The organism is Kordia sp. E, from assembly GCF_056033805.1.
Map to the genome: position 1 here is coordinate 1499014 of NZ_JBRASR010000002.1, position 230686 is coordinate 1729699.

At 32.8% G+C, this 230686-nt stretch carries 198 protein-coding genes and 3 tRNA genes (2 of these 201 running past the window's edge); 98 read left to right on the plus strand and 103 right to left on the minus strand.

The genetic code is table 11. From position 1 onward, the window contains the following. The 4 genes from ACUUYC_RS09705 to ACUUYC_RS09720 all read left to right on the plus strand — a co-directional run. Positions 1-108: the end of a hypothetical protein gene (locus ACUUYC_RS09705; protein ID WP_474265526.1), read on the plus strand. Its footprint begins 585 nt before the window's first position; 108 of the gene's 693 nt are visible here — the last part of the coding sequence; its start codon lies off the left edge, out of view; it ends in the stop codon at positions 106-108. Positions 109-476: 368 nt separating this feature from the next. Further along, positions 477-2159 carry a helix-turn-helix domain-containing protein gene (locus tag ACUUYC_RS09710; RefSeq protein WP_474265527.1) on the plus strand — a complete coding sequence of 561 codons (1683 nt, stop codon included), beginning with the start codon at positions 477-479 and terminating at the stop codon, positions 2157-2159. Between the two features lie 72 nt (positions 2160-2231). Then, positions 2232-4205, plus strand: a complete 1974-nt coding sequence (locus tag ACUUYC_RS09715; RefSeq protein ID WP_474265529.1) for a serine hydrolase — start codon at positions 2232-2234, stop codon at positions 4203-4205. 467 nt (positions 4206-4672) lie between these two features. Next, complete coding sequence (locus ACUUYC_RS09720; protein WP_474265530.1) at positions 4673-5593, plus strand: hypothetical protein; 921 nt, start codon at positions 4673-4675, stop codon at positions 5591-5593. A gap of 305 nt (positions 5594-5898) precedes the next feature. On the opposite strand, the gene ACUUYC_RS09725 is transcribed toward ACUUYC_RS09720, so the two are convergent. Together ACUUYC_RS09725 and ACUUYC_RS09730 are read right to left on the minus strand one after the other, a co-directional pair. Next, positions 5899-6864 (minus strand): succinylglutamate desuccinylase/aspartoacylase family protein, encoded by a 966-nt coding sequence (locus ACUUYC_RS09725; RefSeq protein WP_474265531.1) that lies wholly within the window; start codon positions 6862-6864, stop codon positions 5899-5901. Then, positions 6842-7735 carry a RimK family alpha-L-glutamate ligase gene (locus ACUUYC_RS09730; RefSeq protein WP_474265532.1) on the minus strand — a complete coding sequence of 298 codons (894 nt, stop codon included), beginning with the start codon at positions 7733-7735 and terminating at the stop codon, positions 6842-6844. The genes ACUUYC_RS09725 and ACUUYC_RS09730 overlap by 23 nt, the downstream gene beginning before the upstream one ends. Before the next feature lie 141 nt (positions 7736-7876). Here ACUUYC_RS09730 and ACUUYC_RS09735 point away from each other — a divergent pair, with 141 nt between their 5' ends. The 12 genes from ACUUYC_RS09735 to ACUUYC_RS09790 all read left to right on the plus strand — a co-directional run bounded on the left by ACUUYC_RS09735 (position 7877) and on the right by ACUUYC_RS09790 (position 22748). Then, complete coding sequence (locus ACUUYC_RS09735; protein ID WP_474265533.1) at positions 7877-8749, plus strand: hypothetical protein; 873 nt, start codon at positions 7877-7879, stop codon at positions 8747-8749. Between the two features lie 199 nt (positions 8750-8948). Then, on the plus strand, positions 8949-10181 hold the full coding sequence (locus ACUUYC_RS09740) for a hypothetical protein (protein ID WP_474265534.1): 1233 nt from the start codon (positions 8949-8951) through the stop codon (positions 10179-10181). 99 nt (positions 10182-10280) lie between these two features. Next, a complete protein-coding gene (locus ACUUYC_RS09745) occupies positions 10281-10973 on the plus strand; it encodes a succinate dehydrogenase cytochrome b subunit (protein WP_474265535.1) in 693 nt (230 codons plus the stop codon). A 16-nt stretch (positions 10974-10989) separates the two neighbouring features. Further along, positions 10990-13002, plus strand: a complete 2013-nt coding sequence (locus ACUUYC_RS09750) for a fumarate reductase/succinate dehydrogenase flavoprotein subunit (RefSeq protein ID WP_474265536.1) — start codon at positions 10990-10992, stop codon at positions 13000-13002. Between the two features lie 8 nt (positions 13003-13010). Continuing rightward, positions 13011-13757: a succinate dehydrogenase/fumarate reductase iron-sulfur subunit gene (locus tag ACUUYC_RS09755; RefSeq protein WP_474265538.1), complete on the plus strand. Its 747-nt coding sequence runs from the start codon at positions 13011-13013 to the stop codon at positions 13755-13757. Between the two features lie 118 nt (positions 13758-13875). After that, positions 13876-14796, plus strand: coding sequence for a M28 family peptidase (locus tag ACUUYC_RS09760; protein ID WP_474265539.1), 921 nt, complete (start codon positions 13876-13878; stop codon positions 14794-14796). A gap of 177 nt (positions 14797-14973) precedes the next feature. After that, positions 14974-16311, plus strand: coding sequence for a T9SS type A sorting domain-containing protein (locus tag ACUUYC_RS09765; protein WP_474265540.1), 1338 nt, complete (start codon positions 14974-14976; stop codon positions 16309-16311). Positions 16312-16437: 126 nt separating this feature from the next. Beyond that, entirely contained in the window at positions 16438-18486 is a 2049-nt protein-coding gene (locus ACUUYC_RS09770) for a tetratricopeptide repeat-containing sensor histidine kinase (RefSeq protein WP_474265541.1), read from the plus strand. Positions 18487-18493: 7 nt separating this feature from the next. Then, a complete protein-coding gene (locus tag ACUUYC_RS09775) occupies positions 18494-19216 on the plus strand; it encodes a LytR/AlgR family response regulator transcription factor (RefSeq protein ID WP_474265542.1) in 723 nt (240 codons plus the stop codon). A 121-nt stretch (positions 19217-19337) separates the two neighbouring features. Then, a complete protein-coding gene (locus ACUUYC_RS09780; protein ID WP_474265543.1) occupies positions 19338-20096 on the plus strand; it encodes a T9SS type A sorting domain-containing protein in 759 nt (252 codons plus the stop codon). A gap of 114 nt (positions 20097-20210) precedes the next feature. Beyond that, a complete protein-coding gene (locus tag ACUUYC_RS09785) occupies positions 20211-21986 on the plus strand; it encodes a MutS-related protein (protein ID WP_474265544.1) in 1776 nt (591 codons plus the stop codon). A 192-nt stretch (positions 21987-22178) separates the two neighbouring features. Further along, a complete protein-coding gene (locus ACUUYC_RS09790) occupies positions 22179-22748 on the plus strand; it encodes a hypothetical protein (RefSeq protein ID WP_474265546.1) in 570 nt (189 codons plus the stop codon). A gap of 48 nt (positions 22749-22796) precedes the next feature. Here the strand turns inward: ACUUYC_RS09790 and ACUUYC_RS09795 are convergent, their stop codons facing one another. Then, the gene (locus ACUUYC_RS09795) at positions 22797-23018 is read right to left on the minus strand and encodes a hypothetical protein (RefSeq protein ID WP_474265547.1); all 222 of its coding nucleotides are present in this window, start codon (positions 23016-23018) and stop codon (positions 22797-22799) included. 225 nt (positions 23019-23243) lie between these two features. Here ACUUYC_RS09795 and ACUUYC_RS09800 point away from each other — a divergent pair, with 225 nt between their 5' ends. From ACUUYC_RS09800 to ACUUYC_RS09810, 3 genes are read left to right on the plus strand one after another with little or no spacing between them, the layout of a single operon-like run. Then, entirely contained in the window at positions 23244-24125 is an 882-nt protein-coding gene (locus ACUUYC_RS09800; RefSeq protein ID WP_474265548.1) for an alpha/beta fold hydrolase, read from the plus strand. A 6-nt stretch (positions 24126-24131) separates the two neighbouring features. Further along, positions 24132-24623: an RNA polymerase sigma factor gene (locus ACUUYC_RS09805; protein WP_474265549.1), complete on the plus strand. Its 492-nt coding sequence runs from the start codon at positions 24132-24134 to the stop codon at positions 24621-24623. After that, positions 24616-25224 carry a hypothetical protein gene (locus tag ACUUYC_RS09810; protein WP_474265550.1) on the plus strand — a complete coding sequence of 203 codons (609 nt, stop codon included), beginning with the start codon at positions 24616-24618 and terminating at the stop codon, positions 25222-25224. The genes ACUUYC_RS09805 and ACUUYC_RS09810 overlap by 8 nt, the downstream gene beginning before the upstream one ends. A gap of 44 nt (positions 25225-25268) precedes the next feature. On the opposite strand, the gene ACUUYC_RS09815 is transcribed toward ACUUYC_RS09810, so the two are convergent. The 6 genes from ACUUYC_RS09815 to ACUUYC_RS09840 all read right to left on the minus strand — a co-directional run bounded on the left by ACUUYC_RS09815 (position 25269) and on the right by ACUUYC_RS09840 (position 28972). After that, a complete protein-coding gene (locus tag ACUUYC_RS09815) occupies positions 25269-25532 on the minus strand; it encodes a hypothetical protein (protein ID WP_474265551.1) in 264 nt (87 codons plus the stop codon). A gap of 390 nt (positions 25533-25922) precedes the next feature. Beyond that, entirely contained in the window at positions 25923-26078 is a 156-nt protein-coding gene (locus ACUUYC_RS09820) for a hypothetical protein (protein WP_474265552.1), read from the minus strand. 123 nt (positions 26079-26201) lie between these two features. Continuing rightward, positions 26202-26843, minus strand: a complete 642-nt coding sequence (locus tag ACUUYC_RS09825; RefSeq protein WP_474265553.1) for a response regulator transcription factor — start codon at positions 26841-26843, stop codon at positions 26202-26204. Further along, a complete protein-coding gene (locus tag ACUUYC_RS09830; RefSeq protein WP_474265554.1) occupies positions 26843-27619 on the minus strand; it encodes a sensor histidine kinase in 777 nt (258 codons plus the stop codon). The genes ACUUYC_RS09825 and ACUUYC_RS09830 overlap by 1 nt, the downstream gene beginning before the upstream one ends. Then, positions 27595-28269, minus strand: coding sequence for a hypothetical protein (locus ACUUYC_RS09835; RefSeq protein ID WP_474265555.1), 675 nt, complete (start codon positions 28267-28269; stop codon positions 27595-27597). The genes ACUUYC_RS09830 and ACUUYC_RS09835 overlap by 25 nt, the downstream gene beginning before the upstream one ends. A gap of 1 nt (position 28270) precedes the next feature. Beyond that, entirely contained in the window at positions 28271-28972 is a 702-nt protein-coding gene (locus ACUUYC_RS09840; RefSeq protein ID WP_474265556.1) for a hypothetical protein, read from the minus strand. 259 nt (positions 28973-29231) lie between these two features. On the opposite strand from ACUUYC_RS09840, the gene ACUUYC_RS09845 reads away from it, so the two are divergent. The 3 genes from ACUUYC_RS09845 to ACUUYC_RS09855 all read left to right on the plus strand — a co-directional run bounded on the left by ACUUYC_RS09845 (position 29232) and on the right by ACUUYC_RS09855 (position 33117). Next, positions 29232-31319, plus strand: a complete 2088-nt coding sequence (locus ACUUYC_RS09845; protein WP_474265558.1) for a hypothetical protein — start codon at positions 29232-29234, stop codon at positions 31317-31319. Positions 31320-31444: 125 nt separating this feature from the next. After that, positions 31445-32587, plus strand: a complete 1143-nt coding sequence (locus ACUUYC_RS09850; RefSeq protein WP_474266373.1) for a methionine aminotransferase — start codon at positions 31445-31447, stop codon at positions 32585-32587. 95 nt (positions 32588-32682) lie between these two features. Continuing rightward, a complete protein-coding gene (locus ACUUYC_RS09855) occupies positions 32683-33117 on the plus strand; it encodes a hypothetical protein (RefSeq protein WP_474265560.1) in 435 nt (144 codons plus the stop codon). A 62-nt stretch (positions 33118-33179) separates the two neighbouring features. Here the strand turns inward: ACUUYC_RS09855 and ACUUYC_RS09860 are convergent, their stop codons facing one another. The 9 genes from ACUUYC_RS09860 to ACUUYC_RS09900 form a co-directional block, all read right to left on the minus strand. Further along, positions 33180-33368 (minus strand): hypothetical protein, encoded by a 189-nt coding sequence (locus tag ACUUYC_RS09860; protein WP_474265562.1) that lies wholly within the window; start codon positions 33366-33368, stop codon positions 33180-33182. 32 nt (positions 33369-33400) lie between these two features. Beyond that, positions 33401-33556 (minus strand): hypothetical protein, encoded by a 156-nt coding sequence (locus tag ACUUYC_RS09865; protein WP_474265564.1) that lies wholly within the window; start codon positions 33554-33556, stop codon positions 33401-33403. 211 nt (positions 33557-33767) lie between these two features. After that, the gene (locus tag ACUUYC_RS09870) at positions 33768-33929 is read right to left on the minus strand and encodes a hypothetical protein (RefSeq protein WP_474265566.1); all 162 of its coding nucleotides are present in this window, start codon (positions 33927-33929) and stop codon (positions 33768-33770) included. 83 nt (positions 33930-34012) lie between these two features. Beyond that, entirely contained in the window at positions 34013-35707 is a 1695-nt protein-coding gene (locus ACUUYC_RS09875) for a helix-turn-helix domain-containing protein (RefSeq protein ID WP_474265568.1), read from the minus strand. Positions 35708-35915: 208 nt separating this feature from the next. Beyond that, positions 35916-36098, minus strand: a complete 183-nt coding sequence (locus ACUUYC_RS09880; protein ID WP_474265570.1) for a hypothetical protein — start codon at positions 36096-36098, stop codon at positions 35916-35918. Between the two features lie 64 nt (positions 36099-36162). Further along, positions 36163-36360 (minus strand): hypothetical protein, encoded by a 198-nt coding sequence (locus ACUUYC_RS09885; RefSeq protein WP_474265572.1) that lies wholly within the window; start codon positions 36358-36360, stop codon positions 36163-36165. 174 nt (positions 36361-36534) lie between these two features. Next, positions 36535-36708: a hypothetical protein gene (locus tag ACUUYC_RS09890; RefSeq protein ID WP_474265574.1), complete on the minus strand. Its 174-nt coding sequence runs from the start codon at positions 36706-36708 to the stop codon at positions 36535-36537. A gap of 98 nt (positions 36709-36806) precedes the next feature. After that, complete coding sequence (locus ACUUYC_RS09895; protein WP_474265576.1) at positions 36807-38504, minus strand: helix-turn-helix domain-containing protein; 1698 nt, start codon at positions 38502-38504, stop codon at positions 36807-36809. 237 nt (positions 38505-38741) lie between these two features. Then, on the minus strand, positions 38742-39623 hold the full coding sequence (locus ACUUYC_RS09900) for a thioredoxin family protein (RefSeq protein ID WP_474265578.1): 882 nt from the start codon (positions 39621-39623) through the stop codon (positions 38742-38744). A gap of 225 nt (positions 39624-39848) precedes the next feature. On the opposite strand from ACUUYC_RS09900, the gene ACUUYC_RS09905 reads away from it, so the two are divergent. The 3 genes from ACUUYC_RS09905 (at position 39849) to ACUUYC_RS09915 (ending at position 42381) form a co-directional block, all read left to right on the plus strand. Next, positions 39849-40817: a sensor histidine kinase gene (locus ACUUYC_RS09905; protein WP_474265580.1), complete on the plus strand. Its 969-nt coding sequence runs from the start codon at positions 39849-39851 to the stop codon at positions 40815-40817. Between the two features lie 2 nt (positions 40818-40819). Then, positions 40820-41524, plus strand: a complete 705-nt coding sequence (locus ACUUYC_RS09910) for a LytR/AlgR family response regulator transcription factor (RefSeq protein ID WP_474265582.1) — start codon at positions 40820-40822, stop codon at positions 41522-41524. A gap of 74 nt (positions 41525-41598) precedes the next feature. Then, complete coding sequence (locus tag ACUUYC_RS09915) at positions 41599-42381, plus strand: amidohydrolase (protein WP_474265584.1); 783 nt, start codon at positions 41599-41601, stop codon at positions 42379-42381. 256 nt (positions 42382-42637) lie between these two features. On the opposite strand, the gene ACUUYC_RS09920 is transcribed toward ACUUYC_RS09915, so the two are convergent. Both ACUUYC_RS09920 and ACUUYC_RS09925 read right to left on the minus strand, forming a co-directional pair. After that, entirely contained in the window at positions 42638-44254 is a 1617-nt protein-coding gene (locus ACUUYC_RS09920; RefSeq protein WP_474265586.1) for an Ig-like domain-containing domain, read from the minus strand. A gap of 60 nt (positions 44255-44314) precedes the next feature. Continuing rightward, the gene (locus ACUUYC_RS09925) at positions 44315-45004 is read right to left on the minus strand and encodes a ComF family protein (protein ID WP_474265588.1); all 690 of its coding nucleotides are present in this window, start codon (positions 45002-45004) and stop codon (positions 44315-44317) included. Between the two features lie 50 nt (positions 45005-45054). Between ACUUYC_RS09925 and ACUUYC_RS09930 the strand changes: the two genes are divergently transcribed. The 5 genes from ACUUYC_RS09930 (at position 45055) to ACUUYC_RS09950 (ending at position 51378) form a co-directional block, all read left to right on the plus strand. Continuing rightward, positions 45055-45459 carry a hypothetical protein gene (locus ACUUYC_RS09930; RefSeq protein WP_474265590.1) on the plus strand — a complete coding sequence of 135 codons (405 nt, stop codon included), beginning with the start codon at positions 45055-45057 and terminating at the stop codon, positions 45457-45459. A gap of 136 nt (positions 45460-45595) precedes the next feature. Further along, positions 45596-46150, plus strand: coding sequence for a class I SAM-dependent methyltransferase (locus tag ACUUYC_RS09935; protein WP_474265592.1), 555 nt, complete (start codon positions 45596-45598; stop codon positions 46148-46150). Positions 46151-46186: 36 nt separating this feature from the next. After that, positions 46187-47728, plus strand: a complete 1542-nt coding sequence (locus ACUUYC_RS09940; RefSeq protein ID WP_474265593.1) for a glycine--tRNA ligase — start codon at positions 46187-46189, stop codon at positions 47726-47728. A gap of 300 nt (positions 47729-48028) precedes the next feature. Further along, positions 48029-50359 (plus strand): DUF2339 domain-containing protein, encoded by a 2331-nt coding sequence (locus ACUUYC_RS09945; RefSeq protein ID WP_474265595.1) that lies wholly within the window; start codon positions 48029-48031, stop codon positions 50357-50359. A 194-nt stretch (positions 50360-50553) separates the two neighbouring features. Next, positions 50554-51378, plus strand: coding sequence for a hypothetical protein (locus ACUUYC_RS09950; protein WP_474265597.1), 825 nt, complete (start codon positions 50554-50556; stop codon positions 51376-51378). Positions 51379-51476: 98 nt separating this feature from the next. On the opposite strand, the gene ACUUYC_RS09955 is transcribed toward ACUUYC_RS09950, so the two are convergent. The 20 genes from ACUUYC_RS09955 to ACUUYC_RS10050 form a co-directional block, all read right to left on the minus strand. Beyond that, positions 51477-52067, minus strand: coding sequence for a DUF3575 domain-containing protein (locus ACUUYC_RS09955; RefSeq protein ID WP_474265599.1), 591 nt, complete (start codon positions 52065-52067; stop codon positions 51477-51479). A gap of 106 nt (positions 52068-52173) precedes the next feature. Next, positions 52174-55587 (minus strand): TonB-dependent receptor, encoded by a 3414-nt coding sequence (locus ACUUYC_RS09960; protein WP_474265601.1) that lies wholly within the window; start codon positions 55585-55587, stop codon positions 52174-52176. A gap of 178 nt (positions 55588-55765) precedes the next feature. Next, positions 55766-56182: an arsenate reductase ArsC gene (locus ACUUYC_RS09965; RefSeq protein WP_474265603.1), complete on the minus strand. Its 417-nt coding sequence runs from the start codon at positions 56180-56182 to the stop codon at positions 55766-55768. A gap of 188 nt (positions 56183-56370) precedes the next feature. Continuing rightward, positions 56371-56703 (minus strand): ArsR/SmtB family transcription factor, encoded by a 333-nt coding sequence (locus tag ACUUYC_RS09970; protein ID WP_474265605.1) that lies wholly within the window; start codon positions 56701-56703, stop codon positions 56371-56373. A 72-nt stretch (positions 56704-56775) separates the two neighbouring features. Further along, the gene (locus tag ACUUYC_RS09975) at positions 56776-57456 is read right to left on the minus strand and encodes a hypothetical protein (protein WP_474265607.1); all 681 of its coding nucleotides are present in this window, start codon (positions 57454-57456) and stop codon (positions 56776-56778) included. A gap of 155 nt (positions 57457-57611) precedes the next feature. Then, complete coding sequence (locus ACUUYC_RS09980) at positions 57612-57998, minus strand: VOC family protein (RefSeq protein ID WP_474265609.1); 387 nt, start codon at positions 57996-57998, stop codon at positions 57612-57614. Positions 57999-58017: 19 nt separating this feature from the next. Continuing rightward, complete coding sequence (locus tag ACUUYC_RS09985; protein ID WP_474265611.1) at positions 58018-58530, minus strand: DUF4199 domain-containing protein; 513 nt, start codon at positions 58528-58530, stop codon at positions 58018-58020. A gap of 98 nt (positions 58531-58628) precedes the next feature. Next, positions 58629-59051 carry a response regulator transcription factor gene (locus ACUUYC_RS09990; protein WP_474265613.1) on the minus strand — a complete coding sequence of 141 codons (423 nt, stop codon included), beginning with the start codon at positions 59049-59051 and terminating at the stop codon, positions 58629-58631. 1 nt (position 59052) lies between these two features. After that, positions 59053-59991, minus strand: a complete 939-nt coding sequence (locus tag ACUUYC_RS09995; RefSeq protein WP_474265615.1) for a 2-hydroxyacid dehydrogenase — start codon at positions 59989-59991, stop codon at positions 59053-59055. A 3-nt stretch (positions 59992-59994) separates the two neighbouring features. Continuing rightward, a complete protein-coding gene (locus ACUUYC_RS10000; RefSeq protein WP_474265617.1) occupies positions 59995-60360 on the minus strand; it encodes a cupin domain-containing protein in 366 nt (121 codons plus the stop codon). Positions 60361-60383: 23 nt separating this feature from the next. Further along, positions 60384-60905, minus strand: a complete 522-nt coding sequence (locus ACUUYC_RS10005) for a GNAT family N-acetyltransferase (RefSeq protein WP_474265619.1) — start codon at positions 60903-60905, stop codon at positions 60384-60386. A gap of 437 nt (positions 60906-61342) precedes the next feature. Then, on the minus strand, positions 61343-62695 hold the full coding sequence (mgtE, locus tag ACUUYC_RS10010; RefSeq protein ID WP_474265621.1) for a magnesium transporter: 1353 nt from the start codon (positions 62693-62695) through the stop codon (positions 61343-61345). After that, a complete protein-coding gene (gene rsmA / locus ACUUYC_RS10015) occupies positions 62682-63464 on the minus strand; it encodes a 16S rRNA (adenine(1518)-N(6)/adenine(1519)-N(6))-dimethyltransferase RsmA (protein ID WP_474265623.1) in 783 nt (260 codons plus the stop codon). The genes mgtE and rsmA overlap by 14 nt, the downstream gene beginning before the upstream one ends. Positions 63465-63474: 10 nt before the next feature. Further along, the gene (locus ACUUYC_RS10020; RefSeq protein ID WP_474265625.1) at positions 63475-63918 is read right to left on the minus strand and encodes a hypothetical protein; all 444 of its coding nucleotides are present in this window, start codon (positions 63916-63918) and stop codon (positions 63475-63477) included. Positions 63919-63935: 17 nt separating this feature from the next. Next, positions 63936-64250 (minus strand): DUF4286 family protein, encoded by a 315-nt coding sequence (locus ACUUYC_RS10025; protein WP_474265627.1) that lies wholly within the window; start codon positions 64248-64250, stop codon positions 63936-63938. A gap of 65 nt (positions 64251-64315) precedes the next feature. Then, a complete protein-coding gene (locus tag ACUUYC_RS10030) occupies positions 64316-66100 on the minus strand; it encodes a tetratricopeptide repeat protein (RefSeq protein WP_474265629.1) in 1785 nt (594 codons plus the stop codon). Between the two features lie 73 nt (positions 66101-66173). Next, a complete protein-coding gene (locus ACUUYC_RS10035; RefSeq protein ID WP_474265631.1) occupies positions 66174-66608 on the minus strand; it encodes an RDD family protein in 435 nt (144 codons plus the stop codon). A 391-nt stretch (positions 66609-66999) separates the two neighbouring features. Further along, positions 67000-68271, minus strand: a complete 1272-nt coding sequence (serS, locus tag ACUUYC_RS10040; protein ID WP_474265633.1) for a serine--tRNA ligase — start codon at positions 68269-68271, stop codon at positions 67000-67002. Positions 68272-68484: 213 nt separating this feature from the next. Continuing rightward, positions 68485-69891 carry an HTTM domain-containing protein gene (locus tag ACUUYC_RS10045; RefSeq protein ID WP_474265635.1) on the minus strand — a complete coding sequence of 469 codons (1407 nt, stop codon included), beginning with the start codon at positions 69889-69891 and terminating at the stop codon, positions 68485-68487. Continuing rightward, positions 69881-70813: a bifunctional riboflavin kinase/FAD synthetase gene (locus ACUUYC_RS10050; protein ID WP_474265637.1), complete on the minus strand. Its 933-nt coding sequence runs from the start codon at positions 70811-70813 to the stop codon at positions 69881-69883. Before ACUUYC_RS10050 ends, ACUUYC_RS10045 begins: the two co-directional genes overlap by 11 nt. 221 nt (positions 70814-71034) lie before the next feature. On the opposite strand from ACUUYC_RS10050, the gene ACUUYC_RS10055 reads away from it, so the two are divergent. Further along, positions 71035-74397, plus strand: a complete 3363-nt coding sequence (locus ACUUYC_RS10055) for a zinc-dependent metalloprotease (protein WP_474265638.1) — start codon at positions 71035-71037, stop codon at positions 74395-74397. Positions 74398-74465: 68 nt separating this feature from the next. Here ACUUYC_RS10055 and pth read toward each other — a convergent pair whose 3' ends face one another. The 3 genes from pth to ACUUYC_RS10070 all read right to left on the minus strand — a co-directional run bounded on the left by pth (position 74466) and on the right by ACUUYC_RS10070 (position 76754). Then, positions 74466-75110 carry an aminoacyl-tRNA hydrolase gene (gene pth / locus ACUUYC_RS10060; protein ID WP_474265640.1) on the minus strand — a complete coding sequence of 215 codons (645 nt, stop codon included), beginning with the start codon at positions 75108-75110 and terminating at the stop codon, positions 74466-74468. Between the two features lie 77 nt (positions 75111-75187). Beyond that, complete coding sequence (locus ACUUYC_RS10065; protein ID WP_474265642.1) at positions 75188-75787, minus strand: 50S ribosomal protein L25/general stress protein Ctc; 600 nt, start codon at positions 75785-75787, stop codon at positions 75188-75190. A 25-nt stretch (positions 75788-75812) separates the two neighbouring features. After that, positions 75813-76754: a ribose-phosphate pyrophosphokinase gene (locus ACUUYC_RS10070; RefSeq protein WP_474265644.1), complete on the minus strand. Its 942-nt coding sequence runs from the start codon at positions 76752-76754 to the stop codon at positions 75813-75815. 145 nt (positions 76755-76899) lie between these two features. Here ACUUYC_RS10070 and ACUUYC_RS10075 point away from each other — a divergent pair. Beyond that, a tRNA-Leu gene (locus tag ACUUYC_RS10075) sits at positions 76900-76981 on the plus strand. A 730-nt stretch (positions 76982-77711) separates the two neighbouring features. Here ACUUYC_RS10075 and ACUUYC_RS10080 read toward each other — a convergent pair. Continuing rightward, positions 77712-77834 (minus strand): hypothetical protein, encoded by a 123-nt coding sequence (locus tag ACUUYC_RS10080; protein WP_474265647.1) that lies wholly within the window; start codon positions 77832-77834, stop codon positions 77712-77714. A gap of 25 nt (positions 77835-77859) precedes the next feature. Further along, complete coding sequence (locus tag ACUUYC_RS10085) at positions 77860-78810, minus strand: BspA family leucine-rich repeat surface protein (RefSeq protein WP_474266374.1); 951 nt, start codon at positions 78808-78810, stop codon at positions 77860-77862. A gap of 508 nt (positions 78811-79318) precedes the next feature. On the opposite strand from ACUUYC_RS10085, the gene ACUUYC_RS10090 reads away from it, so the two are divergent. Continuing rightward, positions 79319-80452, plus strand: coding sequence for a zinc metalloprotease (locus ACUUYC_RS10090; RefSeq protein ID WP_474265649.1), 1134 nt, complete (start codon positions 79319-79321; stop codon positions 80450-80452). A gap of 259 nt (positions 80453-80711) precedes the next feature. Here the strand turns inward: ACUUYC_RS10090 and ACUUYC_RS10095 are convergent, their stop codons facing one another. Then, complete coding sequence (locus ACUUYC_RS10095; protein ID WP_474265651.1) at positions 80712-81017, minus strand: hypothetical protein; 306 nt, start codon at positions 81015-81017, stop codon at positions 80712-80714. Between the two features lie 1176 nt (positions 81018-82193). Here ACUUYC_RS10095 and ACUUYC_RS10100 point away from each other — a divergent pair. From ACUUYC_RS10100 to ACUUYC_RS10110, 3 genes are read left to right on the plus strand one after another with little or no spacing between them, the layout of a single operon-like run. Continuing rightward, positions 82194-83318 (plus strand): T9SS type A sorting domain-containing protein, encoded by a 1125-nt coding sequence (locus tag ACUUYC_RS10100; RefSeq protein ID WP_474265653.1) that lies wholly within the window; start codon positions 82194-82196, stop codon positions 83316-83318. Between the two features lie 18 nt (positions 83319-83336). Continuing rightward, positions 83337-90029 (plus strand): polymorphic toxin type 23 domain-containing protein, encoded by a 6693-nt coding sequence (locus ACUUYC_RS10105; protein ID WP_474265655.1) that lies wholly within the window; start codon positions 83337-83339, stop codon positions 90027-90029. Continuing rightward, the gene (locus ACUUYC_RS10110) at positions 90023-90556 is read left to right on the plus strand and encodes a hypothetical protein (RefSeq protein WP_474265657.1); all 534 of its coding nucleotides are present in this window, start codon (positions 90023-90025) and stop codon (positions 90554-90556) included. Before ACUUYC_RS10105 ends, ACUUYC_RS10110 begins: the two co-directional genes overlap by 7 nt. A gap of 126 nt (positions 90557-90682) precedes the next feature. Here ACUUYC_RS10110 and ACUUYC_RS10115 read toward each other — a convergent pair whose 3' ends face one another. Further along, a complete protein-coding gene (locus ACUUYC_RS10115; protein WP_474265659.1) occupies positions 90683-92749 on the minus strand; it encodes an ATP-binding protein in 2067 nt (688 codons plus the stop codon). A gap of 323 nt (positions 92750-93072) precedes the next feature. Here ACUUYC_RS10115 and ACUUYC_RS10120 point away from each other — a divergent pair, with 323 nt between their 5' ends. Next, on the plus strand, positions 93073-94446 hold the full coding sequence (locus ACUUYC_RS10120) for a tetratricopeptide repeat protein (RefSeq protein WP_474265661.1): 1374 nt from the start codon (positions 93073-93075) through the stop codon (positions 94444-94446). A gap of 59 nt (positions 94447-94505) precedes the next feature. On the opposite strand, the gene ACUUYC_RS10125 is transcribed toward ACUUYC_RS10120, so the two are convergent. Beyond that, positions 94506-95015 (minus strand): hypothetical protein, encoded by a 510-nt coding sequence (locus ACUUYC_RS10125; RefSeq protein WP_474265663.1) that lies wholly within the window; start codon positions 95013-95015, stop codon positions 94506-94508. A gap of 172 nt (positions 95016-95187) precedes the next feature. Then, positions 95188-95808: a hypothetical protein gene (locus tag ACUUYC_RS10130; protein WP_474265665.1), complete on the minus strand. Its 621-nt coding sequence runs from the start codon at positions 95806-95808 to the stop codon at positions 95188-95190. Positions 95809-95845: 37 nt separating this feature from the next. Here ACUUYC_RS10130 and ACUUYC_RS10135 point away from each other — a divergent pair, with 37 nt between their 5' ends. Beyond that, a complete protein-coding gene (locus tag ACUUYC_RS10135; RefSeq protein ID WP_474265667.1) occupies positions 95846-96196 on the plus strand; it encodes a hypothetical protein in 351 nt (116 codons plus the stop codon). Here ACUUYC_RS10135 and ACUUYC_RS10140 read toward each other — a convergent pair. Further along, positions 96180-96722 carry an alpha-ketoglutarate decarboxylase gene (locus ACUUYC_RS10140; RefSeq protein WP_474265669.1) on the minus strand — a complete coding sequence of 181 codons (543 nt, stop codon included), beginning with the start codon at positions 96720-96722 and terminating at the stop codon, positions 96180-96182. The two genes, ACUUYC_RS10135 and ACUUYC_RS10140, sit on opposite strands and share 17 nt — an antisense overlap. A 115-nt stretch (positions 96723-96837) precedes the next feature. On the opposite strand from ACUUYC_RS10140, the gene ACUUYC_RS10145 reads away from it, so the two are divergent. The 3 genes from ACUUYC_RS10145 to ACUUYC_RS10155 all read left to right on the plus strand — a co-directional run bounded on the left by ACUUYC_RS10145 (position 96838) and on the right by ACUUYC_RS10155 (position 103187). Next, a complete protein-coding gene (locus ACUUYC_RS10145; RefSeq protein WP_474265671.1) occupies positions 96838-99603 on the plus strand; it encodes a 2-oxoglutarate dehydrogenase E1 component in 2766 nt (921 codons plus the stop codon). A 174-nt stretch (positions 99604-99777) separates the two neighbouring features. Next, entirely contained in the window at positions 99778-100998 is a 1221-nt protein-coding gene (gene odhB / locus ACUUYC_RS10150; protein ID WP_474265673.1) for a 2-oxoglutarate dehydrogenase complex dihydrolipoyllysine-residue succinyltransferase, read from the plus strand. Positions 100999-101168: 170 nt separating this feature from the next. Further along, complete coding sequence (locus ACUUYC_RS10155; protein ID WP_474265675.1) at positions 101169-103187, plus strand: TonB-dependent receptor plug domain-containing protein; 2019 nt, start codon at positions 101169-101171, stop codon at positions 103185-103187. 213 nt (positions 103188-103400) lie between these two features. On the opposite strand, the gene ACUUYC_RS10160 is transcribed toward ACUUYC_RS10155, so the two are convergent. Beyond that, complete coding sequence (locus tag ACUUYC_RS10160; RefSeq protein ID WP_474265677.1) at positions 103401-103841, minus strand: retropepsin-like aspartic protease; 441 nt, start codon at positions 103839-103841, stop codon at positions 103401-103403. Between the two features lie 176 nt (positions 103842-104017). Between ACUUYC_RS10160 and ACUUYC_RS10165 the strand changes: the two genes are divergently transcribed. The 8 genes from ACUUYC_RS10165 (at position 104018) to ACUUYC_RS10200 (ending at position 109192) form a co-directional block, all read left to right on the plus strand. Then, positions 104018-104785, plus strand: a complete 768-nt coding sequence (locus ACUUYC_RS10165) for a TatD family hydrolase (protein ID WP_474265678.1) — start codon at positions 104018-104020, stop codon at positions 104783-104785. A 66-nt stretch (positions 104786-104851) separates the two neighbouring features. Continuing rightward, positions 104852-105880 carry an asparaginase gene (locus ACUUYC_RS10170; RefSeq protein ID WP_474265679.1) on the plus strand — a complete coding sequence of 343 codons (1029 nt, stop codon included), beginning with the start codon at positions 104852-104854 and terminating at the stop codon, positions 105878-105880. A gap of 57 nt (positions 105881-105937) precedes the next feature. Then, positions 105938-106025, plus strand: a tRNA-Ser gene (locus ACUUYC_RS10175). 77 nt (positions 106026-106102) lie between these two features. Beyond that, the gene (locus tag ACUUYC_RS10180; protein ID WP_474265680.1) at positions 106103-106819 is read left to right on the plus strand and encodes a MotA/TolQ/ExbB proton channel family protein; all 717 of its coding nucleotides are present in this window, start codon (positions 106103-106105) and stop codon (positions 106817-106819) included. 30 nt (positions 106820-106849) lie between these two features. After that, positions 106850-107257 (plus strand): hypothetical protein, encoded by a 408-nt coding sequence (locus ACUUYC_RS10185; RefSeq protein WP_474265681.1) that lies wholly within the window; start codon positions 106850-106852, stop codon positions 107255-107257. Positions 107258-107259: 2 nt separating this feature from the next. After that, entirely contained in the window at positions 107260-107877 is a 618-nt protein-coding gene (locus tag ACUUYC_RS10190; protein ID WP_474265682.1) for an ExbD/TolR family protein, read from the plus strand. Positions 107878-107890: 13 nt separating this feature from the next. Continuing rightward, positions 107891-108370 carry an ExbD/TolR family protein gene (locus ACUUYC_RS10195; RefSeq protein ID WP_474265683.1) on the plus strand — a complete coding sequence of 160 codons (480 nt, stop codon included), beginning with the start codon at positions 107891-107893 and terminating at the stop codon, positions 108368-108370. Between the two features lie 108 nt (positions 108371-108478). Then, positions 108479-109192 carry a porin family protein gene (locus ACUUYC_RS10200; RefSeq protein WP_474265684.1) on the plus strand — a complete coding sequence of 238 codons (714 nt, stop codon included), beginning with the start codon at positions 108479-108481 and terminating at the stop codon, positions 109190-109192. Between the two features lie 35 nt (positions 109193-109227). Here the strand turns inward: ACUUYC_RS10200 and ACUUYC_RS10205 are convergent, their stop codons facing one another. Genes ACUUYC_RS10205 through ACUUYC_RS10215 form a run of 3 tightly spaced genes read right to left on the minus strand, consistent with a single transcriptional unit; the run spans position 109228 to position 112118 of the window. Beyond that, on the minus strand, positions 109228-109827 hold the full coding sequence (locus tag ACUUYC_RS10205; protein ID WP_474265685.1) for a hypothetical protein: 600 nt from the start codon (positions 109825-109827) through the stop codon (positions 109228-109230). Next, positions 109828-111285, minus strand: a complete 1458-nt coding sequence (gene rpoN, locus ACUUYC_RS10210) for an RNA polymerase factor sigma-54 (protein ID WP_474265686.1) — start codon at positions 111283-111285, stop codon at positions 109828-109830. It abuts the gene before it with no gap. A gap of 50 nt (positions 111286-111335) precedes the next feature. Next, the gene (locus ACUUYC_RS10215) at positions 111336-112118 is read right to left on the minus strand and encodes a hypothetical protein (RefSeq protein ID WP_474265687.1); all 783 of its coding nucleotides are present in this window, start codon (positions 112116-112118) and stop codon (positions 111336-111338) included. 228 nt (positions 112119-112346) lie between these two features. On the opposite strand from ACUUYC_RS10215, the gene ACUUYC_RS10220 reads away from it, so the two are divergent. The 3 genes from ACUUYC_RS10220 (at position 112347) to ACUUYC_RS10230 (ending at position 114827) form a co-directional block, all read left to right on the plus strand. Next, on the plus strand, positions 112347-114047 hold the full coding sequence (locus ACUUYC_RS10220; protein ID WP_474265688.1) for a tetratricopeptide repeat protein: 1701 nt from the start codon (positions 112347-112349) through the stop codon (positions 114045-114047). 260 nt (positions 114048-114307) lie between these two features. Next, positions 114308-114553 (plus strand): hypothetical protein, encoded by a 246-nt coding sequence (locus tag ACUUYC_RS10225; RefSeq protein WP_474265689.1) that lies wholly within the window; start codon positions 114308-114310, stop codon positions 114551-114553. A 22-nt stretch (positions 114554-114575) separates the two neighbouring features. Continuing rightward, on the plus strand, positions 114576-114827 hold the full coding sequence (locus tag ACUUYC_RS10230; protein WP_474265690.1) for a hypothetical protein: 252 nt from the start codon (positions 114576-114578) through the stop codon (positions 114825-114827). Between the two features lie 80 nt (positions 114828-114907). Here the strand turns inward: ACUUYC_RS10230 and asnS are convergent, their stop codons facing one another. The 5 genes from asnS to pyrH all read right to left on the minus strand — a co-directional run bounded on the left by asnS (position 114908) and on the right by pyrH (position 123259). Continuing rightward, on the minus strand, positions 114908-116350 hold the full coding sequence (asnS, locus tag ACUUYC_RS10235) for an asparagine--tRNA ligase (RefSeq protein ID WP_474265691.1): 1443 nt from the start codon (positions 116348-116350) through the stop codon (positions 114908-114910). 358 nt (positions 116351-116708) lie between these two features. Then, complete coding sequence (locus tag ACUUYC_RS10240; RefSeq protein WP_474265692.1) at positions 116709-119129, minus strand: efflux RND transporter permease subunit; 2421 nt, start codon at positions 119127-119129, stop codon at positions 116709-116711. 49 nt (positions 119130-119178) lie between these two features. Continuing rightward, entirely contained in the window at positions 119179-121701 is a 2523-nt protein-coding gene (locus ACUUYC_RS10245; RefSeq protein ID WP_474265693.1) for a DUF5686 and carboxypeptidase-like regulatory domain-containing protein, read from the minus strand. A 183-nt stretch (positions 121702-121884) separates the two neighbouring features. Beyond that, a complete protein-coding gene (frr, locus tag ACUUYC_RS10250; protein ID WP_474265694.1) occupies positions 121885-122439 on the minus strand; it encodes a ribosome recycling factor in 555 nt (184 codons plus the stop codon). Between the two features lie 112 nt (positions 122440-122551). Beyond that, positions 122552-123259, minus strand: a complete 708-nt coding sequence (gene pyrH / locus ACUUYC_RS10255; protein ID WP_474265695.1) for a UMP kinase — start codon at positions 123257-123259, stop codon at positions 122552-122554. Positions 123260-123619: 360 nt separating this feature from the next. Between pyrH and ACUUYC_RS10260 the strand changes: the two genes are divergently transcribed. From ACUUYC_RS10260 to ACUUYC_RS10270, 3 genes are all read left to right on the plus strand, one after another. Beyond that, on the plus strand, positions 123620-123829 hold the full coding sequence (locus tag ACUUYC_RS10260; protein WP_474265697.1) for a hypothetical protein: 210 nt from the start codon (positions 123620-123622) through the stop codon (positions 123827-123829). A gap of 384 nt (positions 123830-124213) precedes the next feature. Then, complete coding sequence (locus ACUUYC_RS10265) at positions 124214-124468, plus strand: hypothetical protein (protein WP_474265699.1); 255 nt, start codon at positions 124214-124216, stop codon at positions 124466-124468. 432 nt (positions 124469-124900) lie between these two features. After that, complete coding sequence (locus ACUUYC_RS10270; protein WP_474265701.1) at positions 124901-125149, plus strand: hypothetical protein; 249 nt, start codon at positions 124901-124903, stop codon at positions 125147-125149. 84 nt (positions 125150-125233) lie between these two features. Here ACUUYC_RS10270 and tsf read toward each other — a convergent pair whose 3' ends face one another. From tsf to rplM, 4 genes are all read right to left on the minus strand, one after another. After that, complete coding sequence (tsf, locus tag ACUUYC_RS10275; RefSeq protein ID WP_474265702.1) at positions 125234-126199, minus strand: translation elongation factor Ts; 966 nt, start codon at positions 126197-126199, stop codon at positions 125234-125236. A 106-nt stretch (positions 126200-126305) separates the two neighbouring features. Then, complete coding sequence (gene rpsB / locus ACUUYC_RS10280) at positions 126306-127157, minus strand: 30S ribosomal protein S2 (RefSeq protein WP_474265704.1); 852 nt, start codon at positions 127155-127157, stop codon at positions 126306-126308. Positions 127158-127325: 168 nt separating this feature from the next. After that, entirely contained in the window at positions 127326-127712 is a 387-nt protein-coding gene (rpsI, locus tag ACUUYC_RS10285; protein ID WP_474265705.1) for a 30S ribosomal protein S9, read from the minus strand. A 1-nt stretch (position 127713) separates the two neighbouring features. Further along, on the minus strand, positions 127714-128169 hold the full coding sequence (gene rplM, locus ACUUYC_RS10290) for a 50S ribosomal protein L13 (protein ID WP_474265706.1): 456 nt from the start codon (positions 128167-128169) through the stop codon (positions 127714-127716). Positions 128170-128445: 276 nt separating this feature from the next. Here rplM and ACUUYC_RS10295 point away from each other — a divergent pair, with 276 nt between their 5' ends. Continuing rightward, positions 128446-129447: a hypothetical protein gene (locus ACUUYC_RS10295; RefSeq protein WP_474265708.1), complete on the plus strand. Its 1002-nt coding sequence runs from the start codon at positions 128446-128448 to the stop codon at positions 129445-129447. Positions 129448-129520: 73 nt separating this feature from the next. On the opposite strand, the gene ACUUYC_RS10300 is transcribed toward ACUUYC_RS10295, so the two are convergent. The 7 genes from ACUUYC_RS10300 to ACUUYC_RS10330 are packed head-to-tail and all read right to left on the minus strand — an operon-like array spanning position 129521 to position 136783. Continuing rightward, positions 129521-130351 carry a TerC family protein gene (locus ACUUYC_RS10300; RefSeq protein ID WP_474265710.1) on the minus strand — a complete coding sequence of 277 codons (831 nt, stop codon included), beginning with the start codon at positions 130349-130351 and terminating at the stop codon, positions 129521-129523. Positions 130352-130364: 13 nt separating this feature from the next. Then, positions 130365-131522: a hypothetical protein gene (locus tag ACUUYC_RS10305; protein ID WP_474265712.1), complete on the minus strand. Its 1158-nt coding sequence runs from the start codon at positions 131520-131522 to the stop codon at positions 130365-130367. 55 nt (positions 131523-131577) lie between these two features. Then, the gene (locus ACUUYC_RS10310) at positions 131578-132543 is read right to left on the minus strand and encodes an acyltransferase family protein (RefSeq protein WP_474265713.1); all 966 of its coding nucleotides are present in this window, start codon (positions 132541-132543) and stop codon (positions 131578-131580) included. Positions 132544-132548: 5 nt separating this feature from the next. Further along, positions 132549-133205, minus strand: a complete 657-nt coding sequence (locus ACUUYC_RS10315) for a methyltransferase (RefSeq protein WP_474265715.1) — start codon at positions 133203-133205, stop codon at positions 132549-132551. A gap of 11 nt (positions 133206-133216) precedes the next feature. Next, a complete protein-coding gene (locus ACUUYC_RS10320; RefSeq protein WP_474265717.1) occupies positions 133217-134737 on the minus strand; it encodes a B12-binding domain-containing radical SAM protein in 1521 nt (506 codons plus the stop codon). Beyond that, on the minus strand, positions 134727-135710 hold the full coding sequence (locus ACUUYC_RS10325) for an SGNH/GDSL hydrolase family protein (protein ID WP_474265719.1): 984 nt from the start codon (positions 135708-135710) through the stop codon (positions 134727-134729). The genes ACUUYC_RS10320 and ACUUYC_RS10325 overlap by 11 nt, the downstream gene beginning before the upstream one ends. Before the next feature lie 2 nt (positions 135711-135712). Further along, positions 135713-136783 (minus strand): radical SAM protein, encoded by a 1071-nt coding sequence (locus tag ACUUYC_RS10330; protein ID WP_474265722.1) that lies wholly within the window; start codon positions 136781-136783, stop codon positions 135713-135715. A 200-nt stretch (positions 136784-136983) separates the two neighbouring features. On the opposite strand from ACUUYC_RS10330, the gene ACUUYC_RS10335 reads away from it, so the two are divergent. Genes ACUUYC_RS10335 through ACUUYC_RS10345 form a run of 3 tightly spaced genes read left to right on the plus strand, consistent with a single transcriptional unit; the run spans position 136984 to position 140127 of the window. Then, positions 136984-138108 carry a hypothetical protein gene (locus tag ACUUYC_RS10335; RefSeq protein ID WP_474265723.1) on the plus strand — a complete coding sequence of 375 codons (1125 nt, stop codon included), beginning with the start codon at positions 136984-136986 and terminating at the stop codon, positions 138106-138108. Then, positions 138108-138542: a hypothetical protein gene (locus tag ACUUYC_RS10340; RefSeq protein WP_474265724.1), complete on the plus strand. Its 435-nt coding sequence runs from the start codon at positions 138108-138110 to the stop codon at positions 138540-138542. The genes ACUUYC_RS10335 and ACUUYC_RS10340 overlap by 1 nt, the downstream gene beginning before the upstream one ends. Continuing rightward, positions 138535-140127 (plus strand): glycosyltransferase family 39 protein, encoded by a 1593-nt coding sequence (locus tag ACUUYC_RS10345; RefSeq protein ID WP_474265725.1) that lies wholly within the window; start codon positions 138535-138537, stop codon positions 140125-140127. The genes ACUUYC_RS10340 and ACUUYC_RS10345 overlap by 8 nt, the downstream gene beginning before the upstream one ends. Before the next feature lie 23 nt (positions 140128-140150). On the opposite strand, the gene ACUUYC_RS10350 is transcribed toward ACUUYC_RS10345, so the two are convergent. From ACUUYC_RS10350 to ACUUYC_RS10375, 6 genes are all read right to left on the minus strand, one after another. Beyond that, entirely contained in the window at positions 140151-140759 is a 609-nt protein-coding gene (locus ACUUYC_RS10350) for an HNH endonuclease (RefSeq protein WP_474265726.1), read from the minus strand. Further along, positions 140752-142158: an AAA family ATPase gene (locus tag ACUUYC_RS10355; RefSeq protein WP_474265727.1), complete on the minus strand. Its 1407-nt coding sequence runs from the start codon at positions 142156-142158 to the stop codon at positions 140752-140754. Before ACUUYC_RS10355 ends, ACUUYC_RS10350 begins: the two co-directional genes overlap by 8 nt. Positions 142159-142456: 298 nt before the next feature. Beyond that, entirely contained in the window at positions 142457-143461 is a 1005-nt protein-coding gene (locus tag ACUUYC_RS10360) for a sensor histidine kinase (RefSeq protein WP_474265728.1), read from the minus strand. A 216-nt stretch (positions 143462-143677) separates the two neighbouring features. Beyond that, complete coding sequence (locus ACUUYC_RS10365) at positions 143678-144715, minus strand: RNA ligase family protein (RefSeq protein ID WP_474265730.1); 1038 nt, start codon at positions 144713-144715, stop codon at positions 143678-143680. A 4-nt stretch (positions 144716-144719) separates the two neighbouring features. Beyond that, the gene (locus ACUUYC_RS10370; RefSeq protein ID WP_474265731.1) at positions 144720-145565 is read right to left on the minus strand and encodes a hypothetical protein; all 846 of its coding nucleotides are present in this window, start codon (positions 145563-145565) and stop codon (positions 144720-144722) included. A 478-nt stretch (positions 145566-146043) separates the two neighbouring features. After that, positions 146044-146412, minus strand: coding sequence for a hypothetical protein (locus tag ACUUYC_RS10375; RefSeq protein ID WP_474265732.1), 369 nt, complete (start codon positions 146410-146412; stop codon positions 146044-146046). A 346-nt stretch (positions 146413-146758) separates the two neighbouring features. On the opposite strand from ACUUYC_RS10375, the gene ACUUYC_RS10380 reads away from it, so the two are divergent. Continuing rightward, positions 146759-146905, plus strand: a complete 147-nt coding sequence (locus ACUUYC_RS10380; RefSeq protein ID WP_474265733.1) for a hypothetical protein — start codon at positions 146759-146761, stop codon at positions 146903-146905. 62 nt (positions 146906-146967) lie between these two features. Continuing rightward, entirely contained in the window at positions 146968-147135 is a 168-nt protein-coding gene (locus tag ACUUYC_RS10385) for a hypothetical protein (protein ID WP_474265734.1), read from the plus strand. Positions 147136-147215: 80 nt separating this feature from the next. Here ACUUYC_RS10385 and ACUUYC_RS10390 read toward each other — a convergent pair whose 3' ends face one another. After that, entirely contained in the window at positions 147216-148277 is a 1062-nt protein-coding gene (locus ACUUYC_RS10390; protein WP_474265735.1) for a hypothetical protein, read from the minus strand. A gap of 102 nt (positions 148278-148379) precedes the next feature. On the opposite strand from ACUUYC_RS10390, the gene ACUUYC_RS10395 reads away from it, so the two are divergent. Beyond that, entirely contained in the window at positions 148380-149270 is an 891-nt protein-coding gene (locus tag ACUUYC_RS10395) for a 2OG-Fe(II) oxygenase (RefSeq protein ID WP_474265736.1), read from the plus strand. A gap of 105 nt (positions 149271-149375) precedes the next feature. Here the strand turns inward: ACUUYC_RS10395 and ACUUYC_RS10400 are convergent, their stop codons facing one another. The 8 genes from ACUUYC_RS10400 to ACUUYC_RS10435 form a co-directional block, all read right to left on the minus strand. Then, positions 149376-150515: a lipopolysaccharide biosynthesis protein gene (locus ACUUYC_RS10400; RefSeq protein ID WP_474265737.1), complete on the minus strand. Its 1140-nt coding sequence runs from the start codon at positions 150513-150515 to the stop codon at positions 149376-149378. After that, positions 150508-151557: a glycosyltransferase family 4 protein gene (locus ACUUYC_RS10405; RefSeq protein WP_474265738.1), complete on the minus strand. Its 1050-nt coding sequence runs from the start codon at positions 151555-151557 to the stop codon at positions 150508-150510. The genes ACUUYC_RS10400 and ACUUYC_RS10405 overlap by 8 nt, the downstream gene beginning before the upstream one ends. A 101-nt stretch (positions 151558-151658) precedes the next feature. Then, positions 151659-151988 (minus strand): GIY-YIG nuclease family protein, encoded by a 330-nt coding sequence (locus ACUUYC_RS10410; RefSeq protein ID WP_474265739.1) that lies wholly within the window; start codon positions 151986-151988, stop codon positions 151659-151661. 74 nt (positions 151989-152062) lie between these two features. Further along, on the minus strand, positions 152063-152224 hold the full coding sequence (locus ACUUYC_RS10415) for a hypothetical protein (protein ID WP_474265740.1): 162 nt from the start codon (positions 152222-152224) through the stop codon (positions 152063-152065). Continuing rightward, a complete protein-coding gene (locus ACUUYC_RS10420) occupies positions 152225-153064 on the minus strand; it encodes an FkbM family methyltransferase (protein WP_474265741.1) in 840 nt (279 codons plus the stop codon). Position 153065: 1 nt separating this feature from the next. Continuing rightward, the gene (locus tag ACUUYC_RS10425) at positions 153066-153992 is read right to left on the minus strand and encodes a GNAT family N-acetyltransferase (RefSeq protein WP_474265742.1); all 927 of its coding nucleotides are present in this window, start codon (positions 153990-153992) and stop codon (positions 153066-153068) included. 6 nt (positions 153993-153998) lie between these two features. Then, complete coding sequence (locus tag ACUUYC_RS10430) at positions 153999-154976, minus strand: polysaccharide deacetylase family protein (RefSeq protein ID WP_474265743.1); 978 nt, start codon at positions 154974-154976, stop codon at positions 153999-154001. 10 nt (positions 154977-154986) lie between these two features. Then, a complete protein-coding gene (locus ACUUYC_RS10435) occupies positions 154987-156411 on the minus strand; it encodes an ArnT family glycosyltransferase (protein WP_474265744.1) in 1425 nt (474 codons plus the stop codon). A gap of 101 nt (positions 156412-156512) precedes the next feature. Between ACUUYC_RS10435 and ACUUYC_RS10440 the strand changes: the two genes are divergently transcribed. Next, on the plus strand, positions 156513-157253 hold the full coding sequence (locus tag ACUUYC_RS10440) for a glycosyltransferase family 2 protein (RefSeq protein WP_474265746.1): 741 nt from the start codon (positions 156513-156515) through the stop codon (positions 157251-157253). A 39-nt stretch (positions 157254-157292) separates the two neighbouring features. Beyond that, positions 157293-158711 (plus strand): B12-binding domain-containing radical SAM protein, encoded by a 1419-nt coding sequence (locus ACUUYC_RS10445; RefSeq protein WP_474265747.1) that lies wholly within the window; start codon positions 157293-157295, stop codon positions 158709-158711. 127 nt (positions 158712-158838) lie between these two features. Here ACUUYC_RS10445 and ACUUYC_RS10450 read toward each other — a convergent pair whose 3' ends face one another. From ACUUYC_RS10450 to ACUUYC_RS10475, 6 genes are all read right to left on the minus strand, one after another. Next, complete coding sequence (locus tag ACUUYC_RS10450) at positions 158839-159939, minus strand: SGNH/GDSL hydrolase family protein (protein ID WP_474265748.1); 1101 nt, start codon at positions 159937-159939, stop codon at positions 158839-158841. A gap of 4 nt (positions 159940-159943) precedes the next feature. Next, positions 159944-160696 carry a class I SAM-dependent methyltransferase gene (locus ACUUYC_RS10455; RefSeq protein ID WP_474265749.1) on the minus strand — a complete coding sequence of 251 codons (753 nt, stop codon included), beginning with the start codon at positions 160694-160696 and terminating at the stop codon, positions 159944-159946. Next, positions 160693-162078, minus strand: a complete 1386-nt coding sequence (locus tag ACUUYC_RS10460; protein WP_474265751.1) for a B12-binding domain-containing radical SAM protein — start codon at positions 162076-162078, stop codon at positions 160693-160695. Before ACUUYC_RS10460 ends, ACUUYC_RS10455 begins: the two co-directional genes overlap by 4 nt. A gap of 119 nt (positions 162079-162197) precedes the next feature. Further along, complete coding sequence (locus tag ACUUYC_RS10465) at positions 162198-162983, minus strand: class I SAM-dependent methyltransferase (protein WP_474265752.1); 786 nt, start codon at positions 162981-162983, stop codon at positions 162198-162200. After that, positions 162976-164439, minus strand: coding sequence for a B12-binding domain-containing radical SAM protein (locus ACUUYC_RS10470; RefSeq protein ID WP_474265753.1), 1464 nt, complete (start codon positions 164437-164439; stop codon positions 162976-162978). Before ACUUYC_RS10470 ends, ACUUYC_RS10465 begins: the two co-directional genes overlap by 8 nt. Continuing rightward, positions 164432-165337, minus strand: a complete 906-nt coding sequence (locus tag ACUUYC_RS10475) for a nucleotidyltransferase domain-containing protein (RefSeq protein WP_474265754.1) — start codon at positions 165335-165337, stop codon at positions 164432-164434. The genes ACUUYC_RS10470 and ACUUYC_RS10475 overlap by 8 nt, the downstream gene beginning before the upstream one ends. A 184-nt stretch (positions 165338-165521) precedes the next feature. Between ACUUYC_RS10475 and ACUUYC_RS10480 the strand changes: the two genes are divergently transcribed. The 3 genes from ACUUYC_RS10480 (at position 165522) to ACUUYC_RS10490 (ending at position 168787) form a co-directional block, all read left to right on the plus strand. After that, entirely contained in the window at positions 165522-168149 is a 2628-nt protein-coding gene (locus ACUUYC_RS10480) for a DUF5916 domain-containing protein (protein WP_474265755.1), read from the plus strand. Positions 168150-168381: 232 nt separating this feature from the next. Next, the gene (locus ACUUYC_RS10485; RefSeq protein WP_474265756.1) at positions 168382-168525 is read left to right on the plus strand and encodes a hypothetical protein; all 144 of its coding nucleotides are present in this window, start codon (positions 168382-168384) and stop codon (positions 168523-168525) included. Between the two features lie 121 nt (positions 168526-168646). Continuing rightward, the gene (locus tag ACUUYC_RS10490; RefSeq protein WP_474265757.1) at positions 168647-168787 is read left to right on the plus strand and encodes a hypothetical protein; all 141 of its coding nucleotides are present in this window, start codon (positions 168647-168649) and stop codon (positions 168785-168787) included. A gap of 5 nt (positions 168788-168792) precedes the next feature. On the opposite strand, the gene ACUUYC_RS10495 is transcribed toward ACUUYC_RS10490, so the two are convergent. The 3 genes from ACUUYC_RS10495 to ACUUYC_RS10505 all read right to left on the minus strand — a co-directional run bounded on the left by ACUUYC_RS10495 (position 168793) and on the right by ACUUYC_RS10505 (position 171909). Then, positions 168793-169422, minus strand: a complete 630-nt coding sequence (locus ACUUYC_RS10495; RefSeq protein ID WP_474265758.1) for a response regulator — start codon at positions 169420-169422, stop codon at positions 168793-168795. Continuing rightward, complete coding sequence (locus tag ACUUYC_RS10500) at positions 169419-171341, minus strand: tetratricopeptide repeat-containing sensor histidine kinase (protein WP_474265759.1); 1923 nt, start codon at positions 171339-171341, stop codon at positions 169419-169421. The genes ACUUYC_RS10495 and ACUUYC_RS10500 overlap by 4 nt, the downstream gene beginning before the upstream one ends. Before the next feature lie 145 nt (positions 171342-171486). Then, positions 171487-171909 (minus strand): hypothetical protein, encoded by a 423-nt coding sequence (locus ACUUYC_RS10505; RefSeq protein ID WP_474265760.1) that lies wholly within the window; start codon positions 171907-171909, stop codon positions 171487-171489. Positions 171910-172147: 238 nt separating this feature from the next. Here ACUUYC_RS10505 and ACUUYC_RS10510 point away from each other — a divergent pair, with 238 nt between their 5' ends. Continuing rightward, positions 172148-172666 (plus strand): hypothetical protein, encoded by a 519-nt coding sequence (locus ACUUYC_RS10510; RefSeq protein WP_474265761.1) that lies wholly within the window; start codon positions 172148-172150, stop codon positions 172664-172666. An 89-nt stretch (positions 172667-172755) separates the two neighbouring features. Here the strand turns inward: ACUUYC_RS10510 and ACUUYC_RS10515 are convergent, their stop codons facing one another. Together ACUUYC_RS10515 and polA are read right to left on the minus strand one after the other, a co-directional pair. Then, positions 172756-173193: a hypothetical protein gene (locus tag ACUUYC_RS10515; RefSeq protein ID WP_474265762.1), complete on the minus strand. Its 438-nt coding sequence runs from the start codon at positions 173191-173193 to the stop codon at positions 172756-172758. A 32-nt stretch (positions 173194-173225) separates the two neighbouring features. Next, entirely contained in the window at positions 173226-176060 is a 2835-nt protein-coding gene (gene polA, locus ACUUYC_RS10520) for a DNA polymerase I (protein ID WP_474265763.1), read from the minus strand. A 280-nt stretch (positions 176061-176340) separates the two neighbouring features. Here polA and ACUUYC_RS10525 point away from each other — a divergent pair, with 280 nt between their 5' ends. The 6 genes from ACUUYC_RS10525 to ACUUYC_RS10550 all read left to right on the plus strand — a co-directional run bounded on the left by ACUUYC_RS10525 (position 176341) and on the right by ACUUYC_RS10550 (position 180092). Next, positions 176341-176523: a hypothetical protein gene (locus ACUUYC_RS10525; RefSeq protein ID WP_474265764.1), complete on the plus strand. Its 183-nt coding sequence runs from the start codon at positions 176341-176343 to the stop codon at positions 176521-176523. Between the two features lie 152 nt (positions 176524-176675). Then, positions 176676-176852 carry a hypothetical protein gene (locus ACUUYC_RS10530; protein ID WP_474265765.1) on the plus strand — a complete coding sequence of 59 codons (177 nt, stop codon included), beginning with the start codon at positions 176676-176678 and terminating at the stop codon, positions 176850-176852. Between the two features lie 353 nt (positions 176853-177205). Beyond that, positions 177206-177391 (plus strand): hypothetical protein, encoded by a 186-nt coding sequence (locus tag ACUUYC_RS10535; protein WP_474265766.1) that lies wholly within the window; start codon positions 177206-177208, stop codon positions 177389-177391. Between the two features lie 157 nt (positions 177392-177548). Beyond that, positions 177549-177731 (plus strand): hypothetical protein, encoded by a 183-nt coding sequence (locus tag ACUUYC_RS10540; protein ID WP_474265767.1) that lies wholly within the window; start codon positions 177549-177551, stop codon positions 177729-177731. A 290-nt stretch (positions 177732-178021) separates the two neighbouring features. After that, positions 178022-178222, plus strand: a complete 201-nt coding sequence (locus tag ACUUYC_RS10545; protein WP_474265768.1) for a hypothetical protein — start codon at positions 178022-178024, stop codon at positions 178220-178222. A gap of 940 nt (positions 178223-179162) precedes the next feature. Next, positions 179163-180092: an isoaspartyl peptidase/L-asparaginase family protein gene (locus ACUUYC_RS10550; protein WP_474265770.1), complete on the plus strand. Its 930-nt coding sequence runs from the start codon at positions 179163-179165 to the stop codon at positions 180090-180092. Between the two features lie 178 nt (positions 180093-180270). Here ACUUYC_RS10550 and ACUUYC_RS10555 read toward each other — a convergent pair whose 3' ends face one another. Further along, positions 180271-181134: a cyanophycinase gene (locus ACUUYC_RS10555; protein ID WP_474265771.1), complete on the minus strand. Its 864-nt coding sequence runs from the start codon at positions 181132-181134 to the stop codon at positions 180271-180273. A 197-nt stretch (positions 181135-181331) separates the two neighbouring features. On the opposite strand from ACUUYC_RS10555, the gene cphA reads away from it, so the two are divergent. The 3 genes from cphA to ACUUYC_RS10570 all read left to right on the plus strand — a co-directional run bounded on the left by cphA (position 181332) and on the right by ACUUYC_RS10570 (position 185805). Then, the gene (cphA, locus tag ACUUYC_RS10560; RefSeq protein WP_474265772.1) at positions 181332-183986 is read left to right on the plus strand and encodes a cyanophycin synthetase; all 2655 of its coding nucleotides are present in this window, start codon (positions 181332-181334) and stop codon (positions 183984-183986) included. 134 nt (positions 183987-184120) lie between these two features. Beyond that, positions 184121-185419 carry a metallophosphoesterase gene (locus ACUUYC_RS10565; RefSeq protein WP_474265773.1) on the plus strand — a complete coding sequence of 433 codons (1299 nt, stop codon included), beginning with the start codon at positions 184121-184123 and terminating at the stop codon, positions 185417-185419. An 89-nt stretch (positions 185420-185508) separates the two neighbouring features. Continuing rightward, positions 185509-185805, plus strand: coding sequence for a thioredoxin family protein (locus tag ACUUYC_RS10570; RefSeq protein WP_430410358.1), 297 nt, complete (start codon positions 185509-185511; stop codon positions 185803-185805). On the opposite strand, the gene ACUUYC_RS10575 is transcribed toward ACUUYC_RS10570, so the two are convergent. The 3 genes from ACUUYC_RS10575 to ACUUYC_RS10585 form a co-directional block, all read right to left on the minus strand. Further along, on the minus strand, positions 185802-186455 hold the full coding sequence (locus ACUUYC_RS10575) for a polysaccharide deacetylase family protein (protein ID WP_474265774.1): 654 nt from the start codon (positions 186453-186455) through the stop codon (positions 185802-185804). The two genes, ACUUYC_RS10570 and ACUUYC_RS10575, sit on opposite strands and share 4 nt — an antisense overlap. Positions 186456-186466: 11 nt before the next feature. Then, a complete protein-coding gene (locus tag ACUUYC_RS10580) occupies positions 186467-189742 on the minus strand; it encodes a DUF2723 domain-containing protein (RefSeq protein ID WP_474265775.1) in 3276 nt (1091 codons plus the stop codon). A gap of 90 nt (positions 189743-189832) precedes the next feature. Further along, positions 189833-193066 (minus strand): glycosyltransferase family 117 protein, encoded by a 3234-nt coding sequence (locus ACUUYC_RS10585; protein WP_474265776.1) that lies wholly within the window; start codon positions 193064-193066, stop codon positions 189833-189835. 152 nt (positions 193067-193218) lie between these two features. Between ACUUYC_RS10585 and ACUUYC_RS10590 the strand changes: the two genes are divergently transcribed. From ACUUYC_RS10590 to ACUUYC_RS10605, 4 genes are all read left to right on the plus strand, one after another. Next, positions 193219-193291 (plus strand) — tRNA-Gln (locus tag ACUUYC_RS10590). Between the two features lie 532 nt (positions 193292-193823). Next, positions 193824-195494 carry a peptidase domain-containing ABC transporter gene (locus ACUUYC_RS10595; RefSeq protein ID WP_474265777.1) on the plus strand — a complete coding sequence of 557 codons (1671 nt, stop codon included), beginning with the start codon at positions 193824-193826 and terminating at the stop codon, positions 195492-195494. Then, the gene (locus tag ACUUYC_RS10600) at positions 195488-196837 is read left to right on the plus strand and encodes an HlyD family secretion protein (protein WP_474265778.1); all 1350 of its coding nucleotides are present in this window, start codon (positions 195488-195490) and stop codon (positions 196835-196837) included. The genes ACUUYC_RS10595 and ACUUYC_RS10600 overlap by 7 nt, the downstream gene beginning before the upstream one ends. Positions 196838-196845: 8 nt before the next feature. Next, complete coding sequence (locus ACUUYC_RS10605) at positions 196846-198240, plus strand: TolC family protein (RefSeq protein WP_474265780.1); 1395 nt, start codon at positions 196846-196848, stop codon at positions 198238-198240. Between the two features lie 77 nt (positions 198241-198317). On the opposite strand, the gene ACUUYC_RS10610 is transcribed toward ACUUYC_RS10605, so the two are convergent. Then, positions 198318-199139, minus strand: a complete 822-nt coding sequence (locus ACUUYC_RS10610; protein ID WP_474265781.1) for a universal stress protein — start codon at positions 199137-199139, stop codon at positions 198318-198320. Between the two features lie 156 nt (positions 199140-199295). Here ACUUYC_RS10610 and rimP point away from each other — a divergent pair, with 156 nt between their 5' ends. Genes rimP through infB form a run of 3 tightly spaced genes read left to right on the plus strand, consistent with a single transcriptional unit; the run spans position 199296 to position 203935 of the window. Beyond that, positions 199296-199760, plus strand: coding sequence for a ribosome assembly cofactor RimP (gene rimP / locus ACUUYC_RS10615; protein WP_474265782.1), 465 nt, complete (start codon positions 199296-199298; stop codon positions 199758-199760). Positions 199761-199773: 13 nt separating this feature from the next. After that, on the plus strand, positions 199774-201006 hold the full coding sequence (gene nusA / locus ACUUYC_RS10620; protein ID WP_474265783.1) for a transcription termination factor NusA: 1233 nt from the start codon (positions 199774-199776) through the stop codon (positions 201004-201006). Between the two features lie 55 nt (positions 201007-201061). Next, the gene (gene infB / locus ACUUYC_RS10625; RefSeq protein WP_474265784.1) at positions 201062-203935 is read left to right on the plus strand and encodes a translation initiation factor IF-2; all 2874 of its coding nucleotides are present in this window, start codon (positions 201062-201064) and stop codon (positions 203933-203935) included. 75 nt (positions 203936-204010) lie between these two features. Here the strand turns inward: infB and ACUUYC_RS10630 are convergent, their stop codons facing one another. Beyond that, positions 204011-204409 (minus strand): SPOR domain-containing protein, encoded by a 399-nt coding sequence (locus ACUUYC_RS10630; protein ID WP_474265785.1) that lies wholly within the window; start codon positions 204407-204409, stop codon positions 204011-204013. A gap of 213 nt (positions 204410-204622) precedes the next feature. On the opposite strand from ACUUYC_RS10630, the gene ACUUYC_RS10635 reads away from it, so the two are divergent. The 11 genes from ACUUYC_RS10635 (at position 204623) to queG (ending at position 219964) form a co-directional block, all read left to right on the plus strand. Beyond that, entirely contained in the window at positions 204623-205912 is a 1290-nt protein-coding gene (locus ACUUYC_RS10635) for a cytochrome c3 family protein (RefSeq protein ID WP_474265786.1), read from the plus strand. Between the two features lie 33 nt (positions 205913-205945). Continuing rightward, entirely contained in the window at positions 205946-209110 is a 3165-nt protein-coding gene (locus ACUUYC_RS10640; protein WP_474265787.1) for a TAT-variant-translocated molybdopterin oxidoreductase, read from the plus strand. 34 nt (positions 209111-209144) lie between these two features. After that, positions 209145-210536, plus strand: a complete 1392-nt coding sequence (gene nrfD / locus ACUUYC_RS10645; protein WP_474265788.1) for an NrfD/PsrC family molybdoenzyme membrane anchor subunit — start codon at positions 209145-209147, stop codon at positions 210534-210536. Beyond that, a complete protein-coding gene (locus ACUUYC_RS10650; protein WP_474265789.1) occupies positions 210529-211059 on the plus strand; it encodes a DUF3341 domain-containing protein in 531 nt (176 codons plus the stop codon). The genes nrfD and ACUUYC_RS10650 overlap by 8 nt, the downstream gene beginning before the upstream one ends. 4 nt (positions 211060-211063) lie before the next feature. Further along, positions 211064-211636, plus strand: coding sequence for a c-type cytochrome (locus tag ACUUYC_RS10655; RefSeq protein WP_474265790.1), 573 nt, complete (start codon positions 211064-211066; stop codon positions 211634-211636). Between the two features lie 28 nt (positions 211637-211664). Then, entirely contained in the window at positions 211665-213101 is a 1437-nt protein-coding gene (locus ACUUYC_RS10660; protein WP_474265791.1) for a quinol:cytochrome C oxidoreductase, read from the plus strand. Positions 213102-213127: 26 nt separating this feature from the next. Next, on the plus strand, positions 213128-214189 hold the full coding sequence (locus ACUUYC_RS10665) for a cytochrome c oxidase subunit II (protein ID WP_474265793.1): 1062 nt from the start codon (positions 213128-213130) through the stop codon (positions 214187-214189). A 40-nt stretch (positions 214190-214229) separates the two neighbouring features. After that, the gene (locus tag ACUUYC_RS10670) at positions 214230-216029 is read left to right on the plus strand and encodes a cytochrome c oxidase subunit I (RefSeq protein ID WP_474265794.1); all 1800 of its coding nucleotides are present in this window, start codon (positions 214230-214232) and stop codon (positions 216027-216029) included. Between the two features lie 528 nt (positions 216030-216557). Beyond that, entirely contained in the window at positions 216558-217580 is a 1023-nt protein-coding gene (gene ruvB, locus ACUUYC_RS10675; RefSeq protein WP_474265795.1) for a Holliday junction branch migration DNA helicase RuvB, read from the plus strand. Between the two features lie 123 nt (positions 217581-217703). Next, a complete protein-coding gene (locus ACUUYC_RS10680) occupies positions 217704-219038 on the plus strand; it encodes a cytochrome P450 (RefSeq protein WP_474265796.1) in 1335 nt (444 codons plus the stop codon). Continuing rightward, a complete protein-coding gene (gene queG, locus ACUUYC_RS10685; RefSeq protein WP_474265797.1) occupies positions 219035-219964 on the plus strand; it encodes a tRNA epoxyqueuosine(34) reductase QueG in 930 nt (309 codons plus the stop codon). The genes ACUUYC_RS10680 and queG overlap by 4 nt, the downstream gene beginning before the upstream one ends. Positions 219965-219986: 22 nt before the next feature. Here the strand turns inward: queG and ACUUYC_RS10690 are convergent, their stop codons facing one another. Next, entirely contained in the window at positions 219987-220514 is a 528-nt protein-coding gene (locus ACUUYC_RS10690; RefSeq protein ID WP_474265798.1) for a glutathione peroxidase, read from the minus strand. Between the two features lie 254 nt (positions 220515-220768). Here ACUUYC_RS10690 and ACUUYC_RS10695 point away from each other — a divergent pair, with 254 nt between their 5' ends. From ACUUYC_RS10695 to sov, 3 genes are all read left to right on the plus strand, one after another. Then, on the plus strand, positions 220769-223066 hold the full coding sequence (locus ACUUYC_RS10695; RefSeq protein ID WP_474265799.1) for an NADP-dependent malic enzyme: 2298 nt from the start codon (positions 220769-220771) through the stop codon (positions 223064-223066). 98 nt (positions 223067-223164) lie between these two features. Then, positions 223165-223746 carry a Holliday junction branch migration protein RuvA gene (ruvA, locus tag ACUUYC_RS10700; protein ID WP_474265800.1) on the plus strand — a complete coding sequence of 194 codons (582 nt, stop codon included), beginning with the start codon at positions 223165-223167 and terminating at the stop codon, positions 223744-223746. A gap of 5 nt (positions 223747-223751) precedes the next feature. Further along, on the plus strand, positions 223752-230686 hold the 5' portion of the coding sequence (gene sov, locus ACUUYC_RS10705) for a T9SS outer membrane translocon Sov/SprA (protein ID WP_474265801.1). The gene runs 307 nt beyond the window's last position; the window shows 6935 of its 7242 coding nt (coding positions 1-6935); the start codon lies at positions 223752-223754; its stop codon lies beyond the right edge, outside the window.

Sequence of the window (230686 nt, forward strand, 5' to 3'; positions counted from 1 at the left end):
GGTTTTACTAAAAAAGACATTATTAAAAAGCTGAATTCCTTCGGAAACTTTGTTCCTGCGTATCTAATAGGAATTCCGGTTAATGCTACAATTAATTTTGATTTATAGTAACTAACAAAAAGTATTTTCAACTAGTATAAAACTAAAATTTAGTATAATTGTTGAATGCTTGTTCGTACGACGATCTTCAGAAATAATGAGTAAAAAGTGGAACTGCGAAGCGAAGCTTCAAGTATGAAACGCATGAACGAATGTTGCACAGCAATTTCCTATAGGTCGTCTTGACTTTTTTGGCTTGTTTTTGTGTCAAGACATAAATGAGCGTTACTAGAAAGATTCTTGTTTAGCTCTAAACGTATATTACTCAAGAAAATAAAGAAACCTTCAACTCATACAATTTTTACAACCAACCAGAAGAAAATCAAGGGAGTCAAATTTTATTTTAGTTATCTTTAGGTAACTAAACCTACCTAAAGATGTTAAACTGGAATCTATACAACTCAACAATATTCGTCGGCGCTATCGGACTTTTATGTCTAGTAGTCTATCATATATGTACGCAAAAAATTAACGACAAAGCAACGCGCTATTTCTATTGGTTTCTGATTATTACATCCGTTGCCATTCTGCAATACATTTCATTTGATATCCGTATTACCAAGAAATACAGAGCGCTAGCCTTATTGGTTGTTCCGTTCGAATTTTTAGCGCCAGTAATCTTTACTGCGTTTACCTGCGCATATCTTAAAAAAGAAAAACTCTTCAAAAAATACAAAAACTACTTACTTATTCCGTTTGCAGTATTCTTTCTCATTTACACAATAGTAAAAATCAATTTCTTGGTAGACTATTCAATACTTTCCCGTGAAACAGTTGGAAACATTCGTATGGAATGGAATGAAAACTTAGCATTATTATTCTCGTTTGCCATTGGTGTTTGGAATTATAGGATCATTAAAAACTATGAAAAAGACTTAGGGGAACTATCATATCAGGTTGTTATTCGTAAAACGAAATGGTTAAAAAACATCTACATGACGTTGATTTTGTTAAGTGTTTTTTGGTTGTTAACGCTCTTATACATAAAAACGAATGTAAATGTTAGTGGAAATTATAATTACTATCCGTTATGGTTTGCGTATTTAGGATGTTACTATATATTCTACATAAAAAGTAGTACGCATTTATTAAAAATTCAAGAAGAAAAACAAAAAGAAGAAACGGTTTTCAAACGCTCTGGATTGGATGAATTATTTGACCCAAAAGCGGTAAGTGTACTAAAGCAAAATCAATCGCAAGTCATTGCAATTCTAAGTTACTTTGCAACATCTTTATTTGACAAAAATAAAACGAAAGAAGTCCTTTGGGATATTATAGAAAACTGTATTTCCAAACTTCAATTAGAAGATTGTGTATTATATCTGTTAGATGAAAAAAAGCAAATATTACAGCAAGAAGCAGCTTTTGGAAACAAACAACAAGATACTTTTGAGGTGCATGAACCCAAAGAAATTCCTGTTGGGAAAGGTATTGTAGGAAGTGTTGCCAAAACGGGAAACTACGAACTCATCAAAGATACAAGTAAAGACAAGCGTTATATTGTTGATGACAAAGCACGTTTGTCAGAATTAGCAGTTCCAATCTACATTGACGGAAAACTCAAAGGTGTGTTGGATGCCGAACATTCAGAACGTAATTTCTTTACAGAAAACCATTTGTATCTATTTCAACTCATTGCAAAACTAACGGAAAAGAAGCTTCTTCAATTGCAACAACAGAAAAAAGGACTAAGTATCTCTAATGATAATTCATATTATAAAGAAATATGTTCCTTAATGGAAGAAGAAAAACGCTATCGAAACCCTGAAATAAAACTCAGTACACTATCTGAAGAGATAAATATTAGCTCAAATTACCTTTCACAAGTAATCAACGCGTTAAGTGGACACAACTTTTCTGATTTTGTCAATAGTTACCGAATTAAGGAAGTAAAGTCAAAACTATCGCATCCTGCATTTATAGAATATCCTGTATTGTCAATTGGCTTGGAAGCCGGATTCAATTCAAAATCGGCTTTTTACAATTCCTTCAAAAAACATACAGGAATGTCACCTACTGTGTTTCGGGAAAAACACCCATACGAGTCCCAATTCTTTTAGTTTCAATAATACGGGACACTGGAACCCGTTGCCAATACTAGGTTTGCATCGTTATTAATTTTAAAAATCAAAATGATGAATACAACAAAAACACTAGTATTATTTGGAATGATGTTACTACTATCATTCGCAAATGCAGAAACAAAAAAAGGTAAAAATGCCAACAATGAAGAAAAACCGCCAGCGGTAAAAACATTAAGAAATTATTCGGCACGACACAATCTTTCGTCTGCACAATATCAAGCGGAAGTAACCAAATTTCACAAAGCTGGTTACAAACTAACGTATGTAGATGGCTATTACGTAAACGGAAAAATAAAATTTGCTGTCTTATGGGAAAAAGGAAAAACATCTGGACTCATTGCACGTCACAACCTAACTTCAAAACAATACCAAGATGAGGTTACAAAAAATCATAAAAACGGATATCGTTTGGTACATGTTGATGGATATTCTAATGGAAAGAAAGCATTATATGCGGCTATTTGGAACAAACAAAGTACAAGCGGATTACGAGCGCGTCACGGTTTAACAAGTAAACAATATTCTGCCGAATTTAAAAAGAACAAAAATGATGGTTACCGTTTAGTACATGTCAGCGGTTACGGAGTCAAGGGAAAAGACTACTACGCTGCCATTTGGAAAAAAGGAAATGCGTCAGGATATGTTGCACGTCATAGATTATCAAGCAAACAATACCAAGAAACAGTAGTAAAATATTGGAAACAAGGATATCGTGTAACACAAGTAGATAGTTATAATGTAGGAAAGAAAACGTATTACGCTTGCATCATGGAAAAAAAGTTTGGACGATTTAGTGCACGACATAACATGAATCCTAAAAACTACCAATTGCAATTTGATAATCATTACTATCAAGGATATGTTCCAATTTCGGTAAGTGGACATGATGCTGGAAAAACGGCAGGATATGCAGCAGCTTTTAAAAATGTAACGACTTGGAAAAGCAAAGATGTAAATCAATTAGACAGTAAAATCAAAAAAGTAATGAAAGATTTCAAAGTTCCTGCGGTAACTATTGGAATTGTAAAAGATGGAAAGCTAGTTTATGCAAAAGGATATGGTTATGGAGATAAAGAAAAGAAAACCATTGCTGCTGCTACAAGTTTAATGCGTTTAGCAAGTGTATCTAAGCCAATTACAAGTGTTGCTATTATGAAATTAGTAGAACAAAAGAAGCTAAAACTAAGCGATAAAGTACTTGGGAAAAATAGTATTTTAGGAAGTAGTTATGGAAAAAAGAACTTAAGTAATAGAGAAAAAGCAATAACTGTTCAGCAATTACTAGAACACACAGCTGGTGGAGATACTTGGGACAATAACTTAACACCAAAAGAAACAGACACTTGGGGAGATCCGATGTTTCAAAAGAAAAGTCTAAATAGAAAAAAACATATTGGTTGGCTTTTAGACGAGCGTAATCCGACTCATACACCAGGAACGCGTTATCAATATTCAAACTTTGGATACAATCTATTAGGAAGAATTATTGAAAAGAAAACAGGGAAAAGCTACGAAAGTTATTTGCGTAACAGCATTCTAAAGAAATGTGGAATTTCACAAATGTTTATTGGTAAAAACAAAAAGAAAGATGCTCGTTACAAGGAAGTTGTGTATTATTCAGACAGAAAACCATACGACTTACAAATGACTAGAATGGACAGTCACGGTGGTTGGATTGCTTCTTCAGTAGACTTAATGAAATTTATGGTTCGTGTAGATGGACAAAGTTCTAAAAAAGATATTTTAAAAAGTAGCACTATTAAAACTATGACCACAAAATCATCAGTTTCAAATTATGCCAAAGGTTGGTCTGTAAGTGGTGGAAACTGGTCGCATGGCGGAAGCATGGCAGGAACAGGAACTGTTTTGAAGAAAATGAATAATGGTGTGAGTTATGTAATCTTAACAAATCTTTCAAAAAAATATAAAAAAGGAGATCCTACACATAACGGTGAACTTAAAAAAGCTGTTGAGCAAGGAATTGGAGCCATTAAATTTTGGCCAAACTTAGATTTATTTTAGTGAAACTCAAAGTTAATAAACTTAGTTTTTTCCGTAGTGTAGGATTCATTTTTTGTTAAGAACTTTTGAAGCCTTGGAGAAAATTTAGAAAAATAAATACGGTTTTAGCTTTTTCAGCTAAAAACATCTCTGGAAATGCTTTGCATTCATGAATACCAAAAGATAAAATAAGAATGCATGAACTAAAAATTCCCTTTCTTTTGTTTCTTTTCTTTGGGAAAGCAAAGAAAAAGAAAATAAGAATATGAAAATTAGTTTAACTTCTAATAAGAGATCGTTAGCTAAGACTAAATTATAAAAGAAGCATTCTCATGCTGATTTGCCACTGTGCGGAAAGAAATTTTCGTGTGGTGGTTTTTTCATTAAATACTATTGAAATCAAAAAATATTTTGATATCGATTTAGATTCTTATAGCTTTAACAATAACAGAAATTCTACAAGTATCAATTTATAAACATTGTATAGGATGAGCTTTTTTAAAAAACTATTTGGCAGTAAAGATAATGCTAACAATAAAACACAATACCTATCAGGTTGGGAAGTTACATTAGATGGTGGAGAAGATTGTACTAACTTTATTCAAACGCAATTGGTCGATAAACAAGTTGCTAAAAACTTACGCACATACATTGAACTCTCATTTGGAGAAAACAATCTCTTAAATGGTGCAAAATTATTTTCAGACGGAAAACAGGAAAAAAAAGGATATCTAGTGGATAGTCTTGAAATTGAGAATGCAATAGGTAAACTAGCGTACAAAGAGTTCTCAATTAATAAGCTATATTCTCTAGAAAAATCTTCAAAAGGGAAAAGCTATTTTGGTGGAAATATACCTGAAACTTTTACAATTCCTGAAAATAAATGTCCTGGTTCGTTTCAATACCTAGGCAAAATAAGTCATGAAGATGCAGCTTTTACATGGCTTCCTTTTGATGTACACTTAATTTGTCCAATATATCTTGATATCGATAGAGTTTGGGTCGATTATAGCAATCCTTTAAAACCGATTTGTATAAACAAAGAGGAAGTTGAAGAAGTTGGTACTGCTTATGATGACTTAAAAGACGATTCATTTATCATATTTGAACAGAAAAATTTTGAAAGTGAAAAAATAGGCGATTATACTTTTGACCTTGGTATTGCTGGAGTGCCAAACTGGATTCAAAACCCTGAAATTCCAATCTGTCCAAAATCAAAAAAGCCAATGAAATTCCTATGTCAATTTGGAGATTATGCAGGTGTTAAAACTGCAAAAACAAATGTAAAACCAGAAAAAGATTGGTACAAGCAATATTTTGAAGAAATGAATTTTTGGAGTGACGGAGACTTATTTGTGTTCTTTGAACCCGAAACAAAAATCGCATGCTATTTCATTCAAAAAACATAACAACAAAGTGTTTGGCATGAGTTGCTCCGTGTTGAACGAAATTTTTTGTCACGCTTTCGCGAATTCACTTGTTTTGACCTATAAATTTAAAACGAAACATTATGAAAACAAGAATATTCCAAAACTATCAGTGGAAGATTTAGCAATTTCCTATCTCAAACTTGATTTTTTTGTTTCGTTTTTTTATCAAGAGAAAAATGAAAAATAGTATAAAAAGAAGGCGAAATTTTGTTTGAAGTTTATTGAAATATGATTAGAGGTTTTTCGAGATACTAAAACAAGTTCAGCATTGGTCACTAAGGCTGTTACTGACCAACATGAAACAACGCATCACCATAATTCACAACAGCTTGGTTGTTAATGCAAAACACAAAACCATCATATGGCGCTTTTACTTCTTCGCAATAATTGGCAAAGGTGTCGGTTACAAAACCGAGCACTTCTCCTTTTTTAATAGAACTTCCGTTTAACACTTGTGGAACAAACATACCTGCAGTTGGAGCGCGTAACCATTTGCGTTTGGTGAGAAATTCACTTTCTTCACGTTCAATCAGCATTGGGTCAATCTTATCAATCATGCCCACATATTTCATGACATTCAACACACCTTGAATCCCTTCTTTAATAACATATTCATCAAAGCGCATGCTTTCACCACCTTCATATACTATAATAGGTATTTTACGATCATAAGCTGCTTTTCGAAATGATTTCTCAATCAAGGAAGTCGCAAAATAAAAAGGCGCATTAAACACTTCTGCTAACGTTTTACTTTCAGGCATGCTTTCGGTATAGCGAATCTGCGGATGATTATGTCGTTGTGCGCCACCTGTATGTAAATCAATTCCAAAATCAATTTGTGGTAACACTTTGTGTGTTACTTCATAGGCAATTCTCGCGGCAAGCGAACCATGCTGAACACCAGGAAAACTACGGTTCACATCTTTTCCATCAGGTACTTGTCGTGAAAAATGTATAAAGCCAAAAATATTCAACAAAGGCAATACAATGACAGCGCCACTTTTTATCTTAAAATAATTTTCAAACAACATTCTGCGGATAATTTCCACGCCATTTATCTCATCACCATGCAAACCACCTTGCACCAACAATGTTGGTCCAGGTCTCTTAGCATTATACACATAAATTGGAATATCAATCAAGGTTCCGGTTGGCAAACGGTCAATAGGAATTTTAATCCATTTATCTTCGCCAGGCTTGACGCTTTCTCCGTGAATAGTAATGGTTTTATTTTCCGAATTTTCGAACATTCTTTTCTAAATATTTAATAATTTCTCCTGCAATATTCACTTTCGTATGCGATTCAATTCCTTCCAATCCAGCAGAAGAATTGGCTTCAATAACCAAAGGTCCACGATTGGAACGAATAATGTCCACACCACAAACAGGCAAACCAAGTACTTTTGCAGTACGAACCGCAATTTTCTTTTCATAATCTGTCAACGTCACAGATGTTGTCGTTCCGCCACGATGAACATTACTTCTAAAATCTTCATCTGTGCTACTTCGCATCATAGAAGCGACAATTTTATTTCCAACAATATATACGCGAATATCTTGTCCGTTGGCTTCTTCAATAAACTCTTGCAGAATAATATTGACGTTCATATTATACAACGATTCAATAATTGACTTTGCAGATTTTTTACTTTCGGCAATCATCACGCCCAATCCTTGTGTTCCTTCCTGAAGCTTTATAATAATAGGTGCGCCACCAAGCAGTTTAATATGTTCTTTAATATTAGATGTATCTTTTGCAAACAATGTTTTCGGAATCGGAATGCGTTTTCGAGCTAATATTTGCATCGTACGCAACTTATTTCGTGAGCGAATAATTCCCAATGATTTTGCCGTAGTAAAAGCGCCATCCATTTCAAACTGCTTCACAATAGCGGCTCCATGTCGTGTGACGGAAGTTCCAATACGTGGAATAATGGCATCAACGCCATGTGTAATATTTTCTGGACCTAAATAAATTTGTGGTTTGCTTTCATCACCAAGAATAACAGCACAGCGTGTATGATCTACAACACGAACATTGTGTCCTCTTTTAGCGGCTTCATGGTATAATCTATTCGTAGAATAAATTCGGGAATTGATAGAAAGAATATAAATATTCATTGCGAGGTTGAGTCAAGTAAGAATTTTTAAAAATAAGTAAACTTTCTTACTTTAAAAAAAACCAGTATTAAAAAACGGTAAATAATTGAGTTCTAGCATATTTTTTTTAAAATTTGAACGTTATTACATAAATTATTTATCATGAAAAAGATCATTTTTGCTTTCGCGATTGTACTCATAGGTTTCACAGCATGTACGTCTGATGAAGATTGTTGTACGCCAAATGTTGAAGCAACAAATTTGATCATAAAATTTAAGTTTGATGCCACACAACAACGGTTGAATAATTTGGGGCAACCTGCAACAATTCCAACTGGCAATGCAGCACAATCGCCTGTTTTTAGTAAAATGAGCGCTAACTATATTGAATTGGCTCCAAGTGCAAACACACTCTTAGGTCAAGGAGAAATCATTTACAAAGGAGCTGAAACTACTGCAGGAGGAACTACAGCAATCGATTTTCAAAATGCACAATTTGCAGGAGATAATGAAGTTTTTATGATGATTCCATTAGAAGAAGTTACAGCAGGAACATACGATTGGGTTCGTGTTTCATTAGCATATCAAGAAGGAAGTATCAATTTCTTGCAAGATGGAAATGATATCACAGGCACATTGGCAAGTTTTGTAGGATACAATAGTTACATTACTGGGTTTGATATAAACGGGAACTTAATTACGGTGAATGAAAACAAGTTGCAGGGATTTTGGGCATTTGAAGCCTTAGGATTTACAGTACAAGGACAAGCGCCAGCTGGTGCAACAACAGTTCCAAATCCGTTATTTAATTCGTCGCCTGTGCCTCAAGGTTCATGTGTAGTTACAGGACAATTTGAAAACGGATTCACAATTACTGGAAACGAAACCGAAGATGTTGTCGTGACACTTTCATTCTCTGTGAATAATAGCTTTGAGTGGACAGAAATAAACGCTGATGGAAAATATGAGCCAGCTATTGGCGAGCAACCTGTTGATATGGGATTGAGAGGATTGATTCCTGAAGTTTCTAATTAATTGATTAATCACCTTAAATAATTCATAATTCCATGAATTTTCACAATGGTTGACACTTCTTTTACATTTTTTTGACACTATTTGGCTAAGGTCAACTTAGTTTTACCAATGAACTCAAATTATAAGTTTTTAATGGTATAGTTTGTGTTGAAATAAATTAGTGTCACTTCTGTTATCTCATTTAATACTTTATAAAACTATGCTAAAGTCTATTTCATTGCTTGCAATAATGTTGATCTCTTCTATTGCTTTTTCACAAGATACTATAAATGAAAATCTCAAAATATTTCTCGACTGTAACATTTGCGATCACACATACATAAAACAAAACCTTAGCAATGTTCAATTTGTAAGAGATCAAGGTCTTAGTGATGTCCATTTATTCTTTGTTACGCAGGCAAATGGAAGTGGTGGACGTTTATATGAAATTGATTTTATTGGTAAAAAAGAATTTGAAAAAATCAATTATAAAATAGAATTCTCTACTAATACTGATATGACTAGTGATGTTGTTAGGAGTGAAATATTAAAACATATAAAAATCGGTCTTGTTCGGTTTTGGATAGAAAATGGAACTATAACTGATGTAACGGTTAGTGTTCCTAGTTTGGAAGATGAAACAGAAGTTGTAGAAAAAGATGCTTGGAACTTTTGGGTATTCAGACTTGCAGCTCGTGGTTATTTTAATGGAGAAGAAACAAATAAATCGAGTAATTTAAATTTTAATGTTTCTGCCAAAAGAGTCACTGAGAAAAATAAATTTTCATTGAGAGCTAGTTTTGGTGAAAACAAATCGACCTTTACTTTTGATGGGGAAGATATTGTAGCAATTAATAACAATAAGTCCTTAAATGTAAGTGATGTTTTGAGTATAAGTAGTCATTGGTCTTTTGGTTTCTTTGGAGATATAGGAACTTCAACCTATCGTAATTATAACTTGTTTTGGAGATTTAAGCCAGCAATAGAGTATAACTTTTTTACGTATGAGCAATCTGCAAAAAAACAACTTATTTTATCGTATCGAAATGGATTAGTTTTTAATGATTATATAGAGCGATCCGTATTTGGTGAAGAGAAAGAACTCGTCTTTGAACACTCTCTTTTATTAGGTGGTAGTGTTCGTCAAGAATGGGGGAATATTAATGGGGAAGTATCTTTTAATCAATACTTACACGATACAAGGCTTAATTCTTTAGGGTTTTATTTAGGTGCTAATATCAGAGTATTTAAAGGTTTCAATTTTAACGTTGGAGGAAATTATAGAATTACCAGAAATCAAATCAATCTTCCTGCTGGTGATGTATCACTGGAAGAATTATTGCTTCAACAACAACAATTGCAGTCTGGCTATAATTATTGGGCTACAATTGGCTTTAGTTATTCATTTGGGTCAATCTACAATTCTATTGTGAATCCTAGATTCAACTTTTAATTAAATCCATTCTAAATAGACTTTAAAACAAGGGTTAAAATTTGTAGACCATCTGAGTGCTCCGTATATTTGTGAAACAAATAATTAATCACAATTATAATGAGCGGAATTTTAAATTCTTCGATTGGAAGAAAGTTTGCGATGGCACTTTCAGCACTCTTCCTAATGTTTTTTATCTTACAACACTTTGCAATCAATATTCTTTCTGTATTTAGTCCAGATGCTTTCAATGAAGCGTCTCATTTTATGGGAACATTTTGGGCTGTACAATATCTTTTACAACCAGTATTGATTATTGGAGTGATTTTTCACTTTGTAATGGGATTTATATTAGAACTCAAAAACAACAGTGCACGACAAGTAAGCTATGCAAAGAATAATGGAAATGCAAACTCTACTTGGATGAGTAGAAATATGATTTGGAGTGGAGGATTTATCCTTGTATTCTTAGTAATTCACTTTATTGACTTTTGGATTCCTGAATTGAATGTCAAGTTTATTGATGGCGATATGTCAGGATTAATCAATCCAGCAGACGCAACAAGTGGATATAGGTATCATGAAGAGTTAGTTCACAAATTTGAACCAATTTGGAGAGTTGCTTTATACTGTGTTGGATTTGTATTCTTAGCATTACACTTACTACATGGATTTGGTTCAGCATTTCAATCAGTTGGAGCAAACAATAAGTATACAAAAGCATTAAAAGGTGTTAGTAAAGTATATGCAATCGGAATCCCAGTAGGATTTATTTTTATCGCTTTATTCCACCATTTTTCAGGAACTCATTAAAAAACTTATCAGAACTATGGCTTTAGATTCAAAAACACCTCAAGGACCACTAGCAGATAAGTGGACTAATTATAAAAATAACATTGACTTAGTAAATCCAGCAAACAAACGTAACATTGATGTTATCGTTGTTGGTACTGGATTGGCTGGAGGTTCAGCTGCTGCTACCTTAGCAGAGCTTGGATATAATGTAAAAGCATTTTGTTTTCAAGATTCTCCACGTCGTGCGCACTCAATTGCAGCACAAGGAGGAATCAACGCAGCAAAAAACTATCAAGGAGATGGAGATTCAACATACAGACTTTTTTACGATACCGTAAAAGGAGGAGATTATCGTTCGCGTGAAGCAAACGTATATCGTTTGGCTGAGGTTTCTGCAAACATCATTGATCAATGTGTAGCACAAGGAGTTCCTTTTGCTCGTGATTATGGTGGATTGCTTGATAACCGTTCGTTTGGTGGAGTTCTTGTATCAAGAACATTTTATGCAGCCGGACAAACTGGGCAACAATTATTATTAGGAGCGTATTCTGCTATGAACCGCCAAATTGGTCGTGGTAAAATCAAAATGTACAATCGTCACGAAATGTTAGACGTTGTAAAAGTTGATGGGAAAGCTCGTGGAATTATAACACGTAACTTAATTACTGGAGAAGTAGAACGTCATTCAGCACATGCTGTAGTTCTTGGAACTGGTGGTTATGGTAACGTATTCTTCTTATCAACAAATGCGATGGGAAGTAATGTAACAGCAGCTTGGAAAGCACACAAACGTGGTGCATACTTTGCAAATCCTTGTTACACACAAATTCACCCAACATGTATTCCTGTTTCTGGAGATCATCAATCAAAATTAACATTGATGTCTGAGTCTCTACGTAATGATGGACGTATTTGGGTTCCAAAAAACATGAAAGATGTTGAGGCTATTAAGGCTGGATCATTAAAACCTAAAGATTTAGCAGAAGATGATAGAGATTATTACTTAGAACGTCGTTATCCAGCCTTTGGAAACTTAGTTCCTCGTGATGTTGCATCTCGTGCGGCAAAAGAACGTTGTGATGCTGGTTACGGTGTCAATGCAACTGGTGAAGCTGTATTTTTAGACTTTGCTTCTGCAATTCAACGTTATGGAAAAGAGCAAGCGCATGTAAAAGGATTAAATGAAGATGATGCAGCGCTAGTTAAAAAATTAGGACAAGAAGTAGTAAAAAATAAATACGGAAACTTATTCCAAATGTATGAGAAGATCGTAGATCAAGATCCATACAACACACCAATGATGATTTATCCAGCAGTTCACTACACAATGGGTGGAGTTTGGGTAGATTATAACTTAATGACAACTGTTCCTGGTTTATATTGTATCGGTGAAGCAAACTTCTCAGATCATGGTGCAAACCGATTAGGAGCTTCTGCTTTAATGCAAGGATTGGCAGACGGATATTTTGTATTACCATACACAATAGGTGATTATTTATCTGATGATATTCGTACTGGACCAATTTCAACAGATTCAAAAGAATTTGTTGAAGCTGAGAAAGAAGTGAAAGAGAAATTAAATTTCTTCGTTACAAATGAAGGAAAACATTCTGTAGATTATTTCCATAAGAAATTAGGAAAGATCATGTGGAATAAAGTTGGAATGTCTCGTAATGTAAAAGGATTAACGGAAGCAATTTCAGAAATAAAAGCACTTCGTGAGCAATTCTGGAAAGAAGTTAAAGTACCTGGAACGAACGAAGAATACAACGAAGAACTAGCAAAAGCAGGTCGTGTAGCAGATTTCTTAGAATTAGGAGAATTATTTGCTAAAGATGCACTTAACAGAGAAGAATCTTGTGGAGGTCACTTTAGAGAAGATTCTGTTGAATTAGATGGAGAGCAAAAAGGTGAAGCATTGCGTAACGATAAAGATTTTGCATATGTATCAGCATGGGAATACAAAGGTGAACCTAGTGATGCAGTATTACATAAAGAACAATTAGAGTTCAAGGATATAGAATTAAAACAAAGATCATACAAATAAGGAAAGCTATGAATTTAACGTTAAAAATATGGCGTCAAAAAAACGCTAACGATAAAGGTAAAATGGTTGATTATAAAGTCAATGATATTTCACCAGATATGTCTTTCCTTGAAATGTTAGACGTTTTAAACGAACAACTTATAAATACTGGAGACGAGCCTGTAGCATTCGATCACGATTGTCGTGAAGGTATTTGTGGAATGTGTTCATTATACATCAATGGCGAAGCACATGGACCAGATAGAGGTGTAACTACATGTCAATTGCACATGCGTATGTTTAAAGATGGCGATACAATCTATATTGAACCATTTAGAGCAAAAGCATTTCCTGTAATCAAAGATTTAATTGTAGATAGAGGTTCTTTTGATCGTATTCAGCATGCTGGAGGATTTATTTCCGTAAACACGTCTGGGAATACAATTGATGCCAATGCAATTCCTGTAAACAAACAAGATGCAGATACTGCTTTTGATGCAGCAACATGTATTGGTTGTGGAGCTTGTGTAGCAACGTGTAAAAACTCAAGTGCAATGCTATTTGTTTCGGCGAAAGTATCACAATTTGCATTATTGCCACAAGGACAAGTTGAAGCAACAGATCGTGTAATGAACATGGTTAACCAAATGGATGCAGAAGGATTTGGAAACTGTACCAATACAGGAGCTTGTGAAGTAGAATGCCCGAAAGGAATTTCTCTTGAAAATATTGCACGTATGAATCGTGAATATTTAAAAGCATCCTTGAAAGGATAAATTTCAATCACATACAATATATATCAAAATCCCAAGTGTTAACGCTTGGGATTTTTTAGTTATATCATGTGAATTAATGTAATTTGAGAACTCTAATTTATATCATTCAAAAAACAATATGCAAGTATCAAGAATCGTTTTAATCATTTCTATTTTACTTTTTATAAGTTGCAAAACAGAAAAAAAACCTGAAACAGTAACGCAAGAAAATTCAGAAATACAAAAAGAAATATCATATGATTTTAGCAAAACTAATTTATTAAATCATGTAAAAGAATTGTCGTTAGACAGTTATGAAGGACGAGAAACAGGAACTGCTGGCGCTACAAAAGCTAAAAACTATATCATTGGAGAGTTCAAAAAATTGAACGTAAAACCATTAGGGGAAAACTTTGTACAAGTATTTCCAATGAAAGAAATTCAAGGTGAAAATATCTTAGGATTTGTAAAAGGAAGTGAGAAGCCAAATGAATACATTGTAATATCTGCACATTACGATCATGAAGGAATTAAAAATGGAAAAATATACAATGGCGCAGATGATGATGCCTCAGGAATAAGTGCGTTGTTTGCTTTCGCGGAATACTTCCAAAAACATCCACCAAAACATTCTGTTATCCTTGCTGCTTTTGATGCGGAAGAAAAAGGATTGTTAGGATCATACTATTATGTAGATAATCCAATAATAGAAAAATCACAGATCAAGCTAAATATCAATATGGACATGATAAGTAGAAGTGATAAAAATGAACTCTACGCAGTAGGTCCACAACACTATCCACCATATAAAAAGTATATTGAAAACATAGAAACCGCTGGCGAACTAAGCTTGAAAATTGGACATAAAGAATGGACAGCTATGAGCGATCATGCCGGATTTCACGAAGCTAAAATTCCATTCATCTATTTTGGTGTAGAAGACCACAAAGATTATCACAAGCCAACGGATGATTTTGAGAACATTCACCCAACATTCTATACAAATGCTGTACAAACAATTATTTCTTTTTTCAAATACATAGATCAAAAAGAGCTGTAAGTAAAAAAATGCTAAAATTTAAAGCGAGTATCTTTAATTAGGTATTCGCTTTTTTTGCTTTATAACAATAAAATAGAGTTCAGAACATTATACGATGCGTTTAGAACATTGTGGAAAACACCAAGAGCTTTTCAAATTATATTTGTTTCACTAACCTATTGAAAAGACTCAAATCTTATGAAACAAAAACTACTTTGCTTGATGTTATTATCAAGTTTTTATTATGCAAACGCGCAAACGATCTTATTTCCAGATTCTGGTTGGGAACTTCAAGGAGCGCATACCACAAATGCAGCAGGGCTATTTGCAAATACAGCTGTTACAGCTCCTGGTCCTAATCCTGCTGGACTCGAAACAGCGGAATTACCATTAGGACTAAATAGATTATTACAACCAGTTTTGGTCGATTTGGACAACGATGGCGATTTAGATATCGTTGCTGGAGGTCAATCGCAAGAAGGAAGAATATTCTATTTTGAAAATACGGGTACAGCTACAAGTCCAAATTGGGTGCTAACTGCTTTGCCAACTATTGATGCTATTCAATACGCTCCAGGTGGAAATAATGAACTTAGATGCGAACTTATAGATATTGACGATGACGGTGATTACGATTTATTTGTTTTTGCCAGATTGGATGAGACCGCAGCTACAACGAATGATATTCATTACTATGAAAATACAGGAACGGCAACTGTGCCAAACTTTGTAGATTCGACAATTCCTGGAATAGAAAACGAAAACATAGCAAACTTTCCTAGTGCTAACTTTGTAGATTTAGACAATGATATGGACTACGATATGGTAGGTATGGGAGGAGATTCTGTATCTTACTTTTTAAATACAGGAACAAAACTTGCGCCTATTTTTGAACGTAAATATCACTTAGAAAACCCATGGGATTTAGATCCAGGATCGGCATTAATACAAAGAAACTGGCCACATGGCGATGTGTTAATTAGTGTTCCTAATTTTGTTGATGTGGATGGTGATGGTGATTTTGACATGTGTTTTGGTAGAGATGGAGGTATACCTTCTTGGATAGAAAACATTGGTACCGTTACGGCTCCAGATTTTGGAACGTATGCATTACAAAGTTTTGGAGGAGATCTTAATATAACTATAGGTGCATTTCCTTCCATAACATTGGGAGATGTAGATGGAGATAATATTTTAGATCTTGTTGCAGGAACTTTCAATCCTGGGTATTTTGCATGGTATAAAGGAATCAATAGTACTTTAGGAGTAGAAGAAGAAGCACTATCAGTTGAAGTACGTGTAAGTCCAAATCCTGTAGATGATTTGCTAACAATACAATTTGAAAGTAATCAAATTAACAAAACAAACATTACAATGTATACAATTACAGGGCAAATGGTATATGGAAGCAACAAACTTATCCAACAGGATAGAGCTGTAAAAATTGATGTTTCCAAGTTGCAATCAGGCTTGTACTTTTTAAAGATTAAAAATGGAAATCATAAAACGATTGTTAAGAAAATTACGGTAAATTAATGTATTACAAACATATCGATATTTAGGGAAGGAGATGTATTTTATTAAAAAATACATCTCCTTTCAATGTTTAAAAACATATTGTACTTTTACAAGCATTCAAACTAACCATGAAATAGATTTCTTATGTCTATAAAACCATTTAAAAGCTACTTTTTTATTATAGTTTTATGCTTTTCGCTAAATGTTTCTGCACAACAAAGTGATTTACAAAAGCAATACGATAGTATTGCAGATCTTGTTTCAAAAACAAATCAAAAAGATAGTCTTACATACCTTTTAAATCTTCAAAAAGAACTTGCTCAAAAAGCAAATAATAAAAGGTTATTGGCAAAAGCACAATACGCTATTGCTTTAAAAAGTAATTATGGTGAAGTGGAATCTGTTGAAAATTTTCAAAAAGCGATTGCATTATATGAAGAGCTTGATGAAGTAGCAACTTTGAGCAAAATTCATGTTGCAATGGGAAGAGCGTACCAATCGCAGAGTAAATATAATAAGGCGTTTGAATCTGTAAATAAAGCATTGGAATATGCAAAAGCAATTGAAGACAAAGAATTAATGATCAATGCATATTCATTTCGATCAAATATTTATGGGAATTTTTCTCAAACAGACAATGCAATCAAGGACCTAAACGAAGCGCAAAAAATTGCGTTGCAATACAAAGATGGAGAAAAATTATTGCCAATTCTACAAGGAAAAAGCTTTCTATACTATTCTAAAGGATATTACAAGGAAAGTGTGGAAGCGGTAAAAGAAATGCTTACTTATTTTGATCGTACAAATAATAAAAGAAGTGTTGTTGTTTGGCGAAACAATTTAGGAATGATTTACGCAAGTTGTAACTGTGTTACTGTCAAAGAACAAAAAGACAATATGCATGCTTCTATAGCATTATCAGATAGTATCAACTTTGGGTATGGAAAAGCCTATGCTTCTGTTCACATGGCAAGAGCATTAATGAAAGAACAAAAATTTGACAGTGCATATACGTACCTTTCCAGCGCAAAAAAAGGATTGCCTACAAAAATAAATCCAAGTTTTTTAGGATACTTATATCAAACTACGGGCGACTATTGGGCAAATATTAGCAACAAAGCAAACGCTATTGTTTCGTTTGAAAAAGCATATAAAATTTGGGATAAACTCAATAAACTAAAAGATAAACAATATGTCGCGAAAGCATTAGCAACACTACATAAAGATTTAGGAAATAAAAACAAAGCCTTTTTTTATTTAGATAACTATTCACGTACCAAAGATTCCTTAGTTAACAAAGCCAAAATAGAAAACGAAAAAGAATTAGAGCTTACGTATGCTTTTGAAAAAAAACAATACAAAGACAGTATTCAAAATGCAGAAGCGATGGATATTATGACGTTGGAGCAACAAAATGAAATTCAACAAGAAAAACATTTACAGCAAATTCTATTAGCACTTTTTATAGCTGCATTAGCTCTTGGAGGATTTGCTTATTACGCGTATCAACGCAAAAAGAAAACTTCAAAAATACTAGACGAAAAAAATAAAATCATAGAGAAAGCCTTGCAAGAAAAGCAGTTATTACTCAAAGAAGTGCATCACAGAGTAAAGAACAACTTCCAAATTGTATCAAGCTTACTCGAATTACAAACCAAAGGTATTGAAGATGAAAAAGCATTGAATTTGGCAAATGAAGGGAAAAATAGAGTCAAATCGATGGCATTAATTCATCAAAAACTCTATCAAAATGAAACAGGTTTAATTGACTTTGATGAATATATAAATGTGTTGGTCAAAGAACTATCGTACATGTATGCTTCTGAGAAAAAAGTGCAAACCAATATCAATACCAAAAACATGCAATTTGATATTGATACGGCAATTCCACTAGGTTTAATTGTAAATGAATTGATTACAAATGCATACAAATATGCGTTTGATGCCACCAAAGAAAATCAATTAAATATCTCTATCAATAAGCTCAATGAAGAAGAATACAAATTAGTAGTAGCTGACAACGGAAAAGGAATAGATGAGACTATTGATTTGGCAAAAGTAAAAAGCTTAGGACTGCGTTTGGTAAAACGTTTGACCAAGCAATTACAAGGAAAATTTATGGTAAATAATACAGGAGGCGCATCTTTCGAAATTACGTTTAAGGACACAAACACAAGAGCATTATTAGACTAATAAAGGTATGAGCAAAGTAAAAATATTAGTAGTAGAAGACGAAATCATCATTGCCGATCATATATGTGATACACTCGATGATTTAGGATATGATGCCTTAGAGCCAGTAATCAACTACACGGAAGCCATTGAAGCAATTGAAACAGAAAAACCAGACATTGCTATTCTAGACATTCAACTATCAGGAAGAAAAACGGGAATTGATATTGCCGAAAAAATTAGAAAAGAGTACGACTTTCCTTTTATATTCCTCACTTCAAACTCTGATCCATTAACGGTTTCTGAAGCTAAAAAAGTAATGCCGCCTGCTTATTTGGTAAAGCCATTTACAAAAGATGAATTGTACTCTTCCATCGAAATTGCATTATACAACTATTCAAAAAGAGTAGGTGAAGTCAATGAAGAAGAACTCATCATAAAAGATGCGTTTTTTATAAAGGATAAAAATGTGTTCATAAAACTAAAATTTGAAAATATTTTATTCATCAAAAGTGAGCATGTATATGCAGAAATACAATTAAAAAATGAACAGAAACACCTTATTAGAGGAAATCTGAATCATATCATTACCAAACTCAACAATCAATTTGTACGTGTGCATAGAAGCTATATTGTAAATCTTAATTATCTAGAACAAATTGATCATAATACAGTTGTTATTTTAGGCACAAGTATTCCAATAGGAAAAAAATACAAAGACGAATTATTGCAGAAAATTAACTTGTTATAAAACTCATTAGAATAACAAAGTAATTGTTCAGAACATTGTACAAGTGGTTCAGAACATTCGTAAGAAAGATAAAAGGTTAGTAGCATATATTTACAATACTTAACCTTAAATCTTATATGTTATGACTAAAAAACTACTTGTTTTTTTTGCGTTTATGAGCGCAACATTATTTCTAAATGCACAATGCGGACCATCGTATAGTGACAATGCCAACTTTGATGGTGCCGGAAGCTCCATCGGTATTTCTTTTACAACTGATAGTTCGTGTGGAGGAACACTTACAAGTATTACATTTAATTCAGGTTTCCAGCCTCAACCAACAGGCCCTATGAATAACATTGGCTTTGCTACAGTACGTTTATATGAAGGCGATGGATTAGCAGGAAACGTATTAGGGACACTAAATAATGTAGAACTGAATTCTACTGTTGTTTTCGACTTTTCTGCACTTACAATTGCTATGAATGCTTCCTCACAATACACTATCATTGTGTCCGATTTTACGCTGCCAACACTAACTGGATACGGATTCAACGGGCCATTCTTTCCTAATTACACAGGCGGAGTATTATACAGGGATGGCGCAGCACAAGTCGGACAACACTTAGCATTTTCTGTAAATATTGATGATTCTACCCTAAGTGTAAATGATGTTGATGTGAATGAAGCAAAAGTAAAAGCGTATCCAAATCCTGCTACAAATTCAATTCAATTAACCAATCTAAAACAACAAGAAAACTATAGCATACTTGATATCTATGGTAAAAAAGTATTAGAAGGAACTATCGTAGAAAATGAAGCTATTAATATTGAACAACTAACCAAAGGAATTTATTTCATTCAACTCAAAAAGAAAGTGCTTAAAATTATCAAAAACTAATGTATTGCAAATAGAATTGTTAAACTTTTCTTAGGATGAAATACTAGCGAACGCAAATCTATATGGTTTGCGTTTTTTTTTGTTTCTTGGCAAGATATTTCTCAGAATACCATCATGCAAGACCCGATTACTTTCTATAAAGCGCAAAAAGCCAAATTTGAAGCAGAATTAAAAATTCAACGACGAAAACTAAATCAATCAAGTGTACTTCGTTTGCTCGTTTTTTTAAGTATCGCTTTCGCGATGTATCTCTTATTTGGACAATGGCAATATGTAATAGTAGCCGGAATTGTTGGTTTGGCAATCTTTCTATTTCTTGTATTTCGTCATGCTGATTTAGTATACAAAAGCAACAAGCTAAAAGCACTAATACAATGCAATCAACTTGAAATAGATGTCATCAATGGTGATCTTTCCAAACTACCAACAGGTGAAGAATATCTTGATGCTTCACACGAATTTAGTTATGATATTGATCTCTTTGGAAATGCTTCGTTCTTTCAATATCTAAACAGAGCAACCACACGCGAAGGAAAAAATGAACTGGCACAATTGCTAGCAAGCAATACAATTTCAAACATTGCAACACGACAAGAAGCGATTAGAGAATTAGGAGAAAAAGCAGATTGGCGACAACATTTTTCAGCAATTGCATTACTTATAAAAGTGGAAACTACATCTAAAAGTATTACAGCATGGTTGCATGAATATAAAAACTTTTTACCAAAAGCAATTCGATATATGCCAATGATCTTTTCGGCGTTATCCATTACAATAATAACCTTATCATTTCTGGAAATTATTCCGTTTCTATATGTTTTACTTTGGATAGGACTTGGTTTAGGAATTACAGGACGTTTCTTAAAAAACATCAATCAACTTTCCATCAATACAAACAAAGCCAAAGATACATTTCAGCAATACGGACACCTATTACAGCGTATTGAAGAAGAAACATTTACCACAAAAAGCTTACAAGAAAAGCAGCAAAATATTCACAGTGATGTGCAAAAAGCATCCGCATTAGTTCGCGAATTTTCAAAACGAATTGATGCGTTAGACAATCGTAACAATATCTTAGTTGGAATTTTCTTAAATGGCTTGTTATTGTGGGATATCTCAAAATCATATCACATTGAAACGTGGATTGGAAAACATCGAAACAAAGTTGCGCAATGGTTTGAGGTAGTAACGTTCTTTGATGCGTATAACAGTTTAGGAAACTTTGCGTTCAATCATCCACAATTTAACTACCCAACAATTACTGAAAGCGCTACACAGGTTATCAGTGCAACACAATTAGGACATCCGTTATTACGCACCAATAATAGAATTGACAACGATTTCAATATAGGAAACTCAGAATTTTTTATTGTTACTGGTGCAAACATGGCAGGGAAAAGTACTTTCTTACGAACGGTTTCTTTAAGTATAGTAATGTCTAATGCTGGTTTGCCTATATGTGCTGAACAAGCAACATATTCGCCCATAAAGCTTATTACAAGCATGCGTACAACTGATTCGTTAGCAGAAGGTGCATCATACTTCTTTTCTGAATTACAGCGCTTAAAAATGATTGTAGACAAAATAAAAGACGATACATACTTCATCATTTTAGATGAAATTCTCAAAGGAACCAACAGTCATGACAAAGCAATGGGTTCTAAAAAAATAGTACAAAAACTCGCTTCTCAAAACGCAGCAGGAATTATTGCAACGCACGACCTAAGTTTATGTGAATTAGAAAAAGAAATTGATCAAGTCAAAAACTACTTCTTCGATGCAGAAATCATCAATGACGAACTGTTTTTTGGGTATTTACTGAAAAAAGGAATCTGTTCCAACATGAATGCTTCGTTCTTACTCAAGAAAATGGAAATTGTAGAGTAATCTTATTCTGATAACTCCAAATGTCGTTACATAAGTTTCTTTTATCGTTTAATTCTATCTAATAATCTAATTTAATATGTTTTCTATCTGTTAATGTATTAAATTTAATACAGTTAGCATCTATGTCGGTGTTGATACTTTTATTTCCCTATAAAAGTCCCCTATTCTCTAATTGCATAAATGTATAGTAAGATGGAATTAAAATACCTCCACATTAACGAAAAAAATTTCAAAAAACAATTGTTGATCTCGCACGAAGAAGTGCATATGTTGAAAAACTTTTTAACGGGATTAATACGTAATGAAGTCTTAGTAATCAACACAGATTTAGGTTTAGAAATTTACTATGAAGCTAATTACGATTGTACAACAATCATTAAAGATACACTTGCTATTATAGTGTGTAAAAAAGATGATGCAGCTGATGATTACAGCTTCTGCTCTTTTCAAAGTGAAAATGAAATTCAGCAGTTTATGGACTGTTGTATAGAACAAATTGTAGAAATGCCACAATTTCTGAATTACACAAAAAGTATGTTGCTTCAATTGCGATTACAATTTCAATCCAACAAAAAACTTATTGGACGACTCTCGGATATATGGCGCGAAGTGACACGAAATTTACGTGTCAAAAATGTTAGTACTCAAGAAATTAAGGCATTTCAAGACGATTTTCAATCAATTCAAATCAACAAGGTAGACAATGATATTTTAAAAAGTCTTATCGCTGAAACCTTAGAAGATAGAAAACGTTTGAACTAGGAAATTGAATAAAAAAATAAAAGTGAACCGAAGCTCGCTTTAAATAACTTAACAATTTACAAAAGAAGGACAGCCATACACAGAGGGACAAGCGTCACCAGTTTGGCATATAAATACATCTTTAGTATAACATTCATGATTACGAGTAAAACGTGTTAGCGTACAAAATCCTGTATTAGCATCGTCGTTTCCTCCGTGAATTGAAATGTTTTCAAAATTTGAAACAGATTTTTTGTTAAGTCTTAAAGACTTTAGTTTTCTTTTTTTCATGTTATAATGGTTTGATTAGTACTAAAAAAATATAAAAACAAATTACAATCTGTTTACGGTAACACCTTAATTAACATTTAAATAGAGTAGATGATTTAGCTAAGAACGACTTCTAAAATCCAAACGAAACAATCCTAAAATCTAAAAAATTTAGGATTTTTTTATATTCAAACTGTAATAAAAATAAAACCATCGTACTAAAAGGGAAATACAAACTCAAAAACGATGAAAACAATACGATCTATTCTATTATTCCTTTTTGCTTTCGCGAATTTACAAGGACAGGAAAACACAAAAACAACTGCTTTTGAAGTAGCAATTCATGGAAAAGGTGATACACTATTCTTAATTCCAGGCGCATCATGTTCAGGAAATGTTTGGAATGAAACGGTTGCTCAATACAAAGAAAATTATCAAATACACGTCATTACACTTGCGGGTTATGGCGGTGTACAACCAATTACTTCAGAAACCATTTTACAAGAAGTCAAAACACAAATGATTTCATACATCAAAAAGCATAAAACAAAAAATAGTGTTCTTATGGGGCATAGTATTGGTGGATTTACAAGTTTACTCATGGCAATTGAAGATGAAAACTTAGTCTCAAAAATTATCATAGTAGACAGTTTGCCATTTTTGGCTGGTGCTTCAAATCCTGCTATGACAGAAGAAATCGTAAAATCGACCTACGGAATGCTCAAAGAAATGTACATGACAATGGACGATGCTACGTTGCGAAATACATTAAAACAAACGCTAAACAGTATGATGCGTAACAAAGAAAAAGTAGATTTTGTACTAAGCGATGCTGCAAAATCTGATCGCAGAACGCTAGGATATACGATGTTTGAAATGATGAGTACAGATATACGTGATGATATAAAAGCCGTGAAAACACCAACATTAGTATTAACGAATTGGAACAAACCTATTGCACAATTTCCTAACTTTACCAGTGCTGATAAACTAAAAATGTATCAACAACAATATCAAAATTGCAATTCATGTACGGTGAAAATTATTGATAAAGCAGAACATTTTATCATGCTCGACAATCCAGCGGCATTCTACAAAGAAGTATCAAACTTTATCAAAAACAACTAATTTCGGATGCGAGAAGAATATTTTAAAGAAATCATAACTCACCACAAAGACAAAATCTATCGAATTTGTCTAGCGTATCTCTATGAAAAAGATTTGGTGGATGATTTATATCAAGAAGTATTGATCAACGTTTGGAATGGACTTAAAAATTTCAAAGGAAACTCAAAACTGACAACTTGGTTGTATCGTGTAACACTCAACACAACAATTACGTTCAATCGACACACCAAAAAACAAGTACGATTATCAAATCGTGAATTGCCAGACACGTTTGAAGAAGTCATTGATACGGAACGACAATCGCAAGAAAATCGTGTGAACAAACTCATGCAATGTGTGCAAAAACTCAAAAAAGACGAACGTTTAATTATCAGTTTGGTCTTAGAAGAACTGAGTTACAAAGAAATTGCAGACATTATTGGAATCGAAGCTAACAATGTTGGTGTTCGTATCAACAGAATCAAAAAACGACTTTTAAAAATATATAATAATGAATGATTTTAACGATTTACAAAACGATTGGAAATCCGTTTCTTCAGGAGAAATTGAATCTAAAGAAGTAAACAATTCGTTGTTTGATAAACTCAAAAAATTACAACGAAAAATTGTCTTTGGAAACCTACTTATGAGTATTTCATTTGCCGCTGTATTTGCAGTGTTTATTTGGTTGTGGAGAACAAATCCGCTTAAAGAACGATCAGATAATTTCTATTTAGGATTGACATTTATGTTTATACTTCTAATCGTAACTTTAGCGATGATGTGGTATCGTGTATTATTTTGGCGGACGCCGAATGACATTTCAGAAAACATGAAAGCATTTGCAACAAAAATGTTGAAAAAACTACGTTATTTCAAATGGATTACTAACTTTTTTATGCCAGTTTATTTAGCATTATTAGCTGTTGGAATGACAATTTATTTTCAAGATGTTTTACACAATGCAAGTCTGAAATTCAAACTAATTGCATATGGGCTAACCTATAGTTGGTTGCTCATTGTTGGCTTTATTATAGTGCGAAAAAAACAAAAAAAGAACAACAAAGACGTTGATCCGATTATTGAAAACTTAGAAGAAATTTTGGAAACTTTTAAATAATTAAAAACTACAAGCGAACCTTAGTTCGCTTGTAGATATATAAATTATCTTCTTACTGGAGCAGCTGGCTCTTTGTCAACTGGAGTTGCTGTGTCATTATTTACTCCATTACTACAAATACATGACAATGCAAATGTATCTCCTGCACAATTTCCTGCTACAGGTAGAGAAACTAAATCAGAATGTACATCACTGTAATCTCCATAATTAGCATGGTTAGATGCTAAACCTCCATTAATAAGTCGTCCGTTAATAGCTGATACTGTACTTTTTCTTAATGCGAATTTGTTTATACTCTTTTTTTTCATAATAGATGTTTTAGTTAAAATCTGAAACGAAGAAATGACAAAAAATAACGCAAACAAAGACAAGTGTATGACGCTTTATAAAGTATCAGTGTAAAAAAAAGCAGTAATCTTTTTTTAACATAATTCTAAATTTTTTTCACTAAAAATCAAAACTTTTTATTTGATTGAACTGAATTTAATGTGTTGTAAATCAGCATATTGAAATTTATTTAATCAATAGCTTAAATTCGAATTTTGGTATAGATTACAAAATGACGTTTTATAAAATAGCATGTTCTTTTTCTTTAAATAATCGTACTTTTTAATTGATAAAGAAAAAAGAAACTATAAAAGTAAAAAAGCTTCAATTGTAAGATTGAAGCTTTTCTTTTTGGTGAATATTTTAAAATTTTATTGACACATTCCATTACATGATTGTATACATGAACGGTCTCTTGTATAATTAGGACAATTGTCAGTTGGACAACCGCCTTTTACAGCATTAATTTTAAATGTTGAAATACACTTTTTGTTTAATGTTAGCGTTTGTAATTGTTGCTTTTTCATGATTTTAAGTTTTTGGTTATCAATGTAATAGTACTTAAATAATCTGAAAATCAATTACGGTATTCCCATAATAGTTTGGTTTATAACGAATTGGCGTTCTCTTTCTTCTATGCAAGCATTCTATTATTTGTCATATCCGTTTTTAAGCGCATAAACAGCTAAGCCTACACGCGATTTTAGGTTTAATTTCCCAAACAAACTATCTCTATAATTTTCAATAGTACGTGGACTGCAAAACATTTTTTCAGCAATTTCTTTATACGTCATTTCAGTAATCGTATATGCTAAAAACTCTATTTCTCGCTCAGAAAGATTGGCTTTCAAGTTAACATTAATAGTATTTTCGCTGATAGACATAAATATTTTGGAAGAAGCCCAATCAGGAAAAAAATAACCTTTATCAACTAAAATATTTAATCCTTTTTCCAACTCTGTAGGTTGTGCATTTTTAAGCATGTATCCTCTTGCACCATTTTTCACCATTTTTATCAAACTCTGCTCATCATCTTGCATGCTTAATGCCATGATCAAAATAGTTGGATGTGTTTCTTTTAACCATAAAGCAGTTGTAAAACCATCCATAACTGGCATACTAATATCTAACAAAACAATATCTGGTAACGCTTTAGTTTTTAATTTTTCCTGAAAATCCAACCCGTTTTCACAAATGTGTATGACTTCAAATTGTGGAAAATTTGAAATAATACTTTTCAGTGCATTCGCAATTAAAATATGATCATCTACAATGGCAATAGTATGTTTCATTACATAGGAATTTTTAAAGTTAAACGAGTTCCAGTCTTTGGTTCACTTTCCAAAAGGAAAATACCATTAATAATCTCAGTTCGCTTTTTCATATTCTGTAAACCGATACCTTTGGTTTTTAGATTTTTTGTATCAAATCCTTTTCCGTCATCTATAAGTTGTAATTGTAATTGTGTTGATGTATTAGACAAATTGATTTCTATCTTTTTACAATGTGCATGTTTAATGCTATTTTGAATGAACTCTTGTGTAACCCGCAATAAAATACTTTTCATTTGATATGAAAGTGCTAACGCTTCTGAATGATCGTAAAATTCGATATTGTAAACTTGTAATCCTTTGATTTTTTTACATTCTTCTTTAATTAGTGCTGAAAGTGAATTGTTTTCAATAGTATCATCTGTCAAAGATTTTGAAAGACTTCGTAATTCATACAAAGAATCATTAATAATTTCATTAATAGAATTGATTGTATCAGTTACTTGTGGCGCTTTATTTTCAAAAACAAGTTGTTGCAAATACAAACTAGATAAAGTAAGTTTTTGCCCAACATTGTCATGAATTTCTTGCCCAATATGCCGCATCGTTTCTTTTTGAATTTCCGCCTGTGTTTCTAACAATTCTTTTTTGTGAAGTTCATCTAAAGTTTCTAACTCTTTAGTATGTTTTTTCTTTTTGATACGATACGCACGTACAAACAAAATAATTGCCCACACAAATGGAATAAAGATGATATAAAAAATAATAACCATTATTTCAATTGAATTTTTCCCCATATAAATGATGCTGCAAAGAGCAAATACATTAAATAATTAGTAATAAAAAAATAGTATACAAATGCGTCAAAAAGTTCTTTGTGAGACTCTTGAAATTCTCCATTAGAAAGTGCGGTCATTGGATATGTTCCAATGTAAAAGAGCAAAACACCTGCATTTACATAAAACATTTTATTCGTTTTAAAATTGAGAATATTTTCGTCTTTAATTTGCTTAATGAATTCTAATACAACTAAAAAAGCAAGTAGAGTAGTGCCAATAATAATGCTAAAAAAACGAATTTCTTGTTGTGTATCACAGTACAATGCAGTAATCAAAAAAGTGCATAAATAAATTGCAAAAAAACTATAAAACAACTGTTTTTTATGCAAAGAGGTATATGCATACAACCAAAAAAAGAAGATGTACTGAGCTGGAATACCAAAAAAAGTATAATAACCACCTCTGAATTCCTGAATAGATAAAGAGGTTTTGTCATTAATGACTAAAATCCAGAAAATTTCTTGAATACAAATAAAAATTAGGTAAAGGGAGAACCATTTCCAATGTGAGTTTTTCAACTTTAATAAAAAAATACAACCAACGAATGCTGTGCTACATTCTAGCATTAGTAATATAACTTTTAGGATATGTTGTACTTCTTCAGACATTTTAATTTTCTATAAAAAAGAGACCTTTTGCATCCCCAGGAGGAAATAAACCACCATGATTTATAGCTGCATCAGAGTCATTCTCAGTTCTACTATAACCTAACGACATATAGATGTTTTTAGGGGACTTATTTTGATTGTGTTGATCATTGTCATTTGGTTGCCAACCATAACCTACTGATGATGACAAACTATTAGATCGATATGTTCCTGGATCAATCGGATTGAAATCATAATTAGTTGTTTCATTATTTGCTCTTACAGTAGGAATCATAACAAGTGTATGTTTTTGTATATAATTAGCACTTTTGGCGTTTGATAAGCCAATTTGATTTTTAATGTACTTAGCATTGTTTGGATAACTAGCATAATATATACGAATACCGAGTTGTGTGTCAGTAACAGTAGGATCAATATCTTTTGTTTTTTGTTCAATATGATATATAAATCTCTTCAGCCTAACCAAATCAAACCAAATAGCTTTTGAATCTTGCATACTCATATTACTTTCAATGTGCTTTAGCTGATTGTTCTCATATGTCTTAGTCATTTCTTTTATTACCTCAATAGGCAATGTGCTAATAGGATCAGAAGAATAGTCAACGCAAAACGGTGTTTTAGCCGCAGTAGTTGTTTCATAAATGCTAAAGCAAATTATAATAATTGCTAAAGTCACTGTGAGTGTTAAAATAATTTTTTTCATTTTATCGTGTTTTTAAAGTTATTAAAATAATTTGTAATTACCCTACAAATAAACAGTAAATTCTTACTAAACAAAAAGTGATAAAGCCTTAATAGTCAGGGTTAAATAGCCTAAAATATTTCCGTTGACTACAAGCTATTTATGGGTTTATCGCTCTTCAATTTAAAGGAAAGGTTTTATGAGATTTGTACAATACTGCAGTGTACAACTAAATCAAATAGTGGTTTAGTGGCTCTTTAAAAATTTAAATCAAGCAATTATGAAAGCAAAAAAAATAGACTTAGAAGATCGCTATGGTCTTAAAATGAATTTGATTTCGAACCTAAACTATTACGGAAATCTGGAAGCCAAACTTTATGGAGAACCCTTTAAAAGTATTGTGAATTCTACGTTGTTTGAAGAACTTGGTTGTACAAGTTATCATCCAGCTAAAGAAGAATTAAGAAGTTCCATAAAAATAAAAAAAGTAGAAGGATACTTAGGAAACTTCAATCAGCAAGGAAGTTATGAATATGTCCGCTATTATATAGATTATGAAAATAACGGAACATGGGAAGATGTAGGAGTTACAAGTGTTAAAGTGCATAATGTAGAGAATCATGAGGGATTATGCTATGGAATAAAACTTAAGATTACACCAACTATTATACGTGCTTGTAATGAATCACCTGTATTGCCAAAAGTAAGAGCTATATTATCATGGAATATAGTGCCGCCAGCCAATACGCCTAATTATACTCCAATATGGGGAAATGTAAAAGAAGCCAACATACAAATAGCACCAAAACAGTCCTTTTTACTACCAAATTTTGATCTTCCAGTATATTCAGATTTTACAGCATTTCCAACTATTAACAAATTGCCTATTTACAACACAAAAAAGAGTTGGTTTCCATTAAATACATTCAAGGAATCATATGCAAAAGAAGCAACGGATGGACGTTTAATGTCTATGTCTTTAAAAAATATCAATGCATTTAGTTTAAAGGATATTATAAAATGGCAAACGAAGTTTAAATTTGAAAACATAGATTTTACGAAAGAACTACAAATTCTAAAAACCCCACAATTCAATACTGCATATGAAGAATTAACCTGTGTGAGTTTTAGCTCCGAATTTAGTGAATTGCACGCAGACATTCATATCAAAAAAAGTGCAGGATATTCGGGGAATTTATGCAGTAACGGAAGTAGAGAGTTCGTAGCTTTTTATATGGACTTTGGATCAGGTTGGAAATTTATGGGAACATCTTCTGTAAAAGTATTCGATGTCGAAGAAATGCCAGTAGGAGGATTGTGGTATACTGTATTTTTACCTGTTGATTTAGCTCCGTATGACGAAGAAATTAGTGCTAGTGGGAAAGCTAAAATAAAAGGAATTCTTTCTTGGAATACACCGCCAGAACCTGAAAATGCTGAATATGTTTCAGCATGGGGCGATTGGGAAATTTGTGAAACAGGATTGAAAGAATTAGTCTTGCCTACAAGTCAAACGGTAAATAAACCTGAAATTGTAAATATTGGCGGTATTAAAATAGGTATTATTAATCAAGTAACTGGTTTGGCAAAAGGGGTTAGTAGTGGTATTGAAGCTGATTACAGTCCTTTTGATGGGAAAATAAAAATTAAGGGCGTACTATGGAATCCGGTGGAAGATGCTGGTTATAAAATAATGATCAAAGAACCATCATCTTCTGTGTATGGATTGAAAAAAGAATTTCCTGTTGAAGTTACAGAGTTAGATTCAATCTCAGGAATGGGAATTAAAAAAAGCATATTGCAAAAACCAACAGATGGATATTATGATTATTTACCAAATTCGACAACACACGTCACTGATAGTTTATTGGGAGAATTTACACCAACAGAAAGTGGAATTCACGAGATCTATATTGAAAGTGATACTGGTCAAAGAAGCGACGAAACAGTCCGTTTTATGGTAGATAAAGATGCTCCAATAGTAGATGTAAACATTACGAATGGAACAGGTAACTGCGGTAAATTTACGAAAGGAACTGAAGTTAGTGGAACTTTTAAAGTTGAAAACGATACACATTTAAATGAAGTATCATTATGGTTAGCGCCAAACAATTCAGCCGCAGCAATTGAAATCACAGATTTCAATATAAGTGCTGGTGATACAGGAACAAAAACTAATAGTAAGATCTCAGTTAATGATACGGATAGTGATTTGGATTCAGTTGAAGGAACATGGGAAATTAATACAAGTACATTAGTTCCTTGTGGATATACAGTTCATATTGGTGCTTCCGATAGAACTATTGTAAACAGTAATAGTGTTGGAAAATCTTCTAGCGGAGTTTCCAAAGGATTCTGTTTAGAATAAGGTTGTGCTAAAACATCAGTTTATTGGTATTATTGTTTTTATTTGAGGTATTCTTTTAAAAAATCATACAAATTCACGATTTTTAACAAAAGTAAATCAGTAAGAATACTAATGCCAATAAAATGATCCAACATACATCCAAGCTTCCAAATGTAGGAACAACAATTTTTACAGTAATGAGTCAACTTGCGGCTAAGGAAAACGCAATTAACCTTTCACAAGGATTTCCAAACTTTCCTTCCGATCCTAAGTTGATAGAAATGGTGCAACAAGCTTTGCGCGAAAACTACAATCAATATGCACCAATGCCAGGCGCACTGATTTTACGAGAAGCGATTGCAGAGAAAATGGAGTATTTGTATCAAAGAAAATATGATCCAGCTTCAGAAGTTGTAGTCACAGTTGGTGCCACAGAAGCTATTTTTAACATTATAAGCGCGTTTGTGCGACCAAATGACGAAGTTGTTATATTTACTCCAGCATACGATTGTTATGCGCCTGCGATAGAAGTACATGGTGGAAAAGTTATACCTATTCAATTGAAAGGGAAAGAGTTTTCTATGGATTGGGATGAAGTAAGAAGCAAAATCAATAGTAAAACGAAATTGATGATTATCAACACGCCACACAATCCGAGTGGAACCGTGTTGTCAAAAGCAGATATGTTGGAATTATCATCAATTTTAGAAAATACAAATATCATTTTACTCAGTGATGAAGTTTACGAACATATTGTGTTTGATGGCGAACAACATCAAAGTGCTGCGTTATTTCCAAAACTAGCCGAACGTACTTTTATCACAGCTTCTTTTGGAAAAACATTTCATAATACTGGTTGGAGAATTGGCTATTGCGTAGCACCAAAAGAGTTGATGAACGAGTTTAAAAAAGTTCATCAATTTAATGTGTTTTCAGTGCATCATCCAACACAAATTGCCATTGGAAACTATTTAAAAGCTCCAGAAAATTATCTACAGTTGCCTGCATTTTTTCAGCAAAAGCGAGATTTCTTTCTAAACGAAATCAAAGACTCACGTTTTACATGGAAACCATCGCAAGGAACATATTTTCAAGTATTATCTTATGAGAATATCACAGACGAATTAGATACAGAATTTGCAAAGCACTTAACGCGAGAATACAAAATTGCGTCTATTCCACTTTCAGTATTCAATACTAACAAAGAAGATCATAAGTTGTTGCGTTTCTGTTTTGCTAAAACGGAAGAAACGTTGAAACAAGCAGCTGAAATATTAAATAAAATTTAATATTTTGGTATGCATATTGCAAATAGCAATTACATAACAATAAATAATATTCAATGAAGTACACTAAATGCATTATAGCACTCATTTTTATGTGTGTGTTTACAAGCGTTCATGCCCAAAAAGTAGTATATAGCGGAAAAGAATACAAAGTTGATAAAGAAGAAATTTATCTTAACGGAGTTAATGTGACAAGTACGCTTACAGCTGAAGAGAAAAAGACAATTATAGCTACTTTAGAAGCAAATGAGAAGAAACTAAAAGAAGAAAAAAAAGCGATTAAGCAAAAGAGAAAAGAAGAAAAGAAACATAAAAAAGTTCAGAAGAAAGTTAGAAAGCTAGAGAAGGAATTAAAACGGAAGAAGAAAAGGCAGAAAAAAGCTTTAAAAGCAAAAATGAAATATGAAAAGGCCTTGAAGAAGTATAAAAAACTAAAACGTAAAAATAAACTTTCTCCTGAAGATGAAGTAAAGTGGCAAAAGAAGATAGAAAAGTTGCAAAAGAGAATGAAAAAAGCCGAAAGAAAGCTTTAGAAAATATAAAAAAAGCTCCTGAAATTTCAGGAGCTTTCTTCATTATCACAGTATCGTTACTACTATTTTGGAGCAGTACAGATTCCTGGAGGTCCAGTTCTATAGCACCATCTGTTGTATGTGAAATTACAAAACTCTGGTTCTACTGAAATAACAGGAGTATATGTTCCTCCTTTTACTGAGTTGCTAACTTGAAAAGTAGTTATCTTCTCTTTTGATAATCGTAAATTTTTTAAATTCTTTTTTTTCATGATATTTAAAATTTATAGTTAATAAAATTTTTTTAATGTACGTGACATGATGTAATGCACAAAGAAGTTCTACTATTACAATCACCAATACGTGTGAATCCACCAAGAACTTCTTGTTGTGTTTGCTTGTCTAAATTTGCGATAGATGCTTTTACTAATTTTAAAGATTTTGTTTTTTGAGTTTTCATACTAGATTATTTTATAATTAATTAATGATTCACTTATATGTAAGATTTAGTGAATTTGGTTTCTTAAAAGTATGTTGGAAAATTTACCATTCAAAAGATTGTTGGCGCAAGAGAAACAAAAATTAAAGCAATTGAGGTAGTATAAAAAATGAGATAAAAAAATCGGAAGCAGTACTTCCGATTTTAACATGTGAATTATTAAATGTATAAATTAAAAACATTGGTTTCCTGCGCAAAAAGAACCAAGACCACTTACTTCTTCATCAAAAGTTAATGTGCGTGTTCCACCTTTTAACAGGGAAGCAGTTGTTTGATTAATTTTAGCAATAGTTGCCTTTTTAAGATACATTTTTTTTAAAGTTTTCACTTTCATAAGTATTGATTTTGAGTTGAAATTTCATCAAGTAAGATAGCTTATAAAAGTATTTGTTGTATAGTGGTTGAACCTCAAATTAACTAATTTGAGTCATTGTTTTCAGTATTATCTTCAAGATTTTTAATATAATAAGAAGGGTAGAGTTTTGTGTAAGCTTTGAAGTATTTTGTAAACGAATTTGTACTCTTATATCCAATTTCTTCGGCAATATGCTTAATAGAATAGTTTCGAAATCTCGAATCTTCTTTCAAGCGCTTCAATACATATTCAATGCGTAATTCGTTAATATACTCATAGAATTTTTTCTGTTTGTAAGTGCTTATAATTTTAGATAAATAAGTTGTATTAGTCTTTACTTTTTTAGCCATATTTTGCAAATTGCAATTGCTATTCAGAAAATATAAAGAATGCTCAAGTTTTTCCAAACCTTCTAAAATGGCTTCTATTTTTTTATCTCTTATCTTAAATTCTGGTTTCTTTTCAGGCATCTTTTTAGTCTCTATTTCTGAAACTAATTTTTCAAAAATGACTTTTTTTTCTTTTCGGATTTTAATGAATTTAAACAGAAAAAAACCACACAAACCTAATACAAAAACCGTAAATAGAATTACATAAACCAATCGACTTTCTAATTTAGAAGTTAATGAAGACAAATCATCATTTTTCTTCCGAATGGTTTCGTACAAATCTTTAATGACTTCAATATTTTGAGTTTCATTGTATTTGTTCAATTCAATATATTTTTCCGTGTATGCTAAATGTGATGCAGATTGTTCAAGTTTTTCATATGTATTGGCTAAAGCCCGATAGGTACCTAATAATTCTGGTGGATTGAAACTATTTTTAGTAACTGAATTTTTATTAGTGATAATGGTTTCTACGTTTTTGAGGAATTCAATTGCTTTCTCATATGATTTTAATTCATAGTACGATTTTCCGATATAATAGTAGATTTCCGTCAATCGGTTATTATTGTTCAACCTTTTGGTAATCTTTTCTGCTTTCGTTAAATAATCAATCGCGACTTCAAAATCACCTTTAATAAAATAGGCAATTCCAATATCAATATAAAAATAACTAACACCTTCATCGTCATTAATGGCCAAGCTTTTTTGCAAGCCAATTTTTGAATAATACAAGGTAGAATCAGGTTGATGCAAACGTAAAAAAGTACCACCAATTCCCATGTATGAATTAATGACAATGAGTTGGTCTTTAAATGTATGTTTTTCAGCTAAAAGCGCATTGTTTTTATAAATTTCTAAGGCTTCCTCATAAAATTCCATGCGTCTTTTTACTTTCGCAATATTTGCTTTAGCACGAACAATTAATTCAACTTTTTTTGAATTTGTTCCAATATCAAGCGCTTTCAAATAGTTTGCCAATGCTTCTTTATTGTCTCCTAAATATACAATTGCATTTCCTCTAGCAAGAAAAGCAACTGCTTTTGAAAATTCATCTTTCAATACATTGGCAGAAACAATTGCAGAATCTGAATATTTAATAGCAAGCGAATAATTACCTTCTATATTGGCAATGCGACTTTTTTGGAAGTATGCATTGTAAATTCCTCGTTGATTATGGGTTCGTTTACTCTTTTCAAGCAGAATTTGTGCATATTTATTGGCTAGATCCGGATTAGAATGTTTTTGTTCAATAATGAATGCCATAATTTCTTCAGAAGAAGCGTCTTCGGGCATTTCCTGAGCAAAAATGTTTGAAGCAACAAGTACGAAACCAATAAAACTCCAAAAATTTGCCATCTTTCGTATCATAAAAACTCTTTTAACGGAAATGATATGTTCTTTTTTGAAAAGTAAAGTCAAATTTTGGTAGGATATTGTAATCATGACTTTTTCCGAAGAACATAAAGAAGTTAAAAATAATAATAATAAAATATATTCATCTTGTTTTAAGATTTTTCTGCATAAAAAAAGCTTCTCAGATGAGAAGCTCTTTTTAAAGTATATGTGAATTAAATTGCTATTGGCAATTTGTTTGATTTCCTGTAAGACACCATGATCCTGTTTGTCCACCAGTTTCACCACAACCAAAACATGAACGAGTTGGAGTTTGCCAAGGCAATGTTCCTCCTTTGATAGCATGTTCTCCTAATTGACTTACTTGTTTTTTATTTAATGCTAGTTTTCGAAGTTGTTTTTTCATGATTTTGATTTTTTAGAGTATGATTAATTTTTTTAATAAATATAATAATGTTGTGTTGCAAAGATTACTCAGGCATACTTCCACCACTATAAATTCTTGTTGTTAAAAATGGAGGACAAGGATCCATAGTACAATTTGTATCGTGACACATATTACCTCCTTTAACATTACTAGTGCTTCTTGGCATCATTGCAGAAATTTTCTCTTTTTTAAATACAAGCTTCTCAAAAGTAAATTCTTTGTTTAGATTCTTTTTTTTCATGAGTATGGGTTTTTATGATTTATTAACCTTTTCAAGATAGACAAGAAATCGACGCAGAAATAGCCGTATTTGGGTAGATACATAAAAAATTTACGTTTTTGCGTACAAAAAAACCAGAAGAAATACTTCTGGTTATCTATTGGAATTTAGGGTTTTATGGTTGTGAAAATACTCTTATTCAGAAGTGTTGTATTCACAAAACATATACCCTGGACAAATAGTAATTGGTACTGAGTCTAAGTCCGAAACTGGACGTGTTCCACCTTTTAATGCTTCTAAACAATTTGTTTCCATATTAGCAATTAAACGCTTACGTAAATGCATAGTTTTTAAGCTCTTTTTTTTCATAATTGATTATTTAAAGTTATTGTTTTCGGCTTGAAAATAAACATATTTTGTATCGTAAGTTATATGTTGAAGTAAACCTGCAACTCAAATTTATAAATTTACGGTGTCATTTTTTCTTTTTCATTTAAGTTTTGAATGTAAAAAGAAGGATAGAGTTTGGTGTGTGCTTTAAAGTGTTTCGTGAATGAATTGGTACTTTTATACCCAATTTCTTCAGCAATATTTTTAATGGAATATTTTCGAAATTTTGAATCTTCTTTTAATTGTTTTACAACATACTGAATTCGTAATTCGTTAATATATTCCGTAAATTTTTTCTGTTTATGTGAGCCAATAATTTTTGATAAATAACTTGTATTCGTTTTTATCTTTTTTGCTACATTTTGTAATGAACAATTACTATTTAAGAAATACAAAGAAGCTTCTAGTTTGTCTAAACGAGCCAGAATTTCTTCTACTTTTTTATCTTGAATTATCACATTTGTTTTTTTCTTTTGCAGACTTTGACGTTCTATCTTTTCTAGTAATTGCTCAAAAATGATTTTATTTTTTTTGCGTATTTTGATAAATCGCCAAATAAAATAGATACAGCATAACAACACTACTAATGCAATAATTGAAATCACTTTGACAGTATCTTTCAATCGCGATTCGGAAGAAGTCAACTCCTCATTTTCTTTATTAGCATCATCTAATAAGGTTTCGTATACATTTGTACGATCAATATCTTTTAGTTTATCTAGTACTTTATATTGCTCAAAACTTGCATTCGATTTTTCAATCTCACCTTGCTTTTTATATACATCAGCCAACAATTCATACGTACTTAATAGAATATGAGGATTAAACTCCAATGCATTTTTAGTTTTGTTTTCTTGGGTTACAGTTTCTTTTGTCAATTCTAAAAACTCAACTGCTTTTATGTAATTTTCTAATCCTACATACGATTTTCCAATATAATAATATACTTCTACCAATCGTTTTTTATTCTTTAGCTCTAATGTAATCGTTTCTGCTTTTTTCAAATACATGATTGCTTTTTCAAACTCGCTTTTCATGTAATATGCAATTCCCATATCGATATAAAAATAACTTTCTCCTTCCGCATCATTATTTTCAGAAGCATACGTAAGTCCTGGTTTTGCGTATACAAGTGTTGAATCTGGTTGTGATAGATTTAAAAACGTTCCTGTGAGTCCTAAATATGTATTGATGCCAATTGTTTGTTTTTCAAAACCATGTTGTTTGCATAGTTTAAAATTCTCTTTATACATTTTTAGTGCTTCTTCATAAAAATGTACATTGCGTTTTACTTTTGCAATATTTGCTATCGACATGATTTGAGACAATGGGTCATCACTTTTTTTAGCATAATCTAAAGCTTTTAAATATTGAATCAATGCTTCATCATCGTTACCAAGAGATACATGCACATTTCCTTTGGTAAGTAATGCTTTTGATATAAATATGTTGCTTTCAGATTTTTTTGCAGTATGTACTGCTTTTTCGGCAAATTGAAGACCAGTTTTATGTTTTCCTTGAATATTGGCAATTCGCGCTAGCTGATAATAAGCTTTAAACTCATGTTCTACGTTTTTTTCGGTTTCACTTCTTTGTAAAAGTAATTCCGCATTTCTATGTGCAGCTTCTGGGTCAGAAAATTTTTGTTTTAAGATAAATTCATATAGTTCTGCTAAAGAAGCATTTTCAGGAAGTTGCTGTGCTTGTGCTGAAAAAGGAAAAGTGATTAAGATTAAAGTGATGAAAATCAAAATTTTTGTGACCGATCTAATCATAAACCTCTTTTTTGGGAAATATAGTTCTATACAAATTGTGCTTTAAAAATAGGTAGAAATCGTGGAAGCGCAATTCCATCAGTATTTCGTTTTTAATACTGAATACGACTAAAATAAGAATAATAAAAAATAGAATCCTCTTTTTGAATCATATTTTTAAAAAAACAAAAAGCAGTGCCAAAATCTCACATGGAGAAGCACTGCTTTTCTAACAAACTTTGCGTTGATTTGATAATTTTACATTTTTGCTAACATCATTTTTGCGTTTTTGTCGTTTGCGTCTAATGTTAATACTTTGGTGTAAAATTCTTTTGCTTTGGTATAATTTTTATCGACAAAATATGCTTCTGCCAAACTATCATAGCCGTTTTTGTTTTTTGGAAATAGTTTTGTGTTTATCGTAAAGACGGTAATTGCTTTTGAAATCGCTTTCGCGCGAAGCAACACATATCCATAAGTATTTAATTCTTTTAAACTTTTAGAATAAGGCGTAATTTTAGAAACTACGTTCGCTAGATTTTCCGTAACATAATTTTCACCTTTTTTGTTAAATACATTATCTAATTGCGTCACAATTTGATAGTTGTGTTCATATGATTTTTTACGACAGATCTTGAGTAAGTCAGCTTCAAAGCTTTCCACTGGATGTTCTACAATTCTGCCAACTTCTTTGCCTTTTTTATTGTAAACGATAAATGTTGGTACACGATGAATATTCATACCTTTTTCTTCACCATTCGGACCCTGTTTGTACTGTTCACTACCATTATTGAGTCCGACAACACGTAATTTGCTTTCAGGAAAATTTGCTTCTTCCAAGACTTTATAAAATTTTGGAACTTCACGTTTACTATCGCCACACCAAGTTCCCATAAAAACGGTAATTGTGTATTTTTTTAGCTTTCGTTGTAATTTTTTTATCGCCTTTGCATCAGGTTTATACGCTTCATAATTTGGTGTAAACCATTTGTTAAAGGAGTTTTGGGTGAAACCATCTTTCGTGATTTCTCCTAACATTTTTTCGCGCCCTTTTGTGTCTTTTGTAACTTGATTCACCTCTTGCGAAAGCGAAATTTGCATCATAAAAAGTGTAATGCACACTATAAAAAGTCTGTTCATTTTTTTTGGTTATTTTAAATTGATGATTCAAACATCGTTCAAGCGAAAGCGACAAACTAAAAAAATGTACAGCATGCATATATCTATTTATGAAAAGCATTTTTTGAAAAGATGTACTTCTTGTACAGAAAAGAGAAGTTTGTACAACAAAGCATGTATTTTATCCACTTATATTTGACCAGTTCTAGGTTTCTTAGTATTTTGATTGCTTGTAAAAATCCCAACATGAATTTTTTTAGCTACAGAATTTCTAAAATCCTGATTCACATTTTATTCTGGACATTGTTCATTGTAGTTTCCCTATTTTACTTTTCAGATTACTATTGGGCAGAAAACCCATTCTTACAATACTTATCCATCTTAGTCGTAATTGTGTACACAAACGATTTTGTGTTATTACCGTTTTTTGAAAAGAAAAAATGGTATACGTTGTATATTTTACTCATTGCATTGATCAGTTTTTTGGCAACACAATTGTATTGTAATGTCTTTGCAGAGTGCGGATGTAGTATTGCGAAATGCTTATCGGATTATGTGTGGCAAACCATTGTGCCGATTATATTTTTCTCCTTTATTTGGATGTTATTTCGTTATTTAAAAAAGAAAGATGAAGTAGAAGCTATTCAACAAAAACATACAGAAATGGAATTGAAATTTCTGAAATCACAGATAAATCCGCATGTGTTATTCAATAATTTAAACACTATTTATTCGTATTCTTTAGAAAAACCAGCACAAGTTCCTGATATGATTTTGATGCTTTCCAATAACTTAAAACATGTATTGTATGAAAGTAATGCAACCTTTGTTTCATTGGAAAAAGAGCTTACATTTATTGATAATTACTTAAAGTTTCAAGAAATTCGGACGGAAGGAATCAAAACGATTCAATATGCCAAACAAATTGATCGTGACAACTATAATATTGCACCGTTATTATTAATTACACTTATTGAAAATGCCTTTAAACATAGTATTATGAATAGTGTGATTGATCTGAATATTTCTGTGGAAAATGGAGTGTTGGAATGTGTGTGTTCAAATAAGTTTGATCCGACAAAAGAAGCAAAAGAAGATAAAATTGGATTGCAAAATTTAAAAAAACGCTTGGAATTGATTTATAAAGATGACTACGAGTTACTGATTGATGCCCAAGAAACCTATCGTGTAATTTTGAAATTAAAGCTGACATGAATATGAAATGTATCATTATTGAAGATGAAATTCCTGCGCAGCGAATTCTAAAAACGTATATCGCTAAAGTTTCTCATTTGGAATTAGTAGGAACGTTTAATGCAGCTTTAAAAGCATACGATACGTTGTATTCGGAAGAAATTGATTTAATTTTTTTAGATATTAATTTGCCTGACATTTCTGGTTTGAGTTTTTTGCGGACACTAAAAAATCCACCAACAATAATCATGACAACTGCATATCCTGATTATGCAGTAGAAAGTTTTGAGTTTGAAACAATTATTGATTATTTGGTCAAACCATTTTCATTGGAACGTTTCCTAAAAGCAATTCAAAAAACACAACGAAATCAACCGAAAGTTATTCCGGTAGAAACTCCAAAAACTGCTTCTGACACCTTGTTTTTAAACGTTGATAAAACATTTCATAAAATTCAGTTTCAAGATATTTTTTATGTAGAATCGGAACGAAATTATTTGACAGTAGTAAGTACACAACAAAAATTATCATTCATTGCTAGCTTGCGAACTTGGAAAGAAAAATTGCCACAAAACCAGTTTATTCAAATTCATAAATCGTTTGTAATCAATGTAAAACATGTTGATAAAATTACAGGGAATGAAGTGTATATTCATGACAAACGCATTCCGATTGGTAGAACTTTTAAAGCAAAACTGTTTGAAGTGTTAGAGATTAATGGGAAATAGTTTTACTTTTACGATACACACGTAATTTTCGATACAAATTTGCAATGCAAATTCATTCGAACTGAATACATCACATGGAAAGCCAAGAATTAAAAGTAGCACTTATACAAACCAATCTTATTTGGGAACATCCAGCAGAAAATCGTTTGCAATTAGACAAAAAAATCAATGCCATTTCAGAAACAGTTGATGTAATTGTATTGCCCGAAATGTTTACGTCTGGTTTTACAATGAATCCAGAACGTATTGCAGAATCCATGGATGGAGAAATACTCACTTGGTTGAAAAGTTTGGCAGCTAAAAAGAATGCAGCAATTACAGGAAGTTTGGTGATTTCAGAAAATGGAAATCATTACAATCGATCTGTTTTTGTGTTTCCTTCAGGGGAAATTAAAACCTATGACAAGCGACATACTTTTACATTGGCTGGCGAACATGAAGTGTATACAGCTGGAGCTGAAAAAAACATCATTACCTACAAAGGTTGGAAAATATGTCCATTGATTTGTTATGATTTGCGTTTTCCGGTTTGGGCTCGAAATGTGGAAGATTATGATGTTTTAGTATACGTGGCAAATTGGCCAAAGCCAAGAATTAACGCTTGGGATGCATTATTAAAAGCGCGCGCTATTGAAAATATGAGTTATTGTATTGGTGTGAATAGAGTAGGACTCGATGCAAATTCGCATGAATATCCAGGGCATTGCGCAGCGTATGATGTATTGGGCGAAAAGCTAACCAATATTGAACCAAATAAGGAAGAAACTGCTATTGTAACGCTTACAAAATCGAATATTGAAACCTATCGAAATAAGTTGAAGTTTTTAGATGATAAAGATGTGTTTGAGTTGTCTTAGTTACAACTTTAGATGAAATTATTTCTGAATTAGAAATGGTACTTGGTGACGATCTTCAGAAATAATGAACGAAAAGTAGAATTGCAAAGCGTAGCTTTAAGCATGAAGCGTATGAGTGAATGTTGCTTAGCAATTTCCTATAGATCGTCTTGACTTTTTTGGTTCGTTTTTGTGTCAAGACAAAAATGAACGTTATAAAAAATATTGATGTATAACTTTATAGATTTTTAAGACTTTTCAGAAAATACAATGACTTTTACTTTAAAATAAGCGTTTCATCCCGATCCCAATTGGCACGCAATTCAATTTTTTCTGGATGATAGACAACACGTTCTGGCTGAATGTTTTTCAGGTAATTTCCTGTGTCCCACTTTCCATTTTTATTTGTATCTAATATAGCACGAATGTAAATATTTTGCGGCTCAATATTAAGGAAGTTATAACTAGGTTTTGCTTCAGTAACATATTCTTCGGCAATGACTTCAAGTTTTTCATTAATGATTTGAATAATCAGAGGATATTCATTGACATTCTGAAGTGTTAATTTAATATTTCCATAATCTTTTGCTTCTTTTGTCGTCAATCTATAATTTAAAGTATCATTTGCTTCACCAAAGAAATCTGTAATTGTTTTTGGCAACATTGTAACCGTATAACGTTGTCCTTCTTCTTTCTCAAATAAGATATCCAAACGATTTTTTTCTTCATTGAATTTTGATGTAAATTCTACAGCAACTGAATCTTTATTTTGAATTGAAATGATGCTTTTGTCAGTAGCAACAATTGGCGTATTTGCACTAACACTAAAATCGCCATTTAGCGGAATAATTCCTCTAGGATTTGATTTTACTTGTAATGAATCACCTTTTAAATCTTTCATTTTCACAGTGAACTCTGCTTCATAATCATTTTTGGATACTTTGAAAATCAACGAATCTGTTTTTGGCGTTAAATGTTTAAACCAATAACGAAGCGTGTCTTTGTCAGGATCTTGTGTAATTTTGGCTCTAAAGCTATCAGACACTTTCGATAACAGGTCAATTTTCATATCCTTTCCTTCACCTTCATATCCAAAAGCAATCATTTCTTTGGAAATTTGCGCTGGACGCGTAGCTCTAAAAACAGGAATTTCTTTAAATAGCGTAATTGTATACGACGAATCTGTTGGAATTGTTACTTCTTGCTCTACATATCCAATTTTATCTGTTTTCGGATTGAATAAATAATTGCTCGCTACATCTTTCATAGCAACCAACTTGTATTTTCCGGCACGTAAATTTGAAAGCTTAAAGTCAGAAACACTATCTAATGTATTTGTAATATATGTTGGTGTCTTTTTAAAAATAGTAGAATCGTTATACGTAGAATCAATTTCATATAACATTACGGAAACAAATGTTTCAGGACTTTTATTTAACGCATCTTTAATAGCGCCACCAACTTCTAAGGAATCAATATAATCGCCTGTAGAAAACACATACTTAAAATATTCATACGGGTTTTCTTCATTATTATCTACAATACTTTGACCAAAATTAAAAGAGTACGTTGTGTTTTCTTGAAGTGTATCTGTAATTTGAATATCAATATACTTACTTGCGCCACCTTGCGGATACACTATATAACCACCTTCTTTTATTGGTGGTGAAATGATCAATTGCTTTCGAATGTCTTTTACTTTAATATATTCATCAAAATAAATTCGAATACGTTTTTGGTCAAAATTAGTAGTAAAATCTTCAGGTTGCGACTTTACCATTTTTGGTGGTTCTGTATCAGGATCTCCACCTGTAGGAACACCTCGCTTAGCACAATTTACCAAGGATAAAAAGATAAGCGTTGCAATACTGAAAAATAATAAACGATGTTTCATTAACGATGACTAAAATAATGTGGTACAAATTAACTAATTATTTTCGGGACACACGAACATTTAACTTGCTATTGACATAGTTGCAATACTAATTTTGATATTTGGTATTTTTTTAAGTGCATTTGCACAAGCCTCTAAAGTTGCGCCTGTAGTAATGACATCATCTATAAGTAGAATGTGTGCATTTTCTAATTTTTCAAAATTTTTAACTTCAAAAGAATGTTGTGCAGTCATCCAACGTGCAGCACGTTTTTTAAAAGCTTGCGTTTTGGTATTGCTTATTTTTATTAAAACATCATCCACATACGTTGCTTTTAAATGTGTTGAAAGCTGTTTCCCAAATGTTGTTACTTGATTATATCCTCGTTTTCGGAATCGTTTTTTGTGTAATGGAACAGGAATTATATGTGTAATGGTCTCATAAGAGACTTCATTTTTTAAATCAGTACCGAGCATATCGCCAAGAATAGTTCCAACTTCTTGTTGGCCTTTATACTTTAGTTGATGCAATAGTTGTTGTACCATTCCATTCTTTTTATAATGGAGTAATGAAGTCGCGTTTTCGAGGAGTACACGTCCGTAGAAGCTATTTATTACAGGGTTTTCAGAATGTTTATGATATGAAGTAAATGGTAAATTGTGTCTGCAACGCGTGCAAATATGTTGTTCTTGATGTATTAATTTGGAAGAACAACCTAAGCAAATTGCAGGAAAAAAGGCAGAGACAATATTATTTAATATATTTACCAATTGATAAGTGAAAATTTTAACATGTTGAGTTTAAAAATACTACTTTTTTTATGAGTGGCGTTACAAAAGATACAATTCAGAAAATATTACTAATTGCTTTAGCGGCAATGACTGTGTCGATGGTACTGATTTCTGTTTTTAATCATAATGACAACAGAGAAAAAAACGATTATCTCGATAATGAAAAGGTATTAGTGCGTGAAGAATTGATGGACATTATCAAAAATTACGATCATTTAGCGAAACAAAATACTACAGACGCTTTGATTCTAAAATCGGAACGTAAAAAAGCAAAAGAATTACTTGAACAAGTTGAAAAAACTGTTTTAGACTACGAAAGCATTATCAAATATCGAAAACAATTGCTTGCATTACGGAAAACCAATCGTCAATTACAACGCAAACTAGACGGAAGTAATATGCAAGGCACAAGTTTGAATACTACTTATTTTTAGTAGTAATTTTCTACACTTATAATTCATCATATTTAAAAAAGCAAAGAATAGGTTAAAAAAGACATTATTTCATGAATATTTTCTTTACTTCGCGTTAGATTCAAAAATTCATCATCAAGCCTTAAAATCTCCTCCATTGGATAGATTAAAATTTTTTAGAGAAGCGATACGCGATATTAAAACTTCGGGAACTATTTTCCCAAGTTCACGATTTTTATCACGAAGAATTGTAAAGAATATTGACTTTTCTAAAGTAAAAGTAATTGTAGAATTTGGTTCTGGAAACGGAATCATTACAAAAGAAATTTTAAAAAGAATTCAACCGCAGACAAAACTAATTGCGTTTGAAGTCAATGATAAATTTGTTGAATCCTTAGAAAAAATAAAACATTCGCAATTAATTTTAGAAAAAGTATCCGCAGAAGATATCACACCAATTCTAAAAAAACACGGTTTTGACAAGGCAGATTGTATCATTTCGAGCTTGCCACTAACCAATATTCCTACAGAAATAAGCGATAAGATATTAGACAATGCTTACGATGCAATGGAAAAAGATAGCTTATTTGTTCAGTACCAATACAGTCTTACCTATTACAAAAAACTCAAAGAAGTATTCCATGATAATGTGAAGTTATCGTTTGAAGCATTCAATATTCCACCAGCTTTTGTGTACATCGCTCAAAAATAGCTTGTAGCTAATTCACAAACGTTTTATATTTGCGCCATGGCAAAACAAGACGACCAATTTAAGAAGGTAGTATCACACGCAAAAGAATACGGTTATATATTTCAATCAAGTGAAATTTATGACGGGTTAAGTGCTGTATACGATTATGCTCAAAATGGAGCAGAGTTAAAGAAAAATATACGCGACTATTGGTGGAAAGCAATGGTGCAAATGAACGAAAATATTGTAGGGATTGATGCTGCAATATTGATGCATCCAACTACTTGGAAGGCTTCCGGCCACGTTGACGCGTTTAATGATCCTTTAATTGATAACAAAGATTCTAAAAAACGTTACCGCGCCGATGTTTTAGTCGAAGAACACAGAGAAAAAATTGTTCAAAAAATAAACAAAGACATTACAAAAGCTAAAAAGCGTTTTGGAGATGCGTTTAATGAAGAAGAATTTCGTTCTACAAATCCGAATGTACTACGTCGTCAAAAACAAATTGATGAAATAAGTAACGAACTGGCACGTGTACAGGAAGAGAATGATTTAGAAGGATTCAAGCAACTTATCGAGGATTTAGGTATTGTCGATTCTGTTTCTGGTTCTAAAAACTGGACAGAAGTGAAGCAATTCAACTTAATGTTTGGAACAAAATTAGGTGCTTCCGCTGATAGTGCAATGGATTTATATTTACGACCAGAAACGGCACAAGGTATTTTTGTGAATTTCCTAAACGTACAAAAAACAGGTCGTATGAAAATTCCTTTCGGAATTGCACAGACAGGAAAAGCATTCCGTAACGAAATTGTTGCACGTCAGTTTATCTTTAGACAACGTGAATTTGAACAAATGGAAATGCAATTCTTTGTAAAACCAGGAACGCAAAAAGAATGGTACGAGCAATGGAAAGAGAATCGTATGAAGTGGCATTTGTCATTAGGAATGGGCGAAGAAAATTACCGTTTCCACGATCATGATAAATTAGCACATTATGCTGATGCTGCCGCAGATATTGAGTTTAAATTTCCATTCGGATTTAAAGAATTAGAAGGAATTCATTCGCGAACAGATTTTGATTTAAAAGCACATGAAAAGCATTCAGGTAAAAAGTTGCAATACTTTGATCATGAGGCAAAAGAAAGCTATACACCTTATGTTGTAGAAACTTCTATTGGATTGGATCGTATGTTTTTAGCAATCTTTTCAAATTCGCTAGTAGAAGAGACATTGGAAGATGGTTCACAACGAACAGTTTTACGTTTACCTGCGGTTTTAGCACCAACAAAAGCGGCGGTTTTACCATTGGTTAAAAAAGATGGTTTGCCAGAAATTGCACGTAAAATTATAGATGATTTAAAGTTTGATTTCAATGTGATTTATGATGAAAAAGATGCAGTTGGACGTCGTTACAGAAGACAAGATGCTGCTGGAACACCATTTTGTATTACGGTTGATCATGATACATTAGAAGACAATATGGTAACCATTCGTCATAGAGATACGATGGAACAACAACGAGTGAAAATTGAAGATGTTCGTAGCATTATCAACAAAGAAGTTGACATGCGCGCTTGGTTACAGAAAATGTAATACATACACACATAAAATATAAAAAAGCAATGCAATTCGCATTGCTTTTTTTATTAGTGAAACCTAACTTTGAAAAGCTTTTGAGTTTATATATTACCTTAATATATCGTCTGTTTTAATTAGTTAATAGATTGAAAATTAATATATTAAATATATATAGTACTTAAAATATCGATCGTTTTATTTAAAAACTGAATTTGCTAATACAAAATGATGCTTCATATTTGTATGTAAACCAACAAGAGATACTTATATTCACATAGAAAGTTTTGTGAACGGAGTATTATATAAAAATCAACCATGCAAGATCATACGGAAACTATGCAACAATTATTGAGGAAACTCGAATTGTTGTCAAAAAAGCAAGATCAATTTTCTAGAGAAATTAATGATTTACGTTTTCAAATACAAGCTTTGAAAGCCGCACAGCAACTGGAAGCTGCAAAAGAAGAAAAGCAACAACCAATTGTTACTTCTGAAGCTACGTTTCAAACTCCCAAAAAAGAAGTTAAGGAAGCTATTTTTACACCAAAAGTAGTCGAAGAAAAGAAAACTCCAGCGTTTATTCCTGAACCAAAGAAAACAGCAACATTTTCTGATGATAAATCGAACCTTGAAAAATTTATTGGTGAAAACTTATTAAACAAAATAGGAATTATTATCACGATTATTGGTGTGGCAATTGGCGTAAAATATTCTATTGAACATGAGCTTATTACACCAACAACACGAATTATTTTAGGATACTTAAGTGGAATTGGATTGTTAGGTTTTGGAATCAAACTAAAAAAGAAATACGAAAATTATAGCGCCGTTCTAGTCAGTGGTTCAATTGCAATTTTATATTTTATAACCTATGCAGCACACAGTTTTTATGGTTTAATTCCTCAAATTCCAGCGTTTATATTAATGGTATTATTTACCGTATTTGGCGTCTTTACAGCTATAAAATATAACAGACAAGTTATTGCACATATTGGTTTGGTTGGTGCATATGCAGTCCCGTTTTTATTGAGTAATGATTCTGGAAATGTATTAGTTTTATTCACTTATGTAACGATTATTAATATTGGAATTTTAGTTATTTCCTTTAAAAAGTATTGGAAGCCATTATTGGGTTCTGCATTTGGATTTACATGGCTTATTTACCTTTCATGGTTTGTTTCGGGGTATTCTATCGATAAACATTTTACCATTGCTTTGGTCTTTTTGTTCGTGTTCTTTGCCATATTTTATATCACAATTTTAGCATATAAATTAATTCGAAAAGAAGTATACAATGCTATAGATATTATCTTGTTATTATTCAATTCGTTTTTGCTTTTCTTGATTGGATATGTAATCCTAAATGATCATGAAACTGGAAAGAAATTCTTGGGAATTTTCACCTTATTTAATGCCTTTATGCATTTGATTGCAAGTTATGTTTTATACACACGAAAAGATTCAGATAGAAACTTATTGTATTTAATTTTTGGATTGGTCATTACGTTTGTCACGATAGCAATTCCTGTGGAACTCGATGGAAATTGGGTAACGATTTTATGGATTTTTGAAGCGGCTTTATTATTCTGGATTGGACGCACAAAAGGCATTAAAATTTATGAAAAACTTGCGTATCCTATTATGCTTATAGCTTTTTTAAGTTTAATACATGACTGGAACACTTTATACATAAATTCATATAATTATGCTAGTGTAACTAGAATACTGCCAATTCTAAACTTGAATTTTCTAGGTTCATTTTTATTTATGATCGCATTCGGATACATTACATATCTATTTTATAAAAAAGAATACACATCACCATTAAACTTATCTAAAACAATACATCAGTTTCTATCGCTCGCCATTCCTGGTATTTTGTTAATTTCAATATACTATTCGTTTCGAGTAGAAATTGCAAACTATTGGAATCAGTTACAGCTCGATTTAGAATCTAATTATACGTTGTTCAAATTTAAAGAAATTTGGATTATCAACTATACCTTATTTTTCTTCACTGTACTTTCTTTTATAAACATAAAAAAGATAAAAAATACAGTACTAGGATATGTCAATCTTGTGTTTAGTGTAATTGCCATTTTTATATTTCTCACGCAAGGTTTATTCTCGCTAAGCGAACTCAGAGATGCATACATTCAACAGTCAACAGATGTAACTGTATTTGCAATTTTAATCCGATACATTTCATATGTATTTGTGACCTTATTATTACTAATTACAAGTCATTATATTCGTCAAAAATTCATAAAGACTAACCTAAAAGTGGTTTTTTATGGAATATTTCACATCACAATTTTAAGTATCCTGAGTAGTGAATTGATTCATTGGTTAGACTTGGCTTCGAATGCTGAGTCGGACAAACTTGGATTGAGTATTTTATGGGGAACATATGCATTACTTGTAATTATACTTGGAATTTGGAAGAAGAACAAGTATTTGCGAATTGGAGCTATTGGACTCTTTGGAATCACGCTTATCAAACTATTCTTGTATGATATTGCACACTTAACTACCATTGCAAAAACAATTGTATTTGTATCGTTAGGTGTATTATTATTGATCATTTCATTCTTATATAATAAATACAAAAACAAAATATTTGATGAAGATTCAACCGAACTTTAGAGATTAATAATGTCATAAAAACAATATTTTACCTAAATAGTGTGTATTAGGTGTGATTTTTTTGTTGACTTTATGCTCTATTTCTCAATGCTTTAGGTGTATTTTATTACATTAATTAGTAATTATTTAACTTTTTTCGGGTAACGATTTTTGGTTTTATGTACTCTTTGTTATAAACCATAAATTATTTTAACATGAAAAAATTTAAAATTCTTTTAGGCGTACTATGTATAGTAGCCTTAAGCATCACAAGTTGTCAAACTGATTCTGTAAGTGAAACTCCTGAAGAGCAAGCAGATGTAGAAATTACGAAACGCGATAGTCGTGCAAACATAACAACTGTACAACATAATTACAACTATGGCGGTGATCGTTTTAGTGTAAAGTATGTTGTAAATAATGATACTGGAGCAGTATTAGAAACATCTGGTGATGTGAGAACAATAGAAGCTTATGTTGCTGCTGGTAGAGAACCACAAGGAATATTATTCGCAAATCTTGAAGATATAGGATCTAGATTAAATAGTGGAGGAACTGCACCAAGTCATATATCACTTGATGTAATGTTATTTGAATCTAACGAAGCAATGGAAGCACACGTTGAGCGATTAGCAGGAAGCGCTATTCCATCTACAAGTAACGCTTCAGTAACAAGAGGAGCTGAAGGTCCATGTATCAGTGTATCTGCTGCTGGTGTAGGAGATTTTTACTTCTTTAAGCATGATTACTACGATACAGAAATGACTTCTTTAAGAAGATTGAACAGATTTTATTACTTAAACCACTGGGTAGGATCAACTCATAATGATGAAATGACTTCTTTAGCTGTTTTCAAACCATTTAATAGAAATACATATACAGTATTACACAAACATTCATGTTTCAACGGAAAGTCACTTGCATTTTATCAAGGACCTGGAGCAACTGGATTTGGTGTACCAAATTTATCATGGTTCGGACTAGGTTGGTTTGGTAACTGGAATGATGAAGTATCATCAACATATGGTTACGGTTGGTAAAATACTAACGAAGATTATATAAATACAAAAAGCCTATTGTTTGTTGCTCCAAACAATAGGCTTTATACTTTTTCTTTTTCATAAATTTTTTATGGATATTAAAATCTATATCCAAGAGAAGCTCCAATTCTAGGAACAATGTTTTCTCCATCTGAGATAAGGTCATTTGACGTTATTAAATTTCTTCCTATACCACCATAAAATTCAAAAACAAATCCTTTTTTACTTACAAACTTTCCTCCTAAGGAAATTCCTAAGGCAAAATTGCTTGATTTTTCATTAGTACTTATAAACTGTGATGTGTTTTGATTAACAATGTAGTAGCCGCTGTCATAGTCTTGCTGGATACTATACATTGCAAAAGCTTCTAAGAAAAATCCCCAAGCATATTTACTAGAAAAATAACGTCTGTAATATGGTGTTAATGCAAATCGCTCAGCATATCTTGGACCGTCAACATTTTCATCGTCGTCTTGTAAATTAAACATCAAAGACGCACCGATTGAAGATTCTGAATCCAATAAATACTCATAGGAAAATTCAGGAGCTTTAAATACAATGGTATTAAAAGCATTGATTTTAATTTCGTGTTTTTTTGGAACATCTTTAATTTCGTCATCTTGTGCATGTGATTGAAACCCTACTAAAAGGCATAGAAGTAAAAGACTTCTTAAGTATTTGTTTTTCATAATAATTGGTTTATAATGTTGTTGTTGTGGCTTATTTAACAAGAACCATACCATTTGTAGATACACAGTTTACAAAAAGGTTGCGCCTTATTTAGAATTATTTTAATTAAAAATAAGCGCGCAGTTGTACATTTCCAGTGTGAATAGTACGTGAAGTTTCACTTTTTCGACCAAAATAAGAGAGATTTAAGTCTAAGAATTTTGTCAATTTCTTCTGAATAATCACATTCCATGTGAGGTTGGTTCCTGGTTGTAAACCTTCAAGCATTTGATATCCTACAGGTGAAAAAGCATTTCCGGTAAAATTGTTCTGAAAGTAACTAAATTCACCATTTAGCGCCATTTTTTGCTGATTGCTATACGCAAATGAAATCCCAGCTTTTTGCTGTGTTAACGATTCCGAATCACCAATCTGATTTTCTTTCTGTTCGTACTTATAAAAGACACTAAATCGACTATTTCTATTAAAAATATAAGAAAGTGTTGGTGTTACTTTAAATTGACTAATTTCAAAGTTCTTATTTAAGAAGTTCTCCGAAATACTTTCTGTTTTTCCAGTACTTGTAATCAAATCTGTGAGCCAAAATTTACCAATTTTATGTGTAAACTGGAGTTGATGCGAAGTATTAATATTTTCCTGAGAACCAATAGAAAGTAAGTTCTTCGCTTTTGCATTCAGGTAGGTATAGGAAGTTGTATACTTTTGTTTTCCGCGATTGTAAAAAAGTGCATTTCGAAGACTTTGATTCAAACCTAAAACATCTTCACCTTCACTATTATCAAACGGATTAAAATTGAAATTATCATTCTCTCTTCGAATCTTTCGATCTATTAAAAATGACGATTGATTGTAAAAATGCGATAAAAATTTCTTGAACCCTTTTTTATTACTCCATTGTGCAGGATTTAAGGTTACTACCTGACTAAATTTGTTTTGATGCGTTTTAATGAAAATCTGATTGGGCAACAATACACGTACATAAATTGCTTCATCAGGAAACTGCGCCAATTCAAATTCATCTAATTCCTGAATACCATTATTATTATAATCATTCCAAGTATACACTCCTTGACCTTGATCAACTTGTACATAGGTAAACTCTTGTTGTGGCAAGGTTCCAGAATTAGTTTCATACACCGTATTCAAGGTCGCAATTTGATTGAATAGTTTCTGTTGATATACCAAACGTGAGTTCAATGATTGTTCGTCTTCAATACTTTCATCTTCTTGTTGCAATGTTCTGTAATTTACGAAAAGTGAAAGTTGTGTATTTTTATTCTGAATCAATTTAGACTTTAAATAATACGTATTAGAAGTATTTACTCTTTCCAAATTATTGTTGCGCAAACTATCATTTACACGATATGTGTAGCCAATTTCGGCATGAATTTTTAAACTATCACCAACACCAACAAAACCTGTATATGCTTTAAAACGTTGGCTTAAAGGCGTAAAGTTTTCCGTAGCAATTTCTTGTTGTTCATTACTTTCTAAGTTCAATTGTGCGCCAATCCAACTTTTAGTAAAACTATAGGTAGAACGTGCATACAAACGTAAAAAGTCAGATGTTGTAGTGACTGTTTCATTGGTAAGTAAACTTCCGTTTGTTTGCACTTTTAGTTTCCCAAATGTTAAATCAGACAGTACTACATGGCGATTTCCAGTTGCATTATTAGCGAAATCTAAATATTCGAAACTATAGCGAGCTGTTCCGTTTTTCTCGTTAGAAAAATCTAATCCAGTCGCTAAAAATTGTTGATTTCCTGCATTGAATATATTATCTAAATTCCAATCACGATTAAATTCAATAGAATACAAACGTTCAATAGTTTGAAATTTTTCATCGATGTAATTAAAATTGGCAAAACTGCGAACCTTCCAATTTTTGTCTAATAATTGTTGTTGTACTTTTACTTGCGCCGCTAATCCTTGATTGTTATCATCGTCAATTGATGAGAATAAATTTTGATCGTTATCACTGAAACCAACTTCAAATTGTACATCAGTTTTTTCACTTGGTGTATACGCTCCTTTTACAACGACAACTTGGGTTTTGGTTGGTGAAACCAATTGAATGATGGGTTCATAGTTACCTTGTAAAACACCTCCAATTGGCGGTGTATATTCGTAAATTCTACCGTTTGAAGCTGCATTTGCCAACACATAATTTCCTTGATTATCACCAACAAGCGAAAAACGAACATCAAATAATGTATCATCTGGATTGTTAGAAAACACAAAGGTTTCTATGCCGCCAATAACTTCTTTTTTGTATAAAATTCTATTTTCTGAAAATGCTTGTTCTACTGCAGAAGGCGCAGTCATTAATTGCTGATTATCTCCTGCATCTCTTAAAATTGCAACTTGTTCGTCCGATAGATTTTGTTGAATTGGTTGATTTTTAGAATCGTTTTCAGAATAAATATAACCTGCAATATTGAACGTTTCTTGCTCATATTTTGCGCCACCATACGCTACAAAACGGGTATAATTATTATCTGTAAATTGATATTCTACACTAATTCGCATTTCGGAAGTAATTGGATATTTTGACGTAAACGTTATTTCTCCTGCGTTATAATCAATCACGTAATCGTTGTTTTCTCCACGTTCTACAGGCAATCCGTTAACGTATACTGTTTCACTTCCTGAAACAATTAAGATAAATAACTCTTCATTTGGACCTGTTAATTTATACGGACCTTGATTTCCTTCTTGACCTTGAAATCTACTTTGTGTATAGCGTCCACGAACCAAAGCTCCAGAACCAAAAATGGTTGTTTTACTATTTTCATGTGGCAAGTTGACGACAACGCCAAGACCTTGCACTTTCTTCTGAAAACGCATAAAATTGGTTTCTGTATTTTCCAGATTTACGTCTCCAGCTCTAATTTTCCAGTTTTTACTTTCGAGTTCTATAAAAACTTGATCAAATTCGTCCAGACGTTGTGAATATCCACTTTCTTGAATTGGAATATTTGCATCTTGTATGGACGCACGCAACGTAACATTTTCAGAGATTTTTCCAGAAATCTGTAAATCCAGTTCGGAGTTTAGCACCGTATTTTGATTGTTTCCAATGGTAACACCACGTGAAATGCTTCCAGACGTATTTAAACCATCAAAAAGACGCGTATTGGCAGTTTCTCGATTCGATTTAAGCGAAACAATTTTATCAATATCAATTGGGTTCTGAACAATCACATTCTTACTAAAACCCGTATATTTTTTCGTTAAGAATTTAGGATATTGTGTATAGCTTACGCGAATAGAATCGGTTGTAATTTTTGACAGATTTAGATATAAGATTGATTTTTGGAAGTCAACTGTATAAAAAGTACTATCAATCGGATTGTTCTTTTTGTCGGTCAGCCGAAATTTATACGGATTGATACTTACCGAATCTAAAACAATAGAATCTTTAATTGCTATCTTTTTTGTACGTCGGTTGCTTGTTTGTCCCTGTAATGAAACAGCGAAAAACATGGCAATACAAATACATAACAAAAATGACTTCATCTACAACTAAACTAATTCCAATCAAAAATATTTTAATTTTCGCAGGAAAAGAAGCTTTTTAGTCGAAACGATACATTTCTCTTGACAATATGCTGATTTGAAGGTTCATTATTTCAAACTTTATCAATTCTCAACTGTGTTTGAAGTTACAAGTAAAAAATTACGAACGTCAATCAAACTAGAGTTTCGTTGCAACAAATTCTTCACAAAACGCTTTAATCTGGCTTCGAGTTTTCTTAAAAGCATTAAAAATGTGTTCTTCTGAACCTTTCACTTTTGATGGATCAGAGAAATTTTGATGTATACGTTTGGCATTTTTACTTGGAATATACGGACAGTTTTCGTGTGCGTGATCACAAACAGTAATAATGAAATCAAAATCGATTTCTAAGTATTCAGATACATTGTTTGAAGTATTGTTTGAAATATCGACACCATCTTGTTTCATAATCGCAATCGCTTTAGGATTTACGCCATGTGTTTCAATTCCGGCACTATAAATTGTGGCTTTTTCTTTGGCAAAATGTGTTAAGTATCCATCTGCCATTTGGCTTCTACAGGAATTTCCTGTGCAAAGTACAAGTATATTTTTCATAATTTTATGGTAGGATTATGTTTGTTAGCTTTTAAAAATTTCAAGAAAAACATTAAATTATTAATGTGGGGAACCTTCAAAATTTAATAACTATATCGACAAATGTAAGTAGAAGTCTTTTTAGCTACTTCATTTTTTGATGAAATAATGTTATTTTAACATTAATGTGAAGTAAATATTACGTGTAATTAGCTTTTAGACTGACAGTTAACTTGGATTTTTACAAAGAAATCATTGATGTTTCTACGGTATTGATTGAGTAAATTCGTATCAATGGCATAGAATATATTTTTCCCTTGATTTTTCTGTTTCAGTAGTTTTATTCTTTTAATTTCAGAAAGATGCTGTGAAATCGTTGGTTGTGCTAAGCCAGTAGCTTTTACGAGTTCATTGCAGTTGCAATATTCGTTTTTGCTAATGTACTGTAAGATGGAAATTCGCGCAGGATGTCCTAAAACTTTAGTAATTAATGCTGTTTCATTTTGATAGTCATCAAAGATGTGATTTTTAGTAATTCCCATAGATATGTTGTAATGTAATATTACAATAAAGATAAAAAAAGCTAGAGATATCTCTAGCTTTTTTTAATTTTTTTATCTTCCGAATAATCGTTGAAAGAAACTTTTTGTCTTTTTGGTGGTTTCTTCAAAGGTTTCTTTGGCTTCTTCTGTTAAATCTTCCAGGCGTTCACCAGCTTCTTCTGCAAACTCACTTACTTTTTCTTTTACGTCTTCGAAGGCTTCTTTGACTTCTTCGCCTATTTCACTTGCTTTTTCCTTAGCTACATCAGAGTATTCTTCAAACTTCTCTTTAGCTTCACCTGCAAATTCGCTTGCTTTTTCTTTTGCATCACCAAAAACTTCTTTCGCATCTTCTGCTAAGTCAGCAGCTTTTTCTTTAGCTACATCAGCGTATTCTTCAAATTTTTCTTTTGCTTCACCTGCAAATTCAGTTGCTTTTTCTTTTACATCACCAAAGGTTTCTTTTGCGTCTTCTGCAAGGTCAGCAGCTTTTTCCTTAGCTACATCAGCATATTCACTAATTTTTTCTTTGGCTTCACCTGCGAACTCAGTTGCTTTTTCTTTTGCATCTGAAAAAGCTTCTTTAGCTTCACCTTTAATTTCGTCAATTTTACTTTCAGCGGTTTCAGTAGCTTCTTCTTTTACTTCGTTTACTGTTTCTTCAACATTATCTGTAATTTCTTCTGCTTTTTTTGAAGCTTCATTTGCTGTTTCTTCTGCTTTCTTGTTTAATTCGTTGTTGTCTTCACTCATGATGCTGTTTTTTTGATTGGACTCTTAAATGTATAGCTTTTTTTTTAATTCTACGATTCTAGTACATTTACGAGTATTGTTTTCATATTAATTAGTTTATAATATGTATAATTTGTTACACCGTTCAATCAAAATGTTAACTTCATTAAATTGAACTATTTAAAAGCATCATCTTTAGGTTCCCATAATTCAATTTTATTACCTTCAGGATCTAGTATCCAGCCAAACTTTCCATATTCGTATTCTTCGATGTCTCCAACAACTGTAACGCCTTCTTCTTTTAAAACGGCTAACAATTCAACCAAGTTTTCAACTCTGAAGTTCATCATGAATTGCTTTTCACTAGGCTTAAAATATGTGGTGTCTTTTGGAAACGTACTCCATTGTGTAGAACAATCATTACCTTCTTTGTCTTTCCACCAAAATGTACAACCATAATCATCTACGGGTAAGCCTAAGTGCTTCCCATACCAGTTTTTGAGTCCTTTTGGATCTTCTGTTTTAAAGAAGAATCCACCTAAACCTGTTACTCTATTTTTCATCTGTTTAATTTTTTTGTAGTTATTCTTTTTTGTGTAGTACTAAAGCTGAAAGTAATGAAATAATAACACCGATTACGAATACCATCATAAACATTACAAAACCTATAATGATAGGATTGTTAAAAGCTTCCATTTGTTTTTTTAGTGAAAGCGTTTCGTATTCTATCTTTTCAGGAGTCATGCCGCTTGATTGTATAACATCGAGTTGATATTTTAAGTATTGATCTGCAAATTCAGGATTAATTACAGTTACGTAAATATAATCGATTACTCCAAAACCAATAGCTGCAAATACAGAAATGAGCGCTCCAACTATAAAAGCTGTTTTAAAGCTAATTTCACCATTGAGTTCATGGTTTCTATGATATTTTATGCCAAAATATACAAAACTGAGCGAAGTTACCATAGTAGCATAACCTACAATTTCTTGTGTTTTAAACGCCAATCCTTGTCCAAAATATAAAGCAATTAGGAAAAGAATGGATGCTGTTAGTAAAGCATAAACTCCATACTTTAATACTGTGTTTTTCATCGTTATAAAATTTTAAAGTTGATGCCTCAAAAGTAGCGTAGACACCGAAAATTGTACTCATACGAAAGTACCAATTTGCTCATACTAAGGTAGTAATTTTAGGAAATAGGCAGTATTTGTAACTCTTTTGCTTTCTGAATAGCTTGTGTACGACGTTTTACATTTAGTTTAGTGTATACATTAGAAACATGTGTTTTTATAGTACTTTCTGAAACAAATAAGAGTGAAGCTATTTCTTTATTTGTATGTCCTTGCGCAAGTTTGCATAATACTTCATATTCACGTCTGCTCAAACCTAATTTTTCAATTTGAACATAATCTACTTCATAGATTTCAATTTTTTTTGGTGAATCTTTTCTTTGCTTGTTAATGTAGATTCCAATGAATAAAAAGATAATTGCAATTGCAGCAATACTAAATTCTAACGATGAGTTTCCTTGTATAATAGAAAATTTGCTGAGTTGAAATAATATCAGCAATGCAATGATGAGTGTCGCAAAAATGAAAATTGTTTTTTTCATTTTAATGAAAGTGAACTTTAAACTTATCCACAATAGTTTGAGCTAGCTTTTCTTTACTTTCTTTCGTCCAACCAGCAACATGTGGTGAAAGTAAAACATTTTCTGCTTGAATTAGGTATTGGAAAGCTTCAGGCATTGTATCGTCATTGAATAGATTTTCAAACGAACTTTTTTCGTATTCTAATACATCCAACCCTGCGCCTATTATTTTTCCTGATTTAAGTGCTGCTACCAAATCTTGTGTCACAACGCTTTTTCCACGTGCCGTATTGATGAACCAAAACGGATTTTTGAATGCTGCTATGAATTCGGTAGCTATCATATTCAGCGTAAGCGATGTTTGTGGCGTATGTAAACTTAATATTGTGCTTTTTTCTTGTAATTCAGAGAGTGAAACTTGCCTAGCGTTTTCATCACCAATATTTTCTTTTAAATCATAACAAAGTACGTCAACATCAAAACCACGTAGTTTTTTAGCAAATGCTTTTCCCATGTTTCCATAGCCGATAATTCCAACAGTTTGTCCGTCGAGTTCAAAACCTCTATTTGCTTCACGGAGCCATTTTCCATTGCGGACTTCTCTATCAGCTTTGTTAAACTTATTGAATAAAGATAAAATCATTCCGAGTGCATGTTCTCCTACTGCATTTCTATTGCCTTCAGGTGCAGAAATAAGTTTGATGCCTTGTTGTTCAGCAAACTCACAATCTATATTTTCTAAACCCGCACCAACGCGTCCAATGAATTTTAAATTGGTTGCTTTCGCTAGAAAACCTGCATCAACTCTAAATCGACTACGAATGATAAAACCATCATAATTGTGGATTTTAGCTTCAATTTGAGCTTTTGTAGATGTGTAATCTTCATGATTGGTATGTCCCAATTCCGCTAATTGAAAAATGAGCAACGGATGATTTTCATCGAGATGTAATATATTCACGTGTTAGATTTTTGGGTATTCCGTTTGTGTTTTTTCGTGTTTTACATTGCCTGTATGTGCTGTAGAAAGTTTTTCGAAAAGTAATAAATGTACTTCTTCATCATCTTTCGTTGCAGGACAATGTTCAACACCTTTTGGGACAACAATAAGTTCACCTTCGTTTACGGTAACTGTTTTGTCGCGAAACTTCATGAATAATGTTCCTTTAATGACTTGAAATAGTTCGTCTTCGTCGTCGTGTTTGTGCCATACAAATTCGCCTTGAATTTTAGCTAAAATCACTTGCATGTCATCAACAGTAGCAATTTGATGTGGATGCCATTGTTTGTTGAAGAGTTGATGCTTTTCTTTTATGTTGATTGCTTTCATGAGACTAAATTACGAGGATTTTTTTAGAAAGTTTTCATCATAATGTTAAAAACAAAATCTTCTCTTCCGATACTAAAACTCTGAGAATCGTATTTGTGGAAATTATGTTCTCTATAAAAACTTAATGTTTTTTCGCCTGTATGTAATTCTTTGAGCCATACACGATCAATGTTTAGTTGTTGAATTTCTTTGAAAAATTCAGCTTTAAATTGTCCACCATTACTTTTTATAGCATACTCTTTTAGTACATAGACTTTTTGTAACTCTGCAGCGTTGTTAAAATTAGTATTTGGGACAGGCGATTGTTTTTTAAGTTTAGCATACCCAATAGGAAGTACATCAATAAACGCAATCCAAAATACATTTTCTTCTTTTTGTAGTGAATCTGTTATTTTTTCTACGGAAAAATTTTTATCAATATAGAGTCGGAGTTCTTCTTCGGAAACAAATAAATTACCAAAGGATTCAGAAAAGTTAATTTTTGCTAATAATGATATAAATTTTGCATCGGCGGTAACCGCTTTTCTAATAGTATGATTTTCCATTCTTTCTTGAACCTTTGATTCGATAATTATAGGCTAATGATTAATGTATATTACTGGTAATCAGTTTTTTATACAAATATTTTTTTGTAAAATATTGATTTTCAACCCTTTAATTCGATAACTATGGATTGCTTCTCTTTTTTCTCAACAAATTTAATATTTCATTTGTTTCATCATTAACGATTTAAAAATTATAATATTATGAAAAAATAAATCAAAAGTTTCCAAACTTAGTGCTACCAACGCTATAAAAGTGAAAGGTGGAAGAAGTGGGAATATACCAACGTGTCCTACTTTACCACTTTGTTTTACCGACGATTGTTTAGATACAATTTTCGATTGTAATTAATTACATGATGTGTTTTAGTGCCAATTAAGGTTTTTTTCCTTTTTTGAGGATCATTATGTTTTAAGAAGCGGACTTCGGTTCGCTTTTTTTAGATACCAATAATAAGTTTGGCAATCATGAAGTAGATTAAGATTCCGAAGATATCATTACTTGTAGTGATAAATGGTCCTGTAGCAATCGCTGGATCAATGCCACGTTTATCTAAGAATAGTGGAATAAACGTACCAATAATTCCTGCAACAATAATGACAACAACTAATGAAGTTGATATTGCCAAGGCTTCAATAGGGTTTTTTTTCCAAGCCCAAACAACGAGAAATAAAATAATAGCTAATGCAATTCCATTTAGCATCGCTAAGAGCATTTCTTTCCATAAACGATTGTTTATACTTCCTTTTATATCATCATTTGCTAAACCTTGTACAATAATCGCACTCGATTGCACACCAACATTTCCAGCCATGGCTGCAATTAAAGGTGTAAAGAAGAAAAGGATGGAGTAGTTTTCTAACATTTTGTCAAAACCTTCCATAATAGCTGCTGCGCCAATTCCGCCAAGAAGCCCTAAAAATAACCAAGGCAAACGTGCACGTGTGAGCTCCCAAATACTATCATCGGCTTCTACATCTTGTGTAATACCAGCTGCTAATTGATAATCTTTTTCAGCTTCTTCTCTAATGACATCTACAATATCATCAATCGTAATACGACCTACCAATCGTTTCATTTCATCTACTACAGGAATGGCTTCTAAATCGTATTTTGACATTACTTTTGCAACATCTTCTGCATCGTCATTTACATTTACATAATCTACTTTTGAAATGTATACATCTTTGATATGTGCTCTTGTAGACGTTGTCAATAAATCTTTAAGAGAAAGTCTTCCTTTTAAAATACCGTCATCATCAATTACGTAGATAGAGTGTACGCGCGTTACTTCTTCTGCTTGCTTACGCATTTCTTTCACGCAGGTTAGTACATTCCAGTTTTCGTTGGCACTTACGAGTTCTTTTGCCATTAATCCACCAGCAGTATCTTCATCGTACCGAAGTAATTCTACAATTTCTTTGGCGTGTTCTTTGTCTTCTAACTCAGAAATTACTTCTTGTTTTCTTCCTTCTGGAAGTTCAGAAATGATATCTGCAGCATCATCTGTATCAAGTTCGTCAATTTCTTCAGCGATCTCTTTAACAGAAAGATTTTTAAGTATTTTTTCACGTACATCATCATCAACTTCTGTAAGAACATCAGAGGTTTTTTCACTATCTAATAGTTTAATGATATACGTAGCTTCTTCTAAATTTAACTCATCAATGATCTCTGCAACATCCGCATAGTGAACCTCTTCTAGTAATTCTAGAAGTACAGAGTCTTTTTTTTCCTCAATGTGCTGTGCTACTTGCGCAATGAGTTCATCACTGAGTTTAAATGGAATCATTTGCTATCTTGATGGTTAAATCTACGAATCCTTGAACGCTTAATTGTTCAGGTCGAAGCCCAAAGATAGTATCTTCTTTTAAATTATCAGAAAGATTGAATGTTTTTAAACTATTGCGAAGTGTTTTTCTACGTTGTTGAAACGCTGTTTTTACAACTCTATAGAATAGTTTTTCATCGCACGGAAGTGTATAATTTTCTTTTCGCACGAGTCGCATAACGCCTGAATCTACTTTTGGCGGCGGGTTGAATACATCTGGCGGCACTGTAAATAAATATTCGGCATGATAAAACGCTTGAGTTAATACAGATAAAATTCCGTAGGTTTTGTTTCCGTGTGGCGCACAAATACGTTGTGCAACTTCTTTTTGAAACATACCGCTAAATTCTGGAATTTGATCGCGCATTTCTAACGTTTTGAACACAATTTGCGTAGATATATTGTATGGGAAGTTTCCAATAATGGCAAATGGTTCTTGCTTGAATGTTTGTGTTAGATCGTATTTTAGAAAATCTTTTTCAAGTATTTTATTTGAAAGCTTTAAATAATGCGCTTGTAAATAGGTAACTGATTCAGAATCAATTTCACATACGTAGGTTGTATACGGTTTTTCTAGTAAGTATTTTGTCAAAACGCCCATTCCAGGACCAATTTCTAGTACATTTTTATAGCTATCTAGCGTAAGCGTATCTGCAATTCGTTGTGCAACTTCTTCATCTTTTAAAAAATGTTGTCCTAAATGTTTTTTAGCTCTTACTTTATCCATCATTGCACATTGTTTAGTTTGTAGCTTCTATTTGGCGCAGAATTATTTTTTCAATTTCGTTTCTATCTTTTTTGGAAAACCAAGAAAGTTCAATGTCTAATTGTTTTCCATCACGAGAAATTATATACGGTTCACTTCCGCCTTTTCCTTTGTGATATGATGCTATTTCAGAAAAATCTCTTTTGAAACGATTTGTTCGCAATGTTTTGTCATTGATTGTAACTTGCGGTTTTCCTCTTACGATTACTAAAAGAATCGCCAGAACTAATATAATACCAGCAAAACCATTTACAAGATATTCTGTAGGAACCATATTTTTTCGGAACATTCTACTAAGTTTTTCAGCAATTAAGTCTGATGCTTCCGTAACGAAGTAAAATGCTAAACCTAATAAAATAACGATGAAAATTATTTTGATAAAGTAGGCAAACTGCGAATAAAATTTTCGTTCTCTCATAGTCTTATGAATATCAATTACGCATTGAAATCTTTAATTACCTTGAGTTCTGTTCGGAATGCAAGCATTTTGTCTGCAAATAACTTCATACCTTCTTCTCGTAATCTTGGAGCATCTTCTTTATAATATGCTTCTAAATCTTCTTGTGAATTAGCGGTGTATTGTACGGCATATGTAGTTCCGTCCATTTCTTCTTCAACCAATACTTGTACAAGTCGTGCACTTGTAAATTTCCCTGTTGCTAGCACGTCAGGAATGTGTGCTTCTATCCAAGTTAAAAAGGCATCATGAACGCTATCGTCAACATTAATGGTTACATTATAGATGTACATAGTTTTGTTTTGTAATTAAAGTGCAAAATTACGGTTTTAAGCCGAATTATGGTTGTAATCTTCTCTTAATTAATGTTATCACCGCGAAGTTTGCGATATGCTTTTTGCGCTTCTACATAGTGAATACTATCTTGATGATTGAAAATAATTTCTTCATAGTAGTCTTTCGCTTTGTCTGTGTCGTCAAAATGGTTTAAGTAGATGTTAGCCAAAGCAAAATACGCGTCGTCAACTAAGATGTCTTCTTTATAGAATTCAATAATTTTCTTGTAGTTTAAACGTGCTTTGTCGTATTGTTCTGCTTTTTCATAGAGTTGTGCTTGCATTAATAATGCTTCGTCTTCTATTTTTTCACCTTTGTGATTTTGAAGAATATCTTCTAATGTATTAATTGCTTCTGAATCTTTTAATTGATAGGCTAGCAAATCTGCTTTTGCGTATTTTTTCAAAGCCGTTTGTGTAGAATCTTCCAACGAGTTATCCGAAATAATCAGTTTTAGTTTTAAAGCATCATTTGCAATCAATTGTGAAACAGACGATTTTAATACTTTTAATTGTGTTTCTGCCCATTCAAAATCACCTTTGTAGTAACTTGTTCGTGCAACTCGGTAACGTGCTTCTTGTCCGATAACATCATTTTTTAATGCATTTTGGACTTGTGAAAAGTATATTAATGCTTGATTAAATTGTTCTTTGTACACTAATATATCGCCAAGTGTTAATTTTACGCTTGCAAGCTGTCTTTTATCTAAAGGTTGTTGAATGGTTTCTTTTAAATAGGTAATGGCTGCTTCGGGTTCATTCTTCTGAAAAGCCATAAAATTTGCATAATCGCGTTGTAGAAAAACAGTTCTGTAATCGCGTGGATACACTGAAAATAATTCATCAAATCGTTGTTGAATTTCATCAAAACTTCCGTCTTTAACATCTTTAATGTCTAGTTGAATCAAGTTTTGTGAAGCCAAAATAATGGTTTCATTCTGATTTGATTTTTCAATGATATATCCCAATACTTCGCGAGCAGTTTCGGTGTCATTGTCTTCAATACTCATGCGTGCTAAGTCAAAAATACGTTGCAGCGAAGCATCACCTTGCATGTAAATTGCTTTTTCTTGTATGAATGCTCTTTTGTATTGTTTTTGCTGAATGAACAACCAACTTAAGAGTTCATTCCACAGTAAATCGGGTTCTTGTTGATTGCGTTTGAGTAGTATTTTTCTAAATAGAATATTGTTTTCATCATTTGGGTCATTTCGTAAAAACTGACTTATAATCCGTTGTGCATATCCTTTTTGTTCCACTCTATTTTTGATTAAATCGAGATAGGTTGAAAACATCTTTTCAATGTCTCCTTTTTCACCATAAATTCGAGCAATATTATTCAGAAAATTATAGTTTGGATTTGCGATACGTGCTTGTTTGTATACACGCAACGCGTAATCAAGCAATGATTTTTTTTCAAAAGAACGACCTACAATATAGGAAGCTGATATTTTTGATTCTGTAAATTGAATGGCAGTTTCGTAGTATTTTTTTGCGCTAAGCGAATCTTGCTTTAAGTCATAATTAAAACCAGTTTCAACTAATAAAATAGGATTCGATTTTGGCTTTTGAATCGCTTCTAATAATAATTTTTCAGCAGTTTCAAAATCTTCCATTTGCTGATAACTATTAATCATAGCAATAAAAAAATTGACTTTACGAGGCGATTCTTTGTATAGTTTTTCGAAGGCAACAATAGCTTTTTTGTATTCACCTTTTTCATAATACTGTTTCGCTAACGCATCATTTTGTGCAAATGTAGTGCTGTACATTCCCAAACTGATGAGTAAACATAAAATATAACGCATAGAAAAGCTTTTACTTCAAAGATAACATAAAGTATGTTAACTAAATACTAATGTAGTTTGGTTTCGTATTCTTTTACTTTTTTTCTACTACAAGTGTTTTTGTAAGCTTATCATATAAATTCTGATTCTTTTCATCCCATAGTATCCAAATAATTGGAATGATTAAAAACGATAGTACATTTTTTAAACATTCTCGAATAGCTCCTTTTTCAGCTTTGTTATAATCTTCTCCAGTTTCTGCGGAAATTACTTTTAAATTAAAGATTCTATGTCCTAAATTTCCACCAAACATTGGGTAAAATATTGCTCCAGTTATGATCCCCATAATTGCAGAGTAGCCAATATCACTTAATGTTAAATCACTAGTGCTATAATCAAAAAATGAAAGCCCTAGTAGTAAGTAAATTAACGCGGATACAAGAGTATATATTATTCCTTCAATTAATGAAGCTATAAATCTTTGACCTATAGATGCTAATTGATATCCGTGTGTATTGGGTTCGCTCATATTCTTGTTTTTTTATTATAAATCTATTTGAAAGTTAAAGTAATTTAAAGTTATATCAAAGTAATAAAAATAGATTTCTTACCTAAGTAAAATAAGTGACTTTTTATGAATTACTAATTATAAAAAAAATGCCCAAGCAATTGCCTGGGCACTTCTATTAGCTATAAATTCCATAGATTAAAAAACTATTTAAAACTAGGTTTGGGTGTATAGCATTTTCTGTTAAGCTCTTATATGATACGTACTAGCTATTAATCTATGGATGACGACGTAACATATATTAATTTAGATTTGGAATACAAATGTATTAAAATATCGTTTAAAAGCAAAAAAGATCGACAAAATACATTGTCGATCTTTCAAAAAATATGAGTTTATATGTAATCGTAGTTTACGATATCATGTCAAAACCTGTGTATTTACGCAGTACTTCAGGAATTTCAATACCATTTTCTGTTTGGTAATTCTCTAAAATTCCGGCTAATACTCTTGGTAATGCTAATGAACTTCCATTTAAGGTATGTGCCAATTGCTTTTTACCGTCTTTATCCTTGATTCTCAGCTTTAAACGATTTGCTTGAAATGTCTCAAAGTTAGATACAGAACTGATTTCTAACCAACGATCTTGCGCTGTAGAAAATACTTCAAAATCATAAGTCAAAGCTGCTGTAAATCCTAAATCGCCACCGCACAAACGTAAAATACGATATGGAAGTTTTAATTCTTCTAAAATTTCCTTGATATGATTTACCATTCCATCCAACGCAGCATATGAGTTTTCAGGACGTTCAATACGTACAATTTCTACTTTATCAAATTGATGCAAACGATTCAATCCACGAACGTGTGCTCCATAACTTCCAGCTTCACGTCTAAAACATGGTGTGTAACCTGTACAACAAATTGGCAAACTTTCTGCTTTTAGCAAATCGCCACGAAAAATATTCGTTATAGGAACTTCTCCTGTTGGAATTAAGTACAAATCATCAGCAGTTGCATGATACATTTGCCCTTCTTTATCTGGCAATTGTCCCGTTCCATAACCAGACGCTTCATTAACTAAATGTGGTACTTGATATTCTGTATAGCCAGCATCTGTATTTTTATCTAGGAAATATTGAATTAATGCTCGTTGCAAACGCGCACCTTTTCCTTTATACACAGGAAATCCTGCGCCAGTAATTTTATTTCCAAGTTCAAAATTAATAATGTCGTATTTCTTTACCAATTCCCAATGTGGTTGTGCAGCTTCATGCAATGTTGGAATATCTCCAGCTCGGAAAACTTCTTCATTGTCATCTTCAGTATTTCCAGTAGGAACCAAGTCGTTTGGAACATTTGGAATTGTATATAAAAGTTCTGGAAGTGCTTCTTCTTTTGCTTTCAAATCAGCTTTCAAAACTTCTGCTTGCGCTTTCAATTGCGTGCTTTTTTCACGTAAAATCCCTGCTTTTTTTGGCTCACCACTTTTAAACAATTGCCCAATTTCTTTGGATAATTTATTAGAGGAAGCTAATGTGTTGTCTAACTCAACTTGTAAACTTCTGCGTGCTTCGTCTAACGAAACTACTTCGTTTACAATTTCAGTGGCATCAAAATTTCTTTTCTTCAAAGCCTCGATAATTTTGGCTTTGTTGTCTCTAATAAATTGTAATTGTAACATTTTGTTCTGTTTTTGGCGTTCCCTTCGGTCAGGCTTTCGGCAGTCGCTTTTTGCAATTTGTCATTCCTGCAAAGGCAGGAATCCATCTCGCAAAAGAGCTTCAACAATTGCCTCTATCCTTAACGCACTAATTATTGAAGGCACAAAAATAATCAAATTAACAGAATTGACGTATTATTTTTTAGCTTAGAATGAATGGAACTATTGGATTGGTTATTTTTTGCCTTTTTTAGCCGTTTTGTACTTACTTTTAAAAGGTAATAACCATGTATGATGTGAGAAGTGCGACCATTCTTCGGCAGTTAAATCTACCGTTGGATCAAATAGTTTTTGATACGGATGATTATTTACGCGTACGCGACCAATTGCATAAATACTGACCTCTTTGCCTTCTTCAGCATATTGCTTCTCAAGAATTTTTGCAAATTGCCATAACATATCTGGTTTTACGGCAATTCTTGTTGATTGTTTTGGTGTTGTATATGTTGCAGGATTCACATGTCTGATAACCCCCGTTTTTTTATCTACAATTTTGAGTTGCACGTACCCAGTTTTGGAACGTAACATCATACGCCAACTTAAACGATGTCCTTCTTCCGTCCATAATACATTATCTTGAAACGTCCAATGACGCAATGGCAATAGAATTTGCAATATAAAATAGATTGCAAATATTGGAATTATAATGTTTTTGTATGAAGACACAATCACTTCGTCTCCTTTGTACACTTCTTTCTTTTTAAGGAATATATTTCGAATGGTTTCTGGTTCAAAAAAGAAAATACAAAGTGCCAATGACATATATGGAAAAATTCCTATGTGTAATACAAACGAATTGAATAAGTGAAATATAATAGAGCAACAAAAGATAAATACACGTGTGCGTTTCCATAATAGTAATGGAACTACTAATAAGTCAAAGCCAATACCAACATATGTGAGTATATAATGAACCCAGTTTTGTTGTAAAAATTCACCAACAATCGGCAACGTTTTTTTACTCGCCATTAGGTTTTTTGTCACTTCACCATGAATCCAATCTGGATACATTTTGGCAACAGAAGCATACGTATACACAATGAATAATTGTAAGATGAAAATCCAAACGCACCAATTGGGCATGGAAATCTTTTTAAGTGCAGGATTTCGTTTTACGTCTAATGAAAAGTAACGATGTGCAGGAACAATCCACATAAAAATGCACAATAATATTAATAGATAATAATGATTGTTATACGATGTTTTTTGCATGAAGTAAGCACATGTCCATAGCACTGTAAAGGTTCCCATGCTCCAGCGATATTTATATCCAAGCATTACGAGAAAACCACAAATTCCCATGATTACAAAGTAGACATAGAAACCAGAAGAATAGTCAGCCATGTTTAGTCCAAATACTTGAAAATCTAGTAAAGGCTGTTTTAATACTTTATGCATTGGCGATAGTACGCCTTCAAAACCTATGAATGGAAATGTAAAATCAGGTTCAATAAAGGTGCGTTTTACCCAACCTGTGAAAATAGCGCCAAACCCTTCTAAACCAATAAGCAAACCAAAAAACACCCGAAATACAACGAGGCTAGTATTGTCTACTTGTTTGTAAAGAAATTTATTGAGCATTATATTTTTCAATTAAAGCTAAGGATTGTGTTTTGTCTTTTAGCAATTGTTCTTGGAGTTTTTCAATAGAATCAAATTTTTGTTCATCGCGCAAGCGACCTAACAATACTACTTGAATTTTTTTATCATAAATATCATTGCTGAAATCAAAAAAGTGAACTTCAATTGTTTGTTCTTTTCCTTCAACAGTTGGATTCGTTCCTATATTCATCATGCCAAAAACAGTACAATCATCAATGATGCTTTTTACAACATATACACCTTGCTTTGGAATTAATTTATAAGTTTCTTTAATATGAATATTAGCTGTTGGATAGTTGATCGTTTTCCCCAATCCTTTACCAGAAGTGACAATTCCGGTTAACATAAATTCATAGCCAAGATAGGAATTAGCAGTTTCTATATCACCTTCATTAAGTGCTTTTCTAATTTTGGTAGAACTAATCGTGACATCATCAATTTCTTTTGCTTTAATTTCTGCTACTTCAAAATCGAATGCAGCACCAAATTCACGTAAGTTATCAATATTTGCCGTTCTGTTTCGTCCAAAACGATGATCGTACCCAATAATTATTTTCTTTAAATTTAGTCGATTAATTAATAAATCGCGCACAAAATCTTTAGCAGTTAATCTTGAAAACTCTTTACTAAACGGATATATAATCAAATTATCTAATCCTGTTTCGTTTAGGAGTTGTATACGTTCTTCAATAGTATTGATAAGTTTAATGTCAGAATCTTGTTGCAACACCATTCGCGGATGCGGAAAAAAGGTAAGCAACATTGTAGAAAGTCCATCAGATTTCTCAATAAGATTTTCAATAATCTTTTTATGTCCTACATGAACACCATCAAACGTTCCAATGGTTATTGCGGAAGGGTTTTCAGCTCTGTATGCGTCAAAAAAATTTATGGTATTCACTATTTGTTGCTTTTTTACAAAACTATTTAATTCCGATCACAAAAAATAACGATTGCGACCCTAATCTTGTTATCTATTAAAAGAATCTTTTCATGGATAAAAATAAATAATTCATCGACCAAATACCTGTAATTATCGAAAAGATAGCGAAAAGTTATGTTAATATTTAAAAATATATAACTTTTGCTACTTTACAAATAACCCCTAATCTAATTTAACCTATGAAGCAAATTTTATGCTTTGGTTTTTTTATGTGCTTAATCTTCAGCACCAACGTTAGTTTCGCCCAAAATAACGATTGGATAAAAAAAGAAACCATAACGAATTCTGAAATTATATCAAAATTCGATTTATCTCCAGAAAAAGTTCACTTTTTTGAACTAAATGAGGCCGCTTTTAAACAACGTTTAGCAAATGCTCCATTACGAGGATATGCTTTTGATTCTAATGTAATTGTACAAGTACCAGGTATTGGTGGAAAGTTGGAAACTTTTAAAATGTATGAAGCACCTGTTTTTGCGCCTGAATTGGCTGCAAATTTTCCAAACATTACATCGTATGTTGGTTTTAGTGAAGAAAACTATGGTGCGCAAGTACGGATGAGTATATCTCATAAAGGTGTGCAAACGATGATTTCGTATACTGATCAACCAACAGTTTTTATGCAATCAGATACTAATGGTATGTATGCCGTTTATACTAGAGATGCAAGAACAAGTAGTGTTGATGAATTTCGTTGTACTACTATTGACGAAGTAAATGATAGGCTTGGAAATAGTTTAGATACTCAGGCAGAAGATGCGGATGATCAAACACTAAGAACATTTCGTATTGCAATTTCTGTAACAGGAGAATATACTGCATATCACGGAGGAACAGTTGCAGATGCAATGGCAGCAATTAATGCAACCATGGCTCGTGTAAATGCAATTTTTGAAGTAGATATGGCTGTTACTTTTGAAGTTATAGCAAATAATGATGATCTTATTTATACAAATGCAAATACAGATCCATATTCAAATGCAAATGTTGGTACTGATTCGGCTAATAGTAATAATACAAATGGTTGGGGAGTTCAAGTGCAAAATGTATTGACAACAACAGGAACTGTAGGGAATGCGGCGTATGACATTGGACACTTATTTGGTGCTTCTGGTGGTGGTGGAAATGCAGGTTGTATCGGTTGTGTGTGTGAAGATGATACTGCAAGTAATACAGATAAAAATAAAGGAAGCGCGTATACTTCTCCATCGGATGGAATTCCAGAAGGAGATACATTTGATGTAGATTATGTAGCACACGAAATTGGTCACCAAATGGGAGCAAATCATACATGGGCTTTTAATACAGAAGGCACAGGTGTAAATGCAGAGCCAGGAAGTGGATCTACAGTAATGGCGTATGCGGGAATTACTGGTGCAAACAATGTACAGCAAAATAGTGATCCATATTTTCATTATCATAGTATAAGGCAAGTGTTGGATAACTTAGTTACACAAACATGTTGGAATGCTAATAATTCACCAGCTTTAGCTAATAATCCGCCAAATGCAAATGCAGGAAGTGATCATGTTATTCCACAAGGAACAGCATATGTATTAAGAGGAAGTGCTACAGATCCTGATGGAGGTGATGCACTCACATATTGTTGGGAGCAAACAGATAGTGGGCAAGTTACAAATACAACATTTGGACCAACAGTAACGAATGGTTCTATGAATAGGTCGCAAGTTCCAACAAGTTCTCCAAATAGATATATTCCACAATTAAGTAGAGTTGTTTCTGGAAACTTAACACAAACAAACCCAACAATAAATACCGCTTGGGAAACAGTAGCAACTGTAAACAGAACAATGAGTTGGGCATTAACGGTTCGTGATAGAGAACCAACTGCAACAGGATTAGGCGGACAATCTAGTTTTGATTTAACGTCGATTCAAGTTACTACAGCTGCCGGACCTTTTACAGTAAGTTCACAAACATCTAACGTAAGTTGGGAAATGGGAACGAGCCAGACAGTAACATGGAATGTAGCTAATACAGATACTGCTCCTGTAAATACAACGAATGTAAATATCTTACTATCTACGGATGGCGGTATTACATTTCCAACAGTATTAGCTTCAAACGTACCGAATGATGGTTCGCAAACGATTACTGTTCCTATTACAAGTCCAACGAGTCAAGCTCGAATTATTGTAGAAGGTGAAGGAAATATATTCTATGCAATGAACTCAAGTAATTTTACGTTAGTAGAACCTGATTTTGCTTTGGTTTTTGCAGATAATGACGAAAGTGCTTGTCAACCAGCAAATGCAGTATATACATTTACATATAATGCTTTTAATGGATTTAGTGGAACAACAACTTTTTCTACATTAAACCTGCCAGTAGGCGCTATGGCAACATTCAATCCAACTTCTACTTCAACAGACGGAACAATGGTAACTTTAACGATTTCAGCGACAGGAAGTGTAACCGCAGGAAATTATACATTTTCAGCACGTGGAAGTTCAGGAGGAACAACAAGATCAGCTGATGTATTATTGAGTGTATTGCCAGGAAGTTTATCGCCTGTAGCGCTTATATCGCCATCAAATGGAGGAACGAATGTGCCAATTACAACTAGTTTAAGTTGGACTTCAAACGCATTTGTAGATAATTATTTAGTGGAAGTAGCAACAGATGCTGGATTTTCAAATATTATAGCTTCAAGTACAGTAACAGGTACAAGTTATGCGCCACCATCTTTAGGCTTATCAACTACTTATTATTGGAGAGTTTCCATTTCAAATGATTGTGTGTCTACGGTATATTCTGTTGTTAGCTCATTTACAACACAATCATGTTCAGTGTGTGCATCTGTTGCAAATACTAGTTTTGATACTAGTACAACATTAGTCATGTTTGCAGATATTAATAATGTCACAGCAAAACCATCAGGGTATACTGATTATTCAGCAACTTATATTGCAAATGTAACTAAAGAGCAATCGTATGCAATTACTGTAAATGCAAATACAGATGGAAATTATAGAACACAAACGAAGGTATGGATTGATTGGAATCAGAATTGTAGCTTTGATGATCCAGGAGAAGAATATGATTTAGGAGAAGCTGATAATGTTCCAGACGGAGCAACTGCCAACTCCGGAATGATGATTATGGTGCCAAGTACAGCATTATCAGGAAGCACAACAATGCGTGTTTCTACAAAATATACATCAAGAAATACAATTGTTTTTCCAACTTCATGTGAAAACGGTGCTGATGCAGAAGTAGAGGATTATCGTGTAGATGTTCAAAATACATTATCAATTACAGATAATACAATTGAAGATTTCGCTATTTTTCCAAATCCTTCAAGTGGAAAATTTACCGTAAACTTTACAACGATATCTTCAAAGAAAGTAACGATTAATGTATTTGATATTCGTGGACGTTCAATATTTGAGAAAAAATATGATAGTAGAGCAACAAACTTCAATCAAGAATTAAATATAAGTTCAGCTGCAGCTGGAATGTATATGGTTCGTGTAAATGATGGAGAAAGAGTTAGTGTAAAGAAAATAATTATTCAATAGAAAACCGACAACTTTATTGAGTGAATTGAAAAGGGAGAAGTATTTTGCTTCTCTCTTTTTTTATGTTTTTACTTTCCGTTAAAGCCATTCATTGTGTTTGAAACTCCTGCAGTTCCAAACGATTTTATAAGTTCCACACTTTTTTCAAGTCGTTCAGGTAGTTTGTCACTTTCTTCGGTTGTCCATTCACCTAAAACATAGTTTACTTGCCTTCCTTTTCCAAACTCGGCACTAATTCCAAATCTAAATCTTGGATATTTTGTAGTATTTAGTAATGCTTGTATGCTTTTTAGTCCATTATGTCCGCCATCACTTCCTTTAGTTTTAACACGAATGGTTCCAAACTCCAGATTTAAATCATCAGTAACAATCAACACATTTTCTACAGGAATCTTTTCTTTTGTCATCCAATAGCGTACTGCTTTTCCACTAAGGTTCATATAAGTGCTTGGCTTTAAAAGAATGAAAGTTCTTCCTTTAAATCTATACGAAGCTACATCGCCTAGTTTATCTGTTTCAAATTTAAAATCTTCTTTTTTGGCAAAAAAGTCTAGTATTTTGAATCCGATATTGTGTCGAGTGTTTTCGTATTCACTTCCAATATTTCCTAAACCTACAATGAGAAATTTTTTCATAGGATCTGTTTCTTCTATGTTGAATGATGATTTTGAATGTGTTGTGGTGCGAAATAGTTTTCTGAAAAACTGAAGCATATTCTGAAAATTTGTGTAAAAATAAAAAAAGCATTCCATTTCGGAATGCTTTTTATAGATCAGAAAATCAACTATTTTTAAGCGTCTCCTTCTTTTTCTTCTTTTGCAGCTTCTTGAGCAGCTTTCATTGCAGCACGAGAAATTCTTACTTGACAAACTACTGTGTTGTCAGAATGTAATAACTTGTAGTTATCATTTGCTAATGCAGTAACATATACTTTGTTTCCAATTTCTAATTCAGAAGCATCAGCTTCGATAAAATCAGGTAAATTTTTTGGTAACGCTTTTACTCTAAGTTTACGCTTGTTTAAACGTAAAACTCCACCAGAAATTACACCTGGAGGTGTTCCGTTAACTACAACAGGAATGTTCATAGTAACTTCTTTATCCTCGTATAAACGATAAAAATCGACGTGTAAAATTTTGTCACTTACAGGGTGAAATTGAATGTCCTGTAAAATAGCATTGTGTGTAGAACCGTCTTCTAATGCAATCACAACTGTGTGCGCATTTGGAGTATACACTAATTTAGAAAATGATAATTCTTCTGCTGAAAAGTGTAATGGATTGTCTCCTCCGTATAATACGCAAGGAACCTTTCCAGCATTACGTAAGGTTTTAGTTGACACTTTACCTACGCTTTCTCTTTGAGATCCGTTAATTGTAATTGATTTCATTCTTTGTTTTTATATTAATAATTAATTACATTAAAAATTTAGAGCTGATAGAAGTATTGTTATGTACTCTATGCATTACATCTGCGAATAAATGTGCACAGCTTACTACTTTTATCTTGCTTGATTCTTGGCGTAATGGAATAGAATCTGTGACGATTAATTCTTCTAGTGGAGAATTTTCTATTCGTTCATACGCTTGTCCTGATAAAATTGGATGTGTACATATTGCACGTACTGATAATGCTCCTCTTTCCATCATAACTTCCGCAGCTTTGGTTAATGTTCCGGCTGTATCAACCATATCATCTACTAAAACTACATTCTTTCCTGTTACATCTCCAATGAGTTCCATATGTGAAATTACATTGGCTTTTTTACGTTGTTTGTAACAAATAACAACATCGCTTTCTAAAAATTTAGAATAAGCATACGCTCTTTTTGATCCTCCCATATCTGGAGAAGCTACTGTAAGCTTATCTAAATTAAGCTTTCTTAAATATGGTAAAAACACGGTAGACGCAAATAAATGATCTACTGGTTTTTCAAAGAAACCTTGAATTTGATCAGCATGTAAATCCATAGTAATGATACGTGTTGCTCCGGCAACTTCTAGCATTTTTGCTATAAGTTTAGCGCCAATTGGAACTCTCGGTTTGTCTTTACGATCCTGTCTTGCCCAACCGAAGTAAGGAAGTACAGCTGTAATATGACGTGCAGAAGCTCTTTTAGCAGCATCAAGCATCAATAGCATTTGCATCAAATGATCTGAGTTTGGAAACGTAGATCCTATGATAAATACTCTTGCTCCACGAACCGACTCTTCAAAAGAAGGTTGAAATTCGCCATCACTATAGGTTGAGAACGTTACTTTTCCTAATTCTGTTCCATACTGTTTTGCAATTTTCTCAGCAAGCTCTTCACTCTGCGTACAGGCAAAAATCTTTGGTTCTGGTACAGCGTAGGCCATATTAATATTCTGTTTAGTAGTTAGTTAATTGTTGTGTTGTGTTTAACGAGGTGCAAATTTAGAAATTTATTGCAACTCTAAAAGCTTTTATTTCTTTTTTTAAGCGAGAATTAAAAATATTTTCTAAATTTGCACTCCTTAAAAAGCTCGAGTGGCGGAATTGGTAGACGCGCTGGATTCAAAATCCAGTTCTTTCGGGAGTGTGGGTTCGATTCCCACCTCGAGTACAAATTGGACAAAATTTTCCATTTTTGGAAAATTTTGTCATTTTTAAGAAAATTATTTCTTGTTTCTTTTTCATAATAACTACTGTTTGTTTGATTATTAAGTCGTTATATATAAATCACGACTTATTATTCTATTATTTCTGCTTTTAACTTTCTACTTTAGATTCATTATTAATTTTAAAATATATATTATGAAAAAAAGAAATCTTAAAGCTTTAAATCTTAATAAGAAGCCTATTTCTGATCTCCAAGATCAAAGAATCAAAGGAGGTAACACAGCAATTTGTACAGGTTTAGCAGGGTCATGTGCTGTGTGTGAAGTTACACTCACAAATTGCTTCACAAATTGTTGTAGTTTTACTAAAGGGCACAGATAACCATAAGCTATAAACTAAGCGAACTTCGGTTCGCTTTTCTTTTCTCCGTACTTTTCATTTTTACTACTGTTATTTTAAGTCAATATCAGGCTCTTGTTTCTTATTTGAGATTTCTGCTAATATTTTGTCTTTATTCTCGACAAGTTCATTATCAAGTTTTCTTAATAATGCTTGTGGTGTTTTACAATCTCGCAGATAAGTGCTTATTCCTGAAAGTGAAAGTGAATATCTATTTCCAAAAGACGAAGATTCAATTGTTAAGGAGATATAGTCAACATCATCGGAATATCCACTTTACTATAAAATGCTTAAATCAAGATTAAGTTGAATTATTATTTCTTTTATGTTAATGATTATGATGCTAGTAACAAAGCTTTCTTTTCTTTTGTAAATTCTCCAATTTGCTTCAAATCCTCATACAAAAAGTTCGATAGTATACTTGGCGCATCAGGATCTGTTCCTGAATATTGGAGCACATTATCATTATTTTGCATTTCCTGCTCACATACCTAAAGTAGTTCGTGCATTTGTTTCATAGGTTAATGTACTTTCATCTGTAAAATCTACAATCGTTGAGATGTTAGTAAGCAAAACAGGTGAAGCGCCCATAATGCCTAAATGATTACGATGCTTCACAACTATATAGTAAGTACCATCTGATTGGTAAAAGTTTAATGGTGAAGTACCGTCGGTACTTACAACATCTCCATCTCTTTGTAGTAATGCTGATTGCGAGTCTATAACTATTGTAGTATCGGTTTGATCTCTCAATTCTACTAAAACCCAATCTATAATGGCATTATTTCCTGTAGTATTAAACACTGAAGCATCACAGGTTGCATTATCTGCATAAGGACTTGTAGTTGGAATTAAAGCAGAAGTTCGTAAATCGTCTCGCATTAAATTCTCTTCTCCGATCATTGGATTTAAACTAGCTTCTTGTAAATATACCTTTGGAGCTATTGTAATACTGCAGTTTAGTCCACCATCTGTAATGGTCCAATTGTAGGTAGTGTCCAATTCATTCCACAGGGATTCAGATATACAATATATACTACTTCCTCCATGAAAAATAATATCTAAAGGGATATCATCAATACTATCGCCAGCTGTTCCACTACTATCTGTTGCCCAACCCATTATGGTTGCGTCGTAATTTGTAGTCGATAAGGATGCATTTACAAACATTCCATTCATACTAGTTACCTTAGAGATGTCCCAATTACTCAATGCTTGGTTAAAGTTTGTTGCTCCAGAAAACATACCTCTTATTGACTTTACTTCAGAAACAACCCAACCACCTATGTTTTGATTAAAATTGTTCGCGCCCCAAAACATTCCAAACATTTTGGTTACGTTACTAACATTCCAATTTTCTATATAATCTCCTGTAAACGACGCTGCATCTCTAAACATGTCATAGGCTTCATTGACATTCCAAAAAATGGTTATGTATTTATTTCATTGACCTGTTTTTTTAATACTATTAATTATTTTTCCTCCTACTCATACAAATCTAGGTACTTCACCTGTAAAGTAATTTGGAATGCCTTTATTGGTTTCTATATAGATGTATACTTGTGGTAAAGCGATTTTCCCTTTAACATAAAGTTTAATTTGATCTCGTACTTTTTCCTCATTTGTTTTTTGTCTTCGTCTTGCGCCTGCTTTTGTTGCTTCCTTGTTGCACGTAAATCTTTGTATTTTTGATATTGTTTAAGCCATTCCAATATATAGGCAAAATCACCTTCGTTTGCTTGGTTCCTATTTTTACTTAGCAGATATTTATAAGTGTAATGTTTTATGCCATTAGACTTGAATTAATGTGATTAGTTATTGGTATTATATTTTAACTGCAAGACTGTAATTACTGTTCAGAAATGAAGCTTTATTCTCATTTATGGGTAACATATTTGAGCTTTTGGTACAATACTATGTATTAACTTTTAATTTTAGTATTATGATTAAATTAAAAAAAACGATTTCAAATATCTTTTTATTCTTATTGATAAGTTATAGCTTTAGTAGTTGTTCTAATGATGCTATAGAAAATGATTCTAATAATAAGCTTGATTCTGAGGCTAATTCTAAATTACGACCTTCACCAAATACTAATACCATAGAAGTATTTGAAGTATTTTATGATGGATCACAAACCATAACTCATGAACTTATAATTGAAAATGAAATACCTCATGATGGAGATGGAGTAATTATTGAAGAGCCAATTATTAGAGGTACTACATTTATTGAAGGTGATAATGGGAATTACCAATCCCCTAATAATAACCCAATTTTTGATACAGGAGGAAGTTTTGTTAGTGGTCCTAATGTTTGCTTAACCGTTAATTTTATAGTTGTACAAGAAAATGATGGCTCTGGAGGAGCAACTGATGAAGATTTGGATCAAATAATTTCTGATTTAAATAGATATTTTGGTAACAGAATTCCAAGTGTTGTTACACCTATTGTCGAACCAAATAGGATACAATTTAAAAAATCATCTTCTATGTTTACCATTCCTTTTTCTACTTGGCATGATATTGATAGTATAGCAGAATATAATGCCTTATTAACATCTGCTACAGTATATGAAGCCGATATGTTAAATATTTATTTGGTAAATTCAATGCCAGGATTAAATATTGGTGGAGCAGTAGGGATTGGTCCGATGAATGATAATAGAGCTTTAATTGAAACTCAAAGTTTTTTACACATATTTAATGGACTAGTTTCTCATGAGATTGGTCATAATTTAGGATTATATCATACGTTCTCGACAGCAAACGGAGAAGAATGCTCAAATTACTCAAATGGTTTTACTACAGGAGACCTAATTTTTGATACTCCTGCCGATGATGTCTACTTTTTTAATAATGGTTTCACTTTTGATTGTGACCCTACGTTATTGCCACAAAATTATCTTGACCCATGTGGCTTACCATATAACCCACAATTAAATAATGTTATGACATGGAATATCAATTGTTTGGAAGGATTTACCTATTTGCAAATGGTTAAAATGAAGCAAACAATAGCAGAATTGAATTTACAAATAGAAAACTGTTCCTCTAGTAGTTCATCAACATTTTAGTTGTTTTATAAAAAGTATCAAGATTGTTTTAAGAAAAAGGGTTACATGTATTTGAGTAATATGTAACTCTTTAAACCAATGTGGATTAATTTAGGACAAAAATCAATATAATTACGAGACAAAACAGTTGTAAATGAATTGCTTATAAAAATAGATTACAATAGTACTAATGAGCAAAATACTAATCAACTATATGGAAAATGTATGATATACTGTTTTTTACTTTTGAAAAAACGTTTTGCACGACCTATTCGGTAGACTAAAAGCCAAACATGTATAGAAACGTTTCTTTTCTTGGAATACTTCCGTTTGGATTCCGTAAATATTCATCATCTATTTGAATATATGCATTGTACCAACTCCCGTAATACACATTTTGCCCTTTCCAAATCGGTACTGCCATTTTAATGAATTGTTGCAAGAGTAATTCTCTAAATTCTTCTCTTGACATAGCACCATTTTTCGCTTCGATTTCTAAACGTCTGTTCACATTGGAAGCTGAAAAGCTGTATGTATCAAAATGATGTTCAGTTAACGCATTTAGAAAAACGGTTCTGTATAACATTTGACTTCGTAAATACTCTGATAACTCATTTTTTGGGGAATTTTCGCCGCGACCTGGTTTATCCTCTTTGGTGTTCTTGTTTTTACTGCTATTTTCAGCAATAAAAAAAACTACTTCCGATTAAATCGGCAATCAAAAAGTTCTATTTTAGGTTCTTTAGGTGTCCTAAGAAGAAAACTGTTGTTTATATGTTTAATGGTTACTATTCTTAGTTTAGTTGTATTATTTAACAACCTGTGATTCGATAACCAAGGGTATAATGCTTTTGATTTAAACTTACATCTTTCTTTATTTGAATTATTAATTTATAAAATCAATTAAATATGAAAAAGAAGAATCTTAAATCTTTAAAGCTTAAAAAAAAGACTATTTCAAATGTCCTTGGTGGGAAAGCAGCACAAAATACCATACCGTATACTATAGGTTGTTCTGATTTATGTAATGGTCATTCTATAACTTGTCTTACACAAGGCTACACGAATTGCAATTCTTATGTTGGTTGTGTAACTGGGCTATCTTTTTGTGATTCAAATGTCTGATGGCTATGTTGATCAATAAAAATAGATGTCTGATTAGTAAAGTACGAACTTTAGTTTATACTTCTTTTTTTAAGAAGTACTTAAAAGATAAGAATGGGTTTTTATAAACTCATTTACACGTTTTATATCCTTTGTAAAAAGTTAGGTTTTAGGCTCTTTAGGTGTGTCTCAAATAAAAATCCTAACAGCAATGTTGGGATTTTTCTATTCACATTGTAGTCTTTTTGATTAACAGTGTTTTATAGTATAGCGCATGCTTTTATTTGAGTTTGTAATATCTTCCAAATTACTATCTTTTTTATTATCGTGATTTATGAATATCGATTAGCAATTCTTTTATTTTCTATTCTTATTGACAATATTTAACCATCATTAATTGTAAGTTACGGCTTTGGCTTGGTATAATATAGAGCTAGAAAAACTACACTTAGTTTATGGTTTAACCATAACGGTATGATTCGCTTAATTTTTACTTTGTAATTAATTACTGATTTAATTAGAGGTACGAGAATAAGTTAAAAAGCGAGTTTTTTCTCATGATTATATCTATAGTTGCAGTACAATTATAATTGTATTACATCTCTTTAATTATTTAAAAATAAGTACTTTTTATCACAAATACATAAATGTAAATTCTATGAATTCAAAACTACTTTCAGCTTTAATAATTCTTTCATGTTTTCTCTTGAATATGGAAAAATCTGAAGCTCAAAACATGTATTCTCTAACTGACTGGAATGTTGGAACAGGGAGTATTACTGACTTTGGTCAATATGGAGCAACCACTTCTAATATCCGAGAATTAGGTTCTAATCATGTTGGAGAAGAAAAAGTATTGTGGAAAGCAATACCTAATCCATCAAGTAATGCGGAAGGTGGTATATATGCCGCATATAAAAATATAGATAAAACTAAAACATATCGATTATCTATATGGATAAAGAAAACTAACTCAACTGATGGTAGAACTTATTTTGGTTGCTATAGTAAAGTTGGTAGTACTCACCATACATTAAATTTGGATGGTACAACAAATACGAATCCTTATTTCTGGAATGGAGATCTTCCAAAATTAGATCATTGGTATCTGCTTACTGGGTATGTGCATAAGTATAATTATTCAGGATCTATTTTGGGAAAAATATATGATGGAACAACAGGTGAAGTAGTTTTAAATCTGCAAAAAGAATTTAAATTTTCTTCAAGCGCTACAAATTTAATGCTACGATCATTCCTTTATAATGATCCTAACTTGCAGGATAGACAATATTTATATGATCCACATTTAGAGGTAATTGATGGAACTGAATCTTCAATAGAGCAATTGTTGATGATAAATCCAAATTCTAAATTGTTGTTTGTTTACGATAATTCAGGAAATCAAAAACAGCGATTTTATTGTGCTTTTGCTAGTTGTACAGTGCCAAATCCTCCAGCAGGAAGAGCCGCGTCTGATGAACTCATAGTTTCAAAGGAATCAGAAGAAATCGAAGAAACTAAACTTGTTTTAGAAAAAGAACTTACACTTTATCCAAATCCTACAAAAGGCTTGGTTTTGTTGAAATTTAATTCCAATTCAGATGTATCTCTATCACACGATATTAACGTATATAACAGTCTTGGAATATTGGTAAAAACCATACCAAGTAATTCTAAAAATGAATTAGAAATAGACCTAAGAAATCTATCTTCAGGAATGTATTTAGTTCATATACATTTAAGTAATAATACAAGTATAACTAAGCAAATCATCAAAAAATAAAACAAGTTAGACATGAATATGAAAAATTACTATATAAGTTTAGTATTACTTTTAATGGGACTTTCTTGTTTTGCACAGAAAACACCTGAAAATTTAATCAGAGGAACAGAAAGTTCAAAAAATATATCTTCAAAGCCAATTTATAGCGATGATAGGAAAGTAACAATACAAGATAGATCTAATACTGGTGTAAAGCCAGGTGTAACTTCAAGCAAAGCTTCTTCACAAGTAGGTACAACTCCAGCAGATTTTTCTGTATCCTTATCAGGAGGAGCAACCTATAATATTCCTATTGCAACACCACCTGGAATAAGAAATATTAGCCCAGATATAGGATTAAACTTCAATAGCCAAGCATCTAATGGTTTGGCAGGATGGGGATGGGGATTTTCTGGTTTATCTTCTATTAGCCGAGTTTCTGCTACAGAATTTCATGACGGTTTTGTTGATGGAGTTGATTTTGATGCTAGTGATCGTTTCGCTTTAGATGGACAAAGATTATTACTCGAATCAGGAACGTATGGAGCTGCTAATTCTACGTATAAAACAGAAAGGTTTTCTAATGTAAAAATTAAAGCTTACGGAACTTCACCATATGGAGCGTCTTATGGTCCATCATATTTTATTGCTTTTTATCCAGATGGATCAAGAATTTGGTATGGAAGCGGAAGTGTAAATCCTAGAAGTCGCTTAGAATGGTCTATAGGAAGAAAAATTGATCCACAAGGCAATGCAATTTTTTACAACTACATATCTGATGGAGAATTAAAATTAATAGATAGAATTACATTTGGTGGTAGCGCAAACCCTAAAGTTGAAATTAAATTTTACTATAAAAATAGAAAAAGACCCGAATTATCATTTGTAAAAGGAATTACTTTTAGAAGAAGTAAAATTTTAGATAGAATTGAAACCAAAGGTGATAATGTATTATATAGAAAATATGTATTAACCCATAATGAGACATCTTTGGGATATGAACGGCTAGCTTCCGTTAATGAATACAATAAAGCTAATCAAAGCTTAACACCTATAAACTTTAGCTACGATAACTCTTCTACAAATCCAAATCCAGATACATATGCAGGAACTTTGTATCCTGGGTATAACTATCAAACGGATAATATTTTGTCTGGTGAGTTTAATGGAGATGGAAAGCTAGATTTTATTTTATACAACAAGAATACTAGAAATGAGTTGCATCTTTTTGATAACATATATGAGTCTTCTTATAACAATACAGAAATAGGACGCTCATATAATGTCTCAAATTTTGATGATGTTATTGGGAATAGTATGCTAAATCATCAAGGGAAAAAGTTAGCTCAACAAGGAATTACGCTTATAAAAGAAAATATCAGCGGAAATACATCTTCGGTTCAGTTCAAAAGTTATTATCATGGAGCTGTAGGACTATATTATCACTACACTAAAACGTGGAATGCACCAACATATACATATGAAAGTTCGTGTAATAGCTCAACAAGAAAGAAAATCCCAAAAGAATATATATCAGGAGATTTTAATGGTGATGGTTTAACAGATGTATTAGCCATAGGAAAACCATATACAAATAGATATTGTTATGAATATGACTGTCCTGGTGGTGGTGGAGGAATTGACCCTCGAGATGATATATTACAACAACAAGAAGATGAAAGTGATAAGGACTTTGCAGTCAGAAAAGAGAAGGCTTCAAAAGAAAAACTAGCGCAGAATTCAGAACAGAATACACTACTTCGTCCAATTGAAATTATTGATCCAGGAGATGGAGGTGGTTCAGGGACTTGTTGCTCTTGTAGTACATATACAACTAATTATAGATCGGCATATTTTATTGATTTAGATAGAAATTTAACTTCAGGATTTTCTAATTGGGCAGGAAGTTTACAGCAAGAAATAAAGTCTGATGATAGAATTTTGGGAGCAGATTTTAATGGAGATGGAAAAACTGATTTATTTCATTTTACTGAAGGGAAAGCTTTTGTTTATGAATTAAATAGTAACAATCAGTTATCTCTAATTCATACAGAAACTGATAGCTATATCAAAATGAATCGCCCTATTCTTTTAGGAGATTATAATGGAGACGGAAAAACAGACTTTTTAGTACCTACAGCAAATAATAGTAAAAACTGGCGATTCTTTTTATCAAGAGGTAGTAACATCTTAAAATATACTAAATATTTAGAATTAATCACGTACGTAGAAAGTCAAGTAGTACAATATTATAACTATAACCAAGGACCAACAACGAATGCTATTGTAGAGGTTAAATTCATTGCTCAAGATGTAAATGGAGATGGAAAAACAGATTTAATAAAACATTGGGTTGCAAGTGCATACTCTACAAATCATAACTACTCTGAAGATATAGTGAATATCCACGTAAATAAACTTGGCGAAAATGATGCAACACCTTCTTTTCAACACACGTCAAACTATCTTCAAACAAATACAGGTATAACTAGATTTGGTCAGCCTATATTTTTAGACTCTCATTCTGATACCGATAATATAGAATATGCTTATGTTAGTGCTAATCATTTATCAGCGTATGAATTTGAAGGAGATCATAGAAAAGATGTAACGTTAGAACAAATAAATAACAATGGAACTTCTCATCTAATAGATTATACAGGTTTAACGAATCAAGGAAATGATTATCAACAAATTTATACTGGAAGTTATGATGAAGTTTACCCATACGTAAATGCGAATATTGTACCTTCTATAAAACTGGTTAGTAAAGTTCGGGAAACAGGTAGCGGATCAACACGAACCCAAGATTTCAGATACTCTGGAGCAGTTTCTCATGCAAAAGGATTAGGACTGTTAGGGTTTAAGCAAATTAGGAAATCAAATATCTATGGTAACGGAGTCCAAGCATTATGGAATGTTACAGACTTTGATATACAAAAAAGAGGTTCTCCTCTACGAGATTGGGTGTCTACAAGCTCTTCCGGAACACCATATAGCTACATAAGTAAGAATGATTATACATATCAAACACAGCTAACAGCCGATAAAGTCTTTATTAATGTTCAGTCTCAAGTTGTCTCTGAAAATACCTTAACTGGTATAACGAGTACCAAAGCATTTAGTTATGATTCGTATTATAATCCAACAACAATTACGACAACATTGCCTGGAGGTTCAGAAACCTCTGTGCAACAATACATAAATAATCCTGCTCCTTTCGATCAAACATATACTATTGGAAGATTGTCTGAAAAAACTACGACAAATGTTTTAGGTGCAGATTCATTTAGCGCAACTGAAAAATATTTTTACAGTAATAACTTAGCCGTACAAGTCAGAAGAAAAGGAAATAGCACGCCTTGGCTATATGAGTATTATCAATATGATACTTTTGGTAATGTGTTACAAAAGAAAGTTACCGGAAGTGGTATTTCAGATAGAATAGAAAACTTTGAGTTTGATACCACAGGTAGGTATATGACAAAATCGATTGATAATGAAGGACTCGAAACTTCCTATCAATACAATACTGCCACAGGAAACCCTACGAATGTGACCAACACATATGGCTTGCCAATAAATTATCAATATGATGATTGGGGTAGAGTAACTAGAGAAACGGATTATCTGGGGAAACATACCTACACTACCTATGCAAATAGTTCATTGTATGGTGCTGGAGGCATGTTAAAAACCATAAATCATCAAAAAGGCGAAGATGAAAAAATCTACTACAACGCATTAGGTTGGGTGATGAAAGAAGGAATTTTAAGTATCAATAGCAAATGGATATTTAAAAACTACGAGTATGATATCGCAGGAAAAAAGCTGAAAGAAAGCGAACCATATTTTAGTACATCTACTCCAACACAGTGGAATCAATATGCTTTTGATCAATATGGTAGACCAATTTCTCAACAATTATTTACAGGAAAAGTAATTACTACAACATACAGCGGTTTAACTGCAACAGTTGATGATGGTACTAAAACAGTAACGTCAACTAAAGATGCTTTTGGTAATATTATTAGTATTCAAGATGATGGTGGAACTGTAGACTATACATATTATGCTAATGGGAAAATGAAATCTACCGATTATGATGGTCATACTGTAAATGTTACTATTGATGGCTGGGGAAGAAAAGTAGCATTAACTGATCCTTCAGCAGGAACGTTTACATATCAGTATAACATTCTAGGAGAAATGTTGCAAGAAACAAGTCCAAAAGGAACTACAAGTTATCAATACAGTCCATTAGGTAAATTAATTCGCAAGGAAACCGTTGGAGATCAAACAAACATGGTCACTGACTATGAATATAATACTACTACAAAGCTTTTAAGACGAATACTAGCTACAGATAATGAGACAGGTGCGAATTATGATTATAATTATTACTATGATAGCAATAAACGAATAAACAAAATTACTGAAGATAATGGAACTTCTAATTTTGAAAAGCAATTAACATATGATAGTTATGGGCAAATTAATAAAGAAACATACATTACGAATGCTGCAGGAGTAAGTAATACTGTAAGTGTAAAAAATGTATATGATACTGCAACAGGTGTACTAAGAGAAATAAGAGATTTTAATACGAATCTACGCCTATGGCGAATAAATACTGAAAATGCTAGAGGAAAATCCTTAAGTATAAGTCTAGGAAATGGAATTTTTAAGACAAAACAATACGACCAGTATGGGTTTTTAACGAATATTTACGATCGTAAACAAGATTTATATATCATTGGTACGCCACCGCCACCGCCTACAGTAGCCCTAAAAATGGATTACAGTTTTGATTATCAACGAGGTATTTTAAATAGTCGAAAAAACTATGCATTCACGAATTGGAATGAAAACTTCTCTTATGATAATTTAGATAGATTAACTCAAATTAGCGGTGCTGTAAATCATCAACAAGAATATGATCAGCGAGGTAGAATAACTAACAATTCTTTTGTAGGTGTGTATGGCTATAACAATTCAAATGCTTACAGATTAGAAAATGTAGATTTAAACAATGAAGGTGATTTATACTATCAGCAAAATGAATTACAACAGGTAACATACAATGCATTTAAAAAGCCTGTAAAGATTTTTCAAGAAGACAAAGGAATCGTAAACTTTGAGTACGGACCTTTTATGAATAGAACACATGCTTATTACGGAGGTTTGCAAGAAGACAAAAACTTGCGTCGATATCACAAGCAATACTCAAGCATTATTCCTGTAGAAGTTGTTGAAGATACCAGTACAGGAACCGTAAAAGTATTTAATTACGTAGGAGGTGATGCATACAGTGCGCCTATAGTTCACATAAAACAACAAGGTAGTAGCCCAATAGATGAATATCATTACTTACACCGTGATTACTTAGGAAGTATTCTAGCAATTTCAAACGCTAGTACGGAAATTGTAGAAAAACGTCAGTTTGGAGCATGGGGTGAAACAAGTCAATTTGTAAACCAACAAGGTGATACATCTTTTAACCATGATTCTTTACTTGGTAGAGGTTACACTGGACATGAACATTTCTTTGAAGTAGCGCTTATTCACATGAATGGTCGTATGTATGATGCAAAACTAGGTCGTTTCTTATCGCCCGATAATTTTATACAAGATCCATACAATACACAGAGTTTTAACCGTTATGGTTATGTATGGAACAATCCGCTATCATTTAGCGATCCAAGTGGTGAAATAATTTGGGCAGCAGTTTTAGTCGGTGTAATCGTTGGTGCTATTTCAGGAGCCGCTGCATACATTGGTCATGCAATACAAACAGGAAACTGGAGTTGGGGAGGCTTTGGAATGGCTATACTAGGAGGAGCTATTATAGGAGGAATAACCTACGGAATTGCTCCATCCATGGTCTGGAGTACAGGCTCCTTGCTCTCCATTGCAGCCACAGGTTTCGTTGGTGCTTTTTTACCATCGTTTAATATCCCCATAGGCGATTGGAACATAAGTATTAGCCCGTCCATAGCATTTGGTAATGCATCTGGAATTGGTGCTAGTTTAAGTGTTGGCTATAGTGATGGTAATTGGAGTTTTTCAGCAGGTATTGGTTATATGAATTATGGTAATTATAACGGCTTTGGAAATGGAGTTGAAATACGAAAATCTATTTTAGCAGCCTACGATGATGGAAAAACAGGATTCTCATATGGAGTAAATTGGTGGAGCGGAAAAGGAAGTATGAGTGAGTTTAAACAAAGAACAGGTGCTGTAGGTTTTAGAAGTGGAGATTTTAAATTACGATATGAAAATGATGGTTCAATTGGCCCTGCTGGTGATGGAGGTGATAGCTTTAGAACAGCTTCATTAAATTTATCTGTTGGAGATTATTCAATCGGTTTTCAGTTCTTTACAGGATATAGAGATTTAAAGGCAGAAGAAGCAACTTTACCTGGAGGATATAAAGGAGTTCCTGGTACCAATTATACAGATTCTTTTGGAAGAAATTTACCAAACGGAAAAACTATTGAAGGAACACCTCATAGACTTGGAGCGTTAACTTTTGGTTATCAAGGTTACAAAATTGGTGTGAATTCTGAAAAAGTGAGACATGCCATTCAAAATCATGCCATTCATAACTTGAGAGTTAAAGCTTTTGGCTTAACTTTATTCGACAAAAGACAAAGAGGATTTGAAAACCAATCTTGGGATTGGAAAGGATATGTGCAATACAGAACACCTAATGCATTTACATCATGGTAAAAAAGATTTTTATATTGACTTTTTTCGCAATCATTTTTAGTTGTACCTCAACTAAAAATGATTACGGAATGGTACGCTTTAAGCCTACTAAATTCAGTATAAAACCTACTAAAAATAAAGATTACATAAAACATATTGATACTACCGTATTTTATATGGCTGTATTTTCTGAAGAATTCATAAAAGAATATAATCTGGAAAACTTTAAAAGTGGATTTAAATTTTATGGAGACGGTAAAGTAGGGCATTTCAAGGGTGTTGACTTTAATGAAGCAGAGTCATTTAATCCCAAAAAAGCAACGATGGGATATTATAACTATAGTGATGAAGGTTTATTTATTGAATATTTATATGAAATTCCCGGAGGTATACATAAAGTAGCAAAAGATGAGCTTATATTAAGTGAATCAACTATGGATACTTTAGTTGTAAAGACCTATAAAAGCGCAACCAGTGCAGAGAAAATAACGAAGTATGTCAAAAGGGAAATCCCAAAGGAAGCACTAAATTATAAAACAGATTGGTAGGCTTAAAAATAATATAAAAATAGAAGAATAATATACAGGCTTTTACACCTGATATTGAGATCAAAAAAGTCGTCTAGAAAATAATTTTTAGACGACTTTTTTTGTATTATTATTTTCAATTTTGCTTCATTGTAAGCATATAATTTTATGAATAGTTCCAATGAAATCTTCAGTCAAAAAAGGTTTCATAATATATCCATTCATTTTAGAGTTGTTAATCTTCCTTTCTACTTCTTCAGTTGAAGAAGCTGTAAGTGCTATGATGGGAATTTCAGTATTAAACTCTCTAATTAAACGTGTAGTTTCATAACCATCTAAATCTGGCATGTGAATATCCATTAATATACAATCATATTGTTCACTTTGTATAATGTCAACAGCTTGTTTTCCTGAATCAACAACTGTAGTTTTTACTTTAAATTCAGTCAGTATTTTTTGTGTTACCAATTGATTTATTTTATTATCATCAACGATCAAAATACGTTTATTAGCGATGTTCTTTTTAACATCCTCACATTTCATAGTATCTAGCACTGTTGTTTCTGCTTTTGAAAAAAGGAGTTCAAAACTAAAAGTAGCACCTTTGCCAGCCTCACTTTTAATATTGATAGAACTTCCCATGATAGCTAAAAGCCTTTTTACAATTGAAAGCCCAAGTCCAGTTCCTTGATATGAATTTTCAATCTTTGTATGTTCCTGATAAAACTCGTCAAAAATCTTTTCTTGTTTTTCTTTTGAAATACCTATACCGTCATCTTTAACTTCAAAATAGACAATCACACTTTTGTCCAAATCTTTAGCCAGTTTTGCACTAATATAAATGTTGCCATTTTGTGTAAACTTAATAGCGTTTGAAATTAAATTAATGAAGACTTGTGATAACTTTAAAGAATCACCAATTAAATACTCAGGAATCGTATTGTCATAATGAATATGAATCTTATTATGACTATTGGAAAGTGCAAATTCCAAACTATTGGTAATATTATTGATTAAGCTTTTAGGTTTAAAATCTAAATGCTCTAGCTTAATTTCTCCTGACTCAACTTTATTTAATTCTAATACATTATTAATAATTGAAAGTAAATGACTTGCAGAAAAGTTTAATGACTCAAGGTATTCTTGATGTTTACTATTTACATTTTCCTTAAGTAGCAACTTAGAAAGTTCAATAACTCCATACAAAGGTGTACGAAGTTCGTGACTAATTTCAGAGTAAAAATTACTTTTCGCTTTAGAAAGTTTCTCTGCCTTCTTCTTTGCAAGATTAAGCTGCTTATTTTTCTTATAAATTATATATATGCTTAACAAAAGTCCTATGACAAAAAATGCTAATAATGTGTTGTAATTAGTTACTTTTTTTATGATAGTATCCTTAAACTCTTGCTCTTTTTCTAGTAAAATTACTTTCTCTCTATTTTCTCGTAAAAAATTATCAGCTTCAATCTGCTTTGCTTTTTCATACTCTTTAATCTTATTGACTGAATCATTATAAATAGCATACTGTTCAATAAATTCATATGCTTTTATAAGTTTATTATCTTCCTTATAAAGTGCTGCCTGATCTTTATATAAAGTTGTTAATACTTCTATTTGACTATTTTTCTTTGAAGCTATAATGCATTTATCAAAGTATAATTGATGTTTTTTAAAGTCATTAATCTTATAGTATGCATGTGCTAATTGTACATATATTGAAGCTACTAATTGTCTGTTTTCATATTCTTTAATCGTCTTAATGATATCTAACGTTTCTAGTGAATACTGTATGCCTTCATCATAGTTTTTTTCGACGTAAATCTTGCTCTCAGCAATATTTGATAAAGGATATATCATATCTTCTATATAACCACCATTTTTTGCTAAATCAATGGCTTTAGAAAAATAAATATTTGCTTTAGCAATACTATCAAAGTCTTTATAATTAACTCCAATATCATTATAGGCTAATACCAAATTGAAAGTATCCTTTACTTTCTCAAAAACATCTCTAGCTTTAAATAAATAATAAAAACTCAGGGAATCTTTGCTAATAAAATAATGCGAATTGCCAAGCAAAGCGTATGATCTTCCAATTAAAATACTATCATTAACTTCAGTTGCATACTTTAGTACTTTGTTATTAATAGCAATCGCCTCTCCATACCTGCTTTGTTCAAATAGAATGAAAGCTCTATCCGCTTCTCTTTGCATGGAATCTAAAAGCTTGTCAGATTCGTTTTGAGACAGAACAGAATATGGTATCAGTAAGACAAATAAAAATAAATGGTTTAGTTTCAAGGAGGTTTTTTAATATTGATTGTATTCAATTTACTAAAAATAATTCTTGTAACATGAATACGTAATCAATTTTTTTAAACTATTACTATCTGAAAATCAATAGAGTTTTTTGGTTTTTTAGTTAAAATATTCATTTATATTACGTTACGAATTTTCTGTAGTCCTTACAATTCAAATTTTTTTTTGGTATATATTTTGAGGATATCAATGTATAAACCGATTTAAATTGAAAACAAATGAAAACAGTTACCAAAGTTTTCATTGCCACGCTAATTGTAACTGTCGTTTTTACGGCAAAAGCTCAAAAAAAGTGCAATGAAACACTCTCACTCTTCGCTGGAAACGTAACTTCCAAAAACTTTAGTCAAGCCAAGTCTCAATTAGTTTATTTGCGAAAAAATTGTGCTACAATCAATTCTGCTATTTATGCGCATGGAGAAACTGTATTAAAGCATGAATTAAAAAATGCTACTGACAAGCAAGCTGGAGCTTTAGCATTAATTCAATTGTACAGAGACAGAATCACAAACGTTCCGTTAAAAACTAAAAAAGGAATAATGCTGTCCAAAATTGGCGCTGTAATGCTCAATCATAACGTAGGCTCTGTAAAAGAACAATACAATGTATTTGATGAAGCATTTACAACAGATCAAAAAAACTTTAAAAATCCTCGATACATTTATAAGTATTTTGAATTGTATTATAAAATCTATGTATCTAAAAAGAATGAAATTCAATTAGAAAACTTAATAGAAAAATATGAAGAAGTCAATGAGAAATTTGAATATGAAAAACAGCGATTATCAAACATAAAAGATGATTTGTTAGCTAAAAAAGGAAGGAATCAAGCATTGACTTCTAAAGAACAAAGAAAAGTAGATTTGGCTACAAAAAACATAGCAGCAATAGTTCAGTTTTCTAAAAACATGTCAATATTGCTAGAAAAAGAAGTGACATGTGAAACGCTAATTCCATTACTAGAAAAAAAGTTTGAAACTAATAAAAATAACCTACAATGGTTGCGAAAATCAGCAAGTAGATTGGATGCGAAAGAATGTACTGAAAGCCCATTTTTTCTTGAGTTGGTTATAGCAATAGACGCTATTGAACCTACAGCGAATTCAAAATTTTATTTATACAGAATTTTCAAAAGAAAAGGAGATGAAGAAAAAGCGAAAATATATTTTGATCAATATATGGAGTATGAAACTGATGGAAAGAAAAAAGCTAAAATACTAAACAAGCTAGGAAGCAAAATGGCGAAAAATGGTCAAAAATCAAAAGCGCGTACATTTTTTCTAAAAGCACTAAAATTTGATCCTTCATCAGGAACTGCATATATAAACTTAGCACGATTATATGCGTCAAGCGCGAATGAATGTGGAACAAACGAATTCACCAAAAGAATTATCTATTGGAAAGCGGCTGAAATGGCAAAAAAAGCACGGCAAGTTGATGCTTCCATAAAAGGAGAAGCAACCGAACTCATAAATTTCTACGTGCAAGCTGCGCCAAGTAAAACCGATATCTTCAAAGAAGGATACAAAGGCGGAGAAAAAATTGAAATAAAATGCTGGATTGGCGGAACAGTAACTGTTCCAAAACTCTAAAATAAACCAGTCTAAAGTTCTTTTATAGTTAAACGATTATAAAAGAACTTTAATTAAAATTATAAACCAGGTGGTGGCGGGCAAATGTTGGGTTTTATAAATTCTTTAGGAACTTTATTAAAATCATCACTTCTAAAAAAATTAACGGTACTATGCCACCAAGCTTTCAGAGTTTCTTTTTCAGTAAATAAATAAGAACTGACAATCTTATAGGTGTCATTCTTTACCGAAATGATCACGGAAGCTATGAAAAAATAACTTTCGCCAGTTTCACTATTTTTTATAGCGTAAAAGTTGAAATTATAGAAATCTTTCTTTTTAGCAGGACAGATGTAGCTTCCGTAGGAAATGAATTTTCTAGCATCTAAATATTTTTTATACTTTTCTAAAGCGGCATATGTCCACATATTTTTAGGAGGTTTTCTGTTTTTTAAATGTGCTATTTTCCCATTCTTTAAAGGAGCAACAAATTTATATCCTACCTCTTCTATCTTTTTAAACATTGTAGCATCTTGTGCAATAATACTGTTGATGCTAAAAAATAAAATTAAAAATGTGTATGTTTTCAATTGAATAAAAATTAATATGTTTCTATAAATATAATTTTATTTTTCTAGAATATGAAGTTGTATTATCATGTTTAGAAGGTAATCATGGATAACAATTCTCGTCTAGAATACTTAAAAATTTCTTTCGAAAATAAAAAAACCAACATTGATATTGGAGTTTTTTATATTAAAACTATTTCTTCTTCCAAAGAAAATCTAAAATTGTTGATTTATAAATCAACAATTTCTTTTCAGTAAAAATGATAAGTATAGTTTCTACTGCGGAAATAATGGCTAAGTTGAAAAACCAATCTTCAAAGCCATACGTTGAGTTTAATAAAAGAGAAGTGAAATGTAAAAATATAATCACGAGCCAAAGTTTGCTGAGAAAGGTTTTTGTGACAATAATACTTTTATACTTAATGAGAGATATAATAAAAACAATCAATTTTAGGATAAAGACTTCTTTGATTGGAAAATGGAAAAATGGAAAGTCATGTTCAAATTCAAAATAATTAAAACGTAAATGGATACTAGTTATAATACTCAAAAATGCAACAATCCAAAATAAATAATAAGCCCAAGCTTCAAATTGAGTTTTTGGATGATTTCTTTTTAATAAATCAAAAATTAGCATCAAGGAAATAATAATTGAAGCAATTAATTGAAAACTATAAGAAAATCTTTGAAGAACTGAAATAACAAATAAAAGCATAGCAAATAATCGGATATAAGCTTTCGTATTTGCTTGTATGTGAAGCATAAGCTTTGCCATCAAAATCTTGGGATGATTCATAGATGTAAAGTTAAACAAATTGCGAAATTATATAAGAATTAATTACCTTCGTTATATGCTAAAAAAATACGAACACATAGAAGCTTTATTAGTAGATGCAACTAAAGAAGAATTGTATGAAAAATTAATTGCACAACTCAACAAAGACTTCGCTTTAGCAAACATTGAAGAATCGTTTTCGAATGATATTCCGCCAGAAACACTCAAAAAAGAATTGCACGCAATTGTGTATCAACTCATTCAAGAAAAATTTGCTGAATATCTAAATGTCTTATATATAATGGACGTGTCAGAAGCCAAAATAAAAGCATTAGACGGTTCAGATGTTGTAGAGCTTTCTGGGCAAGTCGCCTTTCTAATACTACAACGCGAATGGCAAAAAGTGTGGTTTAAAAATAAACTCTGAAAAAAGGAACGAGCGCATCTGCATAAATGCTCTTATCCTCATCATGTAATACATTATAGCGAACACCAAAAGTAATATTATTGGTTCTATAACCAACGCCAAAAAATACAGCAGGCTGCCAATAATTATCATCAATAAAAATTGGATCATCAAAATCACGACTTACGTTCATATACTCAAACTCGGTAGAAAGCTGAATTTCCTGTAAAGGATTAAACAAACCTATAAAACTTCCACCTACAATGGTCGATTTAAAAAAATCATCATTCTTAAAATAAGTATAGCTTAATGAAACTCCTGCGGAAAACTTTTCATTAAAATCATAAATAGCGCTTGGAGTAATTGTTGCGCTAAAAATATTATTTCCAAAACTCAAACCAACTCCGCCACCAAAACGGACATTTTGCCAAAAATCACTTCCTTGCGTTGGCGCTGTGTTTGACTGTCCAAAACAAGAAAAAGAAATTGTACACATAAAAAGTGCTAAAAATAGATTTTTGGGCTGAAAAAAATTAGAATCCTTCATTTCTGTAAAAGCTTAAATAATTATCACATAAATATATGTAAAAGATATGATGTGTTTTTTACAAAAGTTGTATTTTTGATAAAATTTTGTCAAAACAAGACAGGAAGAAAAAAACATGGATAGATTTTCCTTTTTAAATGCAGCACATACGGCATACTTTGCTGAATTATACGATCAATATTTACAAAACCCTGATAGCGTTGAGCCAAGTTGGCGCGCTTTCTTTCAAGGATACGACTTTGGAGCAGAAAATTATGGTGAAGAACAAGAAACTTCAGCCGCAACAGCGCCACAAGGAGTTGTTCCTGAAAACGTAAAAAAAGAATTTCAAGTAGTAAACCTTATTGACGCGTATCGTACACGTGGACATTTATTCACAAGAACAAACCCAGTACGAGAACGAAGAAAATACGAGCCTACATTAGCACTTGAAAATTTTGGATTGTCAGATGCAGATTTAAATAAGTCGTTTGAAGCAGGTGAAATACTCAGTCTCGGAAAAACAACACTACAAAACATTGTTACACACTTAGAACGCATTTACTGTGAATCTATTGGTGTGGAATATATGTATATCAGAAAGCCAGAACAAATTAAATGGATTCAGCAAAAGTTGAATGTTAATGACAATCATCCTGAGTTTTCAGTAGATCAGAAAAAACATATTCTGAAAAAATTGAATGAAGCAGTTTCGTTTGAAAACTTCTTACATACAAAATATGTTGGTCAAAAACGTTTCTCATTAGAAGGTGGAGAGTCATTAATTCCAGCACTAGATGCAGTTGTTGAAAAAGCAGCTGAAAAAGGGGTAAAAGAATTTATACTAGGAATGGCACACAGAGGTCGTTTAAATGTATTGACAAACATCTTTGGGAAATCTGCAAAAAATATCTTTAGCGAATTTGATGGGAAAGACTATGAAGAAGCAATCTTTGATGGTGATGTAAAATATCACTTAGGATTAACTTCTGATAGAGAAACAGATTCTGGAAAGAAAATAAGCATGAATATTGCGCCAAACCCTTCACACTTAGAAACAGTTGGTGCTGTAGTAGAAGGAATAGCAAGAGCAAAACAAGATCGTCATCACGCAGATGACTTCTCAAAAGTATTACCAATAGTTATTCATGGTGATGCTGCTATTGCAGGACAAGGCTTGGTGTACGAAATTATACAAATGTCTCAGCTTGATGGTTACAAAACTGGCGGGACAATTCATATTGTAGTAAACAATCAAGTTGGTTTTACAACCAATTACTTAGATGCACGTTCATCAACGTATTGTACAGATGTTGGAAAAGTAACACTTTCGCCAGTATTACACGTAAATGCGGATGCTGCTGAAGCAGTTGTACATGCAGCGTTATTTGCATTAGAATACAGAATGACATTCAAGCGTGATGTATTTATTGACTTATTAGGATATCGTCGTTACGGTCACAATGAAGGTGATGAACCACGATTTACACAACCGAAGTTGTATAAAGCAATCAAAACTCATGACAACGCGCGAGATATTTATGCTTCTAAGCTAATAAAGCAAGGAATCATTGACGATTCGTATGTGAAAGGTTTAGAAAAAGCATACAAAGACTCACTAGAAGTAAAACTAGAAGATTCTCGTAAAGAAGAAAAAACAGTCATCACTCCATTCATGCAAGATACTTGGGACGGATTAGTTCGAGTTGATGAAAGTGAAATGGTAAAAGATATAGACACTTCATACCCAAAAGATAAATTAGAAGGAATTGCAAAAGCGGTTTCTAAATTACCTGAAGATAAAAAGTTCTTACGAAAAATAGATCGTATTGTTTCTGATCGTCACGATATGTTCTTTAAAAAGAATGAAATCGATTGGGGAATGGGAGAAATGCTTGCATACGGATCATTACTACAAGAAGGTTTTGATGTACGTATCTCAGGACAAGATGTAGAAAGAGGAACATTCTCGCACCGACATGCAGTCGTAAAAGTAGAAGCGTCAGAAGAAGAAATAAAGTTATTAGACAACGTAGGAGAAAATCAAGGGAACTTCTATATCTATAACTCATTCTTATCAGAATATGGTGTTGTAGGATTTGATTATGGATATGCGATGGCAAGTCCAAATACACTAACAATTTGGGAAGCACAATTTGGAGATTTCAGTAATGGAGCACAAATTATGATTGACCAATATATATCTTCAGCAGAAGATAAATGGAAAACACAAAACGGATTGGTAATGTTATTGCCACACGGTTACGAAGGACAAGGAGCAGAACATTCATCAGCACGTATGGAGCGTTACTTGCAAATGTGTGCAAAAGACAATATGTATATTGCTGATTGTACAACGCCAGCAAACTTTTATCACTTGTTGCGTCGTCAGATGAAAGCAAACTTTAGAAAACCGTTAATTGTATTCACTCCAAAAAGTTTATTGCGTTTGCCAGCTGCAGTATCAGCAGTTGACGACTTTGCAAACGGAAGTTTCCAAACGTTAATTGATGATGCAGAAGTAAAAGCTGATAAAGTAAAAACGTTGGTATTCTGTACGGGTAAATTTTATTATGATTTACTAAAAGAACGAGAAGAACAAAAAAGAGATGATGTTGCGTTAGTTCGATTAGAACAATTATTCCCGTTACCGAAAACAAAAATTAAAGAAGCTATTGCGAAATATGCAAATGCCGATGATGTTGTTTGGGCACAAGAAGAGCCAAGAAACATGGGAGCATATAGTCACTTATTAATGCACCTAGAGGAAGCAAAAAGCTTCAGAGTTGCGTCAAGAAGATTCTATGGTGCGCCAGCTGCAGGAAGTTCAGTACGTTCAAAAAGACGTCATGATGAAGTAATTGCATACGTTTTTGACAAAACAAAAAATAATATGCGTTAAGGATAGAAGCGGCATCCTTTTATCGTCAGTTCGAGTAATTTTGCTTTTTAGCTTAGCTGAAAAAAACAAAATTGTATCGAGAACAAGATAAAAGATATAGCTGATAGCCTGACCGAAGAGAAATCGGAGGAAACGCCCAAAAAAAGTAAAATAAAAACTAAAATATAGAACACGATGATTTTAGAAATGAAAGTTCCTTCGCCAGGAGAATCCATAACTACAGTAGAAATTGCAGAATGGTTAGTACAAGATGGCGATTACGTAGAAAAAGACCAAGCAATTGCTGAGGTTGATTCTGATAAGGCAACCTTAGAATTGCCAGCAGAAGCTAGTGGAACAATCACCTTAAAAGCAGAAGAAGGCGATGAAGTAGAAGTTGGACAAGTTGTTTGTTTGATTGATACAAGCGCAGAAGCTCCAAGTGGAGACGCTCCGAAAGAAGAAAAGAAAGCAGAAGCTCCAAAAGCGGAAGCAAAACCAGCTGAAGCGCCAAAAGCTACAGAGCCTGCAAAAACATATGCATCGGGAAGTGCATCTCCAGCAGCTAAGAAAATATTAGCTGAAAAAGGAATGGCTGCTAACGAAGTAAAAGGAACTGGAAAAGATGGTCGTGTAACAAAAGATGACGCTGCAAACGCAAAACCAAGTATGGGAACACCATCTGGTGGAACACGCGGAAGCGAGCGCAAAAAATTATCAATGTTACGTAGAAAAGTTGCGGAACGTTTGGTGTCTGCAAAGAATGAAACGGCAATGTTAACGACATTTAATGAAGTTAATATGGCGCCAATTTTTGCATTGCGTAAAGAATACAAAGAAACGTTTAAAGCAAAGCATGGTGTAAGTTTAGGATTTATGTCTTTCTTCACACTAGCGATTGTAAGAGCGTTAAAATTATATCCAGCAGTAAACTCAATGATTGATGGAAAAGAAATGATCAGTTATGATTTCTGTGATATTAGTATTGCAGTTTCTGGACCAAAAGGATTAATGGTTCCTGTAATTAGAAATGCAGAAAACCTATCTTTTAGAGGTGTTGAGTCTGAGGTAAAAAGATTAGCAATAAGAGCTAGAGACGGACAAATTACAGTTGATGAAATGACAGGAGGAACATTCACAATATCAAATGGTGGAGTTTTCGGAAGTATGTTATCAACGCCAATCATCAATCCGCCACAATCTGGAATCTTAGGAATGCACAATATTGTTGAACGTCCAATGGCAGTTAATGGAGAAGTTGTAATTCTTCCAATAATGTATGTGGCGTTGTCATACGATCACAGAATTATTGATGGAAAAGAATCTGTAGGATTCTTAGTAGCTGTGAAAGAAGCATTGGAAAATCCAACTGAATTATTGATGGATAACAATATCAAAAGAGCATTAGAATTATAAAAAAAAGGCGATAGCCAAAACGATACATATTCAAAAAAGCCGTTGCATTTAAATGTAGCGGCTTTTTTTAGTGAAATAGATTTTCCGTAAATTGTAGTATTAGTAATGCAATCTCTTAAAAAGAATTCGGCATTATTTTTGATGCATATCAAGTACTAAATCAACCAACTATGAGAGCAATTGTTTTTATCATTTCACTTTTTCTAAGCACTTCAGTTTTTGCACAATATACAGTTACGCTTGACGCTTTTGTGTTAGATGCAGAAACGAAAGAGTCAATTCCGTATGTAAATATTCAATGTGTTGGAAAAGATGTCAAAGGCGTTACTAATAATGACGGACAGTTTACAATTAAATTTGATGAAGAATATGTAAATAATCACAATAACTTTGAGTTTGCGGTAGCTGGATATGAAACATTGACGGTAGAAATGTCAAAACTCAGCAAAGATCTCTCTACAAATAACAAAATATACTTAACTCCGAAAAAACGTAAACTTCAACATACAATAAGTGGAACTGTATATAATGAAGACAGGCAAACGGTCCAAAATGCTGTAGTTCGAAAAAAGAATACATTCACGGAAGTGCAAACCAATGTTGACGGAACATTTACAATACCAGCCGAAATTGGTGATGTGTTAGAAGTTAATTTTATTGGTATGAATCCGTATACAATTGTAATTAAAAATGATGAATCCTTAGCAATAACGCTAACTTCAAATGGAGAATTATTAAACGCTGTACAGATAGAAGGTGAAAAGCGTAAAAAGAATATACGATATGTTGATACAGGTTTTGGAAAAATAGATATAGATTCTTACGGAATCGGATCTGTAGTAACTAGTGAACAAATTGGTTGGCATCGTGTAAATGTTACAGATGTTTTAAGTGGACGAATTGCCGGATTGCAAATTTTTTCAAGACAAGGAAATTCAGGTCCAAGTGTGAGTGCAGCGAATAGTTTCGGGATGGCGAAAAGTAAGAATCCAATACGAGCAGGACAAACCGTCTTGAAACTAAGAGGGAAAAATGCACTTATCTTTTATGACGGAAACCCATTCTATGGCGATATCAATGACATTAATGTAAATACAATTGATAATGTTGTAATAGTAAGAGGTTTATCAAGAACAGTTTTATATGGTGGAAGACCTGCTGTTTTAATTACATCAAAAAATAGATTTATAAAAAGAGATGCTGAAGGAAACATACTAAATCCAGCATTGGTAACAGGAAATGATTACAAAGAATCGGTTCCTGTAATATCTCAAAAAGATATGGCTGATTATATGACTGAATTGAAAACAGCAGCTACGTACGAAGAAGCATTAGCAATATATACTGTGCAATCGCGAAAAGCGAAACATCAAACCGTACCATACTATATAGATGTATCTGAATATTTCATGAAATGGAATAAAGAAAAGTCGATTGCTATTCTATCTACGATTGAAAAAATTGCTGGAAGCAATCCAAAAGCACTCAAAGTATTAGCATACAAGCTAGAAGCAATAGATGAGTTTGGAAAAGCAAAACACATATATCAAAAAATTGCAACATTGTTACCAAACGCTTCACAATCGTATCGTGACTTAGCAATGATTTACACAAAAGCAGGAAACTATCAAGAATCGTTAGACTTATATGTGAAAATGTTAACGAACTCTTTTGAAAACATAGATTTCTCTGGATTAGATAAGCCAATGCTAAATGAGATTCAACAACTATTACGTAAACATAGAGCACAACTCGATTACAAAGACATACCTTCAAACTTACTTACAGGAACCTTTAAACATGATGTCCGAATTGTAGTTGAATGGAATCAAGTAGATACAGAGTTTGAATTACAATTTGTAAATCCTCAAAATAAATTTCATACTTGGGAACATTCTGTAGCTGCTAACAAAGAAAGCTTGGTGAATGAAGTGAAAAACGGATATTACATGAAAGAATTTATAATTGATGAGGTAGACAATGCAGGTGAGTGGATCATTAATGTAAAAACATTGCAAAATGAAAAAGAATTCAATCCAACATATATAAAGTATACATTATATGAAAATTATGGAGAGCCAAACGAAGAGCGTACGATTAAAGTTGTAAAGCTTTATAAGCAACAACAAAAGGTAACGTTAGATAAGATACAATATCAGCCTACTGCTATAGTAGCGCATACGCGTTAAGGCAAAAGCCAATAACAAGTAAAATAGCTTGAATAATAAATAAAACGGTAGTTCGTCTGTTGTTTAATGTTAGGGAATTCATATCAAAACAGTATTAAGGTTTGCAATGATGTAAAATTCCAAAAAAATCAATTATTATTTATACGTGAAATTACCTGTTTTTTTAAAATAGGTAGTAAATCAAAGGTTTTTAGTCTATGTTTTTGAGAAAAACTACTTTAAATACAAACAATTCTTATCATAATCAATCACAGCTTTTCCTTTTCTCAAAATATCAGCTCCAATAATACCGTGCACTGGTTGTGCGTCATGTTGAGTTAAAGCAGTATTCACATGATCTAAATTAAACAACACAAGTACAATGCGTTGTTTTGTCCATTTCCCTAAAGAAATTGTGTTTTTCTTAGAAATTTGTGTCTCCATATTAATGGCGCCAGCACCAGCAGCTTTAATTTTTGAAGCTTTGGCAATCAAATTAAAAGTCTCAACGGCTTCAAAGCCAACACATGATGTAGAAGCGCCAGTATCCAAAATAAAACTTCCTTCAATACCATTAATCTTAGCTTTCACTTCATAATGATTCGTATTAATTCTATTCAACTTAATGCGTTGATATCCTTTATCTAGTAAAAACTTTCGTAAACTCTTTTTCATGTGTAAAATAGTACTAACAATTTAGGCTAAAATACAAATCAAAATTGATGCCCAATATACATTCGTGTTATTATTGTCAGGCAAGAAGTTATACAGATCATAAAAATGACAGCATTTGTCATACTTTTTAAAAAGAAGCCATGCAAATTTCGTATTGAAAATACTATTTTTACGCCATGATAATTACAGATACACATACACACTTATATAGTGAAGCGTTTGATGAAGATAGAAACGACATGATACAGCGCGCTATTACTAATGGTGTAAAACGATTCTTTATACCTGCAATCGATTCAACATATACGGAACGTATGTTTCAGTTAGAAAATGACTTTCCAAATGAAGTATTTCTCATGTCAGGATTGCATCCAACGCATGTAAAAGAAAACTATAAAGAAGAACTTTCGCATGTTACTGAGTTATTAACTGAGCGAAAATTTTATGCGGTTGGTGAAATTGGAATCGATTTATATTGGGATAAAACATTCTTAGTACAACAACAAGAAGCATTTCAATATCAAATTCAACTGGCAAAAAAATACAAACTTCCCATTGTAATACATTGTAGAGAAGCGTTTGATGAAGTTTTTGAAGTATTAGAAAAGGAAAAAGGAGATGATTTGTTCGGAATATTTCATTGCTTTACAGGAACAAAAGAACATGCGGAAAAAGCACTTAGCTATAATATGAAACTAGGAATTGGTGGCGTTGTAACATTCAAAAACGGTAAAATAGATAAATTTTTACATGAAATTCCGTTAGAACACATTGTTTTAGAAACAGATGCTCCATATTTGGCGCCAACACCATATAGAGGAAAGCGAAATGAAAGTAGTTATGTGCTAAATGTATTAGAAAAAGTAGCAACCATCTATCAAATGACAGAAGCAGAAATAGCAGCTATTACCACAGAAAACTCAAAAGCAGTATTTGGAAGCTAACTTAAAATATTTTTGATAACTGATAACTGATAACTGATAACTGATAACAACCAACAAACCATAACTATGATGCAACCAAAAATCCTATTAATATATACAGGTGGAACTATTGGAATGATCAAAGACTTTGAAACAGGTGCGTTGCGTGCTTTCAACTTTGACAAGCTCTTAGAACGAATTCCTGAACTCTCACATTTAGACTGTGATATAGAAACAGTTGCTTTTGATGATCCAATAGATTCTTCAGATATGAACACAGGTTATTGGATAAAAATAGCGACAATCATAGAAGAAAACTATACTGCATTTGATGGTTTTGTGGTATTACACGGAAGTGATACGATGAGTTATACAGCTTCTGCGTTGAGTTTTATGTTAGAAAACTTAGCAAAACCAGTCATATTTACAGGATCTCAGTTGCCAATTGGTGACTTGCGAACTGATGCTAAAGAAAATCTAATTACGTCAATTCAAATTGCTTCTTTACGCGATAAAAACGGAAATCCACAAATTACAGAAGTTGGACTCTATTTTGAGTACAAATTATACAGAGCTAATCGTACAACTAAAATAAATGCAGAACATTTTGAAGCATTTGACTCTCTAAATTATCCACCTTTGGCAGAATCTGGTGTGCATTTAAAAGTTTTTAAAGAAAATTTATTGTCAATTCCGAAGAAAAAAACATTCAAAGTAAAGAAAACTCTTGATAATAATATTGCAATAATTAAGCTATTTCCAGGAATAACATTAGCAAGTTTAGAAGGTTTTTTGATGTCAAACACCATAAAAGCGATCATTTTAGAGACGTATGGAGCAGGAAATGCCCCAACAGAGGCGTGGTTTTTAGACTTTTTGACAAAAATCAAGGAAAAAGGCATAATTGTTGTGAATGTAACACAGTGTTCTGGAGGAAAAGTAATCATGGGACAATATGAAACGAGTGTTGCCTTGAAAAAGCTTCGTATCATTAGCGGAAAAGACATTACAACTGAAGCTGCTGTCACAAAATTAATGTACCTTTTGGGCAGGAAAATAAACCATTCTGTGTTTAAAACTATGTTTGAAACACCAATTAGAGGTGAAATGTCCTAAAAATAGCAAGATATATTTCAAAAACTAAAATATTTTTTGTTATTTGCTCGACGATAGAGAGAGGTGGCCGAGTGGTCGAAGGCGCACGCCTGGAAAGTGTGTATGCGGCATAACCGTATCGAGGGTTCGAATCCCTTCCTCTCTGCATAAATTTATCGTAAATAATTATAAATTTTTTATATCTTTAACCCGATTAACTAACAAAATTTAAGTTCAAGAGAAATGAAAAAAGGATTTTCTATTATGGCTGTAGCCATGTTAACGATTTTAAATGTAGGTGTTGCAAATGCACAAAATGCAGCAGACTCACAAGGTTTTCACCAAATATTAAAGGATTACTTTATTAAGGGTGGACCAGGATTCATGGGAATTGTATTGTTATGTCTTATCTTAGGATTAGCAATATGTATCGAAAGAATCATCTATTTAAATATGGCTTCAACAAATAATAAGAAATTATTAGCAAATGTTGAGAACGCTTTAGCAGATGGTGGTGTAGAAGCAGCGAAAGAAGTTGCAAGAAACACAAAAGGACCTGTTGCCTCTATCTTCTATCAAGGTTTAGACCGTATGGATGAAGGTGTTGATAACGCTGAAAAAGCTGTAGTAGCTTATGGAGGTGTTCAAATGGGACAACTAGAAAGAAACGTATCTTGGATTTCTTTATTCATCGCAATTGCGCCGATGTTAGGATTCATGGGAACGGTAATTGGTATGATTCAAGCCTTTGATAAAATTGCGGCTGTAGGATCATTAGATGCATCGTTAATTGCGGGATCTATTCAAGTAGCCTTATTAACGACTGTATTTGGTCTTATCGTTGGTATTATACTTCAAATTTTCTACAACTATATTATTGCTAAAATTGATAGTATTGTAAACGATATGGAAGATTCATCTATTTCTTTAATAGATTTATTGGTTCGTTACAAGAAATAATACTGTCAACTTTATACAATACTATATAATATGAAATCATTAAAAATAATATTAACAATCCTGATCGCAGTTATAGCACTCGTTGGTGTTATACTATATGTCTTGATTCTTCTTGGCAACACAGGAAATGCAATGATCCTTGCTGGTGAAGTACTTGTAGTAGTTACAGCAGCAATAGCACTGTTTTTCGGACTCAAAAATTTAGCTACAAATCCGCAAGCGTTAAAGAAGTCAGCGATTTCTTTAGCAGTATTCGCAATTATTGCAATACTTTCGTATGTGTCAGCTGGTGAGTCTCCAGTGCAAGTAGGAGATATTTCAATAGAGCCAAGCACTTCTAAATTTGTAGGTATGGGTATTTACATGTTTTACTTTTTAGCAGCAATTGCAATTTTAGCAATGGTAGGATTTGGAATTAAAAAATCACTTAATAAATAATTATGGGAAGAAGAGGTATACCAGAAGTTAGTGCAGGTTCTATGGCAGATATTGCATTCTTACTGCTAATCTTTTTCTTAGTAACTACTACTTTTGAAGTGGATTCAGGTATCAACAGAAAGTTGCCACCAATGCCACCTCCAGGAGTAACACCACCAATTATTAAGCAAAAGAATTTATTCACGGTTTTAGTAAACAAAAATAATGACTTACTTGTTGAAGAAGAAGTAATGGCTTTAGGAGATTTACGTGAAGCAGCAATTAAGTTTTTAGATAACGGTGGAGGAACTAATGAAAACGGAGAGCCATGTAATTATTGTCAAGGAGACAGAAAAGAAGACTCTTCAGATCATCCAAACAAAGCAATTATCTCTGTTAGGAATGATAGAGAAACTGAGTACGGAACATTTATTTCAGTACAAAACGAGCTTGTTGGAGCATACAATTTCTTGCGTAACAGAGAAGCGCAAAACTTGTATAAGATGAACTATACATCTATGGACTCTATAGCTTCAAATCCTCAAACTAGTGAACAACTAAAAGGCGATTTGAAAGAGAAAATGGAGGTAATAAAGAAAATGTATCCTTTAAAAATATCTGAAGCAGAAACTAGTAATTAAAAACGTAGCTACTATGTCTAAATTTAAAAAGAAAAAAAGTGGTGAATTGCCACCAGTATCTACAGCAGCTATGCCAGATATTGTTTTTATGTTATTATTCTTCTTTATGACGGTAACAACATTTAAGAAAGACGATTACAAGGTAAAACAAGAATTACCGTATGCTGATCAAGTACAAACACTTGATAAGACAGATAAAGTAATTTATATTTATGCTGGGAAACCAAGCCCTAGATTTCGAAAAGAATTCGGAACGCAAGCGAAAATTCAATTAAATGATAAGTTTGCCTCTGTTTCTGAAATCAAAGATTACTGGTTTAACACAGTTAATAATGACCTTGGTCCAGAATTCCAAAATATTGCTATTACTGCTCTAAAAGTAGATAAAGAAACAAATATGGGATTGATTGCTGATATAAAGCAGCAACTTCGTGAAATTAATGCTTTAAAAATTAACTACACTACTAGAAAAGGTGCTGTAGATCAGAATTAATAATAGAAGATCTTAAATTTTATATTAAAAAAAGCACTCTATATAGAGTGCTTTTTTTGTATTATCTTAGATAACAATACCTTTAAATTGGCGTTTATAATGAAAGAAATGACGAAACGAATCTGTATAGGAATACTATTCATCTTTTTAGGACTTCAATATGCTACTGCACAAACAGCAATTGAAAAAGAAGTCGTCATTGATACCATTCCTGATGATAACTATCGTGAAGATCAATTTTATATCGGTCTTACCTATAACATTATTCAAAATAGACCAAGCAGTATATCTCAAAATAACTTATCAAATGGATTGCACTTAGGTTTTATAAGAGATTTCCCTATCAACAAAAAGCGAAATAAAGCCATTGGAGTTGGGTTGGGATATTCATACAATTCATACTTTCATAATTTAAAAGCAACGGAAACCGACAACGGAATTGTGTACCAAGCTATTGATGGTAATACAAATTTTAAGCGAAATAAATACAGAACGCATGTTGTAGAACTACCGATCGAATTTCGTTGGCGTACATCTACAGCAACTGAATATAAATTTTGGCGTATTTATGGTGGATTTAAAGTAGGATATATCTTTTCTGGAACTTCTAAATTTGTCGGGGATAACGAAAAGCTAAAGTTTACCAATGATGATTTAAACAAATTGCAATACGGATTAACGTTAAGCGCAGGGTATAATACATGGAATTTTCATGTGTATTATGGTTTAAACAAACTCTTCAAAGACGGAACGAAAACCGTAGATGGTGAATCATTTAAAATGAATGTTATCAAAGTCGGACTGATGTTTTACATCTTATAACTCAAAAGTAAAGCGATCTTACCGAATGCCTTATTCTACCAAAGAACGACTAGTAATTGTGGAATCCAGCCGATAAAAAAGCCATAAATGAGTTCAGGGAATGTATGTGCCTTTAGAAACAAACGTGAAGTTGCAACCAAGCCAATCATAAAAATTAAAATGCTCAATGCAAAAGTGATATTCACTTGATACGTAATACTTAAAATCATTAAAAACATCACCAATCCTGAAATCCCCATCATATGCATGCTTGCTTTTACGCGAAAAAACACAAATAAAAGACAAACTGCTGAAGAAATTAATGTTGCTAAAAAGAAATCGTACAACTCTGCAAAAATTGATTTCGTAATCACTTTGGTAATGATTAAAAACAAAATCAATACATAAATATACAAAGGTATTTTTCGTTGTGATACTTCTTTCAAAAAAATAGAATCAATCATCTTAAAACGCTTCAATAAGATGAAAATTAACATCGGAATACAAATCGTAAAGATGGAAATAGTGATAGAAACATCAATCTTAAAATTTAATTCATACAATCGTGGCGTGACTATAAAGTAGCCAATCGTTGCCATAATCGGAATTAAAATTGGGTGGAAGAGGTATGATATAACCTTTAGAAAAGTGCGCATCTATATCTTCTTTCGTAATCGTGCTACAGGAATATCTAGCTGTTCTCTGTATTTTGCTACTGTTCTACGTGCAATTGGATACCCTTTTTCTTTTAAAATGGTTGCTAATTTTTCATCCGTTAATGGTTTCTTTTTGCTTTCCTCTTCAATAACAGTTTCTAAAATCTTCTTTATTTCACGCGTAGAAACATCTTCTCCTTGTTCATTTTTCATCGATTCAGAGAAAAACTCCTTAATCAATTTTGTTCCGTAAGGTGTGTCTACATATTTACTATTTGCCACACGAGAAACTGTTGAAACATCCATGTTGATCATGTCTGCAATGTCTTTTAAAATCATTGGTTTTAGCTTGCGCTCATCTCCTGTAAGGAAATATTCTTCCTGATAATGTAGAATTGCATTCATTGTCACTAAAAGTGTCTGCTGACGTTGTTTAATGGCGTCTATGAACCATTTTGCAGCATCTAGCTTTTGCTTAATGAACATGACAGCATCTTTCTGAGACTTCGTTTTCTGACGTGTATCTTTATATCCTTTAAGCATGTCGTTATAATCTCTTGAGACATGTAACTCAGGCGCGTTTCTTCCATTCAAAGTTAATTCTAAAATGCCTTCTGTAATACGAATTGTAAAATCGGGAACAATATGTTCAATGATTTTTGTATTTCCAGCATATGATCCGCCGGGCTTAGGATTTAAACGTTCAATCTCTAATATACCATCGCGTAAATCTACTTCAGTAATGTCAAATTTTTGTAATAATTTCTTGTAATGCTTCTTGGTAAAATGTTCAAATGCTTTGTCTAAAATAGCTATGGCAAGTTCAATAGAAGGTGTTGGTTCCTTTCTGCGCAATTGAATCAACAAGCATTCTTGTAAATTTCGTGCACCAACTCCAGCTGGATCAAGTTCGTGTACAATAGTTAAAATCTTTTCTACATTTTCATCAGCAGTAAAAATATTTTGTGTGAACGCCAAATCGTCTACAATATCTTCCAAAGGTCTACGGATATAACCGCTTTCATCAACACTTCCAATCAAAAATTCTGCAATTTCTCTATCTTCATCAGAAAGTCTAAATGTATTTAATTGCGTTTTTAAATGTTGATTAAATGAAGTTCCTGAAGCATACGGAACACTTTTTTCTTCATCATCAACACTATAATTATTTGCTTGTAAACGGTAATTAGGAATTTCATCATCACTCAAATAATCATCTACATTAATATCTTCGGCAGCAATAGTATCATTTCCGTACTCATCATCATATTCGTTAGACAAGTCTGCATCATATTCATCTGATTGTTCTTTTCCATTATCCAATGCAGGATTTTCCTCTAACTCTTGCTTTAGTCGTTGTTCAAAAGCTTGTGTAGGCAATTGAATCAACTTCATCAACTGAATTTGTTGTGGTGATAATTTCTGAGATAATTTAAAATTTAGTTGTTGTCTAAGCATATTATTTTGTGTAAAACACGTTGCGGATATTCTTTAAAATAAACAATCTTTTACTCTTCGTAAATTTTATAAGTAGCTTTTCCGCCGCCTGATTGTAATTTCATTTCTCGGTATCCTGTTATAAATCTTTTGGTTTTTCGATCAATTTCATAAACTCCTGTCGCCACATTTTTATCTAATAAACCGCCCAAACCATCAATTTCTACTCTTACATCTAATATAATTTTATCGGTAGTAATATCGTCAACGGTATAAATATATTTTATTTTTTGTGATTCAATCACAGGATTTTCAGTATTAAATTCCCATGAATAACCAACGTGTAATTTATCATCTGGAAATGTGATAGGAGCAACGGTATATGAAGTTGCGGTTTCTAAATCTATATAGGTTCCATCTTTAAAAGCGGCAGCTTCTACTATATTTCCTCTTTTATCTAAAAGAATTGTAAACTCCTTATCTAATTTATTTTTTACTTCATTATACATCTCTAATTCACTTGCGCTCATTTTATCTGTATTGTTTAACGCTTTAACTACTTCCGTGTCAAAACCTTCTTTTTCACCAAACATATCAGCATTATAAGTAACGCGAACTATTTTTCCCGTAAAAGCAAAAGAACTGTCTTTTGTGATAGAATCTAATTGGAATTTCATCACTCTAGATTGTTGAAAAGACATGTTTTTATTGGCGCTTGTTTTGGTTTCAAACACTAATGTTTGCGTGAAGTCTTTTTCCAAATTTAAATATGGACTGACTTGATTGGTACTTTTGTTACTACAGCTCGTCAAAAATAGTACCATAATGAAAGTAAAAAATAATTTTCTTTTCATGAATTGTCTTTAGTTCTACACAAATATAAAAAACCTCTTATGGTATTGGGGGTTCAAAGGGAAAAAATAATAGTGTATTTGGTATAAAAAAATAATTCAAAAAATAAAAACAGGTCATTTATACGTGCGAATTTCAAATAAAGAAGGTGCGATTTAGGGGATTTTCACTCTTTGATTCCCTGCAAATAAGCTGTTTTTTTAAGTTTTAAACTCAAAATAAATTATGCTATGAATGTGCTTTTTGTAAAAAATAGAAGATTGATGTTTAGTGTTCTGACACTTGTTTTTGGATGTAATGTGACGCTAGCCCAAACAGCAAAAGATTCAGTTACACATGCGTTGAAACAATTTAATAAACATGTGTATATAGATAATGATTCGGCTTATTACTATCTCAAAGAAGCAAAATTTGCTGCGATGAGAAATACGGAAGATTTGATTAATGTATACGGTAGAACAAGTGATTATTTTGCATTTGTAGCAGATGATTTAGACACTGCACTTTTATACCTAGATAAGGCACTTAAATTAAGTCTAATAACAGAAGATGCAGTTCTAATAGCACAAACTCATAATCGTAGAGGTTATGTGTTAAAGTTGCAATGGAAAATTGAGGAAGCTTTTAAAAGTTACAATAATGCAATTGAGATATTAGAAAAAAAGGATAAACCTAAATTACTCAGCAATTCATATGTGAAAAAAGGAAAATTATATACAAGTGCCGGATTGTATTCCGAAGCTTTTATCAGTTTTGACAAGGCATTAAAATTAGCTGAAGAAAATGAAAAAGTAAGCAAGTCATTTATTTACAGAAGTATGGGGCAAGCATACAAGGCTCAAGGTGATTATAAGGAAGCGGAAGTGTATTTTGAAAAAGCTATAGAAATTATAAAAAGCCGAAAAAAATCGAAAAAGAGTCAGGCCGAATTAAATCGATGTAGAACAAGTTTAGCAGAATTAGCATACGAAATGGGTGATTTTGAAAAAGCGTTTTTGCTTGCGCAAGAAAGTGAAAGGTGGATTAAAAAAGTAAAGAATAAAAAGAAATTAGCAGGACTTCATTTATTATTAGGAAAACTTTATTATGAATTTGAGAATGATAGTTTGGCGCTTCATTTTACTAAAAAAGCATATGAAAAAGCAGTCAAAAAAAATGTAGCAAAGGGGAAAGTTGAAACTGCAAAACAATTAGCACTTATTTATGAAAGAATGCATAATGTTGAAAAAGCGTATGAGTTTTTACAACAATATGATACATTGAAAAAAGTATATGCAAAAGAAAAAGGGGAACAAGCATTACTAAAGGCTTCATTTTTAGCAACCATAACAGAGAAAGACAAGGAGTTTGCACGTGTGCAGAAAACTATGGAAGATGAAAAATTCTATACAACCTTGCTTCTAATTTTTGGTCTTGGATCAGGAATCATCTTTTTTATGTTTTATAAACGAAAAAAAATTAGACTCGTTAAAGAACTAGAAAAAAGTAAAATAAACAATGTACGTATCAAAGAAAATTTAGCGGCTACTCAAAAAAAGGTACTTCAAACAAAAAATGAACTTAAAGCGTATTCGCGATTAATTTCGAAACAAGTAGATAGTGAGGATGAAACATTGCCGCATACTGTAAAACCAATCATGAAACAATTACACGATTTTAAAATTTTAACGGAAGACGATTGGTTTACATTCAAAACATTATTCTTAAATATTCATCCTGAATTTTACAAAAACTTTAAAATCACGGTGGATGATTATTCTTTAGGTGATTTAAAATTAGCTTCATTAATACGATTGAACTTTAATACTAAAGAAATTGCAAAAACCTTAGCCATTTCTCCTGAAAGTGTGCGCAAAGGAAAGTACAGATTGCGCAAAAAAATGACCTTTACTTCTGAAAAAGAATTGCAAAAATTTATCTATACGTTATAGTTTGTCACGTTTCTGTCCCAGAATAGGGTAAAACCCTTAAGTTTTATAAGGATTGTCCCAGTTTTGTCATTGCAAAATTTCTTCAAAAAGCAATGACACTTCCTAGTTTTGAAAAGTGAAAAGCAGTTGCTAAAATTCGTTTTCAATACTACATTTTTTCATGTGTATAGATTTTAGTTTTTCGATACATCTACTGAAAACGGATTTTACGTCTGCATCACGATTTAAACCATTATGAATTTAATTAAAACGTAAAAATTATGAAAAAACGTAAAATGAAGTTGAAGAAACTAAAGCTTCAAAAACGAACTATTGCAAACATGGAAACTGTACATGGAGGCGAAATTGAAAAAACAAAATTTATTGTAATCTGTACAAATCTTATTAATACAACAGTAATTACTACTACAAATACAGTTGTTACAACAACAAATTGGCCTCCAATTGATCCGCCACCGCTTATTACAAAAAATTATGAATCATGCATTACAATGTGTCTGTGTTAAACTAACTTAAATAAATTATATTATGAAAAAACAAAAAGTAAATCTTAGAAAATTGTCACTTAATAAAAATAAAGTGTCAATATTAAACGGAGTTAAAGTAGTAGGAGGCGCGCCAGGAAGTTTTCATTGTGGAACAGCAAGTGTGGTTCTAAACTGTACTACGGCAACGAATCCGCCAGCACCTTTAATTTCAAAAGATATACGACCAGATATATGTGAAGCCATTTGGAATTCTAAAGATTCACTATGTCCTTCATGTATGTTTGATTTTTAGACAATACATAGCATAGTTTTAAGGTATAAAAAAAGCAGCTAAGAATTTCTTAGCTGCTTTTATATATAATGTTATCTTTTTTAAAATTCTGCGTTTTGCGGTGTTCTTGGATAAGGAATTACATCTCTAATATTGCTCATTCCTGTTGCAAACATTACCAAACGTTCAAAACCAAGTCCAAAACCTGAGTGTACAGCAGTTCCGTATTTACGAAGATCTAAATACCACCATAGTTCTTCTTCAGGAATATCTAAAGCAGCCATTTTCTTTTTCAATACATCCAAACGCTCTTCACGTTGTGCACCACCAATAATTTCTCCAATACCTGGGAATAAAATATCCATAGCACGTACGGTTTTTTCATCTTCGTTCAAACGCATATAAAATGCTTTGATATTTGCAGGATAATCAAATAAAATCACAGGACATTTAAAATGCTTTTCTACCAAGAAACGTTCATGTTCACTTTGTAAATCTGCGCCCCATTCGTTAATTAAATATTTGAATTTCTTCTTCTTATTTGGTTTCGAATTGCGTAAAATATCAATTGCTTCTGTATAACTAACACGCTTAAAGTTGTTTTCAACTACAAAACGTAATTTTTCCGTTAAGGTCATTTCGCTACGCTCAGCTTGTGGTTTTGATTTATCTTCTTGAATTAATCTGTTTTCCAAGAAAGCTAAATCGTCAGCATTGCGCTCCAAAATATATGAAAGCACCGATTTCATAAAATCTTCTGCTAAGTCCATATTTCCGCTTAAATCCATAAACGCAACTTCTGGCTCAATCATCCAAAATTCAGACAAGTGACGTGATGTGTTTGAATTCTCAGCTCTAAACGTTGGTCCAAATGTATATACTTTTCCTAACGACATTGCGTAGGTTTCAGCTTCTAACTGTCCAGAAACCGTTAAGTTGGTTTCCTTTCCGAAGAAGTCTTTTGTGTAATCTACATTTCCTTCTTCATTCAATGGCGGATTTTTAGGGTCTAATGTCGTAACTCTAAACATTTCTCCAGCACCTTCGGCATCACTTCCTGTGATGAGTGGTGTGTGCATGTTATAAAATCCATTATCATTGAAATATTTATGAATTGCAAAAGATAAAGATGAACGCAAACGCATTACAGCACTAAATGTATTTGTACGTGTGCGTAAATGTGCTTGTTCACGTAATTTTTCTAATGTGTGTCTTTTTTGTTGAAGTATAGTTTTTGATACTTCTTCCGGATCAGCATCACCTAAAATAGTAACCTCGCTTACTTTAACTTCTACTTTTTGTCCTTTTCCTTGACTTTCAATCAACTCTCCTTTAATAGAAACAGCAGCTCCAGTTGTAATACGTTTTAAAGTATCTTCATTCATATTTTCAAAATCAACAACACATTGAATATTATGAATTGTAGAACCATCATTTAAAGCAATAAAACGATTTGCTCTAAACGTTCGTACCCAACCTTTTACAATAACTTCTTGTACTAATGTTTCTGAGTTTAATAACTCAGCTACGGTGTATGATTTCATTTTGATAATATTTAGGCGACAAATATAGTTCATTAGAGAAAACTAATGAAAAGTGAACGAATAAAAATATAGGTGTTTTGTAAGAAGTATATGTTCTTTTTGTATAATAATTCGTAAAAGCGTATAAATACCCGAAAATAAAAGGGATTTACCTACTAAAAAGGGGATTTTTCCCCTTGTATAAACGCTTGATCATGACATATATTTGTAATGGCTATTAATCAATTGTAATCTTAATTTGTCTTCAATGATTAAGTAAATTAAGGTAGGTTTGGGGGAACCTAATAGAGTCTGAATGTTGTAACAACAACTTCAGGCTTTATTTTTTTGTAGTAACTTTTCACTGTTTGATTTTGTCTTAATCTTCAACTTCATCATTTTTTCGAGTAAGCTCTGATAGTTTTCTATTTTCTTTTTCAGGAAGAATTCTAAAGTTTGGTTCTTTTAAAACACGTTTGTTTGCAATACTTCTTTCTAGCGAAAGCAATAATGAAGGTAATAGTAATAAGTTTGCCAACATAGCAAAAAGTAATGTAGCTGAAACCAATCCGCCTAAAGCGACTGTTCCACCAAAACTAGAAATCATAAACACCGAGAATCCAAAGAATAATACAATGGATGTATAAAACATACTTACGCCAGTTTCGCGTAAAGCAGCATATACCGATTTGCGAATTTTCCAGTTGTTACTTCGGAGTTCTTGTCTGTATTTTGCTAAGAAATGTATCGTGTCATCCACAGAAATACCAAAAGCAATACTAAATACCAAAATGGTAGATGGTTTTATAGGAACGCCTAAAAAGCCCATCATTCCGGCTGTAATGAGTAATGGAAGCAAGTTTGGTACTAATGAAATTAAAATCATTCGGAATGAACGGAATAAATACGCCATAAATAACGAAATCAAGAAAATTGCTAAGGATAACGACATGATTAAGTTATCGACTAAGTATTTTGTCCCTTTCAAGAAAACAAGCGCTTTCCCAGTCATGGTGACTTTGTATTTTCCTTTGAATGTTTTGTTTATTTGTGCTTGTAGATTTTCTTCAATACGTTCCATTTTGTCCGTACCAATATCTTTCATAAAGGTTGTGATACGTGCATATTGACCTGTAGAATCGACAAAACTGTTTAGTAAGTTTGTGTTCGATTTAGATTTTACAGCATACGCTGAAATTAACGTATTCTCGTTTGATGAAGGTAAGGTGTAGTTTTTTGCCAAACCTCCAAAAAATGCTTGACGCGAATATTTAGCCAAGCTCACAATGGACATTGGTTTTGACAATTCGGGCGTTTCAAGAATGATTTCTTCAAACTTTTCCATGCGTTTTAATGTGGAAAGCTTTGTAACACCATTTTTACGATCTGTATCAATCATAATTTCCAATGGCATAATTCCGTCAAACTCTTCTTCGAAAAAGCGAATATCTTTAAAGAAATCTGCGCGTTGTGGCATATCTTCAATCAAACTTCCTGAAATACGTATTTGATAGATTCCAATAATGCTTAATGCTAATAAAATAACAGAAGTAATATAAACAGCAACTCTGTGATTACGCACCATATTTTCCATCCAACCGACAAAACCACTAATCCAACGTTTGTTTAAATGATTAAGATGTTTTTCTTTCGGCAGCGCCATAAAACTATAGATAACCGGAATGATTAATAACGATAGTATAAAAATAGCAATGATGTTGATGGAAGCTACAATACCGAACTCTTTTAGTAACTTACTTTCTGTAATGATAAACGTTGCAAAACCTGCTGCAGTTGTTACGTTTGTCATTAGTGTAGCATTTCCAATTTTAGAAATTACACGTTGTAATGATTTGGCTTGGTTTCCGTGTTTTTTTATTTCTTGCTGATATTTATTAATGAAGAAAATACAATTCGGAATTCCAATAACGATGATCAAAGGTGGAATTAATGCTGTTAATACCGTGATTTCATAATGTAATAATCCTAAGATTCCGAATGCCCACATGACACCAACAATAACCACAACCATTGAAATGAAAGTTGCTCGGAACGAACGGAAAAAGAAGAAGAATATTAAACTTGTTATTAATAAAGCTGCGCCAATAAATAAGCCAATTTCGTCTACAATGTTTTGTGAGTTTAACGTACGAATGTATGGCATTCCCGAAACGCGTAAATCGAGTCCTGTTTCGTTTTCAAAATTTTCAATCAGTGGCAATACTTCATCATAAATGAAATCTTTACGAACAATTGTATTTACAATTTCTTTGTCAAGATAAACGGCCGTTCGAATGGTTTGTTCATCATTAAACAATAAACTTTCGTAAAATGGAAGATTGTTGAACAGTTCATTTTTTATTTCATCAACTTCAGCTTGTGTTTTTACTTCTCCAGAAACTAAATCTTTGAGTGTAAAACTTTCGTTTTCGTTATCCTTTATTAGTTTTTTGAGATTTTCGGTAGAAATAACTGCTGAAACTTCTGGTTTTGCATTGAATTGTTTACTTAGTCGATTCCAGGCGTTAAAATTTTCAGGAGTGAAAAGTGATGAGTCTTTTACGGCAAGAATAATGAGGTTTCCTTCTTCACCAAAAATATCAAGAAACTTATTGTATTCTACGTTAACAATGTGATCGTCAGGAAGTAAGTTGGCTTCTGTGTAGGAAAATCGCATGTTTTTCCATTGCCAACCTAAAAAGATAGTCATGGCTACTACAAGTGTTAGAATGATAATTCTATTTCTAAGAATTAATCTAGCAACACTTGCCCAAAACCGTGTATTTATCCATTTAATCATTATATCATTTTTGCTCGTGCAAATTTATGAAAAACGAATGAAGTCAGGCTTAAAATCCTAAACTAAAATAGTATGTAAATTTAAATGAGATGTTATCTTGTAACTCAGGTAAATGATATGCACCATATCTGTACATAAAATTAAGTCCAAAACCAGCAAAGAGTTTATTGATTTCAAAACCAGATTCAGAATACCCGTGTTTTAGTGAGTTAAATTGTTGTCCTAAATGACGATCAATGTTTTTAGCGTCACCAATAGTATGTCGCGTAATTAGAGTCAATTCCGGGCGGAAACCTTTTGTAATTTTAAATGGCTTGAACTTATGTTTTGCCTGAAACATGGCATATTTGTCTGAGAAAAATTCATTGAAGTACATCGTTTCAAAACTGTTTCTTCCAGCAATTGAAAAACGTTGTAATAATACGTCTTTGTTAGGGTTATTTGGTGATGTGTGATATAAATGAGATATTGGAATATCTCCAATACCTAATCCACCTTTTACTAAAAATGAGGTAACACCTTTGTCAATAGGCGTTATTTCATGTACTATTCTAGCATCTAGTTTGGTGTAATTGAAATCGCCACCAATGAAACCATCAAAACTTTGAGTTGCTTGAACTGCAAATTGTGGAAATCCTTTTTTGATTTCTGTTCGTCCATGGCGTGTTTGCATATATTCACTAAACGGATTCCATTGCACGGCAAACGTGGCTTCTGTAATGTCGTATGCATTAAAGATTTCTCCATTGTTTACAAAACCATAATCATAGGTTGATTCTACGTTACTTCTAGAAACCATGAAGTTGGCATGTGCTTTTGCTGTAATTTGATGTTCTATGTTTGCTGTCAGTCGTTTAACTTCATAGAATAAATCAATATTAAATAATCGTGGTTCAAATAGTGAGAATGCGCGTCTGTCTGTGATGAATCGGGAACTTCCTGTTTCTACCAAATCATCTGTGTATGACATTCCAAACCAAGTTTGTGTACGTTTGTCTAATCGCGCTGCAGCGCCAAAACCAAATTTAAAATCTTTATCACGTGTTCCGTATACTCCGTAACCATTTAATCTGTATTTGGTAGAAAAATTTGCATTGGTAACACCGCCAAGTCCCAAACGGAATGCTTCGTAGTTGTTGTATTTTATTAAATAACGCAAATCTAAATCGATGTATTTTGTCGGATAATAACCTTTAAGGATTTTTCGAGCTAGATAAATATCTTTTTCAACACCATCTTCAGCAATAACACTATCTAATACTACATACGTTTCTCTTCCTCTTTTCGTAATACTGTCCGTACGATATTGATTCCAAAACTCTTCATTTCTATTATGTGCTTTATCGTCAATTTCAATAGCCAATCCGCGTCCTTTAATGCTTACAGGTTTGTTGATAGCAAGATCAAAGTTTTTTGTTTTTGAAGTTAAATAAATAAAATCGCTAACTTCTTGCTCATTGCTACGAACCGTATTTATACTGTCTTGTTGTGTTCCACGTTGCACTTTGACAGTTTGTCCAAAGAGTGAGACAGAATCATCTGTTTTTCCTTTGCGAATTTGAATTTCTTTATCTGTTGGAAACCAAACTTCAAATGTTTGATTGTAATCAAAATTTTGTTCTGCCTTAATGTCAATTACACCTTTTATTTCTGCAATTCCTTTTTGTAAAGCGTATGATTGTCTGTCTATATATAGAATACCTTCCAGTCCAGAAGTTTTACCTTTCTTTTTTGGACTGTAATAAATCATATATGATTCACGATTGCTGTTACTAACTGTATCTAATATTTTGTAATTGTATTTTGACAATGCATTTCCAGCCATTGGACCTGTATAAGAAGTTCCAAAAAGTTCATATTGGTTCTTGTAGAAAGAGAACGACTGAATTTTGATACCTAGTATCTCATAGATTGGCTCTTTAAAACCAGCCATACGTGTCGCTAAAATTTTCTCACGCTTTCCTTTAGAAGAGCTAAACGAAACTTCACTAACTTTTTCAGTCATATAAATATGGCTTCGTGCCATATCTTTCTTAAAACTATAATTTGATGAGTCTACTTCTTTGAAGACGAGTTCTCCATCCTTTTTTGTGTAAATAGAATCTACTTGTCCGTTAATGGAATCAGGGTTTGCAGTAACTAAAAGTTTATTATATGAATTTAGTTTGAACGAATTTAGTTTACGTTCAGGATCGTTTTCTTTTTTAAGCTTTATAGCATCACGCATAATTTGCAATGCAGGATTTTCTTTATTGTATAAAACAACAGCGTCTAATGATTCTTGAGAAGGCTCTAAGGTTATCTTTAAGTACGAAGTAGTATTATCTACGGGAATCGTAATCGTTTTGTAGCCAATGTAAGAAACACGAATAGATGTAATTTCTTTTTTTAAGTTTAAGACAAATTTTCCTTCTGCATCCGTAATTGTTCCTTTAGAAGCAGCTATAAATATGTTGGCAAAAGGTAATGATTCTTTTGTTTGTTTGTCAGTTACAACTCCTGATATTGTTTGTTGTGCAAATGCAGCAATAGTGGAGAATAGTAAAATAAAAATCAGTAAAGATTTTTTCATCTGTTGAATTATTTTTAGATGTCTAATGAGAAATTATCAATCATTATATTCATTTTGAATAACTTCTTAGTTATGACATATTTCTCAAGGCTTATAAGTATAACGAATAATATGGTATAATGTTACAAAAAATAAAGCGACCACTGGCCGCCTTATTATTAGTTTATTATAAGTTTAACGTTTTTAAACGGTCATAATTTCTTTTTCTTTTATGACGTATATTTCATCGATCTTTTTGATATAACTATCTGTTAGTCCTTGCACATCAATTTCTGCATTTTTCTTTACATCTTCAGAAACATCTAAACCTTTAATTTCTTTATTTGCTTCTTGACGTGCATTTCTGATACCAATTTTACCATGATCGACTTCACCTTTTGATTGTTTTGCTAAATCTCTACGGCGTTCTTCTGTTAATGCAGGTACATTGATAATTACAGATTCACCATTATTCATAGGATTAAAACCAAGATTTGCAAGCATTATTCCTCTTTCAATTTCTTGAATCATACTTTTTTCCCAAGGTTGAATTGTAATGGTACGTGCATCTGTGCTGTTTACATTTGCAACTTGTGATAATGGTGTCTGAGAACCGTAATAATCAACCATTACACTTGATAGCATTGCAGGAGAAGCTTTTCCAGCTCTAATTCCTAATAATTGCTTATTTAAGTGTGTAATAGCGTTATCCATAGATTCTTTTGTCGTATCTATAATAAATTTAATGTCTTCGTTCATGCTGTTGAAAATTATTAATGAAAGTCGTGATAGTACTTTCTATATCATTACTAATTTAAAATATTTTTTTGTAATTATTTGAATAAAATCAAAAACTACGCCAGATTTTATATTACAGGTTTACTTTAGTTCCGATTTTTTCTCCTGAAACTACTTTGAGTAAGTTTCCATGTGTATTCATGTCAAATACAATAATTGGCAATTCGTTTTCTTGACTTAAGGTAAAAGCAGTTGTGTCCATTACTTTTAATCCTTGTTTTAATACTTCGTCAAACGAAATATGATCAAACTTTACAGCAGCTGTGTTTTTTTCAGGATCTTCATTGTAAATTCCGTCAACACGTGTTCCTTTCAAAATAACATCCGCGCTTACTTCTATAGCCCGCAATACAGCGGCAGAATCCGTTGTGAAATATGGGTTTCCAGTTCCAGCACCAAAAATAACAACACGTCCTTTTTCCAAATGACGAATTGCTTTTCGTTTAATATACGGTTCTGCAACTTCTTTAATTTCTAAAGCTGTAAGCAAACGTGTATGAACATCTGCATCTTCCAAGGCGCTTTGTAATGCCAAGCCATTAATGACAGTTGCTAACATTCCCATGTGATCTCCTTGTACGCGATCCATTCCGTTACTTGCACCTGCAACACCTCTAAATATATTTCCACCACCAATAACGATGGCTACTTCTATTCCTAAATCGACTACTTTTTTAATCTCTTCGGCATATTCGGCTAAACGTTTTGGATCAATTCCATATTGTCTTTCGCCCATGAGCGCTTCGCCTGATAATTTTAGTAAAATTCTTTTGTATTGCATTGCTTGTAGTGATGAGTTTTGCAAATATAACAAATAATGAAGTGTACAAAAATGTTTTTAGTAGTGTTCCTTATTTTGTTTTAGTAGAAATGCTAATATTTTAAAAACCATATAATAAATGTTGATTCTATTTTACTAAGAAACTGTATATCTTACAGATATTAAAATTCAAAAAAGAAGCTTACAATTCATAAATTTCGACTGTACGTAAATTGATGAAATATATTATGAATTTACATTATAATTATACAGTAAAATCCTTAATTTTTTTATTGTTACAATTCATAAATCTAGAGTATTGATCTTATTTTAAGAATATTACATCTTGTATTATTGTGTAAATCTTTAAAAATTAAAATCATGAAAAAACAAAATTTAAAATTAGGGCTAAACAAGATTAATGTATCTAATTTATCTTCAATCAAAGGTGGAATAGAGACAATAAGTTGTACTTGCCCAGTAATTGTTGATCCAGATCATACAGATGCATGTCTTGATACGCAACTTACTACATGTTATGGTACTACAAGTAGAGGTTGTACAGCAATTACACATTGTTTATGTGGGTAATCCATGATAAAGCATGTCAACTGTGCTTTATAAATAGTTGGTAGTTATGATTAATTAAAAGAGTTGTATGTGTACAGCTCTTTTTTTATGCTACTTATGATTCCGAGAGTATTTTGTTTATTCTAAAAGTGCACGTCTGAAACCTGTTACTAAATTGTAACACGTTATTTTTTAATCTAGATTATTATGGAAAACTATAAAAAAGAAACTGTTTTCCGTGTTGAAACATGTAATTGTTAAGAAATTAACATAAAATGCTACGCTTACACAAAATATACTACGCTTATACATTTTGTGGTGTTTTTAGAAATTCTTTTCTATAATTTTAAAATATGAAAAAGGTGCACAATTTTTCAAAGTATTAATTATTTAAAAATTAAAATTATGAAAAAACAAAAATTAAAATTAGGCTTAAACAAGATTAATGTATCTAATTTGTCAAATATCAGAGGAGGAGGCCCAAAACAAGCGCACACAATTACACAATTGGGTAATATTTGTTGTCCGGTTTTAGGGTCTGAAGAATGTCCAGATACACAAGTGACTACATGTCATTCCGGACATCCAGGATGTGATGATGATAATCATGAAACATTATACTGTACTTTAACAATTACAGTTCCTTATCCAGGATTATAGTAATGAGTACTAAAGTTTGTATTCCATAAATTATTATACATTCTATGTAAAAGTTGGGTTGCAGCTATCTGCAACTCAACTTCATTTTCAATCTGACCAAGTGTAAGTTGCAAAGATTAACAAGTGATTAAAAATAGGTGTACGAAGGTATTACTAGAAAACTTGATTATTAATATTAATTAAAAAAATAATTTTGGTCTATAATGTAAAAAGGCTTGTCATAATTGACAAGCCTTTTTACATTATAGAATGGTGATGTTTTGATATAGAAAGCTTACAAGTGTTAAGGATATTAACAAAAATTACAACGCTTGTACAAAATGTACTACGCTTATACATTCTGTAGTGTTTTTAGAAATGATTTTCTATAGATTCGGTGTATGAAAAAGGCGCGCAATTTTTCAAAGTATTAATTATTTAAAAATTAAAATCATGAAAAAACAAAATTTAAAATTAGGGTTAAACAAGATTAATGTATCTAACTTGTCCAATGTAAAGGGAGGAGGCTCGGTTACAACATACAGTGAAGCACAAGCTTGCTTTGCAACAATCACAGCGGTAGCTAATGTGTGTTGTGATCAAACATTGCCAGATACGCAAAGACAATGTCTTACGGTATTAAATGGTGCAACTTGCGGATTGGATTGTGGTATGAAAACAATTATTGGAAACGTTTGTTAAGAGCATTTGTGTAGTTACAAATAAAAAGGGTTGTCAATTGACAACCCTTTTTTTATGCTAATAACCCTGAAGAGTTATATTTATTTATCCTAAAGATACACGTTTGAAACCTGTTACTTCAACTTCTCCATAAGAAGAAACGTATTTAGCAACTGTAGACTTTTCGTCTTTGATAAAGTCTTGGTCTAATAAACATTTTTCTTTGTCTAACGTAGTGTTATCAGAAATGAATCTTTCCATTTTCCCTGGTAAGATACGATCCCAAATTTTCTCTGGTTTTCCTTCTGCAGCTAATTCAGCTTTTGCATCAGCTTCCGCTTTTGCTAAAACTTCTTCGCTTAACTGAGACATAGAAATGTATTGAGGAACATTTTTCAATGTTTTTCCTAAACGAGCTAATTCTTCGTTATCTTTTTCAATAGCAGCAATTCTTGCTTCTGTTTCAGAGGCAACAAAAGTTGGATCGAAATCTTTGTAAGATAATGTAGTAGCTCCCATAGATGCAATTTGCATTGCTAAGTCTTTTGCTAAAACATCTGCGTTATCAACAGCTGAAGATAATCCAACAACAGCAGCAATTTTATTGATGTGAACATATGAACCAACATAAGCAGCTTCGATTTTATCAAAAGCGTTTAAGTCAATTTTCTCACCAATTACACCAGTTTGCTCAATTAACTTCTCAGCAACTGTAATTCCACCGAAATCAGCAGCTAAAAACTCTTCTTTTGTATTGAATCCAATAGCTAAGTTTGCAAATTCTTTTGCTAAGGCAACAAAACTTTCGTTTTTACCAACGAAATCAGTTTCACATCCTAAAACAATTGCAACACCAGCAGTATTGTTTTCATTTACTTTAGCAGCAGCTACACCTTCTGAAGAATCACGATCAGCTCTTTTATCAGCGATCTTTTGTCCTTTTTTACGAAGAATGTCAATAGCTTTATCGAAGTCACCTTCTGCTTCTACTAATGCTTTTTTGCAGTCCATCATTCCTGCACCTGTAGCTTTTCTTAATTTACCTACTTCTGCGGCTGTAATTTTTGCCATTTTATTTTTGTTTTAATGTTAACACGTCAATTCATCATTTTTTAAAACCAGCAATAAAACTAGGTATTCGTCTTTGATGAATTAACGTATCAACGTTAAATAATAATTATTTTGTTTCTTCTTTTTTTGCTGGAGCAGCTTCAGCCGGAGCTTCTGCTTTTGGAGCAGCTGGAGTTTCAGCCTTTGGAGCTGGAGCAGCTTTTTTAGCTTCCGCTTTTGGAGCAGCAGCAGCAACTTCTTTTTCAGCTTTCTTAGCTTCTTTTTCAGCTTTTCTTTCAGATAATCCTTCGATAACTGCATCAGTTACGTGCGTCAAAATGTTCTCGATTGATTTAGAAGCATCATCATTTGCAGGAATTACATAATCAACCTCTCTTGGGTCAGAATTTGTATCAACCATTGCAAAAATTGGAATGTTTAATTTTTGAGCTTCTTTAATCGCGATATGTTCACGCTTGATGTCAACTACGAATAACGCACCTGGAAGACGTGTCATGTCATTGATAGAACCTAAGTTTTTCTCTAACTTAGCTCTTAAACGATCAACTTGTAAACGTTCTTTTTTAGATAAAGTCATGAACGTCCCATCTTTCTTCATTCTATCAATAGAAGCCATTTTTTTAACAGCTTTTCTGATCGTTACAAAGTTTGTTAACATTCCACCTGGCCATCTTTCAGTGATGTAAGGCATGTTAGCATTCCCTGCTTTTTCAGCAACAATGTCTTTTGCTTGTTTTTTGGTAGCTACGAAAAGTATTTTTCTACCAGATGCTGCAATTTTCTTTAAAGCTTCGTTAGCTTCTTCGATTTTTGCTGCAGTCTTATATAAGTTAATGATGTGGATTCCATTGCGCTCCATGTAGATGTACGGCGCCATGTTTGGATCCCATTTTCTTGTCAAGTGACCAAAGTGTACACCTGCATCAAGTAAGTCTTTTACTTCTATGTTATTTGCCATTTTTGTAAATAGTTTACGTTCCGTTGAATTAGCAATAGGTAAGTAGCAATTTGCATTGGTCTTATCTATTTAGATGCTAAACTAATTTTCGCTGTGCGAAACAACGACAACATGTTTTTAATTTCAATAATAAATGAACTGTACGTTTTTTTGTAAAAACGATAAAAATTAACGTTTCGAGAATTGGAACTTCTTACGAGCTTTCTTCTGTCCAAATTTCTTACGTTCAACCATTCTTGGATCTCTTGTTAGTAATCCTTCTGGTTTCAATGCTAATCTGTTTTCAGCATCAATCTCACATAAAACTCTTGAGATTGCTAAACGAACAGCTTCTGCTTGTCCAGTAGATCCTCCACCATAAACATTTACGTTTACGTCATACGCGTCAACAGTTTCTGTTAAAGCAAATGGTTGCTTTACTTTGTACTGTAACGTAGGTGTTGGGAAATACGTTTCAAATGCTTTTTTGTTTACGGTAATGTTTCCAGTTCCTGGAGTAACATATACACGAGCAACAGCCGTCTTTCTACGACCAATTTTGTGAATAACTTCCATGTTACGTTAAATCATTTAAGTTAATAGTTGTTGGCTTTTGAGCTTCTTGTCCGTGCTCAGTACCAACATAAACTTTTAGGTTACGGAATAATGCGCTACCTAATTTGTTTTTTGGTAACATTCCTTTCACTGATTTTTCCACTAATTTTGCTGGATCTTTTTCAAAAAGTTCCGTAGCTGTTAGCGATCTTTGACCACCTGGATAACCTGTGTGACGAATATAAGATTTGTCAGTCCACTTGTTTCCAGTTAAGATGATTTTCTCTGCATTGATAATTACAACATTATCTCCGCAATCAGCATGTGGTGTAAAGCTAGGCTTGTACTTACCTCTAAGTATTTTTGCTACCTTAGAAGCCATACGCCCTAGCGTCTGTCCTTCAGCATCAATCAAAACCCATTGCTTATCTGCAGTAGCTTTGTTCGCTGAAATTGTTTTGTAGCTTAATGTGTCCACACTAATTTTATTTAATTATTAAACATTCCTATCTCTTAAAAAGAGTCTGCAAAGGTATGATTTATTCTGTAGATAACAAATACATTGAGAAGAATACTGAAAATAGTTAAATGTATTGGTTTTCACTCGCTTACTTTTAATTTGAGAATTGAGTCAACTAGTATTCATTATTTGTGCTACTAATTAGAAGTATGCATTCTGATAAAGCTCATTTCAAACTATTGAAAAATATTTAAAAAACTTAATTTTAGGAGTATCTTTAACCAAAATTTTGAAATGAAATTCATCCCAAAAATACGAAAGTTTTTAGTGAATGCTATCATTATAGGTATGATAACATTTGTGCTGTTTGAAATTTTGTATCGAAATTCAATTATTGATTTTTATAAGTCTGAAACTTCTCATTTGAATACGAAAGCAACTATTGCTAAGCCTTCTGTAGATTTTTTAGTGTTTGGTGATTCTTTTTCTGCAACAGCAAAAGAGATCAATTATATAGATAAGCTAAAGCAACAAAATCCAAATGTATCTTTTGTGAATGTAAGTGTGCCTGGAATTGGAATTCGGCAAGTGAATACATTCGCGAAAGCAAAAATTAAAAAGCATCAACCAAAAGCTGTTATTTATCAAATATATGTTGGAAACGATTTGACAGATGTAGATCATTTGTGGAGTTGGGAAAAATTTTCAATAGCTCGAAACTTGTATTGGGAAGCTTCCGATCATTTTTTGAGTATTCCGTATTTGAATCATAAAGCTGCCGTTTTTAGTCCGCGTATAAATAATAGAACGTATACAATGGCAACTGATGAGTTTAGAGTTGATTATTATGATCAGCGAACGAAGCTTTTTTTAAACTTTGATGCAGCATATTTTAATGATACTTTTATGTTAAAAACACCTTTTAAGGTACGTTATGAGGCTTGGCTAGGATATATGCAAACTTTTTTAGAAACCATCCCAAATGATGTTCCTGTGTATTTGGTTTGGATTCCACATTGTACGCAAGTGAATGATTATTATCTGAACAATTTAAATAGTTTAGGTGCTACGTTTGATGATAAAGCTGCAATACAACAAGCAGATTATCCATTCTTCGCGCAAGCAAAAAAGGATTTAAAAGCATTCACAAATGTGACACAATTAAATCCTTTAGAAGCTTTTCAAGCAAACGACTCTGTTAATAATCGTTTGTATTTTGCCAACGATCCACATATTAATAATAATGGTAATGTAGTGCTGAGCGATTTTTTGCAGACAGAAATCAAACTAGATTAATTTCGTCATTCCTGCAAAGGCAGAAATCTGTAATTTATATTGTAGTGGATTCCGCAACAAGTGCGGAATGACATTACATTTTTTCGTTTTCTTCAGCAGCTTTATTTAGTTGTTCTTTTTTAGCTAATAAATTCTTTTGGTAACGACCTTGTACAATATCTATAATCACTAACGTAATAATGACAAAGTAGAAAGTGGTTTTGCTCATTGGCGTTATTGGATTTCCAAATAAGTGTATGTGTGCTAAATGACCACCTTCGGATAATAACATGATTCCGACAATAAAAAGAATAAATAATCCGAGAACTTCATACATTTTGTTTTTCTGTAAAAAGTCTGATACTTTGTCAGCCATCACAATCATTAATAATCCACCTAAAATAACGGCAACAGTCATTAAAATTAGTTGAGGCGTTGTGTCCATATCGCTTGTTAATGCCATCGCACTTAGTATAGAATCAAACGAGAATACCAAGTTCATAATTACAATCCATGTTACGACACTTTTTACAGATTTTTTGCTTTTTACTTCTTCGGTTTCGGCATGTTCTTTCATTAACATCATGTGCCAAATTTCTTTTACAGCAGTATAAATGATAAAAATTCCACCGACCAATACAATCAAACTATGTCCATTAAAATCAAATTCTACAATAGAGTTGCTATGCATGGAGAAAAATGGTGATTGGAAATAAGAGATTAATTTTACCAACACAAATAATAATACAATTCGTAATACAATTGCCAAACCAACACCCATTTTTCGAACATATGACTGTTTGTCTTTTGGTGCTTTTTGTGATTCTAACGAGATGTATAATAAATTGTCAAATCCTAATACTGCTTGTAAAAGCACAAGCATAAACAAAGTAAAAAGACTATCTAAGGTTAAAAGTTGTTCCATGTTTTATATATAATTATTTATTGACTGTTGTTAGTTGTTCAGTTTCAGATATTGTTACAGTTTCTTGAGTTTTTGGTGTAAGTAACGATTGTATGTTTGCTAACATTTTGTAAGCGACCATTTTATTTCCAAGTTCGCCTGTATGGCAAAAGTCGAAATAAATTGTTTTTTCTGCATTGTCAAATACATTGCTGATGTCTAAAAAAGTTGGGTCGTTTATCATTAAAGAGTCTTTGCGAACCGTTTCGTACGACAGCGTATATAGGTTTTCATAATACTGATGACTTTCGTAAGACCATTGTTCGTATGTTGTCAAACTCTTTTTTGAATAAATATTTGGTTGCATAAAATTGAACACTTTAAAACCATATTCATCTTCCAAGCTTTTCGAGATTTTTACCAAGCCAATATAGTTTTCCGCAATATCTGTAGCCAATGCATCAGGACGTGAACCTAATTGCGCATAGGTAGATTTTGAAAAAAGCTTACGTTGCAAAGTAGTAATGAATCTGTATAGATTACTCGAATATACCATCAAGCGAATACGCTTCTTGTAGCTGTGTGCAATTTTGAATTCCTTTTTCCTGTTATACGCATTCGTAGGCGATCCTGCTTCATTATTTTGGTGTCCAGAAATAACTTCATTTACACCATCATAAAAAATCACAATATCAGGAATGTTGTTTTTAACGAGTTCACGCTGTAGCTGAATATTCTCTGTAGCACGTGTATATCCATGACAACCAAAATTGGTCACTTCCACATTTTGATCAGGGAAATTAGTCTGAATCAGTTTTGATAATTCTGACGGAATTGTATGTTCGTCACGTGAACCAGAGCTATACATAGTAGAACCGCCAAAGCAGAATATTTTTAAGGCTGTTGCCGAATCTTTTAAACTTGGGTTGACAGTTTTTCGGAGTCCGTTTTCATAAATCGTATTGTGTTTCCCATTCATGGGTTTAAAACGATAATGTAAATAGGGTTCCCATTGCATGTCTTGTTGACGAAGTTCTCTAAAAAGTTCTTTTATAGATTCATCATCCATTCCATCACCTTCGTACAAGCCAGAAGCAATAATACGTTCGGTATTTCCATCAATGCCACTTTCATCATGGTAGCTATAAAAAATGCCCAAACCAATTTCTAATAAAAGAAAAATGATTAGCATATTTCTAAATAATATATAGGCGAATTTGAGTTTGCTTTTCACGAATAGAATGAGTTTATAAAATATATTTTAATTTTTTGTTGACTTCAATTAATAGATAACTTGCAATTCCAGACACTATAATTGTTATAAAGGTTAAAGGTGTTGATTCTATTTTAAAAAAGCTAGTAATCAAAACAATAATTAGCGGATGTATTAAATAGAGCGCAATTGAATATGATGACAATAGTTTACTATTAAGGCTAGATGTAATTTTGAAAGTAAATGCTGCAATTAACAATGCTGGAGCTAAGAATACATAAGAAAGATACGTGTTGAGAATCGCTTCGCCTGTTACAAAATAATAGGTAATCAAATTTTCTGCAATTAGAAAAATCAAGCTTATAATGAGTAAGCCTGTGACAAATTGTTTGCTGAGTTTAGTATGAAAATTTGTGCGTCTTATTACATAGCCAATACATAAAAGCGGCAATGCGAACAGTAAAAAATTTCGATGTAATGGAGGATAATTAATCAACTTATCTAATATGATGTGTTGTGAGAACACATGAAGTTGTCCTAAATATTGAATGATAATTCCAATCAAAAATAAAATAAACGTGCTTATAATTAATACTGTGTTTGAAAGATTTCGAAGTTGATATAATACCAATCCGCCAAGTAAAAGTGCAGCCAAATACCATAAATGGTTAAAACCAAATACTAATGTTGAAATAATTTTTAACAAATTAAAATCATTTAAATACACCCAAAAATAGCTGTAAATCAACATCCAAACGAGATATAAAATACCAACGCGTTTTAACCAGATCTTGATGCGATCATTTTTAAATATATTAAATAAAAAGAAACCGTTAATGCAGAAAAAAAATGGAACGGCAATTCTGAAAATTCCGTTTGTAACAGTTTGAGATGCTACTTCACTATATTCAAATAAAAAACCGCAATGCGTGCCAATCACAAATAGCGCAGCAATAATTTTTAAAATATCTAGCAGTATGTTTCGCGAAGTAGTTTGCAAAGCTTCTATGATTTTTGAATACTAAAGATATAGTTTTTCTCCTTTACGACACTTTTTTCTAAAATTAGCGTAAACGAAAGTCCATTTTTAACTGCCAATTGTTTGATGTGTTCAATTTCGCAATCTTCCGATAAAATCATCCAAGTATTTGGTGCCAAATGCTGTGGAAGTTGTGCAAATAGTTTTTCAAAGTATTCAAAATTCTCACCACAAAACCAAGCACGTTCTTTGTCGTTCTGTGGCGCTTTTGGATAATACGGCGGATTTATAATAATGTACTCAAATGTTTGATCGGAAAGATTTTCAAACAAATCAGAATACACAACATTCAATGGGATTTTATTTTTAATAGAAGCCTCTTTAAGAATAGTAATAGCAGTTTGATTAATATCAGAAGCAGTTACGCTTGCACCTTTTGAAGCAGCAAAAAGCGATACAATTCCTGAGCCACAGCCGAGTTCCAAAATTTTTTTATCTGCTATGTTTAATGGCTTTATATATTCTAAAAGAATTCTTGTGCTGATGGTAAATTTTGGCGGAAATACTTCTTCATTAATTTGTACCGTAATACCTTCATACGTGTACTTTCGTTCCTTTACAGTATATTTATCAAAGAAAAATTTCGCAATAGGAAATATGATCTTTCTGAGCTTCTTAAACATATTTCTGTAAATTATTCTGAGTAGAAACCTTCAATTTCTGGTTGACGATATTTCCAAATTTTATGTAAAACCTTAATTTCATATGGAAACTTATACCAACCATATTTAAAACGATATCCAGAAACTAATTTCAACAATGTTTTCTTATACCCTTTAATTCTGAAATCGGAAGCTGTTGGGTAATACCCATTCAGTACGGTTTCAAAATTTTGAATCTTATCAATCATATACGGTTTTAACCAAGGTGTTAATGGATTTCTTCGTAAATCGAATTTTTCCCAACTTGGTTCAATCCATTCTTCCAAAGTTGATGGAAATGAAAATCCTGCATCTGTAATTTGCTTATACAATTCAGAACCTTCAGTTGGTACAGGACTGTATAGGTAAATAATAATCTCAGAATCTGGATTGATTGATTTAATTTCACGAATAAAATTAATATCCCACAAAATCTGTTCGTATACTTTCTTTTCATCAGGTCCTGGCAAACCTAATACAAACGATAATTCAGGAATGATATCAACATCTTTCATGCGTTTCACAAAATCTTTGATCATTTGACCCGATTGTGTTCCACCTTTGTTCATTTGCTTCAACACTTCGTCATTTCCTGTTTCAGCACCTAAAAACATCATGCGGCAACCAGCTTTTCGCATGTAATGTAATTCTTCGTCAGAATATTTATTAATCGTATCAATTCGTCCTTCGCCCCACCATTCAATATTATCGTCCATTACGAGTTTAGAAAATTCCATCACACGTTTACGAGACGTAAAAAAGTTATTATCGTGAAACTCTACCGCATCAATTTGATATTTTTCTTTAAAATATTTTAAATCTTTATAAATCGTAGAAGCAGCTTTGGCTTTCCACTTTGCATTATAAATTGGTACTACTGCACAAAAAGAACAACTAAAAGGACAACCCATACTTGAGTGATATGCAAATGTTCTTCGACCCATAAAAGTCTTTGCTAAATAACCTTCTAGCGGATAAAACGTATTGAAATATTCGTATGGATATGGCGGTAAAGAATCTTGATCGAGTAAAGCTTCTTTAACCGTTTCAATAATTTTCCCTTCTTCGTTTTTGAAAATCAAGTTACGAATCAACATGAGTTTTTCATCGCTCTTTCCTTCTAAAACATCCAATAACTTTGGGAATGTATTATCTCCAGGTCCGTTGATGATATAATCAACATAACCAGAATTTAAACAGGCTTTATGTTGGTTAGATGCAAAATATCCGCCCCAAATATTGATCGCTTCGGGATACTTTTCCTTAATCTTTCTAGCATACGGAATTGCTTGTTTCAATTGCGGTCCAGGCATTACTGTGAGACAGAAATATTTGTATTCGCCTGTAGCGAAATAACCAGAAATTTTTTCCCATGGATCCGTTTCCATGTTTCCATCTACAAAAACGTAGTCATACTTTCCATGAATTGCTGCGCCAACCTGAATAATAGTATTCGGTAAACGATGCTTTGCATTAGCACTTCTTGGATTGAATATGATGATTTTATTTCCCATTATTGAATATCTCGTTTCGATTTGCTAAAATAAAGCTTGAAAGTTTATCTGCAAAGATTTGATTGGCTTTTCCGTTAGGATGTGGATCTAATTCGTTTACAATGTACTTAAATAGGTTTTTATCATGAAAAAACTCAGAAACATCTAAAAATAATAAATTATTTTTCTCGGCTAAGAAACGTATTTCCGCTACGTGGATTGGATCGTATACAAAATCCATATAAAAAACGAGTCCTTTGCTGTTACTTTTAGTGAAAATATCTTGAAAATCTTGAAATTGCTTATCAATATATTTTGCATGTTCCGCTTCATAAGGAATCGGTTCTATTATTTTAGCATTTAATTTAATTGTTAGTAATTTCTTTAAATACGAATCCCAAAACACATTTTTTTTCGGCTTTATGGTAAAATCGTCCAGAGAAAAATCTGTTCCAATTCGATAATGATCGTTGTGAGCACAAAATCCAATTACAACCAAATCAGGATTGTATTTGAGTGCATTTCGTTCTAAAACCTTTTTGTAACTTGTTAATGCATAACCAGAAACACCAAAATTGAATGCTTCATAATTATATTCCTGATCTAGTTTGTTCAATAAATTTTCTGTTGTAGGCACGAACATATCTTCTTCGTGCACGCCAGTTCCCATGGTAAAGGAATCTCCCAAAACAGCTATTTTTAAAGCATTTGAATGTACTTCATGATTTCGATCGCGAAAACCTTCTGCATTGGTTTTAAAATCAACTAACTTATATTTTGTGTCTAAATTTGGAAGTAATTCGTATACTAAATCGTCTGAATCGGAATATTTTATCAATCCTGAATTATCAAAAATTCCAAACGAATTTGTGAGTGAATACGAAAATGCTGCGCCGCCAAAAAAGTAAACTCTAGCAATAATTTCACCCAAAAATAAACTGAGTAAAATTCCTATTCCGATGGAAACGATTTTAAATTTTAGTTGTTTTTTCATGCTTAAAAAGCACTACAACAACGACTACAAGCTGGCAATAAACCACCATTTTTAGAAAGTGTTGAGCGGAATTTTGACAAAACACGTCCATTCCAGATTTGCTTTAAGTTCTCTTCGTAAATATTTCCTAACTCTAAATTATAACATCTTCCATGTGCAGGAATGATGCTTCCGTCCGATTTAATCATCACGTTGGTAAACACATCATTACACATTTTTCCAATCTGTACTGCTGGTTTATGATAATATTCATTAAGCTTTTCTTTGGAAGCAATTTCAGGAGAAAAACTTACTGGAAATTTATAATTATTAGATTTTATCGTTGCAATTTCATCCCAAAGCAATTCTAAATCCAAATTGTCGACATTAACTTCATCTGTATTAGAAGCTGTTGCAGGATATGAATTTGCCCAAACTTGATTGTGCGTATCTGCAATGTCTTGCTCTACAAAATTAGAGTGCATAAATCCGATTTGTTGCAATGGATAATCTTTAAAGAAGTCTAAAAACTCAACCAAATGCCCAATATTCCATTCTGTGATCACACAAAAAATACCAATCGTAGCGTTTGGATTGATGGCTAAAACAGCTTCAATACCTTCTACAGCTTTCTGAAATGATTTTTTATGACCTCTAATTTCGTTATGAATATCTTGTGGTCCATCCAATGAAATATAAATAGAAGTATGTGCTACTATTTTTGCTTTTTGTCGTAATGTAAGTGCGTTTGTCGTAATAGAAGTTTCAATACCTTTTTGTTTAGCATATTGTAAAGAAGCTTCCAAGTGCGGATACACTAATGGTTCGGTAAATGCATATGCTACTTTTGAAGTAGGGTAAAGATCTGCCATCTGATCCATAATTTTTTCAATCAATGGTAATGGCATATTTATCGGATGAGTTCCTACTAAGTTTTGTGCAAAATTTGAATCTAAGTTTTTCGTACCAACATCACACATTTTGCAATGTAGATTACATACATTATTTACGCCTAGAATAATCCATTCGGGAGCAAAAACATAATTACTTGGGAAAACTTTTTTGTTTAAATTTTTTAACTTGGCGATACTCATTATCCGTTCTTTTTCTACAACATTGTAAATCTACAAATCAAATAGCAAAATTTGTCCTCAAATTTACATTTTAAATTAACAAAACATCATATCTGCTTAAATGAAGCTTAAATAACTTCTATTTTTTCTTATTTCTTAAAGATTCTTTTCAGAGAGACTGTATATTTGTTTTCAACACACCAACCACCAAAAGAACTATTTTGCTAAAGAAATACATCTTCAAACCGTTAAAAAACCTAATTATCATTTTCGGGATTACATTTATACTACTCGAAATTATTCTAGCAATTTATATTCGTACAGCAGAAATAAAAATAGAATTGCCAACCTATACGTTTCAAAATACCTTTAGTTTTTGGTATGATTTGAATGAAGACTTCGGAACGTTGCATTTGCCAAATGATGAATACCGACAAAAAAAGTATTGCTTTGATGTAGTGTATGAAACAAATTCTGAAGGATTGCGTGATGTAGAACGAGAAATCAACACTTCTAACAAACGTGTGGTTGCTTTGGGCGATTCGTTTACAGAAGGAATAGGCGTGAATACTAAAGATCGTTTAACCAATCTTCTTGAAAAAGAAACCAATATTCCACATTTAAATTTTGGTTTGGCAGGAAATTTTGGGCCAATACAGTATTTTACGATGTATAAAGCCATGGCAAAAAAATACAATCATGAAGCAGTATTAGTGGGAATTTTACCTTCCAATGATTTTATAGATGACGATTACGAAGTTGCGTTGAAAGTTGGCGAAAATCGATATAAACCATTTCTAAAAGGAAACTATCCAACTTATGAAACGGTATACTATGCTGATAGCATTCATAAATCGAAAGCACGACCAACACAACCACATTTTGTATACAAAGTGCTAAAAAACTTTACGAACTCATACAACATGTATCGCTATTTAAAAGTGATGCAACGCGTAAAAGCCATTCCAGATGATAAACTATTAGATGAATCTAAAATACCTAGTTACTTCAACTTTACAGAACAGCAATTCAATCGAATGCGCTATTGTATAGAAGAAATCAAACGTTTGGCTGGCGATCGTCCTGTAATGATATATAGTATTCCCATTGAAAAAGAAATAAAAGCCTATCGCGAACATGGAAAAAATCCATTGGCAAAGCGATTACAAGCTGTTTGTGATAGCATTGATGTAGAATATTTAGACCTATTGCCAAAAACAGATACTTTTACGCAAGCTGAATATGAAGCCTTGTTTTTATCGTGCGATGGACATTGGAGTGAAGCAGGAAACGCTTTCGCGAAAAAACATATTGAATCTTTTTTTACATATTATAAACAAGAATAATGAAAAGGTTAGATACTATATACATAGAATTACTAGTAATGGCGCAACAAATGAGTCATGATGATATTTGGATGGAAGGCAAGTTGGAAATTCGTGTAAATTCAGGTAGAGTATATGAAGAAGGTGATATGGTAGATGCTAGTTTACTAATGGAAAGTGTGGAAAAAGCAGGAACATACTTTCTTTTTTCATGTCTTTGCGGTTCACCTCAATGTAGTGGTTGGGAACAAGGAGTAGAAGTAATTCATGAAGAAGATGTAATTGTTTGGAATCTATTAGATCATAACAAAAGCTTTCGATTTGACCGTAAAAGTATTGAAGGAGATTTAAAAGAAGCAAAAGAAGAGGTAGAAATATACAAGGCATACTTTGCAAAGAAAGGTATCAAATACGTTGGTTTTGGTTGCAATGAAAACTTTACAATAAATGAATAGTTTGCTGAAAAAATACCAAGATCATCTCGGATTATTAATCTTATGGGTATTGATTATTTTAATCATCAATCCTATAGGTGATTTTCCATTGAACGACGATTGGTGTTATGGGAAAACTGTCAAAACCTTATGTGATGAAGGCTATTTAAAACTCTACAATTGGGGAGAAATGACCTTAGTGGGACATGTATATTGGGGTTATTTATTTACTAAAATATTTGGCTTCTCTTTTACTGTACTACGCTGGTCAACCTTGGTGATGGGATTTGCCACACTTATAGGAATCTACGAACTCTGTAAACTCGCTAATATTTCACGTTGGGTTACTTTAGTTGGTGTATTGTTATGTATGATGAATCCGATATTTCTATCCTTGTCGTTTTCATTTATGACTGATGTACCTTTTTATTGTGTGACGATTTGGGCGTTTTACTTCTTTGCGAAAGCATTACAGACAGACAAATGGCAACCTTTAGTTTGGGCAATATTCTTTTGTTATTGGACATTTCTCATTCGACAATTGGCATGGGTTTTTCCAGTGGTTTGGTTCATCACAGTGTTATTGGTAAAAAAACGAACGCTGATCAACCTGATCAAAGCAATAACACCTTTAGTAGCTGTATTTATATTTTCGATGATCTTTTCATACATCATGGAAGCTAATGATTTGTTACAAGATCGGTACAACACGAAATTCCATTTGATGTTGGACAATATCATACACGTGGATAAAGGAATCTTTATGAATTCCCTTTCGTATTTCTTCCGATCAATGGCGTATTTAGGATTTCTATTAGCGCCAATTCATTTGATATATTTTAAGCGTTATACATTTAGAACCTATAAAATTTGGGCAGTTGTTTGGACAGTCTTAGTCACTATATTTTTACTAAAAACAGGAAGAGAAATTCCTAGTTTAGATAATATTTGGATAGATTTTGGTGTTGGTCCAACGACATTGCAAGATCATGCAGGGAACTTTACGACAAGTCCCGATCCAAGAGCACCAAAATTACTTTGGCAACTCATCACGGCTATCGGAGTGTTTTCAAGTGTTTCGCTGGTATTTCATATCAAACGGCTAGTAGCTACTGTGTTTACAAAAACAAAGGCTTCCGTATTAGTTGTGTTGGCTTTTGTATTTACGGTAGTATACCTGACACCTTTTTTAATTGTTGGTGTGTATGATCGTTACTTATTGCCTTTGTTTCCAATTGCAATTGTTTTCTTAGGAACAAATGCAGCTACGCAGATGCCACAAAAAGTATATCAATATATAGCCTATGGTTGCATTGGATTATTTACCTTATTTTCGGTTTGTGCGGTACACGATCACTTATCGTGGAATCGTACGCGTTGGAATGCTTTAAACGAATTGACTGAAACCATTCCGAAAAACCAGATACAAGGCGGCGTAGAATATGTGACTTGGAATTTTTTCTCAGAAGACCAAGAAAAATGGTGGAAAAACGTAACGCCAATTTACACCTTAGTTTTTAAACCTGCTGCCGATCAAAAGGTGGTTAAAGAATATAGGTATTCACGTTGGTTGCCTGGTGATGGTGTGCTGTATTTGGTGGAGTAATTTGAAGAACAAAACATCAATTTTCAACGAACAGCTTTCTTTATTAGATCTATTAACTCATTCTTTTCATCTGTATTAGCGTTTTTCAAATCATGCACCAGTTTATGTAAAGTGTTTGACTGATATAATTTTGCTTTTTCTTGGATTTTACTAAGCCTGAATAACTCACAATATGTTATGGTTTCACTTCCTTTTTTAGATTTAGCAACAAAAATACAATCATTAATTATGTTTATATGATCCGAATAATCATCATAGTGTGCATGAATTATAATTATATTTTTTCCACTTCTTGGATAATGTACTATTCTTTTTTTTAAAACAGGGTTAGTACTTTTTTTTGTATTACAGGCTGGACAACTTAATGCTAAATTTCTAGTCTCAAATGTGAATTTTTCATATTCTGATTTTGGTATAATGTGTTCTATATCCACTTGCTTAATGTCAAAACCTAGTTGATATTTACAATAGCAACAGGTATTGTTTTGTTGAATTCTTAAATGTTTAATAATATTTTCCTTAATTCCATCAAACACTGTTTTAGTCCAGTCTTTATGAGTGTTAAAACTTTCTGCAACAATAGAATTTTCCTCAGCTGTAAGATTGTATGGAACTAGAATTTTATCACTCATTAGGTCTTGTTTGGAGGATTGCTTCTATAACTGATTTTATAGGATCATTGTCAAGAATCGAAGGAAAAAAATCTTTTAACTTGTTTTGAATTTTACCTAAAGTTTCTTGTGATCTATTTTCATTAGCTAACAAGTTTAAAGCGTCAGAAACACTTTCATATAAATCGAAGTTCCTAGTTGATTCCATTTCGAAGACATTTAATAAAATATCTTCAGCTGACCATCCATAAGTTGATTTGTCAATTTTAACTGCAGATATAAAGTTCTTTTTATTCTTTAGTGAGATTACGGAAGAATTATCAGGCTTTAAATTTGAAGCTAAAAAAGGAGAGTGAGAAGCAATAATAATATGACATCCTGAAACATTCTCTAAAATTTTATTAAGTAAATTAATATACCTAGCTTGCCAAGAAGGATGAAGGCTTATTTCTGGTTCATCAATTAAAATCAAACTATTATTCTTCAATAACGGTACTAGTGATAAGAGGGTAGATAATATATTAGCTTCTCCTGAACTTGCATCACGAAAATTGAAAGGTTTACCACCTTTTTTGAATACTTGAATTTCTAATGAATGAACTAAACCGATTTTACGTAAAATATTAATAAGACGGTATTCATAAACATTATCACTATATAATGAATCATCTTTAATAATTCTGACAATATTCTTTTCAGAAAAATTGATTGTTAACTCATTTTTGTTAAAATATAATTTGTCATTTATGAAATCACATATCTCAATAGCTCTTTTCTTAACATAACTAATAATATTATTGTTATTGTAAATAAACCCACCTCTGGTTGTTTCTTCAGCGTATTTAATTAGAGTTTGAGGGCTGATATCTTCAAACTTTTCAATATTTGAACGTTTTAATTTGTAATTTAATTTAATTACTGGTTCATAATCTAAATAATCAAAAATATGTCTAAATTCCCTAGAAATATTAAGCTTTGAATAGCTTTCGAAAACTATTTCTAAAGCCTTATTCATTAAGGCTTTATTGGAAAAACTATTAGCTTTATTTCTAGTTCCTAAATAATTGTACTTAAAATTTCTATGAAAAAAATCTTGAGTCAAATTTGCAGAAGGTCTAAAGCTTTGATCATTAGGGAATTTATCTGATAAGCTATTTGTTATGGCTATTACTTTTGAAGGTGGAGTAGTATATTCAAAGGCAGATTCTTTAAACAAACTAGGCTGTGGGTCTTCCAGTAATAATTTATTGAAGAATCTAGTTATTTGACTTAGAATTCTACTTTTACCAGTACCATTATTGCCAACAATAAGGGAAAAATAATTTCCATCAGAATAAGTTGAATTATTTATAAGATCAATCCAATCAGTTTTAATTAACTTGTTATTTATTTTTATAGCATGTAATCTAAATTTATTCATTAAAGGCATGTTGCTTTTTTGAGTACTTATGATATAGTCGAAAGCTTTGAGTAAAACTCTTTTCAAAGTTTAATAAAAATAAAAAAATTCTCACACATACACAATGAGGTTTCCCGTAATTGCAATAAAAAACACCAAAAAAGAAGCGTTGAAAAATAGATGTAAGTTTTAAAATTACTTGAATAGAGTAGATTCCTGCCAAAGTTTATCTTGAGCAAAGTCGAAAGGCAGGAATGACAAGAATAATATTCGTGATGAAAAACTCAAAAATCATTAATCGGAAATCGTCAATCAAAAATTATCGTTCCAAACGCTTCGGATACGTAATAATAAACTTGGTGCCTAACTTTCCATTCGATTCAACTCGAATGGTTCCTTCGTGTTTTTTAATAATTTTCTTTACAATGGCAAGTCCAATTCCAGTGCTTTCGTAAGTGTCTTGTTCGTTGAGCGTTTGGAATACTTCAAATATTTTTTGTTGATACTTAGAGGCAATACCAGGTCCGTTGTCTTCAAATGTAATTTCGTAAGATTTTGCCTTTTCAACACTTGAAATGTTTATCTCACAACGATCTTTATCATTATATTTTACAGCATTACTAATCAGGTTTGAGACTACTTGAGATATTTGAATTTTGTCACCAATAAGTACAGGAAGTTTTCCTTTAATGGAAAAATGTATAGCATTTGAGTTTTGATAATTCTTAAAATCCGCTCGTATCATGGAATTTAAATCTATAGGCTCTGGTTTGATTTCCCCAATTTTTGAATAATGAAAGATGCCATTAATTAAATTTTCAAGACGTTTTACGCGTCCTTGTAAAGTAGATATATGCTCAAAAACTTCTTCAGTTTCACCAGCTTCTAAATCCTCCTTTATAAAAGAAGCCAAACTCGAAATTCCTCTAAGCGGTGTTTTTAAATCGTGCGAAGTTATATAAGCAAACTGTTCAAGTTCTTTATTCTTTAACTCGGTATCATCTAAATTTTGATTGAGTTCTTTTAGTTTTTTAAAACTATCAAGTCCAGTACGAACCACAATAAAAACAAACAATGATCCCATAAAAAAGATAACTCCCGAAAGGAAAGCGAGTAACTCAGTTTCTCCTAGAATAACTACAATAGCTACAACTAAATATCCTCCCAAAAACAATAGCATTAATACACGTAATTTCTTCCAATTAGACTTTAACTTATTGTCTGGTAGTATATTAAATATTTTTTTTGTGTACGCTGCACTCATCAACATAATGAAAGCTCCAAAAAGAATAAGAGCTGCTATAATGTAATTAGAGTAGTCCATGAAGTGTATTAGATAGAGGGTTTTAAAATTCAAATTGATCATACGCTTGCCAACATATGTATACCAGAACTTTTATCTAAAAAAATCCTGTATCATAATAAAAGTAACATAAATCGCACACATATACAATTTGAATTCTAATAACTAGAAATCAATGTAGTCATAATAAAATAAAAACAGCATTATTTTTTATGTAAAAGCACAATTCAATAAAGCTCAATTTTTACTATAACTAATCGTTACTTTTTGTATTTCGGCTTTAACTCTTTCATGAATCCAATTTTGTTCTTCGGCTGATAATTCGTCTAAAAGGTTTTTATTATTTTCATTGAAATCGACTAAAGTATCTTTGAAAAATTCAGTTTTAATGTCTGCCATGCGTTGTTCATTCGCCAAGTCTAATGCGCCTATTTTAGAAATGGCACTTTCCAATCTGTTACCCGTAATATAGTTTCGTAGCTCATCTAAAATAAAAGACAAATCTTCTGATTTTGAAGAAATGGTAGGGACATATGTCCATTTTTCAGCTTGATGAAATTTCTTTTCTTCATCAAACTCTTTATTCTTCAATTTCACAATAGGTCTAGAAGAAACAACTACATTTTCTAATTGATTATAAGGTTTTATAACAACGCCTTCAATCAAATTTTCGGTTAGTTCAGGAAGATTCAATTGTTTTGGAATTGTAGAGTTGATTCGCGTATTAAAATTTACAGCGTCTCCAAACTTTCCAATCAGTAATGGTTTTGCGTAAAATATATGGTGCTTTTCAAAATATGAAATTGCTGTTTCATAATCTACATATTTCTTTGAATCAGAACCTTCAGTTTCTATAGCAATATCAAATGCACAAAAGTTGATAGTTGGCGAATAATACACACCAGTTTGAATGGCATGTACATTAGAATTTGCGTTCACAGTTGCATGCGGATATTTTCCACCAAACAATTCCCCGTAAATGATAAACTTAGTTCCTTTGATGTTTGTGCTCAATTCTTCAAATAGTCGAATGATATTCGTTTCTATTTGATTGGCAACAAGTTGAAAGCCAAAAAAATCATCATTCCACGCCAAGTATTCTTTTCTTTTGGCAAATTTTAAAACACCATTATCATAGACGAAACTAAAATTGGCGCCATGTACTTTTTCGGTCACAACCCATTTTAATTTCTCTAATTGAGAAAAATCACTTTCATCAAATCCAAGCTTTTTTAAACTACTTGGCATTTTCTCATATCCTGAAAATTCACTCATTATTCTATTCTTTAATCATCTTATAATGTAATTGTAAAAACTTCATTTTCCACCACATAAAATAATGGTCAGTTCGCAATATACCTTCTTCATCTTTAAAAACATGAATAACTTCTTTAATTGGAATCATTCGCGCTTTTACAACACCTTTTTTGTTTTCATGCATTCGGTAATAACCAGATTGCCCAAATCGTTTTCCGTCGGAAATTAGTTGAACAGAACCGTCTTCCAAAATTTCAACTTTCAAAACTACCGTAACATTGCCTTTTGGAAGTGGAAACACAACACGTACATATTCATACGGAGCATTATCGGTAGGAACCGAACTATAAAAACCTGCATAGACTACTTTGTTAGATTTTACAGACTTTCGCAACCAACAAGCATACTTTACATCACTTTCTGTATTTGTTAAATGTATAACGGAACTACTCATTCCATAACTTGTTTCAAGTGAATTTAAAGGAATGTTAAGTTGTTTCATTTCTACACTCACAAGACGAATTAAAAGCTTTGCAAACCAACTAATTGGTGCGTTCCATTTTGCCCAAACTTCCATTTTATATTTAGAAGTCTGTTCGTAAAACTCAGTAATTGCGGGATTTAACTTATTTAAAAATGGACTGTTTTTGTCTAGAACACTATCGAAATTTTGAAGTAATCCGCCTTCTGTCGTATGATCAATTTGAAGGTTTTCCTGTTTGGCAAGTTTTGGATAAAATGCTTCGCCAATAACATCAGTATCTGCTATCGGACCTTTTAAAAAAGGATACTTAACAAAATCTACAGTACGACCAGTTAAGTTCAACCAAAATTGAATACATGCTTGTATGCTATTGCTAATTTTCATGGGCGTAAATACTTGATGTTTTGTGTAATTGCGATAGGATGATTTTATATAAAAGTAGCAATAAAGATTGTATTTCTATTATATAATTTCTCACATGTCCTAAAAACCCTCATTTTAAGGAATTCGCAGTAAAATGATTGTTTTTGATTAATTCATTAAGTAGTTCGCAATAGAAAGACTCACGAAACCTTCTCGCAGCAATGCGACAAGCTTTCGTTTGCGTTTGGAAGCGTCTCGCAGACGTGCAGGAAGCTTTTGTTTGTGTTGGAAACCTTCTCGTAGACGTGCAGGAAGTTTTTGTTTGCGTTGGAAACCTTCTCGCAGATGTGCAGGGAGCTTTCGTTTACGTTGGAAACCTTCTCGCAGATGTGCAGGAAGCTATTATTTGTGTTTGAGAGCGTGTTACATAAGGTATGTGAGTAGGATGTGCCGCCTAAATAGATTGACAGTTTTTGTTCAATTCGTTCTATCTATTTTTTTATTTAAAGTAAATAAAACAGAGAAACTCAATATTGTTATCAATGGCTTCATCATGACTTAAATATATTCGAAATTCAAAATCACAAGTCGATTCTGCGTCTATATTTATACACGAGGTTGAAGATGCAGAATTCGATGTACCATAAGTTATTACTCTTCCATGTTCTTTAAATACAAAACTAGGTCTTCCAGAAACTGATTCAGGATTATCATTTGTAATTGTCGCAGAGACTATATAACCTTTTTCATCAGGTTCATTAAAAGTTTGAACCATAAAATTCGATTCAGTCACTCCACTAACTCCTAGATCAATATCAGATACACAAGGGTTATGAAGTACGGTATCGTCTTCATTTCCGCAATTCATAAATGTTATTAAGATAAATAAACTAATCAATAAAGTTTTTAGCTTCATAATTATATGTTTCAAATTTTGCTTATCGATTTCAAATATATAAAATTTTACTTTTCAATATGTTTAAGATTGTTTCAAGTTTAATTGCGCATCTGCAACAAACTTTCAGGAAGCTCAGCAACGTCCCTATAAACTTGAGAAACCAACTCTTAATTATTTTCAAAAGACAAGGTGCAGAGAGAATACGTAAATGCAAAGAAACTATACGTTAGTATTTATAAATTGCCACGATATGCCCTTTGTAAATGGTTATAATTCTAATAGTATTGTGTCATTATTAACCTTAAACTTTTACATTTTGAAAAAACAAAATCTTACATCATTACGTCTAAACAAAAAAGAAGTTTCTAACTTTCAATCAAATCATTTAAAAGGTGCTGGAGTTGCCGTACCAACAGGACAAGTTTGTGTATGGCTTTCTTGGGCGGGTCACTGTCCTAAATAAGTCTAAGGTGAGCTTTGACTCACTTCTTTAATTTCAATAGTAACTTTTTAAATCATTAAATCATGAAAAAACAAAATCTAAAAAATTTAAAACTCAACAGACAACCTGTTTCTAATTTAAACTTTAAAGTAACAGGAGGCGGAACTGGCCATGGCTCATGTGGATGTGTAACGGATACATGCCACGAAACATTTACATGTAGAGCATACGGATGTCCTCCTGAAAGATAGTAAAAACTCTAATGAAAAATTAAATGCGAATTTCGGTTCGCATTTTTTGTATCGTAATCATAATTTCAAATAAATATCATTTAATGCGAAGGATTTAAAGACACTTCTTCAAAAAAATAATCACCAATCATTTCATGTGCTTTTGGATTGATATGTAAATCTTCATCCCAATACAATTTTTCGGTTGAACCAAGTAATGCAGGTGTTAAATCGTGATATTCAATTTGTTGTTTTTGAAGGAAATCGATTAACATTGCTGTCAATTCTTTATTGATATCCATCGTTTTTGTATCAAGATCGAATAATGTTTGTATTTCCTTATAAAACGCTGGTTTTACCTCTGCTCTAGAAGGCAATAAAGTAACAATGAGTCGAATATTTTTCTGTTTACACAATTCTATGATTTTCAAAAGATATTTCTGCGCGATACCTATCGTGCGTTCTTTTTCGCTAGGAAACGATTCATAAAATAGCACTTGTTCTATACCTTGTATATATGGAAATTTCTGTTGTGCTGAAGACTGAAGCTTTCTACGGACACTCATTCGCATGCTTCTATACATATTAGAAAAACTTGTGCGATCGTCTTCATAAAGAGCAGATTCTCGAAAATCATTTCCGGTAAAAACATTAATTATAAAGACGTCAGGTTCTAAATAAGCATACTTTTTTAAAAAACCATGATAATTACGAAACGTGTAATAACCAACACCACCATTAATGCAATTATAATAAGTCGTTGTATCTTTTGCATTCAGTTGTTCTTCCCAAACATTGATAAAAGATTCAGTGTTGTGTTTTAAAACACCATCCGTATGGGAATCGCCTGTTACAAGTACACGAAGTTCGTTTTGTTTCTTGGCTATCACATCGTCATCATCTCTAAAACCTAAATTATTTGTGCGTCGTTCTGTAGATATTTTTTGTTCTGGTGTTCCCCAATTATCATATATATGAATATTAGGCTTGTGTATAAAAAGTGCTGTAGAATCAGGAATATAATATTGCGCTTGAAACTCGCTTGTAAATTTGAAAAAAGTAGTGATTCGGTTGGCTTCTATAGAATATAAAACAATTGACAAGATCAATAATAATCCACTTAACACAAGTAAATTGATTCCGATAAGACGTTTATATTTCATAAAAAGTGTTTCAAGCAAAGGAACAAAAAATATGCAACAAACAAAAAGTAAGCAATTGTATTCTTTAGAAGAAAATCATAAAAAAGCATTAGAAATAGATGTGTGAGAATCTTATATTTTGCGTACTTTTATCGCGAAATTCAAGGAAGCCAACCAATGATTTTTGATTACTCAAAAGGAAAAGCCACATTAGTAAATGATATTGAAGCGTATCAATCAGCTTCGCCATATCCACATATCATATTAGATGATTGTTTGGAAGTAGAAGCTGCGGAAAAAGCACTCGATGTATTTCCGAAAATTAAAGATGATGGATGGATTCACTATGTACATGTAAATGAAAAAAAACATGGACTGAATAAATTGGAGTTAATTCCTGAATTTATCCGTGATGGAGTTATCAAAGAGTTAAACTCACCTGAATTTATTCACTACTTAGAACAACTCACAGGAATTGAAAATCTATTGCCAGATACAACTATAGAAGGTGGTGGAATTCACCAAAGTGAAAATGGCGGATATTTAAATATTCATGCAGATTTTACCGTACATCCACACAAAAAAACATGGCGTCGTCGTGTAAATGTGTTAGTGTATTTAAACAAAGATTGGGAAGATTCATATAGAGGCGATTTAGAATTGTGGGAGAAAGACATGTCGAAATGTGCTGTAAAAATTGAGCCAATATTTAACAGAGTTGTGATTTTTAATACGGATGAAGATTCGTATCATGGTTTTCCTGATCCGATACAATGTCCTGATGGTGTAACGCGAAAGTCAATTGCATTGTACTATTTCACAGAAGAAAAAACAGGTTCGTTCAAAAGACGTTCTACCAATTACCGAGCTCGACCAAATGATGGTTTCAAGTCAATTTTAATTTGGTTAGATAAAAAACTAATTGCAATTTACACTTGGATCAAAGGTACATTTGGAATCAATGACGATTTTATCAGTAAAGTGTTGAATCTGTTTAGTAGAAAGAAAAAATAGAACAATAATTACAAGTATCTTTTAACTCGAAATCGTCAATTTGAATGGTTTTTTGTAGTGAAGCGTAGAAAAATTGTATCGAGATCATTGGTTTTCAAAGTAGGTCTAAACTAACCTTCTATGTATCTTATACACGAGCAGTACAACCCACTGCGTAATACAAGCACTAAGTAACACACCAAAAATTTCATAGCTTTCTATCAAAAAGAAAATTAAGCTTACATTCACAAAAATTGCAATGAAACTAATGTAAATGATTGTGCGTTCTTTGTGACTCTTCATCAATTCCATAATATTTAATGTATAGAAATAACAAGGTAAAGCAATCAATCCGCCAAGGATATAATATTCATATGAAAACCCTAATTCCACAAAACATTCCATAACGCACCAAATAGCCAATCCGCCCAAAATGGTTAATGGTAGTGAAACAGCATAGAGTTTATACTTTATTTTTTGGACAACTTCACCTGATACGCGATATACATGTTTTGTAAATGGAATAGTAATATAGGCAGCCAAAGCTTGTAACATTAAAAAAGCAGTAATCAACAATTGATACTCGGCTAATTGCGATTTTTCTAAATACAAATCAACAGCATAAATATCTGTTTTAGAAATCAACCAACCGCTCAAACCAAGAATGAAAAATGGCAAACCAGCTTTAAATTCTTGTAAAGAAAAGGTAGCTGAAAACGATTCTTTCCAGAAATTCAATTGTAAACTCAACACAATTAACTTTATAGAAATTGCAATAGTGTAAATTTTTAAAAAGATTTCTAAGTTGAAATTGTCAATATAAAAAATACTTCCAAAAATAATGGCAAACGCAATTGCCTCGGCGATCAATTGCGCACCAAACTTTTGATGATATATAACTAAAGTACTCAAGGAAGAGTAGCAAAATGTTAGTACTACGAGTGCAATTGCCCAAGAAGCGATGACTGTTGGGAAAAATAAAAACAGCAATAAAGCAAAAGGTACTAATAAGCAACGTGATAAGAAGTTGCTAAAAAATGCATGATACATTTTTGAAGGTTCTTCACTGTATTTTCGAAGTAAGTGATCGCGATTTCCCCAACCAAACATAAATGTGGTAAACAAAACCCATAACATCACATTAATCAAACTTGCCCACTCTGCTTTTCCAAAGATTTTCACACCAGAAACAACAATCAAAAAGTTGAACGCAGGACTGGCAAATCCTTGAATCGTGTTGATTCCTATGGTAATCAATTTACGCATGATACAAAGATAAGTAAGCGTTTATAGTTTTTTCTTCAGCACTGAGTGTAATGCGTTTTTTTGGTTCGCTAGAGACTGAAAGTAAGGTTGAGCAGGCTTCAATCAGTTCAGTTTTACTTTCTAGCACATGCCAATGTTTAGAAGTTTTGGCAAGTCCGACATTGTGTGAAACAAGTTGCATTCCTGAATACAATGCTTCCAAAAACACAAACCCAAATGATTCGTATAAACTTGTATGTAATAAGATGTTGGATTGTGACATTTTCTCTAAAACTTCCGTTCTTGATAGCTTTCCGAGTAATGTAATTGTATCTTCTAATTCTAGATTTTTGATTTTATTTTCGAGTTCACTTTGCAACGCGCCATCACCAATAATAGCAACGTTGAGGTTTTTATGTGTTTTCGCTAGAGCGGAAATGATATCGATAAAATCTGGATAATTCTTAATTGTATTCAATGAACCAACACCTAAAATATCGATTGTATTTTGTTGCAAATCTGGAAACTCAGAAACATCTAAATGCCATGAAATTATTGTAGAATCTAAATTATATGTCTTCAATAACTCTACTTGATGATTCTCTGAAAGCGTCACCATTTTTACTTTGGAATCTATTAAGTTCTTTGCATATGAATTTTTGATAGTTGCATCTTGTCCCATCACAGTTACCACATGATTGATATTATATTTTTCGGAAAACCGTTGTCCAACTTTAGAACATTCGCCAATCCAAAAACTATGAATGGTATCAATCTTTTGTTTTTTATGAAGCTTTTGAAGTGTTTTGTATGCCTTCTTCCATGTCCAGAGTTTCTTTAATCTTTTATTTTGACCATTAAGCGGAATCACTTCAATACCATGCCAATTATATTTCTTTTTTGTAAAAGGAAACTGAAACGTAAGCAAGGTTAATTTTGCACTCGGTAACGCATTTCGCATACTTTTTAAAAACACTTGCAACGCAGGAATTGTGGTAGAATCTTCCTCTGATTCCGCAAAACCAGGTGTTAAGAATACGATATGTTGATTCGTTTTGTTCATCTTTAGTTCTCGCGTAAGCGGGAATCTTGTTATTTATTTTGGATTCCTACCTACGTATGAATGGCACTTGATTTTTCAGTGTTTCAATGTAATTTCAGTTGTCATTCCGCACCTGTTGCGGAATCCATGTTTGTTGACCAATCAGAAGCTAAATCATTCCAATTAGGATTATTTTCTTCGATTAAATTTTTCTTCCATTGTCGTTTCCATTTCTTTAATCGTTTTTCTCGTGTTATCGCTTCATTAATATGTTGAAAAATTTCGAAATACATGAGTTTAGTTAAATCATATTTTTTAGAAAACCCTTCGACTAGTTTATTTTTATGCTCAAATACTCTTCTTTCTAAATTGTTAGAAACACCAATGTACAATGTTCCATTCTTTTTGTTGGAAAGGATGTACACATAGTATTGGTGAATTGTTTTATACATATTATTCTTGGATTCCTGCCTGCGCAGGAATGACATTTAGTTTTTTCTTTGTCATTCCGTACTTATTGCGGAATCTATTTTTTGTTATTGTTATTATGGATTCCTGCCTGCGCAGGAATGACATTTAGTTTTTTCTTTGTCATTCCGTACTTATTGCGGAATCTATTTTTGTTATTGTTATTATGGGTTCCTGCCTGCGCAGGAATGGCATTTGGTTTTTCTTTGTCATTCCGCATTTATTGCGGAATCCACTCCGTATTCGTAAACACCAAATCCGTTTCCTTAATCAGTTCTGGTTTGCGTTCCAAATCGTTAAAGGAAATAAGTGTTCCGTCCGTTTTATAAATATATGTGTATGCTTTTAAATCATCGTACAGATTTGCAATTTCTTTGCGAATTCGTTTCTTATACAATGAAAAGCCAAATGTGTTTTCTAAGCGCATCAACAATTTATTCAAAAATGCTGAAGGAATATTTTTATGATATAGATTCTCATTCAAAAAACTATAATGAAAAGAAATATACAACGTCGGATAGTTTACTTTCTCTAAAGCTTTTCCTATGGTTGGTAGAATTCTAAATTCGGCGCCTTCTACGTCCATTTTAATAAAATCTACTTTTTGAATTTGTTCCTTTTCTAAAAATTCTGCCAATGAAATTGTTTCTAATTCCAATGAATTTTCAGTATCACGTTTGCGTTCTAAAATACTGCTAGATGAAGCTCCATATGTTTCGCGTGCAGACAAACGCAAGGTTTCTTTTTGATCTGAAATTGCTGTTTTGTATGTCTTTATTTTTTCAGCTACAGCTGGATTCAATTCAACATTTGTATTCAACTCACTAAAACAAACAGGATCAGGATCAAGGGCGTGTACTTTTTTCGCTGTTTTTGCAGCATACAACGTTAGAACGCCACTCCATGAACCAACATCTAAAACCACAGAATCTTTAGTTATAAAATGATCGAAAATAGCAAACGTGTGCGGTTCCCAATCAATGGAATTAATGTACGACCAATAATGTTTATTCTGTCCAGGATCAATCTGGAATGTGTGATTTTTAAGCTGTACTTGCATGCTAAAAAGTGTCTAAATCTGAATAGGTAAATATAAAGTCTTTTAAATCGATTTCTGGATCAAAATCTAAATAACCAACCAACCAAGATTCTTTAGGTTGTACAATGGTTAGTAATTGTGCTGCCATGGTAGAGTCTGCGTCAACTTGAAAAAGGAATTCGGTAATGCCTAAGAAAAATGCTTTTCGTTTTAACTTTTTGATGGCTTTTTGTAATGCTTCTGCAGATGGAGCATAAAACTTTCCAACGTGAATAATTGCTTGAATTTTTAACCAAAATACACAACCTTCTACTTCGACACAATAATGATTTTTGAAACTATTTTTATAATCGATAAAATCGTTTGTGTATTGTATTTGATACTTTTCTTTGTGTTCAGAATTTAGCTTTTCAATCGCTTCTTGTGAAACTTTTTGTTTGAAGAAAACATCATACATATTTGTCCAACGCAACTTGTTTAGCACTTTTCCAATTGGAAGTGTATTTGTTTTTATGTGAAATCGTTGTAAATTTTCATGTTCTTTCCAACCAAGCTTTTTGGTACTACGATACGTATTTGCGCTATGAAAAGCATACACATATTTCATATCGTTTTCCTTCATAATTTCATACGCAAATTTTGCTAATGCGTTATGCAATCCTTTTCGTTGATGATCTGGTAATGTATAAGAGTCACAAGCATGCGCGACATATATTTCACGATCGTTGTTCTTAAATTTTTGTGGAACTGCACCATAAAAAGCTACAGGAATTTGGTCACAATATGCAATGCTGCAGATATAATTGACGCCTGTATAAGACGTGTTGTATTTGTTTTGTAAATACTTAAGTGAAACCCTCTTTTTAAAGACTTTCCAGAAAAGTTCTTTGATTGCTGGAAAATCATTATTGTCAACTCGTTTGAGACGATATATTTCTTTATATAACATATGTTTCTAGAAATAAGAACCTTTTAATAAACATGCCAATTGTTGTTCCATAGAAATATACGGATTCATTACAAATCGATTTTTCCATGCTTCATTTTTGGCATCTTGTTTTGTATTGTAATCAACTAATAATAAGCGTTCAAAACCTATTTCTTCGCAGTAAGCAGCAAGTTCCGGATTGTAATAGCCAAACGGAAATGCAAACTCCGTAATTGGTTGTTCGCAAATTACTTCAAGTTGTTTTTTACTATTTAAAATTTCTTGTTTTGCTTCTTCTGCAGGAATATCAATTAAACTTGCATGTGTTTCACCGTGTGCGCCAATGGTAAATAATGGATTGTTTGCAATTTCCTTAATTTGCTCTGCATTCATCAACTTCCAATAATCTTCAAATTTTTCTGGAGATAATGCTTTCCAATCATCTTGAAAAACTTCATAAATCAATTTCAATACGTCATATGGTAATGCTTTGGCAACGTTTTTCATGGAAGTTCCATTCCAAATGAATTCCTTTTTAGCATTTTTTTGATACAAATTTCGCTCTAAAACAACTTCTTCTTTATTGGTGTGATACGAAACTAAATCGAGAAAATCTGCCCATAAATACGGCGCTTTTTCGTGAATCGTTGTAATATAAAAACATGCAGGAACATTATACTTTTCCAAAATTGGAACTACATATGTATAGTTATTCAAGTAACCATCATCAAAGGTAAGCGCGATATTTAAGGTGTCTTTTTTAAATTTCTTCTGATAGAAATCATCTAAAGAAATTACATTATAATGTGTGGTTATATGCTTGATAAATTCTTCAAAGAATACTTTTGAGATAAATCGGCTATTGTATTTTGTTTCGCCAATAGCGTCAATTCCGTGATACACCAAAATACGTTCGCCATAACGATCTTTCAATAGCAATTTTCCAAAACCAAGTTTGAACAACACAGTTTTAAATAACAATCCTAAACGATATTTGATGCGCATCCAAAGCATATTATTGAATTTGATATAATTTCCATCCTTGTGGATGTGTTTCTATTATTTTTAATGTGTAATTCTGCTCAATAAAATTCCAGTTCAACATTAGAGTTTTACCTTTCCATTGTACTTCATAACGTGCTGGATCAAACAAAATCAAATCGTTTTGTTGGAAGTTTTCATAACGTTCCATGAACATATTCTTATACTCAAAATCTAATCCGCGACCTTGCATTGCCAAATCTACATCAAAACTATATAAAGTATTGCCTTCATGTGGTTTTATCATAGTCGCTAATTCTTTTTCAACAATTGTTCGTGTAAAAATTAATTGAAACGTCATGGAAAAAAACACCAATTGTAATAGGGTACAAGCAATTCCGATTGGAATAAAAAATCGTTTAATGAGTTTTATTTCCATCAGTTTTATAAAAGCAGGAAAGAAAAGTATCAATAGTAACGGAAATACCAAACCGAGAATTCGCGGGTTTTGAAATGGAATTCCTGCTAAAAAGAAAATGTATACTGCACTACAAATCATTAATATTTTCTGATGAAATAAAAACAGTGATTTATAATTTTTTAATGTAATTAGACTTAAAATACTTCCAATAAAAATAAATCCAGGATGAAAGAATACATAACATGTATAAATTAAATTTGGGAACGTATAGCTAGTCGCGCCATCTTCTGTAGTAAAACTCGATTTGAAATAGTTTGTTACTGACCAAACTTGTAAAAAGTAATTGGAAGATGCTTCAAACAATGCGCCCCATTGGAAAATAAGAAACGGAATTGCTGCAGCTACACTTAGTACTGCTGCAATAATAAATTGTTTAAACTTTCGTCGATTTACAATTAAATACAATGCGTAAATTAAAATTGGAAATGTAATGAAAAGCGAGGCGTAACGTGTCATTACAGCGCAAGTTGCAAAGATAAAAATAGGAGCGAGGCTTGTATTTTTATAGTATGATTTGAAAAAGAAATAGAATGCTAAAACTACAAAGACCAGAGTCAACGCATCTGACATAACGATGATTCCCATTTTTAATAAAAACGGACAGAAAACACCAAAAATTAATACATAAAAAAAACGAAATTTTGCATTTGGATACAATAATCGAATTGTTTTTAAAATATAGACGCATGCTATGGAAAAACTTAAACAACTAATTAATTGCAAGGCTAATGCAGTTCCAAAGATAAAACCTAGCAAACTTCCTAAAGTGGGATATAGTACTGGCCAAAAATAATTTCCAGGATGTATTCCTGTTGTGATGTATTCTTGAATAGCGTTTGTATAACGTAAATATTCATAAGAATCTTGTCCGTACAAACCATCAAATCCAGCAATTCTCAAAATGAAAATAAAGAGAAACGGAATGATGAAAAGCATCAAATTCTCGTAAAAAGGAGTAGTGAGTTTTTGTAATTTCAATGCTGGTTTTGTTTTGCGTATATAAATATAGTTGTTAAATTGGCGATCGTAAAAGAATACTATTATTTTTTGTGTTTTGTACGCAATTAAGTCAAAAATTCATGATTAATTCAAAGAAAGTAATTATTGTACTTCCGGCATACAATGCTTCGGAAACACTTCAGAAAACATACAACGAAATTCCGTTTGATATTGTGGACGAAGTGGTTTTGGTAGATGATAATAGTACAGATGAAACGCTTCGAGTTGCGAAAGAACTAGGTATTGAACACGTTGTGAAACATGATCAAAATAAAGGATATGGAGCAAATCAGAAAAGCTGTTATAAAAAAGCTTTATCGTTAGATGGCGATATTGTAGTGATGTTGCATCCCGACTATCAATATACGCCAAAGTTGGTTCATTCAATGGCATATTTGATTGCCAATGAAGTGTATCCTGTAGTTTTGGGTTCTCGAATTTTAGGAAAAGGAGCTTTGCGTGGCGGAATGCCAATGTACAAGTATATTGCAAATCGTTTTCTAACCTTATTTCAAAATATTTTGATTGGTCAGAAATTATCCGAATATCACACAGGCTTCAGAGCTTTTTCTGCGGAAGTATTAAACTCTTTAACTTTAGAGCACAATTCTGATGATTTTATTTTTGACAATCAAATGTTATGTCAAATTTTTAATAATGGTTTTGAAATTGCAGAAATTACATGTCCAACAACATATTCTGAAGAAAGTTCATCTATTAATTTTCAACGAAGTATGACGTATGGTTTGGGTGTATTGAAAGTGTCAATTCAATATTTCTTACACAAAAAGAAAATAAAATCATTTCAAATATTTAAATAGTTAAATAGTCAGTATATTTATAAAAAATAATTGCCCATTTTGAAAAAGCATAAAATATTACTATACAACCCAATAGCCGTATTTTTTGACATGCCACTCGCATTGTTAGCAATTGGTTCTGTACTTGATCCTGAGAAATATGAAGTAATTATTGTTGATGGTCGTATAGATGAAGATCCTCTAGGAACAATTAAAAAACATATTGATGATGCGTTGTGTTTTGGAACTACAGTTTTAACTGGAAGACCTATTAAAGATGCTTTGTCAGTGACGCAAGCCGTTAAAAAAATGCGCCAAGATCTTCCTGTAATTTGGGGCGGATGGCATACGTCATTGTTTCCAAAGCAAACGTTGAAAGATGAAATTTGTATTGATGTTACGGCACAAGGACAAGGAGAAGATACTTTCAGAGAATTGGTTGAAATGTACGCTGCTAAAGGTGATATTTCTAGTGTGAAAGGAATTTGCTATCGAAATGAAGAAGGTGAAATTATCAAAAACCCACCACGTGTTATTGTTGCAATGGATACGTTTGCAGATATTAACTATGAGTTGATTGATGTTGAGAAATATTTTGAAAAGAAAGGAAGTAGACAACTTGATTATATTTCTTCGACGGGTTGTTATTTTAGATGTACTTTTTGTGCAGATCCTTTTGTATATAATAGAAAGTGGACAGCAATTTCACCAGAAATTATGGTGAATAAATTGGCTGAACTGCATGAAAAATATCAATTTACAGACGTTAATCTTCAAGATGAAACGTATTTTACTTACCGAGATCGTGTGATTGAGGTTTCTGAACGTATTATTGAAAAAGGGTTAAATTTTACATGGGCTGCAACGATGCGTGCTGATCAAGGTTCGCGAATGTCTGTAGAAGATTTTAAAACCTGTGCAAAATCTGGATTACGCCGTTTGTTAATTGGAGTCGAATCTGGTTCGCAAGAAATGATGAATTGGCTTAAAAAAGATATTAAAATTGAACAAGTATACATGTGTGCTGAACGTTGCAAGGATTTAGGAATTGCAGTACAGTTTCCGTTTATTGTTGGTTTTCCAGAAGAAACCGATAAGAGTATTGAAGAAACTGTGAAAGTTGCGCTCGAATTGAATAGTATGCATCCAAATTTCCACACACCAATTTTTTACTTTAAACCATATCCTGGGACTACAATTACGGATAATGTTGTGAAAGAAGGTTACAAATTACCAGAAACAGTTCACGAATGGTCTGATTTTGATTTTGTAGGTTCATCAGGACCTTGGGTAAGCTCAGAAAAGTATGACTTCTTTGAGAAATTCAAGTTTTACTTAAAGTTTGCATACTCAAATCAGAAGTGGATTTATAAGCCATTGCAATTATTAGCAAGATGGCGTTGTAAACACAAATACTTTAGTGTTCCTGTGGAAAAGAAAATTGTAGATACATTCTTTAAGAAACAACAATTAGCGTAGTTGGATCGTTTCGCTTTTGGATCGTTTTGCGTTGACTGTTAATTATTTTAGCGTCACTTCGCGTGGTTTTTCTTAATAAAATGAAGAAAAATTGTATCGAGAAGTACTATTATCTCTAATTCATAACTTACTTTAATACAGTTTTCAATTCCTTCGCAAGTTGATCAGCAGTGAGTTTTGCTCCAGATTCATTGAAGTGAAAATCATCATAAAAAGATTCCGTTGTTTTTGGTAATTGTAAATCAATACACGGAATGTCGTTTTGTTTACAAACTTCTTTTAAACGCTCATTAAATACTTCCATGCCTTCATATAAAGCTGGTGTACTGTAAAAAGCTTCATTGTTTTCAAATCCGCTTGTTAGCATTAATTCCTCATATTTTGGCTCTAAATCTGGTCGCCACATCGTTGCTTGTGTCACAAAAACTAAGTTGATGTTTTTATTTTTTGCTTGTTTTATAATATCAAGAATGTTCTTTTCATAATGCGCTAATCCAGCTTCTAAATTGGGCAATTCAGGTATGATTTTAGAACGTTTTCTTAAGTCTTTAATATCTTGTATAGTCACTATCAAATGATCTTTATGTTTGAAATAAAAAACAATATTTTGTTTGGCTCTTGATGCTAATTGATATAGTGTAAGGCGTTTGTAAAAAGGCAAATGATCGTTTGGAGAATGCTGAAAAGCAAAGCGTTTAAGTTTATCTTCCGGAAGATGTATATACCTTTCAGGAGAAATCAAATACGCAACAAAATCGTTTACTCCTTGCATCACTATTACAGTTTTTGTGTCGCTTAGTTCAGGTTTGTCAAGTGTATATTTGAGCTGCAATGCATGATGACTACTATTATTTCCTGGTCGTCCAAAATTTCCAATCCAATAAGAATCTCCTAAGTTTTTTTCTAGTAAAGCGGACCATGTTTTTTCCTGGGTTAACGCAAAACAAGCGGTTGTGCTTCCTCCAAAAATAATAATTTTATGATTTGCATCGTCATAATTGGAAATGGAACGTGCGCCTAATTCATCAAATGAAACTTCTGAGTCTTGATGAATGCCTGTAATGTCATTAGGATTAATTTCCCAAGTGAAACCAGAATTTGGCGTATTGACATAATAATTAGTTGGAACGACTTCAAGTAGCGACAAAATAATTTCGGCTAAAACCAAAATAATGATTGTGGAAATACTGTAATACTTTAGTTTTTTAAAAAAGGTTTTACGTGCCATTCGTTTATTTTTTTATGAATCGATACCAAGAAAAAGGAGAATCTTTTTTACCTAAAATCTTATGAAAAATATTTCGTTTGTATTTATAGAAAACATGAAAATTTGAAACTAATTTTTCTTCGTGATGAAAATAATTTTTGGCCATTTCAGGAACGCCAAGTTCTGTATAATAGGCTTTAGTACGTTCTTTGGCAGCAGGAATTTCAGAAGCTTTATAAAAAGGACTATCAATAATATGAATTTCACCATTAGTAGCTAAAAATGATGCTAAAAGCGAAATTAAGCCCTCAAATTCTTCAAAATATTGAACAGCGCCATTCAGTACAATAATGTCAAACTTTTTCTTGAAAAAATCAGCAACCTTAAAAATATCAGCGTATACAAAATGTAAGTTTTTCTTTTTAAAAATACGTGCAGCTTGTTCCAGTTCTTCACGATTTATATCTAAACCAATCACTTCATTTTCATTGGAAACTTCTGCAATTTTATTTGAAAACCAACCATTTCCACAACCAATAGTTAAAATATTCATTGAATCGTGTTCTTCAGCTACATGTTTCATAAAACGTTCTGTAGACTTTACACGAAAAGGCCATTCGTCACGTTCTAAATAAGGTAACTTTCGGACTTCAGGATCTGTTAAAATACGATTTTCTTTTTCTCGAACAGCAAGATAATATTTGGAAAAACCAGTATCTTCTGGCGTCAAATAGTAAACGTTTTGTTGTTGTGTAATACGACTAAAGTCTAATTTCATTTGTATAATTTCATTGCCGTTTGTGCTAAAAGTGACTTCGTTTTCAATTTTACAGAAGTAAGTAAATTACGGTTTTTCCCTTTTAGTAATTCTTTGTTATAATTGACTTCGTTTACAATTCTTCGCACAGCAAAGTCATAAAATTTTCTTGAATATGTTCGCGTAAAATCAATTTCACGATCTGTAGATGTATTCCATTCTGGTTGAATTGTGATTTTATCTTCAATTTCATTATACAATGAAGTTCCTTTGATTGGATACGCAACTGTAATTGTAAAATGTGTTGGATCAGCCGCTTTCAAATAATCAATTGTTTCTTTGATGTCTTCTTCGTTCTCACCAGGATAACCAACCATAATAAACGTACCTGTTTCCATACCAAGCGCGTTCGTTTTTTGAATGGCTTCTTTTACAACGTTGACGTCTACACGACGATCCATGGCGTCAATAATTTTTTGTGAACCACTTTCGGCACCAATCCAAATGCGAAAACAACCAGCTTCTTTCAATAGTTGTAAAATTTCGTCATTCAAACGTTCTGCACGTGTAATGCATTCAAATGGAATAATAGCTTCTTGTTTGATAACTTCTTCATGAAATTTCTCAATCCATTTAAAGCTTACGCTAAATACGTCATCCACAAACCAAATACTATCTGGATTGTACGTGTCTTTCAGCATTTTTAACTCAGCGGCAACCATATTTGGCGGACGTCTGCGATAACTTTGTCCATACACAGCTGTACTACACCATTTACAGGTATATGGGCAGCCGCGTTGTGTACTTACCGTCATAGAACTTTGTCCATGATGTGTTTTCCATGTCTCTAAGTATTTTTCTACAGGAATTGCAGCTCTATTTGGTAGTGGCAATTCTTTGAGGCTTTTCATGCGCATTCGTGCAGGTGCTTTTTTAACTTCACCATTTTCTAAATACGCTACTCCGTGAATTTCACTATAATCAGTATCATTAATAATTGCTGCATATAATTCTAATGTTGTCTGTTCACCTTCACCAATAATTAAAAAATCTGCACCTGTATTAAGGTAGTTTTCTAGATTGTATGTAATATCTGGTCCACCTAAAATAACTTTTGGAAAACCATAAGTTTCGTCCGTTTTTAGAATTTTGATCAACTTAATAACATTAATCTTTGTCATTAAGTTTGTGTAAATAGCAATTGCTTTCGGTTGTTTTTCTTCAATAAAACGCAATTGTGCTTCTTTGGAATAAAACGTAGAATCATATACATGATTTTCTACTTTGTTTTCATTCAGATATGAAGAAATATATAAAAGTCCCAACGGCGCATACGGACGCATGATACTTTGCTCTTTCTCATCTTCAAAAAGATAGTATGTGTGTGTGAGAATGATGCTCATGTGTTGTTGGTCGTTGCGGGTTATCTGGTTTTTTTAGATATCGTAAATATAAAGATGTTTTACTGACTTCAAAAGTTTAAATATACAGTATTTGTTTATTTAGAAATAGAAACCAGTAACTAACTCTTCTTTTCAAGAATAATCAAAAAGTGATCAGCGTATTTTGCTAATGAAGATGCCGTTAAAATACTATCAAATCCTTTGAAGATGTTTAACATTGGAAATTTAGCCACAAACGATTGTTCCAAATACGATGGAGGAATTGTTACGCCAATTGGTTTTACTTTTCCTGTTACAAAATAATCATTCGCTAAAGCGGAAATATCTTGCGGATTGTAATACCATGTTTCTACACCAATACCATCAACGTTAGCAACAACACTTTCTTTAGTATTTCGTCTTGTTGCTTTTGTTTTATCACCTTTTAACGTGAAATATAAACGTTCCCAAAGACAATTTTTTGGCATTAAAACAATTGCCATTTTTCCGTTTGGAAGTAATAAATCTGTTGATTTTTGAAAGAATGTTTGCAGTTGTGCTTCTGATAAACAATTAATTCCGCCAAAATCTGAAAATATAAAATCAAACTTTTTGTTGAAGGTAGCTGGCGAAATTGTGTTGATATCTTGTACTTTAAATTGAAGATTTTTTGGATGCGATTTTGCTTTCGCAACTTCAATCATTCCTGCGGAAATATCCGTAGCAATTACATCATGATTGAGTTTTGCAAAGGCAATTGCATCTGCGCCAGTTCCGCAATTTAATTCTAAAATAGAAAGTTTTTTTTCTTGCTTTATAATTGAATTAATATGCTTAAAAACTAACTTTCGTTGTGCTTTTCCTATATTAGAATATGTGAAAATATCATCGTATTGTGGTGCTGCCACATCAAAATCGCTATGCATTTGTATGCTCCATGTTTTTAAGTTGAATTTTATCTAAAAAAGCAGCTGGAACATAATAACCAAGTAAAATCATTGATCGTAATTCCGCCTTTGTTATAGCAAACGGGTTTTTGAAAAACTTTTTAAAGTTTGCAGTAGCTTGACTTTTACGGTATTCTTTATGAACGTATCGCTGTAGTTTTCTGTAAAATTGGGTGTTGTATGTTCCTTTAAACATCATGGCTAAATCATCAGAATCTGTCCAATTGGCTTTTAATTTTAGATCGTCTTTTACCATGTCATAAAATTTAGTACCTGGAAGTGGATACGAAACCGAAACACCTATATTATCAGGAACTAACTCCTTAATCATATCAATTGTTTTCTGAATATCTTCTTTTGTTTCTTCCAAGTAACCAAATTGAATAAAGAACGCAACACGCACATTTTTTTCTTTTAATAAACGTGTAGCTTCATAAATTTGTTCCACTTTGGTTTCTTTGTCCATTGCGTCTAAAATAGCTTGTGAGCCACTTTCGGCACCAACCCAAACTTCTTCTAAACCACTTTCGGCCAATGCGTCAATTGTATCTTCTTTTAATAATAAATCAACACGACTTTGTATGTAATATGAAATGGAAAGCTTTTCTTTTTTGAGTTCGGTATTAAAATTTTGAACCCAATTCGGTTTTAAACCAAAAATATCATCACACATCCAAAAACGATTTACTCCATACGTTTCGCTTACATATTTGATATGTTTTGTAATATATGCTGGAGAATGTGAGTTGTAACGATTTCCGTAAATTGGTTTTGCACACCAATTACATTTAAATGGACAACCACGAGTTGTGGCCATATTTAGTGTAAATTCATTTCCTCCATTTTCCCAGATTTTACGATAAGGTTCTATATCGATTAAATCCCATGCAGGCATTGGTAATTCGTCTAAATCACGTAATACAGGATGCTTTGGGTTTTTAATAAATTCACCATCTTTTTCAAAAACTAATCCTTTAATTTTTGAGGTATCTTCATTGTTAGACAATGCATCAACCAATTCTTTTAATGAAATTTCTCCTTCACCTTGAATTACATAATCTGCGCCTGCTGCCAAATATTTTTCATAATGATCTGTTGAATCAGAACTACAAACGATTACATGGCAATCAAGATTTTTAGCAATTTTAATCATTTCAAAAGCGGCTTCACGCATAGTAGTTAAGCACATTTTTGTTAGATAATTAAAGCCATCATCGTAAATTACAAATGTTTTTGGAGTGTGTTTTTCTAAGTATGGTTGAATTGTCTTTGGGTCATCAAGCAAATTAGCATCAAATACACCAACTGTGTATCCGTTTTCACGTAAGTATGAAGCAGCATATAAGGTTCCTAATGGCGGATATGGCGTTTGATTTTTCCACTGCTTAGCATCAAACTTATAATAATAGGAATGTGAAAAAACAATATCAAGCATGTTCTTCAGGATATTTCAAATTGTTTTGTTTCACGACTTCATTGTAACGTTCTGCAAGTCGTGTAGTTACTTTGTTTTGATAATTTTGTGGATGATGTTTTGATACATGTCTTGTGGATTTCATGGCAATATTAAAATCTTCTGTTGCCAAATGCTTAAACTTTTTCACCCACTTTTTTAGTGTTATTTTTTGCAGAAATTTATCTAACCTTAATCCTAAAGAACCATTGAATACTGTTTGAATTAACTTAGAAAGTCCGTTTTTTTCTGTATCTCTTATCGTACTTGTTTTTGTTGAAGGTTTATTTGGAAAGTATGGTGATGCCCACGTATTTGCTTCCAAAAAAGTTTTAAAAGTATCTTTTCCATATAGTGGAATGAGCGTTGCTATTTCAGTAGCTGTAAATAGATTTTGTTCTGAAATCTCTAATTTATCAGTACTTATAAAATAGTTGACGCAGAAATATTTTTTTGAATTGAATAAAAATATTTTTTTATATAAAACTAATAACGTTCGTGCAATCCATAAACGATTTGGTTTTGTAATGATAAAAAAGTCAAAATCACCATCATCATCATAAAAACCTTTTGATAATGCGCCAGATAAACAAACACCTTTAACGTATGGAAATTTGGCAATTTTTCTCGAAACTCTTATAGCCTTAGGCATAATGTTTCGTGCCATTTCATTTCCTAGTAATCTGCGTTCTACACGATCAGGATTATTTACATCAATATAAAAACCGTCAAAATTAAAAATGATGCCTTTTTTCAATAGCAAATCAATTTCGCTATCAATCTCTTTTTGATTGGTATTGTTGGAGAATTGGAAAATTTCAGTTCTCGTCAACGGATACTTAAAGAGGGAAAAGTATAATATGGTTTTTAAGGCGCTCACTGTTTTTTTGTTTTCAATTCAAAAATACTTAAAATAATGTACGTATTAGTACGTACTTACAATAAAAAAAGAAAGTATTTTTATTTATTGTATTTCTTAATAAGTGTTAATTTTTACACAATTTTTGACGCGATTTTACAAGGTTTACTACTTTTATAACAATCAATCAATCAAAAAACGACTAATGAAACCTTTCTTATTCCTAATTATAGGATTTTTTGGCAGTTCCTTCTTGGGGTTTGCTCAAGAAGCGACAAAATCTATTCCGAAACGAATATACACAACTAACACTTTTAAAGGTGAATCACCAAAAATTGATGGAGTTTTAGATGATGCTAGTTGGAATTCAGTAGGTTGGGCAACCGATTTTATAGAAAATCGCCCTGACGAAAATACTCCACCAACTGAGCAAACGAAATTTAAAATTATGTACGATGCTAAATTTTTATATATAGCAGTTCGTGCCATAGATGCAAATCCTGATCAAATTGTAAAACGGTTATCTCGTAGAGATGGTTTTGATGGTGATTGGGTTGAAATTAATATAGACAGTTACCATGATTTGCGCACAGGTTTTTCATTTACAGTGACGGCAGCTGGTGTAAAAGGAGATGAGTTTATTTCCAATAATGGTAATAATTGGGATGGAAGTTGGAATCCAATTTGGTATACAAAAACAAATGTAGATAGTGAAGGTTGGACAGCCGAAATGAAAATTCCATTAAGTCAATTACGATTTGGAAAAAGTGAAGAACAAATTTGGGGATTGCAAGTACAACGTCGTTTTTTTAGAAAAGAAGAACGTTCTACTTGGCAACGAATTCCTTTAGATGCGCCAGGTTGGGTGAGTGAATTTGGAGAATTGCATGGTTTAAAAAACATTAAACCACAGAAACAAGTAGAAATTCAACCGTATATAGTTACGCAATATGATACATATCCGCAAGAAGCTGGAAATCCATTTCGTGATGGAGATGATTTTAAATTAAATGGCGGACTTGATGGGAAAATTGGAGTGACCAATGATTTAACCTTAGATTTTACTATAAATCCAGATTTTGGACAAGTTGAAGCGGATCCGGCAGCAATTGCTTTGGACGGTTTTCAAATTTTCTTTCGTGAACAAAGACCTTTTTTCGTAGAAAATAAAAACATATTTGATTATCGATTCGCTAACGGACAGGACAATGTTTTCTATTCACGACGTATTGGAAGAAGCCCGCAAGGATATCCAAATACAACAAGTGGTGAATTTGTAGATCAACCACAAAACTCTACTATTTTGGGTGCAGCAAAATTTAGTGGAAAAACTAAAAACGGTTGGTCAATTGGTGTGTTGGAAAGTGTAACAGGAAAAGAGTTTGCCGAAATTGACAATAATGGAACACGCAGAAATGAATTGGTTGAACCGTTAACAAATTACTTTGTTGGACGTTTGCAAAAAGACTTTAACGAACGTAATACTTTTATTGGAGGAATTTTTACAGCAACCAATCGCCGATTAGAAGACAATCTTAATTTTTTACATAAATCTGCTTATACAGGTGGTTTGGATTTTAAACATAATTGGAAAGATCGAACGTTTTACGCCGAAGGAAATATTGTGACGAGTCATGTGCAAGGAAGTAAAGAAGCTATTGCAAGTACGCAACAATCGTTAACGCATTTGTTTCAGCGTGTAGATGCTGGACATGTTGATGTTGATCTAAATAGAACTTCATTAACAGGAACAGGCGGAAAGCTTGAAGCTGGAAAAGTTGGTGGCGGAACTTGGCGCTATAATGGAGGAGTTATTTGGCGTTCGCCTGAATTGGAGTTAAATGATGTTGGTTTTTTGCGACAAGCAGATGAAATTCGTCAATATGCAAATGTTCGTTATCAAACGACAAAATCGGTTGGAAAGTTTCGAAGAATCTCAGCACGATTCTCACAATTTACAACCTACGATTTTGAAGGAAATTACAATAGAATTCAATATGAAGTGAATGGAAATATGCAGTTTCAAAATAACTGGTTTATAGATTTTGGAGGCGCACACAAACCGCGAATTTTCATCAATACATTTTTACGTGGCGGACCGCGTTGGCGTTTTTCACAAGAAAATTTTGCATATTTTGCCTTTGGAACGGACGAGCGTAAAAAGTTGCGTACAAGTTGGAATGTTGTGTATTCGCAAGCAAAAGATAATAATTTTAGCTTTTTTGAAATCGGAGCAGATGTAACGTATCAACCAACGGACGCGATGCGAATTTCCATCAATCCATCGTACAATAGAAATCCTAATAAAACACAATATGTAACCCAAGCTGATAATAGTGGAACAACACGGTATATTTTAGGGAATATTGATAATCAAACGTTAAGTGCTTCTATTCGTTTTAATTATACAATTAATCCAAATTTATCAATTCAGTATTACGGACAACCTTTTGTATCTATTGGTCGTTATAATGATTTTAAATATGTAACGAATTCTATTGCAGATAATTTGTATGATCGTTTTTATCAATATCAACCAAATGAAATTGCGTTTGATGCAACTTCAGATTCTTATTTAGTTGATGAAAATACAGACGGAACTGTAGATTATTCTATTGGGAATCCAGATTTTTCTTTTGTGCAATTTCGTTCAAACTTGGTTGTACGTTGGGAATACATTCCAGGTTCCGAATTGTTCTTGGTTTGGTCGCAAGGAACTACAGGTTTTGGAAATTCGAGAGATCATTTATTTCAAAGTTTAGACAATCAAATTTTAGGACAACAACCAGAAAATATCTTTTTGATGAAGTTTACCTATCGATTTGTGCTTTAATGCTTTATGGGTTTATTTCGTTTTGCTCGGTTGTTTATAAATTTAGGTATTGTCATTCCTGCGTAGGCAGGAATCCATATTGGTAAATCATTGCTATTATTGTTGAAATTACAGATTTTGTTTGTAAGTCTATAACTTGAATTCATGATGTTTTCTACAATTAATTACGGCGTTACCATACATGATTAATATTTGGTTTTCATACTTTGCTACCTAACCAAAACTTTATATCATGAAAAAAAAGAATTTCAAAGTGTTGTCTTTAAATAAAAAGAAAATATCTAATATCAGATATTCTAAGATTCTCGGTGGAGGAAGCCCAGTTGAAGCTTCTAATCCATTTATATGCTCTGATTTGTGTATAACGTCTCATTAATAGATGGTTAAACAAGAGCGATCTTCAGGTTGCTCTTGTTTTCATAACCACAATGATTCTTTTCTTTTAAGCGCAGCTGCTGAGATACTGTATCTTGATAAGCTAAATATACGGTTCCGAATTGTTCTTAGTTTGGTCGCAAGGAACTACAGGTTTTGGAAATTCGAGAGATCATTTATTTCAAAGTTTAGACAATCAAATTTTAGGACAACAACCAGAAAATATCTTTTTGATGAAGTTTACCTATCGATTTGTGCTGTAGCTTGATTATGATAAATGTTCTAATGCATATTTGACCAAGCCAGTATTGCTTTTGATACCAAGTTTTTTGTGAATGTTTTTTCGATGCGTATCAATCGTAAACTTGCTAATTTTGAGTTGCTGTGCCATTTCTATCGTTGTGCGTCCTTTGGCAAGAAGTCTTAAGATTTCTTGTTCTCGTCTCGTAAGTGTTTCTTCAATGATGACACTTTTTTTTTCGAACCAATTTTTAATTTCTTTAGGAAGACTATCGCTTATATAATAGTCTCCTTTTACTAACGTATGAATAGCCTGAACAAGTATTGCTTTTTCTACATTTTTGGTTACATATCCTTTTGCGCCAGCTTCTAACATTTCAATGACATCAACAGTTTGATCAAACATACTTAAGGCAAGCACTTTGATTTTTGGGAAATCTTTGTAAAGCATTTTTGTGACAGAAACACCGTCTAATATTGGCATTCTGATATCTGTTAATACAACATCAGGAATTAATCCGTCTTCGATGAGTTTGTATAAAACTAACCCATTATTTGCCTCACCAATAATTGAAATTCCTATTTCGTCCGTTAAAATAGATTTTATTCCATCTATAAATAGTTGATGATCGTCCGCAATAATTATGTTTATATTCATAATGGAATGTCTAAAATTAGTGTTGTTCCGTTTCCTTCAGACGAATCTATAAATAGTTTCCCTTGTAACTTTTCAATGCGTTTTTCAATATTGATTAAACCTATTCCTGAAACTTTTTTTGTGATGTTGAAGCCTTTTCCGTTGTCTTCTACAACAATATTTAAGATGTTATCTTCTTCTGAAAATTGTATGGTAGCTTCTGTAGCATTTGCGTGTTTTATAATGTTGGTTAGTAACTCTTGTATAATTCTGAAAAGTTGTATTTCTAAGGTGTTTTCAAGGCGTTTTTTTACATCAATATTAATGACATCAATCTGTAATTTTTTCGTTTCCGAAATTTGACTGGCAATAGCTTTTGTTGAAGGAATTAATCCTTTATCTATACGTGCACCAAAGTTTTTGTTTTTAGAAATGTTTCTAATTTCACCGTATGTAGTATCTAAAAGCGCTTTGATTTTGTCATAGTGTGTGATAAACTCTTCTTTAGTATCATAACTTTCAACATATAGTTTTAAGGTAGCTACTTTACTTCCTAAATTATCATGCAAATTCGCAGCCATATCTGTGCGTTCTTTTTCTTGTGCATCTATAATTGCGTCAATTCCTTCTAACTCTTTAACTTTTAATAATTGATTGAATTCTTGTTCTTTAATCGTTAATCCTTGTTCTAAGATGATATGTTTTCGCTTCGCATTTTTGAGCAACATGTATATAATAAATAAGGTAATTAGTAGAATGCCTAAAGCCGCAAACAATAAATTCCTGTTTTGTTTTCTTTTATAATTTGCTTCTAAATTATCAGATTGAAGCTTTATAATTTCCTTTTCACTTTTTTCTGTTTCGTATTTAGTTTGAATGTCTAAAATCATTGTTTGATTTTTCACACTAAGTAAGCTATCATTTAGGATTCTAGCTTTTTCAGAGAATTGTAATGCTTTTTGTGTGTCGCCCAATCCTTCATAGGCACTTTTTAAATATGTGTATACTAGTGTTAATTGTTTTCCCTTTACAACGGGCGCAGCCTTTTTTAAATAGGAAATAGCTTCTTTAAATTCTTTGTTTTTAAGATGAATTAATCCAAGATTACTTTCTGTAATTTCAATTCCTGATTTAAGATTTAGTTCATTTTTTAATTGATATGCTTTTTCAAGATAGTTCTTAGCTTTTTGCGATTCACTTTCAAGATAGATGTTTCCTAAATTGTTGTATATCATTGATAAAGATCGCTTGTTGTTTAGGTTTTTTGCGAGCGTTTCCGCTTTTGAGTAATATCCAATAGCTTTTACGGTGTCGCCTTTTTTGAAATATTGAGTCGCTAAATTTGGAAGTGTTATCAATTCAAACTGAACTAAATTATTAGCAGTAAATACACGAAGAGCTTTTTCACTATAGACAATTGCTTTGTCAAAATTTTCTAACTCTGCAAAGGCACTTGCAATGTTACTGTAACATTTGGCTGCGTTTAACTCATCAGCATGCTTTTCAAAAAAAGAAGCACTTTCAGTGAGTGTAGTAATCGTTTTTTTATAATTTCCTTTTCTGAGATAAATAGCGCCCAAGCTGATATTTACTGTCGCAACCCGAGTGCTATCTTGTAAAGCTGCAAGTGTGTTTTTAGCTTTTTCAAAGTAAATTGTGGCTGAGTCTAACTTTCCTGTAAAAAAATGCAAGCGACCAATTTCGTTTGTGGTTTCAGCATTCAAAGAATCATTCGTATCAAAAGATAATGCATCATACGCGTATAACTTCGCTTTTGCTAAATCGACACGTTCATATAGTTTGGCTAATTGGAGTTTTATTTTAGCACTTTCATAACGATCGTTTGTAGATTCTAACGAAAGTGTTAAGGAATCTATTGCTGAAGTTTGACTCAGTAATATAAACGGAAATAATACTAAGAGTATAATAATACGTCTCATGTAATTGAGGTTGGTTACTTAAAGATATGGATTATTTGTAGGCTATTGAGTTGTTTTTCAGTGTGTTTTGAGTTTTGAAAATATTTTCTAGCGTAAGCGTGTAAGAATTTTACGCATACGCTAGAAAAAATAATTAAATCATATATTATCTACAATAAAAGCCAAAGTCGGAAACAAATACGACTCTTGGATATCGTTTTGCCATTCGAGCTCTAACGCCAAGTAAATCTTGTGCTTCTCCAAAACGCCAATGACCACTAGCATCTTTTGCACGTTTATGATGTGCGCCTAGTTTGCTTTTGTAATATGCTTCGATATGATCTCTAAATTGACTTCCTAATCCAGATCGCCAACCATAGCGACCGTTTTCGGAACAACTAGTACTTTTTATTGAGCCAATAAACATGACTTGTACAGAGTTTAAATGATTTGGTTTGCTTGCGTCATAATTTACCCAATACATTGCATATGGGAAATAGCTGATTTTCTTTTTTTGTGCAAAACTATTTGTGATAAATAGAAAACAACCAATTAATAAGGCGATTTTAATAAAGCGTTTACTTTTCATAATACTGTGATTTATAAGTTTTATGATATAAAAGTAAGTAGCGTTTTATCTTTTGTATATACCTAATATTAGGTATCAGGTATTTTTAGAGTTGTTTAAAAACTGCCAAACTACTGCAACAAATCAATTTCTAATATTTATCAAGGAATTAAACAAATTTTGTAATATTTTCGTGCAGTTTCGGTACACAATTTGATGAAGTGTAGCCATTAAGAATTAAACATCATTAAAAATTATTATGAAAAAATTATTACTATTATCAGTATTGAGTATTTTTTTAATCTCTTGTTCGTCTGATGACGATGTTACGCCACAGCCTACAGTGACTGGATCGTGGAAAATGACTTTATTTGAAGTGGAAAACTCATACGATTTTAATGGAGACGGAATGGCAAGTAGAGATTTAATTTCTGAAACGAACTGTTATCAAAACGAAACAATTCAGATTAATGCTGATGGAACTGCCGTGGCAACTTCACGATCTTATTTGGAAGTTATTGCAACGTTGGTTGTAGGAACAACAAATGAATTTACATATGCATTAAGTTGTGAAAGTGAAATTGATGTTTTGCCGATAAGTTGGTCATCAAATGGTTCAACGTTAACATTTCTGGATGAAGATGGAGAAATAACCAACGCTACGTTTGACCTTAATAATCAGTTTTCGTTTATAATCCCTGGAGGTTTTGAAATTTTTTCAAGTGGATTTAATGTTGTGACAGAAGAAGATATTAGAATAGTGTATACAAGACAGTAAATTACTGTAAACCCACTATAAAAAGAAAGCACTAAATGTTTATGTTTAGTGCTTTTTTATATGCTATTCTTTGATACGATATTTTATTACTAGCTCTTCTTTACAAACCTTTTGCAGTCATATTTGCTTTCTAACTTTCTTAACTCTTTAGCATCCATACAATGCGCATTATCATGTGTTGTGCAGCAAAATTCTCCCATAAAAATATTTAAATTCAACTCCATAGATTCAATTGCATTTTTTTTCACATCTTCAGATTCGTACTTATATTTTGTTTTAATATCATTTAATTGTTTTTGGGCTTGTTTGAAAGATTTCTCTAAAGCATTTATATCAAAACTCATCACTCCGTTTTCAAAAAGAATTCCTTCACCACCTATTGCAATATCATTTAATTCTTCTTCAAATGCGTCTATATCCTCAGATTCTTGAGTTGCTACCTCTTCAATTTGTTTATTTTCTTTTCCTTTAAAATTGCAAGAAATTAAAGTACAAAATATGAGTCCTGCTAAAAATATTTTTTTCATAATTTTTGTAATTAATTGTGTAATGTTTCTGTTTAATGCGCTTCCAGCCAATTCTGACCAATTCCCATCTCTACATCTAATGGAACGTCCATTTTAAAAGCGTTTTCCATTTCTTCTTGAATGATTGGTTTAATGATGTCTAATTCGTCTTTATGTGCATCAAAAACCAATTCATCATGTACCTGTAATAACATTTTAGATTTAAAACCTTCTTGCTCAAAACGATTATGAATAGTAATCATTGCAAGTTTTATAATATCTGCGGCACTTCCTTGAATTGGAGCATTTACAGCATTTCGTTCAGCAGCACCACGAACAATTGCATTACGTGAATTGATATCTTTTAAATAACGACGTCTTCCTAAAACAGTTTCTACATATCCGTTTTCACGTGCAAAATCGACTTGTGAAGACATGTATGCTCTCAATTTTGGATAAGTTTCATAATAGGTGTCAATCAATTCTTTGGCTTCACTTCGTGATAAATCTGTTTGATTACTTAAACCAAAAGCAGAAACTCCATAGATAATTCCGAAGTTGACCGTTTTTGCATTGCTACGTTGTTCACGCGTTACTTCTTCTAACGGAACATCAAATACTTTTGAAGCTGTAGAAGCGTGAATGTCAGCACCATCTTTAAAGGCTTGCATCATGGTGTCTTCTTTACTCAAAGCTGCAATAATTCGCAATTCAATTTGTGAATAATCGGCAGCGAGTAATACATAATTTTCATCTCTTGGAATAAACGCCTTTCTAACTTGTCGTCCACGTTCTGTTCGAATTGGAATATTCTGTAAATTTGGATTATTAGAACTCAATCGTCCAGTAGCGGCAACTGCTTGTGCGTATACCGTGTGAATACGATTTGTTTTCGGATTGATTTCATTTGGCAATGCATCAACATACGTACTTTGTAGTTTTCTATATTGACGCCATTCTAAAATATCGGCAACAATTTGATGATCTTTTGCTAAGTATGATAACACATCTTCTGCGGTAGAATATTGTCCAGTTTTTGTCTTCTTAGGTTTGTCAACTAATTTTAGTTTATCAAACAAAATTGGTCCTAACTGTTTTGGAGAAGCCAAGTTAAACTCTTCACCAGCTTGCTCAAAAATTGCCTTTTCTAAACGATCAACATCGGTCGTTAATGCTGTTGATAATTCACCTAAAAAGTCAGGATCTAAATTAATTCCTTCAATTTCCATTGCCGAAAGCACACTTACCAACGGAACTTCAACATCTGTAAATAGTTTTGTCAAATGTCCAGCTTCCAATTCTTTGATAAAATGTTCTTTCAGTTGATACGTAATATCTGCATCTTCAACGGCGTATTCTGTTTGTTGTTCTAGCGGAACTTGTCGCATAGACAACTGATTCTTTCCTTTTTTACCAATCAATTCTACAATAGAAACTGGTTGATAGTTCAAATAGGTTTCAGATAAAATGTCCATATTATGGCGCATATCTGGATTGATCAAATAATGTGCAATCATTGTATCAAACACAGGTCCTTTTACAGGCATGTCATAGTTTGATAATACTTTGATATCGTATTTTAAATTCTGCCCAACTTTTTCAATTGTCATGCTTTCAAAAAATGGACGAAATTCTTCTAAAATTTCTTTTGTTTCTGCCTGATCTTCTGGAAAAGCTACATAATATCCTTTTCCTTTTTCCCATGAAAATGCTACACCAACCAATTCTACTTCTAAGGCTTTCAAACCGGTAGTTTCCGTGTCGAAACAAACACTTTGCTGTTTCAATAGTTTTTGTAATAACATTTTTCGTGACATTGGCGTATTTGCCAATTGGTAAAAATGTTCTGTTGTTTTAATGGTTTGATATCCAGAAACTGTTGCTTCTTCTGTTGTTGTTCCACTTCCTGGTACTGCAAACAAATCAAATTGTCCAGTTGGAGCAGCTTTTTTAGTTGTAGTTTTTGAGGTGGTTTTTGTTTCCGCTTTCGCAGGATTTTCCTCTGACTTCGTAAATGTTTTGATTAAGTTATCTAGCAATCTACGGAATTCTAATTCGGTGAAAACTTCCGTTACTTTCTCAATATCAGGTTGTGATAATTCAAAATCTTTTTCATGAAATTCTACAGGAACGTCTAGCATTATTGTTGCCAGTTGTTTTGAAAGCAAGCCTAATTCACCATTTGCTTCCACTTTTTCCTTCATCTTTCCTTTTAGCTCATGTGTGTTGGCAAGTAAACCTTCCATACTTCCGTATGCTGCTAAAAACTTCTTTGCTGTTTTTTCTCCAACGCCAGGCAATCCAGGAATATTATCAACAGCATCGCCCATCATTCCTAGGTAATCAATTACTTGTTCAGGACGTTCTACACCAAATCTTTCTTGTATTTGAGGAATTCCCCAAGTTTCGTATCCGCCACCAAACATAGGGCGATACATGAAAATATTTTCAGATACTAATTGTGCAAAATCCTTATCTGGCGTGACCATAAAAGTTTTATAACCTTCTTTTTCGGCTTTCTTGGCAAGTGTTCCAATAATATCATCAGCTTCATATCCAGTTTTCACAACGATAGGAATATGCATGGCTTTCAAAATGCTTTCAATATATGGAACGGCAAGTCGAATAGCTTCAGGCGTTTCTTGTCTATTTGCTTTGTATGCTGGAAATGCTTCCACGCGATCCACACTTCCGCCTTTATCAAAACAAACGGCTAAATGATCAGGTCGTTCCCGTTTTATAACATCTAACAAAGAATTCGTAAATCCTAAAATTGCGGATGTATCTAAACCTTTCGAGTTTATTCTTGGGTTTTTAATAAACGCATAATAACCTCTAAAAATAAGCGCGTACGCATCTAATAAAAATAGTCGTTTCTGATCTGCCATGAATTGTAAATTTGATGGAAATTCAAATTTAAGAATATTACTAAGATTCTCTAGTAAAAAAAAGAATGATTCACACTAGATAGTATATTTCATCATAACTATTTTATATCACTTGGCTTATGAATTGAAAGTTATCGTGTAAATAAACTGTTATCTGTTTTACGTTTATAAATTTACGCTGTACGTTTATTGATTACTACTTTACACATATAAATTCGTATATAAACTTTAATCACTTTATTTCTACATTAGATATTATTAATTTTAAAAATCAATTATTATGTTAGAAAAATTGAAAAATTTCGAAATTCAAAAACCACAGAATGTATATGGAGGGATTACTGATCCAGAACATAATGAGGAAGAGTCATCTAATACTGATTATCGTGAAGAATCAGCCAATTGGAATACTTACATTACTGATCCAGAACATAATGAAGAACAGTCACAAAATAATAGCTGAGACTTTGAAGAACTTATAGTTTTTAATTTTAAGCGAACTTCGGTTCGCTTTTTTTGTCCTTATTTTCTACTGTTAAAAAGTTAATTATGGTGTTCCCGTAAGTGGTTGCTAATTTGTTTTTATACTTTTCTTTTTAATCAAAACCTTAGATCATGAAAAAAAAGAATTTAAAATCTTTGAAGCTTAAAAAAATGACTATTACTAAACTTGATAAAAGTTATATAAATGGAGGAGGCTCTTGGACTTGTTCATGGATTTGCACATTTGTCTGTTCTGATGGGTGCGAGCCTACTAATCCAAATCCAAACCCTCCTAATTCAGAGAAATAAGTTTAATTTATAAGCGAACTTCGGTTCGCTTTTTCTCCTTTTTATTTTATAACTATTGTTTTTATGTTAATTTTTATTAAGTTTTTGTAATGCAGTTTTCCTTTCTATATCTTGAGTTATTATTAATTTTTAAACTTGTATTATGTTAGAAAAAATTGAACAATTATCTATAGAACAAATGAATTCTGTTAATGGTGGAGCTCAAGATGTGGGTGATATTAATAGGACTCAACCTGATTAACAACCTGAAAAACTATTTTTTAATTCTTCATAACACTTGTTTTAAAATTATTTTTGGGTAACATTTCTTTAGTCTTTGAACTATCAGTTATAAATCATAAAAATTTTATATCATGAAAAAAAGAAGTTTTAAATCTTTGAAGCTTAATAAAGTTTCTATTTCTCTTTTTGGAGGAGCATTACCTGGAACACCTTCTAATGACGCTGGACCACAACCTGATGATCATGAGTGGTTTACTGATGGAGGCGGAAGAATCTGTGAAACTTTTGCTTCATTTTGTAGTTTTACTACAGGTTGATAATATAAGCGAACTTAGGTTCGCTTTTCTTTTTCCTTTTTCTCTTCATAACTACAAGTTTTAGAAGTCATATTTGCGCAATTTCGACTTATAAACATTGCTTTTTTTTGTGAATCTTTATTCATTTGCTTCACTATTAATTTTAAAAACTGATATCATGAAAAAAAGAAATCTTAAATCTTTAAAACTTAACAAAAAGTCTATTTCTAATCTTAAAGAACAGACAAGAGGAGGAAGAAAAGAGTACCCAACTTTTCAAATTTCTGCCTGTGGTACATGTGAGACAGATTATGCTTGCCCTACTTGGTGGGGTTGTAATTCTGATGTTGCGTGTGGCTAACATTCAAATTATTCAATACAAGCGAACTTCGGTTCGCTTTTCTTTTCTCCATACTTTTAATAACTACAGTTTTTAAATTATTGAAGTTACCCATATAATTAAGGCAATTGAAATTCCAGTTGCTAAAATCATTGCAGCACATCCTAAATTTTCATTGAGCTCTTTACTGATGTTTTCTACTGTTTATTTGATTTATTAGTGCCCATTTATAAATTGTCCCTACACATTCTTTTTTTAAATAAGTTTTCACCTTTTCTTAGCTTCATTATTAATTTTAAAACCATTTATACATGAAAAAAAGAAATCTTAAAACTTTAAAACTCAACAAAAGTTCTGTATCAAGTTTAGATAGTCATGCAATTGTTGGAGGTACTGATGATAGTTGCGCAGCCTCTTGTACAAACTATTCTGATTTTGCTTCTTGCAATGGAATTTGTTACTCCTTTTTGTGTGATATAACTAAAACGTTACAACCACCTTGGGAACAATAATCCTAATATTTGAGTAAGTGTCCTAACTCTATGGACACTTCTTTTCTAGTTTCAATTTATTATTAATTTTAAAATCATTTACACATGAAAAAAAGAAACCTTAGATCATTAAAACTTAACAAGCAATCTATTTCTAATTTAGATATTTCAATGCTTGTTAAAGGAGGTGGAACACACTATGAATCATATTGTTATTGCCCGATGCCGGAACCGGAACCACTTAATACTGAAAACCCGGGTCAATGTGTCGATAATAGTGGTCTTAGACTTTGTCAATCAAATGTTATTAATTGTAATTAATTTAGTTTTTTAACAATTTATTTAATCTTCTCAAAGTTGGAGATATAAATTCTGATTAAAGCGAACTTCGGTTCGCTTTTTTCTTTCTTTCTTCATAACTACCGTTTAAATGTTAATTACGGTCTTACCGTAAGGGACTAATATTTTATTTTTTTTACTTTCCTATCTAATCAAAATTTTATACTATGTTAAAATCAATTTCTAAACTAGGAACAGTGTTAAACAAATCAGAACAACAATCTATTAATGGTGGATTTGGACATTGTTATTCTAATGCAGATTGCGGCTCGATACACTGTCCAGCAGCTTGTGTCAGAAATATTTGTATTTATTTATAAAACTACTTTTATCTTTATAAACCGCTGCCCTAGGGGTTTTTCTTTTCCTTTCCCTTCATGTTTTCTACTGTTTAATTGTTAATTACGACTTTCCCGTAAACGGTTAATATTTTCATTCTATAAATTTATTCCTTATTAATTTTAAAATCATTATTATATCTATAAACGGTAATATGATTTGGCTATAAAAAAGCTGTTTAAAAAATTCTGAATGGAATTAAAATATTTTGATATAGTTTCTTGAATCTTGTTTTTTAATGACAACAAATTTGTAATTTTGTGTCACTAAATTATAAGAGAAAATGCAGACCATTTCAATTGCCATTCACGGTGGCGCAGGAACCTTAGTAAAAGGAATGATGACGCCTGAATTAGAAACTCAATACAAAGCAGCTTTGCAAAAAGCATTAGATGCAGGCTATGCCTTATTAGAAGAAGGAAAATCTTCTGTGGAAGCAGTGGAAGAAGCAGTGAAGTTATTGGAAAATTCACACTTGTTTAATGCAGGAAAAGGAAGTGTATTTACTGCTGAAGGGACGCATGAAATGGACGCAGCAATTATGGAAGGAAAAACCTTAAATGCTGGCGCAGTTTCTCTAATCACAGGAATTAAAAACCCTGTTTCGTTGGCACGTGATGTAATGGATAAAAGCGAGCATGTATTTATGGCAGGCGAAGGTGCTATGTATTTTGCAAAAATGCACAATTACGAACTTGAAGATCCATCGTATTTTTACGATGAACTACGATACAATCAATGGCAAGAGATAAAAGGAACAGATAGTTTTCAGTTAGATCATTCGCTAAAGAAAGATTCAAAATTTGGAACTGTTGGCGCTGTTGCTTGCGATCAAGATGGAAATATTGCTGCAGCAACTTCTACAGGCGGAATGACAAACAAGCGTTTTGGTAGAGTAGGCGATTCTCCAATGATTGGTGCAGGTAATTATGCAAACAATGAAACATGCGCAGTTTCGTGTACAGGAAGTGGTGAATACTTCATTCGTGGTGTTGTTGCCTATGATGTTTCAAGTTTAATGGAATACAAAGAATATCCATTGGAAAAAGCTGCTGATGTAGTAATCAACGAGCGTATCTTAAAACTTGGTGGTGATGGCGGACTTATTGCAGTTGATGCCAAAGGAAACATTGCAATGCCTTTCAATACCGAAGGAATGTACAGAGCAAGTAAATCTTCAAACGGAACGGAAGAAGTTTCAATTTATAAATAGTTTGCTTACATAATGAGATGCTGAATCAAGTTCAGCATGACGTGATGAAATACTTAGTGTAAATAAATCAAGCATTAGCAAGAAATTCCTGTTTTCACAAGAAAACAGCTAAAAGCGAAGCGATCTAACATCCAACAGCTAAGCTGTCTAAGAGTTTCCCGTTTTTACGGGAATGAGTCTAAATAAAAGGTGCCTCAATCGGTAATACAGAAACTTTACGATTCTTAATATCAAACTGGTCTCCGTTTGATAATACATGCACGCGCAAGTTTGCCATTGTCATTGGTGTTCCTTCTTTCAATACTTTTTCGTTGTTGTGTGTAAGTGAAGAACCATCAAACACAATCACCATTCCAGAACCAATTACAGTACAATCGTTTCCGTTTTTGATAATCATTCCTGTATCTTCTGCTAGTCCAATTCCAATTAATTCTGGGAATTTAGCAACCGCTTCCGATTGTCTTCCAAAACGTCCTCTACGAATAAAATGTGTGTCAACAATCAATTCAGGAATCAAGCTCAAACCTTTATACATAGTCACAGCACCTTTAATAAAAGCTTCCGAAGCGCTTCCGCCAGCAATCATTTCATTTGCCATTGCCATAGCGCCAGCACTAGTTCCTGCAATTACAAAACCTTCTTCATTTCGGTAACGATCTGCCAAAATACTATGAATAGTTGTACTGCCTATTTTATCAGTAATCTTAGATTGATCTCCACCAGAAAACATAATACAGTTTGCGGTTTTGATTAATTCAATAGATGATTCTTTTTCTGAATCTTCTTTACTTCTGATGTCTAAAACAGTAACATCTGTACAACCTAGTTTATGAAAAGCATCTAAATAATTTTCACCAACTTCTACAGGAATGCTAGAAGCAGTTGGAATCACTACAATTTTTGCATCAATGCCACCAGCTTCTTTTACAACGTGAAATAAAATCCCTTCGTCAATAAATTCTTGCGTGTACATTTCGTCATCATCATTTCCTTTGTCTTCATTTCCGCCAACGGGAATTAAAGTACCTTTAATCTGCTGCATGTTATAGTGATTTTTGTGAGTGCAAAAGTAAAATAATTTTCGATCTCTTACTCTTTTTTTAGCGTAATCTTAATTTAGAGATGTTATATGCATATAGAATTTTGAAAAGAACTAAGAAATCTGTGAAATTTTTCTATATTTATGACTGAACTTGTTATAAAAAAATAAGTTTCATTAACCAAGCAAATCAACCACACATGGAAATAAGAAGTATAAACGCAATGCGAGGACCAAACTATTGGTCAGTGAGAAGACATAAACTAATTGTAATGGTCTTGGACTTGCAAGAGATGGAAGAATATCCAACCAATAAAGTAGATGGTTTTGGAGATCGATTAAAAGCTATGTTTCCTTCCATGTATTCTCATAGATGTTCTGAAGGTTGCGAAGGTGGTTTTTTTATGCGTGTAGACGATGGAACATGGATGGGACATGTAATTGAGCACATTGCATTGGAAATTCAAACCTTGGCGGGAATGGACACAGGTTTTGGAAGAACGCGAGGATATGGAGAAGAAGGTGTATATAATGTTGTCTTTTCATATATGGAAGAAAAAGTAGGTCGGTATGCTGCAAAATCAGCAGTTCGTATCTGTGAAGCATTGATTTCAGGTTCAGCATATGATTTAGCTGAAGATATTCAAGAAATGCGCGAAATTCGCGAAGACGAACGCCTTGGTCCAAGTACAGGTTCTATTGTAGAAGAAGCGGTAAGTAGAGGAATTCCTTGGATTCGATTGAACAAATATTCATTATGTCAATTAGGGTATGGTGCAAATCAAAAACGAATTCAGGCAACTGTAACAAGCGAAACTAGTAATATTGGCGTTGAAATTGCATGTGATAAAGAAGATACAAAATACTTATTAGAACAAGCAGAAGTACAAGTGCCACGTGGTGAAATTATTCGTAGAGAGCGTAGCTTGGAAAGTGCTTGTGATTATGTAGGTTTTCCGTTAGTTGTAAAACCAGTAAATGGAAATCATGGACGTGGAATTACAGTTGATATCAATACTTATGAAGAAGCGTTAGTAGCATTTAAAGCTGCCCAAGAAATTTCTCGATCTGTAATCATAGAAAAATATATCACGGGAGACGATTATCGTTTGTTAGTGATCAATAATGTATTAGTCGCTGCAGCGAAACGAACACCAGCACATGTTGTTGGAGATGGAACATCAACGATTCAAGAATTGGTTGACGAAGTAAATAAAGATCCACGTCGTGGTTACGGACACGAAGAAGTGTTGACCATGATTAAAATTAATGATCTTACAAAAACATTAATTGCTGCAAAAGGATATACGCTTGAAACGGTCTTGAAAAAAGATGAGGTGATGATTTTAAAAGACACCGCAAACTTAAGTACAGGTGGAACTGCCGAAGATGTAACAGACGTTGTACATCCTGCAAATGTATTTATGGCAGAACGAATTTCTAAAATTATTGACTTAGATATTTGTGGGATAGATGTAATGACTTCAGATATTAGCAAACCATTATCAGAAACTGGCGGCGCTGTGTTGGAAGTAAATGCAGGACCAGGATTCCGTATGCACCTAGCACCAACAGAAGGATTGCCAAGAAACGTTGCAGCACCAGTAATTGATAAATTATTTCCTCCAGGATCAACTTCACGAATTCCAATAGTTGCTATTTCTGGAACCAATGGGAAAACCACCACAACACGATTGATTGCCCACATGGCAAAAATGAAAGGATATAGAGTAGGATATACAACGAGTGATGGTGTGTACATTCAAAACCGATTGCTAATGACAGGAGATTGTACAGGTCCAGCAAGTACTGAATTTGTATTAAAAGATCCTACAGTGAATTTTGCAGTATTAGAATGTGCGCGTGGAGGATTGTTACGTGCAGGATTAGGATTCAAAAATTGTGATATTGGTATTGTAACGAATGTTGCAGCCGATCATTTAGGATTAAAAGGAATTCATACCATAGAACAATTAGCAAAAGTAAAAGGAGTTATTCCTGAAACTGTATTGCCAGAAGGAACAGCAATTTTAAATGCTGATGACGATTTGGTATATGCAATGCGTAAAAGCGTAGAGTGTAATGTAGCATTATTCTCATTGGATGAAAACAATCCACGAATTAAAGCAATGCAAAAACGCGGCGGAATTTCTGCTATCTATGAAAACGGATATATAACTTTATGTAGAGGTGAATGGAAAATGCGTGTCATCAAAGCTGTAAATGTTCCGCTAACTTTTGGTGGAAAAGCTACATTTATGATTCAAAATGTATTGCCAGCAGTTATTACAGCATACTTAAAAGGATTTACTTTGGAAGATATGCGCGCTGCATTGGAAACTTTTATTCCATCTGCGTCACAAACACCAGGACGATTGAACTTATTCAAATTTAAAAACTTCCAAATCTTGGTTGATTATGCGCACAATCCAGCAGGAATGCGTGCCTTAAAACAATTTGTAGATAACTTAGAAGCGTCTGTAAAAATTGGAATTATTGCAGGAATTGGAGATCGTAGAGTTGAAGATAACAACGAAATGGGCGGAATAGCTGCAGAAATGTTTGATGAGGTAATTATTCGCCAAGACAAACGTTTGCGTGGAAAAACAGAAGAAGAATTGATTAAAATGTTAGATGATGGAATCAAAATGCACGATCCAAACAAAAAAACAACGATCATCCCATCTGAAAGTGAAGCCATTTTACATGCCGTTAAAAATGCAAAACAAGGTTCACTCATTGTTTTATGTAGTGATGTTGTTCCAGATGCATTAGATTTAGTCAAAAAATTAAAAGAGGAAGAATCAAACGAGTTGTATGATTTTACACCTGACGATATTCCTAATTTACAATAAAAACAGATTAAAAAACTCTCGAAATTATTCGGGAGTTTTTTATTTATAGCATTTAAATGATGTGAAGTGTTAAAATTCCTGTAAATCGTAAAATCTATTTATGGATTAGAGGTAAATTTGTTAAAATTTAGTCAATGTTACGTTTTTTAGTCCCTATAATTATAGTTCTGATTTTAGAACTATATACTTTTTTTTCAATACGTGCCTTAACCAATAATAAGTTTGTCCTTATAGGATTTTGGATTGTTACAGTTATTGTATACGGAATCTTTTTCTATCAAATGAGTATGACTCAACGTGGAGGACGATTTAGTATTTCCACAGGATATGCCATTGGATTAGCGCTTACATTCATAATTCCAAAATTTTTCATAATAGCTATATTATTCATTGAAGATATCTATCGATTTTTTGCTTCATTGTTTAATTATTTTCAACATAGTGGAATGACAGTTGGCGAAGCTATTCCATCGCGAAGAAAATTTATAAGCCAAATAGCATTAGGAATTGCAGCAATCCCTTTTGCAGGATTTCTTTATGGAATTTTTCAAGGTAGATACAATTATAGAGTCATAAAACATACGATGTTTTTTGATGATTTGCCAGATGAATTTGATGGATATACGTTGACACAAATTTCAGATATTCATTCTGGAAGCTTTGATAACAAAGAAAAAATAGAATATGCAGTTGATTTGATCAACGAGCAAAAAAGTGATATTATCGTGTTTACTGGTGATATTGTAAATGCTGTTGCTGAAGAAATGGATCCGTGGATTGATACGTTTAAACGAATGGAAGCAAAAGACGGAATGTATGCAGTTTTAGGAAATCATGATTATGGATATTACGCCTATCGCAAGCAAGAAGAAATTGATGAAAATCACAGTAAGATAGAGAAAGTACATGAAGATATTGGCTTTGATTTATTGTTGAATGAAAAAAGAACGCTAGAAAGAAACGGTCAAAAACTAAACATTTTAGGTGTAGAAAATTGGGGAGCATCGCGTCATTTTCCAAAACGAGGAAGTTTGCGCAAAGCAACAGAAGGTGTAATAGATGGAGAATTCAATATTTTACTATCGCATGATCCTTCTCACTTTGATTACAAGGAAATGGAGATTCGTGAAAAAGAAAAAGAAGATCCAGCAGTTGTAACAGATGAATCAAATATCATTGACTTTGAAAAAAAGATACAACTCACATTGGCAGGGCATACACATGGAATGCAATTTGGAATAGAAATTCCATTCCTAAATTTAAAATGGAGTCCTGCAAAATATAGATATCCACGTTGGGCAGGACTGTATGAGGAAGCTGGAAAATACTTGCATGTAAACCGCGGATTTGGTGTATTAGCGTTTCCTGGACGTGTTGGAATATGGCCAGAAATTACCGTGATAGAGTTGAAAAAACGTGAGAAAGTAGCATAATCGTAATAAAATAGTACATTTGTAGTAGAGAGCTACTATGTTTTTCGTTAAAAAAATAGTGATTCCTTAAAAATAAAAAACATTCGCTTATGTCAAAATTTGGTGAATTAATTAGTGCAGATATTCCAATCTTGTTAGACTTTTATACAGAATGGAACGAGCAGTCAAAAGCTATGCATCCCGTATTGCGCGATGTAGCAGCTGCTATTGGTGATAGCGCCAAAGTTATTAAAATAGATGTTGATAAAAATAAAGAACTAGCAGAAGCACTTCGTGTCAAAGGCTTGCCAACACTGATGATTTACAAAGGTGGAGAAATGGTTTGGAGGCAAAGTGGAGAGCAAGATGCAAATACACTTATTGGTTTAATTACCGAACACGTCTAAATAGATATACGCGCAAATGTGTATCCTAAATTGCTAAAGTGCGCCAATACTTTTGGTAACGCATAGTATATCTTTTCTTGTGCTTTTACACTATCGTGAAACACGACAATACTTCCTGCTTCCGTATACTGAATTACATTTTCTAAACATTTTTCAGGAGACAATTCTGTGTCAAAATCTCCGCTCAGTACATCCCACATTATAATTTTATAACCAAGCGCTCGCAATTTTTTTGTGAGATGAGGTGTAATTTTTCCATATGGAGGACGAAAAAGGCGCGTTGTGTCTTTTTTAGATGTTTTTAAGGCGTTTTTAAGTGTTCCGTCACAAAGTATGCTTTCGGCAATATATACTTCGATAGAAGTCTTCCAAGCATTTACATGATGTTGTGTATGATTTCCTATTGCATGTCCTTGTGCAACGATTTCCTGAAACACTTCAGGGTATTTTTTTACATTATCACCAATACAAAAAAATGTAGCTTTTGCGCTGTATTTTGAAAGTTGTTGTAAAACCCAAGGTGTAACTTCAGGAATTGGTCCATCATCAAAAGTTAAGTAGATGGTTTTTGTAGTAACAGAAAACTCCCAAACTAGTTTTGGAAATAAAGATTTCACTAGTTTGGGAGTTTTTACTGTATATAATTTCATGCTAAAAAATCTTATTCAGCATCTTCTTCTGAACCAAAAAGATGATTGAATTGCAATAAATAGCTTTCAAAAAGCATTCTTTCTTTTTCTAATAGTGCTTTTTGATCATTTACGTCTAAGATGCTTAAAAGGCTTTTATATTTTTCTAAATATTGATAAATATCTTCAATGTCATCATATTGCTGACTTAGCTTAACGCTTTTGTAATATTCTAAGTATTCAATATATTTTGTTTTTACTTCGTTGTAAACGGCAATTCCTTTTTCGTTTTTGCCAATTTTGAAATAACCATCAATAAATGGTTCGGTAAAAATATAATATCCAAAATACTTAATTGGCATTTTTTCAAGTGTCAAATCGATAATGTCTTCTGCTTTATCATTTTTACCTTCTTTAATCAATTGCTCAACCAATTTAGCTAAATTAGTTCGGTATGAAATACTTTGTCTACGCGTTTGTGGATCGTGATAAATAGCATCGCTTTCAGCATTTCCCCAATCCCAAGTCATCACATTTTTATACATCAATTCACTATTAACGCGTCCTAATTCATATTGACTAGAATTTTTAGTTTTAATAGGGATTAGTTTTAGAACTAATCCATCAAGCTGTAAATATTCTTTCATCCAAATGTATTCTGCTTTGTCAAAACTTCCACCTGTGAAGTAAATTGGACGTTTCCAATCGTTTTGATTCAGAATATCAAGCATCATTAAATTATTCTTGTACAATGCAGTTTTTGGCAATTCAATATCAATATAATCAACCATTAAATGTCTATCTTCTGCATCAACATATTTTGCTGCATTTTCTTTATTTACAGGAACACGAACTTTATTTACAGGATAATAAATGATATTTCGTTGACTTTGCGGAATGTTATCTTCAACTTCGTATACTTCATCAATTAAATACCCGTATTTTGTTTCTTTTCGGTCGCTTAAAACCCAGTCCATAAAACGATCTAATTCCCAAACAGTACTATCGGAAACTGCAGGATGACGTTCGTAACGAACATAATTACGTGTTCCGTGTTTGTATTTGTCGTGTGTCATTTCGGAAGGAACTGGCTCGCTATCAAATGCTTTTTTCTTCATTTGATCAATGTACCAATCTGTACCTAAAAGACTTGTGTTTATAGTTCTTACATCTGTACGATACTTTTCAACACTTTGTGCATACCATAATGCGAATGAATCATTATCTCCAATGGTATAGATTATAGCGCCAGTATCTTCTTCTATAGAATTTAAATATGCTTTTGCTGTAGATTGTGCTGTATAACGATTAGATCTGTCGTGATCGTCCCAGTTTTGAGAAGCCATTAATAATGGAACTGCCAACAAAGCAACTGCTGTGATAGCTCCGGCAGCAATTTTTCCATCTACATATGTTCGTAATGAATCGAAAAGTGCGTAAACACCATAGCCAATCCAAATGGCAAATACGTAGAACGAACCTACCAATGCGTAATCACGTTCTCTTGGTTCAAAAGGTCGTTCACTCAAAAATATCTTTAATGCTAATCCGGTAAACAGGAAGAATACAAGTAATACCCAAAACTGTTTTGGAGCGCGTAATAATAAAAATACAAATCCAATAATTCCTAAGATAAGAGGTAAAAAGAAGTATGTGTTTCTTGCTTTATTTTCTAAAACATCTGACGGTAAATTATCTTGCGAAGCACCTAAATGCAGTTCGTCAATAAGGCCAATTCCACTAATCCAATTTCCGTGATTGTCTAACTTTCCTTGAACGTCATCTTGTCTACCTGCAAAATTCCACATGAAATAACGCCAATACATATAGCCCATTTGATAATTGAGCATATAGTATAAGTTTTGCCCAAAAGTTGGTGGTTTTACGATAATATATTCTCGAATCTTTTTAATGTATTCTGCATAATCTTCTGCATACACTTCACCATTCGCTGCTCTTTTTTTAAAATCATTAATGATTTCTACAATTTGTTTATCACCACGATATTCTGGTTTGATGTCGAAATCTAACAATCCAGCATATTCCATGTAATTTACTGCATGATCAGAACTCCACATTCTAGGTAACAGACCTCTGTGTTTACTATCTGAATTCTGTTTTGCACCTTTCCATGTATTTACAACTACATACTTATCTAAGGCGATATCTTTTTCATAACGTGGTTTGTCATCTACATATGGTTCTTTTGCATCTAAACCGCCATAAATATCTGTATACATTGGTCCGTATAAAATATGTGTTTCAGGATATTGCTCTAAGTTGTAATAAGCTAATAATAAATGTGCGTTTGAAGGTTGATTTTCGTTTACAACAATGTCAGAGTTTGCACGAATAGGAATCATCAACCATGTGGAGAATCCCATTAAAATAAAAGCCAAACAAAGTGTGATTGTATTAAGTAAACGATAATTGTTCTTTTTTGTATAATTTAAAGCAGCATAGAAAACTCCAATAAATAGTAAGCCAGCAAAAATATAACCTGTATTAAAAGGTGCTCCAAACGTATTTACAAAGAATACTTCCATATTCCAGAAAATACTCAAAGTTGTTGGTGGAATAAATTTAAACACAAAAAATAGAACGGCTACTGAAATTACATTCGCAAGAACAAAACCTACTGGTGTAACTTTTTCATAATTCTTGAAATAATAAATCATTCCCAAAGCAGGAATCGTTAATAATCCCATTAAGTGTACACCAAAGGCTAAACCTATGACTAAAGAGATTAAAATTAACCAACGATCACCTCTAGGTTTGTGCATTTCGTCTGCCCAGCGTAATACCATCCAGAATAAAACGGACATTAAACACGCAGCCATTGCATATACTTCGGCTTCTACTGCACTAAACCAAAAACTATCTGAAAATGTAAATGCAAGCGAACCAACTAATCCGCTTCCAAGAACGGCAATTTGTTTTCCAATTGTGAATTCTACTTCTGCATTTTGACCTTCAGGCTTCTTTAATGCAACTTTTTTTACCAAATTGGTAATTGACCAAAACATAAAAAGAATAGTAAATGCACTAGAAAACACAGATAAATAGTTCACCATAACGGCAACTTGTTCTGGTCCTGAAGCAAAAGTAGCAAACACGGCGCCCATCATTTGGTAAAATGGTGCTCCTGGTGGATGCCCAACTTGAAGCTTAGCAGCAGTACTAATATATTCTGCACAATCCCAATAACTAGCTGTTGGTTCAACAGTTAAGCTAAAGGTTAATAATGCAATTAAAAAAACTCCCCATCCTAAGATGGTGTTCCATTTTTTAAAGTTTAATGAAGTCATGAATATGCATTTAAATAAGACTAATGGCGAATTTAAAGAATTATCTAGCAACCAAAAAAGATTACGACGTATTAATCAGTGAACTCGATATTAATTATCTAGAAAGTATTTAAACCGTTTGACATAATTATTAAATTTTTCAATTTCTTGTTCAGCAACAGCTTTTGAATCTTTAGTTGAAAATATTGTTAAAATACTATTGTATTGTTGCAAAGTATATATAATATCATCTAAAAATTCTTGCTGTGATTCAAAATTCAAACTACTGTAATATGATAAACTATCTTGATATTTTGAAATGATTTTTTTGGCAAGATGCTTTCCTTTTTCTTTTTGATTTAATGTATAATATCCATCTATAAATGGAATTACAAATGTGTAGTAGCCAAATATCTCTACGGGCATTTTTTCCATAGCAAGATCAATGATTTTTAATGCTTTTTCATCTTCTCTTTCTTGAATGAGTTTTTCTGCTAACCGAGCTAAATTATTACGAAAACTAATACTTTGTCTTCTTCCTTGTGCATCATGATATACTTCTGGATTTCCATACGATTTCCAGTCCCAATTCATCACATTCTCATACATTGATGTCGAATTTACTTTTCCAATTTCAAAATTGTTTTTAGATTCAGATTTAATAGGAACAAATCTATATGTTAATCCTTCCAACTGTAAATAATCTTGAAGCCATAAAAAGTGTCCATCATCTGAACTTCCTCCAGCGAAATAAATAGGACGTTCCCAATTGTTATTTGCTAAAATATTTAGTTTAATCAATTGTGCTTTATAAATTCCTGATTCTGGTAAAGTGATTTCAATATAATCTTCAATCAAATGCGCTTCCTCTTTCGTAACCACACCATTTTGAAGAACTTTTTCTTTATCTACAGCAATTTTGATCTTATTTGTTGGATAAAAATTCATGTCTAAATAGCTTTTTGGGTACCTTGAAACATCATATCCTTGACTTTCAAGTATATTTCCAAGCTTGTGCGATTCTGCATCATTTGTAACGAAAGCTAACCAACGTTTAATGTCCCAAACTTCATCAGTTAATATCTCTCCTTTGATATAATCTCGAGTTCCATAGCGATATTGTTTGTGTGTTAACGATATAGGTAATGGATCACTCTCATAAGATTTTCGCTTTGCCTGATCAATATACCAAGCTGCATTCATGTATTCAGAAATTAAAACTTTAATATCTGTGCGGTAACTTTCAATTTCTTGACTATGCCATAGAGGAAAAGTGTCATTATCGGCAACTGTAAATAGAATAGAATCCTTTTTGCAAGAATCTAAATAAGCTTTTGCCATAAAATTTGCAGTATATCTGCCAGATCTATCATGATCATCCCAATTTTCAGAAGCCATTAGTGCTGGAACTGCAAAAATGGAAATGATGACAATAACTGGAGCTAGTATTTTGGGTTGAATAATGGTTTTGAATTTATCGAATAGTGTGTATACACCAAAACCTATCCAGATGGCAAAAATGTAAAACGAGCCTACAACGATGTAATCGCGTTCACGCGGTTCAAAAGGACGAATATTAGTGTATACTTGAATTGCAATTCCTGTCAACACGAAAAAGACAAGTAGAATCCAAAAGTCTTTTTTAGCACGTCTGAAATGAAATATCAATCCTAAAATACCAAATGCTAATGGAATTAAGTAGTAACTATTTCGGGCTTTATTTTCTAATACATCAGCAGGTAAATTTTGTTGAGAAGGCAAATGCAATTCATCTACAGCAGTAATTCCGCTTCTCCAATTTCCATTATGTGCATCATACTTTCCTTGAATATCATTTTGTTTTCCTGAAAAATTCCACATAAAATAACGCCAGTACATATAACCAACTTGATAATTGAGCATGAATTTTAAATTTTGAACTAAAGAAGGTTTCTCAATAGTTAAATACGATCCAACTTTGCTTAAAAAAGCATGGTATTGTATATGATCGATTTCTCCATTGGCTAACTTATTTCTAAAATCAGAAACGACTTGTTGTAATTTTTTTTGATCTCGATATTGTGGTTGAATAGTAAAATCAGGAACACCTCCAAGCTGCATATAATTTTCGGCACGCTCGCTATCCCACATTCTAGGAAAGAAGCCTTTGTGTGCACCATCAACATTAGTGCGTGCATTTTTCCAGTCGTTTACTATGGTGTATTTTCCCAATGTTTTATTGGCTTCGTATTTAGGAATACCATCTTTGTATGGAGTTATTGGATCTGCTCCAGCATACACTTGTGTATACATAGAATCGTAAGCAATACTTCTGCTACCATACTGTTCCATATTATAATACGCCAACAGTTCTTTGGCATTATTTGGGTTATGCTCATTCACGACAACATTTGCATTCGCTCTAATTGGAAGCATAATCCATGAAGAAAAACCAATACATAAAAAGATAAATGATAACAATAATGTATGTAATTGAATCATTCTTTTTCGTCTTGTATAACGTAGTCCAGCATAAAAAAGCCCAATACATAATAAGGCAATAAGTAAAGTGCCTGAATGAAAAGGAAATCCAAAAGTATTTACTAAAAATACTTCTCCTTGACCAAATATTTTTAGAAGTGTTGCAAAAGAAAATTTAAACACAAATAATAATACAAGTATAGCAACACTATTTGCAATAATAAATTTTTTAATAGTAATGGTTTTATACGTTTTAAAGAAGTAAATCAACACTAATGACGGAATTGCTAAGAATCCCATAAAGTGAATTCCGAAAGAAATTCCTATAGTAAAAGAAATAAGAATGAGCCATTTATTACCTCTTTCAGTAAACATTTCTTGTTCCCAACGCAAACCTAAATATAGCAATAATGCCATAACCAAACTTGCCATAGCATACACTTCAGTCTCTACAGCATTAAACCAAAATGTATCTGAAAACGCATATGCTAACGAGCCTATCAATCCGCTACCTAAAACAGCAATACTTTGATTTTTATCTAAAACCGCCGTTGAGCGAGTTATTACTTTCCTAACAAGTATTGTAATAGTCCAAAACATAAACAATATTGTAAATGCACTTGCACATACAGAAACGAAATTAGTCATCTTGGCTACTTCGCTTGGACTACTAGCAAAAGAAGCAAAAACGGCTCCTAAAATTTGAAAAAAAGGTGCTCCAGGCGGATGTCCTACTTGTAGTTTTGCTGCTGTAGTTGTATATTCTCCAGTATCCCAGAAACTTATAGTAGGTTCCATAGTAAGGTAATATGTGAAGAATGCAATAAAAAATGCGATCCATCCAAGAATCAGATTCCATTTTTTAAAATTGAAAGCGATGGTCATTGATAGTATTTTTTGATTGTTTCACGAATTTAATTTTTTTTCGTTGGCTAACTTACTTTTTTAGAAAACATTAAGAAATTCATTGAAATAAAATTCAGAAAATGTTTGGTCATATAAAACTTTGTTTTAAATTTGCAACCGCATTACAGTATTGGCCCATGGTGTAACTGGCAACACGTCTGTTTTTGGTACAGAAGAGTCTAGGTTCGAGCCCTAGTGGGCCAACAGAAAGTCCCTTTCAATTTTGATTGGGACTTTTTTTATGCCTTAATTTTAGTAAATGGTTGAAAATGTGGGCAAGAGATTTATCTTGAACACCGTCAAAATAAACACTAATGGTAAATAAAAGCTTCTTTCATATCGAAAGGAGCTTTTTTATTTGAACCAGATTGACGATTTATTACAGGTTAAAAGAAGTTTTTGTTGAGGTAAATTCTAATAATTCAATAGAAAGTACTTTTAACTTGAAAGCAATTCCTATTCTTATTTCAAATAGCTAAAACCAAATATTTAGGAAGCCTTTGATGGGAATCAAAGGCTTTTTTTGTCTTTTTCAGTTTCTATTTGTTAAAATATCATAAAATGAATATAGTGTAATCTATTGTTAATCATTAATTTAAAATTACAAAGTGTTAATATTGATATTTGTATGCGCTAAGTTAATAGTAATACTATTATATTTGCGTTCATAAATATTAAAATAGATTGTAGAGAAGAAGTTTTCACTACAGGAAATAACGTTTTTAATGTAAAAAACATGGAGAAAACTCAATTAACACCTTGGCAACGTTTTGTTGGTTTATTGCAATTAGAAAAAAAGGATATTTTTCAAATACTGTATTATGCCATCTTTGCAGGAATAGTAGCGTTGTCATTACCGCTTGGAATTCAATCAATTATAAATTTAATACAAGGAGCGCAAATTTCAACTTCGTGGGTTGTGTTAGTTGTATTGGTAACTTTAGGGGTTGTTTTTACAGGAGCATTGCAATTGATGCAACTGCGAATTATAGAAACAATCCAGCAGCGAATTTTCATGCGAGCTTCATTTGAATTAAGTTATCGATTCCCGAAAATTAATATGAATGAGCTTCGCAATTACTATCCACCAGAATTGGCAAATAGATTTTTCGATACATTAACAATTCAAAAAGGATTGTCAAAAATATTAATAGATGTGCCTTCAGCGTTATTGCAAATACTCTTCGCGTTAATCCTGTTATCATTCTATCATCCATTCTTTATCATTTTTGGACTTTTATTGATAGTCTTAATATATGTAGTATTCAAGTTTACAGCACAAAAAGGATTGCAAACAAGTTTGGATGAATCTAAAAATAAATACAAAGTTGCACATTGGATTCAGGAAGTTGCACGTACAATGGTAAGTTTTAAGCTATCTGGAAATACCAGTTTGGCGCTTAAAAAGAATGATGTATTGGTAGAGGAATATTTAAAAGCGCGTGAAAGTCACTTCCGTGTATTAGTGATGCAATTCATACAAATGATTTCGTTCAAAGTATTAGTAACGGCTTCTTTATTATTAATTGGTGGTGCACTAGTGTTAAATCAGGAAATGAATATTGGGCAATTTGTTGCTGCAGAAATCATTATTCTTCTAGTAATTGCTTCGGTTGAAAAACTGATTGTTGGACTGGAATCTTTCTATGATGTATTAACCTCTATTGAAAAACTAGGGCAAGTTGTAGACAAGGAATTGGAGTCGCAAGATGGGGAAATGCCAAACTATGAATCGGGAATGGAAATTGAGTTGGATGATGTTTCATATCAAGTTTCAAATCGTGAAAAACCAATTCTGAAAAACATCTCACTAAAAATAATACCAAAAAGTAGAATCTTAATTCAGGGTGAAAGTGGTTCTGGGAAATCTAGCTTATTACGATTAATTACGGCTGTTGTTGAGCCAACTGCTGGAAGTGTTTATGTAAACAAATTTTCAATGGGAAGTTTGCACTTAAATCATTACAGATCGCATTTAGGATTATCACTCTCAGAAGAAACTCCGTTTGAAGGTACTATCAGAGAAAATTTATCCTTTGGAGATGATGATATTTCTGATGAAACCATTTTTTGGGCACTTGAAAAAGTTGGATTGACACAATTTATAAAAGAACAGCCAAAAGGTTTAAGAACAATATTAAATCCGGAAGGGAAGCAAATTTCGTATAACATTTCCAAAAAAATAGTATTAGCGAGGGCGATCATTAAAAAGCCAAAAGTATTAATTCTAGAAGATCCTTTAGATCAATTCAATATTGATGAAAGTAATGAAATCATTGATTTCTTAACAGATGTATCAAATCCTTGGGCATTGATTGTAGTAAGTAGCAACGAACGTTGGAAAACAAGTTGTAGCGGATTAGTAACACTAGAAAAAGGAGAAATTAAAAATCGAAAAGCATGTTAAATATATCACACAATCAACTTAACAAAAAAGTCGATCTAACTAAATTCAAATCTGGAAAAAAGATATTTAGTAAAGAATATTACAAGCAATTCAATCGGTTTTTATTGGCGTTTGCAATCATAGGACTTATTGTACTGTTTTTGCCTTGGACGCAGAATATTTCGAGTCAAGGGCAAGTAACAACATTGCGACCAGATCAGCGTCCACAAACCATTCAATCACAAATTCCGGGGCGAATAGAAGAATGGTATGTTCGTGAAGGTGATTCGGTTCAAAAAGGAGATACAATCTTAAAAATATCTGAAATCAAAAGTGATTATTTTGATGATAAACTAGTAGAGCGTACCAACGATCAAATCAAAGCAAAATCATCTTCTGTAGCAGCTTACAAAGGAAAAATAAGTGCCTTGGAAAGACAAGTTGTTGCACTGCAAAATGAGCGAAGCTTAAAGCTAGAACAAGCACGAAACAAATTGGTGCAAGCAAAACTAAAAATCAAAGGTGATAGTATAGATGTGGAAGCTGCACGAATCAATGAAAATATTGCACAGCGTCAATACAATCGTATCGAAACATTGCAAAAAGAAGGATTAAAAGCGGTGAAAGATGTTGAGGAAAAACGCTTAAAATTGCAAGAAACACAAGCGAAACTCATCTCATTAGAAAATAAATATCTGGCAAATAAAAATGATTTAATCAATGCGCAAATAGAATTGTCGCGAACAAATGCAACGTATGCAGATAAAATATCGAAAGCGCAAAGTAACATGTTTACGGCAAAATCTAGTCAGTATGATACGGAAGCGCAGGTAACGAAGTTAGAAAATCAGTACACAAACTATAAGGTTCGAAACGACTTGTTGTATGTAACTGCACCACAAGATGGATTCATCAACAAAGCTATAAAAGGCGGAATTGGAGAAACGTTTAAGGAAGGTGAAGAATTAGTCGGAATCATGCCTGCGAAATATGAGTTGGCAGTAGAAAGTTTTGTACGCCCAATAGATTTACCATTGCTTCATATTGGTGAAAAAGTACGCGTACAATTTGATGGCTGGCCGGCAATTGTATTTAGCGGTTGGCCAAATGTATCGTATGGAACCTACGGAGCAAAAGTTGTGGCGATTGAAAACTTTATCAGTGATAACGGAAAATACAGAATATTGCTTGCGCCAGATGAAAACGATCATGCGTGGCCGGAAGCAATCAGAGTTGGTTCAGGAGCAAGAACAATTGCCTTATTGGACGATGTGCCAATTTGGTTTGAGTTGTGGAGACAGTTAAACAGTTTTCCGCCAAACTTCTATCAACCAGCAAATAAAAAAGAAACTAAAAAGAAATAATACAGATCATGCGAAATTACTTTTATTTCATTGTATTTCTTTTCAGCGGAATGCTATGTGCGCAAAACTCAATAGATTCAATCATGACGTTGAACGAATATTTGGGTTATGTAAAAACATACCATCCAATTGTGAAACAAGCGAATTTAATTATTAACGAAAGTGAAGCAAAATTGCTAAAAGCGCGTGGTGCGTTTGATCCAAAATTGGAAGTTGATTACGATCGTAAAAAATTCAAAAACACGGAATATTACGATAAGTTAAATGCTACATTTAAAATTCCAACATGGTACGGAATCGAATTCAAGGCAAACTTTGAAGAAAATACGGGAGAATTTCTAAATCCTGAATTTTCAGTTCCAACAGATGGTTTGTACAGTGCAGGAGTTTCAGTGTCATTAGCAAGAGGATTTTTGATTAATGAACGAATGGCAATGCTAAAACAAGCAAAACTATTCACGCAGCAAGCAAAAGCGGATCAACAATTATTAGTGAACGAAATACTTTATGAAGCTTCGTTAACCTATTTTAATTGGTTAAAATCATATCGAAATAAAGAGGTCTATAATTCGTTTTTGTCGAATGCTACTATTCGTTTTGAAGGAATAAAAACAAGCTACCGCGAAGGTGAAAGAGCTGCAATTGATACATTAGAAGCGCGATTGACGCTAAATACACGAAAACTTTCATTAGAAAAAGCACGCATCAAATATGTAAAATCAACTTTAGAGTTATCAAATTTTTTATGGTTGAATGATGATACACCTGTAGAATTAAGAGATAATATGTTGCCAGATATTCAGACGGTTACAAATATTGATGATGTATTAAAAGTAACAGGGTTTGATAATGAAGATTTTAATATAAATGCGCATCCAAAATTGCGTTCATTAGATTTTAAATATGAAAGTTTGCAGCTCAACAAACGTTTACGACAAAACATGTTGTTGCCACAAATAGACTTGCAATACAACTTTCTGTCACAAACGCCAGACAATCTTGGAACGTTCAATTCGGTTAACTATAAAAGCGGTGTAAACATCAGTTTTCCGTTATTCTTGCGAAAAGAACGTGGAGATTTACGCTTAGCGAAATTAAAATTACAAGATGTAGCATTTGAAATCTCAACAACACGTGTAACGCTTAAAAACAAAATTGATGCTGTTACACAAGAAATAGAATCGTATGTGTTGCAAAATCAGCTGACAGAAGAATTGGTGACAGATTACCAAATACTATTGCAAGCAGAAGAGCGTAAATTTTTCTTGGGAGAAAGCTCATTATTCCTTGTCAATTCACGCGAAGCGAAACTCATAGAAAATACGATAAAGGCTATTGATTTAGAAAATAAATTCTTCAAAACAAAAGCAAGTTTATTTAATATAATGGCGAACTTACTATAGCATATGAAAACGAGTACAGCCAAAAAAAATCCCAATCGTAACTGATTGGGATTTTTATATATAATATTTTTTTAAGATTAAATCTTAAACGTAATCACAGGTCTTAACGCATGATTTACCAAATCTTCACTAATACTTCCATTAAAAAAATGTGCTAAACCTTGTCGTCCATGAGTGCTCATTCCAATTAAATCAGCATCTATAGATTTAGAAAAATTTAAAATCCCATGTTCTATTGTGTCATCATTATAAATATGTCTTTCATAATCAGGAATCTCAAAATCAGCTATAAAAGCGCTCATCTTTTCCTCAGCTTTTGCAGTACTTACAAAACGATTTGGTGTATTTACATATAGTAAATGTAGTTTGGCATTAAAACTATTTGCAAAATCTAGCGCTTGTTCAAATACGAGTTTTTGATCTTCTGAAAAATCGGAAGCAAACACAAAACGATCAACATTAAAATCATCAATTTCATTCTTTATCACTAACACTGGAGCGTCAGCTGTACGCACAACTTTCTCTGTATTAGAGCCAATAAACATTTCTTTTAATCCAGAAGTTCCTTTTGATCCCATGACAACCAAATCAATATCATGTTGAATAATAGCTTCGGTAATTCCGTCAAAAGCTTTATGAGATTCCACAGATACATGTACGGTAATATCTTTCATGTATTCCTTTTCCATTGTTTTCTCAAAGCGTTCGTTGGCAATCTTCATAAATAACAATTGTTCAGGAACATTTAAATTGGTGTCTCCAGACAGAAAATGCGAAGGAAGTTCAAGCATATGCATCAAGTGTATTTCAGCATTATTTTGTTTTGCCAAAGAAGCGGCAACTTTTAGAGCATACTCGGCTTGGTCTGAAAAATCGGTTGGAAGTAGAATTTTTTTCATCTAACTATTGAGTTTTAGTATAATAACTAAAGTTACAAATAAAATCCTTTAGTTGAATAGTTTTTAAGATTAGAAAAAATGTGTATATTTGCACCGTTATAAGACGGAAAAACTAAAAATGAGGGGACATAAAGTCCCCTCTTTTCATACTAAAAAATGTTCAAACAGAAGGTTAATACATTATTACAAGAGGTGCTTGATGAAGATCAATCGCTATTTCTTATCTCTAAAGAAATTGGTGCTGGGAATAAGATTGTAATCATTATTGATGGTGATAACGGAGTTACATTAAGTGACTGTATGAAAGTAAGCCGTAATATTGAACATAATTTAGATAGAGAAGAGGAAGATTTCTCATTAGAAGTTTATTCTTCTGGAGTTTCAGAAGGATTAACGCATATTCGTCAGTACAAAAAGAATGTAAATAGAAAACTTGAAGTAATCATTGCTGATAACAAAAAAGTAGAAGGTACTTTAGTAGAGGCTGATGATGAAAAAATTAAATTACAATGGAAGACGCGAGAGCCAAAACCCATTGGAAAAGGTAAGGTGACGGTTCAAAAGGAACAAGAAATTACTTATAAAGAAATAGTAAAAGCAAAAGTTATGGTAACATTTTAATTAAAGACATGTCATGGAGAATCTAGCATTGATTGAGTCGTTTTCGGAATTTAAAGACGACAAGCTAATAGATCGTGTAACACTAATGGCGATTTTAGAAGATGTTTTTAGAAATGCATTAAAAAAGAAATTTGGGTCAGATGATAATTTTGATATCATTATAAACCCTGATAAAGGTGATTTAGAAATTTGGAGAAATAGAATAGTTGTTGCTGATGGTGAAGTAGAAGATCCAAACCAGGAAATCGAACTTACAGAGGCAAGAAAAATTGAGCCAGATTTTGAAGTAGATGAAGATGTGTCGGAAGAAGTAAAGTTAATTGACCTTGGAAGAAGAGCGATTTTAGCATTACGTCAGAATTTAATTTCTAAAATACATGAGCACGACAATACAACAATCTACAAGCAGTTCAAGGACTTAGTTGGGGATATATACACAGCAGAAGTGCATCATATCAGACACAGAGCAGTCATATTGCTTGATGATGAAGGAAATGAAATTGTGTTGCCAAAAGAAAATCAAATTCCATCTGATTTCTTCCGTAAAGGGGAAAATGTAAGAGGAATTATTGACAGAGTAGAGTTAAAAGGAAATAAGCCTATGATTATCATGTCAAGAACGGCTCCTGAATTCTTGGAAAAATTATTTGAACAAGAAATTCCAGAAGTTTTTGATGGTTTAATCACAGTTAAAAAAGTAGTAAGAATACCAGGTGAAAAAGCAAAAGTAGCTGTAGATTCTTATGATGATAGGATCGATCCAGTTGGAGCATGTGTGGGAATGAAAGGTTCTCGTATCCACGGAATCGTGAGAGAGTTAGGGAACGAAAATATAGATGTAATTAATTATACAACGAATTTACAGCTATTTATAACGCGTGCCTTAAGTCCAGCAAGAGTGAGTTCATTAAAAATTAATGAAGAAACGAAGCGTGTTGAAGTATTCTTGAAAACAGAAGAAGTTTCAAAAGCCATTGGAAAAGGTGGATTTAACATTCGATTGGCAGGACAACTTACAGGATATGAAATAGATGTATATCGTGAAGGTGTTGAAGAAGATGTTGAATTAACTGAGTTCTCTGATGAAATTGATGCTTGGGTGATTGAAGAATTTAAGAAAATTGGTTTAGATACTGCAAAAAGTGTCTTGGATCAAGAATTAGACTTCCTTGTAAAGCAAACTGATTTAGAGGAAGAAACCGTAGGGGAAGTAATAAGAATTCTAAAAGAAGAATTCGAAGATTAATAAATAGGAAAAGCAATTTTTTTATTTAAAAGAGGGTAAAAATTTAAAATAGCTTATGGCTGAACAGAACAAAATAAGGCTAAGTAAAGTGCTACGCGAATTGAATATTTCAATCGATAGAGCTGTGGATTTCTTGTCGCAGAATGGACATTCTGTGGAAAAAAGACCTACCACAAAAATATCGCAAGAGATATACAATGTACTGCTTGATGGTTTTCAAACCGACAAGAGCAAAAAAGTAGCATCTAAAGAATTAGGAGAAGAGAAAAGGAAGGAGAAAGAAGCGTTGAGAGAGCAACTTGTAAAAGAGCAAGAAGAAGCGCAACGTAGAAAAGCAGAGCGAGAAGAAGTGGTGCGTGCAAAAGCAAACCTTTCTGGGCCAAAAACGATTGGAAAAATAGATCTAAACCCTCAAAAAGACAAATCGGAATCGGTACAGAAAAAAGTTGAAGAAGCGCCAAAAGCTACTCCTGTAAAAGAAGTTCAAGCACAGCCTAAGCAGCCAGAACAGCCAAAAGCAGAAGTTAAAAAAGAAGCCCCAAAAAAGGAAGCTCCTAAGAAAGAAACTCCTGTTATAAGAGCTGAAAAGAAAGTGCATGTTCAAAAACCTGTTCAGGTTAAAAATGTGCCAAAGCCAAAAGTGGAATCAAAAGCAAAAGTGACGGAAAAGCCTGCCGAAACTCCTGCTAAAACTGAGGAAGCTGCTAAAACTGAAGAAGCCGCTACACCTGAAAAGAAAGTGATTACTACAAAGTATCAAAAACTTTCGGGGCCTAAAATGACAGGTCAAAAAATTGACTTGACTCAGTTTAATAAGGCGAAAAAGAAAAAAGACGATAACAAAAAAGAATCTGAAGCTGATAAAAGAAAGAAGCGTAAGCGTATTTCTAAATCAGGTCCAGGTGGAAACAATAATAACCGTTCAGGCGGAAACAATAACAATCGCGGTGGAAACCGTGGAGGAAATAGAGGTGGAAACCGTCGTGGACCAGTTCGTAAAGCTCCTGTAGTTAAAGTTGAGCCTACGGAAGAAGAAGTACAAAAACAAGTACGTGAAACGCTTGAAAAGCTGCAAGGGAAAAGTAATAAATCCAGAGGAGCAAAATATCGTAAAGATAAGCGTGACGTTCGAAGACAGAAAAACGAGGAAACGTTAGAGCAACAAGCAGCAGAAAGCAAAGTATTAAAAGCAACAGAATTTGTAACTGTTGGTGAACTTGCTACAATGATGGATGTTGGAATTAACGAAATCATCTCTAAATGTATGATGCTTGGAATCATGGTAACCATGAACCAGCGTTTAGATGCAGACACATTATCAATAGTAGCAGAAGAATTCGGATTTAGTGTAGACTTCGTTGCGGCTGATATTGAAGAAGCAATACAAGAAGAAGAAGATGCGCCTGAAGATTTATCTCCAAGAGCACCAATTGTAACGGTAATGGGTCACGTAGATCACGGTAAAACGTCGTTACTAGATCATATTCGTAAAGAAAATGTAATTGCAGGTGAATCAGGAGGAATTACGCAGCACATCGGTGCATACGGAGTTACCTTAGAAAGTGGACAAAGAATTACATTCTTAGATACACCAGGTCACGAAGCCTTTACGGCGATGCGTGCTCGTGGTGCACAAGTAACGGATATTGCAATTATTGTAATTGCGGCGGATGATGATGTAATGCCTCAAACAAAAGAAGCAATTAGTCACGCACAAGCTGCTGGAGTTCCTATCATATTTGCGATTAACAAAATTGATAGACCAACAGCAAATCCAGAAAAAATTAAAGAGAAATTAGCGGCAATGAACCTTCTTGTAGAAGATTGGGGGGGAAAAATTCAATCGCACGATATCTCTGCAAAAACTGGACTAGGAGTTGATGAATTACTAGAAAAAGTATTGCTTGAAGCGGAATTACTAGAATTACAAGCAAATCCAGATAAAAGTGCCTTAGGAACTGTTGTAGAAGCATTCCTTGATAAAGGTCGTGGATATGTGTCAACAATTCTTGTACAAAACGGAACATTAAAAATTGGTGATTACTTACTTGCTGGAAAGCATAGTGGTAAAATAAAAGCCATGTTTGATGAGCGTGGTAAAAAAGTGAACATTGCAAATCCTTCAACGCCAGTTTCTATTCTTGGTTTAGATGGAGCGCCACAAGCAGGTGATAAATTCAATGTATTTGTAGACGAAAAAGATGCAAAACAAATTGCAGCAAAACGTACACAATTACTAAGAGAGCAATCTGTAAGAACGCAAAGAAGAACAACATTAACAGACATTGGACGAAGAATAAAAATTGGAGACTTCCAAGAATTAAATATTATTCTTAAAGGAGATGTGGATGGTTCTGTAGAAGCATTAACGGATTCATTCCAAAAATTATCTACGGAAGAGATTGAAGTGAAAATTATTCACAAAGGAGTTGGAGCAATTACAGAAAGTGATGTGTTATTAGCAAGTGCTTCTGATGCGATCATTATCGGATTTAATGTGCGACCTGCAGGAAATGCAAGAATGGTTGCTGATAAAGAAGAAATCGATATCCGTACATACTCAATCATCTATGATGCTATCAACGATGTGAAAGATGCAATGGAAGGGCTGTTGTCTCCTGAAATGAAAGAAGAAATTACTGGTAATGCTGAAATTAGAGAAACATTCAAGATATCTAAAATCGGAACAATTGCTGGTTGTATGGTAACTGATGGTAAAATCTATAGAAACTCTGGTATTCGATTAATTCGTGATGGAGTTGTGGTCTTTACAGGAGAATTAGCTTCGTTAAAACGTTTTAAAGACGATGTTAAGGAAGTAAGTAAAGGATACGATTGTGGGTTGCAAATTAAGAACTATAATGACATCAAGGAAGGTGATATTGTAGAATCTTTCCGAGAAGTAGAAGTGAAGAAGAAATTGAAATAAATCAATTTATACATATAAAAAAAGGATCGCAATTTGCGATCCTTTTTTTATGCTTTAAACTTTTCTTAGCTGTAATTATTTCTTCTTCTTAGGAGGAAAAAAAACAAAAGCATTAGGAAATGTTTTTTGTACTTCTGCTAACATGCGGTCAGCTTCTAATCGAGTTCTAAATTTGCCAATCCAAACTTTATAATTTGGAGTTTCAAACTTTAAATCTGCATTAATGTCACTATACTTAGATCGAAATTTTGACTTTGCTCTTTCTGCATATTTGCGATTTCCGTTAAAGATTTGAATTCGAAAACGGTTCTCGTTGTCAGCTTCTTGATTGATTTCTGTCTTATATGTAAGTAATTTATCTATTTTCTGATCCTGAGAGATGTTAATTTCTCCTTGTTGTGCACTGGCAATTCCTGTGTAAAAAAACGCGCCCAGTGCGATAAAAGTTGTCTTTTTTATTGTTAAAAATCTCATAATGAATACAATTTAGTGCAAATGTAAAATATACCAACGAACTTTAGCAAAGAAATATTATTTAGAATTACTATAAATTACAAATTAAGAGTTCTCTAACATTTCTCAAATTAAACGCTATTTGTATTTTTGCTCAAATTTGGAAAATGCATGAACAGCTAAGTTCATAATAAACTTAGAAAAAACCATGCCAAATTAAGAAGACTTTAAAATATGAAAAAGGTGAATCACCGTAATTCAATTTCAAGAATTTTAGGAATCGCGCTAGCGCTAATGCTGGCATTTTCAACTTCTCTCTTTGCACAAGATGAGGCTGCCGCTGTTAAAGCTGGTAAAAGTTTGTTTAATGCAAATTGTGCTGCTTGTCACAAATTAGACAAAGCTTCAACAGGTCCTTACTTAAGGAATATTGAGGCGCGCTTGTCAGAAGAAGAAGGTTTGGATAGAGAATGGTTGTACAGCTGGATTAAGAACAGCAACGCAATGATTAAGTCTGGAGATGCATATGCAGTAAAGACGTATGAAGCAAATGGAAAGAAAGCAATGACTGCTTTTCCACAATTTTCAAATGCAGACATTGATAACATTCTTGCGTATACAGCTTCAGAGCCGTCAGTTGTTGATAAAAAGGTTCAAGATGGGCCAAAAGTAGTTGAGCCTGGTTTCTCAAATCAAATGGTGCTTTGGGCATTAATCGTATTATTCGGTTTACTAGCTTTAGGATTATTCTTAGTAAACAAGACGCTTCGTAAGTTTGCTGTAGCAAACGGAACGTTGAATCTTGAAGAAGAAACAAAAGGAACGCCAATTTGGAAAGCATTTGCTCAAAACCAGTTCTTGGTAATCGTAACAACAATCTTATTCTTGTTAGCATCTGCATACTTTGCATATGGATACCTAATGCAAGTTGGAGTTGATCAAGGGTATCAGCCAATTCAGCCAATTCACTTCTCGCACAAAATTCACGCAGGAGACAATAAAATAGAATGTAAGTACTGTCACTCTTCAGCAAGAGTAAGTAAGCATTCAGGAATTCCATCATTAAATATCTGTATGAACTGTCACATGAATATCGGTGAATACAACGGTGAAACTTCTGCTAAATATTCAAAAGACTTCTACGATAAAGAAATCTTAAAAATATATGAAGCAACAGGATGGGATCCAGCAAAACAAGCATATGTGAATGAGCCGAAACCAGTAAAATGGGTTCGTGTTCACAATCTTCCAGATTTTGTATACTTCAATCACTCGCAGCACGTAGAAGTAGCAGGTGTAGATTGTCAGAAATGTCATGGGGAAATAGAAGCAATGGAAATAGTTGAGCAACATGCGCCATTAACAATGGGTTGGTGTATCAACTGTCACAGAGATACAGATGTGAATCTAAAAGGAAATGCTTATTACGAAAAGATTCACGAGCAGTTAAAAGAAAAATATGGTGTTGAATCATTCAAAGCGTCTCAAATGGGAGCGTTAGAATGTGGAAAATGTCACTATTAATATTAATTAAGAAGCTAATTTTATATATATAATATGGCATCAAACAAGAAATACTGGAAAAGTGTTGAGGAGTTAAATGAGAATAGCTCCATTGTTGAGACGCTTAGACAGAATGAGTTTGTAGAAGAAGTTCCTGTAGATGAATTCTTAGGGGATAAAGAGACGTTAGAGTCTTCTTCAACTTCTCGTAGAGACTTTCTTAAATATGTTGGTTTTAGTACAGCTGCCGCTACATTGGCAGCTTGTGAAGGACCAGTAATTAAATCTATTCCTTATGTAGTGCAGCCGGAAACTATTATTCCAGGTGTTGCAGACTACTATGCAACAACAATTGCAGATGGATACGATTTTGCAAGTATCTTAATTAAAACAAGAGAAGGTCGTCCAATCAAAGTTGAAAACAACAAAGAAGCTGCTGTTAAAGGAAGTGCTAATGCAAGAATTCAAGCATCTGTACTATCTTTATATGATAGCATGAGGGTGAAGCAGCCAAAAATTGCTGGTGAAGACGCTTCTTGGGATCAATTAGATGCGGAAGTAGGTCAAAAGTTAACAAGTTTAAATGCTGCTGGAAAACCAGTTGTATTATTGACACAAACTTTTGCGAGTCCATCAACATCTAAGTTGGTTGGAGAATTCATAGCTAAATATCCAAATGTGCGTCATGTAACATATGATGCAATATCTGAATCTACTGCACTTGATGCTTTCGAAGTTAAATATGGTGAAAGAGGTTTGGCTGATTACGATTTCTCTAAAGCAGAAGTAATTGTATCTATTGGAGCTGATATCTTAGGAGACTGGCAAGGTGGTGGATACGATGACGGATATGCTAAAGGAAGAATTCCTCACGGAACAAGTGGTCATGCAAAAATGTCAAGACACATTCAGTTTGAATCAAACATGACATTGTCTGGTGCAAATGCTGATAAGCGTGTGCCATTATCTCCATCTGATCAAAAAGTAGCGTTAGCTAAAATTTATGCAGGTGTTACTGGAAACAGTGTTTCAGGAAGAAAGCTTTCTGACAAAGCAGAAGATGCTATTGCAAAAGCTGTTGGTCAAATAAAACAAGCGAAAACAAAAGCTGTTGTTGTATCTGGAATCAATGATGCAGATGCGCAAGGTTTAGTCTTGGCAATCAATGAGTATATCAATAGTGAAGTATTTGATAAAGAAGCGCCTCGTAAAATAAGACAAGGTAATGACAAAGCGGTTGCGAAGTTAGTTGCTGATGCTAAAAACGGAGCTATTGGCGGAATTATCATGGCTGGAGTAAATCCAGTATACACATTAGCCAACGGAAAAGAGTTTGGTGAAAGCTTACAAAAACTAGAATTAGCTGTGTCGTTTACAATGAAAGAAGACGAAACAGCACTACATACAAAATACATTGCTTCAACTCCACATTACTTAGAATCTTGGGGAGATGCAGAAATGAAAAAAGGACATTACAGTGTAATGCAACCTACAATTCGTCCATTATTTGATACAAGACAATTTCAAGATGCTTTATTAAAATGGACTGGAAATGAAAAAGCATATTACGAATACGTTAAAGAAACATGGTCAACTGACATTCTAGGAGGAACTTCTTGGAACAAAGCTGTACATGATGGTGTATTCAAAACAACTGCGACTGTAAGTTTAGCTGATGAAGCTACTGCTGCAATTGAAGAAAATGAAGTTGAAGGAACAGAAGAAGTTGCTTCACAAAGTACAGATGCTTCTGCACAAGCTAGAAAATTAGCTGGTACAAAAGCTGCTTCAGGATTAGAGTTGACATTATATGCTAAAACAGGAATGGGAGACGGACAGCAAGCAAATAACCCTTGGTTGCAAGAATTCCCTGATCCAATCACAAGAGCTTCTTGGGATAACTATTTAACTGTATCTAAAGCGGATGCTGCTAGACTAGAGTTGGTAAACGAAAATGTTGCTAACGGTGGTTTAAACGGTAGTTATGCGAAAGTTACTGTAAATGGAGTTGATCTAGAAGTGCCAGTAATCATACAGCCAGGTCAAGCGATTGGTACGGTTGGTTTAGCATTAGGTTACGGTAAAAAAGCAGGAATTAAAGAAGATATGCAAACAGGAGTGAATGCATATAATTTCTATAACAACTTTAGTACAGCGCAAAACGTAACGGTTGCTGCTTCTGCAGGAATGCACGAATTTGCATGTGTACAGTTACACAATACCTTAATGGGTAGAGGTGACATTGTAAAAGAAACTACTTTAGAGATATTCAATACTTACGATAAAGCAGATAAGAAACACGGATGGAATATCATGCCACACGTGTCTAAAGATCATGAAATGATCGCAGCTACATCGGAAGATGCTGATTTATGGGATGAATTTGATCGTTCTATCGGACATCACTTCAATCTATCAATTGACTTAAACGCTTGTACAGGATGCGGAGCATGTGTAATAGCATGTCACGCTGAAAACAATGTGCCAGTTGTAGGTAAATCTGAAGTAAGAAGAAGTAGAGATATGCACTGGTTGCGTATTGATAGATATTACTCTTCTCAAGAGACTTTTGCAGAAGATGATGATAAAAAAGAAAACTTTAGTGGATTATTTGGAGACAATGGTTCATTAGGAGGGTTCTTAGAATTAGAAGATCCATCTGAAAACCCACAAGTAGCATTCCAACCTGTAATGTGTCAGCACTGTAACCACGCTCCATGTGAGACGGTTTGTCCAGTTGCGGCAACATCGCACGGTAGACAAGGTCAAAACCATATGGCATATAACCGTTGTGTAGGAACTCGTTACTGTGCAAACAACTGTCCATATAAAGTACGTAGATTTAACTGGTTCTTATACAATAAGAATGATGAGTTTGATTATCATATGAATGACGATTTAGGTCGTATGGTATTAAACCCAGATGTTGTAGTTCGTTCTCGTGGAGTTATGGAAAAATGTTCTATGTGTATTCAAATGACGCAAAAAACAATCCTTGATGCAAAACGTGAAGGACGCCAAATCAAAGATGGAGAATTCCAAACAGCTTGTTCAGCAGCATGTAGTTCAGGCGCTATGGCATTCGGAGATATCAATGATAAAGAGAGTGCAGTTGCTAAGACTTATGAAGATGATCGTATGTATCATTTACTAGAGCACGTAGGAACTAAACCAAACGTACAGTATCACGTGAAGGTTAGAAACATAAAGGAAGCATAAAAAAGAATTAATAAGAAACAATTATAAACGGATTATGGCGTCGCACTACGAAGCACCTATAAGAAAACCCTTAGTAACCGGAGACAAATCATATCACGATGTAACTCTTGATATTGTTGCTCCTGTAGAAGGAAAAGCCAACAAGCAATGGTGGATAGTATTCTCTATTGCATTAGTAGCATTCCTTTGGGGAATTGGATGTATTATTTATACAATATCTACTGGTATTGGAGTTTGGGGTCTAAACAAAACAGTTGGTTGGGCCTGGGATATCACAAACTTCGTTTGGTGGGTTGGTATTGGTCACGCAGGAACATTAATTTCTGCAGTACTATTACTTTTCCGTCAAAAATGGAGAATGGCAATTAACCGTTCTGCGGAAGCAATGACCATTTTCTCAGTAGTACAAGCAGGATTATTTCCTATCATACACATGGGACGTCCTTGGTTGGCATATTGGGTATTACCAATTCCAAACCAATTTGGATCACTATGGGTAAACTTTAACTCACCATTACTTTGGGATGTATTTGCAATCTCTACGTATTTATCTGTATCATTAGTATTCTGGTGGACAGGTTTATTGCCAGATTTTGCAATGATTAGAGATCGAGCTGTAAAGCCTTTCCAAAAGAAAATATACAGCTTAGTAAGTTTTGGTTGGAGTGGACGTGCAAAAGATTGGCAACGTTTTGAAGAAGTATCATTAGTGTTAGCAGGTTTAGCAACACCATTAGTACTTTCAGTACATACAATTGTATCGTTTGACTTCGCAACGTCAGTGATACCAGGATGGCATACAACAATCTTTCCTCCATACTTTGTGGCAGGAGCGATTTTCTCAGGATTTGCAATGGTAAATACGCTATTGATTATTATGAGAAAAGTATGTAATATGGAAGACTATATTACAGTACAACACATCGAATTAATGAACATTGTAATTATGATTACGGGTTCTATAGTTGGTTGTGCATACATCACAGAATTATTCATCGCATGGTATTCAGGAGTTGAATACGAACAATATGCATTCTTAAACAGAGCAACTGGTCCTTACTGGTGGGCATATTGGGCAATGATGACATGTAATGTATTTTCTCCACAATTTATGTGGTCTAAAAAACTGAGAACAAGTATTGTATTCTCTTTTATAATTTCTATTGTCGTAAACATTGGAATGTGGTTTGAGCGTTTCGTAATTATCGTAACATCATTACACAGAGATTACCTTCCATCATCATGGACAATGTTTTCACCAACGTTTGTAGATATAGGAATATTTATAGGTACGATTGGATTCTTCTTTGTATTGTTCTTACTATATTCAAGAACATTCCCTGTGATTGCACAGGCAGAAGTAAAATCAATCTTAAAATCATCAGGAGAAAAATATAAAAAACTAAGAGACGGTAACAATGAGTAGTAAAGTAATACAAGCAATGTATACCGATGATGATGTACTAATGTCAGCAGTGAAAAAAGTACGTCAAGAAAATCATCATATCGAAGAAGTGTACACACCATTTCCTGTACACGGACTAGACAAAGCAATGGGACTTGAGCCTACGCGACTTGCAATTACAGCATTTATGTATGGAATTGTTGGATTAGCTGTAGCATCAACAATGATGTATTATATTATGATTGTTGATTGGCCACAAAACATTGGTGGTAAGCCAAGTTTTAGTTTCATAGAAAACATGCCAGCATTCGTGCCAATTATGTTTGAAATGACAGTATTTTTCGCAGCGCATTTAATGGTAATCACATTTTACATGAGAAGTAGATTATGGCCATTTAAAGAAGCTGAAAATCCTGATCCACGAACAACTGATGATCACTTCTTAATGGAAGTAGCAGTTCATGGAGGGAATGAAGATGAATTAACAGCATTGTTGGAAGCAACAGGTGCTACAGAAATTAAAGTCACTGAAAAAAAGCATTAATAAGATGATAAAGAACCTTATAAAAATAGGAGTCGTTTTTGGAGCAGCATTGCTAATGACTTCGTGCTTTAATAAATCACAGCCAAACTACCAATATTTTCCAAATATGTATGAGCCTGTAGGATACGAAGCTTATCAAGAAGTTGATGGAGTTCCTTACGGAGGATTTGAAGGGAAAATGGAAGCACAACTTCCAGCAGAAGGAAGTATCAAAAGAGGTTGGTTGCCTTATGAGTATGATAATACAAATGAAGGATATGAAGCTGCAAAAGCTGAATTGAGAACTTCATTAGAATTGACTGAAGAAAACCTTGCAGAAGGTAAAGAGTTGTACGGAATCTACTGTGCTGTTTGTCATGGAAATAAAGGAGACGGACAAGGGACTTTAGCAAAGCGTGAAAAATTCTTGGGAATTCCTAAATATAATGAGCCAGCTAGGGCAATTACAGAAGGAAGTATTTACCATGTAATTATGTATGGTAAAAACAACATGGGATCACACGCAAGTCAATTAAATACAAAAGAACGCTGGCAAGTTGTTCAATATGTATTAAAATTGAAAGCAGATTTAAAATAAGATCAATAAAGAAACAGAATTATATACAATGTATACGTTTTCAAATAGATTAAGACTTTTCGCAATAATTTCCATGGTTCTTGGAGCTATTTTGGTAGCATGGAGTTTTGCTTCTACGCCAAGTACAGTAGAGGAAATGAAAGCTCACGAAGCTGCTCATGGTCATGGTGGACATGGAGAAGAAGCAAGTCATGACGATGGTAAAACAGCACATCATGACGATCACAAAACTGATGCTCATGCTACAGCAGAAGATAATCACGGTGAAACATCTCACGATGCTACACATGCTTCTGAAGGAAATCATGGAGCGGAAGCTGGTCACCACGATTCAGCAAAGCATGATGAGCACAAATTAACTCAATTACAAAACAAGCCTTGGGCAGCAATATATATAGCAGCGTTCTTCTTTATGATGATATCATTAGGAGTATTAGCGTTCTATGCAATACAACGTGCAGCACAAGCAGGATGGTCGCCAGTACTTTTTAGAGTAATGGAAGGAATCACAGCATATATCATTCCTGGTACAATTAGTATCATTATTTTGTTAATACTTTGTTTACCAAGCTTACACTTAAATCATTTGTTCCATTGGATGGATCCAAAATTAATTGATCCTACTGACATAGATCATTTTGATAAACTAACATATGGTAAAAAAGGTTGGTTAAATCCAACAGGATTCATTGTTCGAGCTGTAATTTATAGTTCAATCTGGATTGCATATCGCACAATATCAAGAAAGTTGTCATTACGTCAAGACGAATCTAATGACAATAGTAACTTTAAGAAAAACTTCAGATTAGCTGCAGTATTCTTAGTATTATTCTTAATCTCAGAATCAATGATGTCTTGGGATTGGATCATGTCTTTCGATCACCACTGGTTTAGTACACTATTCGGATGGTACGTATTCGCAAGTATGTTTGTATCTGGAATCACAGTAATTGCTTTAGTAACAATATATCTTAAATCAAAAGGGTTATTACCATATGTAAACGATAGCCACTTACACGATTTAGCAAAATTCATGTTCGGTATCAGTATTTTCTGGACATACTTATGGTTCTCTCAATTCATGTTAATCTGGTATTCAAACATTCCAGAAGAAGTAACATACTTCATTACACGTATTGAAGACTATAACTTACCATTCTTTGGAATGATTGCATTGAACTTAATATTCCCATTATTGATCTTAATGAACAGTGATTATAAGAGACTTAATTGGATTATAGTAATTGCGGGTGTTGTGATCTTATTTGGTCATTACATAGATGTATTCAATATGGTAATGCCGGCTACGGTTGGTACACACTGGTCATTAGGAATGCCTGAAATAGGAGGAGTATTATTCTTCCTAGGATTATTCATATTCGTAGTATTTACGACACTGACAAAAGCACCATTATTGGCGAAACGAAATCCGTTTATTGAAGAAAGTAAACAATTTCATTATTAATTAATCTCAAAACAGTATAAAATAAGATGACTACTGGTTTACTAACGTTTATAGTAATTATCCTCATTGCAATCGCAATTTGGCAACTGACGAAGATTTTTGACTTATCTCAAGCAAAAGTAGATAATTCTCAGGTAGCTAACGACAAGGATAACAATATCAATGGATACCTTATGATGGGATTCTTGATGTTCATATATATTATCACAATAGTATGTTTCGTAAAATGGGGTGATTTGCCACTAATTGGAAATGCCGCAACTGAACACGGAACTACTGTTGATACATTAATGATCATATCTATGGTATTGATCTTTTTTGTGCAAACACTTACACAAGCATTATTACACTACTTCGCTTTCAAATACAGAGGTAAAGAAGGAAGAAAAGCATTGTACTATGCTGATAATGACAAACTAGAATTTATTTGGACAATCATTCCAGTAATTACATTAGCAGGTTTAATTCTTTATGGATTATTTACATGGAACGAAATCATGGATGTAAACATGGATGATGATCCAATTGTAGTGGAATTATATGCACAACAGTTTAACTGGAAAGCACGTTACGCTGGAGAAGATAACGTATTAGGAAAGGCAAATGTTCGTTTAATCGATTTAGGTCCTGCAGCAAACATCTTAGGATTAGATACAGAAGATCCATATGCACAAGATGATGTTATCGTACAAGAATTACACTTGCCTGTAAACAGAAAAGTAGTATTCAAAATGCGTTCGCAAGATGTATTACACTCTGCTTACATGCCACACTTTAGAATGCAAATGAACTGTGTTCCTGGTATGATTACAGAATTTGCTATGAAGCCAACAATGACGACAGAGGAAATGCGTGATACACCAAAAATTACAAACAAAGTAAGACGTATCAATGACATCAGAGCAGCCAAAAGCGAAAAGCTATTAGCTGAAGGTGAAGATGCATTAGAAGCATACGAATTCGATTTCCTTTTATTATGTAACAAAATTTGTGGTGAATCTCACTACAACATGCAAATGAAAGTAATCGTAGAAAGTCAAGAAGACTACGATAAGTGGATCGCAGAACAAGCTACTTTCGGAAAATAAAGATTAAAAAAGAAATAATTAAAAGATATAATATATAGATATGTCAGCAACAGCAGTACACGCAGAAGATCACGGACACGACGATCACGGACATCATCATAAAGAGACATTCATGACTAAATATATATTTAGTCAAGATCACAAAATGATTGCCAAGCAGTATCTAATTACAGGTACTATCATGGGAGTTATCGGGATCATGATGTCTATATTTTTCCGTATGCAAATTGCATGGCCTAAAGAATCATTTACAATCTTTGAGATATTTTTAGGAAACTGGGCACCAGGTGGTGTATTAAGTGCAGATAAATATTTAGCCTTAGTTACAATTCACGGTACCATAATGGTATTCTTTGTACTAACGGCAGGTTTAAGTGGTACATTTAGTAACTTACTTATTCCATTGCAAATTGGAGCACGAGATATGGCTTCAGGATTCTTAAACATGGTATCATACTGGTTATTCTTTATCTCAAGTGTAATCATGGTATTATCTTTATTTGTTGAAGGTGGAGCGGCATCAGCAGGATGGACAATCTATCCTCCATTAAGTGCCTTGCCAGAATCAATACCAGGATCAGGATTAGGAATGACACTATGGCTAGTATCGATGGCAATATTCATTGCTTCCTCATTACTAGGTTCATTAAACTATATCGTAACGGTAATCAACCTTAGAACAAAAGGAATGTCTATGACAAGATTACCATTAACAATCTGGGCATTCTTTGTAACTGCAATTATTGGTGTAGTTTCATTCCCAGTTTTACTTTCAGCAGCATTACTACTAATATTTGATAGAAGTTTTGGAACATCGTTCTATCTATCAGACATATTTATACAAGGAGAAGTATTACATTATCAAGGTGGATCGCCAGTACTATTTGAACACTTATTTTGGTTCTTAGGGCATCCTGAAGTATACATTGTACTACTTCCAGCATTAGGTATAACTTCAGAAGTTATTGCAACAAACTCGCGAAAACCGATTTTTGGATATCGAGCCATGGTAGCTTCTATCTTAGCAATTGCTTTCCTATCAACAATTGTTTGGGGACACCATATGTTTATCTCAGGAATGAATCCATTCCTAGGATCTGTATTTACATTTACAACATTATTAATTGCAATACCATCAGCGGTAAAAGCATTTAACTATATCACAACACTCTGGAAAGGTAACTTACAGTTAAATCCTGCAATGCTATTCTCTATCGGATTAGTATCTACATTCATCACTGGAGGATTAACAGGTATTATTTTAGGAGACAGTACATTAGATATCAACGTACATGATACATACTTTGTAGTAGCGCATTTCCACTTAGTAATGGGTATCTCTGCACTATACGGAATGTTTGCAGGTGTATATCATTGGTTCCCAAAAATGTTCGGAAGAATGATGAACAAAAACTTAGGATATGTTCACTTCTGGGTAACAGCTATTTGTGCGTATGGAGTATTTTTCCCAATGCACTTTATCGGAATGGCAGGTTTACCAAGACGTTATTATACAAACTCTGAATTTCCATTATTTGATGATTTAGCAAACGTAAACGTAATAATTACATTGTTTGCAATTGTTGGTGGAGCGTTCCAATTAGTATTCTTATACAACTTCTTCGGAAGTATGTTCTTTGGAAAGAAAGCACCACAAAACCCTTGGAGATCAAATACATTAGAATGGACAGCACCTGTAGAGCATATGCACGGAAACTGGCCAGGAGAAATTCCTCATGTACACCGTTGGGCATATGATTACAGTAAGCCAGGTCATGATGATGATTTCGTTCCTCAAAATGTTCCAATGAAAGATGGTGAAGAAGAATTGCATCACTAACATTTCCATAAAAATGGAAATCTCATGAAAATGAAATACAAGAAATAAATTATATATTTAAAAAGAGTCGTTTAAATTTTAAACGACTCTTTTTTTTGTCATTATATTATAATGATACGCAATACTGTCCTTGCTTTATGCCACTACTGAATACACAGTAGTCATTATAAGCATTTATACAATGGCATCCTCGTGGGCAAAAAACGTCACATAAAAACGGAAACATACCGCCATTAATTTCCCCTTGTGCTTTCTTCGATAAAGATTTTGCACCTTTTAACTGTAAAATGTTTTTTAACATAATTAAATAATTTTTGGTTATAATTAATGTAATAATATTACTATTACGTGTAATATAAAAATCTTACATCCGTGTTTTTATAAATATCGAGATATAACTAGGTAATAGAATAACAAAAACTACGTAGATCAAATCATGACGCTATGGCGTTTTTCTCTTATCTTTGTTATGAAGCTGTTGCATGTTGAAGAAGAAAAGTAGTGGCTCATATCTGAACACAAATCTTTATGAACGAAAATTTAAATCCCAATAGCGATAACTACTCGCCAGAAGAATTAGACGTTGAAAAAGCATTAAGACCATTATCCTTTGAAGACTTTACAGGGCAAGATCAAGTATTAGAAAATTTACAAATCTTTGTACAAGCGGCAAATCTCAGAGAAGAAGCATTAGATCATACCTTATTTCATGGTCCTCCAGGATTAGGAAAAACAACACTAGCGCACATTTTAGCAAATGAATTAGATGTAAGTATCAAAGTTACTTCTGGTCCTGTATTAGACAAGCCAGGTGATTTAGCAGGATTGCTAACAAACCTAGATGAGCGTGATGTATTGTTTATAGATGAAATCCATCGATTAAGTCCAATAGTAGAAGAATATCTCTACTCGGCAATGGAAGATTATAAAATTGATATCATGATTGAATCTGGACCAAATGCAAGAACGGTTCAAATCAACCTGAATCCATTTACGCTAGTAGGCGCAACAACGCGTTCAGGATTACTTACGGCACCAATGCGTGCGCGTTTTGGAATTGCTAGCAGATTACAATACTATTCTACAGAATTATTATCTACCATAGTGCAAAGAAGTGCACAGATACTTAATGTTCCAATCAGTATGGAAGCTGCTATAGAAATTGCAGGAAGAAGTCGTGGAACGCCGCGTATTGCAAATGCATTATTGCGTAGAGTGCGTGATTTTGCTCAAATAAAAGGAAATGGTAGTATCGATATTGAAATTGCTAGGTATAGCCTAAAAGCACTTAATGTAGACAAATATGGTTTGGATGAGATGGACAATCGAATTCTTTCTACCATTATAGATAAATTCAAAGGCGGACCAGTAGGAATCACAACACTTGCTACGGCTGTTTCTGAAAGTGGTGAAACTATTGAAGAAGTATACGAACCATTTCTCATTCAACAAGGATTCATTATCCGAACGCCAAGAGGAAGAGAAGTTACTGAACTTGCATACAAACATTTAGGAAGAATAAAAGGAGCAACGCAAGGCGGACTTTTCTAAAATGATAAATTATAAATGTTGAATTTTTAAATGTAAAAGTATTTTTTAATACCAAATCAATAAAAGGAGCAAAGCGACCAACCCAAAACTCAAGAGCGAAGCAACCTAACATCGAGCACCAAAATGTACAAATATCCAAATAGAATTCCTTTCTTGAAATTGTTATCTAGATCTTCGTCGATCACACGAAATCCGATTCCATTTCATAAAGAAGGTTTTGATAAAAATGGGGATTCATTTTCAATAAAAGCTCCATTTGCAAAAACGGTAATGCTCACGCGTGATGCAGAAATTACAAAACACATTCTGCGAAAAAATCATAAGAACTACAACAAATCTAAAATTCAAACAAAATTTCTATCCAAATACGTTGGAAAAGGATTGTTGACAGCAAGTGGCGACTATTGGTTAAAACAACGCAGACTCATTCAGCCAGCATTTCATAAAGAAAAACTACAAAAGTTAGTGGCAATTATGGAAGGTGAAATTGAAAAACAACTTGAAACGATTCAGGTAGATGAAAAAGTAGCTTTATATCCAATCATGAATCAATTGGCGTTTCATGTAGTTGCAAAATCGTTATTCAATTATTCTTCGGACGATAATACAATGTATCGTCTACAGGAAATCATTGAAAAATTACAAGACTTTATCATTCGTGAAATTCGTCAACCACACAAAAAATGGTGGTACAAAGTAAGTGGTTTGGTGGCAAAACATATGGCGCTAGTTCAAGAAAGTCGTAATATCATTAATAAAGTTATCGATGAACGTCGTGCTTCTGAAAAAGAACATGATGATTTACTAGATATGTTGCTCAAGGCAAAATACGAAGATGACGGAACGTCCATGACTAATGAGCAATTGATAGATGAAATTTTAATCTTCTTTGTTGCAGGACACGAAACTACCGCAAATGCATTAACGTTTACGTTTCATCTCTTAGCGAAAAGTCCTGAAGCACTTAAAAAAGCTGTCGCGGAAGTTGATACTGTTGATGACAATTTACCACACATGGAAAAGTTGAGCAAGCTTAACTATGTGAAAAACTGTGTAGAAGAATCAATGCGATTATATCCGCCAGCGTGGATTACGGATAGAGTTGCTATTGAAGATGATTCTTTTTCGGAATTCAACATAGAAAAAGGAACGATGATTGGTATTTCATTTTATGAATTACATCGAAACAAAAAATATTGGGACAATCCAGATGCGTTTATTCCAGAACGTTTTTCAGATGAAAATCGAAAAAAAACTGCCGGACATTACTTTCCATTTGGCGCAGGACCAAGAATGTGTATCGGAAATGGTTTTGCATTATATGAAATGATGTTGTCTGTAAATTCAATCCTAAAAAAATATCATATAGAAACTGATCAGTCTAAAGTAGAAATTGCGCCATTAATTACACTAAAACCAATTGATGTTACTTTAAAATTCACAAAACGTACTTCTTGAGTGTAAAAGAACAACATACAAAACTAATCAAAGAAGAAGCAAAACGACTTGGGTTTTTATCGTGTGGAATCTCAAAAGCTGCATTTTTAGAAGAAGAAGCACCACGATTAGAAGCTTGGCTCAACAAAAATATGCATGGCGAAATGAGTTATATGGAAAATCATTTCGACAAGCGATTAGATCCAACAAAACTTGTAGAAGATTCAAAATCGGTAGTTTCACTATTACTTAATTACTATCCATCGGAAATTCAAAAAGATTTAGAAGCGCCAAAATTATCAAAATACGCTTACGGAACAGATTATCACTTTGTCATAAAAGATAAATTAAAACACTTACTAAATTTCATTCAAGATGAAATCGGAGAAGTTTCAGGACGCGCTTTTGTAGATTCTGCGCCAGTATTAGACAAAGCTTGGGCTGCGAAAAGTGGCTTAGGTTGGATAGGGAAACATAGCAATTTGCTCACGCAAAAAGTAGGTTCCTTTTACTTCATTGCAGAATTAATCATAGATTTAGAACTAGATTATGATTCTCCTGTAACAGATCATTGTGGAAGTTGTACAGCGTGTATTGATGCGTGTCCAACACAGGCTATTGTAGATCCGTATGTGGTAGATGGAAGCAAATGTATCTCGTATTTTACCATCGAACTAAAAAATGAAATTCCAGCACACGTACAAGGACAATTTGACGATTGGATGTTTGGTTGTGATATCTGTCAAGATGTGTGTCCGTGGAATAAATTCTCAAAGCCACACAATGAACCATTGTTCAATCCACATCCCGAATTGCTTTCCATGACCAAAAAGGACTGGGAAGAAATTACACAAGAAGTCTTTAGTGAAATCTTTAAAAAATCTGCTGTAAAGCGAACAAAATATACTGGTTTAGTGCGGAATATCAATTTCTTAAAAACAGAATAAGAACTATGTGTGTGTCCAAAAATTACAACAAATGCTTTGTTATTTTTGAACTCATTGGTTTTGTGAATGAAAAATAATAATCAATAAGATTTCCTTTAGCGTCAATCAAGTACTTTTGGAAATTCCATTTCACACTCGAATTCTTTTTACCGTTTAGTTTTTTTGAAGTTAACCAAGTATACAAAGGATGTTGTTTGCTTCCTTTTACGTGTAATTTCTCAGTAAGTAAAAAAGTAACGCCAAAATTCAATTCGCAAAATTCTAGAATTTCTGAAGTATTTCCAGGCTCTTGTTTGCCAAATTGATTGCATGGAGAACCGATAACGACAAGTTCTTCTGGGTAAGTATCACTAAGTAATTGCAACTCTTTATACTGTTTCGTAAACCCACATTTAGAAGCCACATTCACAAAAAGTATTTTCTTTGACTCAAAATCCCTAAGTGAAATAGGCTTGCCACTTATGTCATTAATCGGGATATCATACATAGATGGTTTTTCCGTTTCAACAGCGCTATTTGATCGCAATTTTGCTTTATCAGTTGTTTTCATAAGTATAAGCTTGAAAATGTAGTTCCGAAATCCATTTCAGAATTGATATATAAAATGAAGTTTCTTTACAGGTAACTAAGCAAAAATAATCATTTTGTTTATCTTTTTATAGACATGATATAGCTCAAAAAGATAAATCAGCGTTAAAATAGTAAAGAAAACACATTAAAATTTTTCCATTACAGACATACTTATAACTTTGTAAGTTCATACTTATTCAAAAATATTCATAATCGGATAAAAAGAACAATAAAATGAGTAATACAGAACGTAAGAGAAGAGAAGCACTTATATATCATGCGAAGCCACAGCCAGGAAAGATAAAAGTGGTTCCAACAAAAAGATATACAACGCAAAGAGATTTGTCATTAGCTTATTCTCCAGGAGTTGCCGAACCTTGTTTAGAGATTGAAAAAGATAAGAAAAACGTTTATAAATACACTACAAAAGGAAACTTAGTTGCTGTAATATCAAACGGAACAGCTGTATTAGGCTTGGGAGATATTGGACCTGAAGCTTCTAAACCAGTTATGGAAGGGAAAGGGTTATTGTTTAAAATTTTTGCAGATATTGATGTTTTTGATATAGAGATAGATACGAAAGATGTAGATAAATTCATTGAAACTGTAAAAAATATAGCGCCTACTTTTGGGGGAATCAATTTAGAAGATATTAAAGCTCCTGAAGCATTTGAGATAGAAAGACGCTTAAAAGAAGAATTGGATATTCCTGTGATGCATGATGATCAGCATGGTACAGCAATTATTTCTGCAGCCGCATTACTTAACGCTTTAGAATTGGTGAATAAGAAAATTGACAAAGTTAAATTTGTCATTAATGGAGCTGGTGCAGCGGCAATATCTTGTACCAAACTGTATAAGGCTTTTGGAGCAAAAGATGAAAATATAGTCATGCTGGATAGTAAAGGTGTGATAAGAAAAGATAGAGATAACCTTACTTCGCAAAAACTAGAATTTGCTACTGATAGAAACATTTATACTCTAGAAGAAGCAATGGAGCAAGCTGATGTATTTATTGGGTTGTCTAGAGCGGATATGGTTTCAGAGGACATGTTATTAAGCATGAATGCCGATCCGATTGTATTTGCAATGGCAAATCCAAACCCAGAAATTCCATACACAAAAGCAATAGCTACTCGTGATGATATCATTATGGCAACAGGACGATCTGATCATCCTAATCAGGTAAACAATGTTCTTGGTTTTCCGTTTATATTTCGTGGAGCACTTGATGTAAGAGCTACAAAAATTAACGAAGCTATGAAAATGGCAGCAGTAAAAGCGTTAGCCGAATTAGCAAAAGAACCAGTGCCTGAGCAAGTAAATATAGCATACGGAGAAACAAAACTCAATTTTGGAAAAGATTACATCATTCCAAAACCATTTGATCCAAGACTTATTGCAAAAATTCCGCCTGCAATTGCAAAAGCTGCAATGGATTCAGGTGTTGCTACAGAGCCTATTGAAGATTGGGCGCGTTATGAAGACGAACTTTTACACCGTTTAGGAGCTGACAATAAAATTATTCGATTATTGCACAAAAGAGCACGTACCAATCCAAAACGTGTTGTATTTGCCGAAGCAGATCATTTAGATGTTCTAAAAGCTGCGCAATATGTATATGATGAAGGAATTGGAGTTCCAATTCTTTTAGGGAATGAAAAATTAATTCATGAATTAAGGACAGAATTAGAATTTGATGGTGATGTGGAAATCATTGATCCTAAAAGTAGTGAGCAAAAAGAACGTAGAGAGAAATTTGCACAAATTTATTGGGAATCCAGAAAACGTAAAGGAGTTACAATAATTGATGCGCAAAAGAAAATGCGAGAACGTAATTACTTTGCAGCCATGTTAGTAAATGATGGTTTTGCTGATGGATTAATCTCAGGATATTCTAGAAGTTACCCAACAGTTGTAAAACCAATGCTAGAACTTATTGGAACGGCAAATGGCGTGAAAAAAGTAGCAACAACAAACTTGATGATCACAGAGCGTGGACCAATGTTTTTATCTGATACGTCTATCAATATTGACCCTTCTGCACGCGAATTGGCAAAAATTGCGCAAATGACAGCCTTAACCGTAAAAATGTTCGGATTAGAGCCAAACATTGCGATGTTGTCATATTCAAACTTTGGTTCATCTGAACATGAAAGAGCTACAAAAGTAAGTGAGGCTGTTGAATATTTACACAAATTTTATCCAGATATCAATGTTGATGGAGCTTTACAATCCGATTTTGCGCTAAACAGAGAAATGTTAGCAGAAAAATTTCCATTCTCAAAATTGGCAGGAAAAGAAGTAAATACACTTGTGTTTCCAAATCTTGATGCGGCAAACATTACGTATAAGCTTATGAAAGAGCTAAATAAAGCAGATTCTATTGGACCTATAATGCTAGGAATGAGTAAGCCTGTTCACATATTACAGTTAGGTGCAAGTGTCAATGAAATGATAAATATGGCGGCTGTTGTAGTGGTTGATGCACAGGAAAAAGAAAAATGGCAACAACGAAAAGAGGAATCATAAAAACGATTACTATGTAACATTCGTCTATTAAAGGCGAAAATCGTTAAGTAAATGTGAATAAATTTATTACATTTGGAACTTTAACTAGTTGCAAATAGATGATTACTCACATACAAGGGAAACTCGTAGAGAAAAATCCAACGGATGTCGTGATAGAATGTAATGGAGTAGGATATTTCATCAACATCTCATTAACGACGTATTCTCAAATCCCGAATCAGGAAAATATAAAACTATTTACACATCTTTACGTACGTGAAGATGCACAGTCATTATATGGTTTTTTTCAAAAAAGTGAACGTGCCGTTTTTCGCTTGTTGATCTCGGTTTCAGGGATTGGAACGAGTACAGCGCGTACAATGTTATCTTCATTAACAGCAGAAAGTGTTTGTGAAGCAATTGGTTCAGGAGATGTAGCTACCATTCAAAGTGTTAAAGGAATTGGAGCTAAAACAGCACAACGCGTAATTATAGAATTAAAAGACAAAGTCTTAAAATTATATGATCTTGAAGAAGTTTCAATGTCTGAAAGCAATACAAACAAAGAAGAAACGTTATCTGCTTTGGAAGTATTAGGTTTTGCAAGAAAACAATCTGAAAGAATCCTCGATAAAATAATTAAAGAAATGCCAAATGGAAGTGTAGAAGAATTGATAAAATTGGCTTTAAAAAACTTATAAGTACCTTGAAAAATATTACCAACCTAATAACAAAAACCGCGAAAAATACGCTTGTCGTATTTGCTTTGTTATTTTCATCTATACTTGTAGCGCAAGAACCGACAACGACGCCGCAAGATTCAACTGCTACGCAGACAGGCTTTGCTTTGGGTAAAATAAAACTCAAAGATCCGTCCAGTATTATACTCAAATATACATACGATCCAAAAATAGATAGATACATCTACACGGAATCTGTTGCAAATTTTGATATACGTTATCCGTTAATTTTAACGCCTAAGCAATACCGTGAGTTATTGTTGAAGGAAAGTATGAAAGGGTATTTCAAAGAAAAACTAGATGCAATTTCAGGTAAAAAAGATGGTTCAGAAGATGGACAGAAAAATTTATTGCCAAAATTCTATATCAATTCAAACTTCTTTGAAAGTATATTTGGAGGAAATACCATTGAAGTAATTCCACAAGGTTCGGTAGCGATGGATTTAGGAATTCGTTTTCAAAAAAATGACAATCCAGCATTATCTCCAAGAAACCGAAGCAATCTAAGTTTTGACTTTGATCAACGAATCAGTCTAAGTTTACTCGGTAAAGTTGGAGAACGATTAAAAGTTACAGCTAACTACGATACGGAATCTACGTTTGACTTTCAAAATCAAATTAAATTAGAATATACACCAACAGAAGATGACATTCTTCAAAAAATTGAAGTTGGTAACGTAAGTATGCCATTAAATAGTTCTTTAATTACGGGAGCGCAAAGTTTATTTGGTGTAAAAACAGAATTGCAATTTGGAAAAACACGTATTACAGGAGTATTCTCTGAGCAACGTTCACAAACCAGAACCATTACCTCAGAAGGTGGTGGAACTATTGAAGAATTTGAATTATTTGCATTAGACTACGATGAAGATCGTCACTTCTTTCTATCACAATACTTTAGAGATCGATATGATGTTGCTTTAGAAAACTATCCTTTCGAAAATACACCTGTAGAAATTACAAGAGTAGAAGTTTGGGTAACAAACAGATCTGCACGAACTGAAAATGTAAGAAACATTGTTGGTTTACAAGATTTAGGAGAATCAAATCCAGATAAAGTTAGAACTTCGCAAGCATCATTTTTTAACACTGCAAACCCAAATGCTTTGCCGGATAATGAAAATAATAAATATGATCCAGAAGCTATTGGGACTACAGGTTCTGTATTAAATGATCAAATTAGAGATATTGCAACCGTTCAGTTAGGGTTTCCTGCTGCTGCCAATGCACAAGAAGGATTTGATTATGTATATCTTGAAAATGCTCGAAAATTAAATGAAAACGAATACCAAATAAGTACAAAGCTTGGTTATATTTCCTTAAATCAACGTTTAAGTAATGATGAAGTATTAGCCGTTGCATTCCAATACACAGCAAACGGACAAGTGCATCAAGTTGGTGAATTTGCCAATGGAGGAATTGATGCGACGCAGGTAACAAATACAGATCCTAGCGGAAATCCAACACAAATAGAAAATCAAAACTTAGTTGTAAAACTATTAAAAAGTAGTATTACTGAAGTTGCAGATCCAATTTGGGATTTAATGATGAAAAATATCTATGCAACAAACGCATACCAACTAAGTCCAGATGATTTCAGATTAAACATTTTATATACAGATCCATCGCCAGTAAACTATATTACAGCAGCTGAAGGCGGTCCAGCACTTCCTGCGGACATTGCAGATGAGATTTTATTAAAAGTATTTAATTTAGATCGATTAGACATTTATCAAAATCCACAAGCTGGTGGAGACGGTTTCTTTGATTACTATCCAGGAATTACGGTAGATCAAGAATTTGGTCGAATCATTTTTACGAAAGTAGAACCGTTTGGGGATTACTTATTTGAAAAATTAAGAAACGCCGCTTCGGAAAACTATGATATTCCAGCCAACTATAATGCTAACCAAACGAAATATGTATACAGATCCATGTATGTAGAAACAAAAGCTGGTGCATTAGATGATGCTGAATTAAATAAATTCCAATTAAAAGGTAGATACAAATCAGAAAGTGGAGATGGAATTCCATTAGGAGCATTCAACGTGCCAAGAGGTTCCGTAGTTGTAACAGCTGGAGGAAGAGTATTACAAGAAGGAATTGACTATACAGTAAACTATCAATTAGGAAGAGTTCAAATCCTAGATGAAGCACTAAAAGCTTCAAACACACCAATTGATGTTTCGGTAGAAAATAATTCATTATTTGGACAACAAAACAAACGATTTACAGGAATAAATGTTGAACATCAATTCAATAAAAATTTCTTACTTGGAGCTACATTCTTAAACTTAAATGAGCGACCAATTACGCAGAAAGCAAATTATGGTTCAGAACCAGTAAACAATTCCATCTTTGGAATTAACGGTAATTATTCAACAGAAGTTCCTTTTCTAACACGATTAGTAAACAAATTGCCAAACATTGATACGGATGTAGTTTCAAACTTATCAGTACGTGGAGAATTTGCATACCTGTCACCAGGAAGTCCTAAAAATGCTGACTTTGCAGGGGAATCAACGGCATATGTAGATGATTTTGAAGGAGCGCAATCTACGATAGATATAAAATCTCCATTAGGATGGTTTTTATCGAGTGTGCCAGGAACACAAGGAAATATATTAGGTGATAACTTAGGTGGACAGTTTTCAAACGATCAAGCAGTAGGATTTCAAAGAGCAAAGCTTGCTTGGTATACAATTGATCCTGTATTTTATGGGAATCGAGCGCCTGGAGGAATTAGCGTTGATGAATTATCAACCAATGAAACACGTAGAGTATTTGTAGATGAAATATTCCCGCAAACGGATATTGCCATTGGACAAACAAATCTGCAAACAACATTAGATTTAGCATTTTATCCAGACGAAAGAGGACCATACAATAACAACCCTAACTTCAATGGACAATTACCAGAAAGTAATTTTGGAGGAATCACACGTCCAGTTACTACAACAAACTTTGAACAAGCAAATGTAGAATTTATACAATTTTGGGTATTAGATCCTACGTATGATGAAAATGGTAATCCAGATGCTAGTATTAGTGGTGAATTAGTATTCAATATTGGTAATATCTCTGAAGATGTTTTAAAGGATGGTCGTAAACAATATGAAAATGGATTACCTGAAGCTGGTGCATCAAACACGTTAGTGACACAAACTATTTGGGGAGAAGTGCCGCAAGCACAATCATTAGTGTATGCGTTTGATGCTGACGATGCTAACAGACAAGTACAAGATATTGGTTTAGATGGTTTAGATGATGTTGGAGAGGCTCAGATATATGATGTCTATTCAGGTGAAGCCGATCCTGCAGCAGATAACTATGAATACTTCTTAAATGCAAGTGGTGATGTTTTAGAACGTTACAAAAATTTCAATGGTACGCAAGGAAATTCTCCAATTGCGGTTACGGATACAAACAGAGGATCAACAACGGTTCCAGATGTAGAAGATATCAACCGAGATCAAACGATGAATACAATTGATAATTACTATCAATTCAGAATTCCAATTAACTCTACTATTGGTACATCAACACCATATATTATAGAAGAACGTTTTACAAACCCTGCTGTGCCTAATGAAAGTTCGGTTCAAGCACGTTGGCTTCAGGTGAAAATTCCAATTGCAGACTTTAACAGATCTGCGGATGCGACAGTTACACCAGATGAAAAAATTCCATTAAACGATTTACGTTCTATTCGTTTCATTCGTATGTATATGACAGGATTTGACCAACCTGTAGTATTACGTTTTGCAACATTAGATTTAATTCGTGGTGATTGGAGACGTTATAACTTAACGTTACAAGAAAATGGTGATGATCCACAAACTGGTGGAGATGAAGCAACACAGTTTGATGTAAATACAGTAAACATTGAAGAAAACTCAAACAAAGACCCAATTGGATATGTAACACCTCCAGGAGTTGTACGTGAACAATTAAACAATAACAATACAGTACTTCGTCAAAATGAGCAATCATTAGCAATGTCAATTTGTGAATTAGAATCAGGAGATTCCAGAGGTGTATTCAAAAATATTGACATTGATTTACGACAGTATAAAAAATTAAAAATGTTTGTCCATGCAGAATCACTAATTGGACAGTCAAATCAATTAACAGATCAGCAAGCAGTTGCGTTTTTGCGAATTGGTAATGATTTTACGCAAAACTACTATCAAGTAGAAATTCCATTAAATGTTACATTAGACAATGAATCTTCGCCAGAAGATGTTTGGAGAAATGAATTTGATATTCCATTGTCATTGCTAACACGTATAAAAGCAGCAAATTTCAACAATGCTTTGGGTGCATCAGAGGCAGCCTATTATAATGAAAATGCTGAACCAATTACAAATCAATTTGCAGATTACGGACCAGATGAGCGCATGAGAATTGCCATCATTGGAAATCCAACGATTGGTCGTGTGCGTTCTATGATGGTTGGTATTAAAAATTCAACAGCACAAAGTTTAGATGCTACAGATACGCCAGTTGGTGGACAACTGATTTGTGGTGAATTTTGGTTTAATGAATTACGTTTGTCTGAACTAGAAAATGAAGGTGGTTGGGCAGCTGTAGGTTCGTTAGATGCAAATATTGCTGATTTTGCAAATGTATCAGCAACAGGTAGAATAAGTACCGTTGGTTTTGGAACATTAGAGCAATCGCCAAATGAGCGTAGTAGAGAAGATGTAAAACAATATGATATTGTAACCAATGTAAACGTTGGTCAATTACTTCCAAAAAAATGGGGTGTTAAAATTCCATTCAATTATAGTATTGGTGAAGAAATCATTACACCTGAATTTGATCCATTCTATCAAGATATTCGTTTAGAAGATCGATTAGATTTAGCAGAAACACAAGCTGAAAAAGATAGAATCAATGAAGAAGCGATAAGTTATACAAAGCGAAAAAGTATCAACTTCATTGGAGTTCGAAAGGAAAGAGGCGCAGAGCAAAAACCACGTTTCTATGATGTGGAAAACCTTACGCTATCATATTCATACAATGAAATAGAGCATCATGATTATGAAATAAAATCATTGCGTGATCAAAATGTACGTGCTGGATTTGATTATAACTATAACTTTCAACCAAAATCTATTGAACCTTTTAAGAAATCAGATTCGCTATTTACAGGGAAATATTGGAAATGGTTAAAAGATTTCAACTTCAATCCATTACCGACAAGTATATCATTAAACTCTAACATAACAAGAAGTTTCAATGATCAGGTATATAGAGATCCTTTATTGCCAGATGCGGAATTAGAAAACTTACCACGATTACAACAGCGTAATTTCCTATTCGATTGGTCATATGCAGTGAATTATAACTTAACAAACTCGTTGCGTTTCAACTTTACGGCAGCAAACAATAATATCATCCAAAACTACTTTGATGAAGATGGAGATGTTGATGTTGATTACGGAATTTGGGACGGATTTTGGGATGTAGGTGATCCAAATACGCATACGCAATCATTGCAATTAACGTATGAATTGCCATTAAACAAAATTCCAACATTTAGCTTTATAAATGCTACATACACGTACACAGGAGATTTTAACTGGCAACGTGGTTCGGATGTGTTACAAGAAGTTTCAGGAGAACGTTTAAATACAATTCAAAACGCAAACACACATAACATCAATGCTTCTCTTGATATGACCAAATTCTATAAATATATAGGTTTGGTAAGAAAGCGTAAAGGAAATCGTAAAACAAACCTACGAGGCGGAAACAAAACAAAACCAGGGCCAGGAACTCCGGGAGACGCTATTGCTGATAAAAACAAAAAGAGCAATTCTAAAGGTGTAGGAGCTAAAATATTTAACACTGCTGTGGATATCTTAGGAAGTGTAAAAAGAATAAATATAAGTTACTCAGAAAATAATGGTAAAGTATTACCTGGATATACGCCATCAATTGGATTCATAGGAACATTAAAGCCTTCTATTGGATTCGTATTTGGTAGTCAGGCTGATGTTCGATACGAAGCAGCTCGTCAAGGATACTTAACAGAATTTTCAGAATTCAACCAACAATTTACGCAAGTTCATAACAAAACATTAGACGTAACGGCGTTAGTTGAACCGCTAAGAGATTTAAAAATTGATATTATTGCGAATCGAAACTATTCTGAAAACTTCTCAGAGCAGTTCAATGTTCAAAATGGGGAATACATTTCGTTGTCACCAAATGGTGCAGGAAATACATTCGGAAACTTCGGAATATCAACACTACTTATCAAAACGGCATTTAAGCAAAGTGATGAAAGTAACTCTGAAACGTTCTCGCAATTTGAAGATAACAGAGAAATTATTGCAAGACGTTTGGCAATAGCTAATGGACAACCACTAACAGATACAGATGGTGATGGTTTTCCAGATGGATTTGGAAAAACAAATCAAGCAGTATTATTACCAGCATTCTTAGCTGCATACTCAGGAAAAGATGCAAATGATATAAAATTAGGCGCTTTTAGAGATGTGCCACTTCCAAACTGGACTATAAAGTATACTGGTTTAATGCGATTAAAATGGTTCAAAAAACGTTTCAAACGTTTCTCATTATCGCATGGATATCGCTCAAGTTACACAATCAATTCATTTAGAAACAACTTGGATTACGATGCAGCCAATCCATTTGCCGCTTCAAACTTAGATCAAGGAGAAAATTTTCACAATCAAAACATATTCTCTAACATTAACTTAGTGGAGCAATTCAATCCATTAATTAGAATTGATTTTGAAATGAAAAATTCAATCAAAATCTTAGCAGAAGTAAAACGTGATAGAGCTTTATCGTTAAGCTTTGATAACAACTTACTAACGGAAGTTGCAGGAAACGAATACATCATGGGATTAGGATATCGTTTTAA

Coding starts and splice junctions, on each gene's coding strand:
- ACUUYC_RS10505 (WP_474265760.1), bottom strand. CDS start 171,909: ATGAAAAGTAAACGCTTTATTAAAATCGCCTTATTAATTGGTTGTTTT.
- ACUUYC_RS09985 (WP_474265611.1), bottom strand. CDS start 58,530: ATGAAAAACACAGTATTAAAGTATGGAGTTTATGCTTTACTAACAGCA.
- nusA (WP_474265783.1), top strand. CDS start 199,774: ATGGAGAATCTAGCATTGATTGAGTCGTTTTCGGAATTTAAAGACGAC.
- ACUUYC_RS10550 (WP_474265770.1), top strand. CDS start 179,163: ATGCAGACCATTTCAATTGCCATTCACGGTGGCGCAGGAACCTTAGTA.
- ACUUYC_RS10465 (WP_474265752.1), bottom strand. CDS start 162,983: ATGCATAGCGATTTTGATGTGGCAGCACCACAATACGATGATATTTTC.
- ACUUYC_RS10510 (WP_474265761.1), top strand. CDS start 172,148: ATGAAAAAATTATTACTATTATCAGTATTGAGTATTTTTTTAATCTCT.
- ACUUYC_RS09830 (WP_474265554.1), bottom strand. CDS start 27,619: ATGGGGAAAAATTCAATTGAAATAATGGTTATTATTTTTTATATCATC.
- ACUUYC_RS09970 (WP_474265605.1), bottom strand. CDS start 56,703: ATGGGAATTACTAAAAATCACATCTTTGATGACTATCAAAATGAAACA.
- ACUUYC_RS10500 (WP_474265759.1), bottom strand. CDS start 171,341: ATGAGACGTATTATTATACTCTTAGTATTATTTCCGTTTATATTACTG.
- rimP (WP_474265782.1), top strand. CDS start 199,296: ATGTTCAAACAGAAGGTTAATACATTATTACAAGAGGTGCTTGATGAA.
- ACUUYC_RS10160 (WP_474265677.1), bottom strand. CDS start 103,841: ATGAAAAAGAGTTTACGAAAGTTTTTACTAGATAAAGGATATCAACGC.
- ACUUYC_RS10135 (WP_474265667.1), top strand. CDS start 95,846: ATGCTAAAAAAATACGAACACATAGAAGCTTTATTAGTAGATGCAACT.
- ACUUYC_RS10180 (WP_474265680.1), top strand. CDS start 106,103: ATGAAAAAAGGATTTTCTATTATGGCTGTAGCCATGTTAACGATTTTA.
- ACUUYC_RS10205 (WP_474265685.1), bottom strand. CDS start 109,827: ATGCGCACTTTTCTAAAGGTTATATCATACCTCTTCCACCCAATTTTA.
- ACUUYC_RS10320 (WP_474265717.1), bottom strand. CDS start 134,737: ATGGGAAATAAAATCATCATATTCAATCCAAGAAGTGCTAATGCAAAG.
- ACUUYC_RS09870 (WP_474265566.1), bottom strand. CDS start 33,929: ATGAAAGTGAAAACTTTAAAAAAAATGTATCTTAAAAAGGCAACTATT.
- ACUUYC_RS09790 (WP_474265546.1), top strand. CDS start 22,179: ATGGAATTAAAATACCTCCACATTAACGAAAAAAATTTCAAAAAACAA.
- ACUUYC_RS10345 (WP_474265725.1), top strand. CDS start 138,535: ATGAATAGTTTGCTGAAAAAATACCAAGATCATCTCGGATTATTAATC.
- ACUUYC_RS10105 (WP_474265655.1), top strand. CDS start 83,337: ATGAAAAATTACTATATAAGTTTAGTATTACTTTTAATGGGACTTTCT.
- ruvB (WP_474265795.1), top strand. CDS start 216,558: ATGAACGAAAATTTAAATCCCAATAGCGATAACTACTCGCCAGAAGAA.
- ACUUYC_RS09930 (WP_474265590.1), top strand. CDS start 45,055: ATGAGTGGCGTTACAAAAGATACAATTCAGAAAATATTACTAATTGCT.
- ACUUYC_RS10600 (WP_474265778.1), top strand. CDS start 195,488: ATGTTAAATATATCACACAATCAACTTAACAAAAAAGTCGATCTAACT.
- ACUUYC_RS10000 (WP_474265617.1), bottom strand. CDS start 60,360: ATGAAAGCAATCAACATAAAAGAAAAGCATCAACTCTTCAACAAACAA.
- ACUUYC_RS10100 (WP_474265653.1), top strand. CDS start 82,194: ATGAATTCAAAACTACTTTCAGCTTTAATAATTCTTTCATGTTTTCTC.
- ACUUYC_RS09950 (WP_474265597.1), top strand. CDS start 50,554: ATGAAAAAATTTAAAATTCTTTTAGGCGTACTATGTATAGTAGCCTTA.
- rpsB (WP_474265704.1), bottom strand. CDS start 127,157: ATGGCAAATAACATAGAAGTAAAAGACTTACTTGATGCAGGTGTACAC.
- ACUUYC_RS09885 (WP_474265572.1), bottom strand. CDS start 36,360: ATGAAAAAAAAGAATCTAAACAAAGAATTTACTTTTGAGAAGCTTGTA.
- ACUUYC_RS10115 (WP_474265659.1), bottom strand. CDS start 92,749: ATGCAAAGAGAAGCGGATAGAGCTTTCATTCTATTTGAACAAAGCAGG.
- ACUUYC_RS10375 (WP_474265732.1), bottom strand. CDS start 146,412: ATGAATTGCGGAAATGAAGACGATACCGTACTTCATAACCCTTGTGTA.
- ACUUYC_RS09920 (WP_474265586.1), bottom strand. CDS start 44,254: ATGAAACATCGTTTATTATTTTTCAGTATTGCAACGCTTATCTTTTTA.
- ACUUYC_RS10575 (WP_474265774.1), bottom strand. CDS start 186,455: ATGAAATTATATACAGTAAAAACTCCCAAACTAGTGAAATCTTTATTT.
- ACUUYC_RS09990 (WP_474265613.1), bottom strand. CDS start 59,051: ATGAAAAAAACAATTTTCATTTTTGCGACACTCATCATTGCATTGCTG.
- ACUUYC_RS09760 (WP_474265539.1), top strand. CDS start 13,876: ATGCAAGTATCAAGAATCGTTTTAATCATTTCTATTTTACTTTTTATA.
- ACUUYC_RS09955 (WP_474265599.1), bottom strand. CDS start 52,067: ATGAAAAACAAATACTTAAGAAGTCTTTTACTTCTATGCCTTTTAGTA.
- ACUUYC_RS10640 (WP_474265787.1), top strand. CDS start 205,946: ATGGCATCAAACAAGAAATACTGGAAAAGTGTTGAGGAGTTAAATGAG.
- ACUUYC_RS10415 (WP_474265740.1), bottom strand. CDS start 152,224: ATGCGGAATGACAAAGAAAAACCAAATGCCATTCCTGCGCAGGCAGGA.
- ACUUYC_RS10545 (WP_474265768.1), top strand. CDS start 178,022: ATGAAAAAAAGAAATCTTAAAACTTTAAAACTCAACAAAAGTTCTGTA.
- ACUUYC_RS10355 (WP_474265727.1), bottom strand. CDS start 142,158: ATGAATAAATTTAGATTACATGCTATAAAAATAAATAACAAGTTAATT.
- mgtE (WP_474265621.1), bottom strand. CDS start 62,695: ATGATTCCATTTAAACTCAGTGATGAACTCATTGCGCAAGTAGCACAG.
- ACUUYC_RS10570 (WP_430410358.1), top strand. CDS start 185,509: ATGTCAAAATTTGGTGAATTAATTAGTGCAGATATTCCAATCTTGTTA.
- ACUUYC_RS10140 (WP_474265669.1), bottom strand. CDS start 96,722: ATGAAGGATTCTAATTTTTTTCAGCCCAAAAATCTATTTTTAGCACTT.
- ACUUYC_RS10390 (WP_474265735.1), bottom strand. CDS start 148,277: ATGAAATATAAACGTCTTATCGGAATCAATTTACTTGTGTTAAGTGGA.
- ACUUYC_RS10525 (WP_474265764.1), top strand. CDS start 176,341: ATGTTAGAAAAATTGAAAAATTTCGAAATTCAAAAACCACAGAATGTA.
- ACUUYC_RS10195 (WP_474265683.1), top strand. CDS start 107,891: ATGTCTAAATTTAAAAAGAAAAAAAGTGGTGAATTGCCACCAGTATCT.
- ACUUYC_RS10305 (WP_474265712.1), bottom strand. CDS start 131,522: ATGCTAATCATTTTTCTTTTATTAGAAATTGGTTTGGGCATTTTTTAT.
- ACUUYC_RS10660 (WP_474265791.1), top strand. CDS start 211,665: ATGTATACGTTTTCAAATAGATTAAGACTTTTCGCAATAATTTCCATG.
- ACUUYC_RS10095 (WP_474265651.1), bottom strand. CDS start 81,017: ATGTTATACAGAACCGTTTTTCTAAATGCGTTAACTGAACATCATTTT.
- ACUUYC_RS10185 (WP_474265681.1), top strand. CDS start 106,850: ATGAAATCATTAAAAATAATATTAACAATCCTGATCGCAGTTATAGCA.
- ACUUYC_RS09960 (WP_474265601.1), bottom strand. CDS start 55,587: ATGAAGTCATTTTTGTTATGTATTTGTATTGCCATGTTTTTCGCTGTT.
- ACUUYC_RS10340 (WP_474265724.1), top strand. CDS start 138,108: ATGAAAAGGTTAGATACTATATACATAGAATTACTAGTAATGGCGCAA.
- ACUUYC_RS10360 (WP_474265728.1), bottom strand. CDS start 143,461: ATGGACTACTCTAATTACATTATAGCAGCTCTTATTCTTTTTGGAGCT.
- ACUUYC_RS10650 (WP_474265789.1), top strand. CDS start 210,529: ATGAGTAGTAAAGTAATACAAGCAATGTATACCGATGATGATGTACTA.
- ACUUYC_RS10655 (WP_474265790.1), top strand. CDS start 211,064: ATGATAAAGAACCTTATAAAAATAGGAGTCGTTTTTGGAGCAGCATTG.
- ACUUYC_RS10690 (WP_474265798.1), bottom strand. CDS start 220,514: ATGAAAACAACTGATAAAGCAAAATTGCGATCAAATAGCGCTGTTGAA.
- ACUUYC_RS09780 (WP_474265543.1), top strand. CDS start 19,338: ATGACTAAAAAACTACTTGTTTTTTTTGCGTTTATGAGCGCAACATTA.
- pth (WP_474265640.1), bottom strand. CDS start 75,110: ATGCTTCAGTTTTTCAGAAAACTATTTCGCACCACAACACATTCAAAA.
- ACUUYC_RS10220 (WP_474265688.1), top strand. CDS start 112,347: ATGAATGTGCTTTTTGTAAAAAATAGAAGATTGATGTTTAGTGTTCTG.
- cphA (WP_474265772.1), top strand. CDS start 181,332: ATGGAAATAAGAAGTATAAACGCAATGCGAGGACCAAACTATTGGTCA.
- ACUUYC_RS09965 (WP_474265603.1), bottom strand. CDS start 56,182: ATGAAAAATATACTTGTACTTTGCACAGGAAATTCCTGTAGAAGCCAA.
- ACUUYC_RS10470 (WP_474265753.1), bottom strand. CDS start 164,439: ATGCTTGATATTGTTTTTTCACATTCCTATTATTATAAGTTTGATGCT.
- rsmA (WP_474265623.1), bottom strand. CDS start 63,464: ATGATGGATAAAGTAAGAGCTAAAAAACATTTAGGACAACATTTTTTA.
- ACUUYC_RS10485 (WP_474265756.1), top strand. CDS start 168,382: ATGAAAAAAAAGAATTTCAAAGTGTTGTCTTTAAATAAAAAGAAAATA.
- ACUUYC_RS09940 (WP_474265593.1), top strand. CDS start 46,187: ATGGCAAAACAAGACGACCAATTTAAGAAGGTAGTATCACACGCAAAA.
- ACUUYC_RS10405 (WP_474265738.1), bottom strand. CDS start 151,557: ATGAACAAAACGAATCAACATATCGTATTCTTAACACCTGGTTTTGCG.
- ACUUYC_RS09900 (WP_474265578.1), bottom strand. CDS start 39,623: ATGAACAGACTTTTTATAGTGTGCATTACACTTTTTATGATGCAAATT.
- ACUUYC_RS09835 (WP_474265555.1), bottom strand. CDS start 28,269: ATGTCTGAAGAAGTACAACATATCCTAAAAGTTATATTACTAATGCTA.
- nrfD (WP_474265788.1), top strand. CDS start 209,145: ATGGCGTCGCACTACGAAGCACCTATAAGAAAACCCTTAGTAACCGGA.
- ACUUYC_RS09860 (WP_474265562.1), bottom strand. CDS start 33,368: ATGAAAAAAAAGAATTTAAAAAATTTACGATTATCAAAAGAGAAGATA.
- ACUUYC_RS09865 (WP_474265564.1), bottom strand. CDS start 33,556: ATGAAAACTCAAAAAACAAAATCTTTAAAATTAGTAAAAGCATCTATC.
- ACUUYC_RS09945 (WP_474265595.1), top strand. CDS start 48,029: ATGCAAGATCATACGGAAACTATGCAACAATTATTGAGGAAACTCGAA.
- ACUUYC_RS09770 (WP_474265541.1), top strand. CDS start 16,438: ATGTCTATAAAACCATTTAAAAGCTACTTTTTTATTATAGTTTTATGC.
- ACUUYC_RS10480 (WP_474265755.1), top strand. CDS start 165,522: ATGAAACCTTTCTTATTCCTAATTATAGGATTTTTTGGCAGTTCCTTC.
- rpoN (WP_474265686.1), bottom strand. CDS start 111,285: ATGCTTAGACAACAACTAAATTTTAAATTATCTCAGAAATTATCACCA.
- ACUUYC_RS10165 (WP_474265678.1), top strand. CDS start 104,018: ATGATAATTACAGATACACATACACACTTATATAGTGAAGCGTTTGAT.
- ACUUYC_RS09980 (WP_474265609.1), bottom strand. CDS start 57,998: ATGAAAAATAGAGTAACAGGTTTAGGTGGATTCTTCTTTAAAACAGAA.
- ACUUYC_RS10530 (WP_474265765.1), top strand. CDS start 176,676: ATGAAAAAAAAGAATTTAAAATCTTTGAAGCTTAAAAAAATGACTATT.
- ACUUYC_RS10300 (WP_474265710.1), bottom strand. CDS start 130,351: ATGGAACAACTTTTAACCTTAGATAGTCTTTTTACTTTGTTTATGCTT.
- ACUUYC_RS10330 (WP_474265722.1), bottom strand. CDS start 136,783: ATGAGTATCGCCAAGTTAAAAAATTTAAACAAAAAAGTTTTCCCAAGT.
- ACUUYC_RS09725 (WP_474265531.1), bottom strand. CDS start 6,864: ATGTTCGAAAATTCGGAAAATAAAACCATTACTATTCACGGAGAAAGC.
- ACUUYC_RS10420 (WP_474265741.1), bottom strand. CDS start 153,064: ATGCAAGTACAGCTTAAAAATCACACATTCCAGATTGATCCTGGACAG.
- ACUUYC_RS10455 (WP_474265749.1), bottom strand. CDS start 160,696: ATGAAATTAGACTTTAGTCGTATTACACAACAACAAAACGTTTACTAT.
- ACUUYC_RS10070 (WP_474265644.1), bottom strand. CDS start 76,754: ATGGCCTACGCTGTACCAGAACCAAAGATTTTTGCCTGTACGCAGAGT.
- ACUUYC_RS10230 (WP_474265690.1), top strand. CDS start 114,576: ATGAAAAAACAAAAAGTAAATCTTAGAAAATTGTCACTTAATAAAAAT.
- ACUUYC_RS10695 (WP_474265799.1), top strand. CDS start 220,769: ATGAGTAATACAGAACGTAAGAGAAGAGAAGCACTTATATATCATGCG.
- ACUUYC_RS10400 (WP_474265737.1), bottom strand. CDS start 150,515: ATGCGTAAATTGATTACCATAGGAATCAACACGATTCAAGGATTTGCC.
- pyrH (WP_474265695.1), bottom strand. CDS start 123,259: ATGCAATACAAAAGAATTTTACTAAAATTATCAGGCGAAGCGCTCATG.
- ACUUYC_RS10020 (WP_474265625.1), bottom strand. CDS start 63,918: ATGAGAGAACGAAAATTTTATTCGCAGTTTGCCTACTTTATCAAAATA.
- ACUUYC_RS09915 (WP_474265584.1), top strand. CDS start 41,599: ATGGAAAGCCAAGAATTAAAAGTAGCACTTATACAAACCAATCTTATT.
- ACUUYC_RS10190 (WP_474265682.1), top strand. CDS start 107,260: ATGGGAAGAAGAGGTATACCAGAAGTTAGTGCAGGTTCTATGGCAGAT.
- ACUUYC_RS10260 (WP_474265697.1), top strand. CDS start 123,620: ATGAAAAAACAAAATTTAAAATTAGGGCTAAACAAGATTAATGTATCT.
- ACUUYC_RS10515 (WP_474265762.1), bottom strand. CDS start 173,193: ATGAAAAAAATATTTTTAGCAGGACTCATATTTTGTACTTTAATTTCT.
- ACUUYC_RS10680 (WP_474265796.1), top strand. CDS start 217,704: ATGTACAAATATCCAAATAGAATTCCTTTCTTGAAATTGTTATCTAGA.
- ACUUYC_RS09740 (WP_474265534.1), top strand. CDS start 8,949: ATGCTAAAGTCTATTTCATTGCTTGCAATAATGTTGATCTCTTCTATT.
- ACUUYC_RS10670 (WP_474265794.1), top strand. CDS start 214,230: ATGTCAGCAACAGCAGTACACGCAGAAGATCACGGACACGACGATCAC.
- asnS (WP_474265691.1), bottom strand. CDS start 116,350: ATGAAATCATACACCGTAGCTGAGTTATTAAACTCAGAAACATTAGTA.
- ACUUYC_RS09845 (WP_474265558.1), top strand. CDS start 29,232: ATGAAAGCAAAAAAAATAGACTTAGAAGATCGCTATGGTCTTAAAATG.
- ACUUYC_RS10215 (WP_474265687.1), bottom strand. CDS start 112,118: ATGAAAAGAAAATTATTTTTTACTTTCATTATGGTACTATTTTTGACG.
- ACUUYC_RS09715 (WP_474265529.1), top strand. CDS start 2,232: ATGATGAATACAACAAAAACACTAGTATTATTTGGAATGATGTTACTA.
- rpsI (WP_474265705.1), bottom strand. CDS start 127,712: ATGGAAGTTATTCACAAAATTGGTCGTAGAAAGACGGCTGTTGCTCGT.
- ACUUYC_RS10005 (WP_474265619.1), bottom strand. CDS start 60,905: ATGGAAAATCATACTATTAGAAAAGCGGTTACCGCCGATGCAAAATTT.
- ACUUYC_RS10430 (WP_474265743.1), bottom strand. CDS start 154,976: ATGCGCATCAAATATCGTTTAGGATTGTTATTTAAAACTGTGTTGTTC.
- ACUUYC_RS10370 (WP_474265731.1), bottom strand. CDS start 145,565: ATGAAAATTAGCAATAGCATACAAGCATGTATTCAATTTTGGTTGAAC.
- ACUUYC_RS09895 (WP_474265576.1), bottom strand. CDS start 38,504: ATGATTAGATCGGTCACAAAAATTTTGATTTTCATCACTTTAATCTTA.
- ACUUYC_RS09730 (WP_474265532.1), bottom strand. CDS start 7,735: ATGAATATTTATATTCTTTCTATCAATTCCCGAATTTATTCTACGAAT.
- ACUUYC_RS09765 (WP_474265540.1), top strand. CDS start 14,974: ATGAAACAAAAACTACTTTGCTTGATGTTATTATCAAGTTTTTATTAT.
- ACUUYC_RS10295 (WP_474265708.1), top strand. CDS start 128,446: ATGAAATTCATCCCAAAAATACGAAAGTTTTTAGTGAATGCTATCATT.
- ACUUYC_RS09825 (WP_474265553.1), bottom strand. CDS start 26,843: ATGAAACATACTATTGCCATTGTAGATGATCATATTTTAATTGCGAAT.
- ACUUYC_RS09735 (WP_474265533.1), top strand. CDS start 7,877: ATGAAAAAGATCATTTTTGCTTTCGCGATTGTACTCATAGGTTTCACA.
- ACUUYC_RS10595 (WP_474265777.1), top strand. CDS start 193,824: ATGGAGAAAACTCAATTAACACCTTGGCAACGTTTTGTTGGTTTATTG.
- ACUUYC_RS10145 (WP_474265671.1), top strand. CDS start 96,838: ATGGATAGATTTTCCTTTTTAAATGCAGCACATACGGCATACTTTGCT.
- ACUUYC_RS09815 (WP_474265551.1), bottom strand. CDS start 25,532: ATGAAAAAAAAGAGTATAAACAAATTCGCATTAAGAAAAAGTACAGTA.
- ACUUYC_RS09720 (WP_474265530.1), top strand. CDS start 4,673: ATGAGCTTTTTTAAAAAACTATTTGGCAGTAAAGATAATGCTAACAAT.
- frr (WP_474265694.1), bottom strand. CDS start 122,439: ATGAACGAAGACATTAAATTTATTATAGATACGACAAAAGAATCTATG.
- ACUUYC_RS10025 (WP_474265627.1), bottom strand. CDS start 64,250: ATGTACATCTATAATGTAACCATTAATGTTGACGATAGCGTTCATGAT.
- ACUUYC_RS10440 (WP_474265746.1), top strand. CDS start 156,513: ATGATTAATTCAAAGAAAGTAATTATTGTACTTCCGGCATACAATGCT.
- ACUUYC_RS10425 (WP_474265742.1), bottom strand. CDS start 153,992: ATGTTATATAAAGAAATATATCGTCTCAAACGAGTTGACAATAATGAT.
- tsf (WP_474265702.1), bottom strand. CDS start 126,199: ATGGCAAAAATTACAGCCGCAGAAGTAGGTAAATTAAGAAAAGCTACA.
- ACUUYC_RS09710 (WP_474265527.1), top strand. CDS start 477: ATGTTAAACTGGAATCTATACAACTCAACAATATTCGTCGGCGCTATC.
- ACUUYC_RS09840 (WP_474265556.1), bottom strand. CDS start 28,972: ATGAAAAAAATTATTTTAACACTCACAGTGACTTTAGCAATTATTATA.
- ACUUYC_RS10225 (WP_474265689.1), top strand. CDS start 114,308: ATGAAAAAACGTAAAATGAAGTTGAAGAAACTAAAGCTTCAAAAACGA.
- polA (WP_474265763.1), bottom strand. CDS start 176,060: ATGGCAGATCAGAAACGACTATTTTTATTAGATGCGTACGCGCTTATT.
- ACUUYC_RS10385 (WP_474265734.1), top strand. CDS start 146,968: ATGAAAAAACAAAATCTAAAAAATTTAAAACTCAACAGACAACCTGTT.
- ACUUYC_RS09800 (WP_474265548.1), top strand. CDS start 23,244: ATGAAAACAATACGATCTATTCTATTATTCCTTTTTGCTTTCGCGAAT.
- ACUUYC_RS10450 (WP_474265748.1), bottom strand. CDS start 159,939: ATGGCACGTAAAACCTTTTTTAAAAAACTAAAGTATTACAGTATTTCC.
- ACUUYC_RS10245 (WP_474265693.1), bottom strand. CDS start 121,701: ATGAAAAAATCTTTACTGATTTTTATTTTACTATTCTCCACTATTGCT.
- ACUUYC_RS09875 (WP_474265568.1), bottom strand. CDS start 35,707: ATGATACGAAAGATGGCAAATTTTTGGAGTTTTATTGGTTTCGTACTT.
- ACUUYC_RS09755 (WP_474265538.1), top strand. CDS start 13,011: ATGAATTTAACGTTAAAAATATGGCGTCAAAAAAACGCTAACGATAAA.
- ACUUYC_RS09820 (WP_474265552.1), bottom strand. CDS start 26,078: ATGAAAAAGCAACAATTACAAACGCTAACATTAAACAAAAAGTGTATT.
- ACUUYC_RS10665 (WP_474265793.1), top strand. CDS start 213,128: ATGACTACTGGTTTACTAACGTTTATAGTAATTATCCTCATTGCAATC.
- ACUUYC_RS10090 (WP_474265649.1), top strand. CDS start 79,319: ATGATTAAATTAAAAAAAACGATTTCAAATATCTTTTTATTCTTATTG.
- ACUUYC_RS10325 (WP_474265719.1), bottom strand. CDS start 135,710: ATGAAAAAACAACTAAAATTTAAAATCGTTTCCATCGGAATAGGAATT.
- ACUUYC_RS09890 (WP_474265574.1), bottom strand. CDS start 36,708: ATGAAAAAAAAGAGCTTAAAAACTATGCATTTACGTAAGCGTTTAATT.
- ACUUYC_RS10630 (WP_474265785.1), bottom strand. CDS start 204,409: ATGAGATTTTTAACAATAAAAAAGACAACTTTTATCGCACTGGGCGCG.
- ACUUYC_RS09750 (WP_474265536.1), top strand. CDS start 10,990: ATGGCTTTAGATTCAAAAACACCTCAAGGACCACTAGCAGATAAGTGG.
- ACUUYC_RS10110 (WP_474265657.1), top strand. CDS start 90,023: ATGGTAAAAAAGATTTTTATATTGACTTTTTTCGCAATCATTTTTAGT.
- ACUUYC_RS10035 (WP_474265631.1), bottom strand. CDS start 66,608: ATGAGCGAACCCAATACACACGGATATCAATTAGCATCTATAGGTCAA.
- ACUUYC_RS10580 (WP_474265775.1), bottom strand. CDS start 189,742: ATGACTTCATTAAACTTTAAAAAATGGAACACCATCTTAGGATGGGGA.
- ACUUYC_RS09975 (WP_474265607.1), bottom strand. CDS start 57,456: ATGAGTGAAGACAACAACGAATTAAACAAGAAAGCAGAAGAAACAGCA.
- ACUUYC_RS10315 (WP_474265715.1), bottom strand. CDS start 133,205: ATGTTTAAGAAGCTCAGAAAGATCATATTTCCTATTGCGAAATTTTTC.
- ACUUYC_RS09775 (WP_474265542.1), top strand. CDS start 18,494: ATGAGCAAAGTAAAAATATTAGTAGTAGAAGACGAAATCATCATTGCC.
- ACUUYC_RS10535 (WP_474265766.1), top strand. CDS start 177,206: ATGAAAAAAAGAAGTTTTAAATCTTTGAAGCTTAATAAAGTTTCTATT.
- ACUUYC_RS10030 (WP_474265629.1), bottom strand. CDS start 66,100: ATGCGTTATATTTTATGTTTACTCATCAGTTTGGGAATGTACAGCACT.
- ACUUYC_RS10045 (WP_474265635.1), bottom strand. CDS start 69,891: ATGCTCAATAAATTTCTTTACAAACAAGTAGACAATACTAGCCTCGTT.
- ACUUYC_RS10055 (WP_474265638.1), top strand. CDS start 71,035: ATGAAGCAAATTTTATGCTTTGGTTTTTTTATGTGCTTAATCTTCAGC.
- ACUUYC_RS09795 (WP_474265547.1), bottom strand. CDS start 23,018: ATGAAAAAAAGAAAACTAAAGTCTTTAAGACTTAACAAAAAATCTGTT.
- ACUUYC_RS10120 (WP_474265661.1), top strand. CDS start 93,073: ATGAAAACAGTTACCAAAGTTTTCATTGCCACGCTAATTGTAACTGTC.
- ACUUYC_RS10350 (WP_474265726.1), bottom strand. CDS start 140,759: ATGAGTGATAAAATTCTAGTTCCATACAATCTTACAGCTGAGGAAAAT.
- ACUUYC_RS10365 (WP_474265730.1), bottom strand. CDS start 144,715: ATGAGTGAATTTTCAGGATATGAGAAAATGCCAAGTAGTTTAAAAAAG.
- ACUUYC_RS09745 (WP_474265535.1), top strand. CDS start 10,281: ATGAGCGGAATTTTAAATTCTTCGATTGGAAGAAAGTTTGCGATGGCA.
- ACUUYC_RS10565 (WP_474265773.1), top strand. CDS start 184,121: ATGTTACGTTTTTTAGTCCCTATAATTATAGTTCTGATTTTAGAACTA.
- ACUUYC_RS10270 (WP_474265701.1), top strand. CDS start 124,901: ATGAAAAAACAAAATTTAAAATTAGGGTTAAACAAGATTAATGTATCT.
- ACUUYC_RS09785 (WP_474265544.1), top strand. CDS start 20,211: ATGCAAGACCCGATTACTTTCTATAAAGCGCAAAAAGCCAAATTTGAA.
- ACUUYC_RS10605 (WP_474265780.1), top strand. CDS start 196,846: ATGCGAAATTACTTTTATTTCATTGTATTTCTTTTCAGCGGAATGCTA.
- ACUUYC_RS10265 (WP_474265699.1), top strand. CDS start 124,214: ATGAAAAAACAAAAATTAAAATTAGGCTTAAACAAGATTAATGTATCT.
- ACUUYC_RS10065 (WP_474265642.1), bottom strand. CDS start 75,787: ATGAAATCAATTACAATTAACGGATCTCAAAGAGAAAGCGTAGGTAAA.
- ACUUYC_RS10410 (WP_474265739.1), bottom strand. CDS start 151,988: ATGTATAAAACAATTCACCAATACTATGTGTACATCCTTTCCAACAAA.
- ACUUYC_RS09805 (WP_474265549.1), top strand. CDS start 24,132: ATGCGAGAAGAATATTTTAAAGAAATCATAACTCACCACAAAGACAAA.
- ACUUYC_RS10555 (WP_474265771.1), bottom strand. CDS start 181,134: ATGCAGCAGATTAAAGGTACTTTAATTCCCGTTGGCGGAAATGAAGAC.
- ACUUYC_RS09910 (WP_474265582.1), top strand. CDS start 40,820: ATGAAATGTATCATTATTGAAGATGAAATTCCTGCGCAGCGAATTCTA.
- ACUUYC_RS10585 (WP_474265776.1), bottom strand. CDS start 193,066: ATGACCATCGCTTTCAATTTTAAAAAATGGAATCTGATTCTTGGATGG.
- ACUUYC_RS10635 (WP_474265786.1), top strand. CDS start 204,623: ATGAAAAAGGTGAATCACCGTAATTCAATTTCAAGAATTTTAGGAATC.
- ACUUYC_RS10200 (WP_474265684.1), top strand. CDS start 108,479: ATGACGAAACGAATCTGTATAGGAATACTATTCATCTTTTTAGGACTT.
- ACUUYC_RS10170 (WP_474265679.1), top strand. CDS start 104,852: ATGATGCAACCAAAAATCCTATTAATATATACAGGTGGAACTATTGGA.
- ACUUYC_RS09880 (WP_474265570.1), bottom strand. CDS start 36,098: ATGAAAAAACAACTTCGAAAACTAGCATTAAATAAAAAACAAGTAAGT.
- ACUUYC_RS09905 (WP_474265580.1), top strand. CDS start 39,849: ATGAATTTTTTTAGCTACAGAATTTCTAAAATCCTGATTCACATTTTA.
- ACUUYC_RS10155 (WP_474265675.1), top strand. CDS start 101,169: ATGAGAGCAATTGTTTTTATCATTTCACTTTTTCTAAGCACTTCAGTT.
- ACUUYC_RS10460 (WP_474265751.1), bottom strand. CDS start 162,078: ATGAGCATCATTCTCACACACACATACTATCTTTTTGAAGATGAGAAA.
- ACUUYC_RS09810 (WP_474265550.1), top strand. CDS start 24,616: ATGAATGATTTTAACGATTTACAAAACGATTGGAAATCCGTTTCTTCA.
- infB (WP_474265784.1), top strand. CDS start 201,062: ATGGCTGAACAGAACAAAATAAGGCTAAGTAAAGTGCTACGCGAATTG.
- odhB (WP_474265673.1), top strand. CDS start 99,778: ATGATTTTAGAAATGAAAGTTCCTTCGCCAGGAGAATCCATAACTACA.
- ACUUYC_RS10610 (WP_474265781.1), bottom strand. CDS start 199,139: ATGAAAAAAATTCTACTTCCAACCGATTTTTCAGACCAAGCCGAGTAT.
- ACUUYC_RS10240 (WP_474265692.1), bottom strand. CDS start 119,129: ATGATTAAATGGATAAATACACGGTTTTGGGCAAGTGTTGCTAGATTA.
- ruvA (WP_474265800.1), top strand. CDS start 223,165: ATGATTACTCACATACAAGGGAAACTCGTAGAGAAAAATCCAACGGAT.
- serS (WP_474265633.1), bottom strand. CDS start 68,271: ATGTTACAATTACAATTTATTAGAGACAACAAAGCCAAAATTATCGAG.
- ACUUYC_RS10495 (WP_474265758.1), bottom strand. CDS start 169,422: ATGAATATAAACATAATTATTGCGGACGATCATCAACTATTTATAGAT.
- ACUUYC_RS10540 (WP_474265767.1), top strand. CDS start 177,549: ATGAAAAAAAGAAATCTTAAATCTTTAAAACTTAACAAAAAGTCTATT.